A 230,686-nucleotide genomic window follows, 5' to 3' on the forward strand; every position below is an offset into this window, starting at 1 on the left:
CATGAAGGCGGTGAAATGATGTTGAATTCTCAGCTTGAGCTTTTTCTGTTTCTCTCTTTGATTGTGTTTGGTTTGGCGTTTTCTGCTTACGCCCTATATAACCATTTCGATAAATCCAAGCGAATGAAACACTTTACGACCATTGACGAACCTTTAGCAAAGAAACCGTTATTTGTAGAGCTACTGGACAAGGTCGAATCTCTTTTTTCTAAAAGCGATAACGATGTCGCCGACAAATTTTATGCGGCAGGTTTTTATCATTTCAAATACGCCAACCTTTATATTCCAACCAAATTTACCCTGTTAATTGGTGGCGCTGCTGGTTTTTATTTCCTTTCGAGGCATCTAGGTTGGGAACAAAATTCAGGCTTTATCGCCATAGGGGTATGGGTTGTATTTTGTTTGATCGCACCAGATGCGTATCTCAATTCCAGAATGAAAGCGCTAAGAGGGAAATTGTCGAGTCAACTCCCTTACTTGCTTGATTTGTTAGCCGTTTGTGTTCAAACCGGTATGACGATTGAAGCCGCCATGACGTACTTATCGAAAGAAATGTCTGGCTTCGATAAAGACTTAGCCCAGTTGCTGAAAAATACCAATGACCGTTCACGCATTGTTGGCTTAGATAAAGCGCTCGATGAGCTGTACGACCGAGTACCGACCAACGAAATGCGAAGCTTTACCATGACGTTAAAGCAAAGCCTGCATTACGGTACTTCTATCTACGGTGTTCTTACGACATTAGCGGCCGATATCCGCGATGTCACCATGCTTTCGATGGAAGAAAAAATCGGCAAGCTCGCCGCCAAAATGTCGGTTCCCCTAATCCTATTTATTATGATGCCAGTGGTAATTCTGATTGCCGCACCTGGTGTGATGAGGATGATGTCCAATGTTTAGAAAATCCTTTGCTCGTGTTTGCCACCATAGCCGTGTAACGGCGTGTCTATTGGCTATTTCCGTGTTATCTGGATGTGCTACCCAGCCCGAGCCAACGTCATTGATTGAAGAAGAAACGCTGCTAATACAGTCGGGAAACCATGAAAAATTGGTGGAGTACTATAAAGCGCAACTTTCCAAGAGTGAAAACCGTCAAACGCGCATGAAATTAGCGCTGGCTTACTTAAATTCTGGTGATCCTGAATCGGCACTTTTCTTTGTTTCGCCATTAAACATGGGTCAAGAAGCCCATGCAGAACCTCTTCTTATCGAAGCGAAAAGCCTCTATTCCCTTGGTCAATTTCGTAAAGCAAAAACTCAGGCATTAAAAGCTTATGAGTTGAAACCTAACAACGCTGAAATAGAGAATTTGTTGGGCATGATTTGCGCGGCAAATTCCGACTTGGAAGAAGCAAGGCAGTACTTCACGTCTGCTAGAACCAACTTGTACGACGACATCAAAATTAAGAACAATCTGGCTGTTTTAAACATCGTTGAAGGTCATTACCAAAAAGCGGTGCAACTGTTATTGCCTATCTATCTAAAAGGCAAAGCGGACAAACAGATAGAAGCCAATTTAACGTTAGCCATGGCAAAAATTGGCAATGTTTCTTACATCAAGGATATGTCGAAAGGCGAGCTATCGGATCAAGAAATATTCGAGCGCTACCGTGCGCTGAAAGACAGCAAGGCCATCGGAGAATTCAAGGCGGATGACGTCAAGGTGAACGATGCCAAGGTGATTGATTCCAAGGTTAGCCATACCAAGACGAGTGAAATAAGCCATGAAGGGTAGCAAGAAGCGAATACGAGGCGTGGCGTCTATCGAGTTTGCGCTTGGTTTCATGGCGTTTTGGATGATGTGCATGTTCTGGGCGGAGGTGAGTTACATGTCCTTTGTTTCGGCTGTCACTGATATCACGATTTCGGAAGCCGCGAGAGAGTCCAAAAAGAGCGAGCAGAGCTATGACAAAGTTTTCCAGAATGTCATCAATAACAGTGGCAGTGTGTGGGGAAAAGTGATCGACCAATCCAAGCTACGAATGTCCGTTCAGTATTTGGCATCCGTTAGTGATTTAGAGCGTCATAAAACCCCTTGTAAGATCCCCAAAAACACCCCTCTGGCTACGTGCGGGAAAGAGAACAACAGTGCCATTGCCGTGTATCGATTGGATTATGAATTTTCGCCAATCTTCACTTTGTTTATGGACAATAGCTCGCTGTTTCGTCGGGAAGTCATTGTTATTCAGGAATACGAACGTGACAAATTTAAAATTTAAACAGAAAGGCAACTTTTCTGTGGAGTTTGCCATTGTTGGTGCTTTTGTTTCTTTGTTATTGGTGTTTAGCGCTGATGTGATTTTAAAGATATCGGCAAAAGGAAAGCTCGATAGGCTTTCTTACTCCTTGGTCAACGTCTTGAAAGAGCGTACGCAGCTATACGGAAACAACTACAAAATCACCCGTTCTGAAGCGAATGCCATTGTCACAATTGGTCGAAATTCTTTGAGTCGCACCATGGGAAGTTTCAATGAAAACCAATTCGGGGCGTTAGTAGAAGAGCTGACTTTTAAAGGCATTAAGAAACCGAACCCGTTAAAAAGATATGCCATCGGCGGGCAGGTTTGTAACGTCACTCAACCACTTAGTGAGCTCTCTCATTTGTCTGTCGTCACCTCTTGGGAACGTCAGGCGACGTTGTACCGCATTACCCTATGTTACGAAACGGACAATTGGTTTGGTTCGATTATTGGCGACAGTTTTACTACGGTGAGTTCGTCTTCCGTCATGCTGGGTCGTTAAATCTCAATATTGGAAACAGTGAATGAAAACTCATTTTCTCTGTGCTGGCTTGCTCACTCTGTTGGCCACAACAAACGCATACTCTTCCGAAACCTACATCTTTATAGACGGAAGCAATGATACTCAAAAAAACTGGGTGGAAAATCTTAACTCTTTATTTCTTCAGGAAGATTTGGAGACAAAAGAGATTGTTATTGTTGACATTTCGGACAGTCAGCAAACATTTACGGGTGAATTTGATTACATCCATGATCGCGATGGTGTCTATATGGCGACGTATCTTCCACGTCGGATTCCAGAAGTGATCGAAACTCAGCACACTTTTAATTCTCATTCTAAGCTCGAAGATTTTGCGGCCAAGTTGCTGAAAAAGATCGATAGCAATACCAAGGAAAAATAATCATGACACAACTTCTTACGCCTATCTTTGCCGCGACCATTTTGTCCATTTCGTCCCTAGCTGCGAATGCAACTGAACGTGAAACTCACGCGTTAAATTTCTACTGTGGTGGAGAGAACATTGAGTACGAGAAAAAGATTGAAGTTGGGCAGGGAACACGGGTAGCGATCAATCAGGGGCCTTTCTATCAAATTGAACAGCTAGACCAAGAGCCTGCGACTCAAGCATTTATTACCCAACAAATTGTGTCTAGCGGCATTGATAAAGAGTGCAGTGAATATTTGCTGACCAATAGCACATTGCAATTTGTGAATGAATCTCAGGTTATTGCTCGGGTTTTCTTTGGTTTTGATCAGTCTAAATTGACGCAAAAGTCGCGCTATATTCTCAATACCATCGCCAAACAGATCTCAACAAGCCAAGGTAACTTGGTCGTAGAAGGGCACACCGACAACATAGGCGGTGAAAGCTACAACATGACATTAGGTTTGAAACGTTCTGAAACCGTTGCAGAGTATCTCGAAAACCAAGGTGTTGATAAGTCTTTGTTAACCTTGACGTCTAAAGGCGAAACTAAGCCTGTTCAAAGCAACCAATCTGATAATGGCAGAGCGTTGAATCGACGTGTCGAAATCAAGCAATAGTCGCTTTCATCTGTAAATCGCCCCATACATCACTCCAATCACTACGAGTCAGTTATGCGTTCATCATTACAACAACAGCGCGGTCACGCAGCTATTTTATTTGCGATTGCCCTTCCTGCTCTTTTTGGGCTCTTTGTGCTTGCGACAGATGGCGCTTATGCATTGCAAGCCAAAGCGCGAATTGATAATGCGACGGAAGTGGCTGCTTTGGCATTGAGTGCAAAAGACGCAAGTAATAAAGACAGTGCAGGAGCCGGAAGTGGGAGTGCTGTTAATCGCAAGATCGCTACCGATTATATTGGCGCATACATGGGAGATAGAACCAAAGTTAAAAACCTCAGGATCACGCGTTTGGAATGCGAGCAAATTCCTGAGTGCAAAGCAGGAATAAAAAAAGGCGAACAGAGGTACATCCATTTTAATGTGAGAGCGGATTATGATCATGCCACTTTCTTCACAAGTGGCGATCCAGCAAGTGGGTTTGATGGCAAAGTCACCGTGAGCAGCGCTGCTACATCACAAAAATTTGAAGGGGACGCCGTAGACATTATTTATGCAGCGGATTTTTCTGGATCCATGAATAAGGGGTGGAGTGGCGGTAACAAATCGAAAGTCGAAGATTTGAAAGACATCATTGTAGAAGTGAATGAAAAGCTGAAAGACTACAACGATAAAAACAACCGGAAGTATGTGAACACGGTCGGCATTATCCCTTTTAGATCTGCCATTAAAGCCAAAATTCGTGGAACTAATCGATACTGCGAAATGAGCCAGCTGGTTAGAAAAAGCAAGCGCTACTCGTGGGAAAAGTTAAGACCTCATGAAATCAACTATTCAAAGACCGCCAAACAAATTTTTGTCGAGAAAGGCAGCTCAAATTGCGTGCACCAACCAAATTGGGCACGTGATAAGGAAGTTGAATTGACGACAAATTTTAGTGACTTCAATTCTAAGTTAAATGGCTTTGTCGCCCACTGGGGAACCGCTTCTTATCAAGCCATTATCCGCGGGGCGCAGTTGTTGAAGGATGGAAAAAACGCTAGGCGTTTAATCATCATCCTTTCTGATGGTGCCGATTCCAACATCGCAAATATCAATAATGCCACGGTTCATCAGAAGCTGGTTGATTTAGGGTACTGCGATACCATCCGAAAAGAACTCTCTAAAGGCAAAACAAAGGATGGTAGAAAGATTAAAGCAAAAATAGCCGCAATAGGTTTTGCGTACGATGCTGAGAAAAACCGAGCTCTTAAAGAGTGTGTTGGTGCCGACAATCTCTATAAAGCCGAGAATAAAGCGGAAATAAAGAGTAAAATCCTCGACTTGATTACAGAGGAAATCGGACATCTTAAATAAGGAACTTTATGAAAACCGTTTTGATCACAGGCTTTGAACCCTTTGGTGGAGCCACGATAAATCCAGCTTTGGAAGCAGTTAAGCAACTAGAGGGTAGGGAACTCAACAAGGGGCGAATTGTTACCTGTGCGGTTCCTGTTGTGAGATACGAATCGGTCGACATGGTGAAGCAGGCTATTCAAGCACATAATCCAGACATTGTTATCACGGTAGGACAAGCTGCGGGGCGGGATGCTATCACACCGGAAAGGGTAGCAATTAACGTTGATGACTTCCGCATTCCAGATAATGGAGGGCTGCAGCCGATAGACGAACCCGTGGTGGCAGAAGGTCCCGATGCGTACTTTTCTACTCTTCCTATTAAGGCAATATGCCAAGTTTTGAATGAAAATGGTGTGCCAGCGAAAGTATCGAATACGGCAGGAACGTACGTTTGTAATCATCTCTTCTATGGGGTTCAGCACTTCCTTTCTGAGTCGAATATCCGCCATGGCTTTGTTCATATCCCACTCTTGCCTGAGCAAGCAGAAGAATTAAAAATGCCCGGCATGCCTTTGGATACGATTGTTGAAGGTTTAGCGCTTATGGCGCAAGTGTGCATAGACCATAACCAGGACATTAAAGTGTCGGAAGGAACGATTTGCTAGTTGGTCTGTTAACCTTTCAATCTTTCAAGCAGAAGCTAACGCGTCCGTCATTTGATAGAAAATAGAAAAGCCAGCTGTTTTCAGCTGGCTTTTGTGTATCTAAGCATGTTGCTTAGATTAAGGTCAACAGACCCTAGTAGTTAGAACGCTTTTGCTATTGAGCATAAAGCGCCAACATCAAGCGAATCGTTGTCGCAAAGTGTTAGCAATGATGAGAGAAACTCATTTGCAATCAGATTCGCCACTTCTTCACTGATTTCAGTGGAGTCAAAGAAGAGGTTAAACGACATAGCATGCCCCGATGTCACCGACATGATGATTTGATGGCTTGTGCCACTTACGGTACCTAACCGTTCCAAGGTTAAGTTTTGCGTTCTGGGGTGTATTGGTTGTATCTCGTGCGCCAATTGGCTATTAAAAACAAACAACGTTCCGCCACGGGTGGTTGGCACCCATTCTTCATCGTATTCATTTAAATCAAGAAAACCGTATTCCAGTCGTTCCGCGCTGGATTCTGCAATCTGCGACAGCGCACTTGATACATCGCCATTTACATTAATGCGCAGTGGTGGAGTTGCCGAAAAGACACCCATCATGCGGTCAATATCAAGGATACTGGAGGGTCTCTTAGCGAGAGTCGTATTAAATACGATGTCTTTTTTCCCTGTCGCTTTACTTAGGGTGTGCGCCCAACCAAGCTGACATAATTGGTTGGTGGTGACACTATGTTCTCGTGCCCTTGCGATGATCTGACCGCTTTCCATATCAGTAAGCTGCATGCTGATATTTTGCATGCGAATGGGGTTATCACACAGCGAATCTGCTGATCGAGGTAGGCGCAGATTTTTTGGTGCACCTTTTAGGTAGTTTCGCCAAAACGCTCGTGCTTTGCTGTCGTTCTGATAGTCGTGAATGTAATGAACAAAAGGTTCAAAACTAAATGGTGTCACATCGGGTTCACGCCCTAACAGTAAGGACTCGTAGTCTCTCATTACTTCAGCGAGGAATGACTGCATAGACCACTGGTCGAAAAGCACTTGGTGATAGGTCAAGATCATGGCATGGTCGTCATTGCCGAAGTTACCGAGCCACAAGCGCATTAAAGGTGATGACACTTCACTGATTTCTCGCCTTCTTTCTATCACGAGATGTTGCGTCATTTCTGCATCTTTGTCTTTTTCTGAAACGCCAGTGCAGTCTTCATATTTTATCGGCATCTTGCTGTTTTCTGGCACGATGACCAAGGGCTTGCCTTTTTCAAAAGAGTCACAAAATACGGCCCGCAAAATATCGTGTCGTTTCAGCGCAATATCCCAAGCTTGCTGAAAAGCACTTGTGTGTAATGTGCCGGATAACTGGAAATATTCCTGACCAATTTGGAAATCGCGATTGATTCTATTGGAGTAAAGAAGTGCACGTTGAGCATGCGTTGCTGGATAAATAGCACTGAGAGACCCAAGCTTGCTTTCTATGGTTTCAATATGCTGCTGATTTAACGTCACGTTTTTCAAATCAGAAGGCGTTAATGTGTTCGGGGTTTCTGTGTCGGTACAGTGGGCAACAATTGTTCTGACTTCATCGGCAAAATTCGACATCAACGAAGTTAGGTTGATCTGCAAGCTGGTGACCTCAAACTGAATGTGGAGTTTGCCTTCCAAAATCCAGCACACCACTTCCATCTCTCTGAGTGGTTTGTTTCTCTCTCCAACCATATAGCCTAGATTACAGAGCTCCATATTCCACTTGTTTGGATTGTCGGATATAGAATTGTATTGCCCTAAGTATTTGAAACTTATGGAAGCATTTAACCGACTTTGTAGGCGGCGACGAACTCCATTGTCTGGGTGATGGTACGCAAGGTGGAGATAGTTTGAACCCTCTTCAGGAACGCTTCGGAAGCTTTCCTTCACGTTTTTAATTTGCTGGCTAAGATTGGTTTTTATTGAGGGCAGTTTTAATGGGAAAATACTGGTAAACCAACCAATGGTATCGTCCACTTTTACGTTGCTCGAGAGTTCTTGTCGACCACATCCCCTCATCAGAACTTCGGTATTCTCGCCTCTTTCAATCAGTATGTTAGAAAGCGCGGTTAGGAGTAATTCACGCGGGCTGGTTCGATAGGGCGTGTTTGCATCAGATAACAGCTGTGCCGTGACATGTTCATCTACCGTAATGGTTTCAACGCGAGATTGAATATTTGGGCGGCATTTGGGGCTAAAGCTGTCACTTTTAAGCCAGTACGCCGTTTCATTTTTGCAAATGCGTTCTAATTGAGCGTTTAAACTTTGTGTAAAAATTTGCGCACCGGAGTAGTTGGGCAGCTTGGTATCGCAGCCCCCATCGTACAGCGCTTGAAGATCTCGTGCGATGATATGCCAAGAAGCCGAGTCAACGATTAGATGATGGGCACACAAGTACAAATAGATAGTGCTTTCGTTTCTAATACGATAAAGCACGGCTTTGAACATAACGCCAGCACCGGATTCTAGGTCGAACGTTTCATTAAGCCCCGCCAAATAGATATCGAGCTCTTCGTAATTGGCGAACGATTCCTCTGCGAATGAAAACAAGTCTTCATGCGTATCGATGAGTTCTTGCTTACCCGTTTCGAATGTTTTGTTGAATCGAGTCCGGAATATGTCGTGGTGTTCTGTTAACCGTAAGAGTGCTTGCTCCATACGAGCGCAAGAAACGTCACCTGGCAGTGAAAGTGTAACCGCATCGTTGTAGTGGTTTGGCTGCATGAAGTTTTGTTCAAAAAACCATTGCTGCGCGGGTAATAGGTCAATTAAGCCTGTTGTTTCTCCGCGAACGATTTGTGTAGGTGCTTCATGCTTTATGTGTTCTGACATTTCTGAAAAAACGGTATGTTTCATTATATCTATGGTGTCGAGTTTCATGCCGATAGACTCCATTTCAACGGATAGTGTTATAGCAGAGACTGAATCTCCACCTCTGCTTACAAAGTCGTCCTTTATGGATAAAGAGTTCAGTTGTAAGACAGAGCATGCCTTCGACAAAAGCTGTCTCTGGATGCTAGTAAGGTGACGCAAATCATCATCAAATTCTGTGGTAGGGATAGGTAAAGCCTTACGATCGACTTGGCCATTGTGTGTCAGTGGCAAAGCATCGAGTTGTACCAAAAATGCTGGCTGCATATACGCAGGGAGTATGTTTTCAAGAAGCGTTTTAATTGAACTAGGTGGAATTGGAGAGTGAGCAACGTAATAGCCCGCCAGTACCTTTCTGTTTTCTTGTGGGAGTAAAGTGGCAACTGCTGACGCGATGCCTTCTATTCTTTCCATCGCGGCTTGGATATCATTCAGATTAAAGCGGTGTTCTTTGTGCTTTATTTCTTCATCTTTTCTACCGCTGAAGTAAAGGTAGCCATCTTGTCCCCAGTAGGCGTGATCACCCGTTTTATAGACTCGAACACCACGTACGTTCAGTTCCGCTATATCCGTGACCATGAAGCGAGAAGCAGTGAGTTGAGGTTCGCCTAAGTACCCGTTTGCAAGTCCACTGCCGCCAATGAGGATTTCTCCCGTGACGCCTTTTGGCACCAATCTGCCTTTTTTATCAACCAAATAAACGCTGGTATTGTCACAGACTTTCCCAATTGGAATTCGTTGTTGCTCTGCATGGTGAGGCTTGCATACCAAAGCGGTAGCGTAGACGGATGCTTCTGCTGGTCCGTACAGATTGATGATATTGGGAATATTGGTGTCCAGAGCTTTGGAAACGGCATCAGCCGAAACCACGTCTCCACTAAACACAAGTGTACTGATGCTCTGAAAGAGGTCGCCTGGGTAAGACTGGATATACCGTTCCATTAACCCTGTAGTGAGATAAAGGTGATCTATTTTATGAGCGTAGATAATGGATTTCAGTTTATCGGGGTAGTGGGTTGTGCGTCTTGCTGATACCACCAATGTTTTCCCGTGAGTCAGAGCTGTCCAGAGTTGTAATGTAGCGGCATCAAAGGCTTCATTCGTAGAGAGAAGAATTCGCTCCCCGATGGGTATGGTGGTTGAATTGATGATGCGGCTGAGCAGAGCTTCATGTGAAAGTGCGATACCGGTTGGCGAATCTATCGCGCCAGAAGTGAAAATAAATTGGCTTATATTGCTCGTGGGGAATGAATCGGGGACGGGCAGGCTAACCGCTTCTAAATCGCCCTCAATCGGAGAAGTCCACGATGGCGTTTTGTTGTGCTTATCAAGGTGTACGCTATGTTTACCTAAAATCGTCATTGGACATAGCTGCTCGACAATCGTTCGTTTACGCTCGTCCGATTCTTCCCGATCAAGGCATGTATAAGGCAGCCCCACATACTGAGTGGCGACGATGGCAATAACCGTTTCAGACAAACTATCTAGGTCTATCGCAACGGGTTTTCCCCAATGGCTAGACGGTCGAAATTGGTTAAAATAGCGAACGTATGCGGCAATGCTTTGATGAAGTTCTCCGTAGGTGTACTTGCGTTGGGAAACATCATCGATAAGCGCGATATTGTCTGGTGTTTCTATTATCCATCGGTGTACGTGCTTAGCCAATGAAACGTGAGAAACAGGTTGTTCAGTTTTGTTTTGTTGTTTGAAGAATTGATGCTCGTGTTCTAGCAAGATGGACGCACTGCCAACAGGTTTGTCCATTGAAGCCATGATCTGATGAAGTAGGTGTTCAAAGCGCTGCAAAAAGTTTTCAAACATCCCACTTTCAAACTGAGCTTTTACGTAGTCGAATCGAAAACTGAAATGTGAATTGGCGGAGTCACAAAAGAGCAATTGAATGCTAGTGTTAAGTTCCAATAATTCGTAGTTGAAGGAGAGAGTGACTCCGTCTGAAAGTTCAAAACTATCGTCGAGACCCATTGTTGAGCCGAAGGCTACGTTGGTGGGTTCTTTTATTTCTGTTTCAGAAGACTCATTCAGCTTGTTGATCAGATCTCGGTAGGGGAGCGCTTTATAGGATTGAACTGCTTGGTTGAACGATCTTATCTCATCAAAATACGCTTCAAAAGATTGGTTCTCTTCAAGATCATAAATGTCGAGTCGAGTGTTAACAAAGCAACCGAGCGTTTGCCTCGATTCTTTATCTCTCATATCCATAGGTGAAGTCACCCCAATGAGATGTTGATCCGCTAGTCGACCAACAAGCAAGGCGTATACGGCTTTGAAGAATAAGTGAGGTGTTAAGGCGTTTTCTCTACAAAATGCCTTGATTTCGTCGCTAAACCCTGAGGATAAGGAAAACATACTGGTTTGAGTTAGCCGACTGGTTGTTCTTGATAAAACAGGGAAATTGGCTGTTAGCGAACGAGAGAGGACTTTTTGCTCCCAAACTTTACAGGCATCATCCTTTTTATCTTCTGCTAAATGAAGACATTGGCATGGGCAGTTAACATCCAAGTCAATATCGCAATCCATGCAATTGGTTTTGGTTTGCCTTTGATATTCATTCTTAATGACGTCGAGAAACAGTGTAAAACCTGTACCATCTAACGCTATTTGGTGGCACATGGTAATAACTTTGAATGTGTTATCAGCTAACTTCAGTACGCAGGCTTTGTATAGCCTTCCTTCGCTAGGGTCGATTTTGTTGAAATAGTAGTGGTCCAATACGATTCGGTATTCTGCATTAGGATCCCGTTTATTGGTGAAGTCATAAAACTCAATGCTGACTGGTGAAGAGATGTGAGCTTTATAGAGCTTGTTATTTTTGAGCTGATAATGGCAATGAAAATTTTGAGCTTGGAAAGCCGTACGTATCGATTCAATCAAAGCTTGTTGGTTTACGTCGCCATGTAAATCGAATGTCACAAACGAGTTGGAAAGCATGTTGCTCGGTTCGTTCTGTGCCTCAATGAAGACATTCAGCTCGTATGGTGTTGCAATCGATTTCATGCGTAGCTCCCCTTAAGTGACAAATTGAAGAACTTAATGAGAAATTTCGCGACGCCATCGTTTGCGTTGCTCTGCGTAAATAAAGGATTAGGGAGGCGGTGAGGTAAGTCCGACATCGCATTTTGCATCACAATACCAAGCGCTGCGGTTTTTAATATGGATTCGTCACTCATACCGTCACCAAATGCTATCGCTTCTTTTTCTAGGTCGATGCCCTTCAACGATAAATGCCGATCGGCAGCAGTGGCTTTTGTTACGTATTTCGGACTGATTTCAATTGAGTGATCAGCCGATAGGGTGATTTCACATTCATTTTCGAAAAGGCTTCTAAGTTTTCTTTCTACTTCCTTAATGTCATGAGAGGTGGATACAAGAAGCTTATTTGCTCTTAGAGAAAGAAGGTGTTTTGGTCGGTGAAGAAAATAAGGGAATTGGAACTTTGAAGAATAGGTACTGACGTTGTGACTGACTTCGCTGACGTGCCAGCCATCTGTATCAAATACACTTACATGCGTATTTGGACCAGATAGAAACCTTAAGAGTTGTTGGTAAGTCGAATGAGGAAATGTAATGTTTTGGGCGTAAGCCAATTCATTCGTTTGTACTTCTAATGCTCCGTTGCAGCCTAATATCGTTGGAGAGAAATCCAAAGGCTTTAGCTGCTTGAAAACATTTCTTGGGTGCCTCCCCGTTGTTAATATAACTTCAATGCCACTGACATAAAGCCTAGTTAAAATACAGCTGGTGTAGTCTGTAATTTCCCCCGCCGGGTCTAGTAATGTGCCGTCTAGATCCGTAACTATCGCTTTAATTGTATTGCCGTTAACGATCATAATAATAAACCTGTAGATATAGTTATCCTTCGCCAGTTGCAATGTATGCATGGCGGTGGTGGTCATTGACCTTATAGTTTTGTAATCCCAATTAGGATTAATTTAATACGTGGCTTGTTATTTAACTCGTGAACCAAATCGGAAATTATTCGAGCTGCAAAAAAAATGTTTTGTAATTGTTTGATTTAATAAGGTTTTTTATGCACTTAATTTCGTAGTGCTTTTTATTTCAGGAGATAGTAATCATATTTTTTGCTGAAAAAAATCCCTAAATGATACTCTGTATAACTTGGCTCAATAATGGGATTAATGAACATGTAATTCCAATAATTGAGTATTTAAAACTATTTTCATTAAAGAGAATATATATACAGTCTTTCATTCAGTATTTGATGGTGCTCTTATAAAGCTATAATTATTTGACCTATATCTTGAAAGTTATTTCTTATTTAGCTCGATTTCATTCTCTTAACATTTTCCTACACTAGAAAGCTCATAAATTTTAAATTCGACACCCTACAAAGAATGTTATTACTTAATACGTTGATTTTTAATTTAATTACCTTGTTATTCTCTTGGTCTTGACTATCAATTAACGCACTAACTTATTGTGAATAAAGCGTGCATTGTTTTTTCTTTGAAGAATCAATAATAATTTATGATATTAGACTCATATTATCTCTTAAATAAAGAAATGTATGGTGGGTTTTAAGAAATTGGAACAGATGCACGTAATGCTTTTCTCACATTCAATTTGGCATTACGTTGATTGAAGGGAAGTCATAATGATACTTAGGGGGCGAACAATCTGAAAAGACACCTTTCGGTGTCTTTTGGTATTTTCTAGGTTACTTAACCTACACTCAAGCTAGCGGCTTGAGCATGTATCTTTAAAGCTAAACCTGAGAAGCTTCTGAAGACATATTTGCTTTAGCTGTTTGGTTGTACACCTTTTCATCTAACTCGCCTTCGCTTTTACCGACAAGCGTTGAGACCATAAGGTCACCACACACGTTTACGCTTGTACGTGCCATGTCTAGAATACGGTCGATGCCCGCAACAATAGCTAGACCTTCAAGCGGCAGCCCTACGGTCGTTAGCACGAGTGAAAGCATAATCAATCCCGCACCAGGAACCCCAGCCGTACCAATAGACGCCAGAGTTGAGGTTAAGATGATCAACAGGTAATCAGAGGATTCTAGTGTGACACCAAATGCCTGAGCGATAAATAAAGCACAAACACCTTGATAGAGTGCCGTTCCATCCATGTTGATTGTTGCGCCCAAAGGCAAAACAAAGCTGGATACGCTCTTTGAAACGCCAAGCTCTTCCTGTGCAGATTTAATTGTGGCTGGCAAAGTACCGGAGCTACTCGTGGTGGTGAATGCAACGGTTGCTGGATTAACAATGCCTTTCAAGTACTGAATAGGGCTTAACCTGCCTACAACGGTTATCAAGCCACTGTAAAATACGACCACATGAATAATACAGCCAATGTAAACAGCCAATATGACTTTGCCTAATGGCAATAACACATCTAATCCATATTTTCCGGCGACCCAAGCCATAAGACCAAAAATGCCAAAAGGAGCAAGCTTCATAACTAAAGATGTAAGCTTATACATGCCTTCCGCCAAGCTCTCGAATACTCGAATAGCAGGTTCACCTTTTTCACCTATCAAGGTAAGAGAGACACCAAGCCCAATAGCAAAGGTAATAATTTGCAGAATATTGCCAGAGGCCAGTGCATCGACTGGGTTTTTGGGGATAATGTTAAGCAGCGTTTGGACCAATGACGGTGAATCTTTTGCCGCACTTACTGCGTCGGTTGCGGTGATATTGATCCCCGCACCAGGAGTAAGAAGGGTAGCAAGCGCCAACCCGATGGAGATTGCAATCGCGGTTGTAGAGAGATAGAGGATAACGGCCTTTCCACCAATTCGACCCATCTTTTTTGTGTCTTTCATTGATGTAATACCTACAATCAATGAACAGAATACAAGAGGCACGATTAGCATTTTGATCAAATTAATGAATAGAGTGCCGATAGGTTTTAAAACTTCGGCACTTGGCCCAAAAATTGCGCCAACTGCCACCCCAGCAACCATTCCAATCACAATTTGTTTCCACAGGCTTAATCCTGATGAGCCGTTGTTTGTCGTTGTATTCGACATGTTTATTCCTTGTCCTAAAAAGTCGTTTTATATTGTTATATACCCAAGTATTTTGAGATTACTTGGGTATTTGGGTAGAAACCCATTACTCACAGTGGCGAGCTCAAAATGTGAGCCTAATAGCATATGAGTAAATCGTAATGCAAATGAGATGCAGTGATATCTGTACCATAATTTATAATTCACGTATTTATGTATTTAGTGGAAACATGCTGTGAATCTAATAATTTATAAAGATTCATTGCATTAGAAATAAGTGAAATAAAGTGGTTTTAAAATCACCTGGTGGAGGTTACTCAGGTATATTTGGATATATTTAACGCATGTTAGAAAAATTTGAACATATCCTTCAGAGTGAATGGGTATACATAATGGGTAAGGTCAATCAAACTAGTATCACTGACCTTTAGGTGTATCGCTTAATGATTTTGTTTGGATCACCAATTAGTTAGCTCAATAGGTAATTAAGTAGTTGGGTAGTTTGGTAGGTAATTAGGAGAACCATATGTTTCACGCTCACGTTTATTTTGGTTTGAACAACCTTGCGAAAGCGGATGCTTTACGTAAGAAAATAAGAAAGGAACGCCAAGATGTAGTTGCCGTGTTTGAGCTGGTAGAGAGGCTTGTTGGTCCTCATAAGATGCCAATGTTCGAAATTCATTTTAAAGATGATAGTGATGGAATTATCGATTGGCTTGATAAAGAACGTGGAGACATGCCAGTTCTGATTCATCCTGTTAGTAATGAGCACTTACTTGACCACACTGAACGGGCTATATGGTTGGGAAGAGAGCTCGGTGTTTTTGAAGAAACACTATCGCATTAGAAGCTCGGCGATTGCCGAGCCTAATTGGTTTCTTTAAACAGTTCTGTTTCTTTAACTTATATCTGGTTTCTTGACCTATCTTGAGTGGCTCTTTTTGAGGATATTCGCCAAGTTTAACGCTAACTCATCGACTTTATCAGGCATGCTAGGTGCAAGATTTTTGAGTTGCCCTATATCATCATGTAAATCGTAAAGTTGTGGTTTGGATGTATTCCCTTTTTCGTTACCAGTGTATTGGCAAACAAAGTCGTCATCATGCGGGGGAATATAGGCGTATTGTTTGTCTCGGTACACTTTCTTGTATTGCATACCTTCTAACACCATATCGTTTCGACCTTCTTGTGTTTTGCCCGTTAGCGCATCGAGTAAGTTATGGCTGTCTGGGGCTTCCATCTCTGAAAGCGGCTGACCTGTAAGGGCGGCGAAGGTTGCGTATAAGTCGACTTGGTTGATCAGTGCCTCTGAATTTCCCTTATCAATGCCCTTTGGCCAGCGAACAATAAAGGGGACTCTTGTACCCCCTTCAAATAAGCTGTATTTCCCGCCTCGCAGAGGTCCCGCCATTTTATGATGACCGTTCAATTTCACCGCATCATCTTTATAACCGTCATTCAAAACTGGTCCGTTATCGCTAGAGAAGATAACGATGGTGTCGTCTTTTAAATTCAATTCTTCTAATTTATCGAGAACCTGTCCGATGCACCAATCCATTTCTACAATTACATCGCCACGCACACCATGTGGGGTAGAGCCTCGAAATTTAGGGTTTGGAATACGTGGAACATGTGGCTGGTGTAGGGCATAGAATAAGAAAAAAGGCTCATTTTGGTTTTTTTCTATAAAGGAAATGGCTTTATTTGCGAACACTTCTCCCATTGTTTCATCATTCCAAATGGCAGATTGACCGCCTTTCATATGCCCAATACGGCTTACACCATTGATAATAGTGCCATCGTGCCCGTGATCGTACATTACATCCAAAAGTTCAGGGTTCTCTCTCCCCGTTGGAATACCTTCATACGATTTATCCCAATCGTAAGTGACTTCGATAGGGTCGTTAGGGTCTAAATTTTCGACTTCTCGATTATCGATATACACACATGGTACGCGGTCGTTGGTAGCGGCCATTATGTAGGATTCATCAAACCCCACATCGTTTGGCGTGCCGTCAATCGGCTGGTTAAAGTTCAAGTCTCCATTCCCCAAACCTAAATGCCATTTCCCGACGATACCGGTTTGATAGCCCGCCTTTTGAAACATTCTTGGCATGGTATCGTCTAGCTTACCAATGATTTGTGGGGCATCTCCGGGGAGAACGGCCGCGTCTGGGTTCCGCCATGGGTAAGATCCGGTAAGTAAACTGTAGCGAGAGGGCGTACATGTTGCAGCAGTGGCGTAACCTTGATGAAACTTTAAACCTTCTTCAGCCAGCTTATCGAGGTTAGGGGTTGGGATTTCATTTGCGCCGTAGCAACTAATGTCGCCAAATCCGAGGTCGTCGGCGTACATGATAATGACGTTAGGGTTGGCTTTATCAGTCATGGTTGTTCCTGCAAGTGTTAGAAGTAAGGGACGGGTAGTTCAGAAGTTCTGGCAAAATAACAAGCTCCGCCCATGGGTCTTGAATACGCTCTAGCTCAAATGCCAGCATTGTGAGCAGTTTCTTTTCTCTTGTTGCCCCTGGCATAAACGAAAGGGGGTTAAGTTGATAGGGATCGTTTCGGTTATCAAAAAATAGAGTGCTTTCTAATTGATAGTCACGGTTAATGGTTAGTGTGAGGCTGTAGTGGTCTGTTTTTATGCCGCGTGCGATGGGGAAGTAACTGGTGACATTGCCTTCTGCATTTGTATTTCCATCGACATTCTTGATGTAGAGAGCGTGACGATTGGGCTGTGATTCTGGTTGAGATTCCTGTTGGGTAAGATACGGAGCGAGGTTATGCCCGTGCAGTGATTTTGGAGTGTTGGCTTCAAGCCCTAAAAGCCCCAGTACTGTTGGCATAATATCGGGACTGCTCAAAAATACATCACTGACTTGTGTGTCTGATTGGAACGGGTGCTTTATCAAAAAGGGCACATTAAACGCTTCGTTGTAGAGTGTGTTTTTCGCATCGTTTAACCCATGTGAGCAGAGCGTTTCTCCATGATCAGACGTAAATACGATGAGCGTATTTTCCCACTCTCCGCTGTCTTTTAACGCTGTTAAAATTCGCCCAAATTCTCGATCTACACCCGTTACGTTCGCGAAGTAAAAAGGGGCTGCGTCGGATTTTGGCATCTTATTATCGGCATTGTCTCGAACCAGTAGCGTGTCGTTAGGGCTTGATGCGTATAGGTTTAAGTCTTCGCTTGTACAATCATTAAGTGAAGAATAGGGACTGTGCGGCGGATTCATTGATACAAATAATGCGAAAGGTTTTTGCATGTCGCGTTGATTTTCGCTGTTGTTCAAATAAGCGATTGCTTTGTCGGCTTCATGCTTGGCAGACCATTCTTTGGGTTCGTGGCGCTTGCCCTGATTATCGTAATAATGCGGGTTTTTGTGCTCATCGAACGTGCCATAGCCATACCAATAATCGATGCCATGTCGTCTATCCGGTTCAGTGTAAGAGTCCCAAGCTGGATTATTAGGGTCAACAAATTGCCCCGCATTTTCAGGGTCGTTCGCTGTCGGAAAATCCAAATGCCACTTGCCTATGTACCCTACGTTATAACCGGAGTGGGCAAGCACATCCGTAAAGCAAACTGCATCTTTAGGTAGATCTGAATTTAACCGACCAGAGTGGCAGTTAAGCGGTACACCACTTTTGTTGGGGTACATGCCCGTTAGCAGACTGCCCCGATGTGGGCTGCACAATGGACAGTTACTTACCGCGTTGGAGACTACGGTGGCTTGTTTGACGAAATTATCGATATTGGGTGTTTGCACTGGGTCAGCAACACCGGGTAACAATGAACGAAAAGGCTCTTGTTGCCAAAACCCCATAGCCATCTGGCGAAATTGATCAGGGAAAACATAAAGAAGATTAGGACGACGCACAATTACCTCGCGGTATACAAATAAATCGGTGCCCAAACATGTCAGTACAAACCAGCAAGCACAAAAATGTACTGAGATGATAATTTGAAATGCCGTTTTAAAAATTTACAAAGATCACATTTATCGATAAATCAAAAAGGCGTTTCAAAAAATTTGTTGTATTTTATTGAGTAATTAATCGTTGAATAACTGATTTTGGGCAATGCCTAATGAAGCCAGAGAAAACAATGAATACACTGAACACAGCCATAAAGAGCCCGCATCCGCTGCGAATAAAAACCTACAAACCTAAAGCAGCTAGACCCTTTCATGTGCTGAGCAAGCCTATAGGACCGCTGTGTAATCTAGATTGTGAGTACTGTTTCTATTTAGACAAAACGGAATACTATCCAGGTCAAAATCGCTTTGATATGACGGATGCGGCATTAGAAGCACACGTCAAAAACTACATCGACAGCCAGCCCTTAGGCTGCAAAGAAGTGGTGTTCGGCTGGCAAGGTGGGGAACCAACCATGCGAGGCATTGAGTTTTTTGAACGTGCGGTCGCGTTTCAAAAAAAGCATTCGCGCGAGGGGATGAGCATCAGTAATACGATACAAACGAATGGTGTGCTTATTGATGAACGCTGGGCGTCCTTTTTGAAAGACAATGATTTCTTGGTAGGCGTCAGTTTGGATGGGGATGAAGCGCTTCATGACCATTTCAGGAAAACACGCAGTGCTAAAGGATCATACAAACAAGTGGTTCGCGGGCTAAAAACCCTTCTTAAGTACGGCGTTGAAACCAATGTACTCATCGTTGTTCAAAGTGACAATGCGCAGTACCCACAGCGGGTATACGAACATATAACCAGCCTAGGTGTTCAATTCATTCAGTTTATTCCAGTGGTTGAGGCCGAAAAAGGCATTGGGGTTTCTCATCGCAGCGTAAGCGCCGAACAATTCGGGCGCTTCATGATTGAAGTGTTTGACGTTTGGCGAAAGCGGGATTTAGGGCGAGTGTTTGTAAGCCACTTCGATAACGCACTCGGAATGGCGTTAGGAATGCCGTCCACTAACTGCGTGCATTCCCCTCAATGTGGTGAAAACTTGGTTATGGAACACAATGGGGATGTTTACAGCTGCGACCACTTTGTCTATCCAGAATTCAAACTTGGGAATTTGAATCGACGTGATTATCCCGACTTGATTGAAACCCCAGTCCAACAATCATTTGCTAAAAGAAAGCCCGTAGGTACAGCGCTGCACTGCGTGAACTGTTCCCAAAGAGATTTATGCCATGGCGCATGCCCTGCTCAACGAATTGATGAAGTGGGTGAATTGTCCATTACCGCTAAACATCGATTGTGTGAAGGTTACTTTGCATTCTTTTCCCATATTCGTCCCTATTTGAAAGCCATGGGGGCATGCTTAAAACGCGGTTGGAGCCCCGTTCATTACGTCAGATTTTTGCCGTCAGATAAGCGAACCAGTTAATGATGTCTCTATCAAAAATGTGAACCTATCCAACTATCAGATATAAAAATGAAACGTAGTTTTGATCTAAATAACATAAAAATGAAAAAGCGTTTTAAAAATGTTTTTTAATGGGTTTTAATCTGACTTAAAGATGAGATACACCCGTTGCATAGTACTGTAAATAGCACAGTAAGAGGACGAGAATGAGCATTCAGTTAGCACAATGGCTACCGGAAGATTCAACATTTACTAGCAGAGATAACGCATTGAATGTGGTTAAGTTTCTGCTCGGTAAACAGCCTATTCTGAATGCGGAAAACAGAGAGCGTAACCCACAACTAAGTTGTGCAGCACATTATAATGATGAAGCGGCTTCAGTAGAACATATCGCCCGATTAATGTGGGGAGTGGTTCCTGCAAACAATGAACTCACACGCGAAAATGAGGCGTTAAGGCTCGCTCTATTAAGTGGTATTTCAGGCGAAAATGAAAACGCTTGGTCAAACCTAGTGAACTACGATCAGAAAATTGTCGAGATGAGTTCATTCGCTGTTGCGATTGTCGATGCGCCTGAAACATTTTGGAATCCTCTTTCTGATTCTGAAAAGCAAGCATTAATAGATTGGATGACGCCAATTCAAGAACTGGACATTCCGCCTAACAATTGGCGCTGGTTTCGAGTACTGATTGTGTTTGCGTTAGAGCGAGTGGGCGTCGACATTCAGCGCGACAAGCTGCAACAAGATTTGGACTTTATTGATAGTCACTATATGGGACAGGGCTGGTACCAAGATGGCGAAGCCGCCGTCATGGATTATTACAACCCGTTTGCATTTCATTTTTATGGTCTTGTTTACGCGCGTTGGATCCGTGATACCCGCTCAGATGAAAGCGAGAAATACGTAAATAGAGCGGTCGAGTTTGCGCAAAGCTACCAATATTGGTTTGGCGAAAATGGCGCTCAGCTGTGTTACGGGCGCTCACTAAATTATCGATTTGCCGGAGCAGGCTTTTGGTCTGAGTTAGCATGGTTTGAACCGAAAGGGATCGCCATGTCCTCTCTTAAATCGCACTGGGTTTCCTCTATGCGCTGGTGGGCTAGGCAACCGATATGGAGCCAAGATGGGCAACTTTTATCCGGTTTTGGCTACCCAAACTTATTAGCCAGTGAGTTTTACACCAGCCCAGTTTCTCCGCTATTGGCGCTCAAGGCCTTTTCAGCGCTCAGATTAAGTGAAGATCACGTATTTTGGCAGGCAGAGAGCCAACCTTTAGAAACGATCCTTAAGCCGACTTGGGTATGTGACCAACATTTTCTTTGGCGTGATGGAGGCTGCTATTTGCTTACGAATGCGCCGCCAAGTGGCGAGTTAAGACATTGCTACGATAAGTATTCAAAATTTGCATACAGTTCCGAACACGGCTTATGTGTTGAGAGTGAACAGTGGATAGCGCAAGGTTTTGCAGGCGACAATATGCTGGCTTTTCAGCACCCAGAAACCCAATCATGGCACGCTAGAACCAAGAATGAAGAAGCGTGGCGTGAAGGCGAAAAGCTGGTGTCTGTTTGGTCGCCTTTCAAAGGCATTCGAGTGGTCACGACTCAGTGGTTGAATGAAACGGGTAATGAAACACGTGAGCATAACATTCAATGCGAATCCGATTTTAACTACGTAATGACTGGTCATGCCGTTGATATTTGGACGCCGTGGTTCAGCCACTTAGAACGAAAGCCGGCAAGGGTCGAATCCGAACGCTTGTTCAGTGAAATGATTTTGGAACATGGGGAAGGTGACAGCGCTGTTTACCCGTGTGCTCCAAACACCAATTTGTTGTACGCCCATGCCAGTGTTCCCGCTGTAACCGGGAAAGTAAGAAAAGGCAGCTCCACCCTCAAAGCGCTTATTTTGGCTGGGCGTACAACATCCATCCCTGAAAATTGATTTTTTAGGGGCGTGGTCTTCGGGAAAAGACGACAAATTTAATAAATAGAAAACATCAGGGAGTGACTGATGAAACACAAAATGAACTTACCTCTATTCGGCAAAGTGGCGGTTGCAGTTGCAGCGGCGGTATCAATGTCGGCTTACGCAGAAACCTACAACGAAGCGCCAGCACTTGCAGAACTGGTTAAGCAAGGAAAACTACCAACGGTGGAAGAGCGTCTTCCAACTGAGCCGCTTGTCGTGACACCATTTGAATCGGTGGGCAAGTACGGCGGAACGTTGAACTTGGTAGGCAAAGTGGTAGATAACGGGCACCGTATTCGCACCATCGCCTACGATAACCTATTCAACTTTGATGTAACGTATTCGAAAGTTGTGCCTAACTTAGCGACTGGCTTTACGTCGAATAAAGAAAACACCGAATTTACCATTACGCTGCGTAAAGGGGTGAAATGGTCGGATGGTCATCCTTTCACAGCTGATGACGTTGCGTTTTACATCAACGACGTATTGGGTGATGAAAAACATGCAGGCAACCGCCCATTAATTTTCCCATCGTTTGATTCGGCTAGCGCAGAAGTCCTTAATCCTCATACTGTGAAAATTAAGCTAAAACAGCCAAATGGTATGTTTATACGCCACCTTGCAACAGTGGACAGTGAAAGCTTTACCGCGTATCCCAAGCATTACTGTTCCAAGTTTATGCCAGTGTTTAACGACAAAGCGGAAGCAAACGCCAAAACAGCGGGCTTTGATTCTTGGCGACAATTCTCAAACACAAAATGTAATGCTCACTACTTTATTGAGCACTACAACAACGTAGACCGCCCAGTACTGACAGCTTGGAAAGTAAAATCAGCGCCAGGTCCTAACGCAAGCTTCGCCGAATACGTGCGCAACCCGTATTACTGGCAAGTGGATACGGAAGGTAACCAACTGCCTTATCTAGACAGCGTACGTTGGCGTTACAGTGAAGACTTGGAAGAAATGGTTCTGCGTGCTGCGAATGGCGAAGCGGATTACCAATACCGCCACATTGGCACTCCTACGCACCGACCTCTTCTTATCGACAATGAAAAGAAAAGTGGCTACACCTATGAATTCCGCCCGAGTACGTTGAGTTCAGAAATGGTGATAGCGCTAAACCAAACGGTCAAAGACCCGACAAAGCGCGCTCTGTTTGCAAACAAAGACTTCCGTGTGGCACTTTCTCACGCCATTGATCGCGATGAAATCAGTGAAACGGTTTATTCAGGTGCAGTCGGTCCATACCAAGCGGCACCTTTGGAAATGTCGCCTTTCTATGATGAAGAAATGGCGTATCAATACACAGAACTCGATCAGAAAAAAGCCAATAGCATTTTAGACTCTCTTGGATTAACCCAGCGAGACAAAGAAGGCTATCGCTTGATGGAAAACGGGAAACGTCTGCGTATTGAAGCGGTATCGAAAGTCAGCGATAAAGGTGTACTTGCGGATTCACTTGAATTAGTGAAAAACCAGTGGAAAGACGTGGGTGTGTTCTTAGATATCCGTGTGATGGAGATTAACCACGTCATTAACCTGCGCCTAACAAACGACTACGATATGATCCCAATTATCGGTGACGGCGGTGTAGGTGTGTTGGATGAAGCGCGCCATTACCTTCCATTTAGCCCTGAGTCGACATGGGGTTTGGGCTACTACAATTGGGCGAAAGGTCGTGACAATGCGGTTGAACCACCAGCGCATGTGAAAAAGCAGGTCGCTCTGTGGAAGCAACTTGAGAAAACATCGTCACAAGACGAGCAAGTCGCCTTAATGCGCCAAATTATGGAAATCGCCAAAGAGAACTTCTATGTGATTGGTACTGTGGAATCTCTTCCTGTAGGTGTTGTGGTTAACAACAAGTTGAGAAATGTGCCAGAAAACATGCCTCAATCTTGGACATTCCCAACTCCAGGTCCAATGCGTATGAGCCAACTATGGAAAGCGCAATAACACGGCTTTAAGTTTGAAAGACGTTAAAGATAAAGCAGAGCCTTTGGCTCTGCTTTTGTTTTTTATGTTTGAAATTGTATCTAGAAAGGCATTTTAACCGTACGTCGAACTTTCATAAGTTAGATCCGCGTTCCACTGAGTATCATGAAAACAACAGAACTTTTACTGTATTAAATTTGAGCGAGTTTATATGCGTTTGAGTGAATTTGAAAAATGACTCATCATTCGTCAAATCCCAATATATTGTGTCTACTAAGCAATTTAAGCTTTCTATATAGTATTTTTGAGTAATCTGTTTGTAGCTCGATTTATTTCCTTTTTAGCTCATCCGAATGTCCGAAATATGTCATTATCAAACCTGGATCAATTTATTGACAGTTAGAAACTGTTTATGGTTGAGTGAGAATTATTAATCCTACAGAATGCCGCTGGGTACACAGTAATTCTTCAGGGATAATGATGGTACAGATGGATGCGGGCATCGAGTGGCTGAACCGATCACAGTCATTTCGAAGCAATATGTTAAAAGGGGTGTCCCTCATTACCCTCGTTGCCGGTCTTCTCTATGGATTTCTGAACCTATTCGTATTTGAGCAAAAGTGGCTAGGCGCTGTTGAACTGTTTTTTGCTATCTACTCTGCTTACCTTTTTTGCTATTCAACAACGCAAAAGTACCTTCTTCTTCAATCTTCCGTTTACGTATCTTCACTTTTTCTCATTGTTTTTATGGGGATTTTTGTCACTAATCCTCAAAGTTCATTATTTGTATGGCTATTTCTTTGCCCTATAGTGGGTTACTTGCTACTTGGGAAGTCGGCGGGGTTAAAAATCAATCTTGTCTTTGTTCCTGTAGGTGCTGCGCTGTATTACTGGAAGTCGGTTGTGCCTGAAGCAGGATTGCTCTCGCATTCGCTAATTAACGTATTGGCTTGCTTAGGGGCTATTTGGGGAATGGCGCATGTTTACGAGTACAATCGAGAAAAAACTGAAGAACAACTAACGTCACTCGCCTTACTTGATCCGCTCACAAAAATAGACAATCGACTGAGCTTGGCATTCAGTTTTGAAAAAATGGTCACTATGCACAGGCGCAAGTCAGATTTATTTAGCATGCTGGTGGTAGATTTAGATTTCTTTAAAGCCATCAATGACCAATATGGACATGATGTTGGCGACGAAGTACTTAGACAAGTCGCTAAACTTGTTAAAGATTCGGTTCGAAGGTCGGATACGGTTTATCGAGTAGGGGGGGAAGAGTTTTGCGTTCTCTTACCTTACACAGAAAGGAAAGTGGCTTGTGCCGTAGCGGAACATATACGCAAGGTACTTTGCCGCAATACATTCCGTGTTGAAGATAAGCGAGTGAACATCTCCGCCAGTATAGGTGTTTCTGTGTATGGCGAAGATGGTGCTCAGTTAGATGACATGTTCAAAGTAGCAGATGACCACCTTTACCATGCGAAAGGTTCTGGTAGAAACCAAGTCGTTTACGGCGTCTGATTTTCCAGTTTATTTTGAACCAAAATATTCTTAATACGCGCTTTTATTGATGGCGCTTCCTTTCTAAGAGCGATCTTAAAGAGCCTTTTCACATCCACCAAATATTCTGGGTACTGCTGACTTAACACAAACAGCGCGTTGTACGCCCAAGCTCGAAGAAATTTGTTTCTATCTCCAAGGCAATGACGAACAAACGATTCCACATTTGGCTTATTTTGTTCAGAAATAGGCATGTAAGGCATGACTTGAAGAAGGTGGAGGCGTGCTTCCCAGCCTTCTATACTGTTCAACTTGCCATAAATGGTGTCTATTTCTGCGTCGGTAAGCTGCTCTTCTTGCTCAAAGTGGTATTTAAGCAGCCAAGTCGATCCAGAAGCGAACTCTTCTTCATCCATTAAATCTATGATTTGAGAGATAAAGTAAGGTTCAAAATGGTGCTCCTGATAAATCAGGGAAATGGCGTCGGTGTCTTTGCCGTCCCATTGTTCGAGCTCTGTCTTCAATTCCACTATGGTGCCCTTAGTTTCCGCATTTCCTCAATTGAGCATAAGTCATTCGGCAAAGTTTTCCATTCGATTTGCTTAAGATTTAATCGAATTTGTTTGTTTTCGTTAAAGCTCAATGAAAAGGAACGCTATCCCATCGCTTTATCCTGTTGCTTTAGATTTTATTGAGTCTCTGTTTGTAAAGGAAAACTACTCAAGCCAAGTTGTGAGCAAGTGGCTTGAGTAGCCTTTTTTTAAATAGTTAAAGTGGATTCAATACCGCTTTCTCGTGCGAAGTATGAATCGTGTGTGACTAAAACAAACCCTGCGGAATAGTCACGTAGTGTGTTCGCAAATATTCTTTTGCTGTTAAGGTCTAGATGATTATCAGGCTCATCTAACAGTAATAAGCACGGTTCTGCTTGGTGACTGGCAATAAGCAGTGCCAACTTCATTTTTTCTCCTCCACTGAGTTGGTGGCTAACTCTGAATACAGAGTCGCGTTTGAAGCCAATGGCAGCCAGCAGATTTCGAATTTCACCGTGCGTTAAATGGGGTAGGTGTATGCTAACGAGATCCATTAAAGGATGGGCTTCGCCTAGCAATGAAAAGTGTTGATCAACATATAGGCTTTTCTTGGCGCTGCACTGACCAGAAGTGAACGTTAGCTCGCCAAAAATGCACTTAAGCAGCGTTGATTTTCCTTTGCCATTGTCGCCATCAATTCGCCATTTATCCCCTGAGAATACTTCCCAATTGATGGGTTTCTCAGTGCCATAAGGCAGCGTGCATTGCTGAAGATGTAACAGCCTTTGATTTTTCTGTCGGTGCGATTCAAAGGATAGGGTGAGTGCATGAGAACTCGACTGTTTTGATTGAAGCTGTTTCTTTAACTCACTCAATTCTGATTGGCGTTGTCGATGCATTTCCCGCTTTGCAGAATTCGATTTTTGCGCGCTATTTTTTGCCGCATCGAGAATCATTTTATCTTGGCTGCCAGATTTTCGTAGTTTGTTGCCTTGCGCAGCGCGTTTTTGTGCCTTCTCGTGATCCGATTGCGCTTTTTTAGCTGCCAACTTTTGTTGCTTTTCGGTTTCTTCCAGTTTTCGAGCAATTGAGGCTTGCTCTCTATCTCGAATTTGAACATAAGTATCGTAGTTGCCACTATAAAATTGAATCCCTAATGAAGACAGCTCGAAAATGCCGTCAACCGAATTCAGCAATTCTCGGTCGTGACTCACAACGAGCGCTTTGCCTTGGTATTGAGTTAACTGATTACAGAGCCAACATTTCCCGCTGGCATCAAGGTGGTTGCTTGGTTCATCCAAAATAAGAATATCCGGATTCTCAAGGAATAAGACCCACAATCTTAGCCGTGTGAGTTCTCCACCGCTCAGGGTTTGAACACTGCTATATGGATCGGGGGGTAACCTAAGTTCGGTTAACTCTTTTGAAAGCTCGTTTCTCAAGTCCCACCGGTCGTTAACGAGATCAAAATCGGCTTGCTCAACGCTTCCTTTTTCTATTCGTTCAAGCGCAATAAGCGCAGATTCTAAACCTAGGTATTGAGCAATAGACTGGTCGATTGTGTTCGAATCGTGTTGTTGATCTAACCAACCGACTTGCCCTTGGATTTCGATGTTTCCCAAAGTAGGGGAGTTTTGTTTTAACAACAATGAACACAGCAGGCTCTTGCCGCTTCCATTGTTGCCGACTAAGCCGTATACGCCTTGCGCGACAGAGAACTGAAGCGATTTAAACTGCCAGTCCCCATCTGGGTGGTGGTAAGAGAGGCGATTGGCTCTTAAATAAGTGCTGTTTTGATAGTTATTGTTTTTAAAAGAATTGTTTTGATGAGATGTGATCATAAAGACTCCGACATAGTCAGGGTCTGAGGCGTGACAAATTTGATTTCATTAGATCGCGAAAAACGGTACGCAAAAGGCAATATGCAAAAAGCGAGTAAAGCAAGTTTTGACGAAGACACGCCTACTAACCCTGTATTCCAAAATTAAGGTGTTCAATTGGACATAAGGGATTAGTTGTTCATTTAGGCGCATTCTCCTACAGAAGTGATGGCGAGATTCTATACGTATTTTTGTTCAAGATGCAATATCGTTGTTATTTTTTATGAGTGCGATTGAGTATGCTTAGTTGGCTGATTAGCGACCTAATTCTCTTTTAATGTTTATTGTCTTCTTTTCCAGCTTACCCGCTCACGTTTTTCCCACGTTGTCACATCACTCTGGTAAAAATAGTCGTATAGTTTTTAATAACTGATTGAAAAACATACAAGGTGAATGTTGTGGATGAAGATATCAAAAACGCGTGTATCGCTTTTTCTTGCGGAGATGTGAATGAGATTATCCCGTTCTTAAACGAGAAAACTCGCTGGACGAATGTAGGCAAGGAAGACATTGTTGGAACGGATAATATCCGCTCGATTTGTTTTCAGATGGAATCAGAACCGGTGTCTTTAAATGTGTCTCAAGCGCTTGAAGCCACGGACCATCTGGTTGTTCAGGGGCACGGTGACGCACAGCAAACTTTTTATTTCTGCGACATTTTCCAAATAGAGTCTGGCTCTATTAAACAGATAACTTCTTATCTTGTTGCTGGTCAGAAAGAGTAGCGACGTTTTTGGGTGGGATTGTTTGTGGATGAGAAAGTTTGAAGGTGAGAAAGTTTGTGGATATAGCCCAACACATCGAGATTAAGTGTGAGCTAGATTATAAAATGAACAGCTAGGGGTTTATTTTAAGCAAAGTATTAAAAATGAAGCAATTAAAGGTGAAGCTTTGTACTAAAGTTTGAACGGGAAAGGTTTTTCGTTCAACCTACTTTGGGCTCAAAAATGAAACTTTTAAGATTTGCTCTAATTCTGATGTTGGTTTTAGTAGGAGCGAGTGCAAAAGCGCTTGAGCTTGAATACGGTCGTTACAACGTTAATGCCTACGCGCACCCAGACTGTATCGATACGGTCTGCCAAGTTAATTTCGAAAAAACATATGATACCGTTCCTCTTGTATTCTTCATGAGTACGATTTCTTTTCTCAATGAGCAAGACTCCCCTTCTGCAGTAAAAGTTCTAGAAGTCACGAAAACATACGTTAAGTTCAAACAGAAAATTGCACCTGCATATCGTGCACCCGCAGGCATGGAAAATGTACCAATGAAGGTGATCGATTACGTCGTCATGGAGAAGGGTGTTCATGACTTTAATGGCGTGAAGATCATAGTTGACGAAGTTTCGACTCAAAAGTACATGTATCGATTGAGTACCCATAGCAGTGGAAACGGCAATAGGAACAAAAAGGAACGGATTTATTTCAATAGCTACAACGGACAAGGCTTTACTTCATTTAGTGGCACTCCCGGAATCATTCACCAAGTTCAAAGTATAAATAACGGTGAGGATTTCTGGTTAACATCATCCGTAACGGCTGTTAACACGTCTTACATGGATATCTCGTTAGAACGACATGAGATTGATGGATACAAATCAAAAAACTCTCGACAATTCCCTACGCAGCAAGAGCGAATCGGCTTTATCGCCGCTTATGGTAGCGGCGAACGAGACGACATTAAGTTTGCAGTTAAAAACCAAATAACGATTAACTCGTACGATACGGGGAACCCTGTTTCTACGGGGTGTGAAACCTACGCCGATTACGATGAGAATTACGACGTTGTGCCCATTATCGTGGCGTCAAAAAATACTCGCTATGGCAATAATGGTGGTTGGTTACGCCGGTGTCGTTTGGAAACGGGCAAATCCAGTTTTATGGTGGAAGAAGATCAAGACACCGATGCAGAACGTAAGCATATCGTAGAGCGATTGGGCTACATCATTTTTGAGGTACCGTTCGATGTGGAGCAATGTACTCAGTTTACGGGTCCTGCTCAAACTTGGGATACGTCCGGTAGTATTGAAATTAAAGGCAGCGCAAAAATATCTGGTGCGGTTAGCGGTACTCAACTTGGTTATTTTGATGTAGAAGCCCATACCAATAACAGCTGTACGGTTGGGAATTGTGTCGCTGACAACAGCCTTTTGGTCCCCATGTTCAATTTTGCAAGTTTCACGCCGGGTCCTAACGATATTAGCTTTAACACTGGTACTCACACGGTGTCGCCGGGGCAATACGACGAAATTAATATTTTTGGAGATGCAGTGGTCACGTTCACGGCGGGGGACTACTTTGCTGATGAAGTGAATATTTACGGTGATGCAGAAATTAAGGTCAGTGGGCAGGTTTACATCCACAGTAATGGGACTGAAATAAAAGGCTCAGGTAAGGTTAATTTAACGGGTGTTCCAAATGATGTTTACTTTGTCGTGCATGGAAGCAATGCTGAGTTCTCAATAAAAGGGGCCGCTCGAGCAATTGCGTTCGTGCTCTCAGAAGACAAAATCGAGTTAGATGAAAGCGGTATTTTAATGGGTGCTATCGCATCTTTGACCGCTGAAGTGAAGGGCGATGCAAGATTGAACGGGGACATTTCTAGCTGTAATCAACCTGTTTATCAACTGCAAATTACCCCTGCTTCTGCCACTGAATTGATCGATCACTCTATTCCTATCACGTTTAATATTATTAATAGTGCAGGTAATGTAGATACTGACTACATCGGCAACTTAAATATTACACCGTCTGGTAATGCAAACACTTGTTGGAAATCGACAGCAAACATTAACGCAGATTGTATCAATGACACGAGTACCATGCAGATTCAAGCGGGTACAGCGACGTATTATTTGTACAGTAGTGTTGTAGTGGAAGTTGCGACCGTAACGGCTTACGTTGTGGGCTCTCCGTCTATTAATGCTTCGGCAGGTCCTTACACATTCAATAATTCTGGTTTTATCTTTGAGCCATCTCCATTCAAAATCATTGCGGGTAAACAAACCGACGTCACTATAAAAGCAACGCGAGAAACCGCGAGTGGTACAGAAGTAATGGATGACTACGATGGAACCAAAACCCTGGCGATTACATTAACCTCTTATATCATCCCAAGTACAGGGACAATTCAGCCTTTATTGGTGAACAACAATGTCACGTTTGTGGATGGAGTTGGCACACTGAGTTTGCAATATAACGATGCGGGTCAAATCAACGTAACAGTCAGGGATAATACGAATGATATTGAAGGCGCGATGGTTGTGGAGGCTAGGCCGGACAAACTTGCACTGTGTGATTTTTCCGTTCAAAACACAGTAAAAGCCCACAATGGTACATCGTCTGGCGGTCCTGCATTTGCTCGAGCTGGAGAAACCTTCACTGTACGAATTAAACCCATTATTTATAACACCTCTGAAAGTAATCAATGTAATCGTGCGACCACGCCGAACTTTTATTCAACCACTGGTCATTTCGCTTTAGCCGAGCTCAACTATACGCTTCATTCTCCAAGTAGGGGGAGTTCTGGCACTTTGACGCAGGAAGGTAACAGTTATACACCTAACAATATCTACAATTTCACGACAACATCGCTAGCCGCGAGCGGCATTGTGGCATCGATGAATTGGAACGAAGTAGGCAGCATTAACTTAACGGTGTCTAACAGTAATTATGATTATGGTGAGAGTAGTGGAATTGATAGCGATACTGCCACGATAGGGCGCTTCTACCCATATCAATTTGAACTGACAAACAACTACACTCAGGAAGGGCAGGCAGTGAGTTTTACCTACATGGAGCAAAACTTTAAATCTAACTTCACTGCAACAGCGCAAAGTGTCGACAAGGAAAACACTATCACGACAACAACTAACTACGGAAGCTTTGCCGCATCACTGTTAATGCATTTGAATTTAGTCGCGGTCGATGATGAAAAGAACCCGGTAACAGAATCAAATGATTTAACGAGCCGTTTGATAACGGGCAATATTGCGAATACAGATTGGTACAGAGAATGGACGGGTGGAACGGCGTCACTGCCCTCTACCGTATTTAAGTTTTCTCGTGTTGTTCAGCAAACAACCCCAACCAGAATCACCACTCAAGATGGTCCTTATGAAGTTAGGCTTGGTCTAGAGGTAAATACCAACAGTGTCAATTGCTCCGTTAATGGGTGCACTGATTTTGTAAACGCCATTGCGCTACGAAATGATGGGTCCAGTACATACAATGGACGGAAGTTTACCGCAGCCCTTGATATGCGTTATGGTCGATTAACGTTAGATGATGTCGGCACAAACAGCGGCATGGACGTGACGGTTCCGGTAAGGGCAGAATATTGGAACGGCTCGCAGTTTGTGACCAATACCGATGACATTGAAACAGACTTTGATGGTGCAAACTATTGTCGTGAACTTATCTGGCCAAGATCAGGCTCTAGCAGTGCCGATTTAACGGGGTCGCATACCAATATCACTAGTGGTACAAGCAGCAATTTAACCGCAAGGCAAAATAGTTCAACTGAAGGTGCTCAGGAACAAGTTCGGCTGAAGCTTAGAATTGGTGTTCCTCCAGCCGGAGAATCAGGTTTAACCTGTTCAGGTAATACCAGTGGCGGGTTCGAACACCTTCACTACAACTGGTTTGGCAATGGGGACGATAACCCTTCAGCATTGGTTACGTTCGGTGTTTATCGAGGTAACGATCGCGTTATCTTCCGTGGAGAACCTAGAATTTACTAAAGGTTTTTCGCAGGCGTGATTTGTTCGTATAAATGTGCTCGTTTAAAAGCTCTCAATTTACATGAGGGCTTTTTTGCTTTTCTGAGATTTTTAATTGGGCATATCTTGCAAGCAACTAAAAACAATGATGTATTGGCCAAGAACCGATATTTTCTAAAGGAATGGAGAAAGCCAGAAATGAAATTGCGCATGCGAGTACTTGATGCATTTACAAATGAACAATTCAAAGGCAATTCCGCTGCGGTGATCATTACCGATGAATGGCTAAGCGACCGTTTGATGCAGAATATCGCGATTGAAAATAACCTCTCTGAAACAGCATTTCTTGTACCAATCAAAGATAATAAATATGCAATTCGTTGGTTTTCACCTATCACAGAAATCGATTTTTGTGGGCACGCGACGTTAGCGTCTGCCAGCGCGTTGTTTTCCGATTTTCCTTCACTGAATGAGCTTGAATTTTCAACCTTGGAAGTGGGCAATCTTGTCGTCAGAAAACGAAGTAATGGCATGATTGAAATGCAGTTTCCAATTCTTGCTCCCGTCCCCGTTGAAGCTCCTGAGGCACTCATCGAAGGCCTATCCATTACACCAAAACTCATTTTACGTAGCCAACAAGCATACTTTGCCATTTATGACTCTCAAGACGATGTATTTCAGGTGCAACAAAGCCAAGAACAGCTGAAAATGCTTGCGCCATACGATGTGGTCGTCACGGCAAAAGGGGAGCAATATGATTTTGTTTCGCGTTATTTTTGGCCTGCTAACGGTGGCGACGAAGATCCGGTAACTGGTTCAATTCACGCTGGTTTAGCGCCGTACTGGGCTAGTGAATTAGGGAAGAGTGAGTTGTTGGCACTTCAAGCATCTCAAAGAAGTGGTGAGCTTCATTGTAGAGTAACCGATACTCACGTTTTTGTTTCAGGTAGCGCGGTGAAATACCTCGATGGGGAGATATGGGTATAACCCCGTTTTTTCGTAGCACCACTTTCATATAAATATTGAAAATAGTTATATAAGTATCACTATTAATACAAATGTCATTTGCCATGGTCTGTTGCCATTGGTAAGGTGTCCCGATTAAAAGAAGATTCCTCTATATCGCCTTGTTAGCGTCATTATTTGCCTAACAAATAGCGGGAATTCTACGTGGCTAGAGAAATAGGAAAGGTTTCTTTGTGTGTTACGCACAGCCACCGCTATCGGAGAGCATCAGTCATGAAAGCAATGGTATATACACCCTTCGGGGATAACGACATATTGCATTTTTCAGAAGTTGACAAGCCAGTGCCAGCCGACGATGACGTATTAATTCGAGTGAAAGCCACAACCGTTACGAAAAGTCATTTACGTCACCAATTCCCCAAAATACTCCGACTCCCTTCGCGTCTAACGTTGGGAGCTCTCTTACCAAAAGAAGAAATTCTGGGTACCGAGTTTGCTGGTGTAGTAGAAGCTGTGGGAAAAAATGTTCGACTTTTTAAGCCTAATGACCGAGTTTTCGGGATTGTAGGCGTGGAAAGTGGCACCTACGCAGAATACATCACCGTACAAGACGATAGTGTGCTTAGCCTCATGCCAGAAAATACCAACTTTGAGGAAGCAGCGTCCATTCCTTATGGTGCATTGATCGCACTGCAAATGTTGCGTGACAAAGCGAAAGTTCAAGTAGGGCAGAAAGTCTTAATCAATGGCGCTTCAGGCCCTGTTGGTACAGCGGCGGTGCAAATTGCCAAATGGCTAGGTGCAAAGGTCACCGGTATTTGTAGTACCGATGAACTGAAGTATGTGCAGGCTCTAGGCGCTGACCGCGTCGTCGATTATTCCATTCACGACTTCACCGTTGCAGAAAGGCAATATGACGTGGTCTTTGATATTGCCAATACAGCGTGTTTCGATTCTTGCTGCGATGTATTAAAACCTCAAGGTATCTGTTTGAAACTCGAAGCAGGTCTTGCAGAATACTATCAAATGATGTCGTCTATCTTCCTGGGTAAGCGTCGCTTGGCGTGCAGATATCACGTGGATACAAGTCTGGATCTGGTGTTTATTAAAGATTTGATTGAAATGGGGTTTTTAAGGCCAAGAATCGATCGTCAATACACCTTCACCCAGCTAGAAGAAGCGCATCAATACGCCCAGGCAAAGCGCCGAAAGGGCAGCGTCGTTATTCAGGTCAGTTAACCTCAATCCTCCTTTTTAGTTACCCTGACTTGCTCTCAACGTCGGTTGGGAGCGACGAATATTATTTTGATGCTTGTGTAATATCGACAATAAATTGGTGTCGACGTAGTTATTTCCCACGCACCCAAGACCAATATACGTTGTGTAATACGATGGCTGATAAGACTCGGGTTCTGAGCGTTTGTCTTTTAAGTGATGACACATACCTAGCGAGAGCGGTCCCTTAAATATCTTGCTAAACACTTTTTCTCTGGCTAAGCGGGATTGCCAAAGTCGAAAACCACCGGGCGTATATTCCGTATTATTGGCTCGATAGCGAAACAAAGCCGTATTCTGGCAATCACGATTAAACTCCGAATGAGTTCGGACACGTTCGGGTTTTAATGGTTTAGTTGGGATGTACTGAGAGTGGATCGGGTAGCCAAAACGTCGACACGCTTCTTCTGTCCCGCGTAGATCATTTCCAATTTTCGGTTTTCTCGGAAGCGGCGGGGCGACCGCTAACCATTGGTGGTTCCCATCGATACTTCTTAAGGCACCGATCAAAATATCTCCTGCCGGACCATTTGCCCGGTATAGTGGGTTGCTGTCTGGATAGGGAGAGGAAGTCACGCCTTTTTCGCGTACCCAATCGTTCAGTTCATTGCTATTCACCAAAGCGAGCTTAGAAAGCTGCATGGCGTTACGAATTGGGGTAAAACGCATCATGTCATCAAGCTTCAACGTCTTATGGTGCTTCTCGTATTTCTCAATGTCTAAACCATCAGCTTGTAACATCGCAATGATTTCTTGCCCTTGAGCACGAAAGGTTAATAGATTTTGCTCTGAAGAATCAGAAGCATATAAGTCAACAAGATCCTTTTTTGTTACATGATGATCCCATAAGCGAGCAAGAAATTCTGCACTACCTGGTGCCGCGACCGATTGGTCTGTAAACGGAATGGCTTGTCGAATTAGCCGACCAATTTGGGGGAGCGCCGACACCTTGATTTCAGCGTTGGCTTCATCAAAATCAATAATGACATCTTTCAGGCGACGGTCTTGAATCAAGGTATTCAGCTTGAACTGGCGAACGGTTTCATTGAAATCAGTGTACGACTCAATCCCTACCTGACATGTGCGCGAGAGCATTTGGCTATTCGGCACAGGGGAGCTGAAAATAGGCGCCCAACATATCGCCCAATTCTTCAACGCCTGCACCGCGCTTTTCTGTTCTTCGAATCGGTTGCCGTGCGGTCGGAGCAATTCGCGCCCTGTCTCTTCGTAAGCGTGAATATAAGCATCGACAGACGCTTCAATGTTTCGTGTCCAACCGGAAAGGCTACGTTCAATGGCAGTCAGCCCAACATCGCGCATCGCCGATAAGGCTGACAGCACTGATTCTTCCAAATTCATCTTGGTAAGTGCTTTTGCAAGTGCGCTAAGTCTTCTCTCTCGAATCATGAGCTGGTTGTTATAGTGGTTTCTTGCAAACTCCAAATCCAAGCGCACACGAGACAACCTATTCTTAGCGTTTCGATATTGTTGATGAATCCAACTCGGAAGCAGACTAAGCACGCGCTCAATGACTCGGTCTGCGGTCGAAAAGGCATTCTTTAAGGCGATATTGGATTCAATATGCTCAATTACATTGTTGGTCGCGTCTTCCAAGTTTTGTGTGGCAGCAACCAAATTTTCCTCGTGTTCTTTCAGTGTTTCGTAGGCATCGCTAGCCCCTTGAACAGCGATATTCTTGGCGTCTTCTGCTGTTTGCCAAAGTTGCTCTGCATCGCTGACTTTTTGAATTTGTTCATTCAATACACGCCGAAGTTCGGTTTGGATGGGCTCAAATCTTTGATTGAGTTGTTTGGAAATTTTCCACGATGCCCACATTGCCCAAATGTGGACAGCCCCACTTTCTCTGCCGTATTGCCAAGCGGTGGTATCGTTTAAGATCAATGTTCTCCGAACAAACTCGGTCGGTGCTTTGAGCGATTGATAGCTGTCTTGTGCTTGTTCTTGAGTTTGGCTTCGCGTACTTACTCTTAGAATGGATAGGGGATCGTCGTCATACGAATCATGGAGCGAATTTATGTACCCTTCTAACGCGGTATGGCGAGCGGGTACGGTTTGGTTTTTCGATAAAGAGAAGAGATCCCCCGTGTAGACATTCACATAGCTGTGCGCCCACGTGTCCATTGCCGCATGGAGGAGATAGCCGTAAGCAAAAGCCACTTCGCTCGAGCCACGGTTTCCCGATGTTTGCAACGCAGCGTCTCTAACATGCCTCAACCAATCGTCAGTTTGCCAGCCCCAAGAATGACCACTCAGATATAAATTAGCCGCTTTCATTACCGGTAGTATGAGGGGAGAGACGCCATAGTTATCGGGCGAAGTTAAGTCGATATCTTTCGGGTGGCAATATCGGTTATAGGGCTGCAATTGACCTTTTGAGTCCACATTTATTTTCTCGCCGCAGCGGTTGAGTGGCTGAAAGGGAAGCCCTGGGTGCGTAGTCATTTGCCCCGCAACTAAATCGGGGTATATATCAGCCCCGAGGACACCAAAAAGAAACGCTTTGGGGAATCGCTTAATGGAACGGGCAACAATCGGGTCAACGGTGAGCGTGTCGGTTTGCCCTGATTCATCGAAATAAATCGATACTTTGTTGTCTTCAACGACGTCTTCTGCCACTTTCGCCGCGAGCCAAACATGGGTGCCAATTTTGAAGGCGTTAGCTGGAGTTGAAAGCACTAAACCAGTACAGATAGCCAAGTGCAAAAACTGACAATTAAAGTTCACTCGCGTCATCTCCGTTAAGGCAGAACACATTCTTGAACAGGGTATCCATTGGTATCCGCTAACAAGGTGTCTTTTATCCCAGCTCCGTGCCAATCGATTTGGGTAAGGTTCCGGTGAGGCTGCCCATCCAAACACAGCCACTGCTTTTGATAATCAGGCTGCAAATTATCGCTATTTCTGTCCAATTGGTTTTGCTGAATTTCATTGTATAAAAACGCGAGATAGAAATTCATGACATGAAAATGCCACTCTTTGAATTGCTGAGTCGCAGAAATAATGAGTGGGGTGGGATGCCCTTGGTCTTCAGAAATGTGGACAAAAATATCGCTGTCTCTGGTGGTGTTAGGAAAATCGGTCGGTTGATGGTTTTTATTGAAATAAAGGACATGATCCGCTGCATAGTATTGCGGAACAAAATTCAAAACATTGCTGATATTAGGAAAGCCCGGTACTGGGTCGCGGTAGTTAATCGTGGCATAGACATTAACGTTCGAGTCGAGATCTTGAGTAAATCGGAGGTCACCAATTTTAGGCGAAGCAAAACTGTACACCGACTGAACCTTATACCCTTCTGCACGTAATTTGTAGCCCAGAACCGTTGCGGTTGCACCCCCTAAGCTGTGACCCGCCAGAAAAATAGGCTTATGCGTGTCGCCCATTTCACGCAGTGCTTGCCCAATAAGCGGAAAGAGGGTTTTAACGACGGCAGCGTATCCGCTGTGGAGTTTTCCTTTTGCATTGGGAATGAGTAAGTTGGCATTTAGCGGAATACTCGGTCCATTGGCGAGAATATCCGTCATGAAGTTATACGCGATTTGTTCGTCGTGTATCGATTGTTCGTCCACCATTTGCGTTCCCCTAACCGCAATCAAAACGAAGTCTCGATTGGATGCAATGATGGCATTACCGCTGGTGATCGAGTTAGCAAACAAGACCTTTTTGAAGCCCCAATGACGATACTGTTCTTGTGCCGCACAGCGGTAATCATTTTCTGTTGTGACATAACCACGCCCATTGGCAAATTGTTGGTAATAGGTACGAATAGAAGCTTGCATCGCAAGGTAATTGTTCATCAAGCGGTAGTCGGGGGTATTGATAAAGTGCTGGAATTTATTTCTACTGCCAGCAAATGTATTGCCATAGCCTCGTGTGCGGCATTGGCTGGCAGTACCCAATTCCCCCGCTAAGTTTGGGACTCCTGATTGAAGGGAATCCCACAGACCATCCACCGTTTCGGTTAATACAGTAAACCCAATAGACAGAGGATCCCGCTTGGGTGACGACGTAGAAAGGCAGCGTAATTCCCACAAATCCACCAAACCGATATACGTTTCATCTGGGTTTACTCTATGCCAAGCGGCACTGCCTAACCCTTTTACTCGAACTAAAAAGTCAAAATCTCCAACGTTCTCTATCGTTCGGACGTCTTTAACCACCTCGAATTTCTTCTCTAGCACTGGCACCGCCATTGCGTGATAGATAGATTGTGTCGCTGAAATCTTCTTTTTGATTTTTGCTTGGCAAACATCGGCCGAGAATGCCGAAAGAGAAAAAAACAGACTGATAAAGGCGAAATTCAATATCCAGAGTTTCATAAATCCTCGAGCTCAAATGTTTTAATTTATAAGCAATTGTTAAATTATTGATCGAGCTAATGGAGGTAAAACGTGATTCATACAACAACCACTGGGTCGGGGGTTCTCAAAAATTAGATCGTGAGTATAAACTCTGATAAATCTAGACAAACGACGTCTCAAATTGTCAGGTTCATTTTGGAAGACCAAACACCTAATCAGCCTTTAGCTCGCCTCCGAAATCACTTGTCTCAGTTCATTTCCATATCCGATGACGAGTGGGAAATGATCTCAGCAAGTTTCACGGTTCAGAATTTTGATAAGGATGTAAGCCTACTCGGAAGCGGTCAAACTTGTCGGAGTATGTTTTACGTGAGCTCTGGCATAACTCGTTCTTATGTCATTGACGAAAATGGTCGAGACTTCACCACTTGTTTTCACTTCAATAAACCCTCTTCAAACGTGAAAAGCTTATTCCTTACCGATTTTTCGAGCGTTATTCGAAAGGAAGCTTCTCAACTTCATTTTCAGACGCTTACGGAAGTATTGGCAGTTGAATTGCCTATTTCAGCAATTTCTGGACTTTATGAGCGTGGGTCGAAATGGGAGAAACTAGGGCGAAGACTGGCTGAAGAAGCGTATTACCACACGCAAAAAAGGGCGATGTCACTGCTCATGAAAACAGCGAAACAGCGTTATATTGAGCTACGTGAACAGATGCCACATCTGGTTGATAGTATTCCAGAATATTACGTGGCGTCCTATCTGGGTATTACGCCTCAATCACTCAGCCGAATTAAAAGTTGAAGCCAAATTACCATATGGTAATGCTTTGTTTTTCTGTCGATATTATCTTGCTCCAAAACAGATTGGAGAGCAGTCATGTCTATACGTAAACTCGTTCAGCACCAGCAAAACACTTACGGTCATTTTCACCAACATCAGGGCAATTTCCTGATTCATTTAATCATGGTTCCGGTATTCATCATCGGGTTCTGGGGGGCAATGGTTTCATTGGTTCTTGGTAAATTTTTGATTGCTGGAGGTTTGGTGCTATTGCCCTTTATCTCTATCGCCATTCAGGGGGTTGGCCACAAAAAAGAAAACCTACCTCCGGAGCCATTTACTGGTCCAAGTAATGCGATTACCCGAATCTTACTCGAGCAACTTTATACCTTTCCAAAGTACGTGGTTTCGGGAAAGTGGAAGAAAATACGCCAGTAACGGCGCTTTCTGAACATTTACTTACTGTGATTGGTACAGGAAACCAACGCGCTTTGGATAATGTCGATCGCTTCCTCGACAATTTCGTCTTTGGTGGGGCAAAAGCATTAGTATGCTTTTAAAACAGACAATGAGTCCGCCGCGTTTTCAGCCTCTGAAACAATCAGAACGTAGCTGGTCATGGAGTGTCGTAATACTCCAAGCAATGCCCAAAACATCCGGTGTCTTATCCTTTTTTCTGATTTCTATTTCTACTTATGTGCTCTGTTTCTTATATTTTATGTTTTCTTGTTAAACATCAGTGAATTGAATGGTATTTTCGCGTTTGGTTACGACAGACTGTAGATGAATTATGTGGACAGTTTGTAGGTTAAAAATTGTTAGGGCTATTTTACAAGTTAAGTCGTACATGAAGGGGTTATAGTAAAATGATTGGTAATTTAAGTCTAAGCAAGAATGTTCAGTTTTATGAGCTGAATAAAGCACTTACGAAGAAGTCTATTGAAGATACATTCAAGGAGATATCTAAAGAGCGTGTAGGTAACTACCTTTTAAAGGAGTCTAAAAGAAGCCATACAACAGCTTCAGGTAATCAAGTATTATACTCTATTGTTGCATTCAAGATAGAAGCAGAGCCTTCATTTTTAGTAGGAACTTCTGTTAAAGAACAAAAGTATGCCTATTTGTTATTGATAGAATGTGATGATGCCTTAGCTATTTTGAAGAAATATGTTGATTCACCAGAAAAGTATTTTTCTTCTTTTATAGATGAATTTGATTACCAAAAATTCTGTCATTTTCATGGTGATAAAAGTCCAGAATATGAAAGGGTCACCATGAAAAATATGAGCATATCAAACGCTGTTATCAGATCCCGTTCATTAGAAGCCAAAAGCTTGAATGGTATTGTCTCATCTAATTCGTCAAGTCGATCAATCCCAAGCAATTTCAGAATGAAAGTCGGTGAAGACTCATATACTCTAACTCCAAGTACTTCGAGAGTTAGTCATAGAGATAAAAAGTCAGCATTTGATGGACTAATCGACTGGGTTATTGAAATTAAAGACGAAATCAAGGTAACTACAAACCAAAGTGAGTTTCTTAGCAATTTTGCATCCCCTATTTGTTTGAAGGATATAATAGATTTAGGGCATGAAGTTGTGGCGATTCTTATTGATTTGAGTGAAATAGAAACTAAATTTCTAGATGGTCAAGTAGTCTTAAGCAAGACGGATGGTAGTCAGTTAAATTCAGGAGAAATAAATAGGCTCTTTAATCAATTAAAATCTCCTGTTTTAGTTAAAAATGACATATTGAAAGTTAAAGGTACAGCTTTATCCGGTAAGGTTTCGTATTCAAAGAATTTAATTACAATTAGAAATCAGGTTCTTGATAACATTTTAGTAACTGAAAATGGCACGAATAGCTATACTATTGGTAAATATTTAAATAAAGAAAAGCCATTTTCTGCTGTGTTCGACTCTCCAAATTACTCATATTATTCGAAGTCATGTTTTGAAGATAAACATTTATTGAATAACATTCATTCTATTCTTAATATATTTGATGACAGTTATTGTTTTAGTGGCGTTGCCAGCGAAAAAGAAAAACCACATGCAAATAATTTAACTAGGTTCCCTGTTAACTCTCTATTTCGGAAAGTTGAAGATCAATATTGTGATCCTCATAATATTGTTATTTGTGATGACATGAATGACGAATGGGCAGATCATATTGCTATAGATAGCAATAGTAATATTCCGTCTATCTCTTTTATACATTCAAAATTTACTAGTAAAGATACGTATGGTGCTAGTGCTTTCCACGATGTAGTCGCTCAAGCGCTAAAAAACATTGGTCGAACTCAAGCTGAAAAACAATTATTTAAAAATAAATACGACAATGAGTGGCACAAAAATTATGAGAGTACCAATATTAGTCGGGTCATAGGGGCTCAGAATTGGCAAGATCTAGAAATAGCTCTCGAGGCTGTAAATCAAAATCCTAACTCTATAAAGAAAATTGTACTTGCAACACCTTTTTTAAGTAAGGCTAAGTTGACAGTGGAATTAAACAAATTGGCCTCAGGTCAAAAATGTAAGCCACACTATGTGCAGTTAATTTGGCTAATAAATACGTTTATAAGTTCATGTAAAGATTTTGGGGTGCAAGCTCACATATTGTGTAAACCATAGCCTTAAGGCATATTAGCCTTACGCCTCTCTCTAGTGCTATTTTGGCTGCGTTAGCAGCCAAACGATTTCGAACAACAAAGTTATCTACATCATTTTGTCATTTCGGTCATTGAGCATGGATTAGGAATGGGGCAGACAATTTTAAAAAGTAAAAGTTAGAAGCGAAACACCGATGAGGTCTGTTGTCTAATACCCTTATACTGAGACTCGTTTCTTTGAGTGTCGGTAAGCACGTCTTATCGACGTCTCTCCACCAATCACATAGCCCTTTTCCAACTCTTTACAAGTGTTAATCCAAAATAGAGTCACCTACTACTTCAAAATATCTGTCATTAATACTCCCCCCATAAGACTAGAATTCTCAAAGACCTACGTGATATTGTTTCAAAACTATCAATAATTTATTGGGCGAAACGGTGATACTGTGATGCCTGATGATTGTTATGTATCGAGAGAATTAAAATGAAGATCAATACTATGAGGATTCCTTGCAATAATTTTGAGGAATCTGAAAATTTTTATACTCAAAAACTTGGGTTAACTAAGATATATGGATCCGTATCGGATGGCTTTGTAGGTTACCAGCTAGATAATGCGCAGATGATTATAGAGCCGGAAGAAAAAGGCGAGTTTGAATCTGGAAGGTACCTAGGCTTTAGTCTCGAAGTTGAAGATATCAACGCATTCTACGCTAGGTTGAAGCGAGAAGGTGTCGAGTTTACAGGTGCTCCAGAAAAGCAATTTTGGGGTGGCATCATGACTCATATAGTGGATCCGAATAAGAATACATTTTCAATCGTACAGGTTGAGAATAAAACAGGATGACATGTTTCGTAATGGCTCGAAAATCTCGCAGCCATTTCGTTGTATAAAAAAAGCGCCAGTAACGGCGCTTTCTGAATACTTACTTACTGCGATTGGAGTTGCTACAAGATATAAGCGCGCTTTGGATAATGTCGATCGCTTCCTTTACTATTTCGCCCTCTACGGTGAGTGGAGGCAGCAAGCGAATCGCATTACCAAATTGACCACATGGCAACACGATCAAACCCTTATTTCGGCATTCGGCAATAAACGGTGCAACGTATTCTGGAGCAGGGGTTTCGCCGTTTACAAAATCAAAGGCAATCATAGCGCCAGCATGGCGAATATAAGCAACGGGAATGTTGATGTGCGATTCCTTAATATGGCTTATTGCCTTGTGAATTCTCTGACCTATCGCTTGTGCCTTTTGGTTAAGGTTTTGGCTTTGAATTTCATCCAAAACGGCGTGAGCGGCAGCGCATCCGACGGGGCTTCCACCGTATGTACCTCCTAGGCCACCCGGCGCTGGGCTGTCCATCAGTTCACGCTTTCCAATGATTCCTGAAAGGGGATAGCCTCCGGCTAGTGCTTTCGCCACGGTGATCAAATCGGGCTGTACATCAAAATGCTCGCTAGCCAACGTTTTTCCGGTTCGACCGAACCCCGTTTGCACTTCATCAAAGATCAAAACGATACCGTGTTCATCGCATAGGTTTCGCAATTTCGTCATCAATTCACAAGGTGCAGCGTAAAAACCCCCTTCACCTTGAATAGGTTCGATAACAATGGCTGCAACGGAATCGGGGGAGATGTCCGTTTTGAAAACCTTTTCTAGCGACTTCATGGTGTAGCTTGTATCCATACCTTGATAAGGCACAGGGAAGGGGACGTGGAAAATGTCGGCAGGGAAGGGACCAAAGCCCTCTTTGTATGGTGCGATTTTTCCCGTCATGCCCATGGTTAGCATGGTTCTACCGTGAAAGCCGCCATGAAAAGCGATCACACCACGGCGCTTGGTGTAGTGGCGAGCGATCTTCACGGCGTTTTCCAGCGCTTCGGCACCCGTTGTCATTAACAGGGTTTTTGCATCATCAATGGGGGCTAACTCATTTAAGCGCTCGGCAAGGGAAATATACGTCTCATAGCCTGCAACCTGAAAAGCGGTGTGACTAAAGCGATCAATTTGGTCGATAACGGCTTGTGTGACAGCTTGGTTGCAATGCCCTGTATTGACAACGGCAATGCCAGCCGCAAAATCGATAAAGCGTCGGTTTTCTACGTCCCAAATTTCAGCGTTTTGAGCGCGTTTCACAAACAAAGGGGTAGCCGAAGCCACGCCTCTGGGCACCGCCTTGTTTCGGCGATCCATCAGTGACTGATTATTCATTTGAGGTGTCCTGTCCTTTTTAAGAAAGCCCGCCAAAGCAGACGTATTTGGTTTCGAGATATTCTTCGATGCCGGATCGCGATCCTTCTCGCCCTAATCCAGAGTGTTTGATGCCGCCAAACGGGGCAACTTCGTTGGAGATGATTCCTTCATTCACGCCCACCATGCCGTACTCCAGCGCTTCGCTAACGCGTAAGCAGCGATGAATATTGGTGGAATAGAAATACGCCGCCAAGCCATATTCGGTGTCGTTGGCCATTTCTATCGCTTGCTCTTCCGTTTCGAAACGAAAAATGGGGGCGACGGGACCAAACGTTTCTTCCGATGCGATTCGCATTGCAGGTGTGACATCGGAAATGACGGTTGGCTGATAAAACAAACCACCCAGAGAGTGGCCAGAGCCGCCGGTGAGCAATTGCGCACCTTGGCTCAACGCATCTCGGATATGAGCATCGACCTTGTCCATTGCTGGCTCACTAATCAAAGGACCGATCTGATGCTTAGGATTCATACCCGAACCCACTTTGAGCTTACTGACGGCTCTGGCGAATTTTTCAGAAAATTGTGCGTAGACACCGGATTGCACCAATATTCGATTGGTACATACGCACGTTTGACCCGCATTACGAAACTTGGAGGCAAGCGCACCTTCTACCGCTTCATCGAGATCGGCATCGTCGAAGACAATGAAAGGCGCATTGCCACCCAGTTCCATGGAAACGCGTTTTACCGTATTAGCGCATTGTGCTAACAGCTTTTTGCCAACGTCTGTTGAACCAGTAAAAGACAGCTTTCGGATTGTTGGGCTGTTACACAACACGGCACCAAGTTCTGCCCCTTTGGCTGCGGTTACCACGTTGATGACCCCTTCTGGAATACCCGCTTGTTGTGACAACGAAGCCAGCGCGAGCGCTGAAAATGGCGTCGATTCCGCTGGCTTGACGATAGCGGTGCAACCTGCCGCTAAAGCGGGTGCCAGCTTGCGCGTGATCATCGCGACAGGAAAATTCCAAGGCGTTATGGCAGCACAGACACCAACGGGTTGCTTCAAGGTTTGTAGGCGACGGTCTGCTGATGTTGAGGGGATAACATCACCGTACGCGCGTTTCCCTTCTTCTGCGAACCATTGAATGAATGAAGCCCCGTAGGCCACTTCCCCAAGCGATTCCGATAACGGCTTCCCTGATTCTAAGGTGATCAGTTCCGCCAAATCGGCTTGATTTTCTAGAATCAATTGATGCCAATTCATCAAATATTCGGCTCGCTGCTTGGCAGTCAGTTTTCGCCAAGATTGCAGAGCGGTATTTGCGGCATCGATAGCTGAAACGACCTCTTTTCCCGACATATCAGGAACCGTACCGATTTCATTGCCGTTCGCTGGGTCATAAACCGAGAAGCACTGGTCTGTTGCGCTTTCCACCCATTGACCATTCACAAAGGCGCGGTGTTGAAGTAACGTCATTGGCTTACTCCGCTTTGCTCTATGTGCTGTTTGGCTGCGTCGAGCAGCGCTTGATGATCACGTCTTGCACTCAGGGCATCTTCCATGCTCACCTCCACAAACTGAGTGGTGGCATTCGGCTGCATTTGACCAATCAAATCCATGTCTGTCGAAATGACGGTGCCAATCATGAAATAGCCACCTCCTGACACCGCGTCACGGTGCAATACGATGGGCTCTTTCCCTGCCGGTACTTGAATGGAACCGTAGGGGTAACAACCGTCAACGATGTTGGAAGGATCCGATCCAGCGCCAAAAGGCTGGTCGCGTTCAATGAATTCAAGAGGTGTACCGTTTTTAAAGCGGTAGCCAATGCGATCCGCTTCGGGCGCGACTTGCCATTCTTCTGCAAAAAACTGTTTGCCAGATGCTTCGGTAATGCGATGCCAGTACAATCCTGTCACCACTCGAAGAGCGGTGCTTGAGCTGTTTGAGTTGACCGCGTTACGACGTAACGCCGCTGGTAGATGACGTCGGACAAAGGCGGAGTTTTCTTTGGTATTCGGTTGTTTAGAAACAGACAGATCATTAACAGGTAGGTTGTCACCTTCTTGAATGGGTCGACCTTCAAAGCCGCCAAGCGCACCGAGTGTGTAGGTCGAACGGCTACCCAATACTTCTGGCACATCAATACCACCACTAACTGCAATGTAAATTCTTGCGCCAGCGGTAAGGTGGCTAAACGTGAGGGTTTGACCCGCCTCGACGCGAAAGCTTGTCCAGTTTTCTTGTGCAACACCATCGACCATTGGTGTCATTTCTGCACCCGTCACGGCAACCGTGCAGCCTGTCGAAAATTCCAGTTTGGGTCCCATAAACACCGCTTCCAACACAGCTGCGTTTTCATCGTTTCCGACCAGCCAATTCGCGCATCGGCACGCAAATCTATCCATGGCACCTGAAACCGGAATACCCAAATGAAAATACCCCTTACGACCAAGATCTTGCACTGCTGTCGCTAAACCAGGGTGAATAACCTTAATGCTCATACAGTGCCTCCTTTAATTTGGTGTTGTAGCTGCCCATGTTTGCTTCAAATTCAGACAAAGAGAATTGAACTGGTTTAATTACAGGCTGATAGGTGCCCGCTTCTACCTGCTCCACTATTTGGTGATATTCCGCCTCATTGATGGCACGAAACTTAACAATGTCTCCCGGCTGGAAGAAGACGAGAAAGTCTTTAAGGTGAGCCACGCTCTGGCTTGGGTCGTAGATGGGCATGGGCGTCACTCCAAACATTTGGTATCCACCCGCGCCGCGCACCGAATAAATGCACGAGAAACATCCGCCGTATCCAACAGTGAGTTTTGGGGTATCGGTTCTTGGGCGAACGTATTTCGGGACTTGGATTTGCTTTTCTTGCTCCACCATTTGAAACATGAAAGGCAGCCCTGAAACGAACCCCACCATGGTTACCATCCAAGGGGAATTTGCGTGCGCTTCAATAAACGCATCAATCGAATCGTAGCCGTTGATTCTCGCGGCGTAAGAAAGATCGGTGCCTTCCGGATCTTGGTGCCTTTCCCTAAATCGCATCAGTGTTTCGTGTGTCCATGGATCTTGGTAATACACAGGCACTTCAACGATACGGGTGTCTATTTTCGCTTCGTTTTCTGCCATAGACGCTTCAAGGTCTTGTATGGTTTTCAGCATGTCTGAAGGGGCACAAATGTCAGGGTTGTATTTCACCTGAAAAGACGCATTTGCAGGGCAGATTTCTTCTACCCCCTGAATGTTGGCTTGTCGGATAGCTTGCGTCATCGACAAGCTTTTGAAAAAGGCAGCAAGTGACATCTCTTCGCTAACCTCTACAAATATGTGTTCGTCTCCGCCATAGGAGTAGCGTGTTTTCATCGTCGTTCCTTAAGATGCTTGAGAGTAGGAGCTGTCCTTGCTCGTATCAGACTCGGATTCATTCTCTAACCACCGTTCTAGCCATGCAGTGTTGAACTGTCCAGTGAGTAAATCGTTGTCTTTGCATAATTTTTGAAATAGAGGCTGGGTGGTTTTTACGCCAGTCACTTCCAATTCGTCGAGGGCTCTTGCCATGCGTTTAATGGCGTTTTCTCGGGTGCTATCCCATACAATAAGCTTTCCTAACAGCGAATCGTAGTAAGGGGGAATGGCAAATCCGGAGTAGATTAACCCGTCAAATCGAACCCCAGATCCCATCGGGGGAGTAAATTGGCTGATGATGCCGGGGAAGGGCAGGAACCCATTAAACGGGTCTTCTGCATTTAAGCGGATCTCAATCGCATGACCACGCATTTCAATATCAGATTGCTGGAGCGCCAGCGGCTTGCCGGAGGCAATCAGAATCATCTCGCGAATCAAATCGACGCCAGTAATGCATTCTGTAATGGGGTGCTCTACCTGTATGCGTGTATTCATTTCGATAAAGTAGAAGGCTTCCGTTTCGTCGTCATAGAGGTATTCAATAGTGCCTGCACCCTGATAGTTAACGCTCTCTGCTAACGCCACCGCGGACTGACACATGGCTTCTCTAACGGAGCTTGGGAGAACAAAACAAGGTGCCTCTTCCCATACTTTCTGGCGTCGGCGTTGCAGCGAACATTCACGCTCAAATAGATGAATCGCTTTGGTTCCATCTGCGAGGATTTGAACCTCAACATGCCGAGCTTGATGAATGAACTTTTCTAAGTACAAGGTGCCATCACCAAACGCCGATTGTGCTTCTGCAGAGGCTTGATGATATTGCTCTAGGAAGTCAGCGGCTTGTTCAATCACTCGAATTCCTCGACCACCGCCACCGGCTGATGCTTTGATCATGACAGGAAACCCAATTTCTTTGGCGCGCTGCAGTGCAGCGTCTGGATTGATGGAGGGAGCACTGCCGGGAACGACAGGCACACCCGCGGCCATAGCGGTTTCGCGAGCAACGGCTTTATCTGCCATTTTTCGCATGGTGTCGCCATCAGGGCCGATAAAGCGCAATCCGGCTGCGCGTACTTGATCTGAAAACTCAGCGTTTTCTGATAGGAATCCGTAGCCTGGGTGAATCGCGTCCGCGTTGGAATCTAAGGCGGCTTTGATGACTTTATCGCCATTCAGGTAGCTTTGATTTGCCATAGGCTGACCAATACAAATGGCTTCATCTGCCAATTTAACCGCCAGTGATTCGCTGTCGGCGTCGCTGTAAACTTGAATGGTGCGGAGCCCCATTTCTTTGGCTGCACGGATGATCCGCACCGCTATTTCACCGCGATTTGCGATAAGAATAGATTTGATACTCATAACAATTCCTTGTGTACATTCAGTGCGTTATTTAAGCCGGACGATAGGTTGACCAGCGTTAACGGGTGTTTCGTTATCCAGCAAAAAGTCATCAATAACACCTGACACTTCTGCTTTGATTTCGTGAAAGGATTTCATCACCTCAACTAAGCCGATGACATCACCAGGCGATAGGGTGTCTCCCGCTTGTTTGTAAAAAGGCTGTTCGGGGGCCGATGAACGGTAGAACACGCCCGGTAGTGGGCAGATGATTTCTTTGTCTGACATGGTTCACTCCTTGAAGATTGACGTTCCATCAGTGGATAATTCTTTTTGGCTTTTTAAGGTTCGTTCTCGTGAAGGCAGGTGTTGCTGTAGTGTTTTGTTGACTGCCTTGGCGATGTCCAGTGCGTTTGGGGTGTCTGAATGTACACAAACGGTTTGGGCAACCACGGGGATCTCATCTCCATTCGTAGCTATTACCGCACCTTGCTCTACAGCTTTTTTTACTCGTGTTGCCGCATAGTTCGGATCGGTTGCTTCGTGAGTTTGAGTGATCACCAAGTGCCCATGTTGATCATAGTCTAGGTCGGTGAAAAACTCGGCGACGAAGCCCACACCCTTGCTTTTGTATACTTTCTCGTGGCAAGTACCGGTTAAACCGAATACGGGTACTTGGTAATGCAACGCGATATTGGCGATGGTTTCTGCGATTTCTGGATCGGATGCGGCCATGCCATACAAAACCCCATGTGGCTTTAAGTGGTTAAGTGGCATACCCAACATATCCAGAAAGCCTTTCAGAGCGCCAATCTGATAAACGATCATGTTGTGCAGCTCGGCTTGGCTTAGGTGCATTTTTCTGCGGCCAAACCCCTGTAGATCGGGCAGTGAAAAGTGCGCGCCCACCTTTACGCCATAACGTTTGGCAAGCTCTACGGTGTGCTTCATGTGGTTTGGGTCTGACGCGTGGAAGCCACAAGCAACGTTGGCTTCGGTGATGTAGGGCATAAGCGCTTCATCATCACCTAGCTTGTAAATGCCAAACCCTTCTCCCATATCGCTGTTTATGTTGATCATATTGGTACCTGTTTATGATGTTGAAGAGGTTAGTGCGCGCCCAAGCTGGCTCGCATACGAATACGGATTTGGTCGACAATGACCGCGAAAATGAGTAACGCACCAATCACGACGGTTTGTAAGTAAGATTCGACGCGCGTTAAGTTCATGCCGTTTTGAACCAAGCTAATGAAGATGGCTCCTAGAACAACATGTTCGACACGCCCAACGCCGCCTCGAAGGCTGACGCCAGCAATCACACAGGCAGCGATAGACTCCAATGGCATGGCTGCCCCAATATTGGCTTCGCCTGTATCTAGCCTTGCGGTAATTAACATGCCTGCCAATGCCGCAAATAGGGCGCACAATAGGTAAGCCATCATCAAGGTTTTGTGGGTGTTGATACCAGAAAGCTGCGCTGCGTGAATGTTGCCACCGACGGCGTAGAAGTAGCGCCCCAGACGGGTTCGATTCACCACAATGACGGCAGCAATGGTCATGATGAATGCCGCTAAAATTGGCGTAGGGATACCTAAAATGCTACCAAACCCGAAGGTGTTACCAAATTCAACGGGCATACCGTAAACAGGAGATCCTCCCGTCATATAAAGGGCGACACCAAAGCCAACAGAGGAGATACCCAGTGTCATCACAAAAGGGGAAACTTGAAAGTGTGCCACGCCTACACCGTTGATAAACCCGACGACCAAACCAACCCCGACGCCCGCAAGAACACCAAGCAAGATGGCTAGATAAATGGCTTCAGGAAAAGAGGCATACACCGCCGCCATGGTGGTGGCACCCACCACAGAAGAAAGGGCGATAATGGTGCCCACCGATAAATCGAAACCCGCTGTCAGCAAGACGAACATTTGCCCAATTGCCACCATAATGAGGTAAGAGGATTGGCGTAAAAGGTTGAGTAAGTTCCGTGCGGTCAGGAAGTTGTCCGATGTCGTCGCAAATATGGTGACTGCAATCACCATTAATATGGGTAATACCCCAATCTTGACAAATAGGCGTTTCATCCAGTTCATTGCATTTCCTTTTGATGGCGAACCCGCTGCTTTGGAAACACTAGCTTTCGAACTTGTAAGGTCAGAAGCTGCGTGACTGGTCTTGATAGGTTCACTGTTCATTGTTGAGTGCCTCATTTTGGGATTCCATGGATTCCATGGATTCGAAGAAGTGAGCGAGTGCGTTGGGTTCGGTTATGTCATCACCCTGAAGATGCGCTTCGATTCGTCCGTGTCGCATGATGTATAAACGATGGGAAAGGTTGACGACTTCCGGTAGATCAGAAGAAATGATCACCACCGCTGCGCCTTGCTCACATAAGCTAGCGATGAAGCGATAGATCTCTGCTCGTGTGCCAACATCTACCCCGACAGTGGGCTCATCAAAGACATACAAAGACACATCGCGAGTGAGGCATTTGGCCAACAACACTTTTTGCTGATTCCCTCCACTAAACTGACCAACATCGCGCTCGGTTTGCATTGGGTAGAGCTTTAATTTGTCAGCCAGCTTTGAGGTTTGCCGGCGTTCATGGTTAAGGCTTAATGCACCCGTCGCACCGGAATAAGAGGGGGTGTTAATCGCCGCCAAGCTGATATTTTCTCGGCAACTTCGAATCATCACCAAACCTTCGGCTTTTCTGTCTCGGGAATTGTAAAAGAATCCCCGATCCAACATTTCACGAGTCGATAAGCTAGTGACATTCTCACCATGAAAAATCACCTTGCCAGATTGAATGGGTTCTAACCCAAAACACGCTCTTAGCGCTTCCGATTTCCCGCAACCAACCAGCCCAGCAAAGCCGATTATTTCTCCTTCTCTTGCATAGAAAGAAAGGTCTTGTATGGCATTATCTCGGCTTGATAAGTTCTGTACTTCCAATACGGTACTTTGGGGAGTGAAGGGGATTTCAGGGTAAACTTGATCCATCACGCGCCCCGTCATCATGGTGATCAGCTCTTTTTCATCAACCTGTTCACAAGCCTTAGTACCGATGTAACGCCCATCTCTTAAAACGGTGATGCGATCGGCGATGCGGCGTATTTCCGCCATGCGATGCGAAATGTAAATAATGCCGACACCTTGTTGCTTGATCTGCTCTACCAGCTTAAAAAGCTGCTCGGTTTCTTGATGAGTAAGAGACGCGGTGGGCTCATCGAGAATAAGCACCGCCAGTTCCCCTCGCAGCGCTTTGGCAATCTCGACCATTTGCTTTTCTGCTCGAGACAGCTCACCGACGCTCAAATCGGGGTTGAGCTGAAACCCCATGGTGTCGAGCAATTCTTGCGCTTTGTATTGCAAAGTTTGGTTATCGAGCATGCCCGACTTCATAGGTTCTTCACCGAGAAAAAGGTTCTGTGCCACCGTCAGGGTGTCAACCAATGAGAATTCTTGGAAAACAGCGCTTATCCCTTTTTGACGAGCATCGAACACATTTTTGAAATGCACGTCTTCGTTGTGGAATCGCATTTCGCCAGCCGTGCGTTGGTTTGCTCCTGAAATAATGGAAATCAGCGTGGATTTGCCTGCTCCGTTTTCGCCAAACAATACGTGCACTTCACCAGCTTCTAATGTGAAGTCCACATCGTCGAGTGCCTTAACACCGGGATACTGTTTGTGTATCCCGTGCATTGAGAGGATTGGGTTTGAACCGACCATCATTGAGGCTTCACCGAAAACGTTGGCTTAAAGCCGTTTGGTGCCAGTGAGCTGTCACGATCGAAGTGATCAATAATGGCGGCATCAATCACATAGAGTTGCGGACCAACATGCTTGGTGTACGGTTTGCCTTCGAGGATTCGAATGGCTTGGTCAATCGCAACACGACCTTGAATAACCGCGGAATCGGTTGGCGCAGCGAGTATGAGTTTACGCTTGATGCCTTGGTATACACCGGGTGTAAAGTAGTAAGAGAGTACCTTGATTTGATTGGTGAGCCCACGTGCTCTCAGTAAGCTGGTGGCCGCTTCAGCAGTGACAGCAGTGCCCACGATATAATCGAGATCTGGGTGGGCTTCTAGCGTGTCTTCAACTAGCTTGAGTTGAACTTCTTTACCTGTGTCGCCATATTTGGTTTCGACGACATCGATGTTGGAATCTTTAATGGCAGACTGAAAGCCCTTGTTTCCAGCTTCTACCCAGCCTGCGCCTGGAGGGCCAGGAAACCAGCCTACTTTGACTTTGTCTGATCCGTGTTTGTGAATCTCTCTTAAATACTGCCCGACTTTAGAACCCATTTCGCCAAACGACACTAAAGACTTAGCGGATAAATCCGGTGAAGACATACCGTTAACGATATCGATAACAGGAATGCCGGATTTAGTAATGTTCTTGACCAGATTGTTTAAACCTTCATAAGAGATGGCACCAATCACGACAGCATCTGCCCCTGAGGCAACGCAGTCTTCGATTTGCGATATCTGGGTATTTAAATTGGTGTAGCCGCCTGCTTCAACAAGCTGCATTCCAACGCCCGAGCGTTTGGCTTCTGCCACCACACCGTAGTTTACTGCCGTCCAATAGGCGTCTTTAAGGTGGGGGAAAGACACACAGATGTCCCATGGCTTTTCAGCTTTGTCGACGGGCTGGTAATCCATGACTTCTCGGTTACTTGCCATATCAAAGGGGGTTGTCCAAACATCCACGGTGTACGGATACCAATCTTTGGCGTTGATGTTTGGGCTGTAATACGCAGCAAGTACTGCGGTTAACGTAAGCCATGCTGCATTTGAGGTGTTTCGTTTCATCGTTCTTCTCCCTGTTATTCGAACGTTGTTTAACGAGTGGTGTTCGCCGTGATGAATCCGTTTCGGCTGTTGTCTCATTTGTTAATAACAGGTTAAAATTGCAGCGTTGATATGTAAAATATGGATTTCTAAGAGGTGTTATCTAAAATTTAGATACCCAAGCTGTGTGTGATTTAAAGGAATGAAATCCATTTAACAATATGAAATATCAGAGGTAAGTCGTTGTCGGTTAGTAGGTGAGTAAGGCAGTGAAATGTCTTGATATCTAATTTATTAATACATGAGTTAAGGAAAACAGAAATGCAGCCAACCATGAAGCAGATACGTTACTTCATCGCGACCGCCGATTCGGGGCAGGTATCCCAAGCGGCCAATGCCATGCACGTTTCTCAGTCTGCGATCACCACGGCAATAAAGTCATTGGAAGAAATGCTGAATGTGAATTTATTCATTAGGCAGCCTCATGGCATGCTGTTGACGTATGAAGGCAATCAGTTCTATCAGCACGCGACACACATAGTAAAAGAAATCGAAGAGGCTATGTTGCTTTCGCACCGAAGTTCCAATCAGGTGCAAGGGGTGATCAAGCTGGCGATGTCTTACACTGTGGCTGGGTATTTTGTTCCGCCTTATCTAACACGCTTCTCGCGCAGTTACCCAAAAGTAGAAGTGAAGCTGGTGGAAGCGACTCGGAGCGAAATAGAGGAAGGGGTAGTGTCGGGCGATTTCGACTTGGCGTTCATGCTGACATCCAACCTTATGAATCAAGAAGACATCAGTTTTCAAACGTTGCTCAGTTCGCCCCGACGGCTTTGGGTCAGTTCTAGCCATCCGTTACTGGAAAATAAGCTGGCGACGTTTCACGATGTTGCCCAGTATCCCTACATAATGCTGACGGTGGATGAAGCGAGCAACACCGCACAACGCTACTGGAACCAAACGCCTTATCAGCCCAATACCATTTTTCGTACATCCTCAGTGGAATCGGTGCGCAGCTTAGTCGCAAACGACTATGGGGTCACCATTCTTTCAGACATGGTCTATCGCCCGTGGTCTTTAGAAGGACGAAGGGTAGAAGTTCGACCACTAGCGGATCACGTACCCGATATGGAAGTGGGTTTAGTGTGGTCAAGAAAAAGAGAACGCAGCACCGCGGTGGCTGCGTTCTGTGAATTTATGGAAATGTCGGTGTCACCGAATCAGGATCTGATGAATCGGTACTAACGTTATTTTGGTCGCGTTAACACATCTGTCTTTGCAGCCCACTCATATCCAGTAGTCGGGTTGCAATTTCTTCAACCGATAACGATGTGGTGTTGAGGTACGGGATCGCTTCTCTGCGAAACAGGGATTCCACCGTATTGAGTTCCTTTTGGCATTGATCGTGGCTGGCGTATTCGCTGTTGGCCATTCTTCCTTCACGAATGGCGTGCAGCCTTTCAGGTTCGATGGTTAAGCCAAATGTTTTAAATCGAAAAGGTTCAATACTCGGTGGCAGTTTTAGCCTCCCCATATCCTCTTCTATGAAAGGATAATTCACGGCGCGAATTCCAAATTGCATGGCCAAATATAGGCTGGTAGGGGTCTTTCCGCAGCGTGAAACACCCAGCAAAATGATGTCGGCTTGGTCGAGATTGTTTAGCGAAATGCCGTCATCGTGGGCAAGTGTGTACTCAATTGCAGCGATCCTGTCCATGTAGCTACCCACATCTTTACTGATACTGTGTGAGCGCTGTAACTTGGGTTTTGGCTCTAGCCCAAGGTCTTTACTGAGCGGTTCAACCAGCGATTTAAGTACATCATAGAACTGAGCGTTGGCTTGCTCAATAACATGTTTGACCTCTGGTATAACGATAGAGAAGAACACCAAAGGCTTGTTCCCAGTCTCCTCAAAGGCTTTGTTTATCAGGCCTTTAACATATTCAGCACGTTCAATATTCTCTACAAAAGGAAGGGTTGTTTGACGCGTTTCAATGGAAAATTGCCCTAAAACCGCGTGCCCCATGGTCTCCGAGGTGATTGCAGTACCGTCTGAAATATAAAACACATCACGAAAACTAGTTTTGCACTGCATAAAAAGTTGAATCCTTAAAATAAATTTGTAGTGTGGGTTTCATAATAAAAATATATGTTTATTTACATTACAGGGGATCGATACCCGTAAATGTGACGCTGCCGGAAAAATTTTTTAAACCCTAAGCCAATCGTTTGCGTTGATTCAAGCCCCACTAAAACCCTACAGATCCAATAACAAGGAGATTATCCATGCAACAAAATGTTGTTTGGTATGACGCTTTATCAATGAACGACGTTGATAAAGTTGGTGGTAAAAACGCTTCACTCGGTGAAATGGTTGCAAACCTTGCTAACGCCGGCGTGAAAGTCCCTAACGGTTATGCCACTACCTCTTTTGCGTTTAATCAATTCCTCGAATCAGACGGATTGAATGAACGTATTTATGCCCTGCTGGAAAAACTCGATGTTGATGACGTCCAAGCGTTAAAATCAACAGGAGAAACCATTCGAAATTGGGTGCTAGAGCATCCTTTTACCCCTGAATTAGAAGCAGACATTCGTCAATGTTATGCGGAACTTGGAGAAGGCGACGACATGTTGTCGGTTGCTGTTCGTTCTTCTGCTACAGCGGAAGATTTGCCAGATGCTTCTTTTGCAGGTCAGCAAGAAACGTTTCTAAACGTACGTGGTATCGATGCTGTTATTGAAGCAACGAAACACGTTTTTGCCTCTTTATTTAATGACCGTGCTATCTCGTATCGTGTTCACCAAGGTTTCGACCACAAAGGTGTGGCGCTTTCTGCGGGTATTCAGCGCATGGTACGTTCCGACAAAGCGTCATCCGGCGTAATGTTTACCTTGGACACTGAATCGGGTTTCGATCAGGTTGTTTTCATCACCTCATCTTGGGGCTTGGGTGAAATGGTCGTTCAGGGCAGTGTTAACCCAGATGAGTTCTACGTGCACAAGCCAAGTTTGCAGGCGGGTAACCACTCGGTTGTTAGGCGCACACTGGGCTCGAAGTTGATCAAAATGGTCTACGCTGAGGGTTCCGAACTGGGCACTCAGGTCGATATCATGGATACGTCTTCGGAAGAGAGAAGCTCTTTCTCACTCACGGATGATGAAATTCAGGCGTTGGCGCAACAAGCTCTGATCATCGAAAAGCACTACGGTCGTCCGATGGATATCGAGTGGGCGAAAGACGGTGTAACAGGTGAACTCTTGATTGTTCAAGCGCGCCCTGAAACCGTGCGTTCACGTGACGACAAAAACGTCATGGAGCGCTTCCACTTAAACCAACAATCAGACGCGTTGATTGAAGGCCGTGCAATTGGTCAGCGAATTGGTTCTGGTGTGGTGCGTGTGGTGGATTCTCTTGATGAGATGGACCAAGTGCAAACCGGTGATGTACTCGTCGCAGACATGACAGATCCAGATTGGGAACCCGTCATGAAAAAAGCGGCTGCGATTGTCACGAACCGTGGTGGACGCACCTGTCATGCTGCAATCATTGCGCGTGAGCTTGGCATTCCTGCCGTTGTGGGTTGTGGTAACGCAACGGAGCGACTACAGAACGGCACTCAAGTGACCGTATCCTGTGCACAAGGCGAAACGGGCTATGTGTATGAAGGTGAGTTGGATTTCGAAATCCGCCGCTCATCGGTAGACGATTTACCGGAGCTGCCGCTTAAAGTCATGATGAACGTGGGTAACCCAGATCGTGCGTTTGACTTTGCGACTATTCCAAATGAAGGCGTTGGCTTGGCGCGCTTGGAATTCATCATTAACAAGATGATTGGTATTCACCCGAAAGCATTGTTGAACTACGATGATCAGCCGACCGAAGTGAAAGCTGAAATCGACCGACGCATTGCTGGCTACGCTGATCCGGTTGAGTTTTACATTGAAAAGCTCACGGAAGGCATTTCGACACTGGCGGCTGCTTTCTGGCCAAAACGCGTCATTGTACGTATGTCGGATTTCAAATCGAACGAGTATCGTAATCTTGTTGGTGGTGTTCGCTACGAACCTACCGAAGAAAACCCAATGCTCGGTTTCCGTGGTGCATCACGCTACATCTCAGAACAGTTCGAAGATTGTTTTGCATTGGAATGTGAAGCCATGAAGCGTGTCCGTGGCAAGATGGGCTTGAAGAACGTGGAAATTATGATCCCATTCGTTCGTACGGTAAGCGAGGCGGCATCGGTGATTGATTTGTTGGCGAAGCACGATTTACGCCGTGGCGACCAAGGTTTAAAAGTCATCATGATGTGTGAACTGCCATCCAACGCAGTGTTGGCGGACAGCTTCTTGAAGTATTTCGATGGATTCTCGATTGGTTCAAACGATATGACTCAGCTAACGCTTGGTTTGGATCGTGATTCCGGAGAGATTGCTCATCTGTTTGATGAACGTAACGAAGCGGTAAAAGCCATGTTGTCGATGGCGATTCAAGCGGCCAACAAAGCAGGTAAATACGTGGGTATTTGTGGTCAAGGACCATCGGATCATGATGACCTAGCAGAGTGGTTAATGGAGCAGGGGATTGATTCTGTTTCACTAAACCCAGATACCGTACTGGAAACTTGGTTACACCTAGGTAAGTAGCAGAACCTTAGTGAGTGGCCGATCCTACTTAGGATTTTTAGGTAACTTACTGATATAAATTAAAAACCTCTAGTTTATGCTAGAGGTTTTTGTTTTCTATATAAGCTTTCATTTTAAATATGAAACAAATAAGCATATAAATGCTTATTTGTTATTGCCCCTAAGTTCATATCAAAACTCCCATTCTTGTGAAGAAAATCAAAAAATGGCATCAACCTAATATAAGGTGGTTAAAAAACGATCAACTGTATGCAGTGTATACATTGTATCCAGAAGAGAGAATCTGATGCGACATCACCGATATGACTATTTAACTGCCTCTGAGCAAGCGTATCGGGTGATACGAGACATGATTCTTGAAATGGAGCTTCTACCGCATCAGCCATTATCAGAGCAAATGCTGGCGGATAAGCTGGAAATGAGCCGAACTCCGGTTCGTGAAGCGGTAGCAAGGCTAACAACGGAAAGGCTGATAGATAATGCGTCTAGGCGTCAGCTAATGGTGGCACCGATTCGGGTGGCACTGTTTGAGACAGCGTATTACGTAAGAAGAACATTGGAAGGCGACTTGGCGCAACTGGCAGCAAAAGCAAAGATAACCGAATTGGACCAGCTTAACCTGCAAACGTGCTTGAACGAGCAAGAAATAGCCGCGAGAAACAACAATTCAGAGATGTTTTACAACTCGGATGAACGCATGCATCAATTGATATGTGAATGTGCTGGCAAACCGTTGGTGTGGCCGATAATTCTGGATTCTAAGTTCCATATGGATCGCATTCGCAAGCTGATTTTAATGAGCCGAAGTTCCATCTTGACGGAGTTGATCGACGAACATCGGCAAATTGTACATGCTGTTTTGGTCGGTAATGCACCCGCCGCAAAGGATGCCATGCTGGGTCATATTGCGCATGTGTTTCCAGACTTGGATGTGATTCAAAAGCAGTTCCCAGAATACTTTTCTCAATAGCCATTACTGCATCACCAAGGAAAGGAGAGAGTAATGATAGATAACAACAAAGTTGTGCTAGTGACGGGTGGTTCCAAAGGAATAGGGCGCGCCATGGTCGATCGCTTTGTCGAGGCAGGTTACAACGTGGCTTTTTTCTGTAACGACGCGGAGTCTTGCGCGTCTACATTGTCGGATCACGGTAACCGTGAAAACGTATTGGGCATCACGTTAGACGTCAGTAAAGCAGAAGAGGTTAAGGTAGGCGTAGATAAAGTAGCGCATGCTTTTGGTCGATTAGATGTGGTGATCAATTCCGCTGGGATACAACGCTATGGCGATGTGGTGGAAACCAGTGTGGAATTGTGGAATGAAGTGCTCAGCGTTAACTTAAACGGTGTATTCCACACCTGCAAATACGCGATTCCCGAAATCCGCAAACAAGGCAAAGGGGCAATCATCAATATTGCTTCTGTTCAGTCTTATGCTTCTCAAACCGGTGTGGCGGCTTATGCCGCGTCTAAAGGGGCGATTTTGCAACTAACACGTTCTATGGCATTGGATTGCGCTGCCGACCAAATCACCGTGAATGCCTTATGCCCTGCATCGGTCAATACACCTATGTTGCACTGGGCTGCAGACTTATGGAAAGGCGAACAATCGAAAGAGCAAGTTCTTGAGTCTTGGGGCAAAGCTCACCCATTGGGCAGAGTGGCTGAACCCAGAGAATTGGCAGAGCTCGCGCTGTTTATTGCACAAGGGAAATGTTCGTTCATGACCGGAGCCGATATTAGAGTGGACGGCGGAATCATGAGCCAAGTCCCCATTGTCTTGCCGGAATAAGCGTATTACCGGAATAAGGAAGCCAGTTTATGGAAACTAACTACCGATCAAAGTCATTTCTGAAATCGCACATTCAAAGCATCATGGATTTTTACCACCCTGATTGCATGGACAATAAACGCGGCGGATACATCAACCAGTTTAAGGATGACGGCTCCATATTCGATATGGATACCAAGCACCTTGTTGGTACTTGTCGGTTTGCATTCAACTACTCCCTTGCATATCTCAATAATGGCGATGTGCAATATCAAAAAGCCGCAGAACATGGCGTTCGATTTTTATTGGAGCATCATAAACAGCGAGATGGCGGGTACGCTTGGGTGTTGAACGGCTTGGATGTCGAAGATGGAACCCGCCATTGTTATGGTCATGCTTTTGTATTACTGGCAGCCGCGGCTTCAATCAAAGCCAATGCTCCAAGCGGTCGTACATTATTGAATGACATATGGGATGTGCTCGAAGTGCGATTTTGGGATCAAGAGGCACAGTTATATGTCGATGAAATCTTAGAAGGTAGCTGGAACAACGTATCGCCTTACCGTGGTCAAAACGCCAACATGCACATGTGCGAAGCCATGATTTGTGCCTATGAAGCCACAAAAGAACAGCGATTTCTCGACCGAGCCGTTACCCTCGCAAAACGAATTTGTGTCGATTTAACCAGCCAGTCCGATGGGCTGATTTGGGAGCATTACGACCAAGATTGGAACCACGATTGGGATTACAATCTGGACGATCCAAAACACCTGTTCAGACCATGGGGGTATTTGCCTGGACACTTTACCGAATGGTCTAAACTGCTTTTGATATTGTCTCGCTACCACAAAGAAGATTGGATGGTGCCAACAGCAACGCATTTATTCGATGCTGCGATGCAAGTCAGTTGGGACGATGAATCAGAAGGCATGAATTACACCTTTTCTCCCGATAAAGAAATAGTCGATACCGATCGATACTATTGGGTTGTGGCAGAAACTATTGCCGCTTCCGCAGCGCTTGCGGTAGAAACGGGTGATAAAAAATATTGGCAATGGTACGAGACTTTATGGGGCGTTGCCGACCGACATTTTATCGATCACACCTACGGTGGCTGGTTTCGGTTGCTCGACCACAATAATCAAAAATACGACAACTTAAAAAGCCCACCAAGCAAAACGGACTATCACCCACTGTCTGCATGTTTTGAAGTTCTGCAGAGTTTAAAACGAATTTAACCGCGTTTCGAATAGACGCCTGATCGCGCACTTTCATTATAGAGGTCGTTGTCACCAGTTTAGGGTGCTCTCACCGAGAGCTGCCACGGGTTAGGCGTGTCTTTAAAACGTAATTCTGTTCAAAAGGACAAGGAATAGAACCATGTTTAAATACAAAATGTTTGACTGCGAAAAGCTGAACTGGAAACAGTTTAACTGCAAAAAAATCGTATTGCTGAGTGCCATTCTCAGTACCACATTACTTGGGTTTTCTTCACCCAGTATCGCAGCGGAAAAGGAAAAGCAGCTGCGTTTTACTTACCTGACACAAACGGGCATCGACAACACATTTTGGCAGACGATCAAACGCGGAATGGACGACGCTTGTGCCTTGCTAAAAGCGGATTGCCAACTGTTGTTTACACAGGAAAACGGCAATCTTCAAATGCATCTCCAGAACATTGAAACCGTGACCAACCAAGGTGTGGATGGAATTGTCACCGTGGTGGTGGATGACAACTTGTACGATGAAGCGCTGCAACGTGCCGTCGATAAAGGCATCCCCGTTATTGTGTCGAATGTCGATGATACACAGGGCGAACTTGGCAATGCTCGGTTAGCGTTTGTCGGGCAAGATTTGTTTCAAGCGGGCTACGAAGTGGCGAAAGGATTGGCAGCCAAGTTCGACCGAAATAAACCCGCACACGTCTTATTAGGACTCGCCAGACCCGGTGAAAGCTGGGCGGAAGACAGAATCGGTGGCGCCAAGAAATACCTAAACGAGTTGAACGCAGAAAACCCTGATTGGAAAGTCACATTTGATGTCATTGATTCGGGTAATGATTTATCCATTACCGGTTCGCGAATTTGCCAATACATCCAAGGACACCCGGAAACTAACGCAGTTATTGGAGCGGGCTTTTGGTTTGCAGGCGCTGGGGAATGCTTACGCGATTTGGGTAAAAAGCCAAACGAAGTATGGATGGGCGGTTTTGATTTAGTGCCAATTTTGATTGATGAAATGAAAAAAGGGTACGTGCATCTCACCGTTGATCAACAACCTTACTTACAGGGGTATCTGCCTATTCTGCAACTTCATTTGATCAATAAATTTGGCTTAAGCGCATGGGATGTGAATACAGGTAAAGCTCTGATCACCAAGAAAGATGTTCCCGCGCTTGAAAAGTATATTGATCAGGGAGTTCGCTAGGCATGGAACAAGAATTAAGGGGCAACTCTGCCCCTATTCAAAAGGAACCCAGAATGAATCTGCGAAGACAACTGAAAGATTTGCTTTCAAGACCAGAAGTCAGTGCCTTCATTATGTTGCTGATTATGCTTGCGTTGTTCTCTGCGTCGAATCCTTACTTTCTGACGCTCAATAATTTCATGATCATTTTGCAGCCCATTCCTGAGATTACTTTGATAGCGATTGGCGTCACCATTTTGATGGTTTCGGGTGAATTCGATTTGTCGGTGGGATCTGTTTTCGCGTTTTCACCCATGATCATGGTGTTGCTACTTGCAGCGGGTATCCCTGTTGGACTCGCTATTGTAGTCGCTCTCATAGGGGCGGCGGCTGTTGGGCTATGTAACTCTTTTATCACGTTAAAAATTGGCTTGCCTTCTTTCATTACGACACTGGGCATGCTGTTCATGATCCGCAGTTTGACGATTGTAATGTCGGGCGGGTTCCCACCACCATTCCCACGAGATATGGATACGTCTTGGCTGGTAGGGCGTGTGGATCTGCTGCGTGCGTCCATTTTCTACTTGGTGGCTTTCGCGATTGTGTTGTCGATGTGGTTACGCAGAACCGACTTCGGCAGTTGGATCTACGCAACAGGGGGAAATACGCAAGCTGCCCACGACATGGGTATCAATACCGCGTTGGTGAAAACCACCGCCTTTGTGTTGTGCTCTGTGCTCGCGGGCTTTGCAGGCATCATCCAATGTTTTCGGATTAAAGCCATTATTCCAACCATGGGAACGGGGTTTGAACTTCATGCGATTGCCGCTGCCGTTATCGGTGGTGCAGCCTTGACTGGCGGCGTAGGCACAGTCATGGGGGCTATCATTGGGGCACTTCTGATCGCATTCATTGAAAACATCATCATCATTAATCGTATTGATGCCAACTGGTTTAAGTTTGCCGTTGGCGCGATGATCGTTTTCTCCGTTGCGTTAAACACATATACCCGCCGAATGGCGGACAAAATGAAAGTATAGGAGGCGGAAGTTATGGAATCTCCCTTACTGGAATGTCGCAACATATCAAAGTCTTACTCCGGAGTTGAAGCACTGCAAAACGTCAATTTGTCGATTGGGCGTGGCGAAGTTATCGGGTTAATTGGTGATAACGGAGCAGGTAAATCGACGCTGATTAAAATTTTGTCTGGCGTTCATACCCAAAGTAGTGGTGACATCTTTATCGATGAAGAACCGGTCACGATTCGAAACCCAAGACACGCGATGGGTTTGGGCATCGAAACCATTTACCAATACACCGCAATGGTGCCGGAAATGTCCATCGTTCGGAATATGTTTATTGGACGAGAAATACGCCGAAAAGGTCCAAGAGGGTTTGGGTGGCTGAACGAATCCAAAATGGCGGCAGAAGCCATACAAGCGATTAAGGATGTCGGTTTGGATTTGGAACACCCTCATCGCCCGATAAAAGAGCTGTCTGGTGGTCAACGCCAAGGTGTAGCCATCGCCAGAGCCATCTATTTCCGGTCTCGGATTCTCATCTTAGATGAGCCGACTAACCACTTGTCTGTTAAAGAAACCGATAAGGTTCTGGAATACATAGAAATGCTAAAAAATCAGGGAGTAACCTGCATTTTTATTAGCCACAACTTGCACCATGTGTCTCAGGTATCTGACCGTATTGTCGCCATGGCTCGGGGAGAGAAAACTGCGGATCTGCCTATTGAAGATACGTCAGTAGAGCACATGACCAGGCTTATAAGCTAAGAGGGGCAGCATGAAATATCCAAAAATTACTGATATTAAAGCGACGACAATTACCGTTCCGCTAGAAGCGCCTTTACGCCATTCAAATGGTGCACATTGGGGGAGGTTTGTCCGAACTGTGGTTCAAGTCGAAACCGATGTTGGCATTGTTGGGCTGGGGGAAATGGGCGGTGGCGGCGAGTCTGCGGAAGCCATGATTGTTGCCTTGAAGCAATATTTAGTTGGGCATAACCCTTTTGAACTCGAAGCGTTACGCATGAAAATATGCAACCCAACGGCAAGCTTATACAACAACCGAACGCAATACCATGCCGCCATTGAATTTGCCTGTTTGGATATTTGTGGCAAGTTTTTAGGCGTGCCGGTGTGCGATTTGCTGGGCGGCAAAGTTAGAGACGAAGTGGAATTCGCAAGTTACTTATTCTTCCGATTCAATAACGATGATGGCTATGGGGAAGTACGTACTCAAGAGCAGCTTGTAGAACACGCTCGTCAGCTTAAAGAGCAGCACGGATTTCGAGTTCACAAGCTTAAGAGCGGCGTATTCCCACCGAAATATGAATTAGCCTTATTTCGGGCGCTGGCGCTTTCCTTACCAGAAGACCAAGTTCGATACGACCCTAATGCCGCGTTTTCGGTTGAAGAGGCTATTTGGTTTGGTCGCAATATCGAAGATCTCAATAACGATTACTACGAAGACCCCACATGGGGTTTGAACGGGATGAGGACGGTGAGAGATCGCGTGAAAATCCCGAATGCCACCAACACCGTCGTGATTAATTTTGAGCAACTCGCAACCAATGTTCGAGACCCAGCAGTGGATGTGATTCTGCTGGATACGACATTTTGGGGAGGGATCCGCAATTGCGTTAAAGCAGCCAATGTATGTGAAACGTTTCAAACCAGTGTGTCGGTGCACTCTTCCGGAGAGTTGGGTATTCAATTAGCCACTATGCTGCACTTAGGGGCGGTTTTGCCCACGCTGACCTATGCAGCGGACGCACACTATCACCACCTTACAGACGATGTGATCAAAGGTGGGAAGATGGTTTATCGAGATGGGAAAATACAAGTCCCGACGGCTCCTGGATTAGGCGTTGAGCTGGATGAAGATAAGCTGAAACACTACGCAGAGCTTTACAAAAAGCTGGGTGGTTACCTCTACGACAGAGATCCATCGCGTCCCGACTGGTTTGCCTATACACCCAATACCCAGTGGGCAGATCCGAATGGCTAAACAACGTTAGGTTACTGAGCATAAGGAGAATGAAATGGACACTTCAAACTCACACCATGACAGCGTCCTCGACAAGAGGGTTGGCCGCATAGAGGTTGTTTCGGATGCGCGGTTTTCTGTCGGGGAAAGCCCGCTTTGGAATCCACATGAAAGCAGTTTGATCTTCGTCGATATCATCGACAAGGTGTTGGTCACTATTGAACAAAATGGCAATTGTACTCGCATACAGACAGAGGACTTCCCGACAGCATGTGCGTTAGTTGAACAATCCAACTCGCACCTTATTGTGGCGTTTGCCCAAGGTGTCAGCTTGGTCGATAGGCGCAACGGAAAAGTTCTCCCCGTTTCTCAGCCCGATCAAATGCAAGGGAATCGTCTCAACGAAGGAAAATGCGACCCCTTGGGGCGTTTTTGGGTGTCGTCCATGCAAACGAATCTTCATCCAGATGGCAGCGGAAAAGAGATGGATAGGGAGTCCGGTGCGCTGTTTAGCGTGGTTGGTGACGGCTTCTCCAAACGCTGGACCGAATACAACATAGGGTTAACCAATACCATGGCTTGGTCGCCTGATAGAGAAACCTTCTACTTTGGTGATTCAATGAACAATGTGATTTGGGCGTACGATTATGAATTGGAGGCGGGTGCGGGGAGTAACCCTCGCGTTTTCTTTCAAAATTACCCAAATGGCGCGCCGGATGGATCTTGTATCGACAGCGAAGGTTATGTATGGAATTGCCGATTTGGCGGATCCGAAATCGTACGCATTGCCCCTGATGGTTCACTCGATTCGGTTGTACCTTTACCAGTAACCAATCCAACCAGTTGCACCTTCGGTGGTGAAAATGGCGATACTTTGTACATCACCTCCGCACAGTTCTCTTTGACGGCTGAGCAATTAAAGCAAAACCCAATAGAAGGGGCGGTGTTGAGTTTTAAACCTCATGTTGGTGGTTCACATGAATATGAGTTTTCTTGCTCCGAAGACCTACTGAACCAACTCCATTTATAAAGGAAAGACGATATGACAATCATCCCCAACGATGAAAAAGCATTATGGGTCGGAAGGATTTGGTCTGCCGATGCTGGTGGCCCTTTGGTTGTGTTGGTAAGGCAAGGGCTGGTATACGATCTTACCGAGTATTCGTCTACCGTGAGTGATTTACTCGATACCGAAAACCTTTTGTCTATTTTGAAAGCGTGGGATGGTGAGGCATTCGCATCGTGGCAAAACGTGGCGGAATCAAAAAACAGCCAATACCATTTGCTTGCCCCATTTGATTTACAAGCCATCAAAGCCGCTGGTGTGACCTTTGCAGTCAGTATGTTAGAAAGAGTGATCGAAGAAAATGCCGATGGTGACCCGCAAAAAGCATCGGTATTACGACAAGAGTTGATTGAAGCGATAGGCACCGATTTAGGAAAAGTGAACCCTGGCAGCGAACAAGCTATGCAATTAAAAAAGTTGCTGCAACAAAAAGGGCTATGGAGCCAGTATTTGGAAGTGGGTATTGGTCCCGATGCAGAAATCTTTACCAAGGCACAACCCATGTCGAGTGTGGGGTTTGGCGCGCCAATTGGTGTTTTGTCGACCTCGTATTGGAACAACCCAGAGCCTGAAATCGTGCTTGCTGTAAACTCGAAGGGAAGCATAGTAGGCGCGACTCTCGGTAACGACGTCAACCTGAGGGATTACGAAGGGCGTAGCGCGCTTTTGCTTGGCAAAGCCAAAGACAACAACGCATCTTGCTCGATAGGACCTCTTATTCGAGTGTTTGATACGAACTTCACGCTGGCAGACATTGAGCGTGAAGTTGTGCACCTCACCATTGAAGGTAAAGATGGGTTTTCTCTAGGTGAATCGTCCGATATGGGTAAAATCAGCCGTTCACCTGAGCAACTGGTGAGTCAATTGATCGGAGTTCATCACCAATACCCCGATGGCGTTGCCCTTTTTTTGGGGACGATGTTTGCCCCCATTCAAGATCGTGACGAACAGGGAAGCGGCTTTACCCATAAAGTGGGTGATGTGGTGAGCATACATTCTCAACATTTAGGGCGGCTTCAAAACACGGTTGATCACTGTGAGAAATTGCCACCGTGGACATTTGGGGTGCGTGCGTTGTACCAGTATTTAAATACTCGCCAGTCAAATTAACCCAGCGTTTGGATAAAAGGATGAATCATTATGGCTAATCTAGGGCAAATCGTGATTGGTGGTGCATGGGAAAGCGGAGAAGAAAACCCCATCTATGCCACGAATCCCAAAAGCAACCAACCTCTACCACAAGCGTTTCATTCTGCTAGCCTCTCGCAAACGGAAAGAGCGTGTACTGAGGCCGGTAACGCAAGCGCAGAGTTTTCAAAAACGGCACACACCAAGCGAGGTGATTTTTTGCGAGCCATTGGCGAAGGGCTGCAAAGTCGGGAACCCGATATCGTTCAATTTGGAACACTTGAAACGGGGTTACCAGAAGCCCGCCTAAAAGGGGAATTACAGCGCACTATTGGGCAACTCAACCTGTTCGCTGATCTTCTCGTCAGTGGGCGCGCATTCGAGACGTTGCACGATGAACCGCTTCCAGACAGAGCGCCATTACCAAGGCCCGATTTACGTTTAGTGAAACGTGCTATCGGACCAATTGCCGTATTTGGCGCCAGTAATTTCCCCTTAGCTTTTTCTGTCGCTGGTGGCGATACCGCATCAGCATTCGCTGCGGGATGCCCTGTTATTGTAAAAGCTCATTCATCGCACCCTTATCTTTCTTATTTTGCGGCTTCAGCAATAACGGAAGCGGTAAAGAAAACCGATATGCCTGCTGGCGTTTTCAGTATGGTTTACGGAAGCGGGAATACCGTTGGTAGCCAATTGGTGACTCATCCAGCCGTTAAAGGCGTTGGCTTTACGGGGTCTAAACAAGGTGGGTTGGCATTGAACAAATTGGCACAAAGCCGCAACGTACCTATTCCAGTTTTTGCGGAAATGAGCAGTGTTAACCCTGTTTTTCTTTCAGCCAAATCACTTGCTGAGCATTCGGAATTGTTGGCAAAAGGGTTGTCCGACTCCGTTTGTCTTGGTGCCGGGCAATTTTGTACTAACCCTGGGCTGGTTTTAGTGTGTGAGGGGAGTGAGACCGAGCCATTTGTTCAGAAGTTAACGGTGAATACGCATGCTCAGCCTGCACAAACCATGTTGAATAAGGGCATATGTCAGGCTTACTATGCCGGAGTAGAACGTTTGGAATCTTTGGGTGCAACGGTATTGAAATCGAGCATGAATACAAAATCTGGTGCTGACACATCAATTGATAGCAGTGAGAATCAATGTGAACCTGCGTTGTATCGTATATCAGGAAAGCAATTTTTGGCCGCACCGAACGATTGGCAACCGGAAGTTTTTGGAGCATCTACGCTTGTTGTCGTTGCTAAAAATGAAGCGGAAATATTGGCGATTCTTCAAACGTTAGAAGGGCAGCTAACCGTGACATTTTGGCTCGATGCTGAAGATGATCCTGATGTACATCAACCACTTATTTCGCAGGCGGAGCAAATTGCCGGGCGTATCATCTTTAATGGTTTTCCTACAGGCGTTGAAGTGTGCCAGTCGATGGTTCATGGTGGTCCGTATCCAGCAACAACAAACGGTCAATTTACGTCTGTAGGATCAACAGCGATAGAGCGGTGGTTACGCCCAGTTTGCTTTCAAAATGCGCCTGATTGGGTGTAATTTCTAATGCAGCACTTGTGGGGTGTGGCTTACATACCCTTACATTTAGTCTGTGTATAAAATGATAGCATCCGTTAAGAGAAATCTTACACGGGTGAGCGATGAAAATCCTTAATAGAACCGCTGTCGCATGGCTTGCGATGGTATTACCTTGCACTGCATTTTCCGCGGGTTTTGAAAACAGTGCATTCATAGTGAAGGGCGGCACATCAAGTTTTAACGATACCGACACCAAAGACGCATTCAGCGGTTCGGCGGTCGGAATTGAGCTGTTCAATTTACAACAAGCACCTATCTTTAGCGCCATTCTTGGAGGTGGGTATTTATCTCATACCCGCCAAGATGCCTCAAAAGGTGAAGACGCATTAAAAATTGCGGATACGTCCTTGGGTTTTGCGCTTGGTATTGGCTTTACAGAAAATGTATCGGTCTACGGCAAGCTTGGTCTGAGCTACCTCGAAACGGACATCAAAAACTACCGCTCTGCCGATTTAGGGCATAAAGTTTATGGCTTAGGTTTGAATTCTGGTGTTGGTGTCATGTATCACTTAGGGCAATTGAGTCTAGGTGCCGAATTTATTCGCAATGATATTACCCAAAACAATTCTTCATCTGTCGACTACTTGAACGGGACCTATTCCAACTGGTATATCACAGCTGGATACGCGTTTTAGAATGAAGCGTTCAATCATTTCGCTGACTGGCTTAGTGTGTTTGGTGGCGCTGACAGCGTGTAAAGGCTCGGTGTACGATGCGGTGTCTTCGATGCCTAAAAGTTCGGGGGAGGCTGTTAATGATGGCAGTGCGGCATACACTTCTCAGCTATTTGGGGATAAGGTAACGGATCTTCTTGATGCCGTCAGCGTGACTGAAGATAGCTTGATTTTGGAAAACGTAGCGAGAAAAGCGACGTATGCGACGGACGCCATTCTGGGGCAAGCGCTGAAATCTCTAAATTATTCATCAATTGCCAGCCTGAAGGCAGCACTCAAAGCTGGATCAGTCATTAATAATGGCATCTATCACGCTGAGCTGGACAGTTTCTTTGAGCTGGAATACGTAAAAATAAAATCCTCTTCCGCGATTACCTTAAAATCCGCACCCGCCAATATCATCGAAAGCAAAGACTCAATTGCGCCTTTTACATTGAATAATAAGAAAGGCGTTGTCGACATCGTGATTCTAGATGTAGGTGGTGGTGATTATTACATTTCAACAACAATTGGCGATCTAAAGTACTACTTAGATACGAATACATTCAAAGATGCATTAGGGTTGGATGGGTTTGGTGTTTGTAAGACAACCTCTAAGGGGGCGAATTTTACAGAATGGACGTGCCATCTTTCTTCTCCCATGATCCAAAGTGATGATGAGTTATTTTACTCTCTTGATCATCAAGTGGAAAAGTACACTTCTACCGATACAGGGATATCAAGTTCGGTATCGATGAAATCATTGTCTGACCACAGATATAATCGCAATACCCGCGAGTTGCAATTTATTCCACCGATTGAGTTTAGCGCTAAACAGTGACGTTTGACCGTTTAATAGAATTGAATTTTAGGGTGAAGATCTCTGTAAAAATAGCAAGTGCACCAGCGCTAATTTGGAAACGAAATACTGCCTAATGAGAAAGCGAAGAAAATTACCAGAGCCGATTGAAAACCCAACTTTGAGCGACTTAATCACACACAACGGCGGGGATCTTCTCGTGAGTTGTTTAAGAGAGAAAAACAAAAGCTTGTCCGATGCTGAATTTGAAATTTACATCAAAAAATTCAGAGGAAGTAAGAAAATTCGTAAGTGACTTAATTCTCTAAAATATGTTACACCCACAAAAAAGCCCGCAAGTTGCGGGCTTCCTGTTTTAACCAAGCGAAATCATATGTAGCAAGTGCTATTGTGCCTAAGAAGGTAATTAAAACAATGTTTTAATTACCTGTTTGTCCATATTTTGGATGCACCACAAATTCTTCGTGTAACTGATAAGTTAGATGCCTTTTCATTCTCGCTAAAATGGGTACCAGAATAGGGTGGGTTCTAGGTATCGCTTCACAAACGCTAAACAGACGATGATCATTACGGCAGACATTACCCTTTTATCTATCGTCGTAAGAGGTTTTGAACTGTACCAAGTTCGGGATTTGTTTCTGCCAAAACCTCGGAGCGTCATGGCGTTTGAAATGGTATCGGCACGGTCTAGGCTAGAAAAAATAAGCGGACCGAGAATGTGAGCTATATTTCGAATTCTTTGAAATAACGGAGCATTCTTTGATAGATCAAGCCCCCTAGCTTGTTGAGCATGCATGATGTTGACAAAGTCTTTCTTTACTTCAGGTAAGTAACGCAGTGTTAGGCTTACCGCATAAGCAATTTTATAAGGAACACCAATGCGATTTAAGCTGGCTGCAAATTCGGTTGGATGGGTGGTAAACACAAAGACCAAAGCAATTGGGAACATACTGAAGTATTTTAGTGTCACTGTTATAAGGTAATACAGTGTCTCTTGTGATAGGGAATAGTTGCCCCACAATGGCAGTAAGAGGTGTTCACTGCCAATGAGTTCTGTGCCTTGCCTCGGCGCGAGAAGGTACATAAAGACAGCATTGAGCGAGAGCACGCTTACCGTGGCGATAAACAGTGGGCGATAAACTCGAAAAGGAACTCGGCTTACTTTTAACAGCAGTATCCCTGATGCAATCATTGGGAGCAAAACGCGTAAATCAAATGTCGTCAGAACAACGGTCACCCAAGCAGCAAATATTACGAGTTTGGTAATCCCATTCAATTGGTGAAGAGGCGAGCCTGTATTAATGTAATTGATACCAAAATTCATTTTTGTGGCGTTGTTCATACCACCTCCATAGAGGTGCTTTGCGAGATAAAGCGGCGCATTAATTTATTCGAGTTATCTATGCCTGCTTTCGCCGCTAACTCGTACAAACTTGTGGGAGCAAGGTTGGCACTGTCTAGCAAATCTGGTTGGCTGAATACATCTGTGACGGGGGCATCGGCGATGAGTTTTGCATCTGAAATCACGACTGAACGAGTGGTGTATTCAAGAACTAAGTGCATATCGTGTGACACAATTAAAACGGTAATGCCTAACTTATGGTTGAGTGCCTTAATGAAATTCAACATCGATGTATAGTTGCGATAGTCTTGTCCAGCTGTCGGCTCATCTAGGATAAGCAGCTCCGGTTCTGATATTAATATGGATGCGATGGTCACGCGTTTGCGCTGCCCGTAACTTAGCGCCTCAATTGGCCAATGACGATATGGTTTTAGCCCACATAGTTCTAAAACGTGCAAAACCTTTTCCTCAATGTCAGGTTCGGGCAAACCTAGGTTTCTAAGCCCAAATGCCACTTCATCAAAGATCATATGGTGCGAAATCATATGATTTGGGTTTTGCATTACGACCCCAACTTTTTGGCTACGTTCAAATATCGAAAGATCCGCTATGTTGGCATCGTTCATCGAAATTGAGCCAGAATCCGGCTTGAGCACACCCATTACTAGCTTGGTAAGGGTCGATTTCCCAGAACCATTCTTACCAAGTACTGAAACAAACTCGCCTTTTTTAACTTCAAAAGAGACATCTTCAAGGGCATTTTTTTCGCCATCATAAGAAAAAGTGAGTTTGTCGACTTTTAGCAGTGTTTTCGAGCGAATTGGTGTTGTAATGGGGTTATCAAATGCCATCCATTTTGCGAGTTCAGGCTGATAGTCACTCACTGGAATCGCACTCAAATTAGCTATAGGCATAGAACAATCTAATCGACAGTTTGCTTGTTTTAATGCTGTAAGGTAAAGGGGCTCGCGGATGCCATGTTTTATCAAAAGGTTTGAATGTAGTAAGGCATCTGGCGTCATATCTGCGACGATTTCACCGCCTTCCATTAAGACTACTCTGTCGATACTCCGATGCAGGACATCCTCAAGTCTATGTTCAATGATGACGATGGTTTTTCCGGTATCACTATGAATTTGGTCGATGATTTCGATGGTTCGCTTGCCTGTTTTTGGATCTAGGCTCGCTAGTGGTTCATCAAACAACAGCAAATCGACGTCATCCACCATCACTCCTGCAAGTGAAACTCGTTGTTTCTGACCACCGGAAAGATCATGTGGAGAATGATGCAATAAAGATTCAAGGTCGATGAGTTGCGCAGTATCTCGCACTGTTTCGAGCATTTCGTCGTGCGGAACGAGCTGGTTCTCAAGAGCAAAAGCGATGTCTTCGGCTACGCTTAACCCAACGAACTGACTGTCGGTATCTTGCAGTACGGTGCCAATTTGTTCAGTAAAGTCGTGGAGCTCCATCGCATGAGAAGGCGTGCCATTAATGGTTAAGGTACCAGTGACAAGCCCGTTGATAGCAGAAGGAATAAGCCCATTTAGACAGTGACCCAGCGTCGACTTTCCGCTTCCGCTGGGTCCGATGATGACAATTTTCTCGCCTTTCTCTATCCGTAGGTTGATGTTGTTTAGAGTCGGTTTTTCCAGAGACTCATATTGAAAAGAGAAGTTAGAGAATTCGATAGAACCCAACACTTAAGCCTCCGATAAGTTTCGGCTCTGTTTTTTCCTTTTCGCTACGGATTTGAGAATAAAGTACCCAACTACGGCAATCAGAACGGTATTGGCTGAGGCAATAATGGTGAGCTGAGTAAAGACCTTAGTAAACGGTTCGGCGTAGAGAATGGTATCCAAAAATGCGGAGCAACCGTAGCCGACAATGTTACCAATGAGAGCCAAAAGGACAAACAGGACGTAGTCTTTGAAAGGGAGTTCACCTTGCTTTAGTCGTTCTCGAGTCAGAACAGGGAACAACCCCATAACCAAACCAACGATTCCAGAACCTAACACCCACGTAATCCACACGCCCCAACCAGCAAATAAGTCTGTTACCCAGTGGCCAATGAATCCAACCAAAAAGCCGACGATAGGTCCAAACATAACGGAAAACAGAGCCAATACGGCCATGGCTGGTTTAAGTGTTGTATTGGCAAAAACAGGGATACCAAACATGGGTAATCCACCAATGCCATACAGTGCTGCACCAATAGCAATGACAACAACCATTTTTGCTGAGAAGTTCATAACGAATCCTTGTAGTGAATAATTAACAGAGCAAGAAATAGGCAGCGCGTTTCTACTCTAGGCGAAACGCGGTGTAAAACAAAATATACGGTGCCCAAGTATCTAGAAGTTACTTGGGATACACAGGTTTTGGGTTGCTTAACGGAAGTACAGTATCACATGGATCTTATAAATTTGAGCTCATATGACATAAACGTTGGAGGGATGTTTTCGCTTTGCGATCTCGATCTTGAAACAATTGGGTAATGAATCTTTCATACTTTGACTTGTATTGGCTAGAAACTAGTCCTTTTGGGTGGTTTTTACATAAATATATGAAAAATTTTAAATTAAGCTTGCGCTTAAGTAAGGATGTTCTAAATTTTAATTAAGCTCAATAAGAAAGCTTATTTCCAATTGATGATTTAGATTTTATCCTCGGGGTGGAGGAGAGGCGCCTTTGGCAGAGCTTGACTGTCAAAGGCGTTTTTTTATTTTTGAGCTGAGCATAGGTTCTGCTTTCCTATCTATCTTCATCGGACAACGTATAGTCCGCCTTCCTGCAATACTTAGTCTTAGAGGCTTCTTAACGAATACCTGGGTCCTGAATGCGGGACTAAGCAAAGGTTCAATTGATTTCAGCAACTAAGCCATACAAATGCTACATTCTCAAAAGAAGCGTTAAACTAACCTCAGCATGCCTGATGTAACTCGCATGTGAGGTTAGTTAACTATCAGATAGTAAGAACGTTATTGAAGAGGGGCGGTTTTAGCTCGCTATTGGCGATAGAGTAATAATTTTGATTTCTTCTGAAATAAGGTCGTTCACATTTTCAATAAGGTGAGCGAAATGGGCGGTAGCCTGATGCTCCTCAAATGCGCTTTGATCAACAAAGCATTCGTTGAAAATAAAATGGCCTTCTTCGCCATTATCTTCAAACAATTCATATCGTAGGCATCCAGGTTCCGCCTTAGTAGGTTCAACCATTGCACTTAGCATTTGCTGAAGTTCTGTTTCTTTTCCTGATTTGGCTTTAAAGCAAGCAAGTAAATGAATCATAGTGTTTCCTAATGGTTATTGTACGAATAGTTATTGTATGGATAGTTATTGTGTTGAATGTTACGTTTTAAAAATTATCAAATGATAAATGGGATATAAAAAGAAAAAGGGGCAGTTTAATTTTCCTCGACACATATGAGGGTTGGAGTATGCCGAGGGGGTCTGAAAACTAAACAGCCAAAGACAAGGATGAGAGATGAACCCTAACTTTTTATGAAGTGAGGCTCTTTATTATTCGCACTTCTGTTTGACCAGAAATGACATTTCTTATTCGAATCGACCGTCCCGCTCTATGAACTCGATCTTGTACCCATCTGGGTCTTGCAAGAAAAAGAACTTAGCCAAACGCTCGTTATTGTGGAAAAACTCTTTAACTGGTGTCGGATCTAATCCAAACTCAGTGACTTTCTGATAGTGCTTATCGATGTTTTCCACTGATACAGCTAAATGACCGTAACCTGAACCATGAGTATAAGGTTCTTGCTGGTCATGATTGTAAGTCAGCTCGAGCTCGAAACTGGTTTCTTCATTTCTAAGATAGATAAGAGAAAAACCATCGAAATCAAAGCGATCTTCAACAGATAAGCCAAGGGCTTTGTTGTAGAAGTCGAGCGATTTATCTAAATCGAAAACCCGAATCATGGAGTGTATCGCTTTTGTCATGTATCGCTCCTGACCGTTGTTGGGGCTATTGCTTTTGCTATAGCGAGTAACGCTAGGCCGGTATTATTCATGGGTTTTGTGACAAAGTGGTGGTATTGGAATACTACATTTCAAATTTATTGCATGATTCTTGGGATGAAGAGCGTATAAAATCAGTTTCATTGAACTTTAAGCATTGCCATTAGATTAAGTCATAAGAATGAAAAAGGAACGCAGTATGAAATACAGTTGGGTATTGTTTGATGCGGATGAAACTCTGTTCAGCTTTGACGCATACCAAGGCTTACAAACAATGTTTTCCCGTCTAAGTGTTGAATTCAGCAAAGAAGATTTTGACGAATACCAGTTGGTGAATAAGCCACTGTGGGTCAAGTATCAGGATGGAGAAATATCCGCGAAACAACTTCAAGAAGATCGTTTTGTTGTTTGGGCAGAAAGACTTAACATCCATCCATCTGAATTGAATCGATTATTTCTCGATGCTATGGCTGACATTTGTAAACCGCTGCCTTTCGTTGTCGAGGCGTTGGAACAAATCAGCAAATATGCTCGCCTTGGGATCATCACGAATGGGTTTACTCAATTGCAAAGTATTCGCCTTGAACGAACGGGGTTAAGTCATTTTTTCGATCACGTCATCATTTCTGAAGAAATTGGAACGGCAAAGCCTGATGTCGCTATTTTTAATGTCGCGCTTGAAAAGATGGGGTACCCAGAAAAAGACCGAGTTTTGATGGTGGTGGATAACCCTCATTCCGATGTTTTGGGTGGCTTGAATGCTGGAATAGAGACGTGTTGGTTGAATGTTGACGGAACACCGACACCAGAAGGTATTACTCCACACTATGAAGTGAAATGCTGGAAAGAGTTACAAGCGCTTTTACTGGGTTAAATTTGGATTGCACTTCACGCTTTTCAAGCGCGATTAGCCAGTATTCGCTTTCTTTGTTTTGAATCAGTATTTTCAGAAAAGCGTCGAATTACCATAACCTTAGATTACTAAAGAGGGTTATGTTATGAAGCGCTTTTTTCCTTCGTCTGTCATGCTTACGCCGTTTGTTGTCCGATACTACAATGGCGATAATTCTTTGTTCGAGTCGGAACACATCAATTCAGATAACGATGAAATTAATGAAATAGAAGTGGAACGTAAAGAAACAAAAGAGCCAGATCTCTCGGTTTCTTAGCCTTTGCAGGTTTAGCTGAGGTTACCTAATAAAGAGTCTTTGTAGGGCAGATACCTGACTATCTTGACGTTCTTCAAAAGCAGAAATGCCGCAGATAAACGCTGCGGCATTATAGATTTGCAAGGTTAGGTGTATTAGTAAAAGCTAGGTGCATTAATTAATAAAAAGTTAGGCGAGATTGATTACGCAAATTCTTTCTGGAGATACGCAACGATATCACCAGATTCATACATCCACTTCGTTTCACCGTCTTTTTCTATACGAAGGCAAGGCACTTTCACTCGTCCTCCGCCATTTTCTAATTCTTCTCTGTGAGTTGCATTATTTTTCGCATCGCGCAACTCAATGTTCAATGATTGCCTTTTCATTTCACGGCGAACTTTCACACAAAATGGACAAGCTTCGAATTGGTAAAGAGACAGCTGCTGGGTTTTTTGGTTGATGATTTGCTGTTCATTCTGATCTCGTTTTACACCCTTTGGTGAGAAAACAAAATTCAATCCTAGAATGATCTTACCTAAAAACCAACGTATCAACTTCATTGCTTGCTCCTTACTGCAGGTGTTGCATTGATAATAATATCGAAATGACAACAGAACTTATCCTAAATCCAACTCAATGCCAACCAATTGAGGGATTAAGTGATACAGATAACCGAGCACCATTCTCTGGCTTAGGGACTAGATGCCTCTAACTCTTTAGAAAAGCGCAATTGCTTGTGCAAAAAAGTAAATATTGTATCGATGACTAGGATTTTAAATGAGGATGGTATATTTTAAGTCGTTTTTTGAATAAGAATGATTAGTATTGGGGTTACAACCTGCTGTGTTTAAGTTAGTTTTTGTTTTACTTATATTAAGTGCAGGATCACTTTTTGTCGGTGTCGCCGACTTGAGCTTGCAAAAGCTCCTGGAAGGCGATGAAGCTGCATGGGAAATATTGCTGATTAGCCGCATTCCACGCTTGCTGGCAATTTGGCTAGCAGGGGCAGGGTTGAGTATTGCTGGTCTTATCATGCAGCAAATAAGCCAAAACCGCTTTGCCGCACCCTCTACGTCGGGCACCATTGAATGCGCAATGTTGGGATACTTGCTCAGCATCCTTATTTTTGGTCATGGTGAGAATCTATTTCTAATCTTTGGTACATCAATTCTTGGTACGTTACTTTTCGTAAGGTTCATCAACACCATTCAGTTTAAGAATGCGATATACGTTCCTTTAGTGGGTATCATATTCGGTAATGTCGTGTCGGCTGCCGCTACCTTTATTGCTTACAAATTTAATCTTGTCCAAAGTTTATCGACGTGGGCGGTAGCGAACTTTTCTAGCGTTCTTCAAGGCAATTATGAACTGCTCTATATCGCCGTTCCTGTTGCCGCCTTTAGTTATTGGTATGCCGCGAGGTTATCTGCCGCTGGAATGGGCAAAGATTTCGCAACAAATATAGGGCTTAATTACCAGCAGGTTGTGGTTGTGGGCGTTATGTTGGTCTCCGTTACTTCTGCCAGCATAGTGATGATTGTTGGCGAGTTGCCATTTTTAGGTCTGATAATTCCTAACCTAGTTGCCGCCTACATGGGAGATAATATTCGCCGAAATATTCCTTATACGGCACTGTGCGGAGCGATTCTCGTTCTAGTCTGTGATGTTGCTGGCAGGCTTATCATTTTCCCTTATGAAGTCCCCATTTCAATGATCATTAGCATTCTCGGTGGTACGGCGTTCTTGTTCCTCATTTTGAGAGGAAAGCATAATGCGTGACAGAATCGTCTTAACTGGTTTCCTAATTGTCGCTTTGTTGTTTGTTTTTCTGTTTGTTGGGTTAGGACTTAACGCAGATAACTATGAATACTTTTTGTCTCGTCGAACCCCTAAAGTGATGGCGATTGTTATCGCCTCCATTGCGATCGCACAGTCTTCTTTGGTGTTTCAAACTATCACACACAATAGAATATTAACCCCAAGTATCATGGGGTTTGACTCGCTGTATGTACTCATCCAAGTGTGTATTTTAGTGGTATTGGGTGGTGTGGGTTCTGTGTTACTCAGTTCATTCGTTAAATTTTCGATATCCGTTGCCGTTACGGTGGGTTTTTCGTTAGCACTTTTTAGTTTTTACTTTCGCCGAGAAAACCCCAATATCATGACGCTTCTACTGACTGGCGTGATTTTTGGGCAGCTGTTTTCCAATATCGCGGGCTTCTTTATGATGGTAATGGACCCGACAGAATTTTCTTTCCTTCAAGGTGCCATGTTTGCGAGCTTCAATAATGTAAACAGTGACCTAGTCTATTTGTGCTTGATTCCTCTATCCATTGTTATTGGGTGTTTGTATTCCTTACATAACAAACTGGATGTTTTTTGGTTGGATAAAGATAACGCATTAAGCCTAGGTGTAGACGTAAGCAAAGTAACGAAACAAGTTTTGGTGTTGGTTTCTATTCTGATTGCCGTTTCAACAGCGCTGGTTGGCCCAATTCTTTTCTTTGGTTTGTTGGTGGCTAATTTGACTCGACAATGCTTTAAAACCTATCGCCATAAGATTTTGATGACGGGTGCCTCGTTAATGGGGGTTTGCATGTTGTTAAGTGGGCAGTGGGTGATAGAGCGCGTATTTGAATTTGAAACAACGTTAAGTGTCATCGTGAACTTTGTTGGTGGTTTGTATTTTCTTTCCTTATTGATTAGGCAGAAAGTGTAGTTGAACAGGCAGAAAGCGTAGTGGTTGCATCATGATTAAAATTGAAAAACTTACCAAAGCATTTGGTAACTATAAAGTCGTCGACCAAGCTAGTGCGTCCTTTGTTAAAGGAAAGGTCACGTCAATCATTGGTCCTAACGGTGCAGGTAAAAGCACACTGTTGTCCATGGCGAGTCGCTTGTTGCAAAGAGATGAAGGACAAGTCTTCATCGACACGAAAGAAATCGCGGATTGGGATACGAAAGAACTGGCAAAACGATTGGCAGTGCTTAGACAATCTAACAATTTGAACATGCGATTTACGATTCGTGAGCTTGTCTCATTTGGTCGATTTCCCCACAGCGCTGGAAAACTGGGGAAACATGATGTCGAAGTGATCGACAAGGCGATCAATTATTTAGATCTTAAGGATATAGAAGACAAATATCTTGATGAACTGAGTGGCGGGCAGAGGCAGTTAGCATTCATTGCAATGGTCGTTGCTCAGGATACGGATTACGTCTTTCTTGATGAGCCTCTTAATAACCTTGATATAAAGCACTCACTTCAGATCATGAAAAATATTCGAACGTTAGCGCATGACTTAAAGAAAGCCGTAGTCATCGTGATTCACGATATCAATTTTGCATCCTGTTATTCCGACAATATTGTGGCATTAAAAAAAGGAAAAGTGGCTGCTCGTGGAACTGTAAGTGAAGTTATTGACTCCAACGTGTTAGCGGAAATCTATGAAACTGACTTCCAAATACATGAAGTAAATGGTCAGCGTATTTGCATGTATTACCAATAAAGTCATATACCCCAAATAAAGGACAAATTAATGACTCAGATTTTATCTGTTAAATCAAAATCGTTCATTACCCCATCCATGCTTAGAATCACCTTTAGTGGTGACTGTGTTCAGACATTTACTGATGATTTTGCGGGCGCATACATCAAGCTAGAGTTTACTGAAAAAGGTCAAAGCCATGTTGAAAACGGCTTACTGGGCAACCCAACTCTAAGAACGTACTCCATTCGCCGACTTGATAAAGAAAACAACGAAATCGATGTAGATTTTGTGACGCATGGAAACAGCATTGAGGCTGGGCTTGCTTCTTACTGGGCACAGCAAGCTCAAGTCGGAGAGCGTCTTTCTGTTCGCGGTCCCGGTAGCGTTAAAACAATAGAACCTAATACCGATTGGTGTTTCATTGTGGCAGACATGACGGGTTTACCGGGTGCTTCAACCGTGCTTGAGAGCCTTGATCGCGACCTTAAGGGATACGCCGTTTTTGAAGTAAATACACCAGAAGACATCCAAGAGATTGATGCACCCAAAGGTGTAGAGTTCCAATGGGTTATTAAGGGTGATTCTGAATCACTGGCTTCAACTGTTGAAAAGCAACAATGGCTAGAAGGCAAACCAGGCATATGGTGTGCGAGCGAGTTCTCAACTATGAGACAGCTAAGGAAATACTTCAGAAACGAGCGTGAAGTAGAGAGAGATGAAATTTACATCAGCAGCTACTGGAAGCATGGGCGTACAGAAGATCAGCACAAAGTTGACAAGAGAAAAGACGCAGAACAGCAAGCAAAATAAAACATAATAATATTAAACAGATCACATTGATTTTGCTTTTTAATAAGATGATAATGATTCTCATTATAGTTAGATTGGATATGGAAATATGTTTGACGCGGTCAATAGTTTTGAGCTTTCTTCAGCATTTGAAAGCAGTACCAATGAAAAAGAAATTAACCTGTTATTGGTAGAGGATGACCCAGATCTTAACTCTCAACTTTCGGCATTGTTGTCGTCTCAACAATACAATGTAACGAGCTTTGAATCGGGTTCAGCGGCGTTAGAGTGCATGAAGACGAGCTCGTTTGATTTGATTGTGCTGGATGTCGATTTGCCTGATGTTGATGGCTTTGAGTTATTGAACTTTGTCCGCGAACATTCAAGTACGCCAGTCATTATGCTGACTGCTTATGGCGCAGAAGAGCACAGGATCCGTGGGTTACAATTTGGTGCCGATGATTACATCTCTAAGCCATGCAGCTTCACCGAGATATGTTTGCGAATAGAAGCGATTTTAAGACGAACGCAATCACGTATTAAGCCTATAAGCAGTTCATCTCAACTTACTCATGAAGAACTCGTTCTAAATAAGTACACGCAAATCGTAACGGTACAGGCAAAAGAAGAGCCTGCCGACGTTCAACTCACGCCTATTCAGTTCAAATTGTTGTGGACGTTAGCCCAAAACAAAGGGCATGTGCAATCTAAGCCTTATCTATATCAAGCTGTGCTGGATCGTGATTTTTGCCAATATGATCGCAGCCTAGATATGCACTTGAGTCGAATTCGTAAAAAGCTTGTTGCTGAAGGCATGCCTTCAACCCGTATTAAAACCGTTCACGGTAAAGGTTATCTGTTTGTATGAAGAAAGTGCTTTTCTGGCGACTCTTTATCATCCTTTCATTAGGCGTCGTCATCTTTTTCTCATTGCTTCACAGTGTTGCGATTCTATCTGAAGAAAAAATGAGCTACATCAAGCAGTCGCATCGAGATGAAATTCTCGCTTGGGGTAGCAAAGCACAAGATTTAGTAGACGAAAACCGATTAGACGAGTTGGACCTTTGGTTAAAAGAACTGGCGGTTCAAGAAGATACGTGGGCGACACTCGTACGTTCGCAGGTCGATGTAATCGGCGGAAATGCACTTAACCAACGATTTTTTGATGGGTATGGGATTGGTCGAAATGTTGACTGGAAAATACACCTCTATTTTCCGGACAATCCCATTATGGAAGTGGCTCTTAGGCAAGGGAATTATCACTTTTTAATCATATTGCCTGATCGCATGAGACCGGGAACGTATATGTCTCATGCGTTTTGGTTGTTCCGATTTGTTATCCCGTTTATAGCCTTGCTTGCATTAACGGTTTATATCTATCGCTATGTAATGAAACCATTGCAGCGCTTTCACTATGCAACACAAGAATTTAGCCGAGGAAACTATCATGAGCGAATCGGTAACTCTGAAATAAACAGTAACGATGAATTTGGTGAAATCGCCAGAACGTTTGATGAAATGGCCGAACGTACGTCGACGGTTATCGAACATCATCGTAACCTGATCAGCGATATGTCCCATGAGATTCGAACACCGATCAGCCGAATAGAACTGGCGCTGAACTGTATCGAGCGCGGCATCGATGTAAAAGGCATGTTCAGTCGAATCGAAACGGAAGTACGCAATGTACGTCGATTAGCAGAAGATACGCTGACGCTTGCATGGATTGAGAACGAACGGCCTGACCTTAGAAAAGAAACGTTCGATCTAACGGAGTTAGTTGATTCAATCATTGAAGACGCATCGTTCGAATACCCAAATGCCAATATATCAGTATCGCTACCCGATCATTTGGTCTTAAGCCATTCTAGCCAACGCGCCTTAGGGCAAGCTATTGAAAACGTAATCCGTAATGGTCTCCGGTATACACCAGAGCAGGGAAGTTTTCATGTATCTGCGGAAAGGCTGGGAAATGACGTTGTACTAAAAATTCGAGATTCTGGGCCAGGTGTTCCAGAGTCGATGCTTTCTCAAATCTTTAAGCCATTTTTTAAAGTAAAGCAAAAAAACAACGAAGGACGAAGCGGATTTGGTGTTGGGCTAGCGCTGGCTAAACGACATATAGAATCTGTTAAAGGAAGAATCATAGCGGTAAACAATGCAACTGATGGCTTAGAAATGATCATCACGTTGCCACATGATGCATAATGGTTTGATATGTAACACTTGTAAAAGTGATTTACTCAATAGGGATGGATAAGCAGAATTCACGGCGATAATAGTTCTCATTACCAATGGAGTTGTCCGTGAACTCAATTTCTCAATTTAAATTAACACCTATTGCAAGTGCATTGTTACTGGTATCAACCGTCAGCGTTGCACAAGACGATATTGAAGTTATCGAAGTAAAAGGAAGCCAACATCAATCGGTTGATATTTCAATCGATCAAAGTGCATTAGAAAACGCGCAAGCGAATGATTTAAACGATATCTTTCGTAAAGAATCCGAAGTAAACGTTGGTGGTTCTTCTTCTGTATCGCAAAAAATTTACGTTCGTGGCTTAGAAGACACGATGTTGAACGTTAGCGTAGATGGTGCCGAACAATCCGGTAATCTTTTCCATCACCAAGGGCGCTTATCCATTGAGCCTGAGCTTTTAAAGCGAGTAGAGGTTAACGCTGGTGCAGGACGTGCGACAGATGGACCAGGGGCATTAGGCGGTGCAATCAAATTTGAAACCAAAGATGCCCAAGACTTGCTTAACGGTGGGGAACAATTCGGCGGTAACGTAAAGGCTGGTTATTACAGTAATAACAGTGCGTATAAAACATCCGCCAGTTTATACGGAAACGTAACTGAAGACTGGGGTGTGTTGGCGAGCTTTAGCTACAAAGACTCTAACAACATCGTCGATGGCAATGGCGATGAGCAAGAATACAGCGGTTCGAAGCAGAAATTTGCGTTAGTTAAGCTTTCAGGAAACCTAACAGACACCCAAAAGCTTTCCTTCAGTTATGACTACAGCGACGATAACGGTGAAAAGCTTAACCGTCCGCATTGGGTACCAAGTAAGAAAAATGCGGCATTACAGCAAGAAACAGGTCGTCAAACGCTGACATTGAACCACCAAATTGCGGTGAGCGATTACGTCAATGTCGACACAACGATATACACCAACGAACAAACGCTAACGCACAAAGATCACCCGCGTTGGGGAACCAGTGCAGGAAGCATGAATACATACGGCGGTAAGCTGTTTAACACTAGCCACTTAGGCAACCACTCACTCGTAGTTGGTGTGGATGTTAAGCAAGACAACGCAAAACTAAACACGGGTGGCAGTGACAGCACTGAAAAAGGGACCGTGTATGGCGTGTTTGCCCAAAATGATTGGCAAGCAACTGAGCAGTTGTTACTTACTGCAGGTGCTCGATACGACACTTACAAGCTTACCGACAGCAAAGATGTTGAATTCGACTCGAATGGCTTTAGCCCAAATGTAGGTGCTACGTTCACCGTTATCGACGGTTTGGATGTATTTGCAAGTTACGCGAAAGCGTTTAGAGGTCAGCAAACCAAAGAGTTGTTTGTTTTGGATTACAGACAAAATGATCCAAACCGTAAGCCAGAGAAAGCCACGAATGCTGAAGTTGGCGCAAAGTACTACAACAATGGTTTTAGCGCTGGTATCACTCTTTTTGATAGTGAAATCGAAGATGTTGTGAGCAACAAAGGCAAAGAGATGACCAATGTTGGCAAATTGACCAACAAAGGTGCAAATGCGTTTGCAGGTTACGAAGTCGGTGACCTATCGACAAGACTCAGCTACAGCCAATCCAGCCCTAAGTTGGACGGAGAGCCATTGACCGATGACAACATGACTATCGGAACATCTGTTGGTGATACATGGATTTTAGATTTCATTTATCAGCCGCAAGAAACGATGGAATTTGGTTGGAATACGAAGATTGTAGAGCGTTTAACGGAAACGGGTAATTCCGTAACTGAAAACGAAAAAGCAGGCTACAGCGTGCATGATCTTTACGCTCGTTGGATGCCGCTAACGGATGAAGAATTGGCATTAACGTTGTCGGTGAAGAACGTGTTTAATGAATACTACTTTGATCACGCGTCTTACTACGTTTATGGCGACAGTACCGTCGCACGTGGCTTCGCGAATGCTGGTAGAGACATCAGATTCAACGTGAGTTGGTCATTCTAACCAACTTTTTTAAGGCAAAACTAGAATTAGTGAATTAAGGAAAGACAATGAAAACATCGCAAACCTTGCTGAAAAGTGCGCTTATTGGATTAAGTGTACTGTTTGCCAGTGTTGCAACAGCAAAGTCCATTACTGTTGAACATCAAATGGGGAAGACGACCCTAGAGTCTATACCTCAAAATGTTGTGGTTTTAGGTCAAGATAGCCTTGATGTACTTGATGCAATTGGTATTGAACCAGTAGGGGTTGTGAAGGCTCATTTGCCTGCTTATCTAAGTAAGTATAAAGACGATAAGTATAAGGCGGCAGGGTCATTGTTCGAGCCTAACTTTGAAGCTATTTACAGTATGAAGCCTGATCTGATTATTGTTAGTAACCGTAGCTCGGGCTCTATTGAAGAGCTTTCTAAAATTGCACCTACAATCCTTTTCTTAGCAGATTCAAAAGATTACTGGGGTTCAACAAAGAAAGCTTGGCGTATGTTAGGCGAGGTTTTTGAAAAACAAGACGTCGTAGAAGCGCTAATCCAAGACAAGCAAAAGCAAATCGAAGGACTTCAAGAGCTATCAAAGAACTCTGGTGCTAAAGCGTTAGCTATCATCACGAGTGGCGGTAAAATTGGTGCCTTTGGTAAAGAATCTCGTTATGGTTACATTCATACGTTGTTCGGCTTCCAGCAAGCGGTCGAAGATATCAAAGCTAAATCGCACGGCGACAATATTAGCTATGAGTTCATCGCCAAAGCGAATCCAGATGTACTGATTGTTTTAGATCGTGATGAAGCTATTGGCGCATCGAAAGGTGAAGCGAGAAAGCAACTTGATAACGCTCTTATCAAGAAAACCAACGCGTTCAAAAACGATAGTATCACTTACATCAGCGCACCTGTCTGGTACATTTCGGCAAGTGGTGTGACAGCGACTCAAATCATGATCGATGATATGAAGAAAGCACACAATTAATCGTTATGAACTAGTTTCTCGCGATTAGTAAGGTGCAGAAAAGTATAAAAAGACCGCAAAATGCGGTCTTTTTTTATGTCCTTTGATTTTGCCCTAATTTTGAATGTATTGATTTGGCTAGTATGAATTCAATCACCTCAAATTGAAGGTAAGTGAATGACCACTGAAAAAGAAAAAATGCTAGCGGGCGATCTGTATGAGCCTTGGGATGATGAAATTCACAGCGAGCGTATTGCTTGTCGACGTTGGCTACAAAAGCTAAATCAGAGCCTCCCAAACAGCAAAGAGTGGCAAGATGCCATTGCTGCGCTACTGCCTGAAGCAAAAGGCGAGGTTTATTTAGAACCTCCTTTTTACTGTGATTACGGGAGCAACATTGTGGTGGGGGAGAACTTTTACGCTAACTTTGGTTGCACCATTTTGGACGCTAATTCAGTTGAAATTGGTGACAACGTCATGTTTGCACCAAGTGTACAAGTGTATACCGCGACACACCCCTTAGACGTGAAAACGCGAATAACTGAAGGTTTAGAGTACGCGAAGCCAATTCGTATTGGCGACAATGTGTGGGTAGGGGGAGGCAGTATTATTTGCCCAGGCGTCACGATTGGGGATAACTCAGTTATTGGCGCTGGAAGCGTTGTAACGAAAGATATTCCTAGCAATGTTGTTGCTGCGGGTAACCCGTGTCGGGTTATGAGAAAGATTGAGCAATAGCTATTCATATCTTTAGCAGAATAGGACTGTGAAACTGTATAGTTTTTGTTTTTTCTATCTTGGATGCAGAAACAGAAAGGGAGCGTTTGCTCCCTTTTGATTTCTCATAGCTAAATTGAATGGGTATGGTATCGCAAATTCACGTTAGCTGAAGGTTTTCGATAGCCAAGCAGAAACTCTAGAAAATACCGAATGTTTCGTAACCACTGAATTGTGAGATTTGCCGATGTAGAAGGCTTTCATCAACTCGGTACGCGTTTTTTCGATATCGGAGTTCTCTACCTTTGCAAGTGCTTCACTGGTTTGAGTAGCGTGATCATTTGCTAGGCTGAAGTCCATCTGCAAATAGCCTTGAGCCATTAACCATAGTCGAGTACAGCAAAGTAAATCTTTCGGCAGTTCAGCACTGAATTTATCGGAATGCTCACCACCTAAGGTATTTTGAATAATGTCACCCATACTTTTTAATGTATCGGCTTGTGTTTCAATATTGACCATTAGCTCCATTTGAGCCTTTGTTAGCGTCCCAAGCGCCATATCAAAAGGGCTTTTCTCTGGGTTATTTTGACAAGCTTGGTTGAATATTGCATCGCATGTCTTGATGATATTACGGCTTCTGACTTGGTCTTCACTTGAGAGTGTCAATTCGTTCATACCAGCAGAGGCTAAAATGTCAGTGAGATTGGTCATTAGGATGCGTCTTTTAGCGTTTCCCAAACAATCTCGCAATCACCGTTATCTGCGGTAACGAACACAGAGTTTCCTGTTAACATCACAGACAGGTCCATAGTGCGAGTAACTAAAGAGGCAAGTTGTTCAATGCCATCCCAATCGAGTCGGGTGACAGAGGTGTCCAACATACCTATCTTGCCTTGGTTTTGATTCCACCAAACATTCGACTTGGTGTTAAAGCTGTAAACATGCACTTTTTTTGCCAAGCGAGTGGATTTTTTGATTCGTTCTACATCAGGTTCGCCGACATCAATCCAAAGTTGGATTTGGTCATCTAAGCTTTTCTGCCAGATATCTGGTTCCTCAATGCTTGAAAGACCTTTGGTAAATTCAAGCCCTTCTTGGGCATTCAAACAAAAAGCGATGACTCTAGCCATCATGCGTTGTTCATTTTCAGAAGGGTGTTGAGCAATCGTTAGATTCAGAGAATCGTAATAATCTCTATTCATATCCGTTAACGTGATACGAAATTTGTAAATAGTAGGTTTAAGAGCCACAGTTTTTGTCTTTGAGAGAGGGTATGGAAGTATTGTATACCCAAGTAACCTAAAGGTGCAGTTTAGATCTCAATTTAATTCAGAATACGGCAAGATGTTGATTTATTGATACTAGAATCCGATTTCTAGTCACTTACAAACCAGGTAAAAGAATAGTAAAGGTTGTGCCTTTATTTGGCTCGCTGGCCACCTCAATAGAGCCCTTATGGTGCTTTATAATCTCATAGGTTATGGAAAGCCCCAGTCCGGTGCCTTTTCCGACCTCTTTTGTTGTAAAAAAGGGTTCAAATATGTGGACTAAGTCCTCATGTTTAATGCCTTTGCCTGTGTCTCTTACTGTTATTTTTACCCAGTCTTTATCTCCCATATCAATAGGCTCTGTTACTACTGTGAGTTCCCCTTTATCAGGTGTTGCGTGTTTGGCATTGATAAATAAATTGATGAAGACTTGCTGTAATTGAGTTATGGAACCCATGACTTGAGGAACATAATCAAGGTTCTTTTTCAGTGTTAGTGAATGTTTAATTTCACCGTTAACGACTTTTAGGGCCGTTTCAACGCATTCGTTGATGTCAATCGGTGTGAGTTCGGTTGTCCCTTTGTGTGAAGCTTTTTTGAAATTGTGGGATATTTCTCGAATACGTTCCAACCCTTGGGTTGTTTCTGTCAAAAGTTCGCTGATGTCTAGCGCTAAGTGATCAATGTCGATTTTTTCTCGATACGCAACATAAGCGCTAAAGTCCCCATTGTCTTCTTTGCTTTGCATTGCGAGTTGGTCAAGGCTGATCAAATCGCTTACGTACTCGTTCAAAAGCTTTACGTTCGATAGAGCAAAGCTCACAGGGTTATTGATTTCATGAGTGACACCTGCCGCAAGCTGACCAATTGCCGCCATTTTTTCGGTGTGCACCATTTGGTGTTGAAGTTTACTTACGTTATCCAGTGTTTCTTCTAGCGATTTTAGGCTGTGATAGAGCTCTCTTGATTTCGTTTCAAGCAGCGCCTCAGCTTCTTTACGAATTTTCTTTTCACGCAGATAAGCACGTTCGAAAAACTCACGGTCAGTACTTTCAGTGGAATTTTCTTTATTCATAGGCACTTTCCGTGTCATATGAAGTACGCAAGTGTTGTATTATTGTGGCGCTCATAATCGATCAAACGTCTTAGCATTGCCTCATTTATCTCGCTACCTCTTGTCAGCATGGCTGAACCATTGGAAAGCATAACGTCTCGTTTCAACACATCACCAACGTTAAGTTCATTAACGCCAACGCAGTATTCGATTTCATGCACACCATCTTGTGGTCTTTCCTGAAGTACCTGTACAAACGTTTTCACTACTTCTCTATCGTATATCGTTCCTGAGTTTGACTGCAGGTAGTTTTGAGCAGCAAACGGGGACTTGTGAATCTTGTTATTTTCTCCCGCAACCATGTAGTCGTAGTCTTTTACAACTCGAAGAATACGTGAGGCGATGGGGATATCCTTTCCTTTGATATGACCGGGGTAGCCCGTGCCATCAAAGTTCTCATCTTGGTGTCTAACCAAAGAAGCAATGCTGTGAAAGCGTGGCAGCTGTGAAATAAGCTCTGCCCCAAGGTCTGGGTTACTTGAAGGTGCAATATGGCTTTGCTGATAGTTCCGACCCAAATGAACTTCTTGGTCGGTCCCTATGATTCCAAGTTTGTGCATAATTCCGCACATGTACGTCTGTTTAACATAGGCTTCATCCAGCCCATATAAAATTGCGACTTGTTTGGATTGATAAGCAACTCTCTCAATATCTTGTGCGTTGCATCCTGTTCTAAATGAAATAAGCCCAGTGATCAACGAAAGCACATCTCTAAAAAGCCCAGAGCGGCTTTTCAATGTGTTTTTTAATTTCGCGTTGGATTCACGCAACGCTTCAGTCCGCAAGGCGACTTTTTCTTCCAATGCAACATTGACTTGTGCCAGCTGATCATTTTTGGATTCTAATTCTTTACTTAAGCGATTTTTTTCCTCTTTGACTCGGAAAAACTCCAAAGATTGTTGCAATGTGAAGCGTAAATTGTCGTTATCCCAAGGTTTGCTAAGGTAGGTGCTTACGCCACCATCATTAATTGCTCGAACGGTATCTTCTACGTCACTGTAGCCCGTCAGCAATATGCGAACAGCTTCTGGTTGAATGTCTTTTGCGTATCCGAAAAAAGTAGCACCATCCATGTCTGGCATTTTCATGTCTGAAACAATGATGGCGACCTCTTGTGCTTCAAGATAAGAAAGTGCTTCGCTGGGTTCTGTAAATGGGTGGATTTCAAAGTCGCGTCTAAGTACGCGTGTTAGCGCTTTAAGTATATCTGCCTCGTCATCGAGCAGAACCAATTTGGGTTTGCTAATTGTGTTAAGTGCATTTAAGTCGTCCATGGCACCTCCAATTTCAGTTCCAGATACTCTTATACAATATGTATGCCAATTAACTGTGCTATTTAAATAACCAATTTATTTCAGCAAGTTAGATTTTAATTGATGATTCCAGTTTTGTTATTCGGCTGTAAACAATCTAATTTTTAAGATTAATCATGTATCTATGGGAAATTCTTCATATTGGTTCTCATTTTGCCTGTCTCTTTGAGATCACTGGCTAGCGCTTCAGATGGCAAACAAATCTTAATTTGGGAGCCTTGATGCAGCTGGCTGGTTACTTCTATCGTACCGCTATGCTGTTCTACTATGTTGTGAGTTAACGTTAGCCCGAGCCCCGTACCATCGCCAACTTTTCGGGTTGAATAAAACGGGTCGAAAACCTGTGAAATCTGATTTGACGCAATACCCACTCCGACATCGGATATCGTAATGCTCACAACATCGTCTTCGTTATGAGTCGTTACTTCGACACAGCCTTTTGACCGCCCTTGCATGGATTGAAGCGCATTTTTCAAAACCGCATTAAATGCTTGTTTGAGTTCGGCTGGATTACAAAAGACCAGTGCATTGCTGTCGAGTTTCGTTTCTATGGTTGTTTCACAGGGGTACTCGTATTTAACTTGTTCGACACACTGTTTAAGGATTTCATCAACGTTGTTTTCAGACTGCGGCGAATCCTTTTGGTAGACAGAGTAGCTTTTTAACCCTTGCACAATATCGCGAACTCGATGCGTATTGGCTAAGGCGTCTTGCAGCGTATCTCCAAAATCATGCTCTATAAAACTCATATCATTTTTTTCTACCCAGGCGCTTAGAGACGCAATGAGTTGATTTCTACGTTCGTCGTCTTTTTCATTAATAATGGTGAACTGGAGAGTCGCGAGGTTTTTATAGCAATCCAAATACTCTAAAGCGGTTTGAATATTGCTGTCGACCGTACCTATAGGGTTATTGATTTCGTGAGCAAAGCCTGAGGCCATAGTACCGATAGACGCCATCTTCTCACTTTGTACCAGCTTTCCTTGCATCTCTTTTAGCTGTCGATTTGTTTCAACCAAATGTTCGTTGTTCGCTTTCAATTCTGCGGTTCGGCTTTTTACGGTGGCTTCAAGTGAGCTGTTAAGCGCTTCTAGCTGCTGTTGATAGCTTTGGCTGGTCTGTTCCGATTTAACTAACTTACTCACCATGGTGTTGAACGCTTGAGCTAGGTGTGAAATCTCATCATTGCCTGTATCGTTAACCGTAATGTTTCGTTCGCCACGCGCTAATCTTTCAGCTGCTTTTTCTAAGTAAGTGAGTCGCTTAGTGAGAAAAGCCCCTAAAACGTATGAGAAAAGTGCAACAAGTGCCATTTCACCCATGACGATAAAGAAGCTCCATTTCTTTGCCTCTTCTATTTTTTTGTTGAGCGATGACATATCCAAACCAATTTGGACATCGCCATAAACAATTCCAGCCTCTTTTATCGGGTGAGCGACATCAAAAATACCGTCGGTAACCAACTCTGCACTCATTTCCGGCTTTGAATAATGGTTTAACAGATTTTCGTCACCCAGTACGGCAAGCGGCTTACCATCTTTGCCTAATACTCTTACATAGAGTAGGTCGGGGTTGGTCATCAATTCCTGTGTGAAGGATTCAAGCGAGGCTAAATCCCAACTTAAAACCGCATCTTTAACAGTACTTGCGAATAAACTTGCTGTTGTCTCTGCGCGCTTAGTCAAGCTGTCGTAGTTGGTTGTCTTAAGATAACCAAGCGTCAAGGTGACGAGCAGTGCAAGGAGCACTGCTTCAATTAACGCGACACCGAAAATAGTCTTAAGACGAAGAGACATAGCGGTTACTGCTCCAGTAAATGCGAAAGTAGTGTAATTTCGAGTGACCTGACGTCGTCCCAATCTTTGTCTTCAGCCTGTGTAATTCCCTTAAAATTAATAGATTTAAGTAAGGATTGACCTAGCGGATCGTTTGTCATGTCCATCATGGCTTTGGCAATACTTTTCAAAATATCCGCATCTAAATCTGGTGATGCTGCGAAAGCATGAGGGGTATATCCAGGGGTATCCCAAAGAACTTTCAGTGACTCCTTAACTTTTGGAGAGGTGTTATTGAATGTTCGATAGACGCCTCCTCCTGCGGGGAATATGCCTTTCGACACCGCAAGATAAACCGAATCATGAGATGAAACATAGTTGGGGGTGAACGCAATGCCATCCAGATTCATTTTCGCCCGTGGTAATGCGCTGGCGGCAAAAGCAGCAGGGGAAGGAAAAGCCAATTGCTGCTCATTTAATTCGGCGAGGTTTTTTATTTCGCTGTCTTTCCTAACAACGACAATACCTTTGATGGATTTATTGGCTTGTTTTGCAAACGCTTCATACCCGGGCTTTTGGCTGAAAACCGTATAGTGGTAAGGATTCATGTAGGCGATATCATACTCGCCACTCAAGAGTCTTTTCTCGAACGTTGGAATGTCTTTTGCCGTCGCAAATGAGATGTTGTGACCAGTTTTCTCACTCAAGTAGAGAAAAATAGGCCCCCACTTCGCTGCTAATTTTTTTGCTGATTGTTGCGGTACGATTCCAAATGAGACATCCGCTGCATAGCCATGTAATGGAAAAACCAAAAGTACCGAAAGTAATCGCCAAAGAGTTTTATTCATTATTTTTCCTATTGATATTCCTAACCCACTAATAACTAAAGAATAGGACATAACCCAGATATTGGAAATTTGAAACGTTAGTATGCTCGAAAAACGATCAGTTTCTGAGCTTCATTAATAAATAATCAGTCATAAGAAGTACCGTATAACGTCAGTAGTAGAATCTGTTGATATACAACTAAATTATCAAGATAAATACTCATATGTTTCTTTGATGGAAAGTCAGAATCCGTGATACTGAGTTCATTAGGGAAGAATGACTTCACTTAACAAGTGATGAAATCGGAACGGTATTTATCAAAAGGAAGTGTAATGGGAGAAAAAGGCAGTCAGGAAAGTTTATTTCAGTGGCAACGAATTCAAAGGTTTAACTTCACAATCTGGACAGTCCTTAGTGGCACGCTGTTGGCAAGAACCAGCTACTTTATGGCTTGGCCTTATTTAATCGTTTTTCTATATCAAGATTATAATGCGACAGCTCTAGAAGTAGGTGGGATGCTTGCTGCTTCCGGATTAGTTGGTGTGTTTACTGGGCTTTATTCGGGGTACCTTTCTGATAAGTTTGGGCGAAAGTGGGTCATGATTGCTGGCAGCGTTATCGCTGCTCTCGCATACAGCGGTATAGGTATCGCGAATGAAATTTGGCAGTTTTTTGTGCTACTCACTCTGTGTGGGTTGATGCGACCTATGATTGAAGCTCCAGCCAAAGCAGTAATCGGCGATAATTTAAGTGATGTTAAAGATCGCGAGCTTGCGCTCAATATTCGTTACTTTGTGCTCAATCTTGGTGGCGCTATCGGGCCACTTATCGGCATTACGTTAGCACTCGCTGCTTCACAGCAACTCTTTATTGTTACAGGGGTTACATACCTTTTATTCGGCGCATGGTTGTGGTTAAGCTTTTTGCGTTGCCCTGAAACAACACAAGGCGAGGGTGGGGAGATGCCTGATTTTAAAGCAACGGTGAAAGTCATCGCACGCGACAAAATCTTTCAAATCCTATTAATTGCCAACCTGATCATGATGTTTGTTTATGCTCAGTTAGAATCCTCTTTGCCTCAAGTATTAGTGAGAAGTTCTCTGCCAGATGCGGCGACACTGATCGCTACGCTAGTGTTAGTGAATACCCTTACGATTATTGTATTTCAGTTCCCCATGCTCAAATTGATGGAGCGTTTTCCTTTATTCATGAGAACACGAATTGGCATGCTTTTAATGGGGTTGGGTCAAGTCGCTTTTATCTTAACACCTGAGAACTGGGTACTCGGTTGGGCACTAGGTTGTTTCATTGTCAGCCTTGGCGAAGTTATCGCCTTCCCAACGTTGAGTGTGCAAATAGATCAGATCGCGCCTGAACATTTAAGGGGATCTTACTTTGGAGCGGCAGCAATCTACTCTTTAGGTTTCGCCATAGCACCTCTTGTTGGAGGAGCAATGCTGGATACACTCGATGCTGACTGGCTATGGGCACTTTGCATTGGTTTGTGTGGTGTGATGATTTGGTTGTACAAGCTGGTGGAAGCCAGATCGTCTAAGCAAGAAGCGCTAAAAGAGTCCTTAGCTAATTCTTAGTTCGCAAATAATTCAAAACTAAAAACGGGGCTTCAAGCCCCGTTTGCTGTTCTCGTTTTAATATTTCTGTTTCAGAAACTATCTATCCCAGTATGTCTCTTCTAAGCTGTCTTCGCGTTCTGGTAATGCGCGGTTTAAGCGAGGAGAATGTTGGGTAAGCACTTCATAACTCACTCGGTTGGCATACTTACAAATCTGTGAGAGGGAAGAGTAGCTTAAGAAGTTCTGTTCATGTTTACTCGAATTAGGCACATTGGATTTGTGATACTGATTAGCTGCCATATCGTGCAACAAAGAAGAAAGGGCGGCATCACCTGCTCCGTTGGTATTCTTTATTTCAAGAGGACCACCTAGGTAAGGCGCAATATGAGAGTACACTTTTACAGGGTGACGACATTCTTCTTTTTTAATCGAGCGGCTGAACTCGTACTTGTTGAATTCTGCAATATTGCCCGGCAACAACGGGAAGGTTGTTTCGCGCTTACGCTCATCTTCTGTATATCCCGCCATATATAAGCCCACAGGGCCCGCAGTACACAAAACAAGGTCGACCCACTCAAGCGCTTTATCTGCCGCCAGTAGAGGATCTTTTTCGCCAGTCAGTGCTTCACCTTCATCTTCATTCATTGCAACAACAGTGACGTTTTCTTTGAGGTATTCTTGCCACCACGTCTCGTTACCTTCGATGACGTACTTCGTCCCCAAGGTGAGAACAACAGGGACATTGTGCTTCTTCGCCAGTTCAACCGCTCGCTGAACCGCTTGTGGCATTGGGTCTGTTGGTTCTCCCCTCATCAAGTAAGAAGAAACCACCAACGCGGCTGATTTCTTGAATACTTTTTCAGGAATGCTTTCAGGCGATAGCTGATTCATTTGACCGACGTTCAACGCAAATGTGCGCTCACCGTCATCAGAGATCAATGTGTAGCAACGACCAATAGGACCATCTACCGTTTGAAGGTAATTCAAATCCATGCGAGAAGACGTATTACACAGGTAGCGATAAGCGTAAGAACCCACTTCGATGTTTTTGCTCATTACGCCCAAAAGAACAGATTTGCTGTCGGCCAATACAGAGTAATTGTGAAGTGTATTACCGATAGTGTCGCCCGGGTACTCATGAGTAATCAGGTTTTTCTCGGTCAATTCGCGGTATAAAGCATCTGCTTTTTGCTCTTCCAGTACCAGAGAGTGACCTTTGCTTAAGTCATAGCGTTCAAGAAAGTCATCATCAACTCTCGCTTCGATATCCACAATGGTTTGACCTACACCAATAATGGTAGGACGACTTAATTTTGGTGTTTGGCGAATCTGATTAACAAGTGGATCACGAGAATGGGTAGGGAAATAGTGTTTGGACTTACGCTGACCGGGAAATTTCATGCTGATACAAGCGACATTTGAAAAACGAAGCGCGGATTCTACACAAAATTAAAACTCAAGTCACCCCAAGTTGAGAAGGTTGAATCTCCGCTTGGGGTAACCTTTACCGGTGTTTCTTTTTATTGCTGAATATCGGCTTTTTCAACAAATGCCTTTGTTCCCCAAAGAGGAACGGTCGACAAACTGTGCTTGAAGCTACCTGTCGTTTCTTTTGTTGAATAGGAAAGGTACATCAAAGTCTGAGTGTTTGGATCAAAAATACGTCGAATCTTCATGCTCTTGAAAAAGATACTTTTTGATTTTTTAAATACCACTTCACCCGATTTTGACTTATCAATTTGTGCGATCATCTCAGGTGTAATATCGCCCGTTTGGCGGCATGAAATCGAGCTATCACTTGGGTCCGATAGGCTTAAATCTGCTTCTATACTCGCAACATGACAGGTAACCCCTGTAACCACAGGATCAACCCATGTATTCAACTTAATGTCTTTCATGGTGAACCAGCCCAGCCCTACATCACCGACTTCGTCGCTACTGTCACAGGCTGTTAAACCCAAAGCGAGTAGGGGAACAATCGCAAGTTTTTTCAACATATTAGATCCCAATTATTTAACCATTAGTTATCCATCAACCTACAACATTAAGCCAATTCCTGCGAGTAATAAATACCTATAAGGCTAACCAGTACCGCTTTTTGAACACGTAAAAGGAAGCTAGGGTGTATAAGTTATTGTGGTTGCTGATGGTGGTCTGTATGCTCTTTGCATGTAGTTCATCACTCAATGGCACTTGCAACTCGTGCATTTGCATAATTTGGGGAAAAGGCATAAGCATTTGAGTAATCAAAACGAAGAACACCAAGCACTAATAGAAAGAAAAAATCAGTGGTTGTACTCGCAGGTCGACGTAAAGTACCCAACAAAAGAAAGTTTGGCAGGGCGTAAACTCTATAAGCACTTTCAATCCAACAAAACTTACAGCACAGTATCGGTAGATGATTCATTTTCTAGTAACGTGGTCGACGAATTGTTTATTGTCGATTTCCACCGCCTGACGATCTGTTTTGCAACGTTATATTCTAACCATTGGGATGACAAAGAGTCGCAATCTCTCATCATTGAGTTTTTAACTCAAATAATATTAGAACCTGACTTTCCCATTATTATCGGCTTTAAGAATGGTGAGCCCATTGGATGTGCTTTAGGAACTATCTGTGATAGGGAAATATTGATCTCCGACATATATTTGTTGAATGATGAAAAAGGAAGTTATCTTAACTTTGTTCAGCAAATTGTTAATTTTACAGATAATAATTTTGATGTTGATAAATACATAATTGAACACCACGAATCTCACTTGATTACGTCGTAGACAGTGCTTTTCGTTATGTGATATGTTTCGCATAGTTTTGCAAATATATGCACGATTGGCTTATGAGATGTTCGTTCTTACTAACGTTATTGACCTATTTAAACTGCTTGGTTTCTGCTCAGCTCGTTGCAAGTGAGCGGATAACCTCAGAGCAGTTGAAGCTAGCCACTGAAGGGCTAGAGCACTCACAGCATATTCTTATATTGCATTCATACGACCCTTCTTATGAATGGACAGCCGATATTCAGCAAGGCATCAACACGGCGTTTAAACACAGCAACGCGCTGGTTGCTCCTTCAATCGAATACCTAGACTCAAAACGCATTCATGAAAAGTCATATTATGAATCGTTTAAACTCTTTCTTAACCTTAAATATGAAAATTATCACTTTGATGGAATTATTGTAAGTGATGATAGAGCCCTTGAATTTATTAAAGGCTTTGACAGTGAGCTTGTAAAAAATGTGCCGATAGTAGCTATTGGTATTAATGATAAAAGTGCATCTTTAACTTCTTTATCTGAAGCGGTACATATTGTATACGAAGAAGACAATATATTAGATAATATTAAATTAATTATAAAAATAAGACCAAATATTAAAAAGTTGTACCTTCTTTCTGATAACAGTATGACATCGTCAATTGTTAGAGGTGAAATAAAAACGCATATTCGTCAGTTTAAGAATATTGAACTCGTTGAACTGACTGCGGAAACGTTGGAACAAGCACAAGAAGTCCTAATTCGTGCGTCTGAGAATGATGCTGTTCTCTTAACACACTTTAATAGTGAATTAGAAAGTGGCGTGTTCCATAGCTACGATAAAATCGCGAGAAAAATCAGCCATTCTAGTTCCGCACCAGTATTCGTTCTCTGGCGGCACAACATAAAAGGCGACATTCTTGGTGGTCGCGTGCAAGATCCGTATTCTTTGGGTATATATGCCGTTAAGCTGCTAAGTAAAGAGCTACCACTTTTGCTTTCTCAGTCTCTTCCTGATTCAAAACCGTATCAAGATCTATTTAATTACGCAGCGCTTGAAAGGTTTAATATTTCAAAACTCATGTTGCCCAAGCGTGCAGAAATAGTGAATAAGCCCACTTCCTTTGTCGAAGCAAATCTACGAATACTATTCATCTCAGGGAGTATCATTGCTGTCTTAGTCGTCATCATAGCGATGCAGTCTGTTTCAATCCGGCAAAAAAGAGAGCTTGCGAATAAGAACAGGAAAATTTATGAACTTCAGGACAAGACACTTAATGTTCAAAAAGACATGATTTACATCTTAGGCGAGGCAATAGAGTCGCGTTCTGGAGAAACAGGTAACCACGTAAAGCGTGTTGCAAGCCTTTCTAGTAAGCTTGCTCAACTTTACGGTTTGGATAAATCGGAATGCGATCTACTAGAAGTCATTAGCCCAATGCACGATGTAGGTAAAATAGCCATTCCTGAAGCGATATTAGACAAACCAGGGAAACTGACTGAACAAGAATGGCAATTGATGAAGACTCATACAATAAGTGGGTTTAACTTGCTCAATTCATCAGACGGGGACGTTATGGCGCTTGCGGCTGTTGTTGCTCTGGAACATCACGAGCATTGGGACGGTAATGGCTACCCAAATGGTAAGAAGGGAGAGGACATCCATCTCTACGCTAGGATCACAGCAATCGCAGATGTATTCGATGCACTTTTGAGCCAACGGTGTTATAAAAGTGCGTGGCGTATATCTGAAGTGAAAGAGCTGTTTATGGAAAAATGTGGAAAGCAATTTGATCCGGAAATATGTGCCTTACTTATTGAAAATATAGAAGAATTTATAGAATTGCGTCGTCTTCATCCTGATAATGTCGTTCCTTTAGAGCACGCCATATAGTCTACAATCACACTTAAACAAGACAGCGAGATACATAATCATAAGCATCGTGATCAAGATGCCACTTTAGATAGAAACTCGCGTTGCCAATAGCAGTTTTTATCAATTGATCTTTTCAAAAAAGAATGTCTGTACAACACTGAAATTTCTCTCAGAGGAGTTGGGTGGAATATGGATAAAATACGTTGCGTTATTTTTGATTGTGAAGGCACGTTGGTTGATAGTGAAACATTATGCTGTCAAGCGATTGTCGATGTGTTCGCCCATTTCAACAAGCCTATATCACTTGAAGATTGCCTCAATCATTTCCAGGGTGGAAAGCCTGCGGATATCTTGTCTGAAACTTGCCATCGCTTAAACTGCAATTTATCTCTCGACTTGCTCGAGCCTTTATATAGAGATAGAAAACAGTCTTTGTATGAAGCGAAGCTTAAACCTGTAAAGGGAGCAAGCTACTTGCTTAAGCAGTTGCAGCAAATGGGCATAAATGTCTGCATAGCGTCTAACAGCGAAAGCGACAGAATTGCACACGCCCTCGAGCTCACAAACTTAGATGGTTTTTTCCACAACGCCATTTACAGTGCATTTGATGCAAACAGCTGGAAACCAGAACCTGATCTATTGCTTTATGCAGCGTTAAATATGGGAGTTTCTCCAAAAGAGTGCATTTATGTTGATGACACCCTTAAAGGGGTGGAAGCGGGTATAAAAGCGCGGATGCAAACGTACTACTACCGCCCGAGTCAGCCAGAGTATCAAGTCGATCATGAACTCGTACACACCATATCAAACATAGAAGAGTTGCTAAAATCGCTGGAAGAAAAAGATCCTCAGTTTAATTTAAATTTTTCAGCACTTTAAATGGTAAAGCGCATCAGCTCTAATTCTCTAAATTTCAATTTCACTTAATAGCAAAAAGGCACCTTTCGGTGCCTTGTTTAAATAGGTCCAACTGATTATTGCATCTTCACTAATGCACTGTTTCAGGGTTTTGCTCTTCGGGAGTCTCTTCCTTCGAAACCTTTCCGCACTGTTCGCAAATTAACGTTTTTCCATTTTCAGAAATCAAATAATCTTCACTGCCACAATGTGGGCAGGAACAAACAGGTTTTGTTTCATATTGGACTGGAGTGAAGCTTAAAAATTTCAACGGCATATCAACCTCACTATAAACTGGAAGTAACGTCACACAAAAAAGGTTTGGGTTGCATTAACCGCTTGCTGCAACAACGTTTTTGAATATAGCAGTCGAGTTTTTAGAAATCTATTTGCGTTTCCGATATGTTACCAGATTCACTTGGAAGTGCGCCAAGATTCAAATTTTTTGAATGTAGTTTGATAAAAACAGCGATCTAGCTTGCAAAATGAAATCAGTTTGCAAGCGTTTGTGATCGAAATCTATCCAGTGGATGCTAAAAATCCGAAAGAAATCAGAAGCTGTGTAGTAATAATGACGATACCGGCTGTCGTACATATAGTAAGGCTTAACGAGCCTCCTGCTACTTTATACTCAAACTCTTCTGAGTGAATTTTCCGCGCTTTATGAGCCATTTTGACAGGAAGGAAAATAGCGAGCACAACAAGTGCAATTGCCGCATACCCCAATGCCATAATGAAACCTTGGGGATAGTACAAAGCAAATGCCATCGGTGGGATAAATGTAATAGCCGCTGTCCGGGTTCTCGACGCTTTGACGACCGATTTAAGACTGTCCCCCAAAAACTCAAATAACCCCAAACTGACGCCCAAGAATGACGTTAGCAGCGCTAGATCAGCAAATACAGCAATGGCGTTTTTGATGGCGCCCGACTGAGAAGCATCCGTAAGCGAAACCATAAGCGCACTTAACCCACTTTGATTGGCAAGATCGCTCTGGCTTAAAACACCCAGCGTCGAGATTTGCCAGAGTATGTATAAGAGTAAAGGTAAAGATGCCCCAATGATCAGCGCTACCCTTAAGCCTTTTATGTCTTTATTTAAGTATTTTACGATTGCCGGAATACTGCCGTGAAAACCAAATGATGTAAAAATAACTGGAAGTGCAGAAATTAATAAGCCCTGCTGCAAAGGCATATTCACCAAGTAACCGGTATTTATCCCAGGTGCCAGAACGTATAAAGCCACGCCCATTGCGATGATTTTTACGGAAAACAATACTCGGTTAATCTTATCGACAGACGCTGTGCCCATGGTGACGATCGCCGCTACGAGAACTGTAAACAGAACCGTAGACGCCTCTTGGCTGACTGAAAAACTCATAGTGGATACTAAGCGTTGATGAAATTGCCCACCACCGCCAGCAATGTAGGCTGCGCAAAGTGCATAAAACAAAAATAGCATCGCACAACTGGCCACCCATTTCCCTTTTTGCCCAAGGAATTGCTCAGCAAGCGTATGAAGAGTGGCATCATGATCAGCAAATTGATGTACTTCCAACATGAGAAGTGCGGTGTAGACCATTAATAGCCATATGAAAAACATGATGACTAACGACGCCAAAAAGCCAATACCTGCTGATGCGAGGGGCAGGGCTAACATTCCTGCTCCAATTGTTGTCCCGGCAATAATTAAAGTGCTGCCAAAGATGCGAGATTTTTGTGTGTTCATTTATTTTTACAACTTAGTGTTTTTAGGGCAAGCAGAACAGTCAGAAATGATGAGATAACCGACTTTATTAGATTTTTAGGACTGTGCCAGAACGTGGTTAATGATACAAATATGCATGTAAACTAAAATAAACCAATATTGTAAATATATTTTTACAGGGGTGTTTGGTGGTGATTTCTAGAGGTAAGTCTAAATTTCATAGAAGCGGTAACGAATTTTAATATGAATTTCCGGTCTATTGATATATAGCTAATTGATAAACGCGTATGGAGTAAATTCCCTTTCAGAGGAAAATGTATGATTGAAGAACGTAATGATGAAGAAAACCTTGAACTAATAGATGCAATGGAGATTGGGCTAAACTTATCAAACTACTTACTGGAAGAATTAGCGGAAGACGAATGCTGATAGCTCAGTAACCACTTCCTATTCATGAATTACCTCGCCCATCTTCATATTGCCGATCATTGTAAAAGCAATTTGTTAGGAAACTTGTTAGGGGACTTTGTCAAAGGGTCTCCTGAAGGTCGCTACCACAAAGACATTGTCGATGGCATCAAGCTTCACCGATTTGTTGACTCGTATACCGATACACATAGCCTAGTTAAATCGCTGAAACCTCTTTTCCCCTCAGAATTGCGGCGCTATGCACCCATTGCACTTGATATGTTTTGGGATCATTGCCTAGCGAATCGATGGGAAGAGCATCATAGTCAATCACTCCAACAATTTTGCTCACACTCGGAGCATCTCATTAAACGAACCCAGCCTAGTACGCTGCCTTCGCGTTTTGTCACCATGTCTTCACATATGTGGGAAGGTCGATGGATGGAATCCTATGCGGATCTTGAAAACATCCAGTTTGCGTTATCGCGAATGGCGATGCGCCGACCAAAGCTAGAAAAGCTGAGCCTTTGCTCGCAAGTGCTGGCTCAACAATATGATCCACTTATTGAAGCATTTGACTCGCTTTACCCTGATGTTCTTGCCCAATCAAAGCAATTCTTCAAAGCTTTGTAGCCAGCTTGCCTTCATAGAATCAAACATTCTGAGATATTGAGAAACTTAAGAGCATACGAGCCTGAAAGCTTGTCGCTAGCATCTTTAGGCAGTTTGGGTATACAATCCGCGCTTCTTGTTACTGCTCCCGGATTTTGTAAACCATGTCTTTCGAACAACTCGGCTTACAGCCAGCCATTCTTGCTCGCCTTTCTAAACTCAACTTCAAAGAGGCAACACCTGTTCAAGAGCGCGCTATACCGCTTGTTCTACAAGGGAAAGATGTACTGGCAGGGGCGCAGACGGGAACAGGTAAAACTGCCGCTTATGGTTTACCCATCATTCAGCGACTCATCGAAAACCCCAAGCCACTAAAAGACGAACTTGTACGTGGGTTGGTATTGGTACCAACGCGAGAGCTCGCGCAGCAAGTTCTGGATAACCTAACCGATTACGCTGAAGAGCTGGATATAAAAGTGCTTGCCGTTTATGGCGGTACGAGCATGCGCGTTCAAACGGACAATCTAAAAGGTGGGGTAGACATATTGGTGGCGACTCCGGGAAGACTTCTGGATCATGTCTTTACGAAAAATATCCAGCTAACTGAGACGGAAGTGCTTGTTCTGGATGAAGCCGATCGCATGCTAGATATGGGTTTCATGCCCGATATTCAGCGAATACTCCGTAAGCTGAATGATGCTCGTCAAACGTTGTTTTTCTCTGCTACTTTTGCCGGTAACGTAAAAAAGGTCGCTTACAAGATACTCACCGATCCTGAAGAGGTTCAGGTTACGCCAAGCAATTCAACAGCTGAAACTGTAAAACAGATGGTCTACCCAGTAGATAAAAAGCGCAAAGCTGAACTACTGGCCTATTTGATTGGATCGCGAAACTGGCAACAAGTGTTGGTGTTTACTAAAACCCGAGAGGGATCAGATTCATTGGTGAAAGAGCTCAAATTGGATGGAATCAAAGCAGCGTCTATCAACGGAGATAAAAGCCAAGGCGCAAGACAAAAAGCATTGGATGACTTTAAATCTGGAAAGGTCAGAGCGCTGATAGCGACAGACGTAGCAGCCAGAGGTTTGGATATTCACCAGTTAGAGCAAGTCGTGAATTACGATATGCCTTACAAAGCAGAAGACTACATTCACAGAATCGGAAGAACGGGTCGAGCGGGTAGTGATGGCTTTGCTATTTCACTAATGAGTAGAGACGAAGAATACTTGCTCAAGACCATTGAGAACCTGCTGGATAAGCGTTTACCACAAGAGTGGTTAGCGGGTTTTGAACCTAGCTTGGTTGAAGAACTTTCAGAAGACAAACCAAGAAAACGCCAAAGTCGAAGTGCAGAAAAACGTAAAATGAAAGCAAAAATGAATATTCACAAAGGTCGCGGGAAATCCAAGAAATAGGTTTGATTGCTTCTTACGGTGTCATCAAATTAGATGACACCGTGAAAATAAGCAGACCTAAAGAAGAAAGTATCTTGAGGTCACATGGGTATAAGGCGAATCAAGCAAACACAGCTTTTCGTATTAAAACTTATAATTGGCTTGCATGCCGACAATGACCAGATGCCCTTTCATTTCATAATTATGATTACTGGCAAATAAGCTGCTCTCAGTGAACTTTTCAGTAGAGCGATCCATGTAAGCAAGCCCAAAATCAAAAGACCAATCTGCCGAGTGTTGGTACTCCATGCCTGCGGTGTACCAAATAGCATCTTGATCTGGGATGCTTAACGTTGTGTCTCCAGCTTTTTTATCAAGCGCAAGTCCAGCACGAAGACGTACGGATGGATCTAATCGATAGGTGGTTCCTAACGCCCAGCGCCAGCTATCGTTATAGTTTTCTTGTTTTCTGAAGCACGTTCCGGAATTAACGGTACAACCGCTTCCAGATGCTTTGAATTCAGTATATTCGCTCCAGTTTGTCCATAGCGCGCTGTAATGAATAGCGAAAGTATCGTTTAAATCGTGGTAGCCAGAAAACTCCAGAGTTGCTGGTAGCGGTACGGCAGCGCTGCTGGATACGGTTCCACCGCCAGGAATCGCGACAACGCCCGGTGTATGGTCAGTAAAGTCGCCTTTTAACTTCGGGGTAGAACTCGCACGATAAGACAGACCAAAGCGTGTACTTTCGTCTAACTCAACAAGAGCACCAATATTCCACCCAAACGCGCCGCCATCACCCTCCCAACTAAGAAGCTTGTCTGTGCTTTGCTTACCAAAAGAAGATGCACCGCCTCCTAAATGGCGAGTCGCTTTACCCATAGCGTAGATGTAACTTATCCCAGCACCGACACTGAGCATGTCGTTGATTCGATATGATAGAGCAGGGTTGATGTTGACGGTCTTTACTGATGTATCGCCAGCAATATCTCCCGATTGAAACGTGTCTTTTAAGTCGGTACCTAAACCATAATTGGAATACAAACCAATACCGAACGCCCACTTATCATTGAGTGGCTGAACGTAGTAACTAGCGGGAATCACTTGCGAAGGAACAATATCACTAGAAGATTGCGCACTACTCGATCCAACAACGTCGATAGCCGCATCGAAATAGATCAATGAGCCCGAAAACTGAGCTTGTTCGAATAGTGCCATTGTAGCTGGGTTTCTCCCCATGGCGGTCGCATTGTCCCCAATGGTAGCTTCACCTGCATAGGCTCTGCCTAGACCGCTGACCGAATCGAATGCAATTTGATAACCTGCAGCGTTGGCAATGCCTGAACTCAGCACAGATACAATAAAGAGTGAAGCCTTCAAAGTTGAGGAATTCAGGGAATTTGTTTTAAACATATGACCTCCTTGTCATTTTATATAACCAAGTAACCTCGCCCTTTGGATCTCAACTTCTGCTCCACCACTCGTTAAAGAAGTTGGAAACGACGGACCATTTCCACAACGTTCTTCTTCTAGAACCGAATCAGAATATGAGGCTCTGCACCCTAAGTTTGAGGTTACTTGGGTATATGTATTTACATCCATATAAGCATTCAATCACTAAGTGGGTGAACCCATTTGATTCAGTGTTGATAGGGTAATAGTACGTTTTACTTCCGCTGATATTTTGTCCTGACGCGCCAAATTACTGTCTGAGCAGGGCACAGCAACGATGGGAATGTAGAAAGTATTTATAGAAATGGAACCTAAGGAGTCTTGCGAGGTAGCTTCTATAGTGAGAGTTCTATACTGAGGATTTTATCACCTACATAAAAGTGCCATAAGTTATTCACTCGTTTGTCATTTCAGGTAATTACCGTGTCTTCTTCAAAACAAAAAATAGCTGACAGGAGTCACTAAATGAAGAGTTTACTTAAGGCGATTACAGCAGTGGTATTGCTTGGTTCGTCGGTTAATGCCATTGCACACGAAACAGTACAACTTGGACCTCGCCCTTTCTATTTAATAGAGGACATGGACAACGGATCACTTAAACGTAAGTTACAGAACTGCAGTTCCGGTTCTTTTTATCGCAGTGATTTCTCCATTGGTCACCGCGGAGCACCAATGCAGTTTCCAGAACACACCAAAGAATCTTATCTTGCCGCGATTCAAATGGGCGCAGGCATACTTGAATGCGATGTTACCTTCACCAAAGATAAAGAGCTGGTATGTCGTCATTCGCAAAGCGATTTGCACACCACTACCGATGTATTAGCGCACTCAGATCTCGCGGCAAAATGCACCGTACCATTCCAACCTGCTAACCCAACAACGGGTGAAAAAGCGAAAGCGGAATGCCGTACTTCAGACTTCACGTTATCGGAATTCAAGCGTCTAAAAGGCAAAATGGATGGCACGAACGCTATGGCGCCAACTGTAGAAGAGTACATGAATGGTACAGCCGGCTGGAGAACGGATTTGTATTCCAGTAAGGGCACATTGCTGACACATGCAGAAAGTATCGCGCTGTTTAAAAAGCATGGGGTAAAAATGACGCCTGAACTAAAAGCACCTGCGGTTGAAATGCCGTTCAATGGCTTTACTCAGGAAATGTACGCAGAGAAGTTGGTGAGTGAGTATCGCTCTGCGAACGTACCCGCAAGCGATGTGTTTGCTCAATCATTTAATCTTGAAGATGTGAAATACTGGATTCAGAACAACTCAGAGTTTGGTAAGCAGGCGGTGTATTTGGATGATCGTGTCTACAACGACGAAAATTTCAAACCAACACTGCAGGGAATGAAAGATCTGGTGGATTCGGGCGTGAAAATTATTGCCCCGCCAATGTACGCGTTAGTGACATTAGATGCGTCTGGCAAAATTGTTCCGTCTGAATATACCAAATTGGCTAAGAAAGCGGGTTTGGACATCATTACTTGGACACTTGAACGCTCAGGACCATTAGGAAATGGTGGCGGTTGGTACTACCAATCCATTAAAGACGCGACCAACAATGATGGCGACACCATGGTTTTACTGGATGTATTGGCGAAAGAGGTGGGTGTACTGGGCGTGTTCTCAGACTGGCCAGCAACCACGACTTACTATGCGAACTGCATGAACATGTGACTCGTTGCCATTAATAGGCTAACCGACCCTAGAAGATGAGGTTCATGCTGAAAGGTAGCTTGAATAAAGTAGCTTGAATATAAAAAGGGAAGAGTAACCTCTTCCCTTTTTTCGTTTTTCGCCAAAAAGAAATGGTAGCAAAAACGGCAATCGAAACGCCAAATTACTTAAACTTGCGGTGCTGCGACCAAATCAGAAATGTGTTTTGTCAGTATTTCAATATCTTGCGAAGACACATCTTTGTGAGTCACAAATCGAACAGGGTTACCGGGGCTTATTGTAATACCATGTGCTTTAAGTTTTTCCGCAATACCAACAATATCCACCTGCTCATCCAGCTTTGCAAACACGATATTGGTTTGTACCAATTCTGGCTTTACATGAAACCCTGGGATATCGGCTAAATTTAATGCCAACTGTTTCGCATGCTTATGATCCAACTTGAGCTGTTTTACTTGCTCTGTCATGGCAAGCTTCCCGGCAGCTGCAAGCATACCCACTTGTCGCATTGCACCGCCAAGCATTTTGCGGATACGACGTGCTCTGTTGATCAACTCTTTGTCGCCGAGAAGAAGAGAACCAATAGGGGCAGACAAACCTTTAGATAAACAAATGGTCATTGAATCGAAATGTTTGGCTATCTCTTTAATGTCCACATTCAATGCAACAGCAGCATTGTAAACTCGCGCGCCATCGAGATGGAGTTGTAAGCCATGTTGCCGTGTAAAAGCGCGAGCCTCTTCTAAATAGCTTAGTGGCAGTACTTTTCCGTTAATGGTGTTTTCTAAGCTCATCAGTTTCGTTTGAGCAAAGTGAAAATCATCCGGCTTGATTACTGCTGCTGCTTTTTTAAGGCAAATGGTGCCGTCAGGTTGATTTTCGATAGGCTGAGGTTGGATGGACCCTAATACGGCAGCGCCTCCGCCTTCGTATTTATAGTTATGCGCTTGCTGACCGCAAATGTATTCGTCTCCACGGCCGCAATGACTCATTAAAGCAAGTAGGTTGGCTTGTGTACCGGAACTCGTAAATATTGCAGCTTCAAAACCGTGTCTTTGCGCTGCCCATTGCTCCAATTCATTGACTGTTGGGTCATCCCCATAAACATCGTCGCCCAGTAAGGCTTCCGACATGGCTTTTTTCATATTTGGAGTAGGTAATGTTACGGTGTCAGAACGAAAATCCATTGTCTTTAATCCTTCAAATATCCACACAGTTTGGCTTTGTAAATGCAGGCGATGGTTTTGGCATCGGTGAGTTCACCTTGTCGAATAGCGGCTTCGATTTCACTCATGGAAAAAGGGAGAAGCTCAATAATTTCATCTTCATCGCAGGTCAGACGGTTGGTCTGTTCAAGTTGTTTCGCAACGAATAAGTGCTGGATTTCATCACAGAAACCAGCGAGAGGCGTCACTTGTCCTAAAGAATGCCATTCAGATGCGCTGTAACCCGTTTCTTCTTCAAGCTCTCTTCGGGCACAGGTTTTAGGGGATTCGTTGAGTTCCTTAGTACCAGCGGGAACCTCAAGCAACCATTTTTTTAAAGAAGGACGATATTGCCTAATCAGTAAGATTCGGTTGTCCGAAAAAATGGGCAGTATAACGGCAGCACCGGGGTGCACTATGGTGGTGTGAGTAATGTCGTTTCCATTTGGAAGTTGAACATCCTCTTCGCAAAGCTCTATATTTTTCCAACTGTGGATCGTGCGGGACATAGCTTTTCCATCGCTTTTTTATTGATACTGCCTGCCTGTTCCTTGTTTTGTAAAGCTCCAATAGTGAAAAAGTACAACATTTGACGTACCTATAACTATTCTTGATTAAAACCTCATTTACGTAATCAAAGATTTCCTTCCCATGGTTTTTCAGTAGATCTGCTATAAGAGTCTAATAAAACAAGATATTACTTGTAACAAAGTAATAACAAATGTATAAAAATGCTAATATGTTTATAACCATGTTGCCTAATACCGAGGTGCCTAAATGTTAGGTTCAAATCATCCCAGCCATGCTCAAAAGGCACTACTTTCAGAACGAATCAATAAACTGGTTCATGCACTTTCCGATGGGGTTTACGAAAGAGAACACACCATTAAGCTCTGTTTACTCGCTGCACTGTCTGGCGAAAGTGTTTTCCTACTCGGTCCTCCTGGAATCGCAAAAAGCCTTATCGCCAAACGCCTTATTCAAGCGTTTGATAACAGTTCCTACTTTGAATACCTGATGACACGTTTTTCCACACCTGAAGAGGTGTTCGGCCCCCTTAGCATTCAGGAATTGAAAGATAACGGAAAATACGTTCGCTTAACCAAAGGTTATTTGCCTACGGCGCAAGTCGTTTTCTTAGATGAAATTTGGAAGGCAGGACCGGCGATATTGAATACTTTGCTAACGGTAGTGAACGAAAAAACCTTCAAGAATGGTAACGAAATCGAAAAAGTGCCGATGAGGCTACTGGTTTCTGCTTCGAACGAATTGCCAGATGAAGACAGTGGATTAGAGGCGCTCTACGACCGGATGTTGGTTCGCGTGTTCGTTAACCGAATTCAAGACAAACAAAACTTCCGTTCCATGTTAACCGTAGGGACAGCGCAAGAAGCGCAGGTGCCAGAAGGTCTTGCCATTACTAACGATGAATATCATTTGTGGCTAGAAGAGCTTGATAAGCTCTCATTATCCGAATCGTGCTTTGAAAAACTCTACCAATTGAAGTCGATGCTTGAACAGCGTGTCGATGAAGCGGTCGATATTTCTGAAACCGACATGTATGTGTCGGACAGGCGTTGGAAAAAAGCGGTTAAATTATTGAAAGCCAGCGCGTACTTCAATGGGCGCGACACCATTAACCCACTGGATCTTTTATTACTTCAAGATTGTTTGTGGAACAGCCCAGATTCACGAGATATCGTTGAAGAGGTTGTTCGTGAGTTCGCCATTCATTCTGCGTTTGATCAAGGCGTTATTAGCCAGCAGATTGAAACGTGCAAAGAAGAGCTGGACGACATTCAAGAAGAGCTTGAAAGCCAGTATGCGATGCACCTTTCAATGGACAGCACCGGCAAGTTGTTGAAAAAAGAAATCCACCATTTTGATACGAGCAATGCCAAGCGTTACCAAGTCGGTCGCGACTCTGGGCTCGTCAAATTGGCTCTCCTGCAAAGTAACATGTCTGTTTGGGAGGGAGAAAAAGGGAACACGCGTTGGGTTTACCTTTCTATGACAGAGTTAGAGCGTGTCATCAAAGAAGGGGGCGGTGATGCCTATGGTTACGTAAACCAAAATACCAACCTCGGACGGCTTAAGTTTGGTTTAGATGCCGATGAGCAACTCGTAGTTAAAGACATTGCCAATCGTTCGGTACTGGTGACTTTAGTGACGAAAGACGGGCTAGATAACAGCGTATTCGAAGAGTGGAGCGCGAAAGCCAGCCACGCCTTGGAGCAACTTACACACGCCGAACATCACCTGCTTCAAGTTAAATCTGATTTCCACGGCGCGTTACCGCACAGTTTTATCGACCCTGAATTACCTACTCAAATGGAAGCCAGCATCCAATCTATTAGTCAGCGTTTAGAATCAACGAAAGCACAGTGTGAGAAAAGTGCATTTCGGATTAAACACCTGAATGAGTATTTCGAGTAGGTGAGGGGTGAATCATGTTAGGAGCAGATAGCTTAAACCTCGCATTGATGATCGCAGAATCCGGTTTAATCGATACTGCGGTCAACGATCTGATGGCTCGATCTCAGGTAATGATGGTGGTCGATAATAACCGAGGTGTAAAAACCTCCATGAAAAACCACCTATTGAAATGGCGAGGTAAAGTTAAAAAGAAAATGACGAAGGTGTGTGAAACAGAGCACTTTCGCAATGAACTTGCCCTCTATCAAGAAGTCATTCATTGGACGGAGGATGAGTTCTTCCTAAAGATTAACGATGTGTTAAAACGCCTAGAGTGGCACTCGGCGTTTTATTTGCCCGCTAGGCGCCTACTCGAAAAGAATAAAGGGGTGAATAACCCTATGTTCCCTCATTACTTTTGCGATCAGTGGTACAAAAGCTTAAGTGAAGCGCTGCAGCAGGCGCAAGTAACCGAGCTGGAAGCTGATAAAGAAAAGCTACTGACTGACCTATATCAGCGCATAGAAACCATGAAAAATATGGATAAAGTGTCTGAATCCGGTGATGAAGGGCAAATCGGCAAGCTATGGGATATGGCGTCTGCCAAACTGTCGAAGTCCGACATTTCAACCATGAAGCACCACGCTGAATTTTTGAAGAAAAACGGTACGCTACAAGAAATTGCAGAGCAACTTGGTCGAATGGCCAGTGAAGTGTCTGATCCCGATTTGAATAAAGCGCCAAATGAAGAGTTGAAAGTTGTAGAAGAGAAAAGCGACGAAGCAACGGACGATATCGTCGGGATCCACGAAAGTGACGATTTAAATAAGCTATTACCCAATGAAACGATGTTTCTGGCTTACCCTGAATTGGAAGTGATTTTCTATAAGCATTTGATCGACAAGCGGCTATTGAACTACAAAACACAGGGTAAATCTCGCAAACTCCGTAAAGTCAGAGCAAAAACACCAGACAACGCTCAGGTAGAGATAGAAAAAGGCCCGTTTATTATTTGTGTCGACGCTTCTGGGTCAATGAGCGGATTTCCTGAACAATGCGCAAAAGCGATGGCGTATGCCCTAATGCAAATAGCGCTAGCAGAGGGGAGAGAGTGCTATGTGATCATCTTCTCTACTGAGCAAATCACCTACGAGTTAACCAGACAAGATGGCTTGCGTGAAGCTAGTGATTTTCTTTCTTACACGTTCCATGGTGGTACGGATATTGATCCGGTCATCGAAAAATCCATCGATCTGATGTCTACCGATAAATACCGTAATGCGGATCTGGTGGTTATTTCCGATTTCATCGCTCCTAAGCAACCAGAGCACATTTTAGAAAAAGTAAATCAGTTAAAAGAAAAATCAAATCGCTTCCATGCCATTAGCTTATCTAAATATGGCAACCCACAGTTGATGTCGATGTTCGATCATTGCTGGTCTTATCACCCCAATTTAGTGGGGCGAATGTTTAAGAAGTGGTAATAGGTCGCGTCTTTGCGATTTTTGGGCAAATAGAGATCAAACCCTCATCGCTTTGCTTTATTAATCAGCAACCGAATGAAAAACATCAATTTTTGTTTGACTCCTGATGATGAATCCGTAAAGTGTGCATCGAACGCAACGGAGCCGACGGCTTCAGCGATTCAATTGGCGCCTTGGCAGAGTGGCTATGCAGCGGATTGCAAATCCGTGGACCTCGGTTCGACTCCGGGAGGCGCCTCCATTCAAATTGAAAGATATGGTAAACATTACGATGTCTTGATGGTGTCTTAACTCTTCAGTTAGCAGCATCGCAACAAGTTTGCGTGCCCTGGTGGTGGAATTGGTAGACACAAGGGATTTAAAATCCCTCGGCGTTCGCGCTGTGCCGGTTCAAGTCCGGCCCGGGGCACCATCATTTAATTTTGATAGCAAAATGGTATTGAGATTCAACATCTCACTCTCGCGCTGACCGACCGAAATGTCGGACCATCAAGTTCAGCCCGGGCACCATCATTCAAAAAACCTCATAAAAAAATAGAAAATGGCGCCTTGGCAGAGTGGCTATGCAGCGGATTGCAAATCCGTGGACCTCGGTTCGACTCCGGGAGGCGCCTCCATTATTTGTTCTTCTGTTCCTATCTACGTTACTACCCCGATCTAAAGCTTATACATTCTCGCACTGCGAGCAGGCAGCTCAAATGTGTGGTAACGGGAATCTACCGTCGTTTGAGCACCCGATAACGTATCGGTATAGGGCATGTACCAATTAAATTCATGCTGGTATGTATCGACAGTCACATTACGAGACTCGCCACATTTATTAATGCCAACCACACCCACTTTTCCACGTTTAAACAGTAACGAGCACGCATCGCTATGCAGCATGGTCATTGGTTGTCCTTGCATTACGTTATGAAAACGCAGCATGTTCTTCATGGTGTTATCGTTCCACACGTTCGCCCAACGACCATTGTCTCTGTCCTCATGGTCAGGTAATTCATCACTGTAGATAAGTGGTGTTCCACCGTCTCTTCCTAATACGTAGGCATACGCGAGTTCTTCATCCTTCGGATCCATTATTTGATGGCGAAATCCGTCGTTGTTCGGAATATCGTGAGTAACGGTAAAGGTGATGGCTCGTGTCCCTTCCAACGCTTGTCCATATGCGAGCGGATCGTGCAGCAAGTTCATGCTGCCGTTAAACGAAAACGCTCTGCGTATCGAAGCAAATAGGGGGAAATCATATGCCGAGTGATTGGTATCGTTCAGGTAGGGTGCTAAAAAGCCATCGTAACCCGCATTTCCTCTGCCGCCATCGGTTATGACTTCGCCGAAAATGTGCATATCTGCCGTAATTTCAGGGGTGAATATTTGGTTTATGTGGAGTGGGCTCATGTGCTTAACGGCATCAACCCTAAAGCCTTTGATCCCCATATTTTTCAAAGCTTGTAAGTACTGGCGCTGTTGATTCACAACCCAGTGATTAGGTGTCAAATCGGGTAAGCCTGTGTCACCATTCCCACCACACAATCGCCAGTACTGAACGTGACCTGGGTTATTCCAATCGGTGATACACCCAGCTGGGTGAAAGTCGGAGGAGGAGTACTGGTTATCGCTTATATCGCCAAACAAGGTTTGGTTTTGATAGTAGGCGGCTCGTGATGCATAGTCTTGCAAAACGTCACTACCGGGATAGTTCAGCCCATCGATCTTTAATGACTCGTTCGCCATGTGGTTCATAACAACATCGGCGTAAACCGCCACCTGATGACGGTTAAGAGCGTCAATCATTGCTTGAAGGTCTTGTTTGTTTCCAATAGGTGAGTCAATTACTCGAAAATCAAGAGGTTGGTAGCGAGCCCACCACTGATCTCCACGCGATTTCATAGCCGGAGAGATTAAAACCTTCTTATAACCCGCTTGTGCAATTTGTTCTGCCTTTGCGGTTACATCGGAGTATTTCCAGTTAAACGCATGGAGAATAGCTTCTGCGGAAGCGAATTGAGGTACGGCGAGGCTAGCCAAAGCCGCGATGGTCATTTTCGTTATTTTTTGCATAGGGTAGGTCTTTTATTGTTGGTGAATGCAAAAAGTTATATTTATAAATGTATAAGTAAAGATGGCTGAGATTTATACCTGAAAGATCATCAACATCTGTATGGGTAAAAAGTCCCAAATTGTGTGCTTGTTAGAATTTTGCTTAGGCATTAGGGAGAGATAAAATCAACACATTTGCGACGTTGTCACTTAATGTATTCGCAAAGGTTGTATAGGAACTTAAGTTACTCGACTCTTCAGTTTTTCGCGCTTTTAGCGTACATGAGTTGAACCATCACAATTGGAGGTTTTCCGAGACGCTCAAATTGGCTCGAATGGGTCTGCGCATTCGAAAAATGAACAACAAACCTTAGTAAATAGTCTTGCATAATTACACTAATAGTCAGTTTGTTAGTTGATATATACGTAAATTAGTTAATTAAATGAAATATTGTTACATATTGATGATTGGTTAAATGTTGGTCTTAACACATTGTTGTTAAAGGTTTGATAGTGATATTGCAATTAGATTGATGGATCTTTATCCGTTTGATCTACCACTTTAGGGTAGTTTGAAATCGTAATTGATTTACATCATGTCTTCATATTCGTTCACAATTAAGAATAAGCTCAGTTAAGAATAAAAACCGTCAGGAAGTCTTATGAGCAAGTTGAAGCTAGTCGTAATAGGGAATGGCATGGTCGGCCATCGCTATATCGAAGATTTAGTCGACAAAACGGACGTGTCTGAATTAGACATTACTGTGTTTTGTGAAGAACCCCGCGTCGCTTACGACCGAGTCCACTTATCGTCTTATTTCTCTCACCATACTGCGGACGAGCTTTCGCTGGTTAAAGAAGGCTTCTACGAAAAACACGGCATTAACATGCTGATCGGTGAGCGAGCTATCAACGTTAACCGTGAAAAACAAATGGTGTATTCAAGTACCGGTCGCGAAATCCAATACGACAAGTTGGTTCTTGCTACTGGTTCTTTTCCGTTTGTTCCACCGATTAAAGGTAACGAAAGTAAAGATTGCTTTGTTTACCGCACCATTGAAGATCTAAAAGAAATCGAAGCTTGTGCTAAGAAAAGCAAAAGTGGTGTGGTCATCGGTGGGGGTTTACTTGGCTTAGAAGCGGCAGGCGCACTAAAAGCTCTAGGCGTTGAAACCCATGTTGTGGAATTTGCCCCTGTTCTAATGGCGGAGCAACTTGATTTACAAGGCGGATTGCAACTGCGTAACAAAATCGAACGGATGGGCGTTCGAGTGCATACCAGTAAAAATACCCAAGAAATTGCACCAGAAGGCGTCGATGCTCGCAACGTAATGCGTTTTGCCGACGACACTGAATTAGAAACCGATTTTATTGTGTTCTCTGCAGGTATCCGACCGCAAGACAAACTTGCCCGTCAAATGGGATTAGGCGTAGCGCCTCGTGGTGGTATTGAAATTAATGACCACTGCCAAACAACCGACCAAAACATTTACGCAATAGGCGAATGTGCTTCTTGGAATCAGACTTTCTACGGTTTAGTGGCTCCGGGTTACAAAATGGCGACGGTCGCTGTCGATCACTTGTTGGGTAACGAAAGCCAGTTTGAAGGTGCCGATATGAGCGCCAAGCTTAAACTGCTGGGTGTGAAAGTGGGCTCTATTGGCGATGCCAACGGTCGCACTCCGGGTTCAAAAAGCTACGTTTACCAAAACGAAGAAGACGAAGTATACAAGCGCATTACCGTTTCAGAAGACGGCAAAAAGCTGCTAGGTGCTGTGCTCGTTGGCGACACGTCTGACTACGGCGATTTACTTCAGCTGAAACTGAATGAAATTGACTTACCTGAACACCCAGATACATTAATTCTTCCTGCTCATGCAGGGGCAGAAAAACCTTCTTTAGGCGCGGACTCATTGCCTGAAACGGCGGTTATCTGTTCTTGTTTCGATGTGACCAAAGGCAAAATTGCCACAGCAGTTGCAGAAGGGCATCACACTCTGGCAGACATCAAAGCCGTTACGGGCGCTGGAACAGGGTGTGGGGGGTGTATTCCGCTGGTTACTTCCGTTCTAAACGCGGAACTGGCGAAATCTGGCATTGAAGTGAAAAGTGATATTTGTGAACACTTTGCTTATTCACGGCAAGAACTCTTCCACTTGATTCGCATTGAAGAAATTAAAACGTACGACGAATTACTAGAAAAACACGGCAAAGGGTACGGCTGTGAAGTGTGTAAACCTGCTGTAGGTTCTATCTTGGCATCATGCTGGGGCGAACACATTCTTAAACCGCAATTGGTCAAACTGCACGATACCAACGATAACTTCCTTGGAAACATCCAAAAGGACGGTACTTACTCGGTTATTCCTAGAATGGCGGGCGGTGAAGTCACACCAAAAGCATTAGCGGCGCTGGCTCAGGTAGGCGAAGAATACAACTTATACACCAAAGTGACGGGTGCACAGCGTATCGGTTTATTTGGTGCACAAAAAGACGATCTTCCAGAGATCTGGCGCAAGCTGATTAACGCCGGTTTTGAAACAGGTCAGGCGTATGCGAAAGCACTCCGCATGGCAAAAACGTGTGTGGGCTCGACATGGTGTCGCTATGGTGTACAGGATTCTGTTGGTTTAGGTTCGCGCATCGAAAATCGCTATAAAGGCATTCGTACTCCACACAAAATGAAGTTTGGTGTGTCAGGGTGTACCCGCGAATGTGCAGAAGCACAAGGGAAAGACTTGGGTATCATCGCGACTGATGTCGGTTGGAACATGTATGTGTGTGGTAATGGCGGTATGAAGCCAAGACACGCAGACCTACTCGCCATGGACTTAGATGAAGAGACGCTGATCCGTTACATCGACCGATTCATGATGTTCTACATTCGAACGTCTGCGCCGCTTCAGCGCACCTCTGTGTGGTTAGACAATCTAGAAGGTGGTGTGGATTACCTAAGAGAAGTCATTGTCGATGACAAGCTAGGTCTTAACGACCAGTTAGAAGCAGACATTGCCAAGTTGGTTTCGGAATTCCGTTGCGAATGGACGGATACGATTAATGACGAAAACCAACTTAAGCGTTTCTCTCATTTCATTAACTCCGATAAGCGAGATGACAACGTATTGTTTGTCCCAGAGCGTGAGCAACATCGCCCTGCAACGTTCACTGAAAAACATCCAGATGCGAAAGGCGACATCTTGCATGTGGAACTGGAGGGGTAATCATGACGAAAGGTAAAGCTCAAATGTTTGAACAAATTTGCGATATCAACGACATTGTACCCGGCACAGGCGTTTGTGCGTTAGTGAGCGGGCAGCAAGTGGCGGTTTTTCGCCCTACAGAAGAAGAGGCAGTATTTGCCATCAGCAATACCGACCCTTTCGCTCAATCCAATGTGTTGTCACGTGGTTTGATAGGGGAGCATAAAGGGGAATTATGGGTAGCAAGCCCTCTCAAGAAGCAACACTTCAACCTTGCGACAGGTGTTTGTATGGAAGATGAGCGTTTTAACGTGAAATCTTATCAAGCGCGAGTTAATAGTGGCATTGTTGAAATTTCCGCTTAAACTGCGTCGCGTTTCTAGAATCCAAACGGGATTCAAGCCTACAGAAATTTAATAGCAAAAAGGTTTCCCGTTCTCTAGCTAGGTAAGAGAGCGAGGAAGTGCGGGGAGCCTTTGTCTATTCAATTTTAATTTTTAACTTTCTTAGGGAATAAGGTCGAGTATGTCTTACGTAAAACCTGCTGAATTCGTTCAAACTATGATTGATGCTGGCGAAAGCAAAGTGTTCATGTCTACGCGTGATACGCTTATTCGCGGGATCATGGCTGGCGCTGTATTAGCGATTGCCGTTGCCGTTGCAATTACCGCTGCTGTACAAACGGGGATTCCAATTGTTGGTGCGTTAGTGTTTCCCGTCGGTTTTTGTATCTTAAACTTAATGGGTTTTGATTTGTTGACGGGCGTATTTGCTTTGGCACCGTTAGCATTATTCGAGAAACGTCCAGGTGTAACTAAAGCTGGCATACTGCGTAACTGGTTGCTTGTCGGTTTAGGTAACCTAATTGGCGCTTTGTCTGTTGCTTTCCTTGTCGCGCTTACCTTCACAATGAACTTCAGCATGGACCCAGGAGCAGTGGGGCAAGCGTTTATCAAAGCATCGACCTCTCGTACTCTTGGCTTTGCAGAACATGGCATGGATGGCTGGATCACCGTTTTTGTTAAAGGCATTCTGTGTAACTGGATGGTATCGCTAGGCGTTGTTGGGGCGATGGTTTCTAAATCCGTGAGCGGTAAAGTTCTGGCAATGTGGTTCCCAATTTTCATTTTCTTTGGCCTAGTATTCGAACACGCTGTAGTAAATATGTACCTATTCCCACTTGGCATGATGCTTGGTGCAGAGTTCACTATTGCGGATTGGTTAGTATGGAACCAAATTCCAGTGACCTTAGGTAACTTAGTCGGTGGTCTTCTTATCACAGGTATGAGCCTTTACGTGACTCACGCAAAAACACTTCCAGCTCGCAACGCTAAATAAACCATCATTGAGCTCCTTACGAGGAGCTCTTTTTCTTTTCTCTTTTTTACTTTTTCTGATGTCACCAATGGAGCTGCCTATGTCTTCTTCTCCAATTGCTATTGCTGAAAAAACGGTTATCGCTGAAAAAACAGCTGAGTTGTCTGATAAAAAACGTGTTTCTGCAGAAAACGGATTTGTTTCGTTGGTTGGCGCAGGTCCCGGCGATCCAGATTTACTCACAATGAAGGGGTATCGCGTTATTCAGCAAGCGGAAGTGGTTGTATATGATCGTTTGGTATCAAAAGAGATATTAGCGTTAGCAAATGAAAATGCAGAAATGATTTACGTAGGCAAAAAGCTGGATTACCACTGCGTGCCTCAGGATCAAATCAACCAAATCCTAGTGGATAAAGCGAATGAAGGAAAACGCGTGGTTCGCTTAAAAGGTGGCGACTCGTTCATTTTTGGTCGCGGTGGAGAAGAGCTAGAAACACTGGCAGAAAATAATGTTTCTTTTGAAGTAGTTCCAGGCATTACTGCCGCTGCAGGCGCAACCAGTTACGCGGGCATACCACTCACTCATCGAGACTACGCTCAGAGCGTTCAGTTTATTACGGGGCATATTCAAAAAAACGGTCAGGAAGTTCAGTGGGATTCACTCACCCAATCCAACAATACGTTGGTATTTTATATGGGCTTAAAGCAAAGCGGCAATATCGCGAACAATCTGATCACTCATGGGCTTTCAGAAGATACGTCGTGCGCTATCATTCAAAAAGGCACTACGAGAGATCAAAAAGTGTGGGTATGTTCATTAAAAGAACTCCCTAGCGTAGCAAAGCAAGCGGAAAGCCCATCGTTGATTGTTGTTGGGGAAGTCACCCAACTTCACCAAAAGCTAAAGTGGCGCTAACACGTTTCACTGGGCTCAGCGTTATACGCTTTTTGTAGAAGTGAAATGAGTGCTTCTGATTGACTGAACCTTTTGGTTTCAATCATGGAAACCGCGATACCTGAAGTCCAAGAGTTCATCACTGCGGCACCATCGAGCTGCTGTAAGCGTTCAAGCGTTATCGTTTCGCTACGTTGTGGAATTTTAAGCAGTTCGAGTTGCCTTTGAATCATCTGCATCATCGTCCCTTTTAACATGTCGGCTTGTGGCCAAATAACGGTTTCACCATCCCAAAAAACGAGATTCCAAATGGTCCCTTCACTCAAATGCCCATACTTGTTTATAAAAATGGCATCATCAAAACCACGCCGTGTCGCTTGGTGCAAATAATACGTTTTTGCTATTTCTCCCACATGTTTAATTTCAGCGAGCGGTCTTTCATAGCTCACCGTTGCCAATCGGAGTGGACCATTGGGACCGTTTGAAGGTGAACCCGTACGAATGAACACCTTAGGTAGAGCATCCATACTGTCTGTTGTAAATTCTCCTTCCACTGAATACACCGTGATGGTGAGTGATTGATCCGCAGGTCCATTCTCTATCGCCGTTCGAACGTAAGATCGTATAAGCCTATCTGGTACTGTTTTACCAAAAAGTTCGATTGAAGCCTTATGCAATCGATTCAAATGCAAGTCCAGTGCTTTAACCATTCTGTTACGGACTTGAAGTGCCGTAAAATGTGCAAAGCCAGAAAATGCCAACCTTGTTATTTCAGAACTTGGTACTGATTGCTCGTTCATTAGAGTTTGTTCAGTGATAATGTGTTTTGTCATGATGTAAGATCCTAATTGAACTAATGTTTTAGAGCGATTAGCATAAACCCTCACAGTACTGTGAGGGTCAAGGAGGAAATGTGAAGATTGGTGAATTATCCAAGCAAACAGGAGTAAGTATTCGGATGCTGCGTTATTACGAAGAACATGGATTGCTTAAACCTCATCGCACTCATGCTGGGTATCGTGACTTTGACTCGAAAGAAATCCGCACAATTGAAAGGATCAAACTTCTAAGCAGTGCCGGTATGAATTTGAATACCATTCTGCAATTTTTACCTTGTATCCGAGGTGATGAACCCGTTTTTGAACCTTGTGACGAACTTAGGTTATTGTTGCGAGAACAAATTCGAATTTCGGATAAGAAAGCTGCGGAGTTGGCTGAAAGCCAGAAAATACTGAAGAGTTTCCTGCATCAAATTGAAAATAGCTCTTTTTAATTGGTCTTTTAGGTTTATCTCTGTGCGACTTGGATAGAATCTGACCGAACAAACAGGAATTTCAAATTTACCGTTGACTGAAAACAGAATTACGATAAAGTACACCTCGTCTTCAGCGCTTAAGGTGCTGAAAAATAGAAACAGTTAAATCGTTTCTATGATGGTGTCTTACTTCTTCAGTAAACAGCATCGCAAGAATATTGCGTTGCCCTGGTGGTGGAATTGGTAGACACAAGGGATTTAAAATCCCTCGGCGTTCGCGCTGTGCCGGTTCAAGTCCGGCCCGGGGCACCATCAATATGATATTTTTAGTGAACTGTTATTGAGATTCATAGTCTCAGCGCTCGAACTGACCGGCCGAAATGTCGGACCATCAATTCCGGCCCGGGGCACCATCAATATATAAAAAAGCAAAAAATGGCGCCTTGGCAGAGTGGCTATGCAGCGGATTGCAAATCCGTGGACCTCGGTTCGACTCCGGGAGGCGCCTCCATTTCCTTGTTTTTCCTTACTTTGTAGCAATCCGCTAAAGAACCTTTCTCCTTAAAAAAATCAGACTCTATTGAATAACCGTTATTTTTGTAGCGTTAGCTCACATCATTAAACACACACGTTATTTCCATTCTTTGAATCAGTTACTGGTATTGCTAGAGTTAACTAAATACATATTTATTTTATCAATAGGCCAGCCATGCAAATGCGTTTTTTGCTCCTGCTTACTGTTATGTTGTCAGGCTTTGTCATTGCAGAAACTCCCCAGAAGTACTCCGAATCCGATCTGTTAGATAGGCCATTAATGGAGCGCTACATTTTGGATGAATTGAAAGCGCTAAGATCGGAACAGCAATCGCTAGAAAAGCGGCTTACTGTACAGTTTACCGAAAGAGAGTTGCAAGTAGCCGACAAGTCATTGAATTACGCAAATGTCACCGTAACCTATTTCTTCTACATCATTGCGGGTGTCGCTTCGCTTATTGCGTTGGTGGGCTGGCAATCACTCAGAGAATTTAAAAATAACACCAAAGAAATGGCGGATAAACGCTTGGACGATATCGCGCTGGAGTACGAGAAAAAATTCCTTGAACTTGAAAGAGACTTAAAACGCAAAACGCGCATTATTAGTCAGAATAACAAAGATATAGAAGTGATAAACGAGATCCACAACTTGTGGCTAAGAGCGCAAAGTATGCCGACGCCAGAGCAACGAATGGAGATCTACGACGAAATATTGCGTATTCGCCCCGGTGATTTAGAAGCAATGACATACAAAGCCGACGCAGCAATGGAAATTCGTGAATATCACTGGGCATTAAGCTTGTGTAATCGCGTTTTGGATCTCGACGAATTGAATGGTCCAGCCCTGTATCAGAGAGCCTGTGCGTATTCTCGTTTAGGTGCAGAAGAGCAAGCGATAGAAGACTTGGAAAAAGCCATCCAATCTAGCCCATCTGTTCGGGACCATATCTATGAAGAAAAAGATTTCGAACCTTTACGCGGTAACCCTCGATTCGATAACCTTATCTCGTGATCAGATTCTTCAATAGCTGCATCAATGAGTGTTTATGATGGGAAAATACGTTCAAAAGTGATTTTTAGTGGGTGAGGTTAGGTCGTATTATTGATTTAACGTAACCAATGGTTGATTCAACCTTCGCGAGTTAAATATGAAAATATATACACCAATCGCCGCGAGCTTTGCCCTTGTCTCTTCTTTCTGTTTTGCGAGCCCTGATTTAATTTTGTCGCACGGTAATGTTATCTCAATGACGGGAGTAGCAGATCGTGCGCAGTCTATTGCTATAAAAGATGGGAACATAATAGCAGTCGGGAGCAATATCGAGATGCTTCAACTGAAAGGCGAGAATACTGTTGTGCGTAATCTCGAAGGAAAAACCGTCGTTCCCGGATTTATAGACTCGCATGGTCATTTCGCACAGTACATTCCCTTAATCGAAAGTCAGTTTCTCTACCCAGCGCCGATGGGCAATGTAAATTCATTGACCGACATCGGTACAGCGATGAAGCCTTATTTTGATTCTCAAGATCCTAACCAAAATATCTTGCATGTCGCCTTTGGTTACGATGATGCAGAGTTGGAAGAAAACCGGCACCCAACCAAAGAAGAACTCGATGCAATAAGCCAAGGATATGCGTTTTGCGCTACTCATATTTCGGGGCATTTAGCCACGTGTAACACAAAAGGTTTAGCATTTATCGGTTATGACAACACTACTCCCGATCCCGCAGGAGGGGTGATACGCCGTAGCGAAGATGGGGAAATGACGGGCGTTCTAGAGGAATCTGCCGTTTATGCAATTCTCAATAGCCTGCCAGAAACCACAAAACAAGACGCGATTAGAAAATTTACCAAGGTGCAAGACCTCTTTGCCAGTTATGGTATTACAACGGCACAAGAGGGGTTAGCGACGCTTCCTGCCATCTCTGCGATGAAATCGATGGCAGAACAAAATTTACTGAAAATTGATTTACTCGCGTACGCCAAGTGGGTGGATTTGGAAGAAGCATCGTCACTTATCCCCATGAAAACCAGCATAAATGGTTTTACGTTAGCCGGAATAAAACTCGTTGGGGATGGTTCACCTCAAGGCAAAACCGCGTATCTTTCTACCCCTTACTATGTGCCGCCACACAGCCACGCTTATGATTACCATGGCTATCCAGTTTTATCGCAGGAAGAGATGAACCAGTGGGTTGAAACGGCATACAAAATGGATGCGCAGATCCTAAGCCACAGCAATGGAGATGCCTCAGCAGACTTACTTCTCAATGCGGTTGAAAGGGCCGATTCAATCTACGGTTTGAAAGATCGCAGAACAGTGGTTATTCATGCCCAAACCACGCGACTTGATCAAATCAAGCGGATGAAAGAAAACAGAATGATTCCGTCGTTTTTTCCTGCCCATACATATTTTTGGGGAGACTGGCATCGTGACTCGGTTTTAGGTCCTTGGCGAGCCTCGAACATATCACCAATGGGGTGGGCAAACTCAAACGAACTCATGTTTACCATTCACATGGATGCTCCCGTGCTCTTTCCAGATATGATGACGAATATGTGGACAGCGGTTAACCGCGTGACACGCACAGGAAAAACACTTGGTGAGCATCATAAAATTAGCCCGTATCAAGCACTTGAAGCCATAACAATAAACAGCGCGTATCAAAATTTTGAAGAGAACGAGAAAGGCACCATAGAACTGGGTAAAAGGGCAGACTTAGTATTGTTAGACAAAGATCCGCTGGATATAGATCCCATGTCAATTAAAGATGTGCAGGTGTTAGAAACGCTAAAAGATGGTGTGAGCATCTACAAAAAGTAAGTTTGAATCTGGGTTTTAAATAGATAGCAATATTAAACCTCTAGAAGACAGAACAGCCCACATTTGGTGGGCTGTTGAATTCATAACGCGGTTAAGCAATGCTTTCTATTGGCTTAGCCGCTCTCGGAATCGCCATTGGCGTTTGTGTTTCTGGGTCAAGAATAATGCGCGCGTTTAGGTTGAATACCTCGCTAAGCATATTTTCAGTAAACACAGTGTTTGGTGAGCCTTGAGCGTACAAATCACCCGCTTTTAAGATGATGAGTTCATCGGCATACCGGCACGCTTGGCTAAGATCGTGAAGCACCACAACGACGGTTTTTCCTTGTTTCACAAGCCGTTCCATCAAGTCGAGCAGCTCGTATTGGTGTGACAAGTCCAGATACGTTGTCGGTTCATCAAGCAAAATAATATCCGTATTTTGTGCCAACACCATAGCAATCCAAACTCGCTGTCGTTGACCTCCTGAAAGTTCATCAACCCTTCTCGTCGCCAATTCGGCTACGCCTGTGGTTTCCATTGCCTCGTCTACGGCTTGCTTGTCTGAGACTGAAAGCCTTCCCATGGCATTGAGATAAGGTGCGCGCCCATATCCCACTAGCTCTTTTACTGCAATGCCTTCAGGAATAATTGGAGTTTGGGGTAGGAGAGAAACCTGAGCGGCGTATTCCTTATCCTTAAAACCTTGAACCGGTTTGTCGCCATAAAGAAAAACATCCCCTTTAGAAGGCTTAAGTAATCGGACAAGTGATTTCAAAAAGGTCGATTTACCACAGCCATTCGGGCCAATCAGCGCCGTCATTTTTCCCTTTTGAATAGTGGTGCTGAGTGACTCGATAATGATGTTCTGTTGGTATTTTAATTCCAGGTTGTTCACACGGAATGCAGTAGATTGATTCATAATTACCAATGTTTGTAACGGCTGAGTAAATAGATAAAGTAGGGTGCGCCAATGAAGGCAGTAAGCACACCAGCAGGAAGCTCGATAGGTGGCAGTAATATTCGAGCAAACAGGTCGGCGCTGAGTAGCAAAACCGCCCCAATGAGAATGGTTGCCGGAATGAGTACAAGGTGGCTCCCTCTTACCATCATTCGTGCCGCGTGTGGTGCAACCAAACCGATAAAACCAATGTTGCCACAAATAGACACTGCCACACACGCCAGCGCAATGGAGACTACCAAAGCAAATAACCGAGTGAATGGCACCGCCACCCCCAAACTGTGGGCCGTGTCGTCGCCTAGGCTGAGTAGATCCAGTTTATAAGCGAGGTAAATCGCAAAAGGCACTAAACAAAGTAACCAAAGAACCAATGTCGGCACGTGTGTCCAATTTCGCCCCCAGACCGATCCAGTTAGCCAAACCATTGAGGTATTGATTTCCAATGGAAAACTCACCAAAAGAAAATCGATACCAGCAGAAAAAACAGCAGCGAGCGCAATGCCGACCAAGGCAAAAGAGGCGGGTCTATCGAGCAAGCCTTTCGCGAGTAACAACAAAATAAGCGTAGACACGGCTCCGCCCGTGAGCGCGACAACAGGCAACCAATGGATGGGCATGTCGTTAAAAAATATATTGGCAACAACAACCGCGAAACTGGCACCAGACGTTACGCCAAGAATATCGGGCGAGGCTAATGGGTTTCTCACGACGCCTTGAACCAGCAATCCAGAGAGCGCTAACGCTCCTCCAACTAAGCTTGCCACCAACATTCTTGGCATTCTGTATCCGTACAGCACGAACTCATGTTCGGTGGACTGCCCAAATAATGTCGAGAATATTTGGTCCCATGGAATAACAACCGCGCCTGCGCTAACGTGCCATGTCGCAAATCCTACCCAAATAAAACCGAGCAACGCAGTCCAGTGATACCAACGAATCATCGGATCTCTCCCATTTTCAAACGAACGAAACCAAGGAAGAACAACGCACCAATCATCGTGGTAATAATGCCGACGGGCGTTTCTTGCCCTTGCGAAAGGTATCGACTGGCAATATCAGAATACATAACGAGATTTGCACCAAGAAGCGCCGTTACAGGCAGTTGAGATCGAATATCCGAGCCCACCAAAAAGCGAGCGAGATGCGGAGCAATCAAACCAACAAAGGCGATTGGCCCTGCGACACTGACGCTGGACGCAATAAGTAAAACGACAACAATACTGCTTATTGTTCGAACACGGAAAAGATTGCCGCCAACCGAGCGCATCAATTCTTCTCCCAGTTTGAGCAGGTTGAGCTGAAACGCCAGATAGACCGAAACCAAAAAGCCAATGGTTACGCTAGGTATCACTAACAATGCGTCATCCCAATCCGTATTCGCGACGGAACCCGTGAGCCAATGCAACACACCATAGGCATTTTCGTCTGCAAAGATAACGGCAGCACGCGTAAGAGAGATAAACAAAAAGTTCAGCGCGATACCGGCAAGAATAATACGAAGTGGGTGCGGTCTAGCAGTATGAAGCCCAGCAAGGAAGAACACCAACGTGCCGGCAAATGCAGCACCTGCAAACGTAACAACCAGAACAGGGACGGATTCAAGCCACGGCAGTAAACCTGTAGATGCGAAGGCAAACGCAAACGCGGCACCCGCACTTACCCCTAAGATAGAAGGGGAGGAGAGTGGGTTTCGCGTGATCGACTGCATTAACAAACCCGCGACACCAAGCCCAACGCCCACAAAGGTCGCGGCTAAAGTGCGAGGTAAACGGATGGAATAGATAATGTGTTGGTGGATAACATTGCCTTCTCTACGCATTAGGAAATCGGCAACATCAGCCCAGTTCATAGGAAAACTGGCCGCATTAATCAGCGACCAGCCCATACCCAAAATAAGAAAAAACATCAGCCCTAAGATCATCGCTGGAAAGCGGTAGGGCTGACGTTTTGTAATTGAAAGTGTTGTTTCCATTACTGTCTTAGCAAGTGTTCAATTTCTGAAGCCATGATTTCTGCAGCGATCATCCCACGGTTTAGAGACCACAATCTTGCATCTGTCTCTACGTATTGATCGTTCTTAACCGATGTCATTAATGGCCAAAGTGGGTTTTGCTTGTATTTATCTACGGTGGTTTCTGAGCCGTACTCACCCACAAGGAAATAGTCTGGGTTCAGCTTAACTAGGTTTTCTAATGTCGTGCCGATGTAAGCTTTGCCACCATCCTCTGTAATAGGAGAGCTAAGGCCTAAACGAGAAACGACACCGCCAGCGTAAGCTTTAGGGCCGTGCATCCAAACGCCCTTAGATGTAGAGACAGCAAACATAACCGTCGCTTTTTCGTTCACACGATTCGCCACCTCATCCATACGCTTACTGTGCGCAGCAACCAGCGACCTCATTTCTTCTTCGCGATCAAATGCAGCGGCGATTTTTACACCCGCAGCGAGGTTATCTTCGTAGGTTTCGCCACGGCTTTTAAGAATTAGCGTTGGCGCAATACGTTTAAGATCTTCATAGATCGCTTCATGGCGTTCGATATCGGCAATGATTAAATCGGGTTTTAGCGACGAGATAACTTCTAAGCTCGGTTGAGAACGAGAGCCTACCGACGTCCAATCTGAGATCTTATTGCGTATTGGCTCTATAACTCGGTTAACGTCGCCATCGTCGGCAACACCAATAGGAGAAACACTAAGGTTAGCTAACGCATCAACAAAGCTGAATTCAAGCGCCACAACTCGAACAGGCGCTTTTTCTAGTTTTAACGTGCTCAGTTCGTCTTTCACTTCAATGGATGCAAACGCCTGAAAGGTGAGGAGCAAAAGGGTGGGCATTAACCATTTTTTAAACATATTTAAATCCTTAATATGATTATTATTTAATTGCGTCCCTTATATCACAAATGATAATCATTATCACAATTAAGGTTGAGATAGAATCAGCTTTTGTTTAAAAGATTTGGTATTCTGCTGCGAAATAATTTTTTGGGTGATTTGGGTATATGTTGGAAAAAGAAAATTTAATCAAACTCGCTCGAATGCAAATGCCATTTGGAAAATACGCAGGCAGGGTACTAATCGATTTGCCAGAAGAGTACCTACTCTGGTTTGATAAGAAAGGGTGGCCACAAGGCGAACTGGGTGAGCTTTTGAAGCTTTGTCTAGCACTGAAAATTGAAGGGCTTGATAGCGTGGTTAAGCCTTTAAAGCGAATGTAACCCACCACTGCACGCCTCTTTAAAACGAAAAGACAAACTATGAATTTTGATATCAATGCACTGAGACATCACCAGCTGGTCGAAGATGGGCAACTAGAAGGGTGTTACATTCACCAGCCAGCCCAAGGTAGCCAGCAAGACGATAAAGCCGTTTTGGCAGAGCGCCAAGCACTAGAAAAAATGGGATACAAAGTAATACAAGTTAAAGCGAAAGGCGGAACAACAACCTTTGCCGAGGCGATGCAAAAGTTTGCGAAAAAGACGTGTCAGTAACCTGCTACCGTATCCTGAATCTCTCTCAACAGAAATCTGTTCCTATTCAAAAGAGTGAGACCGTTAGATTGGCTCTTTTTTGGCTCCAAAACGGGTTGGTCACTAGAAAAGAATCCATACCAGACTAATTCAGAGCCAAGTAGGAACTTTTTCGGTTTTATCTGCCCAGAGGTTATCTAAAAGAACGTCATTACTGTCAGGTTTGCTGTTGTCGCTCAACTCATCTACTTGAATCAACATAGGTAAGTCAAACGAAGTACCAGTGATAATACATGAGCCTCTTGATAGGTTTGGAATTAATGAGCGAGAGACAGAATCTAATGTACTGATGGTGTTATCCAGCAAGAACAAATCGCGGTCGTTAACTAAACGATGAATAAAGAAATTGTGCAACTGAGACATAATCGTTGCAGAGATATCAGCAGGTCGTTGACTCGATAACGTCAGGAAAATACCGAACTTACGACCTTCCTTAATCAATTCTTCAAACAACTCTAAACGATAATCTTTCCAGTTAGCCTGTTCACGTACTGATTGTTGAGAAAGGATGTTATGTGCCTCATCAATGATTAGGTGCAGTGTCTTTTCTGGAGGGCTTTTCTTAACCAGTTTTTTGTGAGAATTGTAATAGTGCTTCGTTACAAGAAGGGGAATGATTTTCTTCACGTCTTGGTTACAGTTACGCAGTGAGATGACCGTTAGAGCCTTATCTTCATCGTCACCCTTATCGTCACTAGATTTAACCTTAATTACTTTGGACAGTCCGTTGAGAGATGATTCCGCACGTTTTAGAAGCGGTTGAATGTGTTCAAATTGAACGGAGCCATACATAACATCCCAAATGAGTTTTAACTCGCAGCGTAGTGTGAACTCTGCGAACGGAGACAATTCATGAAGAGTGATGTTGGACACGTATGGTTCAAGTATCTCAGTGTATCGCTCTTGGGTATCGAAGAAAGCATTATGTATCGGTTCATATTTGAACTTATTTTGTCTCGAATGCCAGATAATGTTTTCTAGTCTTGTTAGCACATCTTGACCATTAATCACCCCTACCACTCGCTTTAATAAGTCGAGAGTTTCTGGCTTCTGTGATGTTGATACAAAGCAGAACTTAATCGTTTCTTTGATATAGCGTAATAAAGTATCTGGAGAATCCTTATACTTTTCACGTCCTCTCAATACACTGCTTATAAAAGGTTTTTGTGTGTTCGGAGTGGCTTGAAAAAGAATAGAAAGAGTCTCTGCGTTCCAAAATTCGTGATCTGCTAGTGGGAACTGATGTTTTGCTTTATCTGTGTTGAGGTCAATAACGTTTTTGTCAGAAGAAGAAACAATCTGATCTTTGATGTACTCCCCATTGAAATCAAGCAGTACAAATTTACTGACAGGTATGATTTGTTCATGCTTTTCATCGAACAAAGTAGTGAAGAGTTTCGTTAGAGTATTCGATTTACCGCTACCAGTATTACCGAAAATACCAATGTGTGTATTAAATAGTCTCTGCCAAGGTAGAGATATTTCAATTCCTTCTTTTAACAATGATCCAATGCAGAAATCTGATTCGCCACTAGATGAGTAAACCGTCTTTAGGGCTTGTTCTGGCAACAGGAATGCAGGATCACGGATTAACGGTAAGAACTTGATACCTTCAAAGAACTTTCCATTTTCAATGTAGCCAATAGGTCGAATATGTACCTTTCGGACGTACTCGATTTTATCCGTGCTCTCTTGGAAACGTCTTTCATCTAAGTACTCGCCTTCGACAATACACACAATGTCACGGAAACCACGTTGAATTGAAACGTACTCTCTGATGGAGATACCTTTGTATCGCTGACCTTCATGGAAAATGGTGTCTTTGTTCGACGTTTCATCAACGGTTAGCGTAATTTGAATGCCGTTTACCGCTGTTACCTCACCAATGAAGATGCTCATGCGTCATCCTCACCAAGAGTTAGGACGTGAGAATTGAAGTAAGAGAAATCTAATGCTTCACCTTCTTCATGGACAATGTACTTGATGTTATTGAAGTCAGAGAAATGCTTCTTTAATTCGGGGATTATCGTTTCTCTGTAGCAACAGATGTATACCTGTAGTGTAGGGTTCGTCAGAGAGCGTTTAATCAAGTTCCTGATATGCTCATCAGCAAATGAGAACCCGAAGGCTATCAATACGCTATTTGGCTTTTCTAACTCATAACTAAGGTGACGCAACATTTGGTAGTAGTGTTCTTCAAATACTGTTTCGTGAAACTTCCATTTTGTAGGGTTCACGATAGGTAACTGGTTATATTCCCTGTAGAAGTCATCTTTTGTGTTCTCGAATGCCGCTTTGTTATCATCATCGATAGTCATTGAACACAACTGCTCCACGGTGTGAGAGCCACTTTCTAGCATCTCTTTGAAGTCACCGTAGTACATGCTGTCTATTGATGACTCAGAAACGATTTGATCCGCAGAAGAATAGTCAACGAGAATAGAATCGTTGTGCTTACGCCAGAAAGCAGAGCCGTGAAGGTGGATAAGATTGATTTGTCGTTGGACTTCTTTGTTTCTGTCGAAGATACCTGATTCAGTAGTCATGCAATCGAAGTTACGAGCCTCTACGACTTTCTTATGGAAACCACGAGAGCCATCGTTGATGTTAAATCGAATAGACTTTTCTTCGTAGAGTTCATCTGCTGCATAGGCTAGGCAGGAATCGTAGTTCGTGGTGAAGAAATTAATCTTTCTGTCGTAACCTCGTTTTCGACGAATGATCTGCTCCAGCAAGACTGGACACTTCATTAAGCGACATTTTGCTGTTCAAAGTTAACTGGGCTTAGATACCCAAGAGCACTGTGCCTTCTCATCCGATTATAATCAACCTCAATGTACTCGAAGACCGTTTGGCGCATCTCATTTCTTGTCATGATCGGTTCGTATTGGATCGCCTCGACTTTCATAGAATGGAAGAAGCTCTCAACACACGCATTATCCCAACAGTTTCCTTTTCTACTCATACTTTGTTTTAGGTTATAAGCACTTATTATGTCCCTATAGTCTTTTGAGCAATACTGGCTACCTCGATCACTATGGACAGTAACATGCTCAGGGAACCCTCGACGGAACAGAGCCATTGATAATGCATCGCAGACCAGAGTTGCCGTCATCCTCGTATCCATTGACCAACCGATCACTTGTCGTGAGTAAAGGTCGATGATGACAGCCAGATACAACCAGCCTTCGCTCGTGGCAAGATACGTGATATCTCCCGCCCATTTTTGATTCGGAGCCGTTGCGTTAAAGTCTTGAGCTAGCAAGTTCGGCGCTACGGGCATCTTATGCTTGCTATCCGTCGTACATTTAAACTTGCGTGCCGCTTTCGGCGTTAAATCCTGACGCTTCATACTGGCGGCAATGGTTTTAACATTACGGCTATCCCCATTCTCAGCTAGCTCTTTCTGGATGCGCCTTGAGCCATCACGCCCCTTACTATTGTCAAAAGCTTTTTTGACTTTTTCATCAAGCTTTTGGCGTATTGCCTCACGCTGGATGGCCTTGTGGCGATGCTTAATCCAGTAATAGAACCCACTTCGTGAAACTTCGAACACCTTAGCCATGCGGACCACATTGAAACACAGAAGGTGTTCTAGCATAAATTCATAGCAATCTACTTTAGATTTTTCGCGAAGTAGGTGGCGGCCTTTTTTACGATATCTAGCTCTTCAGCTTGCTCAGCCAATTGCCTTTTGAGCTTGGCGACTTCGGCAGCGAGATCTCTTTCACGCTGACTGGTACTGGTGTCTTTTTTAATTGCCTTACGCCAACCGTAGATCTGGGATTCATGCAACCCGAGCTGCCTCGCTGCCGCAGCAACTCCCACTTTCTCTGATAGCTTCAAAGCTTCTGCCTTAAATTCAGGGGAATGTTTAATTCTAGTTTTTTTGTTAGTTGTCATTGTTCACCTCGTTAGTGATTGTACTCACTTAACTTGGTGTCCAAAACTGTTGGGGCGGATCAGAAGAATTTCAAGGTTCAATTTCATGAACTTCTTATAATTATCAATGACTGTTTGTTCATCGTCTTCTAAGGTAGTGAAATCAACAGAACTAACAGGCTTAATGCATTCCTCGTAGTAATACATGAATAGCAAGGCTTTGAGGTGTTTAGCGTCAATAGAATCGAACTCGGTAGCCAAAGTTTCAATCGTCTCCCATTTCCCCTCAGTTTGCATGTCTAGTGCAAGAGTAGGGAATAGACCTGCCGATGCTCCTGCACCAATCAAATAGTTTATGTTCTTGTCGTGTAGGTCGTTCAGATCGATTTTGGAAGTAGTCATAGGGTCGAATGCTCAGAATGATTATTAAATTTATCGATAAGCAACTGTGTTACAACTGAGATTATCGGGAAACGACATGGTGGTCAATTCCCGATGAGTAGTGAGGATTTAATAGGGGGAGTGATTAATCATCTACCTTAGAAATGAATATCTTCATCTCGTGTACTTTAATGATTTTTCGAGTCTTATCTTTGTTCCAGTAGCAGTTACCAAATAGCATCAGTCCAGCACCATCTAAATCACGATGCTCTTTGATTTTGAACGATTTAAGCAGTTTATCTTTGAAAGGTGAAATGATTACACCTGTATCCTTACAGATAGGATTTAACCAATCGAAATCTTTATCAGCGTGAGAAATCGTTCCCCAGAACATTTTGGGTTTGAATGCTTTACTGTCTTCTAAAGGAACAGCATCAGCAAAATTGACGAATAAGTTCTTAGCACGATACGACACTTTCTCATTGATTTTGATCTTCACATCAGAAGTTGCCAAGTTACTACCTGATAACAGGCTGTGTAACGCTTTCTCCATCCCTAGAACCGATTGGCGAACTTGCGTTGAGGTCTTGGTATGTTTTTTACCTGATGCGGCTGTGGAGCCTTTTGAGGACACTCTTGTTGTTTTCTGTTCTGATGAACTCTTAGGCTTTGGTTCACTGAATCCAAAATCAAATAGAACTTCCTCAGAGTCAGCAACTATTTGGTCTACTTCAATAGCATGCTTAACTATCTTTTTGTCTTTCGCTGATGGTGCCGCTGCATCGCATTCGCTTGTATGATAATTCGAACCGAAACAGGCTGCATTTCCATTAATACTTTTTCTTCGATAGAAGGCTTCTGCACCGCAATCAACACAAAATAAACGATGACGATACTTTTCGATTTCTATGGCTGTTAGACGTTGGAACTGGTAGATAGAATATACTGGTTCTGCATTAGGGTGGTCACATCTAGCATCATTCATCAAAACCTCACTAATTAATTCAATTCATACACTTAGCGAATACAGCATACTACTCTAGTTTCACATTTTGAAGTAGAATGCTTTTTAGTCAATTCATAGGTAAGTTCATGAAAGAATTAGTTTCTGCGTTATCTCAAGCAACAGCGAATCGATTGAAGTCGCCAATCCTCGGATCGTTCGTTTTATCTTGGTTAGTTATCAACCATGCTTCAATTCTTACATTCGTTTTCAGTACGTCAGCGAAGAAAATTGAATTACTGCATTCTGATTCAGTATTTTGGTCTTTGGAGCCGTCATTCTGGTCATGCGCACCTATGATGACGATTGTTTATCCAGCGATAGCATCTCTGTTCTATACGTTCGGCTTGCCTTGGGTTCAGTACAAAATCGACATCAAGAAATTTAGGTTAGTAGATGCTAAACGAATCAAAGAAAAGCATCGTGCTGATCGTTATGTGTATCTCAGCCAGAAGCGCACCAGTAAGGCTAAAGCAGAATCGAATCCTGAGTACTGGAAAGAAAAACTAAGTCGTGATTTAGTTACGTGGGACCTCGATAGAAGTAATTTACAGAGCGAGTTAGATTTAACTCGTGAAACACGAGATTCATTGCAGCAACAAGTTAATTCAAGTAACTCTATTCAAACGAATCTAAGTAAAGAAATCGAACGGGTACGTAAGCAGCACCACGATGATAAGCAATCCTTTATGCAGTCCGAATCTTCGTTTTCGGGACAAATGAACGAAGCATATGGAACAATTGATAATTTGCAGAAAGAAATCTCTGATTTAAAAGAGAAGTTGAGTCATACGGAGTTATTGAAAAACCAAATTAATTCTATGGAGGACTCAATAGACAAATATCGTTCATTGTTGGAAGAAACTAATGAGCGGTTTATAGAGTCACAAAACTCTGTTGGGAACATGCTGTTGGTGTTTGACACTCTAAATGATTCTTTCCGCTCGTCAGAGATTTATGAACAACTTCGATCTGTTAGTTCAAATACAAAAGTTGAACAGGCTGTAATAGCAAGCATAAGAACTTTCATTGAGCAATCAATAGAGCCTGTAAGAGAAATAGTTGAAGCCGAAAGAGAGCCTATCGATAAAGCTAAACGTAAGCATGAGTTAGCACTTGAGCAACAAAAGACTCAACAGCAGTTGGATACTGTTCAAAAATCACTGGCAGATTTAGACAAAGATTCGAATAAAGCAATTAATATGTGGGATTAGACAAAATGCAGCCAATAAGGTTGTAATACAGGTATTATTCCCTTGTTTTTTTGGTTGCTCCTTCTAGCTTGTAAATGTCCAATTCCAAGTTACAACAAACAGAAACACCCTTAGAAAGCTGCTCTTAATTAATTTGGCTAAAAGGGCTGGTCAAAAGGCGTATTGAGTGAGCTCTGGAACACCATAAAAAATGGGACTCTAAAGTCCCATTTTTCGTTACACACTCAGCTTTTTACTGGTGTTTAATGTTTGTGCTGGTACAGGTTGGCGTCTACTTCTTTGCCTTTCGCTGGGCGAGGGACAATTTCAAAGCTGGTATCGAAGTCTACAAGCGTGTCCTGTAGTTTAGTCAGAACCTCTGTTTTCCCTTTAATGCCTGCTTGTTTGAGCTTTAAAAGTGCCGTTAAGTCGGTGTTACCCAGTAGCATTTGAGTAATGTCGGCTTTGTTTAGGTAAAGCGTAGCATCGGCTTCTTTTTCGCTGTCTACCTTACCGTTGCTTAGGTTGCCATTCGACATCTCTACAAAATAAATTTCGCCAGTGTCGGGCACAACCACATTCATCGAGAATGGCGTAAATTGCGCTTTCTTAGAATCCACTCGCACAGCGATGTAGTCCAACAAGTTCTCTACCGTCATTTCAGATAATACGTCCGGTGATGCCGTTTTCGGTGTGCCAGGTAAGGTGCCGACTCGAAGTTCTTGTGCGCCCGTTAAGTAGGTATTTCTCCAGCCCATGGTTTCCGATTGGTAACCCAACTGTTCATAGGTGTCGGCCAAGAGTTTTCTCGCTTCATTGTTGTCTGGTTCGGCGCGAACCACTTTATCTAACACTGTGGCGACAAAGCGATATTCGCCTTTTTCAAAATCGCTATGGGCTTTCTTCACAATAACGTCTGAGCCTCCCATGTATTCAACATATTTGAGCGATTCTTTTTGCACCGGAAGTGGGTTTAAGTTAGCTGGGTTCATGTCAAAGTAACCCAAATACATGTTGTAGACGGCTTTGGCGTTGTGGCTGTACGAGCCGTGGTAGCCGTTGGTGTGCCAAGACTTGCGAATCGATTCTGGCAGCTCTTCTAAAATCGCGTCTCCGATGTCTTGTAAAACGACGCCATTATTCGCCAGCCTTAGGGTTTGGTTATGAACAAAGCCGTAGTTATCGCGCTGTAATTTCATAAAGTCGAGGACCTCATCTTGCCCCCAAACAGGGGAGGAGTGGGAACCGAACAGCACTTGAATGTCTTCACCCCATGCATTGATCATTTCGTTGATGTCTTTCGACCACTTCAACGCATCTCGAACCTTGGCTCCGCGTAATGTATAGATGTTGTGCATGCCGTGATACATCATTTCACCAGACCACAACGCCTTTTTAGAAGGGATGTAGGTTGCCATTCCAGAAGGTGCTTCTGTACCAGCCGTATCAATGAAAATCATTTCTACGCCATCGATGCTATAGGTTTCAAATTTCCCATCTTGGTTGAAGTTGTAGTCCGGTTTGACGTAGGTGATTTCTCCTTTGCCGTATTCCGGAGAGCTGGTGGACATGGATTTGCCTAGCCCAGCATCGACAATGCCGTGTTCGTGTGTGCCCAATGTTGCGCCATATTGGTAGGCAGCACGTCTCGACATCGCATTACCAGCCAGCACATTTTCATCAACTACTTCTTTGGTCATATTCACGGGGGCGTACACCTTTACGTTAGGGAACATCTCCTGAATAGCACGGGAACCGCCAAAGTGGTCGGCATGGCTGTGAGAATAAATCATCGCAGTAATGGGTAGGTCACCGCCCGTTGGGACATTCTCTAGGAAGAATTTTGTGGAAATTTCTGCTGCTTGTTTTGTTAGCAGCACATCATAAACAATCCAACCGGTCTTGCCGCGTATGAAGGTAATGTTTGAAAGGTCGGTGCCCCTGACTTGGTAGATCCCGTCTGTAACCTCATAAAGCCCTGCCGCGGTGTTGTTGACTTGCGCTTGTCTATATAGAGATGGGTTAACAGAGTCGGATATTTCATCTTGAGAAATAAAGTCAAAATTGTTCCTCATGATGTTTGCGCTGTGCTGATCCAAAGGGACGATAAGCCCTTTAGTATTGCGCTCGAAGGCATCTCTGTCGTCCCAGTTGAGTGTTTTCGAGAAATCGTTATTAGCTTGAATGGTATGAGCTGTTGCGTTTTTGCCTTGCACTTGCAGATCGCCGTGAACATGGTCGTGGTCATGGTTTGATGCCATAACGGGCATGGCGAACATGATGGCGAGGGTTAGTGTGGCTTTTTTGCTAATGATTTTATTTGTTGTTTGCGCTTTCATACTGACCTCTTAAAAGACTATTTCTTAGATTTCGAAATCAGTGTATCGACGTGAAACATAACTAAAAATAAAGTAAAGTTTATTTAAAACATCACAATTGGTTATGTAATGGCAAAGTATTTATCTGAACAGCTTGATTTAAACCTGTTAGGCGTATTTTTAGAGGTGTACCGACTTAACTCGATTACATTGGCAAGTGAGTCTTTAGACATGACTCAGCCGGGCGTGAGTGGTTCGCTAAAAAGGCTACAAGATCAGATCGGAACGAAGTTGTTTGTTCGGGAGGGTCGCGGTATTTCTCCTACTCATGCCGCTGTGCAGTTGGCTGACCAACTTGAACCTGCGTTGCAAAACGTTTCAAGAGCGATTGGGAGTATTAAGCAGTTTACGCCCGATCAACCAAGGCAATTCAACGTGTTGGTAAATGAGATGGCGCTGCTGGCACTTCAGCCCCTTGTCGAGTCAGATAAAGATCTCGCTAATGTCTCGATCATATTCAATATGGTATCCAGCAATGAAGAGGTGATGTTGCAAGCGCTGAGCCTGCAAAAAGCCGATTTGGCTATCGATGTTTTTAGGCCTCATGACTCTGGGTTTAAATCAACACCGATTAAGACGGATGAACTTGTTTTAGTGGCGCGTCATTCTCACCCAAGAGTACAGGGCTCTATAACGATGGAGCAATTTTACGCCGAGAAACACATAACCTTGAGGCTTAGAAGGGGAAATTTATATGCAGTGGACTATTTTACCAGCGAGTCTTTAGAGAAGCGCAACATCAGTGCAGAGTGTGATTCTCTGATCACAATGATGGCGTTGGTGTCGAATAGTGATTCTATTGGTAGTGCCTCTCGCACCGTAGCGACACAATACGCCGAGCTGTTTGGTTTGCAGATCATAGAGCAGCCATTCAAAGTAACTCCGATAGAGCAGCACATGATTTGGCACAACCGTACGCAAACAAACCCATCCCATGTGTGGTTAAGAGAAAAGATCACTCAATACTTGAAGGGTGCTTAAGCTCTGGTTCAAATATAAGGGCTTGGGTGCAAATAACAGATACAAAAAAGCTCAGACCATCACAAGATGTTCTGAGCTTTTTCTAATTTCCGTTTATAGATCAGCGGGATTAGTGCTTTTTGCTCGGGCCGTTTCGCACACGATCTTTGCCATTTTCGTAGACATCTTGGGATACCCAACGACCAAGCAACAATTGATGTTTCTCACCTAGTACTGCAACAAAAGGGCGACCATCAGAGTTACTCGTTGCCATCGCAATGCCCGTTACACCTTCTAGCCCTAAACCGCCACTTTCAACTGCGGTTAAAAACAGTTCTAGTTCATCTAAGGTTTCAATTATCGGGAGATCGTTATTCATTTTCTTTTCCTGTACTTCGTATTTCTATGGCGCGCTGTCGAGGCACCCTATGTATGGGCGTACTGTACCGACAAATCTGAGTGATTGGAATCTCGGTGGTAAACGCTGCTAACCAAAAAGATAGGCGAATTTTAGTTTTCTCTTTTTTTAATTTGTTGATTTATAATGATAATTTATCTTTCCGTGAAGTTTTTGGAAAGAGGTGATCAACATATTTAGTGAACAATTTTAAAATTAGAGTATATATTCTAATTCCTGAACTGAGTTCATAAATTTTATGCAACTGTGTTCATCTTATTGAGTACAAAGAATATAACAGCGCCCTCAAACATATAACTAATTAATGAGTGTAGCTATGTCCCATCCCAGTTTATTTCCACGTCATCGCTTGGCGCTAGCTTGTATGCTTGCCAGTGTTTCCAGTTTTTCCTTTGCTCAAGAGCAGTGTGATATTCCTGATCTCCAACAGGCACCTGATCTTGCTTTAGCCGTCTCTGACGCAAATCACAATTGCTATAGTGCTTGGTTCTCTGCACCTGCTGATTCCCTGAACGACATATACAGTGAAGCGAGCCTAAGCCGTATTCAAATCGCGTTAAACCAAGCCATTGCTACTTACAAAGGTGAGGCAGAGCAAGCACGCAAACTAGAAAACCTTGGTGAATTTGTACGTGCGGCTTATTACGTTCGCTATAACGCCCAGCATCCGGACTTTTCACAGGCATTAGGCCAACGTTTTGCTCAGTCGATTAATGCGTTTTTAGCCAACCCACACGCTTTCGATCAAGGTCGTGAACAAGTGGGGGCAATGAAAAGCCTGACTTTGATGGTCGATAACGTTAAACAGCTTCCTTTGACGATGAGCGCACAACTTACGGCACTGCGTCAGTTCAATCGTGAAACGGCGAAAGATACACAGTGGGTGGATGGGCTTAACAATCTCTTTCGTGCAATGGCCGGTCACGCTGCGCGAGATGACTTCTACAACTATATGGCGAGCAATACGCAACACATCGACACGCTGGCGGTGTTTGCTCGTGATAACGCGTGGGCACTGGATACGGACGCGAGCTTCTTGGTTTACAACGCAGTGCGCGAAACCGGACGTTTGTTAGCAAGCCCAAACCAAAAAACCAAAGAAAAGGCACTGCGTGTGATGCAGCAAGTGATGGAACAAAACCCACTTGGTAGCAAACACGAAAAGCTTTGGTTAGCGGCGGTTGAGATGATGAACTACTTCGCGCCAGAGCATTTGAACGGCTTGGATTTAGACCAAGCGAAACGGGATTTGGCGGCTCGCGTGCTGCCTAACCGTCATGAATGTGATGGTCCGGCAATCATTCGCTCTCAAGATTTAACGCAAACCCAAGCGGTTGAAGCGTGTGAGGTTTTAGCAGCAACAGAGGCCGACTTCCATCAAGTGGCGAACACGGGCAATCAGCCAGTGGCAGACGACAACAACGAGCGAGTCGAAGTCGCGGTGTTTGCGAATAATGGAAGCTACGAGGATTACTCGTCTTTCTTATTTGGTAACTCGACGGATAACGGCGGTCAGTATCTTGAAGGGGATCCGGCAAAGGCAGGCAACGTGGCGCGTTTTGTCGCTTACCGTTTCGCAAATGGTGACGAGCTATCAGTTCTCAATCTAGAGCATGAATACGTTCACTATCTAGATGCACGCTTCAACCAATATGGCTCATTCAGCGATAACTTAGCCCATGGTTACATTGTGTGGTGGCTAGAGGGTTTTGCAGAGTACATGCATTATAAACAAGGCTACGACGCGGCGATTGGTGGGATTTCTGATGGAAAGATGAGCCTATCGGATGTGGTTGCGACAACTTATTCCCATGATACGAATCGCGTGTATCGTTGGAGCTACTTAGCGGTTCGCTTTATGTTGGAAGAGCACCCGCAAGAGGCAGACCGTCTACTGGCGCTTTCTCGTTCTGGCCAGTTTGCTGAGTGGGCAAAACAGGTTCAATTATTCGGTGAGCAATACAATGGTGAGTTTGACCGTTGGTTAGATTCTGTCTCTGGTGAACCAGAACAGCCTGATCCAAACCCAAGCCCAAATCCGGGTGAGCCAACAGATCCTTCTGATCAAGTAACATCGTTAGCGGTAAACCAAAGCGTGGTGTTAAGCGGTGCGGCATACAGCGAGCAGTTGTTCTACGTTGATGTGCCAGAGAACGCCACTCACTTTGAAGTTGAGATCCAAGGTGGCAGCGAAGGCGATGCGGATCTGTACATGAGCTATGAGAAAGTCGCACATTACTACGACTTTGAGGTCAGCCAATATGGCACGGGCAGCAATGAGATCGTAACGTTTGAGCCAGAGCCATCGGGTTACATCAAACCGGGTCGCTACTACATGAGCATCGCGGGTCGAACTGCATTTGATGCGGTGACGCTCACGGCTTCTTTGGAAACCAAAGTGCCAACTCCACTAAAACCGGAGCAAGATGACTTAGCGCCAGTGGTATTAGAATCGGGTCAAGCGCAGGTCTTAACAGTAATCCAACAACGCTATGCTGCGGTTTATGTCCCGCAAGGAATTCAAGAAGTGCGCGTGTGGCTAACAGATAAGAACACCAATACTGGTGATGCTAACGATTCCACCAGTCCAAACAATGGCAACGTGGATCTGTACGCGAGCCAAGCGTACTGGCCAACAACAGAGCAGCACGAATACGCATCTAATTATTCGGGCAGCAATGAATATCTGCAAATCCCAGTAACGGAAGCGGGCTATTTGCACTTCTCGCTGAACGCACCGCAACAAGGGGATGAGGTTGAGATGTTGGTGCACTTTCACTAGGGTCTGTTGACCTTTCGAGCTGATTTTTGCAGCAATTTGTGGGTGATTTATACAAGGCAGCGCTTATTCGGTGTAGTCGCTCTACATCAATAAGCGGTAACGCAGTAGAAAGGAGCCACAAATGCTGCCCAAAGGGTTCGGTTCTATGTGCTTTACTCTTTGTTGCAAGGTATTTGCTTAGAATGACTAGGCTAAAGACCTTGCGCCGCGATTAAAACACATAGAACTCGAACAAAATTTAACCGCGAAAGGTCAACAGACCCTAACTAACGCATGGTAAACAAACTTAAAGCCGAACCTCTGTGTTCGGCTTATCTACTGAATACTCATTGATGCCAAAGCGAGTCGATAACAAAAGCTGAACGATACGAAAAGCGAATCGATTCTAAAAACTTACAGCTCATTGAGCATTTTTTGAAAGGAAGGGCAGCTCAGGTGATCGTTTGCCGGGCAGTTAGCGACATGTAATAGGCTCTCTTTAACGCATATCAGTTGTCGGATGGACTTTTCTATTTCAGACACTTTCTCAAGTAAAGCGTCACGATTGATATCCAAGTTACCGTCTTGATTAAACATTGCTTTTATCTCTTCGAGCGATAACCCTGCCTTTCTTCCCAAATGAATCAAAGCCAATTTTTGCAAAACATCTTCGGAATATTGCCGCCTTAAGCCATTTCGCCCAATGGAATGAATCAGACCAATGCTTTCGTAATAACGGAGCGCCGAAGAGTTCAAACCGCTTCGCTTTGCCACGACGCCGATATCGAGTGTTTTCATCTTGACCTCAAGTTAACTTCAAGTAGTAACATTTAAACATCGAAAACCCGCCAAATTCAAGGCGTTGAAAATAAGATAAGGAGAGGTCGTGGTGGAAACAGCAGTAAATGCAGTGCTCTTAGGCATCGGTGCCACATTGTTCATGGATATCTGCGCGTGGGTACAAAATCGGTTTTTCGGCGTGTCATCACTGGATTATGCTTTAGTTGGTCGATGGCTATTGGCACTAAGGAAAGGGAAATACTTTCATAAACCTATATTCAAATCACCCAAAGCGCACGGAGAGGTCGTCATAGGGTGGGGGGCGCATTACCTGATAGGCATTGTGTTTGCCACTGCTTTGCTCCTTGCCTTTCCAGATTGGTTAAGATCACCAAGCTTAGTTGTCGCACTATCTGTGGGTGTAATCAGTGTTCTCGCCCCATTTCTTATTCTGCAACCTGCCTTTGGGTTGGGTTTTGCAGCAGCGAAAACACCTAATCCAAGCGTGGTAAGGGCAAAGAGTATGCTCGCACATATCACTTACGGGGTAGGATTGTATTTGAGTGGAATCTCAATAACCTTATGGCTATAAGGTAAATAATAGGGATTATCATCATTTGATATAAGAGATAAGAACTTTGCCTTGTCATTTTTAAACTTTAGTTGCATATTAATTATTCAGTCTTCGGTGTTGCATAGGCTAGCAATACTAAGAAAAGAAGGTTTGACAAAGAACTAAAAGAAAAAAGGAGAGGTTATGAGTAACAACAGTTGGAATGATTTTGGGGTGCTTAAAAGCGTCTCAAAAGACGAAAAATTTGTTTGGGTATCTAATGAAGAAGGGTGCCAACTGAAAATGAGTATCGTCAGTTATAAAGAAAGTGCAGAGCGAGTGTATTCGAAGGCACAAGAACTGGTTGGAAAAAGCGTTCGGGTACGCTCTAGCCAAGATATTTCAGACTTACGCGATTTAGTATGGTTTAACAGCATTGATAACGGTTCTTACCTATCGTCGACTCATTGAGTTATCTTCGCTCCCTTTTTATTAGGGTCACAACCCCTAAATAACCGATCTTTTGATCGGTTTTTTTATGTCTTCTATTTGCAGGCAATGCTTGATGAACCTAGCATCTTTAAGCTATTTGGGTATACTATGCCGCTAATTGAAATTCATGTACCAGTTTGGCTGGCAAGCGAAGTATAGGCTTGCGTTTCAGCCATTAAAGGTTGTCTGATAAAGGACCTTGCTTCAATGTCATTTTCTTCTCAAGGTTTCGCTCCTGAAGTAGCGAAAGCACTGACCGAAATCGGTTACGAAAAACTTACGCCGATCCAGCAAAAAGCCATCCCTATGGCGCGTAAAGGGCACGATATTTATGCCACTGCGCAAACGGGTACAGGTAAAACGGCGGCGTTCTCGTTACCAGTGATCCAACACTTATTGGATTCGGGCAAGCAGCCTTCGCGCCGTACCGCACGTGCTTTGATTTTGGCTCCGACTCGTGAATTGGTTGCGCAAATTTCAGACAACATCAAAGCCTACACCAAATACACCTCTCTTAGTGTGGCAGCCGTATACGGTGGCAATAAGATGTCGTCTCAGGTTCGCCAATTGGAAAGTGGTGTTGATATTCTTGTTGCAACACCTGGTCGCTTGAGCGAACACATGCAAGAAGGCAACGTTTCAATAGCTAACCTTGAATTTCTCGTATTTGATGAAGCCGACCGAATCCTCGATATGGGCTTCATCAACGCGGTACGCGAAATCATGATGGAAGTTGAAACAGCACCTCAAATCATGATGTTTTCTGCGACAACATCTAGCCAGCTTAACCAGCTTTCTGCGGACATTTTGCGCAAACCTAAACGCATCAGCGTTGACCATGAAAACTCGACAGCAGCGACCGTTGCCCATGTTGTTTATCCGGTAGACCAAGAGCGTAAAACCGAACTGCTTTCTGAGCTAATTGGTCGTAAGAACTGGCAACAAGTTCTCGTGTTTGTGAACTACAAAGAAACGGCTAACGAGATTGTTAAAGAGCTTAAATTAGATGGCATAAAAGCGGTACTTTGCCATGGTGATAAAGCACAAAGTGCTCGCCGACGCGCATTGGATGATTTTAAAGAAGGCAAAGCGCGAGTGATGGTTGCAACAGACGTTGCTGCTCGTGGTTTAGACATTGAAAGTCTGCCTCACGTAATCAACTACGACATGCCTTTCCTTGCGGAAGACTACGTTCACCGTATTGGCCGCACGGGTCGTGCAGGTAAACAAGGTCATGCGGTTTCTTTTGTTAGCCGTGAAGAAGAGTTGACGTTGGTTCAGGTAGAAAACCTCATCAAGCAGCGTATTCGCCGCGTAGAGCAACCTGGGTATGAGCCAAAACGGCGTGAAGCTTATGTTGAAAAGCTCAACAGCAAAGATGCGTTTAAGAAACGTCGTGGTCGCACCAATAACCCAGACGCACCGAAAGATCAGGCTTCTGCTGAACGCAGACTCTCTATGATGAACCGAATCAAAGCGCGTCGCGGTAAATAGTCGCTATTTAAACTAAACATAAAAAGAGCATCCATTTGGATGCTCTTTTTGGTTGTACTCTTGAAAGCGTTTGGAATAACGTTTTTATTGCTTTGTAGCGCTACTGAGTAAGACGGAATTTGAAAAACTCGCTGGTTCCATCATCGTTATCGCTGGCTAGAACGCCTTTGATTGCCTGCGAACCGTCTTGGGTAACGGATACCGATTCAACCTTAGTGATAACTTGCTTACCTTTAATAGAGACGGGTTTGGCTACGTTAGTGAGATCGAGTTCTTTACCAGACTCAAGTTGAGAAACGGGGAATGACCCGACAAAGCTGCCAAGGATTTCGCCATCGTTATAAGCGTCGCCTGTTGCCTCAACTGAAGCCGTAAACACCAATCGTTTCGCTTGTTTCCAATAGGTTGCGCCAGAAAGACCCGCTTCAAATCCACCCACTTCTGGCAACGTGATTTTGTTGCTGCCTAAGTTAGCGATCGTGTCTGTTTTACCCGTGAGGTAATCTTCAAACTGCTGTACAGGGGCAGTGAATATTACGTTTGAGCCACCATTTCCGCGATTTAGGATGAAAACAGTTCCTTCAGAAGCGGCTAAGCCTTCAATATTTAATTCTTCTACACCGTATTCACGGCTTTCTCGGTAAAGTTGCTCGTATAAAGGAATGAGTGAACGCTCGATGCGGATCTGCTTATCTTGGCTAACAACAAATGCCCATTCACGAATGCCGGATTTGCTTCCAGAGCCAAGCATAACAAACGAAGGTTTACCGTTGACCTTTAACAATTCCATCGCTTCGAAGTCAGGTTTTACTTTTTTAAGGATGCGCCCATTTTCTTCGACTGGATAGTGTTTGATGAGATCTTTGTCTGCGATTCGAAAGTTCAAACCAATCTTGTATAGCCATGGAGAATCGTCACCTACGGCATAAACCATGTCTTCGGTGTAAACAATTCCAGAGGCGGACGGAAAGGCAGTGTTTTGTTTTGGTGTCGTAACGGTTAAATCTGCTGAGGAAGCGGAAAATGGTAATCCGATAGCGAGAGCCGTAAATAAAATTCCTTTTTTCACTGATAGTCCTTAATGTGTTGCGATGCATATCTCGAAAATTAGCATTTACTCATACCGTAAACCAGATATTCATTCCAATAAATGAGACGGTTAAACGGAAATATGAGTGAAATCACAATCATGGTGACTTTTTATGACTTCATACATTCGGCATGTGTAGTGTCTATTTAATCTATATCTAAAAATGTATGAGCTATATATTATATGATTTGAGCTTGTATTGAGATAGGAAACTCAATAGCAGAAGCTGAGGGTAAAAAGGCGGGATAATTAAGCTGCCATACTTCTACAACCTGTATCTATTTCGATAGCAAAAACTGGCTGAGGTTTTAAATATGGCAGCGAATAGGCTAAGTTCTACTTGTGTAAGCTAAACGAGAAAAACTCACTCGTGCCGTCATCGTTATCACTGGCTAATGCGCCTTCAATGGATTCTGGGGTGCTGACTTTTATCGAAACGGATTCAACCTTGGTAATAACCGGTTTGCCATTCTTGTCTATGGATTGAGCGTATGGGCTAAGATCCAATGTCTTAGTCTCACTGAGCTGTCCAACTTCAAAATGACCGACAAAGCTGCCTAAGATCTCTCCATCGTTATAGGCATCTCCTGTTGCTTCTACCGAAGCGGTAAAGACTAAGCTATCTGTTTCTTCCCAATACGTGCCGCCAGAAAGACCCGCTTCAAATCCTTGAACGTTAGGAAGCGAAACATGATACGTGCGCAAAGAGTCGATTTTGTCTTTTTTACCTAAAAGGTAGTCCTCAAACTCTGCGGCTGTAAGGGAAAAGATAATGTTTGAGCCGCCATTTCCACGGTTGAAGATGTAAGCCGTGTCTTCTGAAATAGCCAACCCTTCGATGTTTAGCTCTTGCTTACCACTGAATTTGCTAGCGCGGTATAACTGCTCATAAAGCGCGACCAGTGAACGCTCAATCTTGACGCCCTTATCTTTGCTGATGACGTATGCCCACTCGCGAATCTCTTGTTTGCTTCCCGAGCCAAGAAGAACCAAAGCTGGGCGACCGTTTACGGTGAACGACTCCATGGCTTCAAAATCTGGTTTTACTTTTTTAAGAATTCGACCATTGTCGCCGACAGGATAATGCTTAATCAGGTCTTGGCTAAGGATATTGAAATCCAAGTCCATGTTGTAAAGCCAAGGCGAATCATCCCCAACTGCATACAATGTCGTCCCGTCTATCACCACACCGGAAGCAGAAGGGAAGGTGGTATTTAAAAGAGGCTCAGATACAGAAAGGCTGGTTGCCTGAGCAGAAAACGCCAACGCACTGCTAATGGTCAGTGCTAAAGCTGTTGCTTTTTTAAACATGGAAAATTCCTTAAAAACTATTTAGTTAGGATTGATTGGAATCTATCACTCGCGTTTTATATCCACTAGTTGAATATGAGCTTGTCACTAAAAAAGTTTATTGTTTTTGGGCTGACCTCACGTCTATAAATCTCACTATTCAGTGAATTCTCATTTGGTTCCGAAAATGGCTAGTTTGAGTTTCAAAATTGAGTAGACTGGGTAACATCAGCTTCACATATGTAATCAGAGTTTTCAGCTAAGGATGCGACGCCAATGAGTAATCAGCCACTTTCAATTGAGGAATGTCAGCGAGCGAGAATGGCACGAGATCAGCGGTTTGATGGTCGTTTCTATGTAGCCGTAAAAACAACCGGTATTTTCTGCCGTCCTATCTGCCCTGCAAATTTACCGCAGGAAAAGAACGTGACTTACTATTTCGACCAAGCACAAGCTTTGCAGGCTGGGTTTCGTCCGTGTTTGCGTTGTCGGCCAGACAGTGCACCCAGCTCTTGGGCTTGGAAAGGGGCAGAAACATCGTTCCAGCGTGCGATCAAGCTGATAGAGCAAGGTGCTCTGCAATCCGGTGGTATTTCCGATTTGTCTGATCGTTTAGGTATCTCTGATCGCTACCTAAGAAAACTCTTTGATAAGTACCTCGGCATGTCTCCCAAGCAATACGCGCAGTATCACAAGCTGATGTTCGCAAAACAGCTTTTGCATGAAAGCTCAATAACCATTAGTGACATTGCATTTGCCAGTGGCTTTAACAGTGTGAGGCGGTTCAATGATGCATTTAAAAGCTTGTTAAAGCTTACGCCCACCCAAGTGAGAAAATCTGAGGGTGATGCATCGAAAACCAATCATGTACGTTTAGGCTTCAAATCGCCTTTGCATTGGCAGCACATGCTGAATTTCTATCGGATGCGTTCCATTGAAGGAGTCGAAACGATTGGAGACGATTTTTACGAGCGTCACTTTAGTTTAAATGGATCAAAAGGCTGGTTTCGGGCTTCTGTGATTTCTAACCAACACATGCAGGTTGAATTCGAACTTGATGATATTACCCAATTGAAAGCATTAGTGGTCAAGCTACGTCGTATGTTTGATCTTGATGTCAGCATTTCCGAAGTTGAGCACCACCTAACAGCGATAGCACCAGATCTAATCCGAGAAAGTGGGATCAGAATCCCCGGCGTTTGGAGCCCTTGGGAAGCAGGGGTAAGAGCCATCTTAGGGCAGCAAGTATCCGTTAAAGCGGCGATAGGTCAGCTTAATTTGTTGACTGAGAAACTGAATTCGACAGATAAATCAAAAGACAGTTCGGGTATCCAATATTTCCCTACGCCAGAGCAAGTGGCGAGTGCAGATTTAACCTTCCTTAGAATGCCTAACAGTCGAAAAGAAACGCTGGCTCGATTTGCAGATTATTGTTTGAACAATCCCGATGCCGATCCATCTGAATGGATAGAAATAAAAGGGGTTGGACCGTGGACCATTAATTACGCTCAGCTTCGAGGTCAGTCCATAGCCAATTGCTTTTTAAGTGGCGATCTTATCGTTAAGAAGGCGATGGTCCACTATCCAGAAATGTCACCTGAAAATGTCGCCCCTTGGGGCAGTTACGCCACCTTACATTGTTGGAATTTACCACTATGAAAAACTCATCTGAAAACGTTTATACCATTTTGTCCAGCAAACTGGGGGATGTCACGATCCAAGCAAATGATGACGGTTTGTTAGGTATTTGGTTTGAAACGTATACGACAAAACCACAAAAACTAGGACGTGAAGATCGCAAGCACAATGTATTAGCTGAAACTTGCAAGCAGCTTACGGAATACTTCGAAGGGAGCCGAAAAACCTTTGATGTGCCCCTTGCAGCAAAAGGCACCGATTTCCAAAAACAGGTGTGGCAAGCGTTAACGCAAATTCCTTTTGGAGAAACTTGGAGTTATCAAGATCTCGCAAACATTATTGGCAACCCGAAAGCGGTGCGAGCAGTCGGGCTTGCCAACGGCAAAAACCCTATATCTGTGATTGTGCCGTGCCACCGCGTGATAGGCAAAAGCGGTAAGTTAACCGGATACGCTGGTGGGTTAGAACGCAAAGAAGCGTTATTGAAGTTGGAAGGGATTCTTTGAGTATCCTTCAATTGACCTCTGGATGCACGGTACGGTGAATGGCGCTGTACATCTAGAGGCATTATGGACCGAATGACGACGAATAGGATTAGGCAGTGTTATTCCAGCTAGCGTGTAAACCCAAGGTGGGTTGTTGGGATCAGCAATTCGTTAGACATAACCAAGTGGTAATTGCCTTTGTGAACAATATCTTCGGAACTTGCATCAAGCAAAATTGTTAAGTGATGGGCCAAATCTGGCAGAAGCCTTTTCTTTGTGTTGAGCGTAACATCATCTAAGAAACCCTGACCCAATGCGGCAAGTTCATCACCAATAACGATGAAGTCTGGGTTGAGCTGATTCACAATATTGATTAGACCATGCGATAAACAGACTGCGAGGTGATGAACAGCGTTTTTCGCATCGACATCGCCTTCATGAAATTTCGATATCACAGATTCTAGTGTGACCGATTGGCGTTGGGTTAAATCTTCGTAGTGTTGAATCAGTGCCTTGCTTGAACAATACAGTTCTAAGCAGCCAATGTTTCCGCATTTACATTCCTCTCCCTGAAAGTTAATCGAAGTGTGACCAATTTCCCCAGCGGAACCAAGACTACCGTGATACACCTGACCATCAATAACAAGACCAGAACCCACCCCCTGACCCAGAGAAACATAGAGCAAGGCTGTTGGTGAATATTGTGCACGCAGTTCTTTCCATACCGACAATGATGCAGCTTTCGCATCGTGGCTGGCGTAAATAGGGCAGTCTTCAAAAGTCTCTTCCAAATAGGCAATAAAGTCGAAGTCTTGCCAATTTTGTGTGTCTGTCATGAGCATCATTCGATGATCCGACTCTAAAAAAGGACCAGGCATGGCGACGCCAATCCCCAATAATTCTATTTGGTCCGCTACTTTGATCTCTTTGACAAGTGAAATGATGTCGTTGGCAACCACGCTAAAGTTTAAATCGTGGTCGATAGAGTGAGTTTGCGTATGGATAAGTTTTCCAGATAAATCAAAAATAGAAATCGAGAAGTTTAGGCGTTGCAACCTAATCGATAAGATTTTTAAATACTGTTCATTGAAGCCTAAATCGATTGAACGCCGACCTCGCGCCGCTTTTTGCGTTCCAATTTCAACAATTATGCCTTCCTCAATAAGAGGTTTGATTGCGCGGGTTACGGTTGCCTGATCTAATCCAACTGATTGACTTATTTCCTTTCGCGAGCAGCTTCCGTTTTGGTGCAAGGCGGTAAGGATAACGCGTTTGTTGTGGCTTTGAACGTCGTCCATGGACACACCAACACCACCGCGTAGAGATCTTTTCATCGTGTAAAACCTTAATCTGCTTCTATTGTTATGGATATCATCGGATTAACAAGTACATGATCAATTAAATTTCAAATCCATTTAAATCAATAAGCTAATCGTATTCTTGTATGTGCCTAACAGAGAGAGTGTGAGCGCAATCTCAAGTTAACCATACTATATTTGTTCTCTACAATTAAATAGCCTAATTTAATTGCATCTAACAATTAAATAAAATATGAATCGTACAGGGACGTATATGACATTCGACAAAAAGAAGCATCAAGACAAAATAAATCAAGTAGAACAGTATATTAGGAAACATAGTGCCGACGTAAAGCAGCATCATTGGCGTGAACATTATCATTACCAGGCCCCCGTGGGGTGGATTAACGATCCTCATGGTTTAGTTCAAATAGATGGGGTATATCACCTGTTTTATCAGCATCACCCGTTTAGTGGGAAGTGGGGAACCATGCATTGGGGGCACGCAACCAGTAATGACCTAATTCATTGGAAAACACTGCCAGAAGCTTTGGCACCAAGTGAAGATTATGATGGTTGGGATGGCGGTGGCATCTTTACCGGAAGTGCAGTGAACAATGATGGAGAGCTCACTCTTTTTTATACGGGCTGCGCTCAGGACAGACAAGTACAATGTATGGCGACTTCGAAAGACGGTGTCAACTTTGACAAATACGATGGAAATCCAATTATTACCGACCCACCAGAAGGCATTAACCTCCATGATTTCCGTGATCCCAAAGTATGGAAACACGAAGGTAAGTGGTACATGGTTACCGGTGTTACTGATGGGGTTAGCGACTTAATTAACGCCTCTAATTACGAGACCAACGGGTTTGGTAAAGTGTGCATGCACCGATCCGACGATCTGAAAAAATGGGAATTTGTAGGGTACTGTGTCGAGAGTCTTGGTGAGTTAGGTACCATGCTTGAATGTCCGAACATGTTCAAATTAGGTGGAAAACACGTCTTAATGTATTCACCTATGGGACTTCAACAGCGACAAGCCATATATTTGGTTGGGGACTTGGATTACAAAACGGGCAAATTCCATTGGTCGGTGATGGGATCGGTTGATTGGGGCTTTGATTATTACGCACCTCAAGTATTTGATGATGAACAAGGACGAACTTTGATTCAAGCGTGGATCGGATCTTGGCCGTTTATGCCTTGGTGTGATGGGACCTATGACACCAGTGCTCTCGGCTGGTATGGAAGTATTTCCCTGCCAAGGGAAGTGTCACTTTGCCAAGATGGAAAACTTTCATTTAGACCAGTTTCTGAAGTGGAAATGTTGCGCCATTCACCTAAACGGTATAGCCGAGTTGAATTGAGTGATGGCGAAAAGTTTGCTTTTACTGCAGGAGACAACATTCATTGTGAAATTCTTGCCGACATTGATGTATCCGCGAGTGAGTGTGAAAGCATTGTCTTTGAAATTCGTAGTAAAGGGGAGCAAAAAACGTTGATTGAACTTGACTTCAAGCGAGGAGAGTTGGTGTTTGATCGTTCTCAGTCTGGCAATATTTCCGCATTGCGCAGAACCTGCGCCTTAGAATCAACGAGAGACGATAAGTTAAACATACGAATTTTCATGGACAGTATTTCGGTAGAAATCTTTACTGATCATGGCAGAACGACAATGACCAACAACATTTTTTCAGATGAAACGAGCGATGGGCTTTATGTCTACGCTAAAAAAGGCAGCGCAACGATCCGTTCACTCAAAACATTTGGAATGAAAAACGTTTCAGAATAGAAAATCGAATAACGTATTAAATGCCTTATAGAAAGCCTTTTCCATTGATTGGAAAGGGCTTTTTCTTTGAGAGCTGCTTTTTCCTTTACGATCTGCTCTGATTAAAAAATGATCCATTTCACAATTTGATAACACATTAATTGTTTGATGCAATTATATACCTTACATTTAATTGCAGGTAACAATTAAATGTAAGGTATATACGGAAATTATGGCTATAGTGACGTTAAGACAACTCTTGGACCACGCAGCAGAACACGATTATGGCGTGCCCGCATTTAATATCAGCAACATGGAGCAAGGGCTGGCGATAGTGAGAGCGGCAGCGAAATGCGACTCTGGTGTGATTTTACAAGCCAGTATCAATGCTCGGAAAAGCTATGCAGGTGACATCATGCTTTACAAAATGGTGACCGCTTTGTCAGAAATGTTTCCCAAAACACCCATCGTGCTTCATCAGGATCACGGCAACAGTGAGGAAACATGCTTGTCTGCCATTCGACATGGGTTTACATCCGTCATGATGGATGGGTCACTTGAGCGCGATGCTTCGACTCCTAGTGAATATCAGTACAACGTTGATATCACCCAACGTGTTTCCCAAATGGCACACTGGGTTGGGGCTTCTGTTGAAGGTGAACTGGGTTGTATTGGCTCGCTAGAAACTGGCGAAGCAGAGGCAGAAGACGGGGCCGGGGCAGTAGGTAAACTTGAGTTAAGCCAACTTCTGACGGATCCCAACCAAGCAGTGGATTTCGTTGGAAAAACGCGTGTCGATGCGCTTGCCATTGCGTGTGGTACCAGCCACGGTGCTTACAAATTCAGCCGTAAACCCGATGGTGAAATACTCGCGATGAATGTGATTGAAGCCATTCATAAAAAGCTCCCCAACACGCATTTAGTGATGCACGGCGCGTCGTCTGTACCACAATATCTACAGGATCTCATTAACGAATTTGGCGGAGAAATGCCTCAAACCTATGGGGTGCCGGTAGAGGAGATTGAGCGCGGGATCAAACTGGGTGTGCGTAAGATAAATATCGATACCGACTGCCGTATGGCAATGTCAGGTCGGTTTAGAAAACTCGCTATGCAAGAACCACTAGAGTTTGACCCCAGAAAATTCTTGCTGGCAGCCATGGAAGAATTAACGACCCTTTGCCTCAACCGTTTTGAACGTTTTGGGTGCGCGGGGCATGGTTCAAAGATTACGCCAATTTCACTGGATGACATGGCGAGCCGATATGCGCATGGCGACCTTTCTCGCTAGTTATCTATCGATTAGTTAACAGCAGAAAACATTCATAAAACAGCATAGAACATCAGAGAACTCGCATTTGTGTTTAACCGTTGTACTCATGAATGCTTGAAAATGGGTGGTAATCATCCACCAAGTTTATTGGATGCCTAAGCATCGATACGTAGAAGGAACGAGGACATGAAAAAAGGAACGTTACTGAACATGGCAGTTGTCGCTGCTATTTCATCAACATTGTCATTACCTAGCTCTGCGGTAGAACCCAAAAAGGGATTACAAATTGCAGATTTAGGACAACCTGAAACCAATCCTTGGGTGATCAATCGCCATCGATTCGAGCGATGCGTCGCGGATGCGCTGGGAGTGAAATTAAACGAATTCGATGACCAAAACTCGGAAGAAAAGCACATTAGCCAAGCTGAGTCGATTATCGCTTCGCAACCAGATGGCGTTGTATTCAACCCATTAACATCCCCCGCGGGTCTGCAAGTTGCACGTTTACTCGAGCGAAATAAAACCCCTGGTGTCGCTGTAGGTCGTTTGGTTGTCAGTGACTACGATAGAGATTACCCAAATGGGAAGTACTTTATTGGACAAGTGACTCAAAATAACACCACATGGGGTGAAGCTATTGCACAAGCAGCGGTGATCGCGGGTCATAAAAAAGTTGCCATGATTTGGAACCAAAAAGGCGTAACGTCGGCTGAGGAAATTTGGAAAGGCGCTGAAAGTGTATTTGAAAATCATTCGGATGTAGAAGTGATTGCGGAATCATGGGATCGACTTACCCGTGAAAACGGCATTAAGTACGCCGAGCAGTATTTAGCGCGTTTTCAAGAAGGTGAGTTAGACGCCATCATTGTTCTTGGCGCGGTTGCCGGTCTCGGCAGTCAATTCGCTATCGAACAAGCGAAACGGACGGACGTCTCGGTGATTACAACCGATATAGATGAACAAGTGGCTCAACACATCAAAAATGATCGTCTTGAGTTCAGTATCGGTGGTCACTGGATGGTTGGCGGGTTTGGATTAATCCAACTGTACGATTACCTTCACGGATTCCCTGTTGAAGATACACAACCCCTTTTCAGTTTGATTCCGGTAACAAAAGCCAACGTAGATACTTACTCAAACGGGTTACTCAATGGCTGTATTTTAAGCCCTGAAGACATTCGCAGTTTATCTAGGGTTTATAACCCTGACGCAAATCTCCCAGGGTTTATCGACAGCTTCTCAAAAAGTTGGGAGCAATTTGTCAAGTAACTAGAGTTCAAGTCGTAGTTTTAGTCAGTCGTTTCATGGGATGAAGGCATAACGCCTTCTCCTATGAAGACTAAAACCACACTCGGAGGAATCGAATTGAGTAACGTTTTATTTATTGGCCGTTCCACCCTCGACGTGATCAGCTTGGTATCGTCTTTCCCTAAGCCAGATTCAAAAGCAAAAGCAATCAGTAATTTCATGGGAGCTGGCGGATCTGCGTTGAATGCGGCGGTAACGTGTTCTTGGTTAGGGGCGAATGTGACACTGTTGACTTCGCTAGGTCGAGATTGCGCAGCGAAAGAGATTGTGGAAGCTGACCTCAAAGAACACAAGGTTAAGTACATCGATATTTGTGAAGAAGAGGCCTATCAAATTCCGGTTTCTTCCATTATTTCATCTGCCGATGATGCGGCAAGGCTTGTAGTGAATGCCGCGCAAGAAGAATGTAGGGATGTCAGCCATAATCTATCTGTATTTGAACAGCAATTTGATTTGGTCTTGATCGATCAATATGAACGCCACTTTGTTGAAAAGTATCAAGAAGAAATAAAAGGGTTAGGTTGCCCTATTGTTTTAGATGGCGGCAGTGAGAAGCCGTGGAGCGAGTTTTTTCTCAACTTAGCGGATATCCCTATTGTTTCTGAAAAGTTTAAGCCTTTGGGTGTGGAGTCGTACTTGAACGCTTTTAACGCTCCAGATAGTCGTAGGAATGGGTTTGAAAATTGGGCGGTAACGTTAGGGCAAAAAGGCGTGAGGTATTCTAGCTATGGCAAGATCCATGAGTTGCCTGCTTGCGATGTTGATGCGGTAGACACGCTGGGCGCAGGCGACATTTTTCACGGGGCATTTTGCTATTTCTACGCAGAAAATCACGACTTTCAAAACGCGCTAGAGCAAGCAAAAGTGATTGCTGCGAGAGCATGTACTCAGATGGGGACAAGGAGTTGGATGAAATGAACCATGCGATTATCCGAACCATCTGTGAAAAAGCGAAAAGAAATAGGGATGTCATCCTAGTTGGCATTAGTGGTGCACCTGGAGCCGGAAAGTCTACGTTAGCGTTGGCATTGGTGGACGCGCTAAATCATGAGCATGCGATAAGTGCACAATACTGCCCTATGGACGGCTATCACTTCACGAATAAGCAATTGCATGAGAAACAGCTAACGAAACATAAAGGACGAATCGATACCTTTGATGCTCAAAGCATGAAAAAAGATATTGACCGGCTGCGAAGTGAAGATAAGCCGTTTTACTGGCCGGCGTATAGCCGAGAGCTGCACAACCCGATAAAAGAGGGCGTTGAAATCCGTAGGGAGACCCGTGTCTTTATCGTGGAAGGTAACTATATTTTTTTCAATACAGGTGAGTGGCGATGCATTCGTGATGCACTTGATTTAAAGATATTTATTGACGTTCCAAGAGATGTTTTGAAAAGAAGACTGATCGAGCGTCACTTAACTGGTGGGAAGAGTGAGCAAGAAGCGCAAAACAAAGTGAATAAAACGGACCTACCTAACGCTTCACTTATCTCATCCAGCTCATCCGCCGCTGACATAGTGATAGACCCTTTAGGGAAAGTGCTCGACCAACAAGGAGACAAATGAATGGATTCAGCGAGTAAACCGATATTAGAAGTATCCCACGTAGCGAAATCTTTTGGTGGTGTTCATGCCTTTCGGGATGGATCTTTTTCCTTAAACAGTGGCGAAGTTCTGGCTGTTGTTGGCGCAAATGGAGCAGGAAAATCAACTCTGATTAAAATGATTTCGGGCGTTCACACTCCGGATGCGGGAACCATATCTATAAAAGGGGTTCCCGTACCAAGGGCGGAGCATTCTGTGAAAACAATGCGCGAGTTAGGCATTGAAGTGGTGTATCAAGATTTGGCATTAGTGCCGAATATGAGCGCTCCCTACAACATGTTCTTAGGAAGAATCCCAACCAAGTTTGGCTTGTTTGTCGATGAAGAAGCAATGAAAAAGAAAACACGTGAAGCATTGAAAATGCTCAACGTGACAACGGTTCAAAGCCTGACTCAACCGATATCAGAGATGTCAGGCGGGCAACAACAAAGCATTGCAATAGGGCGCGCTATCGCATGGGGAAAAGACATCATCATTCTTGATGAGCCGACAGCGGCGTTGGGGCCCAATGAGACGGAAGAGGTCGAGCGGCTCATTGAGCAAGTTAGAGACAATGGAACAGCAGTGATCTTGATTAGCCACAATTTGGATCAAGTGCTTCGTTTAGCAGACAGAATCATAGTGACCCACCATGGGGTGACATCGAAAGAGTTTGATAAATCGGAGATAACACTAGAACGGTTGATTAAAGCAATAACCGTTGGGGAATAAAAGGAATTAGGAATGCTTAAGTTATTAGGAGATCAACAGGCATGAGCGTAGATGTATCCAAAAGGAACGCAGCGAGAATGGAGCTGCTGCGTTCAAATGTCCCTTTTATCTCCATTGTTTTGGTCATTGTACTGTTTGGAATCATCAGTGGTGACCGATTTCTTTCTGAACGTAACTGGACGTTTATTGCGCAGCAGTTACCCGTGTTAATGCTATTGGCGTTTGCTCAATTGATTATTGTAACGACGGGTTCAATCGACATTTCTGTCGGTTCGAGCCTTGGTTTCAGTGCCTTTATTGGTGCAATGGGCATGATGTACTTCGGTGACGTTGGTTTAGTCCTTGGTGTTGTGGCTGGTATGTTTATAGGTGCAATCAATGGGTTGATCATTTCTGTGCTCAAAATTCCGTCTTTTGTGACGACGTTAGCCATGTTGATTATATTGCGAGCGCTTCTGATCATTATTTCAGATGGAAGTTCAATCTACATTACTGAAAATGAGGTTCAAGGCAGCAGTGGTATTCGTTCGGTTTTTGCTCCGTGGCTATTAGAGCTAGGACAATATCCTACGATTTTCATTGTGTCGGCGGTTATCGCGGTATTGATGTGGATTTTTTATCGTAAAACAGCGTTTGGTCAGCAACTCAAGGCATTGGGGGGGAATGAGGAAGTGTTATCTTTGGCTGGTGTCTCCGTTAATGTTGTGAAAGTCAAAGTTTTTGCGGCAGCCGGTTTCATGGTAGGTCTTGCAGCGGTTATTAACCTAGCGCGTTCTGGTGCCGCAACGCCCCAAGCAGGAATGATGATGGAGCTCGATGCCATTGCTGCGGTTGCTTTGGGCGGAACCTTGTTAACAGGGGGGCATGGCAGCGTTGTAAAAACAATCATTGGCGCTCTCATACTTACGGTCGTTTCAAATGGGCTGACCATTGCGGGCGTGCCTCCTTCATGGAGCGAGGTGGCTCGTGGTGCGCTGCTGATTGTCGCAATTGCTATTTCATTGGATCGTAAGAAGATTGGTATTGTTAAGTAAACTAAGCGTTAAGTAAACCAAGCCAAGATGAATCTGAGGCGGCGTTAACAGCCGCCTCAGATTTTTATGATTAACGTTCTTTTTGAGATTAAAGCTCAGTTTTTAAAATCGCGTACAGGTATTCATCCCACCACTCGCCGTCTTCTCGGTGAACACACTCTTTAAAGTGGCCTTCGCGTCGCATACCCAGTTTCTCCATTAATCGATAAGAGGAGGTATTCTGTGGCTGACACGTTGCGATCACTCTGTGTACGTTCCCTTTAGAAAACCCATAGTCGATCAGCGCTTGAGCAGCTTCAAAGGCGTATCCGTTTCGTTGGTGGTCGCAATGGATAACCCAGCCAATCTCAAAGGTGTATTCGTTAAAACATGGGTGAAAGATCATGTGCCCGACCACCTTACCACTTCCTTTTAATTCAACCGCATAGGTTGTGGGTGTGCCATTGGCTTCTTGTTCTAGCAATTCATCCATTTTTTGTTCGTCTAATGCGCCTTCAGGAAGGTAGCGTGCAATGTCTGGGTTGGTGACGTAGTGCGCTACATCTTGTTTATCAGCAAGCTTGATTCGACGAATGGTTAACCTTTCGGTGTTGAGCTTTATGTCCGGCTGATTGAACTCAAGATCTTTGGATTTATCGCGAGTTAAGCAATGCTCAGAAAGGTCGGTGAAAGACACAATGACATTATCAAGAAACTCATCTGCGGAATGACTGGTAGGTAAAGCTTCTCCAATTATGCAATCGCAGTTAAATGGAACAGGGATTTTACTGCCTTTCGGCATGGCTTTTCCGAGCCCGTGCATCAAAACCGGTATCACCTTTATATGGGCATGTTGCTCTACCAAATAGTAAATACCTTTCTTCAATTCACTAAATTCTTCGGGGCTACCGCGGCTGCCTTCAGGAAAAAGAATTAAGGTGTCGCCATTGTCGAGTGCTTTATGGCATTCATCAAAAAGGGCATTTTTATCGGTATTTCCTTTTCTGTCTAACGCTAAAATTCCGATACATACACTGGCAAACCAAGCTTTGAATCCGCCTTGCTCCAAGAAATAATCGGCGGCTGCGACAGGGCGAATTTTATGTATTCGATTGAGAGGGAATAGGCTCATCAATACGAGCGTATCGAGATGGCTGTTGTGATTGGCGATAACCACACAGCCTTCGGTTTTAGGGAAATTATCACGCCCACGTACGTTTAGCCCGATCACAATGAGAACAAAGGGCTTCACGACCAAGGCAAAAAAGAGCACTTTAACGAATCGATTCATGTGTGTGCCCTCTTAATAGTGCAAGTAATACAGTAAATGGAAAAAGAGCGGCGAGGTAAAAGTAAGGCTATCTAGCCTATCAAGAATACCGCCGTGTCCTGGAATAAGGGTGCCACTGTCTTTGATCTGTAGGTCGCGTTTTACCGAGGAGATAACCAGATCGCCAACAAAACCCGAAAACGCAATCAATGCACCAGCTAATAAGCCTTGTGCATGGGAGAACGGGGTAAGGAAAGGGGCGATAGCGGCACTCATTAATGATATGGTTGCAACCCCACCAACGAACCCTTCCCATGTTTTATTTGGGCTGACTTTTGGCACAATTTTCCGTTTGCCAAACGACTTCCCCCAAACGTATTGCGATACGTCATTTAACTGCGTCATAAACAGCAAAAACAGAATCGGACCAATATGACCAGCGTCGACATTCTTAACCGGCAGCACCAACAAGTAAGCGATGTGGCTGATACACAGAACCGTTAACATCATTGCCCAGTGGAGCACGCCAGCAGAATGGATAAACCCTTTGGTTTCGCCCAGTAACACCATGCGCATCGGTAAGAACAAAAAGACGTAGACGGGAATAAAGATGAGGAACATCCCATACCATTCGTACCCGACCCATAAGTATTGCAGTGGAATCGCAATGTACGCCCACAAAATGACGCGTCTGTCGGTTAGACGGGTAGGGATGATGGAAAGGAACTCTTTCAAGGCGAGAAAGCTCACAAACCCAAAAAAGGCGATGGCGGCGTTTTTACTGAGTATTAAAACGAAAAAGACCAAGCCTATGATCCACCACCAAGAAGTGATTCTTTGGCTCAGTTCGGTGTAATCTTTTTCTGGGTGTTTGAGCTTTTTGAACCAGCATACGGCACTGCCCAAGCACAATAATGCCAAAACCAGAACCATGACATAAAACGAATATTGCGGAACTCCGAACATATTAGCTCTCTGTACTTGATTCTAAGAAAACATAAGCCGCGCGTGCTCGTCTAACAATGGTAATCACGCAGCCTAAAACAATCACAATGAGTGTGGCGAGTAGAATGCTCCCTTGTGGGAACCAAAGGTGCTCCCAGATCGTCGCGATTGAGGCCAGAGTTACTAACGCCATGCGGTGCTGTTTTGCCATTGGACCGCGAAAATCACTTTTGCTGCCAATACTGGTGGCGAGTGTTCGAACGTAAGCAGTAAAGACAGCCAGTAACGCCGCTGCCCAGCCTAAATGCATAGCATTAGGAAAAAAGGCACTTAGGTGGAATCCAAGCGCGATAAAGATAAAGGAATCCGCGACGCGATCTGGAATGTCATTGAACAGTTCACCAGAAGGCGTACTTTTTCCACCTTCTACCGCAACCATGCCATCAAACAAATTACAAAGCAGTCGGCACTGAATAAACAGAGCGGTTAGAACAAGCAAAGTGTTTGGGATGAATACACTACCCGCTGCTGCATATTCGTAAGCGAATGGGTAGGCACTTAAGCAGATGGCGGATAATGCGGAAAACACGACACTGGCTATGGAGATTTGGTTCGGAGTAATGGATCTCCCAGCTAACCAAGCAGCAATTCTTTTACTGAATCCGGCTTGGCGTACCTTCAATGGGCGACGACCTTCAACTTCTTGGTTTGACGACACTTGACCTTCCCTGCAATAGAATTGGGCCTACAGACCCTAGAGTGAAGGGGATTATAATCACTTCATTGCACAATTAAGTAGCGCCATGATCTCAAATACCTAATTTTTTACAAAGTTGAGAATGCCATTCCGTATTACCAGTGTACCCAAGTAATTTAAAGATGCCGGATACAGAATCAAAAGTCGGCGTCGATTTGAAATGTCATCGGCTCTTTCGTGTACGGGTGATCAAACGATAGCCACTCTGCATGCAGGTGTAATCGGTTGGCTTTTGTGCCATACAAATCGTCGCCAACAATCGGCATAGCCAAGCCAAGGTGGTGGGCACAATGCACTCTCAGTTGATGGGTTCTGCCTGTTTTAGGATAAAGCCGCACTTTGGTTGTGCCTGATGTTACCGAAACTACTTCCCATTTCGTTTCTGCTGGTTTTCCGTGTTCGTAGCACAAAAGTTGTCTTGGTCTGTCATCCGGATCACCTCTAAGCGGCAGGTGAACATCGCCAGTCGGAGAAGTAAGCTCGCCTTCAATCATGGCCACATAACGCTTTTGCACGTGGCGCGTAATAAACTGCTTTTGAAGGCTCTTATTGGCTCGTCTGGTAAGGGCAAACACCAAGATTCCCGAGGTCGACATATCAAGCCTATGAATAACAAAAGGACCTTCAACATCGGGGAATTGCTGTTGCAACCTATGGTAAACCGAGTCCTGAATAAAGCGTCCAGGCACCGAAAGAAATTCAGCAGGTTTGTGCACTACGACAATGGCTTCGTCTTGATAGAGAATATCGATCTCTTTACCTTCTGCTGGGTTTTCAAGTAATGGATTATCGTCTAATTCCATGCCTTCCAGCATATGCCCCAGAATGGGATGGCATTTGTTTTGGCACGCAGGGTAATATTTTTTGTGCTGACGCACTTCAGATTTAGGCGATACGCCCCACCAAAATTCCGCCATAGCGAGCGGCTTTAAGCCATGGGAAAACGCGTAATGTAAGAGTTTAGGGGCGGCACATTCACCGGAACCAGCTGGTGGGATTGGGTTACTGGTTGCGGAAAAGATATCCAGCAGCGATTTCATGTCTCCGGACTGGTTCAAAAATCGGTACTGGTCGAACAGTTTGTTTTGCAACTTGGCAGACAACACTTTGCGCTTTTCCATCAGAGATTCAAGCTGAAGGGTGAAGCCATCGAGTTTCGCTTGAACTTGGTCGATGCGTTGTTGCCATTCCAGCTTTAAGTATTTTTGTTTGTTCTTCTCTGCAACGCTTTGTTTGCCTAATTCTTCAATCAATAAGGAAAATGCACTTTGATCTAACGAGTTTTCTGAAGCGGCTAACTCTGCTTCTTTTCGCTGTATTTTTCTACTCGCTCTACCTGCAATCATGAGTTGGCGATGCGCCTCTATCTCCTCATCTCGCTGGCGTTGTAATACGCTAATGGTCGCGTTAAGTGAAGTAATCTCAGGGTTCGACTTTAGTTCTGTTACTTGGCTATTGATCTGCGTGACTTCTTCCAATTCATCTTGGTAGAAGCTGTCTTCAGAGAGCATATCGAATACCGGAGGTACAAACCCCGGTAATAGATTTTGATCCGCAATTTTGCCAGAAAAGGCAGATAGAAAGCCAATCTCCGATTGCTCTGTTTCCACCAGAAGCACACCAAACATTTTCCCTTTTCCGGGGGCTTCATCTCCTTCTAAACCAAAGTTATGTTGCCATTCGCTTTGAGTTTGCAAGTGTCGTTGTAGCTGTTCCGAGGCCAGCACACAAAGAGGGTGGGGCTGGTAGTAAAACGGAAACGTAAAACGCTCTGGAAGCGAGTAAGCCTCGGTAGATGATTCAAAAGAAGTGAAACAAAGCGGCGCCTTCGACATATTGGCTTATATACTCAAGTAGTAAGGGAGCGGTGAATTTTACGGATTTAGGTTAAAAAGTCATGTCCGAAATTGTTATCAATTTAACCTTATGAAAAGTTGGACCTTTTTAAAAAGATAAAAATAGTTTGAAAAAAGTGTCCCTGTTTAGAGATGCGATTCGTCTAGGTAGTAACTAGGGGCTGTTGACCTTTCGAGATGATTTTTGCAGCAATTTGTGGGTGATTTATACAAGGCAGAGCTTATTCGGTGTAGTCGCTCTACATCAATGAGCGATAACGCAGTAGAAATAAGCCACAAATGCTGCCCGAAGGGTTCGCTTCTATGCACTTTACTCTTTGTTGCAAGGTATTTGCTTAGAATGACTAGGCTACACACCTTGCGCCGCGATTAAAATGCATAGAACTCGAACAAAATTTAACCGCGAAAGATCAACAGACCCTAGCAATTATGAGTTAGTTCAAACAACAAGTTTTTAACAAGGAGAAAAAGAATGAGCAATTACATGTTGATTTACGTAGGTGGCGATCCAGAGTGGGCACAAAATACGACACCAGCAGAAATGGAAACCGCTATGCAGGCATGGACTGATTGGATGGAAAACCTCGGTGCAAAAGGTCAGTTAGTCGAAGGGGGAGACCCGCTTAACTATGGCGGAAAACGCGTTGATTCTGCAGGCGTTGTCACCGACATCGCAGCGAGTGAGTTTAAAGAACTGGTTTCTGGATACTCTATTGTGAAAGCGGAAAGCTTTGATGAAGCGGTTGAAATCACTAAGACGTGTCCGATTTTCAATCACCCTGGTTGCTCGGTCGAAGTACGAGAAATCATGGAAATGGGTGGATAAAGAGCTGTCTCATAGAGCTCTTAGTATATCGAATAGCAGCCTAGGTTAACTGCCAACCTAGGCTGTTTTTGTGAATTAAGTTAACCGCGTAAAAGGTGAGTGAGTTGTTGGTGCATCAATTTTTGCTCATGAGGTGTTCCGCCTTTTTCACCCGATGCTTTTGCGTACGCGAAGGCTTTTTCTTCATCACCTGTCATTGCATGTAAGTGCGCCATGGTGGCGTCTAACATATGTGTTTTGGATAGCAGGGGTGAGCTCCCAAGTTTTGTCACTACAGCAATGGCTTGCTCTGAAAAACCTGCGTATCCAAGGGCAACCGCTAAATTTAGCCTCGCCACATCTGAATCGGTTTGTTCGACCAAGGATTTATAAAGGCCAACAATATCCTTCCAGCACGTATCCTCAAATGTCTGACTGGTGCAATGTTTCTCGGCTATCGCTGCTTCCAGAAAAAAGCGCCCCTCTGAAGAGGTTTGGGTTGCTTTTGCAATAGATAGCATTTTGCAGCCAGCGTCTATGTACTGAGCGTTCCATAGCTGACGATTTTGTAGGTTTAAAGGGATCAGGGCATCGTGCTCATCTAGCCGCGTATCTATCCGCGCAATGTGAAAATGCATCAGCGCAAACAGTGAAAGGGTTTCTTTATTGGGAAGCGTGGGGTGCTCTATCACCAACTTCATCAGTGCAATAGCATCCTGACACAATTCTTTGCGAATCGCTGATTTATGGTCGGAGCAATGAAAACCTTCGTTAAACAACAAATAAAGAACAGTATGAACGCGCTCGATAACCCGTTGGTAGTCTTCTTCATTGGGCAGTTGATCCGGTAAAGCTTTTAGCTGCTGTTTGGTTCGAAGTAAGCGTTTTTTAACGGTTTCTTCTGGCAACAACAAAGCGCTGGCTATAGAACGGTTATTAAAGCCACAGAGCGCTTTTAATATAAATGGAATTTGATTTTGTGGCTTAATGTCAGTGGTGCAGCAGAGAAAGATCATTCGTAGTTGTTCATCACGAATGTATGGTTCGTTAAATGACTCATCTACCGAGTGGCTCATGGTCCATTCACTTTCAAGTAAATCAGAAAGCTGCTCCGAAAGCTTGAGCTTATTCTTTTGAGATCGAATCACGTCAATGGCGCGATTCCGAGCGGTTTGAATGAGCCAGGCTTTCGGGTTGTCTGGCAGCCCTTTTTCGTGCCATTTAAGAAGTGCCGTGTTAAACGCTTCGTGCATCATATCTTCTGCAAGATCGATATTGTGATTGCCGAAGATACGGATCAAGGAAGCCAGTATCTTGGGCGACTCAGCGCGATAAAGTGAGGATAGGGTGCTCTCTACGTTCATTCTCTAGGCTCAAGCATATTGGATTAACTATTAGTCTAGTTTATCAGAGCCTTAGTGCCATGAATGAGACCCGTTCTACGCTGCTTTTGGTATTTTGGAAACACTGGCTTGTTGCTTCGTCCAGTAGATCAGCTCCATGCTGGCATCGTGATGTTCTACAAATACCGTGCAGTTCTCAATCCAATCGCCGTCGTTAATGTATGTCATGTCGCCACGGTAGGCGATTTCAGGGTAGTGGATATGGCCACATATAATGCCGTTGTACCCATTCTTTTCTGCGTAGTTCAAACCCGCTTGCTGATAACGTGCAATGGCTTGGTTGGCTTTAGGTATCTTCTTTTTGATGTAATTAGAAAGCGAGAAATACTCCATGCCACCCATGGTTCGAAATGTGTTGTACCAGCGATTGATAAACAGCAACAGATCATAAAGCACGTCGCCTAAAGTCGCTTGCCATTTACCAAGGCACACCTCTGAATCAAATTGATCGCCATGACAAACCAAGTAACGTTTTCCAGTTAATGTCACGTATTCAGCGTAAGGCAATATTTCGACACCTGCGAAAAACTGCTTTAAGTAGCGCCTCATCGCGGCATCATGATTGCCTGGAATATAGACAACACGAGTCCCACTTTGTTGAAGCTTAATGAGCCTATGGATCACTCTATGGTGGCTGGAAGGCCAAAACATGCGTTTTCGAAGGGATTGTAGGTCAATGATATCACGTACAAGGTAGAGGGTATCGGCTTGGCAATTTCGAAGGAGGTCGAGGAGGTAATCCGCTTTGCAATCTTTAAACCCTAAATGTAAGTCTGAGATAAACATACTTCTTACATCAAGTTTTTGCTTCATATTAACCTGCTTGAAGTCGTTACAACGTTTCTAGGTAATAACTTAGGAGGTGCAAATGACAGTCTAGTTAATGATTGATGATGCTTTGTTTAAATGTCGATTTGTTACTGAGTGATACATTAAGTGCAAAGAGTTTAAAAATTTGCATGTAATAGATATGTAAATCAATAAGAGCTTGTTTCATAAAGTTTATATTAAATTTAATACGTTATTGACTCTTGTGTGTGCATTGCTATATTTGTGCAAAAAATGGAACTAGGCGCATATAAAGGGAACTGAAATGGATCATTCTGTATCACCACAAGAACGAGCTTTTATTCAATCTGGAAATCTTGAATTATTTTGGAAGAGTAGACTTGCAAAGAAAGATCCTGTGGCTCGCATTGGTTACGCGTTGTGGGTGAGTGACGTAAGTAAGTTGAAACATGAAATCCAAAGGGGGGAGTCAAGTTTTTGGAACAACAAAGGCTTTGCATATTGGGAGACAATGGCAAGGTCAACGGTCGTTAATTTAGCCGTTGGGCTTGAAAAAGGCGGGTTTCGCGGTACGTTTGGGGAAATGAGAGCGAAGATCAAAGAAGTTGGGTTAGAAGTAGCACGTCAGCACGTTAGATTTGTGTCTTCTGATTTCAAGAACAAGTTTGGTGATATACCTGGAAAACTAAGCTTAAAACAAATGGCAGACTACCATCATATAGCATTTAAAAAATTCAACATACCTTCAGACTTTTATGGTGGGACTTGGTTGAGTGTTGTCCCTGATTCTATTGAATTTAAAACATATGGTGACTTATATTGTCACGATTGTGATTCCGCCACTGGTTATCAAGGAGCAACGGCAAGATGATCAGAAACTTATTATGTGTCACGCTGTTTATATGCAGCAGTTCTAAGGCTAGCGTGCTTGAGTGGGGGGGAATGTGTCTACCTGAAAGCCACCTCTCACCTGGCACTGTTATGAATCTAAATACCAGCGACAAAAATTTCGACTCTAGTGATGGCTATGGACCTTCGCTATATTTCGATGGTCATGAAATAGCGAAACATGTGCCAAAATTTCAGCATCAAGTTATTCGTCCAAATGGTAGCACTGTATTCGAAAATCTCATGATCAACCTTACACAGCGTAGCTTAGAAGTGCCTAATCTTGGTAACAAGGCACTAACGGAATCTGAAGAGATAAAGTCTCTGTATTTCTATGAAGGCACTAGCCCCTATGATTGGCTTGCTTTTAAAAAGAAAGGTGGACACTACGAATTTTGGGGGACATGTGACTCCGATGCTGGCAACGATTATACCTGTTTGCGTAGCTTGAAAATCAATGACATCTACGCCAATTATTATGTCAGTAACTACAATATTCGTCAGTACGAGCAAATAGAAGTCTTTCTCAAGGATTGGCTAGAATCAAACGAATGCAGTAAGTAGTGCTGCATTCGTTCTTATCTTACGGCTCTACAAACTCTCACCCATATCCACCGAGTATTTCAGGTCAATAACCTCACCAGTAATGGGTTCACCATTAAGTCGCTTTAGCAGTTCTGTTGCGGCGGTCACGCCAATTTCTTCACGTGGGGTAATGACGGTGGCTAATCTTGGCGTCATTACTTGGCTTATATCGTGCCCGTGGAATCCAGCAATGCCCATTTGTTCCGGCACTTGTATGCCCAATCTTAGGCATTCATAAAATGCACCAATGGCTAAGTCATCGTTAGTGCAAAATATGCCATCAATATCTGGGTTATCTGCAATGGCCTTCTGGAGCAATTCGGCACCTAACGTAAAAGAAGACGCGCTTTCTGTTTGCAGTTCGAGAGGGGTAAGCCCTGCGTTGGTCATGGCTGCGCGATAGCCAGCCATTTTTAATCGAGTACGCAAATCCATACGTGCCGCAAAGTAAGCAATGTTTTTTCTGCCAGATTGGATCATGGCTTCGGTCATTGATTTTGCAGCGGCGTGATTATCGAATCCGACGGCTTGGTGAAGTGGTTCAGATGTGCTGTCCATGATTTCGATGACAGGAATAGCAGCCACTTCAAGCATCTTCTTTGCCCTTGGAGTGTGGACGCTTTCCGACAAGATCATGGCATCCACGTTGTACGACAGAAGGGACGCAATGTTCTTCTCTTCGATATCGGAACTGTAGCCATAGTGAGCAATCATGGTCTGGTAGCCAGCTGGTGCGGTGACTTGCTCGATGCCTCTAATCACTTCTGCAAAGACTTGGTTGGTTAATGAAGGAACTAGGACACCAATGGCTTTGCTCTTTGCGTTAGACAGGATGTCAGGAGCCCGGTTAGGAATGTACCCCAAATCTTCAACGGCTTTCTGAATTTTTACACTCAATTTTTCGGATACCTGTGAAGGGTCACGAAGGCAACGGCTCACCGTCATCTTAGTCACACCAACGAGGTCCGCAACATCTTGTAGTGTAGGGCGCTTTTTCTTCACTGTAGGGCTTTCCATAGAATTGTTACTGGTAACATTCTATGGAAAGCATGCTAAAAAAGCAGCGAGAAATCGCAAATTATGTGAGAAATATCGGTGATAGAAAGAAATGTTTTAGGAGGTTCGGACTTCTTCTTTGGAGTGGCTGTGCCACGTGGTGTGATATTTCTTATCCTCGGATTCATCGGTACGTGAATAACCATGAGAACCAAAGTAGTCACGCTGAGCTTGCAGCAAATTTGCTGGCAACGCATCGCATTGAAGCGAATCGAAATAGTTTAAACAAGATGCGATCACTGGAATAGGAACCCCTGATGAAACAGCACTCACCACGGATTTTCGCCAACCTTCTTGATTGTCTTGTAAAACCTTGTGTATCGAGCGATCTAAGAACAGGTGTTTCAGCTTGGATTGACCATGACCTCCCTCAGCAAATGCAGTAGCGATAGGGTTTAACAAGTCCGCTCGAATAATACAGCCAGCGCGCCAAATTTGAGCAATCTCGGTAAAATTGAGATCCCAGTTTTGTTCTAAAGCCGTCACACGCATCAAGTCAAAACCCTGTGCGTAGATACTGATTTTTGCGCAGTACATGGCGTCGTGAAGGTTATTGATAAAAGTTTCACGGTTTGCAGAACAGCTTTCATGAGCGGAAGGTTGACTAAGAATTTTAGAGGCGGACTGCGAGATGGACTGACGAAGCGCTTTTTGGGCACTAAGTGTGCGAGCATAAACGGCTTCGGTTAAAGAAGGTGCAGGGCAGCCAACTTGAAGGCTGTTTAACGCAGTCCAAAGCCCTGTTCCCTTTTGCTCCGCTTTATCGAGAACGATATCAACAAAAGGTTTGCCGCTTTTGTCATCTTGGTGTTGCAAAACCTCTGCACTTACTTCTAAAAGATAGCTGCTTAAAACACCTTGATTCCAACGTTCAAACACTTTAGCAATTTCGCTCGCGTTTAAATCCAAAGCATCACGCAGCAAATGGTATGCTTCACAGATAAGCTGCATATCGGCGTATTCAATGCCGTTATGTACCATTTTGACGTAATGCCCAGAACCAGCAGGACCAATGTATGCGCAGCAAGGGCTAGACGTTGCATCATCTTTAGTTACACTGTCACTGTATTTAGCTGAAATGGCTTCAAGTATCGGTCGCACCATTTTCCAGTCTTCAACATTCCCACTTGGCATTAGTGAGGGACCAAATCGAGCGCCCATTTCACCACCAGAAACAGCCGTTGTGAAAAATCGAACTCGCCCATTGTATTTGTCTTCTCGGCTAATCGAATCCGTCCATAAACTGTTTCCAGTGTCGATAACAATATCGTATTCGGATAGCCCTGCTTCTAACAAGTCTTCGATAGCGTGATCAACCACATCACCAGCGGGAACAGATAAGATAACGATTCTCGGGCTCTGTGAACCTGAAATGATCGCCGATATTGCCGACGCTGGAAAAAACTTTGCAGAGGTCGCTAGGTTCTCGGCTTCACTATGGGCGCGCTGAACTAAGTTGGTATTAAGATCGAATCCAATGACCGAGTAATCATTCTCTAACAGGTTTAGCGCAAGGCTTTTTCCCATAACACCTAAACCGACAACAGACACTGTTTTGATTTCGCCCATCACGCTTGATTCTCCATAGCTCGGATATTGCACAGAGCAGAGGCAAGAACGTCTTCAACGTTGGCGGTAACATCGACCGTAATGGCTTCGGATGGCAAAGGTTCAACCAGTATGTTGAACTGGCTTTCTAGCATTTGTTTACCGTTAAAGTAGTGATTAGGGCGAGAACGGTGCCGAGACCATATAGTGTCGAAATCGCCTTTTAGGTAGACAATGGTGATGTCTTGAGCATTTTCTCTCAATATGTCGCGGTACTCCGGCTTGAGTGCAGAACATGCGATCACGATTCGGTCGTTATCTATAAACAGCGAATTCAGCCTATGCAGCCACCCCAACCTGTCTTGATCAGACAGCGGAACCCCTTGTTGCATTTTTTCGATATTTTGGGCGGAATGGTAATCGTCGCCATCGAAAAACGGATACTTGAGCGCTAGGGCGAGCTTGCTTCCAATAAGGCTCTTACCACAACCAGAAACACCCATTACCAAAATTTTCTTATTATTCATGGAGCACTATTTCCTTTGTGCTGACCGATGTCGCCAGCACGTAAAAATCTTTACTAGATCAACCCAAAGGGCAACCTTACCTAAAATCAATTTGCTACTGCCACCACAACGCCAATTGAGGAAATACAATCACTAGAATCAGCGCGAGTATTTGCAGAGCAATAAAGGGCAATAGGGAGGTGAATATTTCTCCCAAGCTAATGTCTTTTGGTGCCACCGACTTAAGATAAAACGCAGCAGGACCAAAGGGTGGAGAAAGAAACGACACTTGCATATTCAGACAGAAGACCACGCCAAACCAAATTGGGTCGTAACCAAGGCTTATAATAATGGGAACGAAGATTGGCATGGTAAGCAGCGCGACGCCAACCCAGTCGAGAAACATGCCAAGAACCAACAAAATGACCATCATGATGATGAGTGTTGCCGTTGGGCTACCGCCACTGAGTGATAAAATGGTTTCTTCTACGAAATCAATACCACCCATCAAGTTATAAACCCCAACGAGAGCAGATGCGCCGATGCCGATCCACATGATCATGCCACAGGTTCGCATTGTTGCTATGGCACTTTCTTTAAGCATTGTCACGTTCATTTCTTTTCGAATGACAGCGCTCAGCATGATACCGACGACACCAAGAGCAGAGGCCTCTGTAACTGAAGCGACACCCGTGTAAATACTGCCCAGTACAGTAGCAACAGACAACAATGGAAAGAAGAGCGCCTTAAAATAGTTGGGCGACTCTGCTTGGTCTTGTGCAAGCTCTTCCTCGCTAGGCAATGGAGCTAGGCTGGGGTTGAGTTTGCATCTAATTAACACATACAGAATGTAAAACGTTGCGAGCATGAATGCGGGCAGAAAAGACGCTTTAAATAAGTCTCCAATTGATACGCTAGCAGTTAAACCGTAAATGATAAGGACGATACTAGGGGGCAGCATCGTGCCCAGTGCACCACCCGCACAGGTTGTGCCGATAGCGAGTTTCCGATCGTAGCCTAGGCGCAGCATTTGAGGTAACGCGAGGATACCAAGAAGGACAGTTTCACCGCCAATAACGCCTGACATAGATGCCAATAGAACGGCTACAAATAATGTTTGAACTGCAACACCGCCGCGAACTTTTCGCCCAACGGATTTCATGGCATCAAAGAGATCTCTAGCAATGCCCGAGCGATCAAGTAATGCCGCCATTAACACAAACATCGGGACGGCAAGGAAGATGTAGCCATCGACGAAGCCGTACATTCTGCTCGTAACTAAAGGCAGTGCATCTACCCCAAACCAGCCAAGGGTGAAAAACAACGCAACAAAGCCGGTAACAAACGCAAGCTGCATGCCAGTGAGCAGCAAGCCGATCATTAACGCAAGCATGAGTAGGCTGCCCCAGCCAATGCCTATTGAAGACAAATCAAACATCCGTTTTCTTCCTTAGGTTACGAATTTCGGCAATCAAGTGAAGTAAAAATTGCAAAGTCAGTACGCTCAGCGCAACAAAAATTGTTCCTTTCAGCAAGGCAGGGTAAGGGGGATTCAAAGACGAACCTGAAGTTTCCAAACGAAATTCACCCCATGGCGTAAACCAAGCTTCTGCTGCCATTATGTAGGCTGCGTAAGCCATCATCGCTGCAAACGTTAATCCAACAATATGGTGGACTAGGTTTAAATACTTTCGGGTTTTAGGCGAAACATGATCATAAATAAGAACAACCCGAACATGTTTATCCAGTGCGAACGCGTACAAACCACCTATCACAAATAGTGAACCACCAATAAAAGAAGCCGTCTCGTGTACCCATGTTGTCGGGGCGTTAAATACATAACGCATCAACACTTCATAAAATGAAATCGCGACGGTAAAGATGAACAAAAGGCTAAGTAAATTACCGAGTTTCACAATAAATCGATCAAGCGCATTTTTAGGGGCGTCGTCACTTTGAGTGTCGGTAGAAGAATGTTTCATACAACTATTTATCCTTGAGATTCTGGCAGCTGCACTGGTAATAATGCAGTGCAGCAACCAGAAATCGATGCCTTAAAGTAGGCCGTTGTTTTCTAAGAAGCTGGTAACAGAGTCATAGACTTTTTGAGCGTTAGGCGAGCGTTCAGCGAATACTTTCCATTGGCTTTTCGCAATCTCACGGAATTTCTTACGTTCATCAGCAGACCAGTCGTGAATTGTGATTTTAGGATTGGCTGATGCTTCTTTCAGTGCAGCTTGATCAGCAATTTTAAGCTGTGTCGTTATGTCGTATGAAAGATCGCGTACCGATGTTTTAAGGATAGTTTGCAAGTCTTCTGGCATTTTTTTCCACGCTTTTTGGCTTACCGAAACGTCGATAAGTGGCAGTGAGTGGAAGCCAGGCTGAACGGGGTGGTTAGCGACATCGTTCATGCCTGCTTTTTGATTCGTTGAAAATACCGTGTAATCGGCAGCATCAATAACGCCTTTGCTCAAGCCAGTAAATACTTCTGAGCCAGGGAGGTTAACGGGTGTTGCGCCTGCCGCAGCAAACACTTGTTGAACGAGCCCTTCAGGCGCGCGCAGCTTTAGTCCTTTCAAATCATCGACACCATCGAGGGGAACCTTAGATACAAACGCTTCAACGCCAGTCGTAGAGGCGCCGACAAACTGAACGCCATAAGGGGCATACAGCTCGGTCATCAATTCATTGCCGCCGCCGTAGTTCATGTATTGGAGAAGTTGAGTGGTATCAGACCACGCACCAACCATGTTACCAATCAAACCAAACGCAGGATCTTTACCCGAGAAATACCCAGTCGCGGTGATATGACCATCTAGGATGCCTATTTTGATCGCATTCAGGGTTTCGGTGTGTTTCACCACCGCACCAACCGGAAGAAGATCGATGTCGATCCGCCCATTAGACATTTTTTCTACACGTTCAGCCCATTCTTGTTGAACCTGAAAATTTTTATCTCCTGAAGGATCGGAAGATTGAATCTTTAATTTGAAGTCCGCGGCAAATGCGGAAGACGACAAAACAGCAGCAATTAGCGAAGGTACAAGTGTTTTCGATACAGTTTTCATTGAGGTTATCCCTGTTAAGTTTCACATCAACTCCGGTTTATTGTTGTAATGTTACCGGTAACGTTGTGATGGAAATGTTACCGGTAACTTAGAGTGATTGTCTTTGAAGTCGATCACATTGGTTAAAATTTAGCTCAAACCTATTGTTAGCCTATACTCAAATGAATGAATAGCGTTGAGCTGCTAAGGGAATATGCTGGAATACAGAATAGATCGTGACGTAAACGGGTTATTAAATAGAGTTAAGCGAGTGACTTGAGACCAACTATGAGTATGTTACGCAATCGTAAAGACAGAATGTTAGCAGCATCAATATTCGTGCTTGCAATGCTTGTTGTGTTGGGTATTTGGGCGGCGAGTTCGCTGTTACAAATCAATAATAAAATAGAACGAACCATAGACTTATCAGAGAAACGGTCCAACGCAATTCTTACTGCTACATCGGCGGTGAATTCACTGGAAACGGAGCTGGTTCGTTTGGTGATTGAGGATGATCCGAGTTTGATCGATCTCGGAGTGTCTTCTTCAATAGAAACAAATGAGCTTCTTGAAGAATCGATTAATAATTTAAGAGACCAGCTACCAAACAACGACGATGTGAAGTGGTTAGCCATATTGACGAAGGAAATGGTACCGGAAAGAAACGAAATTATTGCACTGGCCAAACGTAATTCAGATGTTATCGCATTTGACCTCATCAAGTATTTGTCACCCAAAATAACGGAAGTAAGTGAAATACTCGCAGTGCTTATTCAGCAAGATCAGAAACACATCAATGGATTGCTACGAGACTACCGAAATCGTGAATACACGACGTTGGCTATTACTGCATTGGCCGTTATTGCGGGTATCGCGATTCTTGTTTCACTCATTACTCGCTTACGAAAAGCATCTAAGAAGTTAGATCGTTTGAATTTGCAATTGGAGGAGCAAGTTGATCAGCGAACCAAGCAATTGGAAGAATCGTTTGATGATCTAACAGAAAATGTGTTCGCATTGGAACAAGCGCAAGCAAAGCTTGTGGAATCAGAGAAAATGGCGTCGTTAGGTGTACTTGTAAAAGGCGTTGCACACGAATTGAATACACCGATTGGAATAGGTATTACTTCTGCATCCCATATGAAAGAGAAAGTCATGAGCTTTGAAAAGCTGCTTTCCAGTGGAAAATTGTCGAAGAAAAGCTGCGAACAATTTATTGCCGATTCCCAATCTTGTTTGGAGATGGTGCAAGACAACCTAGAAAAATCGTCAGAGTTGATTCAATGCTTTAAGAAAATTGCGATTGAACATGAAAGTGTCCATGAAGACGCAGTTATGGTGTCGGAGCTTATCGAAGACATCGTCACGAATCACGATCTTACGTCTGAAGACAACGTAGAAATTGAACTAGAAGGGCAGGCGGGTATATCGGCGTTTGTTTTTAAAGAAGCGCTCCTTGATGTCATGAATAACCTAATTGAAAACGCGGTCCATCACTCTGACGAGACAACCAAAAAAGTCATTGAAATCGAAACTCAAGTCGTTGGTACCGACATATGTATTGTGATTAAAGATAAAGGAAAAGGAATCGATGAAGAAAACTTAGCCAAAATTTTTGATCCGTTCTTTACCACTCAAAGAGGGCAAGGAAGAAATGGTTTAGGTCTTGCCGTTGTTTATAACCTTGTGACTCATCTACTCGACGGGAAAATAAACTGCAAAAGTCGACCTGGAGAAGGCACAACTTTTGAGGTTACATTCCCGTACAAGCCTGCAATCTAAGTGCAACAGACCCTAGACCCTAGCGAGAGAGCGCTTCTTTACTAACAAATAGTTTGTCGCCCAACTTAGTTTCTACCAGTACATAGCCTTTACTTGGGAAGTTTTTCAAAACCTCCACTTTCCTTTTCCGCTCAAGAACACGACAGCCATCGGGCAATTGCGCGTTCTTCTTTACCGCTTTTCTTTTCACAAATTTTTGCATTGATGCGTTGGTTTCGCACACAACTCTGTTTTTCTGAATTGTTACATCTGCATACGCAGCGGTGGATAAAGTAAGTGAGATGAGCAGTACAGCTTTATTTTTCATGACGTTATCTATCGAATTAAAATTGCATATATGGTATATCGTACTATATGTATGTACAAGATCGAATTTACACCGATTTTGAGAATGACGAGAAAATGTTTCAATTTCGGGATTCCATCACGGCTTACACGGCAAAAAACGCAAAGTTGGTCCAAAATAAAACGGTAATAGTACGGTAACTGTTTGTTAATTAAGAAAACGCAATAGAAAAATAGATTCAAAAACTGATATTTTGAAGTGTAACAAAGTGTTATTATGTGTTTCTTAAAGTTTCAATTTGAACTTTGTTTTGACGTGGTAGAGAAGGCTCAAAGTTGGATCGCCGCGTATTTTATTAGATGTCGTTGCTATTCAGAAGGATTATATGGCTGGATTAAGTCTTTTAACGTTGTTGGATGATATTGCTACGGTTTTAGATGACGTCGCTGTGATGTCAAAAGTCGCAGCAAAGAAAACCGCTGGAGTTTTAGGGGACGATCTCGCCCTGAATGCTCAGCAAGTTTCGGGCGTTCGTGCCGACCGAGAAATCCCTGTAGTGTGGTCTGTTGCTAAAGGTTCGTTCAAAAATAAGCTCATATTAGTGCCGTCAGCGTTGTTAATTAGTTCTATTGCTCCCTGGTTGATTACGCCTCTTTTGTTAGTGGGTGGGCTTTTTCTTTGCTTTGAAGGTACAGAAAAAGTGTTAGAGAAAATGTTTCACGTACAAGAGGAAGAAGAGGAGCCTGTTTCAGTCTCTGAGCATGTTGAAAACATAGAAGAGTACGAGAAAAAGAAAATTTCTGGCGCCATTCGTACCGATTTTATTTTGTCGGCAGAAATCATTGTGATTGCGTTAGGAACTGTACAAAACCAAGTATTTACCACTCAGGTATTGGTTGTGAGTGTAATTGCCTTACTGATGACAATCGGTGTTTATGGTTTGGTTGCTGGTATCGTAAAACTTGATGATCTTGGCTTCTATCTGCAAGAAAAAGGGCAGGGTGATGGGTTTATAACTGCACTTGGTGATGGTCTTGTCGCGTTTGCACCAAAACTTATGCACACGCTTACAATCGTTGGCACACTGGCAATGTTTTTGGTGGGCGGAGGTATAGTGGTTCATGGTGTTCCTGTGATCCATCACTTAATAGAAACCATCATTTCCTCCATCCCGTCTATCCCGTTTATAAACGGTTTTCTGCCGACTTTACTTAACGGTCTTGCTGGGTTCGTAGCTGGACTTATTGTGGTGTCTGTAATGGGAGCAGTAAGTTTCCTCAAATCGAGGTAACAGATTGCTTTCTGTTGGGTGAGCTCGCCTCACCCCACTTCTTATTCAAAGTACTCTAAGTATTCTCCAAACCTTTGCGCAGCTTAACTTGGCTGCGCTTTTTTTATTCAATACTCCCTCGTTGTATCGCCTCCATAATACAAATCTTATCTACTCATCAAATCCCTTGTTCTTTTTGCTTCAATATTGAGAATGGTGTTTCAAGGTTAAGAAATGACCATCTCGTGTATAAAATTCGCTCGATCAAAAAACAAACAAATGCATTAATAACACCAACGCAAACATCAGATGTTTAAGGTCATCATATGAATGAGCTTTCTTACTACAATTTGAAACAAATAGCAGGCTTAACCCCAAGTCTAGCCAGTCAAGTGGCGCGAGAGATAGGGCGTCGCGTGGTTTCAGGGCTATATAAACCAGGCGATCTATTAGAAGAAGAAGGCGCATTGGCTGAGAGATATCAGGTCAGCCGTTCTAGCGTGCGAGACGCGATTAAAATTTTAGTCGGCAAAGGGCTATTAGAGGTAAGAAGAGGGATCGGCACAAAAGTACGATCACGAAACGATTGGGGGCTGTTAGATGATGATGTATTGGCATGGTACCAGGCCACACCACCGACCGATGAATTTCTCGCACAGTTAATGGAAGTGCGAGTGATATTCGAACCTCAAGCTGCGTTTTGGGCCGCCCAACGTGCGACAGAAGAAGATTTGCAAAACATTAAACACGCCATAGAAGCGATGGAAAAAGAAACCAGCTCTACGGAGGATTTCGTATTCGCTGACGCACAATTTCATCGCTCAATATTAAGAGCCACACACAATGAATTTTTAGGTGCTTTAGAAGGCATCATTTTTTCTGCACTCCTTAGCAGTATTCGAATGACCAATACCGACCCAAGAGAAAACGAATCATCCATTCCCTTTCACCGTGAGGTCTACGAACTGATCGCGAAAGGCGAAGGGGAAGAAGCGAAAAACCGAATGCTGAACTTGCTGGTGGATGCCAGTGATCGGCTTAAAGAAAGGTTAGACGGGAAATCTCAATGATCGACTAGGAAATAGAAACGGTTCGCTCTTCAAATCTAGAGCGATTGGGCTGTAACAAAGGGAAATGAACAGCAGGAGTAAAACATGATTAGGAACGTGAAAACAAAAGCGATGTTAACAATGGCGACCTTTGCGTCTGCCGTTGCGATGACCAGCACACCAGTACTGGCAGAAGATTTTGTCGCAATGCTACTACCAGAAAACGTGAATCCCCGTTGGGAAAGCCAAGACGCCCACTTTTTTGTGGAAGCGATGAAAAACATATCGCCAGATACAAAAGTAGAAGTGTTTAACGCTAATAACGATACAGCCACCCAGCAACGCCAAGCGGAGCAAGCTTTAACGCGTGGTGCAAAAGTATTGGTCGTTATCCCTATTGACGGTGAATCGGCAGCGATCATTGCCGACTCTGCAGCGGAATCGTCCGTCCCTACTATCGCGTACGACCGAATGATTCATTCTGAAAACACCAGCTTTTGGATTCAAGCCTCTATGGAAAAAACGGGTGAATCGCAAGCGCAACATATCGTTGATAACACGAATAAAGGTGACACCTTAGTAATGTTGAAAGGGTCACCGACTGATCCGAATGCGGCAGTGATCTTTAAAGGGCAAATGAATGTGCTTCAACCTTTGTTTGATTCTGGTGAAAGAAAGTTGGGGTATGAAAACTGGACACAAGGTTGGGACCCCGCGATTGCTCGTCGCTCAATGGACCAAGCACTGACCAAGTTGGATAACAACGTTCAGGGTGTTGTTTCTTCGAATGATGGTAATGCGGCTGCGGCTATCGCTTCACTGGAAGAGCAAGGCATGTCGGGAAATGTTCCTGTCAGTGGTTTGGATGCGACAGTGCAAGCACTTCAGCTAATTTTGCTTGGGCAGCAAACGCAATCGGTATGGCGACCGTTCGACAAAATGGCGGGTGTGACGGCACAGGTTGTCGACAAACTTCTGAATGGTCAAAGCGTGGATTCACTGACATCAGGCACGGTTAAAAATGGCGTTGACGCGGACGTATCCTTCGTTCCTGTTGAACACTATTCCGTAGTGGGTGAAAACGGCGTGGCGTACGTTATCGATAACGATCCTTCAATTGAAAAATCGGATGTGTGTCAGGGTGAAGCCGCTAAAACACGTTTCTGTCAGTAGATTTGTGATGCATAGGTAGACTTGTGGCATGTGAATAAGTTTATGACGCGTAAATACTGTGCCGACGTCATCTAGCTGTCGGCACAGCGAATGAAAACATGGACGAAAGAAAGGCAAGGAGTGCCAATGGAACAAGACTCAGTTGTCCCTCATTTGAAAGTTTCCGGAATTCGGAAATCATTTGGCAGTGTGGAAGCACTTAAAGATGTGCATTTTGAAGTTCAGCGAGGGGAAGTCATGGCACTGGTTGGCGACAACGGTGCGGGTAAATCGACATTAATGAAAACCCTTGCTGGTGCTTACACTGCAGATCGAGGCGAGTTCTATGTCGATGGCAAAAATGTCGCTGTCGATTCACCTCAAAGTGCGAATCAACTCGGGATACAGATTGTCTATCAAGATTTGGCTTTGTGCGAAAATTTGGATGTGGCCGCCAACTTGTCACTCGGTAGCGAACCCGTTATCGATAGCGGTTGGTTAAATTGGCTACCAAGAGCGCTAAAACCATTGGATCACCTCCAAATGGAGAAAAAAGCACTTAAAGCGGTAGGTCAGCTTCAAGTAAAAACACTGAAATCGGTTCGGTCAAAAGTGGAAGTATTGTCTGGTGGGCAAAGGCAGGCAATCGCAATTGCACGTGCAGTCGGAGCGGATTCGAGCGTGGTGCTATTGGATGAACCTACCGCTGCATTGGGTGTCGCGCAAACCAGACAAGTGCTCGATGTAGTGAAAAGACTGCGTGAAACCAATCATGCTGTTGTGTATATCTCACATAATTTGTCCGATATTTTTGAAGTGTGCGATCGAATCACAGTCATGCGCCACGGAGAGAATATTGGCGTCTATAACACTCATGAAACCAACCCTGACGAAATCGTTGTCGCGATGACTCGCGGTCATGAAGAGGAGGTGAAGCATGTCGGCTAAATCTTCTCAAAATATGAGCCTATTTACCAAACTCAGAAGCTCCAAATTTGGCAATTTTGTACCCGTATTATTTGCCTTATTTGCCATTTGGACGTACTTCGGCATCACGGAGCCGGCTTTCTTAAGTGCCCGAAACTTTTATTTTCTCTTTATGCAAAGTTCCGTTGTCGGCATTTTGGCTGTGGGCATCACGATACTTTTGCTGTTGGGCGATATTGATTTATCGGTTGCGGCTACCGCCGGTGTTTGTGCGGCAATTTTAGCAGTATTGACGACCAATTTAGGTATACCTGCACCGCTGGCATGCTTGGCTGCTATTGGAGCGGGTGTTGCCTTAAGTATGTTTCAAGGCAGCTTGGTTGCCTATATTGGAATTCCTTCCTTTGTGGTGACACTAGCCGGTTTATTGGGCTTTCAGGGTTTGATGCTTAAGATTTTAGGTATTCATGGGGCAATAAACGTACGCGACCCATTTATCCGCGGTATTACCACAACGAGCCTTCCAGATTGGCTCGGATGGGCGATTGTTGCATCAGGCATTCTCCTCATGATCTTGTTCGCCACTCGTGAATATCACCAGCGAGAGAAAATGGGGCTGGAGCAAGATGCTGTGTCGGGTATCGCCGGAAAAATCCTATTCTTTGCGGTGCTAGCCGGGGCTGCGGTTATGACGCTCAATAGCTACAAAGGTGTCCCGTTGGTGGTGCTCATCCTATTTGGCATCAGCTTACTATTCGCGTGGATCACAACATCCACTCCATTTGGAAGAGCGTTGTTCGCAGTTGGTGGTAATCCGGAATCGGCAAGACGAGTCGGCATATCGCTAAACCAAATCAAAATCGCCGCATTTGCTATTACCGGTTTAATGGCGGCACTGGCTGGAATTGTTGGGGCTTCTCGGTATGCCTCTGTATCGTTCAATGCCTTCGCAGGCGGACCGCTCTTGTTGGATGCAATAGGCGCAGCGGTTATTGGTGGTACTTCACTTTTCGGCGGGCGAGGCAGTGTGTGGAATGCCATTTTAGGTGCACTCGTGATTGGGTCTTTAGGGAATGGGCTCGACCTATCAGGTGCCAGCGCAGCGGATAAGTTGATGTTCTCCGGCGCAATCTTATTAATCGCTGTCTCGATTGACGCTCTTTCAAGGAAGACAGGAAAAACCTAATTTTCTCATTCGTTTAAAGGTCTTAAGACGTGTTTGCTGCTCTTAAAGATCTCAACTGTTCATAAGGAATAATGACGATGAAAACGTACTCATTACCATCCATCAATAAGCCTGTTTCGGCTATTGGGCTAGGGACAATGATTTTCCACCCTGATTCGAAAGATCGCGATTTCAGTTTGTTGGATGCATTTGTTGAAAATGGCGGCACATACGTGGACACCGCGGAAGTATACGGTGCAGTTGAAGAACACGGCTATTCAGAAATGGTGATTGGGGGTTGGTTAGAAGCCAACCCAGATATGCGTGAAAAAATTGTGCTTGCGACCAAGGGGTTAATAACTGGCTACTGTGCACCTCTTCATCCGGGAGGGGCAAAAGTGAACCCAGAATCGGTTCACCGTGCCATTGATGGATCTCTAGCAAGATTAAAAACCGATTATGTTGATATTTGGATGTTCCATCGAGATGACCTTACTCAACCCGTTGGACCGCTCGTGGATGCACTCGATGCTGAAGTAAAAAAAGGGCGTATCCGTGCTTATGGCGCATCGAATTGGAGTACAGAACGTATCCAAGAAGCCATTGATTATGCACGGGCTAATGGCAAGGCAGAAATGATGAGTTCAAGCCCTCATTTTTCCCTAGCGAAAGCCAACGAGCCATTTTGGCCAGATACGGTTGTGACTTCAGAAAACGACAAACAGTGGTTTACTCGACATGACTTCCCACTCGTTGCTTGGTCTGCATTGGGTAGAGGGTTCTTTGCTAAAGGTGACGTCAACGATACCAATGATGAAGATTTAGTACGTGTTTTCTATTCCGATGCCAATTTTGAAAGGAAAAAACGCGCGACAGAGCTGGCTTCAATTAAAGGTCTCAACATGTTTGAAATGGCATTGGCTTATGTGCTCAATCAGCCTTTTCCGGTGATTGCACTTAATGGTGCAGAAACACCCGAACAAGTGAAAACCTCTTTGCACGCTGGGTCTCTGACACTGTCACAGGCTGAAGTTGACTGGCTAGATCTGTCTTCAGACACCAAACCGTTTTAGGAGAAAAGCATGAACATTTTACCTATGTACATTGGTGGCGACCTGGTCACAACCGAATCAGTATACGACGTTGTGAACCCAGCGACTCTAGAAGTGACAGGCTCAATCACAAAGGCGAATGCATCCGATGCGAATCACGCACTTGAAGCGGCGGAAAAAGCTTTTGCTACATGGTCGACCACCACTATTTCAGAACGCGTTCAGTGGATGAACAAATTGCGAGATGCGGTGATTGAAAATGAAATGGCACTTCGAGAAGCCATTCAATTGGAAATGGGGAAAAGCTGGGCGGGGACGCAAGAAGATTTTGAGTCTTTGGTAAACAGTCTCGCTTTCTATGCAGAGGAAATATCAAGATTTCGCCCCGATTCTCTTCTCGATAAAGAGGGAACACATAGCCACGAATTGGTTCATGAACCTGTCGGTGTTGTAGCCGCGTTTCTCGCATGGAACTTCCCGCTACTGAATCTCGCGTTCAAGATTGGCCCCGCTATGGCGTCGGGTTGCCCTATTGTCATCAAGCCTTCGTTAAAGTCACCCATGTCAGCGTATTTAGTTGGAAAGCTGTGCCACGATATTGGTCTTCCTGCTGGGGTTGTAAACGTTGTGTGTGGCGATGACGCAGAAGTCGGCGATGCGCTTTCAGCTTCGACCATTCCGTCCATGCTAACGCTGATTGGTTCGATAGCAACGGGCAGACACATTATGAAAACGGGTTCGACTTCTATAAAGCGGTATTCAATGGAATTAGGAGGGAATGCGCCTGTACTGGTTTTTGCCGATTCCGACTTGGATCTCGCCGCCGATATTGTGTGTGCGGTTAAGTTTGGCAATTGCGGGCAAATCTGTGTTACCCCAAACCGTGTATTTGTTCAAAAAAGTGTCGCGAGTGAATTTGCATCTAAAGTCGTCGAAAGAGCAAAGGCGGTGAAGGTCGGTTACGGGCTTCAAAGTGACAATGAAATGGGACCGCTTATCGATGCGCAAGCGTTAAAAAGGGTGGATGAGTTGGTACAAGATGCCGTCATTAAAGGCGCGGCGCTTTTGTATGGCGGAAATAAGCCGGATTCGATACACACGGGTCATTTCTACATGCCAACTGTGTTAACCAATTTAAATAGCGAGATGCGAATGTACCAAGAAGAAATTTTTGGCCCTGTTGTCTCAATCTATGAGTTTGAAAATGAAGCGGAAGTACTGGATCATGCTAATGACACAGATGCAGGGCTCACCGCTTATGTGTTTACTCAAGATCAAGCGAAAGCCCAGCGTTGTGCAACGCAGCTTAGATTTGGCGAAATCCAAATCAATGGCGTGAAATATGGTATCGACTTGCCCCACGGAGGGATTAAGCAGTCGGGTATCGGATGCGATTGCTCGCACTTAGCTCTGCACGACTATTTAGCAGTGAAAAGAATTACGCGAGCGCTGGATTAAGGACAGATCGGAATGAAAACGCACACAGCCAGTGTTATAGCGATGGATTGGGGTTCAACCATGCTGCGAGCTTACCTGCTCAGTGATAAGGGCGACCTTATGGCAGAGAAAAGCTTTCCATGGGGGGTACTTCAATTACCTGAAAGTGACGGAAAAACGCTGACATACGAACAAGTGTTTTATGCCGCAGTCGACGACTGGTTGATGGCTTTTCCTGCCTTACATGTCTATCTGACAGGTATGGTAACCAGCAAAATAGGTTGGGTAGAAGTGCCGTATGTTGAAGCGCCTTGTGCCATTGAAGACCTGCACGCCGGAGGTCATTCGCTCCTCACCAAAGATTGCCAACTGGTGAATTTGATTCCTGGTGTGAGTTATCAAGGGCGTCAAATCGACCTAATGCGTGGTGAAGAAACGCAGTTACTGCCTTTCCTGAATAGCTGGGAACGAACTTACGATGGATGGATCGTTCTCCCCGGCACGCATTGCAAGTGGGTGTTGATTCAAAACCTTCAGATTGCAGAATTTCAAACCTACATGACAGGAGAGTTGTACTCACTCCTAAGAAAGCACTCGATACTTGCGGCTGGATACAGTGAAGAGAAACAATCGCTGGACATCGACTCGTTTTTAAAAGGTGTGAATGCAAGTTTGAATGCAGCAGGGATCATGTCCGAGCTGTTTTCATGCCGAAGTGCCGTTTTATTCGGAGAAGTCGAAAGTGCCCATCGGTTCTCTTATCTCTCTGGTTTGTTGATAGGTGCAGAAATTAAGGAAGCAAAATCAGCATTAGGCGGGTTGCCAGCAGAAATTTCTTTAATAGGTGATGAGCACTTGTGCGACCTATACCGAATGGCGCTGAGATTTTTCAAATCGGAAATGAACATCAAGCAATACAACAATACGGCTGCACAAGGGATTTGGGAGATGCATTCATGGATTCAAAACAACAAGCAACAGAGCTAACTCGGCACCTAAGTCAATGTGGCTTGGTGGCGATTTTAAGAGGCATCACCCCAACCGATGTTTTGCAATACGCAAAGATATTAGTTGATGAAGGCATCTCTATTATCGAAGTGCCTTTAAATTCACCAGACGCGATTAAAAGCATCTCGATATTGGCGAACGATTTAGGAAATGATTGTCTTATTGGCGCTGGTACGGTGTTAACCACAATCGATATTGACGAAGTGGAGAGTGTAGGGGGCAGATTGATCGTAATGCCGCACATGGACACCGAGCTCATCGAGTATGCAGCGAGCAAAAACCTTGTGGTGGTTCCCGGAGTCGCGACGCCAAGTGAAGCCTTCAGTGCACTTAAGGTTGGTGCTACTGCGCTCAAATTGTTTCCCGCTGAACAAGTTTTAGCGGCAGGTTTAAGGGCGTGGAAAGCCATACTACCTAAGCATGTAAAGGTGTTGCCAGTCGGTGGAATTACCCCTTCAAACATGTCGGAATATCGACAATCTGGTGCGAGTGGCTTTGGGTTAGGCAGTGCTCTTTATCGAGCAGGTATACCGCATAGTGAATTTGCAAAGAATGCTAAAGAATTTGTCGCTGAGTGGCATCGCTTGGTTCGGATGACTGATCTTTCGAGATGATGTTTGTCGCAATTTGAGTCAGTACAACAGGGAAGTAAAGAGGTCACCATGAAAATAACAAAGGTGAAGAGTTATGTACTGCAATATGACCTAGAAGAAGAGTTGGGTTATTCGCAGCAATACTACGCCAAAAGAACGGCTCATATTATCGAGATCACAACGGATAACGGGTTAGTGGGCTACGGCGAAGCATTTGGTGGCGGTGGAGTAGCGCTCGCGAATCAAACCATTGTGGAACAAGTGATTGCGCCATTGATAATAGGGATGAACCCATTAGACAACGAAGTGATTTGGCATAAAGTGTACAACTTGCTACGCGACCATGGGCAAAAAGGCATGCCTTTACAATCTCTATCGGGTGTTGATATCGCACTTTGGGACATTAAAGGCAAATTCTATGAGCAGCCGCTGTATCAATTACTCGGCGGTGCATTTCGAGATGAAATTCCGGTATACGGTTACGGGATGATGTTGCAACGCGTTCCGGACTTAAAAGAAAGGTTTGAAAAAGAAAGCGCGAAGATTGCTTCAATGGGATTCAAAGCCATGAAGATGAAAATCGGTATGGGCGTGACAAAAGATGTTGAATTAGTTGAAGCGGTGAGAAGTTCTGTCGGAAAGGACATCGAAATCATGGTGGATGCCAACCACGCCTATACCACACGTGAAGCATTGCCTTTAGGTCGAGAACTCGAGCGGCTTGGTGTGAGTTGGTTTGAAGAACCCGTCGCGCCAGAAGACAAACAAGGTTATCGAGATTTATGTACCCATTTGGACATGTGTATTGCTGGTGGTGAAGCGGAGTTTTCGAGGTGGGGTTTCCGTGATTTGATTGAGCACAAATGCGTGGATTTGTTGCAACCTGAAACCTGTGCGCTCGGCGGTATAACGGAGTATCAAAAAGTCTTGTCCATGGCCCATAGCCATTTTGTTCCTGTTGTTAACCATGTTTGGGGCTCAGCCATTGCTGTAGCAACCAATATTCACCTTCTTGCTTCCATGCCCGATTTACCCGGTGGCGCACATCCCGTTCAACCGATGTTGGAATACGACACAACTCCAAACCGATTCAGAGAAGACCTACTTGTTCATTCGCTGGATGTTTTGTCTCAGGTTAAAAATAAAGACGGCATGATCGGTTTGCCCAAAGGGCATGGCTTGTGCGTCGAGCCCGATATGTCGTTCATACAGCAATATTTGATTAGTTAACGACAAAAACATTGAAACATCGACTCAATTAGAATGATAATGGTTATCAATAAGATTTAGTTTAATTGAGTCGATCATGAAAGAGTCTACCTTTTTATATCAAACGTTCTATCAAGCTGAAGATCGCTTTCTGTTTCATACCGAAGAAAACGGGTTTGAGCATGAAGTGGTTTTTAGCTACATCCAAGCTACTCTTAATTTGGCTTCTTGGTATGGAAAGGGGACAGACTTTGCTAATCCACTATTGGAAGAACTGTTTCTTCGCAGAGTGTATTACAACCTTCTAGAAACCATCAATGACGCCACCAATTGTCGGACATTACGGCAAATCTGTTTAGATCAAATTCACGGTCCTCTTATTGCGCTAAAGCGGCATTACTGCCATTCATCAGCGGGCTACGAGCGTTTTCTTTCGCTACAAAAAGACCTGCAAAACATCCAATACACTACCGATCTATAAAGGAAATAGAATGACCACTTACCGTATCGAAAAAGACAGCATGGGCGAAGTGCAAGTGCCAGAAGCAGCATTGTATCAAGCACAAACTCAACGCGCGGTAGACAACTTTCCAATTAGTGGCATCACCATGCCAGCCAAATTCATTCAGGCTTTAGCGTTTGTGAAACAAGCAGCGGCAAAAAGCAATGCCGAGCTTAATCTGCTAGATCAAGACGTAGCTGATGCGATTTCATCCGCTTGTCAGGAAATTATTGATGGTCAGCACTTAGAACAGTTTCCTGTAGACGTGTTCCAAACGGGTTCTGGCACCAGTTCAAACATGAATGCCAACGAAGTTATCTCGACGCTTGCTTCTCAAAAAGTCGGCAAAGAAGTAAACCCAAATGATCACGTGAACATGGGGCAAAGCAGCAACGACGTTATCCCTACCGCTATTGCTGTTAGCGCTGCACTAGCTGCAGAAAAGCAACTTCTACCTGCGCTTAAGTATTTGAGTGATAAAACGGAAGAGAAAGCCGTCGCCGTTGAACATGTCGTTAAAACAGGTCGTACCCACCTAATGGATGCAATGCCAGTGACTTTGTCGCAAGAACTGCGCGGCTGGAAATTCCAAATTGACTCAGCACAGCGTGGTATTGAAGAAACACTACCTCGTGTTAAAGCATTAGCTCAGGGTGGTACAGCCGTTGGTACTGGCATCAATGCGGTTCCAGAATTTGCTGGTTTGTTTGCAAAGAATATTTCGGCAGCGACAGGCGTAGAGTTCGTTTCGAGTGAAAACTTCTTCTACAACATGTCTAGCCAAGATGCGATTGTTGGATTGTCTGGTCAGCTAAAAACAGGCGCTGTTGCCATCATGAAAATCGCGAACGATCTTCGTTGGATGAACTCTGGTCCATTAGCTGGTCTGGGTGAAATCGAACTGCAAGCCCTTCAGCCTGGGTCTTCCATCATGCCGGGTAAAGTGAACCCAGTTATTCCTGAGGCAGCCGCAATGGTAGCAGCGCAAGTGATTGGTAACGATGCAACCATCACTGTGGGTGGTCAGTCTGGTAACTTCCAGTTGAACGTTATGTTGCCTGTTATCGCGTTGAATATTATCCAAAGTATTGAGCTATTAGCGAATGCATCTACTCAATTAGCGGATAAAGCAATCTCGACCTTCAACGTACGTGAGGATAACTTGCAAGTGGCGCTTGCTAAGAACCCGATTCTAGTAACAGCGCTAAACCCAGTTATTGGTTACTTGAAAGCTGCAGAAGTTGCTAAGAAAGCCTACAAAGAGCAACGCGCTATTATCGACGTAGCGGAAGAAGAAACGGATCTAACACGTGAAGAACTTCAAAAGCTGCTCGACCCAGCGAAGTTAACGAAAGGTGGTATTGCGCAGTAATTTCGTAAGATATTGGCAAAAAATGGACGCTGAGGCGTCCATTTTTTTACGCCAAAGATAAGTCTAAACTCTACATTTCATACTCAGTGCCTTGAGACCATTTCGGTATATACCCAAGTATCTTAAGATAGTTAGAGCTTATTGTTTTTGAGCTGTATTTATAAGTTAAATAAAGATCCTCATAACAATAAAGGAAAGGTTTTTGTGGCAGACATCACCTAGTATTTAATCAAATAAACAATACATAGAATAAAGAACGCATCAAAAAATAACCTTCCGCTAAAAATTTATTCCTATCAAATTTAAATTAATCCGTATTACTGTCTGAATAATTTTGTGTCTACATATTCTCATTTTTTATAAATTACAATTAACACCTAAAAAACACATTAATTAAATAATCTAGTAACCAAACTTCCTCTTTCTAATTCATTGTTCTTATTTTATGAACATACTGTTCCTGATATTTAAATTTATTAATTCCGATGAATTTAAACGATAAACCATACGGATAATTTAAATTTTTCAATAGTATCAATGAGATATGTGCGTTGTTGGTTTTGTGTTTACTGGATTCCTTAGAAATGTAGCTACCTCTAATGCCTTGATATTAAAGATTAATATTCATCTTCTTTTTTGAATAAATTAAATTTATAAAATAATGAATAAAATATAAAATGTGATCTTTTCCCTAATAATATAATTGTGATTATGGTGTTAAATATTATTTATGTTACTTATTTTGCAGCTCTACATTTTCGGCTGATTCGTCGTTAGTAGAGTTATTTTTAATCCAATAAGTACTATTTAGGAAACTTTATGATAGTTAATCAACAAAACAATCCAGCTAGGCTTGGGGTATTGGCGAGTGCCATTTTGGCTTCGTTTGTATCATTCGGCGTTAATGCAAATGTAAGTACGGTCTCGGTAAGCCCTATCGTTGTCAATCCCTTTAATCAAACAGTACGGGAGATTTGTGAGTCGTACAATTCACGAATCAAAGTAGCAAATGCTCAGTTAAAACAATTAAAGGTGAGTGGTGTCGAGTCTCAAAATACGTGTACGTATATTCCTTTGACCAAAGGGACTATCGGAGGAGGGCAAAACGAAGTTTCATTAGCACAGTTTAAGTACACTATTTATCCAGCGAGTGGAAATTTCTACGCTCAGATGAACGAGCAAGTTGACATAACCAATGAGTTAGAGCTGATCATGCTATCTGGAGGGAACCAAACGCAATATATAATTTACGCTGATATCGGTGCCCAATTAAGGAACCAAAGTTTTTCTTGTTTAGGTGGACCATTGCCAAGAGCATGTGATAGAGCGCCTAGATATAACAACAGCGATTTGCCTGGTACACCAGATCTTGTAGCAAGCTGGAATGCTTGGGGGGCAAATCAACTCACTAATGTGTTTAATAACGTCAAAACACAGATACAAACGGTTGACGCAAGAAATAATCCTTCGGTGCCCGGTGGGGATGCCAATTCACCCTATTGGAGTTTAGATGACTTCAGCCCTGCAACTAGCACAAGAAATAAAACACTGGATATTTATAAATCGACAACTATTTCCTTTGGTTTCGACAGTGGTACCGGGGATGGAACGTCTTTGAACCTAGGTGTTACTAATGAACGTTCGTATTCAACCAATGAAACTGTCATGACCGTGCATGGTACAGAATTAACGTCAGATACGGGTTCAAGTTCAGAGTATAAACTGAACGTAGAAGCAATATGGCCGATAGCATCTTTTAATACGGGCGCTCATGAAGGGGCGAGTAACGTCGCTGATAATCGAATCGGTGTATCGGCTTGGAGGGATATTAATATTCCTGCATTTACCATGTGGCGCGAAAGAGTTAATTCAGAAAACTGTGATCCTAATGGAGGCATACGAAACCAAATATTCCGACATACATTAAGTATGGACCGTGGTCAGTATGATGCAGATTACAATAGCAATGTTTTTACGACTGTTGAAGACAGCTTCGCAACTTACTCCGCAGCACAGAACTTTTCTGTGAGGACCAAGTGTGAACAGGGTACATCAGGAAAACTGTACCGAGTACATGAAACTGGAACGCTAAATAGATAAATTATTACAGGAAAAAAATTATGAAAATGAAATCAATATTAGCTTTAACTGTTTCAACGTTTCTTTCTGTCTCGGCATTGGCGAAGCCCGTTCATGTTTTAGTCGAGAATGTCACGAACTCACCGTTGGATTTGATAACGGAAATGGTCAACATGGAAGGACCAGTTGAGGCAGAATCGGGTGAACGAGCACTCTATGCTTCAGAAAACCATCAGGTGGCAGTACTTGATTCAAGTATTGTTCTGCAGCAGGGTTCTTCTTTAGAAAAAGAACGTTTCAACGGAGCGAAAGCCATCGTGATTGTTGGCTCGCCAAAGGACAATATGCAGGTATCGCAAACTCTGCTTGGTTATGGTATCGAGGATGATTACATTGTTATTACGAATGTTGATGAGCCTAAAAATATGACACTGACCTATTTTACCAAGGTAGATACAGCGAGTGATGCAGAAACAGCAAAAGCGTTAATCAAAGCCGCAATTAAGTAATATCGATATTATTGTTATTCAATGGTAAAGCAGAAGGGGGAGAGCCTTTCTGCTTTTTTTGTAGAACTGCTTTTTACAAGAGAGCTGACTTTAAAAGAATATAGATTCCACCAACGAAAGTCATGATAGGCACACCTTCATGGAATACAAAAAAATTTTGATACGGTTCCAATTGTCATATCACGACAAAATCAAATAGCCATTCGGCTTAAACGATTCCTATATCGCACACAAGTTTTACGATTGTGAATTTTGAATCATCAACTAGAACAACCTCGCTTTATAACATACGTACTGAAGTACTCAGAACCCTACAACTAGATAGCTATTGAGTGTAAGCACAACAACTTTATGTTGCCTGAGTGTAAATTTTTTAAGAAAAAATAGTCTGTTAAAAAGTCTAATTTCCCGACAAAACCAGATAGAAATCATAATTAAATAGAGTGGTTAAATATTCTGGATGAATGTCACGATAATTTGCAATAACCCTATATTTTAAAATATTATAAAACAAAATCAGTTGTTTTTTAGAATCAACCTCACGAATAAAATAACATTTATTTATGGGTTCTTTCCCCATTTTCTTAATTCTCATACTTGAATCACGACTTGTTAATACTATTATAAACAATAAGATAGCATGTAAATGAATGATGCATGTTTGAGACTCTCACATATGACACAAATCACGTAAACAAAATTATTTTCACGATCTTAGTTGTAAGAGAAATTACATGATTTAGTATGAGAAACTCTTCCGTCATGGATTTCAGTGAAACTTGTATCATCAACGCTTTGTGAAATTGAATTGTAATTTTTTCTTATTTGTTTGGTAAAAATATTCATTTATATTTGCTTTGTTTAAATATTTTTAAATGCTAATGAATGGATAAAGGCAGCTTTATAAGGCTCATGAATTTAAAATTTATGTGTTTGTCTTATATACCATTAATTTTGATGTCTTTTTAAAGTTACATAGAATGAAAACTTGGTCAAACTTATGGAAACTCATAAAATACAATGGCTTAATCCAGTTTTAATTGGCGGGGTGATAGTGGGCTGTTGATGTTTACGCTGTTCTTTCTGTATTTTTACTGATTATTGAAAATAAATAATAAAAATTCTAGTGAATGATATGAAATATTTGCTCACCGTCTAACGATGGTAGGGTTACTTTTTGTATTTGTTTGAAAATGACCATTAATTATTGGCGTCTCATCTATTGTGGCGCTTCTTGTTATTCATGGCTTTCTGCTTAGCTTAATAAGTGGCTCGCTCTGTTTCTTCGTATTCAGAGAGTAGCTGCGTGCATTTTATATTATCGTCGGGGGACTAAATATGTTGGAATTTGAAATATCGGACATCAAAGAAGAGCATTACAAACTGCTTGCGGATTTTTATGGTCGAGATCTTGGAGGAGAGGCGTTTTTTAAGTGGAAGCACTTCTTAGACCCCAATTACCAAAAGGAACGTAACCGAAAAGGGATCTATTATAAATCTTTATCGAGTTGCTTGGGCATATTTATGTCTAAGGTTTACGAATATCAATTTAATGAACGCCATTTCGTAATTAACCTAATGGGTGACTTAGGCATATCTAAATCCGTGAAATCCTCACGTGTGCTAATCGATTTTTTCCAACATGCTCATTTAGACGGTGTGGATTTAGAAATCTGCTATTCCGATGATCGAAAAATCAAAACCTATAAAAAGATCTTCGAAAAATATTTCACAGATTCAACGCAAGTAATTCCATTCGTCGAATTGGTGTTAACTAGTAGTCATATTGAGAGCTATCAGTTCTTCGACCCCTATGACATTTCTACATATTCTCTTAGCAACAACTTAGGTAGAGAGAAAAACCGACAAGCCATTGAATATACGAAACTTCACCCTCTTTACGATGACATTCATTACGTGGAAAAAGACGGCATGTACGCCATTATTGGCGTAAACGATGAGTGCGCTGAAATTTTGGACATGTCTGGCACGAGCGACCGACATTTTGAATGGTCGATTAACGTTGCGATGAACTTTCACAGCCGTTGCAAAATACTCACACCCAAGCCGCGAATTTCTAAGGTTATTGAGATTACGAAAAGTGACGTGAAATCAAAAAAACCTATCAATATGCTGATTGGTTTTCACAACACCACCATTCCAACTTTCGACCCTGAAAATACATGGGTTTGCAGAATCGACAGACGATAAGAGACAAAAAAATGAAAAAAATTACCGCATCTCCATACTCTTATTTGTTCTGGAACGAATACAAACTTAATCCGGATAGCTATGACTACAACATGGTATATGGTCAGCGAATTTCAGGTGATCTCAACATTAACCAGTTAGAGACTGCTTGTACCAAATTGTTTGAAGACCATGTGTTATTCGGAAGACACATCAGTGAAGAAGATGGTGCTTTGTACTGGGTTAAGAATACAACGATACCAAGCTTTCAACATTTCGAAGGGCGGAATGGTTATTCGCAATTTATCCAAGAGCCAATCCGATTAGACAAGGGACCGTTGTATCGCGTTGGGCTTTTCAAAATCGATGAAAATACGCACGACTTTGTTATCGTCATAAGCCACCTTCTTTTAGGTGGAGCCTCATTAGAAGAGTTTGGAAACGTCATCAGCCAATACTATATAGGCGATTATAGCCATGTATGGTTATCTGAGTCGGAGATTCACCATGCGAATGTTGCCATGCAGGACAGTGTGGATGAACTCATTGCTGAAGGGGGAGAAGATTACTGGAAAGAGAGGGTACGCAACCTTGACTTGAGCAGTGCGATTCCATTTGAGTGCGCACAAGAGGTTGAGGTCGATGTACAGGCTGTTAACTTTACACTTGCGAAAACAGAGTGGGACTCCTTAAAACAGCGGTCTTCACTTCGCCGTGTTTCTCCTTTCTTCGTTTTTTCGCAGGTTTGGGGTTCGTTGATCGCTATATGCAGTGGCGTTGAGAGCTTTGGTTTAGGGTATCCCGTTGCCATAAAAGAAGGGCGATCGATATCACTTGGATCCAATGTGAACTCCGCGGTTTTGCCGATAGACATTAGCCAAGAACGCTCGTTTAAAGAACTTTACAATGAAAACGTCGCTTCCTTCGGGAAAACCTACCAAAAAGGCAAACGTCGATACAATGAATTGCCGACGCTTGCCCTTGCCAAAGCGAGTGGTATCCGAAATGTAGACATCGCAATCTCACAAGCCGTAAGACGAGATATAGGGCTATCCATTGAACATTGCGAAGTGCAGGAAATGGAGGATGTGCACGCGGATATTGGTTCTGCCAAAATGATTGTGGAGTATATGGAGAGTGAAACGCACTTTGACTTCGCGATTCGATTCCGCAGTTCTCTTATTGACCCTGCACGTGCGCAATCCATCCCCGCTTACTTTACGGCATTACTCGAACAAGCCATGTTGAATCCTGAAGCGCCATTAAACTCACTAGTGCTGTCTCCAAAAAAAGAAATTCAACGGCTGAACCAGTTCGGTTCAACTCACGACGAGACCTCAGCCGAGTTATCTTCAATCAGCCAACGTTTTGAACAGATGGTGGAAAGCCATCCAAATAATGTCGCACTCAAAAATCATGATATTTCTTTAACGTATAAAGAAGTGAATGAACGCGCGAATCAGTTAGCTTCAGAGATCAGGTCGCTGTATTTTTCTAGCCATGGCAAGGCTGTTGAACCGGATAGTAAGATTGCTATTTTTAAAGAAAAATCGGTTCAATTCCTCATTGATGCCATTGCAATTCTTAAGGCGGGAGCTGCCTACGTTCCTATGGCGGTTGGCTATCCGTCGGAGCGAATTCAGTACATTCTTCAAGATACGCATGCAAGTATGGTCTTGACCGACAGCGAGTCACTGGTTGCACTCAGCGAAGCGTGTCAGAACCTAGAAGTTTCGCCTTATTTACTTGCTACAGATAACACAGAACTGGGCAATTCACGCAGCAAAGCGAATTTGAAACCTGTCGCAGGAGCACGCGATCTGGGCGCCATCATCTATACGTCTGGTACCACCGGAAACCCTAAAGGGGTGATGGTAGAGCAACATTCGATAACTTCGTTGGTGGCGCAGCCGAGTATTGTAGAAATTGAAGCAACGGATGTGTTCATTTTTTTATCTAGCCCAGTATTTGACGTTTCAAGCTTTGAAATATGGGGAGCGTTGTTGAACGGGGCGACATTGGTTGTTCCGGGCAATACAAGAGAAATGGCCAGTGACGTTGCAGGTTTTAAAGCCATGTTGCAGCAATACAACGTCAACATGATAGCCACAACGACAGCTTTGTTTGATCACCTTTATGTCTCCGATAATGACGTATTTAACTCTCTAAAATTCCTTATGATTGGGGGAGAGGCCCTAACGCCATCTCTCATGAATCAAATAGCCAATCAAGCGTCTCGACCAGACATTATTGTGAATGGTTACGGTCCGACAGAAGCAACGACGGTGTCTACCGCCTATCGCATTCAGCGTAATGAAACACACAATACACTGCCAATTGGCCGAGCGATACTCAATCGAAAATTGTATGTATTGAACAAGCAACGCACGTTAGTGCCTGAAGGTGTGGTTGGGGAGCTATACATTGGCGGTGCGGGTCTGGCTCGTGGTTACTTAAATCGAGATGACTTAACGCAGTCTAGTTTTGTAGAAAACCCATATGCTACCGCAGAAGACATAGAGCTTGGTTTTGACAAGATGTACAAAACGGGTGACTTAGTGCGTTGGCTACCATGCGGAAATCTTGAATACTTCGGTCGTAACGACAGCCAAGTGAAAATTCGAGGATTTAGAATCGAATTGGGTGAAATTGAAGCTGCCATTGCTGACATTGAAGGTATTGCTCAAGCGGCGGTAGTAGACAGGGAAAATGAAGGCATAAAAGTACTCGCTGCGTACTATACATTTAAAGAAGCTACGTTTGAAGAAGCCAAGTTTGAAGAAGCTGAGTTTGAAGGAACAGCCGTAGACACTGAAACCATTCGGGAAACATTAGAAGCCAAGTTGCCTGAGTATATGGTGCCGTCGAGCTTTACCTCGCTCGATAGCTTACCCATCACGATGAATGGAAAGCTGGATAAATCGGCATTACCTGAACCCGCTATTGATTCGTCGGATTTGTATGTTGCTCCTAGTAATCAAATCGAGCGCGACCTTTGCGATATATGGAAGAAAACACTCGCGGTCGAGTCTGTGGGTGTAACCGACAATTTCTTCCGCATTGGCGGCGAATCGATACTGGCTATCTTGGTCACAACGGAGCTAAGAAAAATAGGTTATACGTTGGATGTAAAAGATATCATCAGCCAGCCAACCATTGCGCAGCTTGCCAAGAGAATCAAAAACAATAACGAATTGATGCAAGATAGAGGAGCATCACTGCAACCGTTCAGTGAGCAAGGCAGCCTAAAAGGGCGCTTATCACTCAATGCCATCCAGAAGTGGTTTTTCAACCAATCTTTCACCAACCAAAACCACTGGAACCAAGCGTTTACCTTCTCGATACCAAACGACTTAGGTGTTGAAAAACTCAATGATGTTTTGACAAAGGTGGCAAAGCATCACGACATATTGCGTGCGCGCTTTAGTTTGGAAGATGGGGAAGTCATTCAAACCTATGAATCACACATGGCTGCCCCTAATATTCAAGTGTTAGAAATAGGGGAAGATTACGTCAAAGATCAAATTGCGTTAACCCAGTTTCAATCAAATTTTGATGTGTTTGAAGGACCACTTTGGAACGTCGCGTTATTGAAAAACGCACCGGCGAGGACGAGCCATGTATTCTTCGCATTTCACCACCTAATCATGGATGCGGTTTCATGGCGTATTCTAGTGAATGACATAAAGCATCTCACTGAAGGCGGTGAGTTTACTCAGAAAGGCACCAGTTACCGCCAATGGTCTCAACTGCTTCTCGACTACGCACAAGCGCACCCGAACGAAAAAGAGTATTGGCGTTCGACTTTAGAAAATGTTGAGCGTTTGCCTGTAGCGAAAATAGAATCGACTCAATCAACGCTTTCTTTGGATAGCACGTTAACTTCCAAGCTCTTGCGCAGCTCGAACCACGGCTACCATACGGAAATTAATGACCTGTTACTCAGTGCGTTGGCAATCGCCTTAAAAATGGTGACCGGTTCGTCAACACAACATGTACTGCTGGAAGGGCATGGTCGAGAAGCGATTAATGAACGAGCCGATGTCACACAAACAGTAGGTTGGTTTACCAGTATCAGCCCGATAGCATTGAGTACCGGAACTGGCATTGAAGACACCGTTATTTCAGTCAAAGAAACCGTGCGAAGCATTCCGAATAAAGGTGCGGTATTTGGTACTTTCTATCATTCCCCCGATTTTGGCGACTACGCACTGCCAAATGTCAGTTTCAACTACCTTGGGCAGCTGAGTACAAAAGGGGAAGATGAGTATTGGGCAATTCGCCCAGAGAACGTCGGACAAACTATTGGTGAAGGAAACCACGATAAAACTGCGCTGGCACTCAATTGTGTTGTAACGAACGACGAACTTGTTATCTATATCGACTCGCGTCTTAACTCTGAATCCACATTTGCTTTTGAAAAAGCGCTAAAAGATTCGCTGATAAACGTTATTGATCATACAGATATGCTGGGGAATAAAGGCGGAATTAAAACGCCAAGTGACTACGCAGTACCGTCGCTTTCGATTAGTCGACTAAGGCGATTACAAAACCGCTTTGCCGATATTGAGGCTATTCACCCAGCAACGCATTTGCAGCGCGGCTTGGTATTCCACAGCCTTAATCACCCAAACGACGATGCCTACCGAGTTCAATTACTACTGGATTATGCGTGTGCGCTTGACATAAAAACGTATGTTAAAGCTTGGACGTTAGCAGCAGAGACGTTTCCTATTCTTCGAACCAGCTTCGATTGGGAAGACGGTGAAATCATCCAAATTGTTCACCGCAATGCGAAGTTAACCGAAGAGGATTTCGAGTGCGTTGACTTAACCTCACTTTCGCCAGATCAGCAAGAAATTGAAATTGGTAACATTCAGCGTTTGGATCGAAACAAAGCGTTTGATTTGTCCCAGCCAAAACTGATTCGATTTGTCGTTATTAAACTCGCAGAACAGCGTTATACCTTGTTGAAAACAGAGCACCACTCCATTTGTGATGGCTGGAGTATCCCACTCCTGTTAGGCGCAGTGCATGAGTATTATGATGCGAGTGAGAACGGGGGCGAGATACGAGTAAACCCAGAGAACACTTACCTCGACGCGCAAGCATTCTTGTCTAGCCAGCAAAAAGAAACAGATGCGTTTTGGCAAGACAAGAAGGCGTTATTTGAACAAGCGAACGACGTAAGTGTCATGTTTGATAAAAAAGTGCCATTGACTGATATTGATGAAATACCCAACCCATCAGAATCGTCACTACGCATTGATGGAGACGCATACCACGAGTTGAAAAGACAATGTGTGTCTTCGGGTGTTACTGCAAACGTGGCGCTTCAGTTTGCGTGGCATAAATTGATTCAAGTTTTCACTCAAGATGAACAAACCAACGTCGGCACCATCGTTTCAGGACGAGCCATTCCGGTCGAAGGAATAGAAAAGAGTGTTGGCTTATACATCAATACCTTGCCACTTACCGTCAATTGGTGTGAGGAACAATCGGTTCAGCAAGTGCTAAATGGTATCCAAGAATCTATCTCGGAGCTGAACAGTCACAGTAATATCGCATTGTCGGATCTGCAATCCGATGGCGAGCGTTTGTTCCACAGCATTATGGTATTTGAAAACTACCCAATGCCGGAGAAGGTAACGGAGGGCATTGGCGCTCATATCGAATTCCGTTCTTCTGTCGAAAAACTGGATTACCCGCTTGTACTGATGGCGTATGAACACGATGAATCGATGAGCCTTGTTCTTAAGTACGGTCAGGAATGGTTAGGTGAAGTGTCTTCCCAGCGGCTGCTTAACTTACTGGTTAGCATACTCAATTCATCGCTGGGCGATACCACGTTGCTACAGAAAAATATCGTAGCTGAGCCCACATACCAAGTGAGCCGCTGCAGCCAAAGCCAACGATCCACTCATACTCTACAGCATTGGTTTGAGCATCATGCCAATCAGACACCAAACGCTATTGCGCTAGAGTCCGAACAGCAGCAGCTCACGTATGAGCAAGTAAATAGTAAAGCCAATGCGCTGGCGCACTACATTCAAAATTGGCACCGAGAAGCGTACCAAACCGACTTGGAACCGGATACTTGCATCGCCCTGTATCAAGATAAATCCATCGATCTAGTGATCAGTATGCTGGCGATACTCAAGGCGGGTGGCGCTTATGTACCAGTATCCACCACCTACCCAGTAGAGAGGGCTTCATTTATCCTCGCGGATACAGGTGTTAGCTTGGTGCTGGCAGACAGGCAATCTTTAGTTGATAGTGAAGCGCTTCAAGCAAGGCACACAAATGCAAGCTGGGTTGCTGTCGATGACTTGGATCTAAGCGCGCACCTGAATTCGAGCAGTAATGTGATATGTCAATCCAGTAGTGACAGCTTAGGCGCGATCATCTATACCTCCGGAACCACGGGTAACCCCAAAGGCGTCATGATTGAGCAACATTCCATGGTCGATCTTGTTGTTCACGCGAACTACATCGACATTGATAGCCGCGACACCTTCCTGTTCCTGTCCAGCCCAGTGTTTGATGCGGCGACGCTAGAAATTTGGGGCGCGTTACTAAACGGTGGCAAACTCATCATTCCTGCCGACACCAAAGAGCTGGCAAGTAACATTGAACGTTTTAGGAGTGTAATAGAAGACGTATCCATTCTGTGGGTGACACGCAGCCTGTTTGATTACCTCTATATTGCTGACAAAACCCTTTTTGCTAACTTGAAGTACTTACTCGTTGGTGGCGAAGCGTTAACACCAGAAATTATGAAGGAGTTAGCGGAATCTCCACACAAGCCCGATCATATTCTTAATGGTTACGGTCCGACGGAATGCACAACATTTACGACGACCTATGAAATAGAATCCGGTCTTACAGACAAAACCATACCCATTGGTGCGGCTGTGCCTCATCGTGAGTTGCATGTGTTGGATTCGCAACTACAGCCACTCCCTCAAGGTGCCATTGGTGAACTGTATATTGGAGGCAGTGGGTTAGCTCGTGGCTATTTAAATCGACCGGACTTAACGGAGAAGGCATTCCTATCGAGCCCATTTACACAAAATAGCGAGATGGATAATCAAGAGAGTAGGCTATACAAAACAGGCGATCTCGTACGTTGGCTACCATGTGGAAATTTAGAGTACCTCGGTCGTAATGATTGCCAAGTTAAAATACGGGGTTTCCGAATTGAACTGGGTGAAATCGAAAGTAGGTTAAACCAGGTTTCAGGGGTTAAACAGGCTGTCGTGATTGATATCGAAGAAGATGGTAATAAGTCTCTGGCCGCCTATATCGTACCGACAAACGAGACTTGCCAAATTGAAGAAGTACGCCAGACGTTAGAAAACCAACTTCCGGATTACATGGTGCCATCCAGCTTTACGGTGCTAGAGAGCATTCCTCTAACGGTGAACGGGAAACTCGATAAACGAGCGCTACCAGAACCCACCATGATAGACGATGACAATTACGTAGCGCCGAGAACACAGATAGAAAGAGATCTTTGTGCTGTTTGGATGCAGGTATTGGAGCTCAAAAAGATAGGTGTTAGGGATAATTTCTTCCGAATTGGTGGCGATTCCATCCAGAGTATTCTTGTGACAACGGAACTCAGAAAGCTTGGATATGTGTGTACCACTCGCGCCATTTTTGAGAACAAGACCATCGAATTGCTGGCTAAGTACATTGCCGAAAATGACACACAAAATGACATTGTGTCGGAGCAGGGTAACCTTGCTGGCGAGTTCGATTTATTGCCCATTCAGCAATGGTTTGATGAACTGAAATTGGCAAATTCTAATCACTTTAATCAGTCTTTTCTGATTCAAGTCCCCAACTTAGACGAAAGCCGCTTGAATGTCGCAATTCAAAAGTTGGTGGATCAGCACGATGCGCTGAGATTACGTTTTACACGCCAAAATAGCCGTGTTGTCGCGCAAGAATATATTGATAACGTTCATGTGCCAGCGGTGTTGTGTTGCGATTTAAGGGATACTCAAAACCAAATCCATAACTTAATGACACAATGGCAGAGCGACTTCGATATCGAAAACGGACCGCTTTGGAAGTTTGTGTACTTGGACGGTGGTGATAGCAAGAGTCGTGAAAGCAAGGGGGATGAGAGCACAGGGTCGATGATTTACTGTGCGTTCCATCACTTGGTCATGGATTCTGTGTCTTGGCGTATCATCGTCGATGACTTAGAAAGGTTCTATGAAGGTGAGCAACCACAAGAAAAAGGCACAAGTTATCGCCAATGGGTGTTAGCGGTTAAGGACTACGCGAAACATCATTCAAGTGAGCAAGAATATTGGCTCGATCAAACGAAAGATCAGCCCGATTATCAGGAGCACCCAGACGTAACGCCGGAAACGACGGTGGCAAAGGTAACGCTGGATCCTGTCAGAACATCGAAATTACTGGCCGAGGCGAACCACGTTTACAAAACGGAAATCAATGATTTGCTCTTAACGGCTTTAGGCATGAGCCTTAAGGGATGGCATGGTAATGACGATTCATACATAACGCTGGAAGGACACGGTCGAGAAAACATTGGAGAACAATACGACATTAACCAAACTGTCGGTTGGTTCACGACGGCGTTCCCAGTCAAAATCCTCAGCGAAAACAGCCTTGCTGCGAGTATTCGAACAAACAAAGAAACCTTGCGCCAAATTCCGCAAAAAGGGTTGGGTTATGGCGCGTTGAGAAGTTTCTTACCCTCGAAAACAAATCGCCTAAAACAGCAGGTGTTGCCAAAGGTGAGCTTTAATTACCTCGGTCAATTTAGCGCGAGCCAAGAAGCGAATTCGTGGACATTGGCAAACCAATATTCTGGCGAGGAAATAGCCGCTACGAATAAGAGTGACAATGTTCTTACTGTGGCAGGTCGGGTTCAAGATAACCAATTGCACATGGACGTGTTAGGCAGCTTCAAACAAGAAAAAGTGGCTAAAATTGCCCACGATTTTATTGAAAGCCTAGAAGCCATCATTGATCACTGCACACAAGAAAACTTGCGTGAAACCTTTACGCCGAGCGACTTTCCTAATTCAAAAATCAGTATGGAAGAGCTTGATCGGATTCAAAACCAGTTTGAGATTGAATCCGTGTATCAAGCAACAGGCGTTCAACGTGAGCTAATGTACTTTAACCGGATAAACCCAGATTTTCAGATAGACCAAAATGTCACAGAAATTAAGGGGGATTTTGATCCAGAAATACTTGAACAAGCGTGGAATTTAGCGGCTCAACGATACGATGTGTTAAGAGCCGGGTTTACCGACAAAGCGTTTGCAGGCTACCCTAATCTGTTTATTAAAAAGAAGGTGACAATCCCCTTTGAAATGATGGATTGGACAGAAGTTGATAACGAACGGCTAGAACAAAAAATACGTGACAAAACGTTGTTAGAGCGGAATACGCCGTTCAATATCGAACATGCGCCACTGATAAAACTCGTGTGTATTCGCGCATCACAAGGCAGGCACTATCTAATTCAAACCTTCAATCATATTTTGTTTGATGGATGGTCGGTTGGAATTTTAAATGCCGAGTTGATGAAGGACTATCGAGCACTAATGTCAGGTAAACCTGTTTCGGTCACACCGTTAAGCTTTGAGCCTTTCCCAGAGTACTTACTGAACACGTTTGATCGTGAAGGAGCGGAAGCATTTTGGGGAGACTACCTAAAAGGGGCATCTTTGAATCAACGCTTACCGTTGTCTAACGAGAAACCCATAGATACGTTTGTAGAAAAGCGGATGAAGGGTATTGGTGGTCAGCTCACACAAGCCCAAACAAGCAAGCTTTATCAGTTTGCGGAAACCAGTGGTTACACACCGAATCAGATAACACAATTGGCTTGGTGTGCAACCTTGGCAGAGGTTTTGGATACCGAAGACATCTGTATTGGTACCACCATGAGTGACAGACCAGCGGAAATCGACAATGTTGAGTCTCTATTTGGTTTATTTGTTGCCAGCCCAGTGTTACGAGTAAAAGGGATAAAGAACAAATCCGTAGGGAAACATTTGGAGGACATTGCGCTAAGCCAGCTTGATAGGCAGCAATACGCTTTCCATGAGATTAATCACTACGATGAGCAATGGGTACCGACCTCACCATTTGGCAGCTTATTTGTGTTTGAAAACATGCCGGATGGTGAAACAGAGGAAAAACCACCTTTTGAATATGAAGTGGTTGACGTCGTGAGTGGAAGTAACCACCAAACGGTTTTGTGCTTGGTTCCAACGCCAGACAACTTGATGTTAAAGCTGTTTTTCGATTCTAACGAGCTTTCTAAGCAACACGTTCAAGAGGTGTTCGATCGATTCATTATGAATGTGGATCTACTTACGGCATCACAAGACGTGTTATCAAAAAGCCTAAAACATGCCGTTGAAGGAACAAAAGCTATCGCTTTGTAATGCTCTAATTTATTGGTTGACTTAAGCCGCTCTGTAGCGGCTTTCTCTAAAGGAATATTATATGTTTCAAGCAATTGTATCGGATCTCGATGGAACTCTATTGAATAGCCAAGGGGAGTTATCACGTGAAACGATTCAGGTACTGGAAGACTTTCATCAGGATGGCGTTACGGTAATGGTGGCAACTGGGCGCTTTGACACAGACGCTAGACGTGCACTCACTGGGCTTTCGTTTAATCCGGTTATTGTTTCTTGCAACGGGGCGATGATTAAAGGCGCCGAATCTTACGCACAGTTTACACAGTGCTTACCAATAACATTGAGTGAGTCCCTATTGAACCGGGTGATAGATCTTCCATTCCATATTACGGTGTTTTCGGAAAAAGGTTGGCACATGGTTGAAGAGAACCCTTTCTTTGAAGAGTACATAGCCCAGTCGGGGTTAACCTGTGATTACATCACGGAAGAAGAGATAAAGAGTATAGAAGCACTTAAAATTTTGCTTCAAGGAAGTGAAGAACAAGTGAACCATTACTGCATGATCTTAAAAGAGGAATTTGGCGAACATACCAATATTTGCAAGTCCTCCCCAAACACCATCGACATTGTGATGAAAGGGCTTTCTAAAGCAGAAGCGATAAAGCATTTTTTATCGAAGAAAGGCATAACCATGAACGATGTTGTTGCCTTTGGTGATGCAATGAATGACTTAGAAATGCTGCAACAAGCGGGCGAAGGCGTCGTTATGGGTAATGCGATGCACGAGTTAGTTGAAGCGATTCCTCAGTGCACAAGGACGCGGTCAAACGATGAAAATGGCGTGGCATATTTTCTTACCGCTTTAAAAGAAACTGAGGTGTAATTCAACAAAGAAAGAACAGCGCAACTGAAACCAAAAAAAAGAAGCTCCGACTTTTAGGTCGGAGCTTCTTTATTAGTGAGCTAGCCTATGAATTTTTCTAAAGGTTGAGGTATCAGGCGCAATGAATTCAGCGATTACTTAGCCATATAGCTATAACGAACGGATTCATCTTGTTTGTGTATCCATTTCAACCTGAGCGACAGCAGTAAAGCGGCTGCTGATAGCCCGACAATAAACCCTACCCAAAAGCCTGCAGCGCCCATGGGTTCGCCAAAGATATCCGTCATCCCGAACGCGTACCCGGCGGGTAAACCAAGTAGCCAATAAGACACAAAGGTGCAATAGAATATGGCTCTCATGTCCTTATAGCCACGAAGTGCGCCAGCGGCGATAACTTGGATGGTGTCTGCCATTTGGTAAGCGGCAGAAAACAGAAGTAAATGCATGGCAAAGGTAATGACAGAAGCATTGTCTGTGTAGAGCTCTGTAATGGCCTCGCGAAACACCACGGTTAAAATACCGGTTAACACCGCAAGAGAGCACCCAACGATAAACCCAACATTGGCAGAAACTTTGGCACCGCTTGCGTTACTTTCTCCAAGTTGGTGCCCAACTCGAATACTCACTGCTGCCCCTAAACTGAGAGGAAGCATAAAGATAAGCGAGGAATAATTAAGCGCTATCTGGTGCGCGGCAACCACAACCGATCCTAGAGGCGCAATAATGATGGCAACAACGGAAAAGAGCGTGACCTCGAAGAAAATAGACGCTGCAATTGGGAATCCCAATTTAAATAGCCTGTGCTGAGCGCTGAATTTAGGCCAATACAATTTAGAAAAAGTGCCAATAGGTTTGAGCTTTCGCGCGGTCACAACATAAAATACCATGGCAGAAAGCATTAACCATTGAACAATGGTTGTCGCCACACCACAGCCAACGCCACCGAGTGCAGGTGCACCAAACTCCCCATAAACAAACATCCAGTTCAGAGGAATGTTCGCAAAAAGACCGATAAAACTGATGACCATGGCGGGTTTGGTTAATGACATACCATCGGTAAAACTTCGAAATGCCTGAAAAAGCATAACGGCAGGCACCGCAGGCATCACCATGTTCATATAGCCTGTTGAAATATCTTCAAGTTTAGGCTCGACATTCATTAACCCAAGAATCCACTGCACTTGAAAGAAAACAGAGATGATAGGCACACTGACAAACAAGCCCATTGCGATAGCCTGTTGCACTTCATTCGCAATTTCGTTTTTACGATTCGCTCCATTGAGCTGCGCTACGATTGGCACTAGCGCCATCAATATGCCGATTCCGAACAAAATGGTTGGTAACCAAATGCTGGTGGCAATCGCAACACCTGCGAGATCGGTTGCGCTTACTCCACCAGCCATTACGGTATCTACGAATCCAATACCCGTTTGTGCAACAGATGCGAGAAGAATGGGGGTAGCCAGTTTAACGAGACGTGATATTTCATCTTTATAGGTTTGCACTTGTGCTCCATTGCTTGAGTATGAGATTACTCAATTTCGATGAAAACATAATAAAGAATTGCCTACGCAGAGCATAGAAGTAATCCGAGAAATTCAGTAACAAAGTTGGGAATGCAGAGAATAATTAATAACAAAGATATTAATAATTTAGCATTAATATCAAGGATAGATGCGTGTCTCTTTTTACCACGAGAAAAGTAAGGGGATATGCAATGTGTTACATCAGTGCAATATGTGAGAAATGAAATCATTAATTGCATAAAAATAGTTAAGGGCATTCCGCAATATAGTGTTTCCGTGGTTTTCATACCTCACCTTTAATTGGTTAATGCGTGAGAATTGTTAAGTGAAAGAGGGAACTATATGAAAAATGTAAAATTGACACTGGTCGCAGGCGTTTTGGCTTCATCATTTGCTCTACCTTCGATGGCAGCAGATTGGTCATATGAAGGAAAGCATGGTGTTGACGAGTGGGCAAAACTGTTCGCAACGTGTGGGGAAGGGAAAAATCAGTCGCCAGTGAATATATCTGACGCACTAAAAGCGAAAAAGCAGCCAGTAACACTGACGTATCATGGTTCTGCGACCGAAGTTGTCAATAATGGGCACGCTATTCAAGTGAACGTTGAAGGGCACAATACGCTTACTTTAGAAGGTGGAGAATACGAACTGAAGCAATTCCATTTCCACACGCCTTCCGAGAACACCATTCTAGGCAAACAATTCCCACTAGAAGTTCACTTTGTACACGCCAATACAAAAGGGGAGTTGGCCGTTGTTGGTATTATGTATGAACTGGAATCTAAGCCAAATCAGTCTCTGAAAGCATTGCTGAGCGACACATTGAAATCTAAAGAGAAAAAACCGTTAGATGCGGGTTTCGATCTCGCACAGTTGTTGCCAGAGGAGCAAGATTACTACCGCTTTAACGGTTCACTCACCACACCACCATGCAGCGAAGGTGTGCGTTGGGTGTTAATGAAAGAGCCGTTGAGTGCGAGCAAAGATCAAATCGATACGTTTGCTCAATCGACGGGTATGAATGCGCGTCCGGTTCAGCCTATTAATGGACGCATCGTCGTAAAATAGCCCATTCAGGTTTGAGTCGAAAGACATTAGAAAGAAAAAGCGCCTATGTTTTTCAATGAAAACAGGCGCTTTGTACCCAAATAATCTCAAGATGCAGGATTAAGAGCCACATAATTTGTTCTTAATTTTTCCAAGTAACTTAAAGTTTTCCTTCGCTTTTACACATCAAGATTTTTTCTTTAACCAACTTTGCCATGGCTGCTTTTGGCGCTTCGTTGTAAATTCTTGGATCGTTGACCGTCGGATCCTCATTAAACGCATGTTTTAAGGAATCAGCAAAGGCGATTTTTAATTCAGTAGCAACGTTGACTTTAGCAACGCCGTGAGAAATGCAGCGCTGGACATCCGTAACACTGACGCCCGATGCACCATGCAATACCAAAGGAATATCAATGAGTTTTGCTATTCGCTCTAAGCGGTCGAAGTCTAGTCTCGGTTCGTCTTTGTACAGCCCATGAGCCGTCCCTATTGCTACTGCAAGTGAATCTATATTGGTTTGTTCTACCAGCTTTACCGCGTCTTCAGGGTTGGTATAAGGGTCCGCGACCGATTCGACAATCAAGTCATCTTCTTGACCTACAAGCTGACCAATTTCCGCTTCCACACAGCAGCCATAAGAGTGGCAAAGGTTAACAGCAGCCTTTGTGAGTTTTATATTGTCTTCCAATGGCAGAGCACTACCATCGACCATTGCAGAGCGAACACCAAGCTTCACTTTTTGTTCTATATCAGAGATTTCATGGTGATGATCAAGGTGGATAACAACTTGGATATTCCTTTCATACGCAGCCGCATTCACCATATGGATAAGCTCTCTCGAACCACCGTATTGATAGGTGCCTGGTGTGCCAGCCAAAATAACGGGGGATTCCATTGCTTTGGCAGTATCTAAGATGACTTGCACTGTTTCTAGGTTGTGAAAATTAAACGCGGGAACGGCGTAACCTTCATGCCTTGCTTTGTTTAACCAGTAATTGCTATTTATGATGTTGTTCATAAATTTTCCCTTTTAATGAATGCCCGCGTTATCTAAAGAGACTAACGGCGAGAGCAAGCGGTAAAGTTAAATGTGATGACTCGTGCTTACGTGTTTGAGTGGCACGCTTGGCTATAGGTATTGGTGACTTCCATGATCTTGTCTAAAACGATGTCTTTCGGGTGGCTTGATATATCCCCATTGCTTATTTTTTTTGACTGATTTGGTAAGTACTGGCTTAACAACGTTATTGGAGGAGGAGAGTGAACCAAATTTTCGAATAACTGCTCTACGGCCAGTTTTACCTTCTTATTTGGCCAGTAATATCGAATGCGGTCGCTCAAACTGTAGTGCCTGTCGATATACTGCTGCTTACCAGATGTGTCGTAGTAGCGCTGCCAATAAATCGGTTCGTTTGTCATGACCTCTTCGATTACATTCTTAAGATCTGAGCTCTCTTTCTTGTCTATCCATTCTTGTTCCACATCGGCTAACGCAAAAAGTGCCTCGCGCAGAGCAAACGTTAAGGCTGGTCCCACCTTAAGAATCGCGAAATGATCTTCGACGAGTTGTCTGTATGCGCTTTGGCTTTGGTAATCGGTGGAATGTGCTTCAAACAGCAGATTTTGGTGACCTTCTATCATGCTACTTAAAGGTTTTGCTTTTTCAGTTTTATAATGCGCGACGTTGTGGTGATCAAACTCGACACCGGGTTGAACAACGAGACCGATAACCCGTTGCCAAACCTCTTCTAAACCCTTGCTTTCAAAGGTTTTTTTATGAACTCTGATCGTTTGTTCTGCCGCTTTGTCGTCGGTGACTTCAAGGGTATGATCAAGTGGCTCTAACGCGCCACCTGGTGTAGGTACCTCAGTGCCAATGATATAAACAGGTGCCGGTCCGCCGAAGACTTTCCAAGTTTCTTCTGCTACCAAGCAAAGAACAGCTGCGCGATGCGCGATTGTTTCATCACTAAGCGGTGTGGGGTCGTCTGAACAAGGCATTGAACAATCTAAGTGAATTTTTCGAAATCCCGCCTCTATATAGCTTCGTATTAAGTCTTCAGATTTACTCATTGCAGACGCTGCTGGTTCTGATTGCCAGCAATTAGGACCAAGATGATCACCGCCCAGCAGAATTTTATCCAAAGGCATTGATATTGATTCAGCGATAGAAAAGACCAATTCCCTAAATTCAATTGGGGTCATCCCTGTATACCCACCAAATTGGTTTACTTGGTTGGAAGTGGATTCGATGAGAACGGGCTGTCCATCTTGTAAACACTGCTTTAGCGCCGCTTCTAACACTAAGGGGTGTGCAGAGCAGACGGAATAGATACCGACTCTTTTCCCTGATTTATGCTGCGTAACCAAATTAAGCAATTCTTTCACTTTATAATCCTTTCGAAAGCTTTCTTTTTGTTGTTGTTGGAATTTAAAAGAAAGAGATCAAAAAAAACAACAGATTGATCACATAGATTGAAAAATGCTCTCAAAATACCAATTAGTGTGATTATTATCACAATAAGTTTATTTTATTATTCATTTAAACCTACTTTACGGCGTTTTAATGATTTATGTATCAATAAATTTGATCAACATCTAACTTGTGTTAACTTTCTTTTGCTTTTTATATCTTGTTGTGTCATTTTTGTACTTGCTGAATTCGGTGGTCATAAAACGTACACCTAACTGGGTAATCTAAAATAAATGAGTGACCAGTTACATATACGGGCAGGCTGCTAATAGATAAATGGACGAATAACGTCCTAATCAAACGTGGAATACAAGGAAAGTAAGATGAAAAATTTTAAGTACCTATTTACTTCTTTATCAATTTTGACAGCGTTCTCTATGAACGTTCACGCTGCCAATGAACACACCATTTGTGCCTCTTTACTTACTCAATCGCACCCTTTTTACATTGCCTTAGGTGAAGGTTTAAAAGCAGGAGCGAAGGAAAACAAAGCGGATTTAAAAGTATCCATTGCGAACCAAGATTTGGCTAAGCAAATCAGTGATATCGAAGATTGCATAATTAAAAATGTAGACGCAATTATTATTTCACCTGTCGATTCTAAAGGCATCCGAGGACCTTTGAAAAAAGCAGAGCGCGCCAACATTCCCGTGCTCACAGTGGATATAGGGGCGGAGAACAGTAAGGTGGTTTCACATATTGCGACCGACAATTATGGTGGTGGTGTGGAAGCTGGGAAACTCGCTAAGAAGCATTTACAAGGTAAGGGAACGGTAGTGATGCTGTCTTACCCTGGCATTTCTTCAGTAGAAAACCGTTTGCGTGGTTTCCGTGATGCAGTAGCTGATACAGACATTGAAATCGTTGCTGTGCAACCTGGAAAAACACGTGAGGAGTCTATGACCTCAACGATTAACATGCTTCAAGCCAATCCAGAGACAGATCTGATTTTTGCGTTTGGTGACGACATGATGATTGGTGCGGGCTTGGCGGTAACCAAGCAATCTTCAAAAGCCGTTGTTATTGGCTTTGATGGTATGCCAGAAGGGATCAAAGCCGTGGATGACAATGCGCATCTTATTGGGGTGGTTAAACAGGATGCCGACACTATGGGTAAAACTGCGGTAAAAGCGGCCGTTGATCACTTAAATGGTAAGAAAGTCGATTCTGAATACCCAATTGTGCCTGTTCTTTACACTGGAATGTAGTTATCGGAATGAAATAGAGCTGAGAAGCTCTATTTCATTCAGGACGTCTTTATGCAAAAAATTCTGTTAGAAACAAAAGATCTAAGTAAGCATTTTGGTGCGGTAAAAGCCGTGGATGGCCTTACTATTCAGTTGTCATCGGGTCGAGTACACACGATTTTGGGAGAAAATGGTTGTGGAAAGTCCACGACACTTAAAATGCTGGCCGGTGTCCATTTTCCCACTCGAGGTCAGATCCTACGCAATGGTCGCGAGGTAAATTTCAAGTCACCAATGAATTCAAGAGAGAGCGGGATTGCGATTATCTTTCAGGAGCTTTCTCTATGTAATAACTTGACCGTTGCCGAAAATATTTATGCCAACAATGAACCTCAAACGAGAGGAATCATTGACGACTCGAAAATGATAGAAAACGCCAAGGCGCTTCTTGAAAAGTACAAGATACCCATTTCCCCAACGATAAAAGTCAGCGCACTGTCCATGGCGCAGCGACAGCTGGTCGAAATAGCCAAAGGGTTAAGCTACTTTTCTGAAGTCGTTATTTTTGACGAGCCTTCTTCTTCACTTTCTGATTCAGAAGTGGAAATTTTATTTCGCATCATTGCTGAACTTAAGTCCGACGGTAAAGCGGTTGTTTATGTCAGTCATAAAATGGCTGAAATCATGAGAATTTCAGACGACATTACCGTTATGCGTGATGGACAGTACATCGACACGGTAGAAAAAGAGCAAACGGACATAGATTCATTGATCACCATGATGGTTGGTCGAGAAATGGACGACATTTATCCCGACAAAATTGATGAACTACAACCGCTGGGCGAACCTGTTCTTAAGGTCCGAACGTTAACGAATCCGGCCTATTTCCAAGAAGTCAGCTTTGATCTTCATGCTGGTGAGGTTGTCGGTTTTTTTGGGCTTGTTGGTTCAGGTCGCTCCGATGTTATGAATGCGCTTTTCGGCATGTTGCCGTATCAAGGAAGTATTGAAGTGAAGGGCAAGTCGCTGAACATATCTAGCCCAAGCGTCGCGATAAGCCATGGGATTGCGTTTGTAACGGAAAACAGAAAAGAAGAAGGTTTGGTGCTAGAGCACAGTGTGCATATCAATTGCAATCTTGCTTCTTTTGAAGATGTGGCAACCGCAGGCATCAGAAACCCCAGCGAAGAGCTCCGAATTACAAAAGGCAGCATCAAAAAAATGAACATTAAGGTTCACGATGAACACCAATCTGTTGGGTCATTGAGTGGAGGAAATCAACAGAAGGTCGTGCTAGCTAAATGGCTAGAAAAAAAGCCAGACATTCTGATTTTGGACGAACCCACACGAGGGGTGGATGTAGGCGCAAAATTTGAAATCTACAGCATCATTCGAGATTTGACGGCAACAGGGACAGCAGTGATTTTGGTTTCTTCGGAATTGCCAGAAGCGCTGAATATGAGTGACCGATTGTTTGTTATGCGCAATAAGCGAATCGTTAAAGAATTGAGTACCAAAGGATTATCTCAGGACAAAGTTATGGTATACGCGACAGGAGTGGATTCAAATGATTAGGATGTTCGTAAAGGAGTATGGTGGGATTTTAGGTGGGCTCATTCTACTTATCGCCGTGTCTTCATTTCTATCTGAATACTTTTTATCGATGAATAATTTTACCAACATATTGCTTCAAACATCGATTGTTGCGATTGTTGCATTCGGGATGACTTACGCCATTTTATTGGCTGGAATAGACTTATCTGTTGGTTCTATTGTCGCTTTGACTGGACTGGTTTTGGTTGTGGGGCTAACGAATGGATTGCCTTTTTCACTCATGTTGCCCATCGCTCTAGGTGTTTCCGTATTTTGTGGGTTTGCAAATGGGTTTATAACCACATGGTTAGGCGTGCACCCTTTTATCGTCACGATGAGTTTTATGGGGATTTGGCGCGGTGCCGCAATGCTGACCAGTGATGGTAAAGCCATTTCTCTCTATGACAATGCGCCCTTTGAGTTTGTATTTAATGGCTATTTCCTTGGAATACCATTTCCTATCATCATTTTAATCGCGATGATTGCGCTCAACCATTTTCTATTATCCAAATCAACATTCGGAAGAAAAATATACATCGTGGGTGGGAACCCTGAAGCAGCCGCTTATTCAGGAATAAATGTGTCGAAAACGACGGTCTACTCCTACATGCTTACAGGGCTAATGGCCGGGATAGGCGGCGTCATGTTAGCGTCCCGAATGTTCTCGGCTCAACCTACATCAGCAAATGGAATGGAGCTTGATGCCATTGCAGCCTGTGTTCTCGGAGGGACATCTCTAACTGGCGGCAGAGGGACCATCATTGGAACCCTAATAGGTGCGCTCATTATTGCTGTTTTAAGTAATGTTATGAGCCTGATGAATGTCGATTTCTTTGTTTCTCTCATCGTGAAAGGAATCGTGATTCTCATCGCGGTAGGAATAGACGTATACAAAAACAAGAAAGGTAAATGATGAAAATTGTAACCATAGGCGAAATCGTCGTTGAGATAATGGCGACAGAGCGTAACCAGCAATTATCACAAACCGGACTTTTTTCTGGCCCGTTTCCAAGTGGCGCTCCTGCGATATTTATTGACCAAGTTGCTAAGTTAGGAGTGGAATGCGCCATTGTGTCTGCCGTTGGAAATGACGGGTTTGGGGAACTGAACATCAATCGACTTCGCAATGATGGCGTCGATGTGAGTGGGATAACCGTTTTAGAGAAGGAAACCACCGGAAGTGCCTTTGTAACTTATCACTCGGATGGGAGCCGTGATTTTATCTTCAACATTAAAAACGCCGCTTGTGGAAAGCTGAGTCTAGACAACGCGAACCTAGAGGTATTTAAAGATTGCACGCACCTTCATGTCATGGGTTCTTCTTTGATCAGCGAAGACATCGTACAGCTTACTCTTGAGGCTATAAGACGAGTAAAAGAAAAGGGTGGAACGGTGTCTTTTGACCCTAATATTCGTAAAGAATTGTTAGATGACAAAATGGCTCGTTCACTTCTCCAGATCCTTGAAAATACCGACACCTATTTGCCAAGTGAAGCGGAAATCACGACGTTATCTAAGTTTGAAGATCAGAGTGCTGCAATTAACGATTACTTCGAACACTTTAACGTGAAGGAAGTGGTTTTAAAGTGCGGTTCAAAAGGTGCGACTGTATTCACTCAAAGCAAAAAGTACGTACAACCGCCTTTCGCAGTGGACGAAGTTGACCCTACAGGCGCCGGAGATTGTTTTGGCGGCGCGTATATTGCGTGTCGAGTAAGAGGACAAAACATAGAGGAAGCCCTACGTATTGCGGCAAAGTGTGGTTCGCGCTCTGTAACGGTGACCGGACCGATGGAAGGCACATCGCGGTTGGAAGAATTAAACGGGCTCTAGAGTACTCGATTTTTTCGATTTTGTAGGTTAGAGGACAGTATAACTCTGCGTTACTTCTCGGCTTAACGGTGGGTAATTGTTATCAAAATTATCCTCATGTACAATCCTCGCTTTGGTTGTTAGCGCGAAATTTTACTGCGAAGAGGGTAGCTTCTCAAGATGAGTCAAACGAGTAAAAGAAGGGAAAGTATACTAAACAGGCTGAATTTAAACGGCAGTGTTTCAGTAAACGAGCTATCCGAATTACACGATGTAAGCCTAGTAACAATACGGAATGACCTCGACTACCTTGACGAGAAAGGTTTGCTAATACGTTCTCATGGCGGGGCTATTCGTAATCAGTCTTCTTTGGCTGAATCATCGAACAAAATTAAATTGACCCACCACACGCCAGAAAAGCTCGCCATAGCAAAAGAAGCGGTGAAACACATTCAGCCCAAAGATGCGATCATTCTTGGGGCAGGGACAACGACAGAATACATAGCCAAACTCATTGCGGATAAATCTGATTTAGTCGTGATGACAAATGGCTTGAATATTGTTTCGACTTTGTCCAATTCGTCTGGTTTGGATGTCATGATAACAGGTGGAACGTTACGTTGTGACAGCCAATCATTTTATGGCCCCCAAGCCGAGTCAAGCTTGAAAGATTACCACTTCGATAAGATTTTTATGGGTGTGGATGGTATTCACTTGGATTACGGTATTACGACACACAGTGAGCACGAGGCTCGTTTGTATCGTGTTATGTGTGAATCTATCAAGAAAACAGTGGTAGTGACCGATTCCAGCAAATTTGGAAAAGTCAGTGTGTACAAAGTGATACCGTGCAGTACCGTTGATGTTCTTATTACTGACAGTGGGATATCTGAAGAACACAAACAAGCGCTTATTGAACAAAACATAAAAGTCATTATTGTTTAGAGCAGCAAGATCATGATACTCAAATACTTCCTTTATTTTTGAGTATCATCTGTTGCCCTTATGTTGCTCTAGAAAAGGTTTACAGGCGCTTACTTCTTCATAGATTCTCTAATCCTGATATCAGTTACCCTTCAAATTATTAACAACCCTATTCATTCTATGGCTCATTTTTGATACTTGCTGCAAGTAGGTACTCGTAAGGGTCGAATTCGTCCAATAAAAATTGGACACTGGATGCATTAACCCGAACAAAGTGTGCGCTAATGGCGCAACTTTTTCAGTGCAAACCCTTTCTTCTGCGCAAACCCCTTGTCAGTGTGAACCCATTTTGTGCGTATGAAGGTTGGGTTGGATGGTTCTGTTGCAAATATGGATGTTTGCATACGGAGTAAGTAGTTCCGATTGAGCGAGGGTTGGTACGCTATGAAGTACCTGTCAAAATACCATCGAAATAATTTCATCATACTCAGTGTGATCATCGCTTTGATCGATGTAATTTTTGTTTTCATTAGCATTAACTCGTCAAAACAATCCCTTTCAGTTTCTATCGAAGAACAAGCTCAGCAAATTACTCAGAGCTATCAAACCCTCTTGGATCAATCAAAAGCCGACATGAGTTTACTGACAACCGTTATCGCCAATGATCCCAATGTAAAAAGCTTAATCCGCGAAAGAGTGAACAATCCGCAGAAAAAAGAGAATGGCAACGAGATTTTCAATGACTTGCTTCGGCAAAAGCTTACCAACCAGCTCAAACCTGCTTGGCAAATGATTCAAGAGCAGTACTACATTAAAACGTTACAAGTATTTTTAGCTCCAGATGCAAAAGCGTTTTTAAGATTGGACCAACCCAGTGTCTATGGTGACTCGGTTGACGGGGTTCGTGAGACGGTAACCAATGCAATAGCCAATGCAGATGTGCAAGCTGGATACGAAGTGGGTAGAACGTTAGCTGCGCTTAGAGCCGTTGCGCCAGTTTTTGGAGATTACAATGAAGCGCAAGATCAAAGGGGCATAAAAGAAAACAATTCTGTTATTGCTGCTATTGATGTCGGAGTACCTTTGAGCAATATGCTGAAACGCATAGGAGATCATATCGATGTTGAGGCGGGAGTGACGTTACGAACCTCATCTATCGCGAAGTCCATGTGGTTAGACTATCAGGAAGACTACCATCGATTACAATACATTGAAGGTTGCCTTTGTATCATCAAACACCAGTCCACGCCCATTTTCTCAGACTTAATTCGGCAGTTGACGGATTCATCTTTAATCAAACAAGGTTACAAGCAAAACGTTATTGAGTTTGATGGTAAGCCGCTTAACGTGATTCAGCTTCCTATCATTAGCTATGCCGATACATTGAAAGGTAGCAATGAAGAAGTAGGAAAAGTATTTTTCTGGAAAGACGCCTCGCCGCTATACGAACAGTTCTCCAAAACGGTTAACCAAGCCATGATGTGGGGGGTACTTGGTTACGTCTTGGCGGAAATCATAATTCTCTGGGCGTTCGTGGCGAGTATAAAGAACCTTGAAACGGTTATTCGTGGGCACACGGAAGATCTGGAAGATAGCCAAAGCAACCTAATTCAGGCGCAACGTATTGCGAATATAGGAAGCTGGACACTTAACTTGGAAACCGAATCACTCTATTGGTCGGAGCAAATCTATCATATTTTTGAGCTTGAAGAGGATGAACACGAGCCCTCCTATCAGCTTTTTCTTGATGTTATTCATCCGGAAGACAGAGTAAAAGTAGATCGCGCTTTTCGAGAGTCTTTAGAAAACAAAACGCCTTTTTATGTTAGCCACCGTTTGTTTATGCCCGATGGGCGAATTAAGCATGTGATTCAAGAAGGTAAAACGCTGTTCTCTGCCAATGGTCGCCCAGATGTCACTGTCGGTGCTGTTAGAGATATTACCGATACCTATGTCGCTCAAGAAAAAGAAAAGTTGGCAGCAAGCGTATTTAAGCATGCTAACGAAGGTATTTTCATCAGTAATGCAAAGTTGGACATTATTGAAGTTAATGATGCTTGCCTTTTGTTTGCAGGCACAAATATTGACGAGTCAAAAAACGCCAACTTATTGGAATTCCAAAATAGGTTCATGCAAGCTAAGCAATTTACTGAAATGACCCAAGCTTTGCGAAAGGAAGGGCATTGGAATGATGAAATTTGGGTTAAACGCTCCAGTGGAGAAGAGGTCGCACTGGACTTGAACATCAGTTCCATTCGAAATGAACATGGCCAAGTTACCCACTACGTCGGCATTTTTTCCGATATCACGATTAAAAAACGACACGAAGAGCGCTTAAATTATATCGCGCACTTTGACTCGTTGACTGGGTTGCCAAATCGAATTCTGCTCACCGACCGGCTAAGCCAAGCCATGCTTCAAACGGAGCGTTCGAAGAAACACATTGCCATTCTCTTTTTGGATTTAGATGGATTCAAAAAAATCAATGATGGCTATGGTCATCTTGTTGGCGACATGATGTTAGAACACGTTGCCGAACAGTTCCAAAACAGCATTCGAGCAGGTGATACCGTTGCAAGGTTTGGTGGGGATGAGTTTGTTTTTGTTATTCGAAATGTATCTAAGCCGTGTGCCTATGACATTCCTATCAGTCGGATACTGGAAGCCGTCGCCGTCCCTATGGTTCACGAAGGGCACACGTTGCATGTGTCTGCCAGTATTGGAATCACATTTTACCCGCAATCAGAAAGCAAACTCGGGGCAGAAGCGCTTATAAAGCAAGCGGATATTGCTATGTACAAAGCGAAAGCAGCGGGCAAAAATGGGTTTAGGATTTTCGATGAAGGGTGTGTACAGGAAACATAACACTCGTCATAACCCTATGTCCGAAATGATCTGATATTCGTCGTTGTGGACAAACGTGATTCAATTCATACTTCTAAGTGTTAGAGAGAAATCGAGCACATGAGGTACGAATGAAAAAAATAGGGATTTTTGCTTACCCAGGCTGCCAAAGCCTTGATGTAATCGGTCCTGCAGAAGTATTTTCCTCAGCCAACAAATTCAATGAACATCCTGCTTATGAAGTCATCATTTTTTCATTCGAAGAAGGAAAATTGAAGTCGGATGGTGGTTTAACGCTTTACGCTGAAACAAGCTGGGATAATGTGGATGAGCTAGATACGCTTATCATTCCTGGTGGAAATCAATCGCGAACGTATTTGGGGCGTGAAGATATTCGTGAATGGCTTCTTGCTAAAGCGGAAAATTGCCGACGTGTTACTTCAGTTTGTACTGGTGCATTTTGGTTAGCTGAAGCAGGAATTCTTAATAATAAAAGCGCGACAACCCACTGGCGACACTGCGATGCTCTTCAAGAGCGTTATCCACTGATTCATGTAGATTCGGATGCAATTTATCTCCACCAAGGTAAGGTATCAACCTCGGCTGGTATTACAGCGGGCATTGATCTTTGCCTTTCTCTCGTCGAACAAGATCTGGGCTATGCGACTTCCGTTTCTGTTGCGCAGGAGCTTGTGGTTTTCTATCGGAGACCAGGAGGTCAGTCTCAATTTGTTTCTCTACAATTGGCTCAAAGTTCAGGCGATACAAGAATTGCCAGTGCGATTCGCTTTATTCATCAGCATTTGAAAGTGGATATTCGAGTTGAAGATATTGCTCATCATGTCGGATTGAGCAGCCGTCAACTCAACCGTGTTTTCAAGTCAGATATTAATATAAGCCCAAACCAATATGTGGTTAAAGAGCGCTTAAATTTGGCCTGTGATCTGTTAAAGAATAGCGATTTAACATTAGAACGAATTGCTACATCTTCTGGGTTAGCGAGTGGCGATAACTTAAGAAATGTTTTTCAACGTCAATATGGTATAAGCCCAATGGCATACCGTCAGCGATTTAAAAGGAATATAAATGAATAAGAATGTTTGGCTTTTGTCTTTGTGTCAGGCATTGCTCATGACGGGCAACATAGTATTGATTTCTGTTGTTGGTCTTATCGGGAAAGAGATTGCACCGAGTTCAAGTTTGATCACTTTACCTGTCGGTCTGCAGTTTCTAGGGCTCATGGCTGCGACGATCCCCGCTTCTTTGATCATGGGGAAATTGGGGCGCAGAAAAGGTTTCAGTTTAGGGAATATTATTGGGGTTTCTGGCGCGTTATTGGCTACGTTCGCATTAAACCAAACCAATTTTTGGCTATTTTGCGCCGCGACCACTCTACTAGGTATCGGCATCGGATTCGGGACACTTTATCGGTTTGCGGCTATTGAAGTCAGTGATGAAAATGCCCGCCACAGAGCAATATCTATTTCGATGGCTGGTGGTGTTTTGGCGGCTGTGCTGGGGCCGAATTTGGCGGTAATGTCTCACACCATGTTTCCCGAGGGGCTATACATAGGGGCATTTGGCGCCGTCTTGTTACTCAATATCATTGCCTTGATAGTATTACAGACGATAGGTTTTCCTACTGCTCAAGAACACAAGAGCAATGAAGTGAGCGATCCCATTCGCACCATCATTAAACAGCCAAACTTTATGACCGCTGTATTTGCTGCAATGGTGTCTTACGCTGTAATGAATCTATTAATGACGGCCACGCCACTTGCCATGCTTGGGTGTGGATTTGATTTCACCCGAGCGGCTGGAGTCATCGAATGGCATGTATTAGGTATGTTTGTTCCTGCATTTTTCACAGGGCGCTTGATCGAGAAATTCGGTTCTCGCGCGATGATTGTGACGGGTGGATTTATCTTTATTGCGTGTATTGCTATTAATGTCCACGGTCAATCCATTTGGCACTTTACCACCGCGTTAATTTTGCTGGGTGTTGGGTGGAATTTCATGTTTATTTCGGCAACGGGGCTGTTTAGCCAGTCTTACGCCAATAAAAATCGCTCAAAAGCACAGGCATTTAATGAATTCTTTGTATTTGGGTGTGTTGCGATAACGGCAATGTTGTCTGGCTGGCTAGAAGCAACGATAGGTTGGCAGAAACTCAATCTCTATGTGGCGCCATTCGTCGTGGCAGTGTTGATAGTGTTTATCTTTAATGCAAGGAAAGTTCACAAATCCAGTAAGGAGCTAAGTGGATAGGGGACAAAGATTTGAGTATTTGGGCTGGCTGGGTATACTGCTCAGCCAACTCAACCTTATCAAATTTAGCTAGCTACAAAAGGAATCTTATCCATGGATTTACAGGATCTTCTTACTACCTTATCCGAGTCTCCAAACTCTGTTCAATTTGCAGATGTTATTTCAGTGATTGAATCAAACTACGAATTCACACCAACGGAATTTCAAAATGGCGAGACATTGAATGAAGCGGGGCAAAACAACGGTTCGTGCAAGATCTTTGCGTTTGCGAAGATTCAAGCTTTAGACCCGAAGAGCACACTTTCTTGTTTTGGCGATTTTTACCGTAAAGATGTACTAGAGAATCCAGAAGGCGATGATCATCAGAATATTCGAAACTTTATTAAATTCGGATGGGAAGGTATCCGCTTTCAAGGTCAAGCCTTGTCAGAAAAATAAAGTCTACTTTTTTGACTTTTTATAATAGAAAAAAACCGGATAGACAAACAAAAGGGTTCTATCCGGTAACTCTCCATAAAAAGCTACATCGTCAATAATAAAGAGTGATTTTCTCTCTACTAAAGTGTCCTACTGAAATTGTTACGTTCGACGCTCATTCCTGTCAGAGCATAACCAATGCATTGAACACCGTTGAGGTAGGATTGAAACTAAATCCAATAGAAAACAGGTTGGTGGGTCAATAATTGGTCGTTGAATATATTCACAACTGAGCTAATTTTAAAAGTATGTGCAAATAATTAAATATTGAGTATTTAATATGGACAAGATACTAGAGAACAAACGTTTAGCTGAATTAGAACGGTTTGAGATACTGGATACGCCATCTGATGGCGCATTTGATAATATATCAGCACTTGCAGCCTATATTCTAAAAACACCTATAGCTATTGTCAGCCTAGTTGACAAAAATCGAATTTGGTTCAAGTCTCACCATGGTTTGGAGATTAATCAAATTGACAGAGAGCCAGGTCTCTGTTCCTCAGCTATCATGGATGATAGTGCTTATATTGTCCGTGATGCCAAGGTTGACCCACGCACACTGTCGAACTCTCTAGTGGCTGGTGAGTTTGGCTTACAATTCTACGCTGGCGTGCCACTTAAAACGTCTACAAACTGCAATTTGGGAACGCTATGTGTTATTGATTTTGAACCAAGAGAAATCACACAAGAAGAGATTGACTTATTGGAAAAAATGGCCAAATTAGTGATGGATCAAATGGAGCTCAGGTTGGCTAGTCGAAAAATTGCTGACCTACATCAAGAATTAATGCATGAGACGCATGAAAAAGAAAAAGAGCATAAAGAAAAAATATCTTCGCAGAATAAATTAAACGAATCTCAAATAGCGTTGGTACGAGAAGAAAAAAAATCTGCATTAAACTCAATGATCACAGGCATTTGCCATCACATCAACACTCCTTTAAGTAACCTTTCCTTATCTTTAGAGTTAACGCGAGAAAATACTAACAAATTAATGAATAATGCAAGCGTTAGAGAGGGTAAGGTCGCATTTCGTAAAAGCGATCATGATGCGTTAAATGGATCAATGGAAATATCAAGTCGAGCAGAAGAACAAATTAGGGCAATTATAGATCGTACTAAGTTTCTCAACCCTCAGGAACTTTCGATCGTTGCTGATAACATAAAGTTTGAAGAAGTTGTAAAGTTTTCCTTGGCTTACCTACGACAACATCGCGTTTCACCTATAAATTTAATTAAAAATTATAAAAGAGATATACGTCTACTTACCTCTCCATACATTTTAGCAACTGCCTTGAGCATTTTATTTGAAAATGTGATAGATCATGCCTATTCGGATCAGCGCGAAGTCAGTATTTCTATTTCTATACAAAGCCGTGCAAATGGAGAATTTGCCGTTCAAATAGAAGATTTCGGGGTAGGTATACCTGAAACACAAAGTAATCAAATATTTGACCCATTTTTTTCTGGAGAATTGTGCCGAGAGCATCATGGTTTGGGTCTGGCTATTTGTAAAACTATGTTGGAGGAATTATTAGGTGCGTCCATCACACTATTAAATAAAGAGTCGTCGGGCTGTTTATTCGAAATAATCTTGCCTCCTACTCGCGATATGTATTAGTAAAGTAACTTACCTGACGCTAACTGTATCTCATCATTCCATATCAGATATTTCTTTTAATTCAGGGAACCACCAAAAAAGGGATGTTTATAAGCAGAAAAAAACCGGATAGACAAAGGCTCTATCCGGTCAGAAGGCAGTGGATTAATTGCTCTTCAAAATGAAATTTAGAAATTTAAAACCATGGAAAGGTTTTCGTTAACTTTGGTTATGCGCATCGCATAGATTCAATGTATTGCTACAGAGAACCTACTACGCATTAAAAGTTAACAACGATGCCTGCAGTCGCGCCTGACTCGAAATCACTTTTCGCTTCAGTATCTAGCTGAGAGTACTCAACAAATACCGTTGTTTTCGAACCCAGTGCGTAACCGACACCCGCGTAAAAACCAGAGTCTGTTGGTGCGTTATCTTCATCAACTTGACCGTAACCACCATAGAGGCGTGCTGCATCGATGTTGTACTCACCGCCTAAGCGCCAAGCCATTACGTCTGTGCCTGCTTGATCTTCCATAGAGAAATCTGCACCCACTTTAAACGCTTTGAATTTGTAGCTTGCGCCTAAGTTGAAGCCAGAGAAGTTGTCGTTATCAGCGTTCACTTTTTCATCTTGATAATCGTAAAAACCAGCGGAAAGACCAAGACCCATAGGAAGGTCATAAGCACCTGCGATGGTAAAACCACTACGCTCGTTGTTGTCTGCTTGTGCGAATTGGTAAGTCACACCTGCTGTTAAGTTTTCAACCAAGTTAGACGCTGTGAATTTTACGATACCGTTATCACGACCACGATCTTCAAGGCTTTGAGAGTAGCCATACCACTCATCAAATCCACCACGGAAAGACACGTCATCAAAAATGGTAGTTTGACGACCAAATGTCAGCGTACCAATGTTGGTGAATTCAAGACCTGCGTAGAAATCACGCGAAGTGAATGCTGTGTCAGCATCACCGTATTGAACTTCGAAACGACCGATGGCTGCAACACCTTCAGTTGCTTGATGCTTAGCAGTGAAGCCAAGACGAGAACCACCATCGTTGATAGAAGATTCAGAGCCAGTGCCGTTATCTTCAACTTGCATAACGGCAAATGCACGACCGTTAACTTCAAGAGTAGAACCATCATTGTTGTAAACTTCTGCTGCGTTTACAGAACCTGCCGCTGCCATTACAGCCACTGCCAAAAGAGTTTTTTTCATAATTAATCCATTTATGTTCAAAAGAATTCGGAGAGAAAAGGTCTATTACCCATGCTAATCGCCTGATAAAGAATGACTTCCCCTCAATTAGAACGACATACTGAAACCAAAATATTATAAGGTCAAGCGTTCTGTATGATGAAATATTGAGCGCATAAATGATGGAGAGGATAGATTGAACCTTAAACTAACGGGCTAGTATTCTGTTTAAAATATCTATTAATACAAAGAAATAGAGCGCTTCTTTTTAAATGGGCTGCTGTTCAGTTTAATGGTTTGTTTTAAGGTCTTCCATTCCGTAAAGTGTTTTGAAGTATGTGACGTAAATCACTTTAGGGTTTGATGTTCTGTATATTCTGTATGTTCGTATGCGGTTAAAAAAAGTATGCATAGAGGAAGCATGTATGAGAAATGGATTGATAAAGAAACAAGAAATCGACGAATTTGAGGGAACAAATAAGACCCATTTTTTAAATAAAAATGCTCAAAGAACCAATAAGTCTCTTGGGGATCTAGCCGGTATAAAAGGCTTTGGATTTCACATTGTTGAAATTGAGTCTGGTTTTGAGTCCACGGAACATCATGTTCATTATTTTGAGGATGAATGTGTTTATGTTCTTGAAGGTAAGGGAACAGCACGAATAGGGGAAGAAGAGTTCTCAATTGAAGAAGGCGATTTTATTGGGTACCCCGCCGGTGGAGAAGCGCATTCTATCATCAACGAAAGCGACGTAACGTTACGTTGTATCGTTGTCGGACAGCGGCTCGATCACGACGTTGCAGACTATACATGGATGAAAAAGCGGATATATCGTAACAAAGGGTTGCCTTGGAACTTGGTTGATCTAGACAATATTGACGAACCTATGAGGTCGGTAGGTCAAAAGTAAAAATGCCCCACTCACAAGAGCAGGGCATTGAATCGATAACAGAATCTGGCGTAAGCCTGACGAATTAAGCCAACAGTTCGTTAGCGGTCTCGACTACGTTTTCAACTGTGAAGCCGAACATCTTGAACAGTTCGCCCGCTGGTGCAGATTCACCAAACGTTGTCATACCAATGATACGACCGTCGAAGCCTACGTACTTGTACCAGAAATCAGCAATGCCGGCTTCCACTGCAATACGAGCGGTTACGTCTGAAGGCAGTACTGATTCGCGGTAAGCAGCGTCTTGCTTGTCGAATGCATCCGTTGAAGGCATAGAGACTACGCGTACTTTCTTGCCTGCTGCTGTCAGTTGCGCTGCGGCTTCAATGGTTAACTCTACTTCAGAGCCCGTTGCAATCAAGATAAGCTCTGGCTTGCCATCGCTGTCTTTCAGGATGTAGCCACCTTTTGCGATATCAGCCACTTGTGCGGCGTCACGCTCTTGCTGCGCTAGGTTTTGACGAGAGAAGATAAGCGATGTTGGACCGTCTCTGCGCTCAATCGCCAGTTTCCAAGCCACTGCCGATTCCACTTGGTCACATGGACGCCATGTGCTCATGTTTGGCGTTAGGCGTAGAGAGGCGATTTGCTCAACCGGTTGGTGAGTCGGACCGTCTTCACCCAAGCCGATAGAATCGTGCGTGTACACCTGAATGTTCTGCACTTTCATCAGTGCTGCCATGCGCATCGCGTTACGTGCGTATTCCATGAACATGAGGAACGTTGCGCCGTATGGTACGAAACCACCGTGCAGAGCAATACCGTTCATGATGGCTGTCATACCGAACTCACGCACACCGTAGTGGATGTAGTTACCGGACGCGTCTTCCGCCGTCAGTGATTGAGAGCCAGACCACATGGTCAGGTTTGAAGGCGCAAGGTCAGCCGAGCCACCCATAAATTCAGGCAAGATAGCACCGAACGCTTCCAACGCGTTTTGCGACGCTTTACGTGACGCAATGTTAGCTGGGTTAGCTTGAAGATCTGCAATGATTTGGCTTGCTTTCGCTTCCCATTCTGCAGGCAGTTCGTTGTTTACTCGACGTTTGAACTCGGCGGCAAGCTCTGGATATGCTGCTTCATAAGCTGCAAATTTCTCGTTCCACGCTGCTTCCTTAGCTGCGCCTGCTTCTTTCGCAGACCACTCTGCGTAAACTTCCTGCGGAATTTCAAAAGGACCGTGCTCCCAACCTAAAAACTCACGTGCTGCTGCAATTTCTTCATGACCCAATGGCGCGCCGTGACAGTCGTGTGAACCCGACTTGTTTGGCGAACCGAAACCGATGATGGTTTTGGTACAGATAAGGGTTGGACGTGGGTCCGCTTTCGCCGCTTCAATCGCTGCGTTAATCGCATCCGCATCGTGACCGTCTACTGCAGGAATGACATGCCAGCCGTACGCTTCAAAACGCTTAGGTGTGTCGTCTGAGAACCAGCCTTCCACTTCACCGTCGATAGAGATGCCGTTGTCATCCCAGAACGCAATCAGCTTGCCAAGACCCAGCGTACCCGCAAGAGAACATGCCTCGTGCGAGATACCTTCCATCAGACAGCCATCACCCATGAAGGCGTAAGTGAAGTGGTCAACGATGTCGTGACCGTCTTTGTTGAACTGCGCCGCTAGAGATTTCTCAGCCAGAGCCATGCCCACTGCGTTAGTGATGCCTTGACCAAGCGGACCTGTCGTGGTCTCGATGCCCGGTGCGTAACCGTACTCAGGGTGACCTGGTGTTTTTGAATGCAGTTGACGGAAGTTCTTCAACTCTTCGATTGGCAAATCGTAACCCGCAAGGTGCAACAAAGAGTAAATCAGCATAGAGCCGTGACCGTTAGATAAAACGAAACGGTCGCGGTCTGCCCACTCAGGGTTGGTTGGGTTGTGGTTTAGGTGAGAGCGCCACAGTACTTCGGCGATATCAGCCATACCCATTGGTGCACCTGGGTGACCAGAGTTAGCAGCTTGAACGCCGTCCATGCTAAGGGCACGAATAGCATTAGCTAGGTGCTTTCTAGATTGTAGAGAGTGATCCATAATTACTTCCAAATAATATTGAATAACTAAAAATAAAGAAGAGATAAATAGGGGAACGAAAACGTTCCCCTAGGTTTGAATTAGTATTGGATTAAAGCTTGGCTTCAATCATCGCTTCTAGCTTACCTTGGTCGATAGCGAAGTTACGGATGCCTTCTGCTAGTTTTTCTACAGCCATTGCGTCTTGGTTGTGATCCCATAGGAAATCAGCATGGTTAAGTGCAGCAGGGCGTTCTTTCGCACCGTTTGAATCAACCAGCTTCTCAACAACATCACCTTCTGCTGCTTCTAGCTCTGCAAGCAGTGCTGGAGCAATAGTCAAACGGTCACAGCCTGCTAGTTCAAGAATTTCACCGATGTTACGGAAGCTTGCGCCCATCACAACAGTTTTGTAGCCGTATTCTTTGTAGTAGTTGTAGATGTTTGTTACAGAAACAACGCCTGGATCTTCAGAAGCTTCGAAGTCACGACCTTCTTTTGCCTTGTACCAATCCATGATGCGACCCACGAATGGAGAAATAAGGAAAACACCTGCTTCAGCACACGCACGAGCCTGAGCGAAAGAAAACAGAAGTGTAAGGTTACAGTTGATGCCTTCTTTCTCAAGAATTTCTGCAGCGCGGATACCTTCCCAAGTAGATGCAAGTTTGATCAGGATGCGATCATTTGTGATGCCTGCATCGTTGTACATTTTGATAAGCTGACGAGCTTTTGCAACGCTGCCTTCGGTGTCATATGAAAGGCGAGCATCTACTTCTGTAGAGATTCGACCAGGAATAGTCGTTAGGATTTCTTTACCGATATTTACAGCAAGCATGTCACAAGCGTCTTGAACTTGTTGCGCTTTGTCTGAGCCTTGAGTTTTAGCGTAATCGATCGCTTGGTCAATCAGAGGTGCGTACTCTGCAATTTGAGCTGCTTTAAGAATTAGAGAAGGGTTGGTTGTTGCGTCTTCTGGCTGGTACTTCTTAATAGCTTCAATTTCGCCCGTATCAGCGACTACAGTGGTGAGTTTACGAAGTTGCTCTAACTTATTGCTCATTACGATCATCCTATTTCTTGGGCGCGATAGACTATTTACGCGCACTAAATTGCAAGCAAGTCAGGCGAAAGGTGAATCCAAATTCCGCCCACTTTAAACGTTTTTTGCTCGGCGAACATTTGTTATGAACATATGCTCGATGAGTGAGTAAATGATGTAGCCATATTTAATCGATCAGCGATCAAAGTCAATCATTGATTGATGTCACAATACAGAAAAATCAGCGAAACGTAATTTATCTCACAACCGCTAAATAATTAAACGTTTGCCTGATTCAACAGCTCTAAAAACAAACCCGAAAGCACTCGAAAATATCGGTGAGAAAATGTAACGCCTGTGAGCAAAAGTTTGCTCTTTAGGGCAGGAATTATTATTCTACATACCACTTTTGTACCGGACCAATTGAATTATGACCGCAAAAAATGACATCAACTCAGAAAATAGCGATTTACTGACAGAGATTTCGGTAGCCTATTACCAGGATGGCGCGACTCAAGAAGAAATTTCTAAGAAGTTTTCCATTTCCCGTGCCAAAGTCGGACGTATGCTTAAACAAGCACGAGACGAAGGCATTGTTGAAATAACAGTGAAGTATCACCCTGTTTTTAGCGCGAAAATAGAACAGAGGCTAGTTGAAAGGTTTGGCGTTAAGAGGGCATTGATTGCGCTTGACCAGCCGACAGAAGAACTTCAACGCCTTCAAGTTGCTGGTTTGGTATCAAATTACCTAAACAACACACTCAAGAACGGAACCGTTATAACGGTAGGGCAAGGGCGAAATGTATCGGCCGTTGCGCATCATATCGGTGTGATATCACCAAGAGATTGTAAGTTTGTTTGCGGAATAGGGGGCATTCACCCTAGAGGCGGTAAATTTAATGCAGACCATATTTGTCGACAATTAGCCAAAAAATACGGTGGTTCATCGGAAACACTTTACGCGCCGGCCTACGCAGAAACCAAAGCGCAAAAAATAGCGTTCATGGAAAACAGCACGGTGAAGCAAACGTTAGATTTGGCACGTAAGGCAGATGTTGCACTCGTTGGTATTGGCGACATGAGTGAAAATAGCTATATGGTGGATTTGGGGTGGTTTACGGCAGAAGAAGTTGTGCAAGCTCGTTTACACCAAGGTGTCGTGGGCGATTTTGCCGGTTATGACTTCTTTGATGTGCAGGGAAACTCGGCTAATACGGTTATGAGTGATCGGGTTATTGGGCTTAACCTAGAAGAGTTCCGCCCCATAAGCGATGTTATAGCCATTGCTGCGGAGAATAGTAAGCCTCTTGCTTTACTAGGTGCACTTAGAACTGGTG

Annotated in this window: 188 protein-coding genes, 5 tRNA genes and 1 pseudogene (2 of these 194 only partly in view); 119 read left to right on the forward strand and 75 right to left on the reverse strand. The window is 43.8% G+C overall.

Annotated features, from left to right (window positions below; all coding sequences use genetic code 11):
* The 9 genes in view from LDO37_RS21940 to pcp are tightly spaced (at most 54 nt apart) and all read left to right on the forward strand, a layout consistent with a single transcriptional unit that may run on beyond the window.
* Window positions 1-19: the 3' end of a type II secretion system F family protein gene (locus tag LDO37_RS21940; RefSeq protein WP_126609311.1), read on the forward strand. It extends 902 nt beyond the left edge of the window; the window shows 19 of its 921 coding nt (coding positions 903-921); its start codon lies off the left edge, out of view; it ends in the stop codon at window positions 17-19.
* On the forward strand, window positions 16-900 hold the full coding sequence (locus LDO37_RS21945; protein WP_126609310.1) for a type II secretion system F family protein: 885 nt from the start codon (window positions 16-18) through the stop codon (window positions 898-900). The genes LDO37_RS21940 and LDO37_RS21945 overlap by 4 nt, the downstream gene beginning before the upstream one ends.
* Window positions 893-1,735, forward strand: coding sequence for a tetratricopeptide repeat protein (locus LDO37_RS21950; protein WP_126609309.1), 843 nt, complete (start codon window positions 893-895; stop codon window positions 1,733-1,735). The genes LDO37_RS21945 and LDO37_RS21950 overlap by 8 nt, the downstream gene beginning before the upstream one ends.
* A complete protein-coding gene (locus tag LDO37_RS21955) occupies window positions 1,725-2,219 on the forward strand; it encodes a TadE family protein (protein WP_126609308.1) in 495 nt (164 codons plus the stop codon). The genes LDO37_RS21950 and LDO37_RS21955 overlap by 11 nt, the downstream gene beginning before the upstream one ends.
* A complete protein-coding gene (tadF, locus tag LDO37_RS21960; RefSeq protein WP_126609307.1) occupies window positions 2,200-2,742 on the forward strand; it encodes a tight adherence pilus pseudopilin TadF in 543 nt (180 codons plus the stop codon). The genes LDO37_RS21955 and tadF overlap by 20 nt, the downstream gene beginning before the upstream one ends.
* A gap of 22 nt (window positions 2,743-2,764) precedes the next feature.
* Window positions 2,765-3,142 carry a hypothetical protein gene (locus tag LDO37_RS21965; protein ID WP_101109883.1) on the forward strand — a complete coding sequence of 126 codons (378 nt, stop codon included), beginning with the start codon at window positions 2,765-2,767 and terminating at the stop codon, window positions 3,140-3,142.
* A gap of 2 nt (window positions 3,143-3,144) precedes the next feature.
* Window positions 3,145-3,786: an OmpA family protein gene (locus LDO37_RS21970; RefSeq protein WP_004409274.1), complete on the forward strand. Its 642-nt coding sequence runs from the start codon at window positions 3,145-3,147 to the stop codon at window positions 3,784-3,786.
* Between the two features lie 54 nt (window positions 3,787-3,840).
* Window positions 3,841-5,142 carry a TadE/TadG family type IV pilus assembly protein gene (locus LDO37_RS21975; RefSeq protein WP_126609306.1) on the forward strand — a complete coding sequence of 434 codons (1,302 nt, stop codon included), beginning with the start codon at window positions 3,841-3,843 and terminating at the stop codon, window positions 5,140-5,142.
* 8 nt (window positions 5,143-5,150) lie between these two features.
* Window positions 5,151-5,789, forward strand: a complete 639-nt coding sequence (pcp, locus tag LDO37_RS21980) for a pyroglutamyl-peptidase I (RefSeq protein WP_126609305.1) — start codon at window positions 5,151-5,153, stop codon at window positions 5,787-5,789.
* Between the two features lie 140 nt (window positions 5,790-5,929).
* Here pcp and LDO37_RS21985 read toward each other — a convergent pair whose 3' ends face one another.
* From LDO37_RS21985 to LDO37_RS21995, 3 genes are all read right to left on the reverse strand, one after another.
* Complete coding sequence (locus LDO37_RS21985; protein ID WP_126609304.1) at window positions 5,930-11,695, reverse strand: condensation domain-containing protein; 5,766 nt, start codon at window positions 11,693-11,695, stop codon at window positions 5,930-5,932.
* Window positions 11,692-12,528: an HAD-IIB family hydrolase gene (locus tag LDO37_RS21990; protein WP_126609303.1), complete on the reverse strand. Its 837-nt coding sequence runs from the start codon at window positions 12,526-12,528 to the stop codon at window positions 11,692-11,694. The genes LDO37_RS21985 and LDO37_RS21990 overlap by 4 nt, the downstream gene beginning before the upstream one ends.
* An 896-nt stretch (window positions 12,529-13,424) precedes the next feature.
* Window positions 13,425-14,702, reverse strand: a complete 1,278-nt coding sequence (locus tag LDO37_RS21995) for a dicarboxylate/amino acid:cation symporter (RefSeq protein WP_126608312.1) — start codon at window positions 14,700-14,702, stop codon at window positions 13,425-13,427.
* A 505-nt stretch (window positions 14,703-15,207) separates the two neighbouring features.
* Between LDO37_RS21995 and LDO37_RS22000 the strand changes: the two genes are divergently transcribed.
* Window positions 15,208-15,528, forward strand: coding sequence for a DOPA 4,5-dioxygenase family protein (locus LDO37_RS22000; RefSeq protein ID WP_126610399.1), 321 nt, complete (start codon window positions 15,208-15,210; stop codon window positions 15,526-15,528).
* A 75-nt stretch (window positions 15,529-15,603) separates the two neighbouring features.
* Here LDO37_RS22000 and LDO37_RS22005 read toward each other — a convergent pair whose 3' ends face one another.
* Window positions 15,604-17,070 (reverse strand): sulfatase family protein, encoded by a 1,467-nt coding sequence (locus LDO37_RS22005; protein ID WP_126610400.1) that lies wholly within the window; start codon window positions 17,068-17,070, stop codon window positions 15,604-15,606.
* Window positions 17,063-18,568, reverse strand: coding sequence for a sulfatase family protein (locus LDO37_RS22010; RefSeq protein WP_126610402.1), 1,506 nt, complete (start codon window positions 18,566-18,568; stop codon window positions 17,063-17,065). Before LDO37_RS22010 ends, LDO37_RS22005 begins: the two co-directional genes overlap by 8 nt.
* A 227-nt stretch (window positions 18,569-18,795) precedes the next feature.
* Between LDO37_RS22010 and LDO37_RS22015 the strand changes: the two genes are divergently transcribed.
* The 4 genes from LDO37_RS22015 (at window position 18,796) to LDO37_RS22030 (ending at window position 25,451) form a co-directional block, all read left to right on the forward strand.
* Window positions 18,796-20,043, forward strand: a complete 1,248-nt coding sequence (locus LDO37_RS22015) for an anaerobic sulfatase maturase (RefSeq protein WP_126610403.1) — start codon at window positions 18,796-18,798, stop codon at window positions 20,041-20,043.
* A gap of 185 nt (window positions 20,044-20,228) precedes the next feature.
* On the forward strand, window positions 20,229-21,968 hold the full coding sequence (locus tag LDO37_RS22020; protein WP_126610405.1) for a DUF2264 domain-containing protein: 1,740 nt from the start codon (window positions 20,229-20,231) through the stop codon (window positions 21,966-21,968).
* Between the two features lie 69 nt (window positions 21,969-22,037).
* Window positions 22,038-23,951 carry an ABC transporter substrate-binding protein gene (locus LDO37_RS22025; protein ID WP_126610406.1) on the forward strand — a complete coding sequence of 638 codons (1,914 nt, stop codon included), beginning with the start codon at window positions 22,038-22,040 and terminating at the stop codon, window positions 23,949-23,951.
* Between the two features lie 456 nt (window positions 23,952-24,407).
* Window positions 24,408-25,451, forward strand: a complete 1,044-nt coding sequence (locus LDO37_RS22030; RefSeq protein WP_126610408.1) for a GGDEF domain-containing protein — start codon at window positions 24,408-24,410, stop codon at window positions 25,449-25,451.
* Here LDO37_RS22030 and LDO37_RS22035 read toward each other — a convergent pair.
* Both LDO37_RS22035 and LDO37_RS22040 read right to left on the reverse strand, forming a co-directional pair.
* A complete protein-coding gene (locus LDO37_RS22035) occupies window positions 25,439-25,960 on the reverse strand; it encodes a hypothetical protein (protein ID WP_126610410.1) in 522 nt (173 codons plus the stop codon). The two genes, LDO37_RS22030 and LDO37_RS22035, sit on opposite strands and share 13 nt — an antisense overlap.
* 230 nt (window positions 25,961-26,190) lie before the next feature.
* Entirely contained in the window at window positions 26,191-27,804 is a 1,614-nt protein-coding gene (locus LDO37_RS22040) for an ATP-binding cassette domain-containing protein (RefSeq protein ID WP_126610411.1), read from the reverse strand.
* A 437-nt stretch (window positions 27,805-28,241) separates the two neighbouring features.
* Here LDO37_RS22040 and LDO37_RS22045 point away from each other — a divergent pair, with 437 nt between their 5' ends.
* From LDO37_RS22045 to LDO37_RS22060, 4 genes are all read left to right on the forward strand, one after another.
* On the forward strand, window positions 28,242-28,568 hold the full coding sequence (locus LDO37_RS22045) for a hypothetical protein (RefSeq protein ID WP_101109869.1): 327 nt from the start codon (window positions 28,242-28,244) through the stop codon (window positions 28,566-28,568).
* Window positions 28,569-28,790: 222 nt separating this feature from the next.
* Window positions 28,791-32,582 (forward strand): DUF6701 domain-containing protein, encoded by a 3,792-nt coding sequence (locus LDO37_RS22050; protein ID WP_126610413.1) that lies wholly within the window; start codon window positions 28,791-28,793, stop codon window positions 32,580-32,582.
* Window positions 32,583-32,759: 177 nt separating this feature from the next.
* Window positions 32,760-33,548, forward strand: coding sequence for a PhzF family phenazine biosynthesis protein (locus LDO37_RS22055; protein WP_126610415.1), 789 nt, complete (start codon window positions 32,760-32,762; stop codon window positions 33,546-33,548).
* A 183-nt stretch (window positions 33,549-33,731) separates the two neighbouring features.
* Window positions 33,732-34,766: an NAD(P)-dependent alcohol dehydrogenase gene (locus LDO37_RS22060; RefSeq protein ID WP_126610416.1), complete on the forward strand. Its 1,035-nt coding sequence runs from the start codon at window positions 33,732-33,734 to the stop codon at window positions 34,764-34,766.
* 15 nt (window positions 34,767-34,781) lie between these two features.
* Here the strand turns inward: LDO37_RS22060 and LDO37_RS22065 are convergent, their stop codons facing one another.
* Window positions 34,782-37,547, reverse strand: coding sequence for a hypothetical protein (locus LDO37_RS22065; RefSeq protein WP_126610418.1), 2,766 nt, complete (start codon window positions 37,545-37,547; stop codon window positions 34,782-34,784).
* 14 nt (window positions 37,548-37,561) lie between these two features.
* Window positions 37,562-39,142, reverse strand: coding sequence for a lipase family protein (locus LDO37_RS22070; protein ID WP_126610420.1), 1,581 nt, complete (start codon window positions 39,140-39,142; stop codon window positions 37,562-37,564).
* Between the two features lie 264 nt (window positions 39,143-39,406).
* Here LDO37_RS22070 and LDO37_RS22075 point away from each other — a divergent pair, with 264 nt between their 5' ends.
* From LDO37_RS22075 to LDO37_RS22090, 4 genes are all read left to right on the forward strand, one after another.
* Entirely contained in the window at window positions 39,407-39,928 is a 522-nt protein-coding gene (locus LDO37_RS22075) for a Crp/Fnr family transcriptional regulator (RefSeq protein ID WP_224055881.1), read from the forward strand.
* Window positions 39,929-40,003: 75 nt separating this feature from the next.
* On the forward strand, window positions 40,004-40,345 hold the full coding sequence (locus LDO37_RS22080) for a terminase (RefSeq protein ID WP_126610422.1): 342 nt from the start codon (window positions 40,004-40,006) through the stop codon (window positions 40,343-40,345).
* A 428-nt stretch (window positions 40,346-40,773) separates the two neighbouring features.
* The gene (locus LDO37_RS22085; protein ID WP_224055882.1) at window positions 40,774-42,540 is read left to right on the forward strand and encodes a hypothetical protein; all 1,767 of its coding nucleotides are present in this window, start codon (window positions 40,774-40,776) and stop codon (window positions 42,538-42,540) included.
* Between the two features lie 462 nt (window positions 42,541-43,002).
* Window positions 43,003-43,365 (forward strand): VOC family protein, encoded by a 363-nt coding sequence (locus LDO37_RS22090; protein WP_126607530.1) that lies wholly within the window; start codon window positions 43,003-43,005, stop codon window positions 43,363-43,365.
* A gap of 79 nt (window positions 43,366-43,444) precedes the next feature.
* Here LDO37_RS22090 and gabT read toward each other — a convergent pair whose 3' ends face one another.
* From gabT to torT, 10 genes are all read right to left on the reverse strand, one after another.
* Window positions 43,445-44,731 carry a 4-aminobutyrate--2-oxoglutarate transaminase gene (gabT, locus tag LDO37_RS22095; RefSeq protein ID WP_126607531.1) on the reverse strand — a complete coding sequence of 429 codons (1,287 nt, stop codon included), beginning with the start codon at window positions 44,729-44,731 and terminating at the stop codon, window positions 43,445-43,447.
* Window positions 44,732-44,750: 19 nt separating this feature from the next.
* Window positions 44,751-46,193: an NAD-dependent succinate-semialdehyde dehydrogenase gene (locus LDO37_RS22100; protein ID WP_126607532.1), complete on the reverse strand. Its 1,443-nt coding sequence runs from the start codon at window positions 46,191-46,193 to the stop codon at window positions 44,751-44,753.
* Window positions 46,190-47,221 (reverse strand): 5-oxoprolinase subunit C family protein, encoded by a 1,032-nt coding sequence (locus LDO37_RS22105; protein ID WP_126607533.1) that lies wholly within the window; start codon window positions 47,219-47,221, stop codon window positions 46,190-46,192. The genes LDO37_RS22100 and LDO37_RS22105 overlap by 4 nt, the downstream gene beginning before the upstream one ends.
* Window positions 47,211-48,086, reverse strand: coding sequence for a 5-oxoprolinase subunit B family protein (locus LDO37_RS22110; protein WP_126607534.1), 876 nt, complete (start codon window positions 48,084-48,086; stop codon window positions 47,211-47,213). Before LDO37_RS22110 ends, LDO37_RS22105 begins: the two co-directional genes overlap by 11 nt.
* Before the next feature lie 9 nt (window positions 48,087-48,095).
* Window positions 48,096-49,487, reverse strand: coding sequence for an acetyl-CoA carboxylase biotin carboxylase subunit (locus LDO37_RS22115; protein WP_126607535.1), 1,392 nt, complete (start codon window positions 49,485-49,487; stop codon window positions 48,096-48,098).
* A 27-nt stretch (window positions 49,488-49,514) separates the two neighbouring features.
* Window positions 49,515-49,754 carry an acetyl-CoA carboxylase gene (locus tag LDO37_RS22120; RefSeq protein ID WP_101109852.1) on the reverse strand — a complete coding sequence of 80 codons (240 nt, stop codon included), beginning with the start codon at window positions 49,752-49,754 and terminating at the stop codon, window positions 49,515-49,517.
* 3 nt (window positions 49,755-49,757) lie between these two features.
* Complete coding sequence (pxpA, locus tag LDO37_RS22125) at window positions 49,758-50,546, reverse strand: 5-oxoprolinase subunit PxpA (protein WP_224055884.1); 789 nt, start codon at window positions 50,544-50,546, stop codon at window positions 49,758-49,760.
* A gap of 29 nt (window positions 50,547-50,575) precedes the next feature.
* Entirely contained in the window at window positions 50,576-51,562 is a 987-nt protein-coding gene (locus LDO37_RS22130; RefSeq protein ID WP_224055885.1) for an ABC transporter permease, read from the reverse strand.
* Window positions 51,563-51,653: 91 nt separating this feature from the next.
* Window positions 51,654-53,204 carry a sugar ABC transporter ATP-binding protein gene (locus LDO37_RS22135; RefSeq protein ID WP_224055886.1) on the reverse strand — a complete coding sequence of 517 codons (1,551 nt, stop codon included), beginning with the start codon at window positions 53,202-53,204 and terminating at the stop codon, window positions 51,654-51,656.
* On the reverse strand, window positions 53,201-54,289 hold the full coding sequence (gene torT, locus LDO37_RS22140; RefSeq protein WP_126607537.1) for a TMAO reductase system periplasmic protein TorT: 1,089 nt from the start codon (window positions 54,287-54,289) through the stop codon (window positions 53,201-53,203). Before torT ends, LDO37_RS22135 begins: the two co-directional genes overlap by 4 nt.
* A gap of 300 nt (window positions 54,290-54,589) precedes the next feature.
* Here torT and LDO37_RS22145 point away from each other — a divergent pair, with 300 nt between their 5' ends.
* Window positions 54,590-55,513, forward strand: coding sequence for a LysR family transcriptional regulator (locus tag LDO37_RS22145; RefSeq protein ID WP_104399608.1), 924 nt, complete (start codon window positions 54,590-54,592; stop codon window positions 55,511-55,513).
* A 16-nt stretch (window positions 55,514-55,529) separates the two neighbouring features.
* On the opposite strand, the gene ppsR is transcribed toward LDO37_RS22145, so the two are convergent.
* A complete protein-coding gene (gene ppsR / locus LDO37_RS22150) occupies window positions 55,530-56,363 on the reverse strand; it encodes a posphoenolpyruvate synthetase regulatory kinase/phosphorylase PpsR (RefSeq protein WP_126607538.1) in 834 nt (277 codons plus the stop codon).
* 191 nt (window positions 56,364-56,554) lie between these two features.
* Between ppsR and ppsA the strand changes: the two genes are divergently transcribed.
* From ppsA to LDO37_RS22215, 13 genes are all read left to right on the forward strand, one after another.
* Entirely contained in the window at window positions 56,555-58,915 is a 2,361-nt protein-coding gene (ppsA, locus tag LDO37_RS22155; protein ID WP_126607539.1) for a phosphoenolpyruvate synthase, read from the forward strand.
* 286 nt (window positions 58,916-59,201) lie between these two features.
* Window positions 59,202-59,885 carry a GntR family transcriptional regulator gene (locus LDO37_RS22160; RefSeq protein WP_126609952.1) on the forward strand — a complete coding sequence of 228 codons (684 nt, stop codon included), beginning with the start codon at window positions 59,202-59,204 and terminating at the stop codon, window positions 59,883-59,885.
* Between the two features lie 33 nt (window positions 59,886-59,918).
* Window positions 59,919-60,707 carry an SDR family NAD(P)-dependent oxidoreductase gene (locus tag LDO37_RS22165; protein WP_126609951.1) on the forward strand — a complete coding sequence of 263 codons (789 nt, stop codon included), beginning with the start codon at window positions 59,919-59,921 and terminating at the stop codon, window positions 60,705-60,707.
* Between the two features lie 29 nt (window positions 60,708-60,736).
* On the forward strand, window positions 60,737-61,924 hold the full coding sequence (locus LDO37_RS22170; protein ID WP_126609950.1) for an AGE family epimerase/isomerase: 1,188 nt from the start codon (window positions 60,737-60,739) through the stop codon (window positions 61,922-61,924).
* A 142-nt stretch (window positions 61,925-62,066) separates the two neighbouring features.
* On the forward strand, window positions 62,067-63,113 hold the full coding sequence (locus LDO37_RS22175; RefSeq protein WP_126609949.1) for a sugar ABC transporter substrate-binding protein: 1,047 nt from the start codon (window positions 62,067-62,069) through the stop codon (window positions 63,111-63,113).
* A gap of 53 nt (window positions 63,114-63,166) precedes the next feature.
* Window positions 63,167-64,132 (forward strand): ABC transporter permease, encoded by a 966-nt coding sequence (locus LDO37_RS22180; RefSeq protein WP_126609948.1) that lies wholly within the window; start codon window positions 63,167-63,169, stop codon window positions 64,130-64,132.
* A gap of 12 nt (window positions 64,133-64,144) precedes the next feature.
* Window positions 64,145-64,879 carry an ATP-binding cassette domain-containing protein gene (locus LDO37_RS22185; protein WP_126609947.1) on the forward strand — a complete coding sequence of 245 codons (735 nt, stop codon included), beginning with the start codon at window positions 64,145-64,147 and terminating at the stop codon, window positions 64,877-64,879.
* A 10-nt stretch (window positions 64,880-64,889) separates the two neighbouring features.
* Complete coding sequence (locus tag LDO37_RS22190) at window positions 64,890-66,116, forward strand: enolase C-terminal domain-like protein (RefSeq protein WP_126609946.1); 1,227 nt, start codon at window positions 64,890-64,892, stop codon at window positions 66,114-66,116.
* A gap of 34 nt (window positions 66,117-66,150) precedes the next feature.
* The gene (locus LDO37_RS22195) at window positions 66,151-67,125 is read left to right on the forward strand and encodes an SMP-30/gluconolactonase/LRE family protein (protein WP_224056082.1); all 975 of its coding nucleotides are present in this window, start codon (window positions 66,151-66,153) and stop codon (window positions 67,123-67,125) included.
* Window positions 67,126-67,137: 12 nt separating this feature from the next.
* On the forward strand, window positions 67,138-68,271 hold the full coding sequence (locus LDO37_RS22200; RefSeq protein WP_126609944.1) for a fumarylacetoacetate hydrolase family protein: 1,134 nt from the start codon (window positions 67,138-67,140) through the stop codon (window positions 68,269-68,271).
* Between the two features lie 30 nt (window positions 68,272-68,301).
* Window positions 68,302-69,840 (forward strand): aldehyde dehydrogenase (NADP(+)), encoded by a 1,539-nt coding sequence (locus LDO37_RS22205; RefSeq protein ID WP_126609943.1) that lies wholly within the window; start codon window positions 68,302-68,304, stop codon window positions 69,838-69,840.
* 101 nt (window positions 69,841-69,941) lie between these two features.
* Window positions 69,942-70,514 carry a porin family protein gene (locus tag LDO37_RS22210; RefSeq protein WP_126609942.1) on the forward strand — a complete coding sequence of 191 codons (573 nt, stop codon included), beginning with the start codon at window positions 69,942-69,944 and terminating at the stop codon, window positions 70,512-70,514.
* A 1-nt stretch (window position 70,515) separates the two neighbouring features.
* The gene (locus LDO37_RS22215) at window positions 70,516-71,373 is read left to right on the forward strand and encodes a hypothetical protein (RefSeq protein WP_224055887.1); all 858 of its coding nucleotides are present in this window, start codon (window positions 70,516-70,518) and stop codon (window positions 71,371-71,373) included.
* Between the two features lie 478 nt (window positions 71,374-71,851).
* On the opposite strand, the gene LDO37_RS22220 is transcribed toward LDO37_RS22215, so the two are convergent.
* The 5 genes from LDO37_RS22220 to LDO37_RS22240 all read right to left on the reverse strand — a co-directional run bounded on the left by LDO37_RS22220 (window position 71,852) and on the right by LDO37_RS22240 (window position 76,648).
* Window positions 71,852-72,694, reverse strand: coding sequence for an energy-coupling factor transporter transmembrane component T family protein (locus tag LDO37_RS22220; RefSeq protein ID WP_126607770.1), 843 nt, complete (start codon window positions 72,692-72,694; stop codon window positions 71,852-71,854).
* Window positions 72,691-74,397 carry an ABC transporter ATP-binding protein gene (locus tag LDO37_RS22225; RefSeq protein WP_224055888.1) on the reverse strand — a complete coding sequence of 569 codons (1,707 nt, stop codon included), beginning with the start codon at window positions 74,395-74,397 and terminating at the stop codon, window positions 72,691-72,693. The genes LDO37_RS22220 and LDO37_RS22225 overlap by 4 nt, the downstream gene beginning before the upstream one ends.
* Complete coding sequence (locus LDO37_RS22230; protein WP_126607769.1) at window positions 74,398-74,946, reverse strand: ECF-type riboflavin transporter substrate-binding protein; 549 nt, start codon at window positions 74,944-74,946, stop codon at window positions 74,398-74,400.
* A gap of 748 nt (window positions 74,947-75,694) precedes the next feature.
* A complete protein-coding gene (locus LDO37_RS22235) occupies window positions 75,695-75,985 on the reverse strand; it encodes a putative quinol monooxygenase (protein WP_101114274.1) in 291 nt (96 codons plus the stop codon).
* 267 nt (window positions 75,986-76,252) lie between these two features.
* Complete coding sequence (locus LDO37_RS22240; protein WP_126609037.1) at window positions 76,253-76,648, reverse strand: glyoxalase superfamily protein; 396 nt, start codon at window positions 76,646-76,648, stop codon at window positions 76,253-76,255.
* 217 nt (window positions 76,649-76,865) lie between these two features.
* Between LDO37_RS22240 and yjjG the strand changes: the two genes are divergently transcribed.
* Together yjjG and LDO37_RS22250 are read left to right on the forward strand one after the other, a co-directional pair.
* Window positions 76,866-77,540 carry a pyrimidine 5'-nucleotidase gene (yjjG, locus tag LDO37_RS22245; protein ID WP_126609036.1) on the forward strand — a complete coding sequence of 225 codons (675 nt, stop codon included), beginning with the start codon at window positions 76,866-76,868 and terminating at the stop codon, window positions 77,538-77,540.
* Between the two features lie 124 nt (window positions 77,541-77,664).
* Window positions 77,665-77,835 (forward strand): hypothetical protein, encoded by a 171-nt coding sequence (locus LDO37_RS22250; protein WP_185829894.1) that lies wholly within the window; start codon window positions 77,665-77,667, stop codon window positions 77,833-77,835.
* Between the two features lie 182 nt (window positions 77,836-78,017).
* On the opposite strand, the gene LDO37_RS22255 is transcribed toward LDO37_RS22250, so the two are convergent.
* Complete coding sequence (locus LDO37_RS22255; protein ID WP_126609035.1) at window positions 78,018-78,377, reverse strand: glutaredoxin family protein; 360 nt, start codon at window positions 78,375-78,377, stop codon at window positions 78,018-78,020.
* 283 nt (window positions 78,378-78,660) lie between these two features.
* On the opposite strand from LDO37_RS22255, the gene LDO37_RS22260 reads away from it, so the two are divergent.
* The 9 genes from LDO37_RS22260 to LDO37_RS22300 all read left to right on the forward strand — a co-directional run bounded on the left by LDO37_RS22260 (window position 78,661) and on the right by LDO37_RS22300 (window position 87,999).
* Window positions 78,661-79,596 carry an ABC transporter permease gene (locus tag LDO37_RS22260; protein ID WP_126609034.1) on the forward strand — a complete coding sequence of 312 codons (936 nt, stop codon included), beginning with the start codon at window positions 78,661-78,663 and terminating at the stop codon, window positions 79,594-79,596.
* On the forward strand, window positions 79,589-80,536 hold the full coding sequence (locus tag LDO37_RS22265) for an iron chelate uptake ABC transporter family permease subunit (RefSeq protein ID WP_126609033.1): 948 nt from the start codon (window positions 79,589-79,591) through the stop codon (window positions 80,534-80,536). The genes LDO37_RS22260 and LDO37_RS22265 overlap by 8 nt, the downstream gene beginning before the upstream one ends.
* A gap of 31 nt (window positions 80,537-80,567) precedes the next feature.
* A complete protein-coding gene (locus LDO37_RS22270) occupies window positions 80,568-81,326 on the forward strand; it encodes an iron ABC transporter ATP-binding protein (RefSeq protein WP_126609032.1) in 759 nt (252 codons plus the stop codon).
* Window positions 81,327-81,356: 30 nt separating this feature from the next.
* On the forward strand, window positions 81,357-82,118 hold the full coding sequence (locus tag LDO37_RS22275; protein ID WP_126609031.1) for a siderophore-interacting protein: 762 nt from the start codon (window positions 81,357-81,359) through the stop codon (window positions 82,116-82,118).
* A gap of 88 nt (window positions 82,119-82,206) precedes the next feature.
* Window positions 82,207-82,965 (forward strand): response regulator transcription factor, encoded by a 759-nt coding sequence (locus LDO37_RS22280; protein ID WP_126609030.1) that lies wholly within the window; start codon window positions 82,207-82,209, stop codon window positions 82,963-82,965.
* On the forward strand, window positions 82,962-84,305 hold the full coding sequence (locus LDO37_RS22285; RefSeq protein ID WP_126609029.1) for a sensor histidine kinase: 1,344 nt from the start codon (window positions 82,962-82,964) through the stop codon (window positions 84,303-84,305). The genes LDO37_RS22280 and LDO37_RS22285 overlap by 4 nt, the downstream gene beginning before the upstream one ends.
* 98 nt (window positions 84,306-84,403) lie before the next feature.
* A complete protein-coding gene (locus tag LDO37_RS22290) occupies window positions 84,404-86,320 on the forward strand; it encodes a TonB-dependent receptor domain-containing protein (RefSeq protein WP_126609028.1) in 1,917 nt (638 codons plus the stop codon).
* A 47-nt stretch (window positions 86,321-86,367) separates the two neighbouring features.
* On the forward strand, window positions 86,368-87,282 hold the full coding sequence (locus tag LDO37_RS22295) for a siderophore ABC transporter substrate-binding protein (RefSeq protein ID WP_126609027.1): 915 nt from the start codon (window positions 86,368-86,370) through the stop codon (window positions 87,280-87,282).
* Between the two features lie 156 nt (window positions 87,283-87,438).
* Window positions 87,439-87,999 (forward strand): sugar O-acetyltransferase, encoded by a 561-nt coding sequence (locus LDO37_RS22300; RefSeq protein WP_126609026.1) that lies wholly within the window; start codon window positions 87,439-87,441, stop codon window positions 87,997-87,999.
* Between the two features lie 144 nt (window positions 88,000-88,143).
* Here the strand turns inward: LDO37_RS22300 and LDO37_RS22305 are convergent, their stop codons facing one another.
* The 6 genes from LDO37_RS22305 to LDO37_RS22330 form a co-directional block, all read right to left on the reverse strand.
* Complete coding sequence (locus LDO37_RS22305) at window positions 88,144-88,689, reverse strand: hypothetical protein (RefSeq protein ID WP_126609025.1); 546 nt, start codon at window positions 88,687-88,689, stop codon at window positions 88,144-88,146.
* Entirely contained in the window at window positions 88,689-89,228 is a 540-nt protein-coding gene (locus tag LDO37_RS22310) for a YaeQ family protein (protein ID WP_126609024.1), read from the reverse strand. Before LDO37_RS22310 ends, LDO37_RS22305 begins: the two co-directional genes overlap by 1 nt.
* Window positions 89,229-89,361: 133 nt before the next feature.
* Window positions 89,362-90,321, reverse strand: a complete 960-nt coding sequence (locus LDO37_RS22315; protein ID WP_185829893.1) for a sensor histidine kinase — start codon at window positions 90,319-90,321, stop codon at window positions 89,362-89,364.
* A 14-nt stretch (window positions 90,322-90,335) separates the two neighbouring features.
* On the reverse strand, window positions 90,336-91,634 hold the full coding sequence (locus LDO37_RS22320; RefSeq protein ID WP_126609022.1) for an HD domain-containing phosphohydrolase: 1,299 nt from the start codon (window positions 91,632-91,634) through the stop codon (window positions 90,336-90,338).
* A gap of 161 nt (window positions 91,635-91,795) precedes the next feature.
* Window positions 91,796-93,469, reverse strand: a complete 1,674-nt coding sequence (locus tag LDO37_RS22325) for a HAMP domain-containing sensor histidine kinase (RefSeq protein ID WP_126609021.1) — start codon at window positions 93,467-93,469, stop codon at window positions 91,796-91,798.
* Between the two features lie 5 nt (window positions 93,470-93,474).
* Complete coding sequence (locus tag LDO37_RS22330) at window positions 93,475-94,296, reverse strand: phosphate/phosphite/phosphonate ABC transporter substrate-binding protein (RefSeq protein ID WP_126609020.1); 822 nt, start codon at window positions 94,294-94,296, stop codon at window positions 93,475-93,477.
* 312 nt (window positions 94,297-94,608) lie between these two features.
* On the opposite strand from LDO37_RS22330, the gene LDO37_RS22335 reads away from it, so the two are divergent.
* Complete coding sequence (locus LDO37_RS22335; protein ID WP_126609461.1) at window positions 94,609-95,868, forward strand: MDR family MFS transporter; 1,260 nt, start codon at window positions 94,609-94,611, stop codon at window positions 95,866-95,868.
* A gap of 78 nt (window positions 95,869-95,946) precedes the next feature.
* On the opposite strand, the gene LDO37_RS22340 is transcribed toward LDO37_RS22335, so the two are convergent.
* Window positions 95,947-97,251, reverse strand: coding sequence for an inosine/guanosine kinase (locus tag LDO37_RS22340; RefSeq protein WP_126609462.1), 1,305 nt, complete (start codon window positions 97,249-97,251; stop codon window positions 95,947-95,949).
* 119 nt (window positions 97,252-97,370) lie between these two features.
* Window positions 97,371-97,847: a CreA family protein gene (locus tag LDO37_RS22345; RefSeq protein WP_101114294.1), complete on the reverse strand. Its 477-nt coding sequence runs from the start codon at window positions 97,845-97,847 to the stop codon at window positions 97,371-97,373.
* A gap of 241 nt (window positions 97,848-98,088) precedes the next feature.
* Here LDO37_RS22345 and LDO37_RS22350 point away from each other — a divergent pair, with 241 nt between their 5' ends.
* The 3 genes from LDO37_RS22350 to LDO37_RS22360 all read left to right on the forward strand — a co-directional run bounded on the left by LDO37_RS22350 (window position 98,089) and on the right by LDO37_RS22360 (window position 101,360).
* Window positions 98,089-98,625 (forward strand): flavodoxin, encoded by a 537-nt coding sequence (locus tag LDO37_RS22350; RefSeq protein WP_126609463.1) that lies wholly within the window; start codon window positions 98,089-98,091, stop codon window positions 98,623-98,625.
* Between the two features lie 62 nt (window positions 98,626-98,687).
* On the forward strand, window positions 98,688-100,499 hold the full coding sequence (locus tag LDO37_RS22355; RefSeq protein ID WP_224055889.1) for an HD domain-containing phosphohydrolase: 1,812 nt from the start codon (window positions 98,688-98,690) through the stop codon (window positions 100,497-100,499).
* 171 nt (window positions 100,500-100,670) lie between these two features.
* Window positions 100,671-101,360 (forward strand): HAD-IA family hydrolase, encoded by a 690-nt coding sequence (locus tag LDO37_RS22360; protein ID WP_101114296.1) that lies wholly within the window; start codon window positions 100,671-100,673, stop codon window positions 101,358-101,360.
* A 537-nt stretch (window positions 101,361-101,897) separates the two neighbouring features.
* Here LDO37_RS22360 and LDO37_RS22365 read toward each other — a convergent pair.
* Complete coding sequence (locus LDO37_RS22365) at window positions 101,898-103,106, reverse strand: aromatic amino acid transport family protein (RefSeq protein WP_126607205.1); 1,209 nt, start codon at window positions 103,104-103,106, stop codon at window positions 101,898-101,900.
* Between the two features lie 432 nt (window positions 103,107-103,538).
* On the opposite strand from LDO37_RS22365, the gene LDO37_RS22370 reads away from it, so the two are divergent.
* Both LDO37_RS22370 and LDO37_RS22375 read left to right on the forward strand, forming a co-directional pair.
* On the forward strand, window positions 103,539-104,126 hold the full coding sequence (locus LDO37_RS22370) for an acyl carrier protein phosphodiesterase (RefSeq protein ID WP_126607301.1): 588 nt from the start codon (window positions 103,539-103,541) through the stop codon (window positions 104,124-104,126).
* Between the two features lie 143 nt (window positions 104,127-104,269).
* The gene (locus tag LDO37_RS22375; protein WP_126607302.1) at window positions 104,270-105,520 is read left to right on the forward strand and encodes a DEAD/DEAH box helicase; all 1,251 of its coding nucleotides are present in this window, start codon (window positions 104,270-104,272) and stop codon (window positions 105,518-105,520) included.
* A gap of 123 nt (window positions 105,521-105,643) precedes the next feature.
* Here LDO37_RS22375 and LDO37_RS22380 read toward each other — a convergent pair whose 3' ends face one another.
* On the reverse strand, window positions 105,644-106,912 hold the full coding sequence (locus LDO37_RS22380) for an outer membrane protein transport protein (RefSeq protein WP_126607303.1): 1,269 nt from the start codon (window positions 106,910-106,912) through the stop codon (window positions 105,644-105,646).
* A gap of 504 nt (window positions 106,913-107,416) precedes the next feature.
* On the opposite strand from LDO37_RS22380, the gene LDO37_RS22385 reads away from it, so the two are divergent.
* Window positions 107,417-108,628 carry a glycerophosphodiester phosphodiesterase family protein gene (locus LDO37_RS22385; protein ID WP_126607304.1) on the forward strand — a complete coding sequence of 404 codons (1,212 nt, stop codon included), beginning with the start codon at window positions 107,417-107,419 and terminating at the stop codon, window positions 108,626-108,628.
* Window positions 108,629-108,795: 167 nt separating this feature from the next.
* Here LDO37_RS22385 and ltaE read toward each other — a convergent pair whose 3' ends face one another.
* Both ltaE and LDO37_RS22395 read right to left on the reverse strand, forming a co-directional pair.
* Window positions 108,796-109,815, reverse strand: coding sequence for a low-specificity L-threonine aldolase (ltaE, locus tag LDO37_RS22390; RefSeq protein ID WP_126607305.1), 1,020 nt, complete (start codon window positions 109,813-109,815; stop codon window positions 108,796-108,798).
* A gap of 5 nt (window positions 109,816-109,820) precedes the next feature.
* A complete protein-coding gene (locus LDO37_RS22395; RefSeq protein ID WP_126607306.1) occupies window positions 109,821-110,342 on the reverse strand; it encodes an NUDIX hydrolase in 522 nt (173 codons plus the stop codon).
* Between the two features lie 268 nt (window positions 110,343-110,610).
* Here LDO37_RS22395 and LDO37_RS22400 point away from each other — a divergent pair, with 268 nt between their 5' ends.
* The 5 genes from LDO37_RS22400 to LDO37_RS22420 all read left to right on the forward strand — a co-directional run bounded on the left by LDO37_RS22400 (window position 110,611) and on the right by LDO37_RS22420 (window position 114,349).
* A complete protein-coding gene (locus LDO37_RS22400) occupies window positions 110,611-112,269 on the forward strand; it encodes an ATPase RavA domain-containing protein (RefSeq protein WP_126607307.1) in 1,659 nt (552 codons plus the stop codon).
* 14 nt (window positions 112,270-112,283) lie between these two features.
* Complete coding sequence (gene viaA, locus LDO37_RS22405) at window positions 112,284-113,732, forward strand: ATPase RavA stimulator ViaA (RefSeq protein WP_126607308.1); 1,449 nt, start codon at window positions 112,284-112,286, stop codon at window positions 113,730-113,732.
* A 167-nt stretch (window positions 113,733-113,899) separates the two neighbouring features.
* Window positions 113,900-113,973: transfer RNA gene (locus LDO37_RS22410), tRNA-Cys, on the forward strand.
* 84 nt (window positions 113,974-114,057) lie between these two features.
* Window positions 114,058-114,144 (forward strand) — tRNA-Leu (locus LDO37_RS22415).
* 131 nt (window positions 114,145-114,275) lie between these two features.
* Window positions 114,276-114,349: transfer RNA gene (locus tag LDO37_RS22420), tRNA-Cys, on the forward strand.
* Between the two features lie 40 nt (window positions 114,350-114,389).
* Here LDO37_RS22420 and LDO37_RS22425 read toward each other — a convergent pair.
* Window positions 114,390-115,790 (reverse strand): alpha-amylase family protein, encoded by a 1,401-nt coding sequence (locus LDO37_RS22425; RefSeq protein WP_224056083.1) that lies wholly within the window; start codon window positions 115,788-115,790, stop codon window positions 114,390-114,392.
* A 641-nt stretch (window positions 115,791-116,431) separates the two neighbouring features.
* On the opposite strand from LDO37_RS22425, the gene nirB reads away from it, so the two are divergent.
* From nirB to cobA, 4 genes are all read left to right on the forward strand, one after another.
* A complete protein-coding gene (nirB, locus tag LDO37_RS22430) occupies window positions 116,432-118,990 on the forward strand; it encodes a nitrite reductase large subunit NirB (protein ID WP_126609589.1) in 2,559 nt (852 codons plus the stop codon).
* A 2-nt stretch (window positions 118,991-118,992) separates the two neighbouring features.
* The gene (gene nirD / locus LDO37_RS22435; protein WP_224055891.1) at window positions 118,993-119,334 is read left to right on the forward strand and encodes a nitrite reductase small subunit NirD; all 342 of its coding nucleotides are present in this window, start codon (window positions 118,993-118,995) and stop codon (window positions 119,332-119,334) included.
* A 160-nt stretch (window positions 119,335-119,494) separates the two neighbouring features.
* Complete coding sequence (locus tag LDO37_RS22440) at window positions 119,495-120,307, forward strand: formate/nitrite transporter family protein (RefSeq protein ID WP_126609590.1); 813 nt, start codon at window positions 119,495-119,497, stop codon at window positions 120,305-120,307.
* A 79-nt stretch (window positions 120,308-120,386) separates the two neighbouring features.
* Complete coding sequence (cobA, locus tag LDO37_RS22445) at window positions 120,387-121,202, forward strand: uroporphyrinogen-III C-methyltransferase (protein ID WP_126609591.1); 816 nt, start codon at window positions 120,387-120,389, stop codon at window positions 121,200-121,202.
* Here cobA and LDO37_RS22450 read toward each other — a convergent pair.
* On the reverse strand, window positions 121,199-122,014 hold the full coding sequence (locus tag LDO37_RS22450; RefSeq protein WP_126609592.1) for an aminotransferase class IV family protein: 816 nt from the start codon (window positions 122,012-122,014) through the stop codon (window positions 121,199-121,201). The genes cobA and LDO37_RS22450 overlap by 4 nt on opposite strands.
* A gap of 80 nt (window positions 122,015-122,094) precedes the next feature.
* Between LDO37_RS22450 and LDO37_RS22455 the strand changes: the two genes are divergently transcribed.
* From LDO37_RS22455 to LDO37_RS22475, 5 genes are all read left to right on the forward strand, one after another.
* Window positions 122,095-122,454, forward strand: a complete 360-nt coding sequence (locus LDO37_RS22455) for a MerR family transcriptional regulator (RefSeq protein ID WP_126609593.1) — start codon at window positions 122,095-122,097, stop codon at window positions 122,452-122,454.
* Window positions 122,455-122,661: 207 nt separating this feature from the next.
* A tRNA-Leu gene (locus tag LDO37_RS22460) sits at window positions 122,662-122,748 on the forward strand.
* A 125-nt stretch (window positions 122,749-122,873) separates the two neighbouring features.
* Window positions 122,874-122,947 (forward strand) — tRNA-Cys (locus tag LDO37_RS22465).
* Window positions 122,948-123,178: 231 nt separating this feature from the next.
* On the forward strand, window positions 123,179-123,982 hold the full coding sequence (locus LDO37_RS22470; RefSeq protein ID WP_399482021.1) for a TPR end-of-group domain-containing protein: 804 nt from the start codon (window positions 123,179-123,181) through the stop codon (window positions 123,980-123,982).
* A 136-nt stretch (window positions 123,983-124,118) separates the two neighbouring features.
* Window positions 124,119-125,795 carry an amidohydrolase gene (locus LDO37_RS22475; protein ID WP_126607262.1) on the forward strand — a complete coding sequence of 559 codons (1,677 nt, stop codon included), beginning with the start codon at window positions 124,119-124,121 and terminating at the stop codon, window positions 125,793-125,795.
* Between the two features lie 91 nt (window positions 125,796-125,886).
* On the opposite strand, the gene LDO37_RS22480 is transcribed toward LDO37_RS22475, so the two are convergent.
* Genes LDO37_RS22480 through LDO37_RS22495 form a run of 4 tightly spaced genes read right to left on the reverse strand, consistent with a single transcriptional unit; the run spans window position 125,887 to window position 129,588 of the window.
* Window positions 125,887-126,696 carry an ATP-binding cassette domain-containing protein gene (locus LDO37_RS22480; protein ID WP_126607261.1) on the reverse strand — a complete coding sequence of 270 codons (810 nt, stop codon included), beginning with the start codon at window positions 126,694-126,696 and terminating at the stop codon, window positions 125,887-125,889.
* Window positions 126,697-126,698: 2 nt separating this feature from the next.
* Entirely contained in the window at window positions 126,699-127,676 is a 978-nt protein-coding gene (locus LDO37_RS22485) for an iron chelate uptake ABC transporter family permease subunit (RefSeq protein WP_126607260.1), read from the reverse strand.
* Window positions 127,673-128,707, reverse strand: coding sequence for a FecCD family ABC transporter permease (locus LDO37_RS22490; protein ID WP_126607259.1), 1,035 nt, complete (start codon window positions 128,705-128,707; stop codon window positions 127,673-127,675). The genes LDO37_RS22485 and LDO37_RS22490 overlap by 4 nt, the downstream gene beginning before the upstream one ends.
* The gene (locus LDO37_RS22495; protein ID WP_126607264.1) at window positions 128,707-129,588 is read right to left on the reverse strand and encodes a Fe(3+) dicitrate ABC transporter substrate-binding protein; all 882 of its coding nucleotides are present in this window, start codon (window positions 129,586-129,588) and stop codon (window positions 128,707-128,709) included. The genes LDO37_RS22490 and LDO37_RS22495 overlap by 1 nt, the downstream gene beginning before the upstream one ends.
* A gap of 149 nt (window positions 129,589-129,737) precedes the next feature.
* Here LDO37_RS22495 and LDO37_RS22500 point away from each other — a divergent pair, with 149 nt between their 5' ends.
* The gene (locus LDO37_RS22500; RefSeq protein WP_101114321.1) at window positions 129,738-129,953 is read left to right on the forward strand and encodes a DUF3820 family protein; all 216 of its coding nucleotides are present in this window, start codon (window positions 129,738-129,740) and stop codon (window positions 129,951-129,953) included.
* A gap of 39 nt (window positions 129,954-129,992) precedes the next feature.
* Entirely contained in the window at window positions 129,993-130,226 is a 234-nt protein-coding gene (locus tag LDO37_RS22505; RefSeq protein ID WP_126607338.1) for a hypothetical protein, read from the forward strand.
* Window positions 130,227-130,355: 129 nt separating this feature from the next.
* On the opposite strand, the gene LDO37_RS22510 is transcribed toward LDO37_RS22505, so the two are convergent.
* From LDO37_RS22510 to LDO37_RS22530, 5 genes are all read right to left on the reverse strand, one after another.
* The gene (locus LDO37_RS22510) at window positions 130,356-132,164 is read right to left on the reverse strand and encodes an ATP-binding protein (RefSeq protein WP_126607339.1); all 1,809 of its coding nucleotides are present in this window, start codon (window positions 132,162-132,164) and stop codon (window positions 130,356-130,358) included.
* Complete coding sequence (locus LDO37_RS22515) at window positions 132,161-133,015, reverse strand: SIR2 family protein (protein WP_224055892.1); 855 nt, start codon at window positions 133,013-133,015, stop codon at window positions 132,161-132,163. Before LDO37_RS22515 ends, LDO37_RS22510 begins: the two co-directional genes overlap by 4 nt.
* Window positions 133,015-134,168, reverse strand: a protein-coding gene (locus LDO37_RS22520) for an IS3 family transposase (protein WP_224055256.1) whose coding sequence is annotated in 2 segments (ribosomal slippage) — window positions 133,015-133,922 and window positions 133,922-134,168 — 1,155 coding nt in all. Because the reading frame shifts where the segments join, the coding sequence is not laid out codon by codon here. Before LDO37_RS22520 ends, LDO37_RS22515 begins: the two co-directional genes overlap by 1 nt.
* Window positions 134,169-134,192: 24 nt before the next feature.
* Window positions 134,193-134,549, reverse strand: a complete 357-nt coding sequence (locus tag LDO37_RS22525) for a hypothetical protein (RefSeq protein ID WP_224055893.1) — start codon at window positions 134,547-134,549, stop codon at window positions 134,193-134,195.
* 124 nt (window positions 134,550-134,673) lie between these two features.
* Window positions 134,674-135,513, reverse strand: coding sequence for a hypothetical protein (locus tag LDO37_RS22530; protein WP_126607078.1), 840 nt, complete (start codon window positions 135,511-135,513; stop codon window positions 134,674-134,676).
* 107 nt (window positions 135,514-135,620) lie between these two features.
* On the opposite strand from LDO37_RS22530, the gene LDO37_RS22535 reads away from it, so the two are divergent.
* Window positions 135,621-136,745, forward strand: coding sequence for a coiled-coil domain-containing protein (locus LDO37_RS22535; RefSeq protein ID WP_126607079.1), 1,125 nt, complete (start codon window positions 135,621-135,623; stop codon window positions 136,743-136,745).
* A 242-nt stretch (window positions 136,746-136,987) separates the two neighbouring features.
* Here LDO37_RS22535 and LDO37_RS22540 read toward each other — a convergent pair whose 3' ends face one another.
* Window positions 136,988-139,063, reverse strand: a complete 2,076-nt coding sequence (locus LDO37_RS22540) for an alkyl/aryl-sulfatase (RefSeq protein ID WP_221768519.1) — start codon at window positions 139,061-139,063, stop codon at window positions 136,988-136,990.
* 108 nt (window positions 139,064-139,171) lie between these two features.
* Between LDO37_RS22540 and LDO37_RS22545 the strand changes: the two genes are divergently transcribed.
* The gene (locus tag LDO37_RS22545) at window positions 139,172-140,083 is read left to right on the forward strand and encodes a LysR family transcriptional regulator (protein ID WP_126607080.1); all 912 of its coding nucleotides are present in this window, start codon (window positions 139,172-139,174) and stop codon (window positions 140,081-140,083) included.
* A gap of 109 nt (window positions 140,084-140,192) precedes the next feature.
* Here the strand turns inward: LDO37_RS22545 and LDO37_RS22550 are convergent, their stop codons facing one another.
* Window positions 140,193-140,441, reverse strand: a complete 249-nt coding sequence (locus tag LDO37_RS22550) for a hypothetical protein (protein WP_101114331.1) — start codon at window positions 140,439-140,441, stop codon at window positions 140,193-140,195.
* A gap of 355 nt (window positions 140,442-140,796) precedes the next feature.
* Between LDO37_RS22550 and LDO37_RS22555 the strand changes: the two genes are divergently transcribed.
* Window positions 140,797-143,262: a M9 family metallopeptidase gene (locus tag LDO37_RS22555; protein WP_126609859.1), complete on the forward strand. Its 2,466-nt coding sequence runs from the start codon at window positions 140,797-140,799 to the stop codon at window positions 143,260-143,262.
* 393 nt (window positions 143,263-143,655) lie between these two features.
* Here the strand turns inward: LDO37_RS22555 and LDO37_RS22560 are convergent, their stop codons facing one another.
* Window positions 143,656-144,039 (reverse strand): helix-turn-helix domain-containing protein, encoded by a 384-nt coding sequence (locus LDO37_RS22560; protein WP_126609858.1) that lies wholly within the window; start codon window positions 144,037-144,039, stop codon window positions 143,656-143,658.
* 91 nt (window positions 144,040-144,130) lie between these two features.
* Here LDO37_RS22560 and LDO37_RS22565 point away from each other — a divergent pair, with 91 nt between their 5' ends.
* The 3 genes from LDO37_RS22565 (at window position 144,131) to LDO37_RS22575 (ending at window position 146,560) form a co-directional block, all read left to right on the forward strand.
* Complete coding sequence (locus LDO37_RS22565; protein ID WP_185829938.1) at window positions 144,131-144,613, forward strand: DUF2938 domain-containing protein; 483 nt, start codon at window positions 144,131-144,133, stop codon at window positions 144,611-144,613.
* Between the two features lie 165 nt (window positions 144,614-144,778).
* Window positions 144,779-145,045: a hypothetical protein gene (locus tag LDO37_RS22570; RefSeq protein ID WP_101114334.1), complete on the forward strand. Its 267-nt coding sequence runs from the start codon at window positions 144,779-144,781 to the stop codon at window positions 145,043-145,045.
* Between the two features lie 228 nt (window positions 145,046-145,273).
* Complete coding sequence (locus LDO37_RS22575; RefSeq protein ID WP_126609856.1) at window positions 145,274-146,560, forward strand: DEAD/DEAH box helicase; 1,287 nt, start codon at window positions 145,274-145,276, stop codon at window positions 146,558-146,560.
* Window positions 146,561-146,660: 100 nt separating this feature from the next.
* Here the strand turns inward: LDO37_RS22575 and LDO37_RS22580 are convergent, their stop codons facing one another.
* Both LDO37_RS22580 and LDO37_RS22585 read right to left on the reverse strand, forming a co-directional pair.
* A complete protein-coding gene (locus LDO37_RS22580) occupies window positions 146,661-147,629 on the reverse strand; it encodes a DUF6929 family protein (protein ID WP_101114336.1) in 969 nt (322 codons plus the stop codon).
* 357 nt (window positions 147,630-147,986) lie between these two features.
* Window positions 147,987-148,961 carry a DUF6929 family protein gene (locus LDO37_RS22585; protein WP_126609855.1) on the reverse strand — a complete coding sequence of 325 codons (975 nt, stop codon included), beginning with the start codon at window positions 148,959-148,961 and terminating at the stop codon, window positions 147,987-147,989.
* A gap of 255 nt (window positions 148,962-149,216) precedes the next feature.
* Between LDO37_RS22585 and LDO37_RS22590 the strand changes: the two genes are divergently transcribed.
* Complete coding sequence (locus LDO37_RS22590) at window positions 149,217-150,599, forward strand: DNA-3-methyladenine glycosylase 2 family protein (RefSeq protein WP_126609248.1); 1,383 nt, start codon at window positions 149,217-149,219, stop codon at window positions 150,597-150,599.
* On the forward strand, window positions 150,596-151,084 hold the full coding sequence (locus LDO37_RS22595) for a methylated-DNA--[protein]-cysteine S-methyltransferase (RefSeq protein WP_126609249.1): 489 nt from the start codon (window positions 150,596-150,598) through the stop codon (window positions 151,082-151,084). The genes LDO37_RS22590 and LDO37_RS22595 overlap by 4 nt, the downstream gene beginning before the upstream one ends.
* A 107-nt stretch (window positions 151,085-151,191) precedes the next feature.
* Here the strand turns inward: LDO37_RS22595 and LDO37_RS22600 are convergent, their stop codons facing one another.
* The gene (locus LDO37_RS22600) at window positions 151,192-152,397 is read right to left on the reverse strand and encodes an ROK family transcriptional regulator (protein WP_126609250.1); all 1,206 of its coding nucleotides are present in this window, start codon (window positions 152,395-152,397) and stop codon (window positions 151,192-151,194) included.
* 238 nt (window positions 152,398-152,635) lie between these two features.
* Here LDO37_RS22600 and LDO37_RS22605 point away from each other — a divergent pair, with 238 nt between their 5' ends.
* The 7 genes from LDO37_RS22605 to LDO37_RS22635 all read left to right on the forward strand — a co-directional run bounded on the left by LDO37_RS22605 (window position 152,636) and on the right by LDO37_RS22635 (window position 160,071).
* Window positions 152,636-154,159: a glycoside hydrolase family 32 protein gene (locus tag LDO37_RS22605; protein WP_126609251.1), complete on the forward strand. Its 1,524-nt coding sequence runs from the start codon at window positions 152,636-152,638 to the stop codon at window positions 154,157-154,159.
* A 211-nt stretch (window positions 154,160-154,370) separates the two neighbouring features.
* Window positions 154,371-155,429 (forward strand): class II fructose-bisphosphate aldolase, encoded by a 1,059-nt coding sequence (gene fba / locus LDO37_RS22610; protein WP_126609252.1) that lies wholly within the window; start codon window positions 154,371-154,373, stop codon window positions 155,427-155,429.
* Window positions 155,430-155,597: 168 nt separating this feature from the next.
* Entirely contained in the window at window positions 155,598-156,680 is a 1,083-nt protein-coding gene (locus LDO37_RS22615) for a sugar ABC transporter substrate-binding protein (RefSeq protein WP_126609253.1), read from the forward strand.
* A gap of 96 nt (window positions 156,681-156,776) precedes the next feature.
* Window positions 156,777-157,637, forward strand: coding sequence for a PfkB family carbohydrate kinase (locus LDO37_RS22620; RefSeq protein WP_185829908.1), 861 nt, complete (start codon window positions 156,777-156,779; stop codon window positions 157,635-157,637).
* Entirely contained in the window at window positions 157,634-158,287 is a 654-nt protein-coding gene (locus LDO37_RS22625) for a nucleoside/nucleotide kinase family protein (RefSeq protein ID WP_185829909.1), read from the forward strand. The genes LDO37_RS22620 and LDO37_RS22625 overlap by 4 nt, the downstream gene beginning before the upstream one ends.
* Window positions 158,288-159,037, forward strand: coding sequence for an ATP-binding cassette domain-containing protein (locus LDO37_RS22630; RefSeq protein ID WP_126609256.1), 750 nt, complete (start codon window positions 158,288-158,290; stop codon window positions 159,035-159,037). It begins immediately after the preceding gene.
* Between the two features lie 41 nt (window positions 159,038-159,078).
* Window positions 159,079-160,071, forward strand: a complete 993-nt coding sequence (locus LDO37_RS22635; RefSeq protein WP_221768573.1) for an ABC transporter permease — start codon at window positions 159,079-159,081, stop codon at window positions 160,069-160,071.
* Window positions 160,072-160,159: 88 nt separating this feature from the next.
* On the opposite strand, the gene LDO37_RS22640 is transcribed toward LDO37_RS22635, so the two are convergent.
* The 5 genes and pseudogenes from LDO37_RS22640 to LDO37_RS22660 all read right to left on the reverse strand — a co-directional run bounded on the left by LDO37_RS22640 (window position 160,160) and on the right by LDO37_RS22660 (window position 164,857).
* Window positions 160,160-160,672, reverse strand: a complete 513-nt coding sequence (locus LDO37_RS22640; protein WP_126609280.1) for a GNAT family N-acetyltransferase — start codon at window positions 160,670-160,672, stop codon at window positions 160,160-160,162.
* 27 nt (window positions 160,673-160,699) lie between these two features.
* Window positions 160,700-161,341, reverse strand: a pseudogene (locus LDO37_RS22645) (lysophospholipid acyltransferase family protein); the annotation flags it as partial.
* A 12-nt stretch (window positions 161,342-161,353) separates the two neighbouring features.
* A complete protein-coding gene (locus tag LDO37_RS22650) occupies window positions 161,354-162,286 on the reverse strand; it encodes a phosphatidate cytidylyltransferase (protein ID WP_126609257.1) in 933 nt (310 codons plus the stop codon).
* 1 nt (window position 162,287) lies between these two features.
* Entirely contained in the window at window positions 162,288-162,983 is a 696-nt protein-coding gene (locus LDO37_RS22655) for a CDP-alcohol phosphatidyltransferase family protein (protein WP_126609258.1), read from the reverse strand.
* A 176-nt stretch (window positions 162,984-163,159) separates the two neighbouring features.
* Entirely contained in the window at window positions 163,160-164,857 is a 1,698-nt protein-coding gene (locus LDO37_RS22660) for an RluA family pseudouridine synthase (protein WP_126609259.1), read from the reverse strand.
* 493 nt (window positions 164,858-165,350) lie between these two features.
* Here LDO37_RS22660 and LDO37_RS22665 point away from each other — a divergent pair, with 493 nt between their 5' ends.
* Window positions 165,351-165,704 carry a YciI family protein gene (locus LDO37_RS22665; RefSeq protein WP_101114375.1) on the forward strand — a complete coding sequence of 118 codons (354 nt, stop codon included), beginning with the start codon at window positions 165,351-165,353 and terminating at the stop codon, window positions 165,702-165,704.
* Window positions 165,705-165,784: 80 nt separating this feature from the next.
* On the opposite strand, the gene LDO37_RS22670 is transcribed toward LDO37_RS22665, so the two are convergent.
* Together LDO37_RS22670 and LDO37_RS22675 are read right to left on the reverse strand one after the other, a co-directional pair.
* Entirely contained in the window at window positions 165,785-167,047 is a 1,263-nt protein-coding gene (locus LDO37_RS22670) for an RNA polymerase sigma factor (RefSeq protein ID WP_126609261.1), read from the reverse strand.
* Between the two features lie 75 nt (window positions 167,048-167,122).
* Window positions 167,123-167,899 (reverse strand): UDP-2,3-diacylglucosamine diphosphatase, encoded by a 777-nt coding sequence (locus tag LDO37_RS22675; protein WP_126609262.1) that lies wholly within the window; start codon window positions 167,897-167,899, stop codon window positions 167,123-167,125.
* Between the two features lie 280 nt (window positions 167,900-168,179).
* Between LDO37_RS22675 and LDO37_RS22680 the strand changes: the two genes are divergently transcribed.
* Entirely contained in the window at window positions 168,180-168,746 is a 567-nt protein-coding gene (locus LDO37_RS22680) for a hypothetical protein (RefSeq protein ID WP_221768575.1), read from the forward strand.
* Entirely contained in the window at window positions 168,743-169,327 is a 585-nt protein-coding gene (locus tag LDO37_RS22685; RefSeq protein WP_126609263.1) for a hypothetical protein, read from the forward strand. The genes LDO37_RS22680 and LDO37_RS22685 overlap by 4 nt, the downstream gene beginning before the upstream one ends.
* A 27-nt stretch (window positions 169,328-169,354) precedes the next feature.
* Here LDO37_RS22685 and gntR read toward each other — a convergent pair whose 3' ends face one another.
* The 6 genes from gntR to LDO37_RS22715 form a co-directional block, all read right to left on the reverse strand.
* Window positions 169,355-170,365 (reverse strand): gluconate operon transcriptional repressor GntR, encoded by a 1,011-nt coding sequence (gntR, locus tag LDO37_RS22690; RefSeq protein WP_126609264.1) that lies wholly within the window; start codon window positions 170,363-170,365, stop codon window positions 169,355-169,357.
* Between the two features lie 96 nt (window positions 170,366-170,461).
* Window positions 170,462-171,973, reverse strand: a complete 1,512-nt coding sequence (gene gndA / locus LDO37_RS22695; RefSeq protein WP_126609282.1) for an NADP-dependent phosphogluconate dehydrogenase — start codon at window positions 171,971-171,973, stop codon at window positions 170,462-170,464.
* Window positions 171,973-172,479 (reverse strand): gluconokinase, encoded by a 507-nt coding sequence (locus tag LDO37_RS22700; protein ID WP_224055895.1) that lies wholly within the window; start codon window positions 172,477-172,479, stop codon window positions 171,973-171,975. Before LDO37_RS22700 ends, gndA begins: the two co-directional genes overlap by 1 nt.
* 94 nt (window positions 172,480-172,573) lie before the next feature.
* Entirely contained in the window at window positions 172,574-173,896 is a 1,323-nt protein-coding gene (locus LDO37_RS22705; protein ID WP_126609265.1) for a TRAP transporter large permease, read from the reverse strand.
* Complete coding sequence (locus LDO37_RS22710) at window positions 173,889-174,440, reverse strand: TRAP transporter small permease subunit (RefSeq protein WP_126609266.1); 552 nt, start codon at window positions 174,438-174,440, stop codon at window positions 173,889-173,891. Before LDO37_RS22710 ends, LDO37_RS22705 begins: the two co-directional genes overlap by 8 nt.
* Before the next feature lie 72 nt (window positions 174,441-174,512).
* The gene (locus tag LDO37_RS22715; protein ID WP_126609267.1) at window positions 174,513-175,529 is read right to left on the reverse strand and encodes a TRAP transporter substrate-binding protein; all 1,017 of its coding nucleotides are present in this window, start codon (window positions 175,527-175,529) and stop codon (window positions 174,513-174,515) included.
* Window positions 175,530-175,796: 267 nt separating this feature from the next.
* On the opposite strand from LDO37_RS22715, the gene LDO37_RS22720 reads away from it, so the two are divergent.
* Window positions 175,797-177,290 carry a sensor histidine kinase gene (locus LDO37_RS22720; protein WP_126609268.1) on the forward strand — a complete coding sequence of 498 codons (1,494 nt, stop codon included), beginning with the start codon at window positions 175,797-175,799 and terminating at the stop codon, window positions 177,288-177,290.
* Window positions 177,291-177,309: 19 nt separating this feature from the next.
* Here the strand turns inward: LDO37_RS22720 and LDO37_RS22725 are convergent, their stop codons facing one another.
* Window positions 177,310-177,597, reverse strand: coding sequence for a hypothetical protein (locus LDO37_RS22725; protein ID WP_126609269.1), 288 nt, complete (start codon window positions 177,595-177,597; stop codon window positions 177,310-177,312).
* A gap of 364 nt (window positions 177,598-177,961) precedes the next feature.
* Between LDO37_RS22725 and LDO37_RS22730 the strand changes: the two genes are divergently transcribed.
* The 17 genes from LDO37_RS22730 (at window position 177,962) to LDO37_RS22810 (ending at window position 206,394) form a co-directional block, all read left to right on the forward strand.
* Window positions 177,962-178,867 (forward strand): DUF808 domain-containing protein, encoded by a 906-nt coding sequence (locus tag LDO37_RS22730; protein WP_126609270.1) that lies wholly within the window; start codon window positions 177,962-177,964, stop codon window positions 178,865-178,867.
* Window positions 178,868-179,172: 305 nt separating this feature from the next.
* Window positions 179,173-179,916, forward strand: coding sequence for a FadR/GntR family transcriptional regulator (locus LDO37_RS22735; RefSeq protein ID WP_101114387.1), 744 nt, complete (start codon window positions 179,173-179,175; stop codon window positions 179,914-179,916).
* An 84-nt stretch (window positions 179,917-180,000) separates the two neighbouring features.
* Window positions 180,001-181,068 carry an ABC transporter substrate-binding protein gene (locus LDO37_RS22740; protein ID WP_126609271.1) on the forward strand — a complete coding sequence of 356 codons (1,068 nt, stop codon included), beginning with the start codon at window positions 180,001-180,003 and terminating at the stop codon, window positions 181,066-181,068.
* Window positions 181,069-181,194: 126 nt separating this feature from the next.
* On the forward strand, window positions 181,195-181,995 hold the full coding sequence (locus LDO37_RS22745) for an ATP-binding cassette domain-containing protein (protein WP_126609272.1): 801 nt from the start codon (window positions 181,195-181,197) through the stop codon (window positions 181,993-181,995).
* The gene (locus tag LDO37_RS22750) at window positions 181,985-183,160 is read left to right on the forward strand and encodes a sugar ABC transporter permease (RefSeq protein ID WP_126609273.1); all 1,176 of its coding nucleotides are present in this window, start codon (window positions 181,985-181,987) and stop codon (window positions 183,158-183,160) included. The genes LDO37_RS22745 and LDO37_RS22750 overlap by 11 nt, the downstream gene beginning before the upstream one ends.
* A 77-nt stretch (window positions 183,161-183,237) precedes the next feature.
* Window positions 183,238-184,212: an aldo/keto reductase gene (locus LDO37_RS22755; protein WP_126609274.1), complete on the forward strand. Its 975-nt coding sequence runs from the start codon at window positions 183,238-183,240 to the stop codon at window positions 184,210-184,212.
* A gap of 9 nt (window positions 184,213-184,221) precedes the next feature.
* Window positions 184,222-185,649 carry an NAD-dependent succinate-semialdehyde dehydrogenase gene (locus LDO37_RS22760; protein WP_126609275.1) on the forward strand — a complete coding sequence of 476 codons (1,428 nt, stop codon included), beginning with the start codon at window positions 184,222-184,224 and terminating at the stop codon, window positions 185,647-185,649.
* A 12-nt stretch (window positions 185,650-185,661) separates the two neighbouring features.
* A complete protein-coding gene (locus LDO37_RS22765; RefSeq protein WP_101114393.1) occupies window positions 185,662-186,615 on the forward strand; it encodes a 2-dehydro-3-deoxygalactonokinase in 954 nt (317 codons plus the stop codon).
* On the forward strand, window positions 186,585-187,250 hold the full coding sequence (locus LDO37_RS22770; RefSeq protein WP_126609276.1) for a 2-dehydro-3-deoxy-6-phosphogalactonate aldolase: 666 nt from the start codon (window positions 186,585-186,587) through the stop codon (window positions 187,248-187,250). Before LDO37_RS22765 ends, LDO37_RS22770 begins: the two co-directional genes overlap by 31 nt.
* A 48-nt stretch (window positions 187,251-187,298) precedes the next feature.
* A complete protein-coding gene (locus LDO37_RS22775; RefSeq protein ID WP_126609277.1) occupies window positions 187,299-188,459 on the forward strand; it encodes a mandelate racemase/muconate lactonizing enzyme family protein in 1,161 nt (386 codons plus the stop codon).
* Between the two features lie 76 nt (window positions 188,460-188,535).
* Window positions 188,536-188,919, forward strand: a complete 384-nt coding sequence (locus tag LDO37_RS22780; protein WP_101114396.1) for a hypothetical protein — start codon at window positions 188,536-188,538, stop codon at window positions 188,917-188,919.
* Between the two features lie 10 nt (window positions 188,920-188,929).
* The gene (locus LDO37_RS22785) at window positions 188,930-190,312 is read left to right on the forward strand and encodes a class II fumarate hydratase (protein WP_126609278.1); all 1,383 of its coding nucleotides are present in this window, start codon (window positions 188,930-188,932) and stop codon (window positions 190,310-190,312) included.
* 819 nt (window positions 190,313-191,131) lie between these two features.
* On the forward strand, window positions 191,132-192,412 hold the full coding sequence (locus LDO37_RS22790; protein WP_126606878.1) for a hypothetical protein: 1,281 nt from the start codon (window positions 191,132-191,134) through the stop codon (window positions 192,410-192,412).
* A gap of 20 nt (window positions 192,413-192,432) precedes the next feature.
* Window positions 192,433-192,900: a hypothetical protein gene (locus LDO37_RS22795; RefSeq protein WP_126606877.1), complete on the forward strand. Its 468-nt coding sequence runs from the start codon at window positions 192,433-192,435 to the stop codon at window positions 192,898-192,900.
* A 1,338-nt stretch (window positions 192,901-194,238) separates the two neighbouring features.
* Window positions 194,239-195,111, forward strand: coding sequence for a hypothetical protein (locus LDO37_RS22800; RefSeq protein ID WP_126608784.1), 873 nt, complete (start codon window positions 194,239-194,241; stop codon window positions 195,109-195,111).
* 11 nt (window positions 195,112-195,122) lie between these two features.
* Window positions 195,123-205,532 (forward strand): non-ribosomal peptide synthetase, encoded by a 10,410-nt coding sequence (locus LDO37_RS22805; protein ID WP_185829874.1) that lies wholly within the window; start codon window positions 195,123-195,125, stop codon window positions 205,530-205,532.
* Window positions 205,533-205,593: 61 nt separating this feature from the next.
* Entirely contained in the window at window positions 205,594-206,394 is an 801-nt protein-coding gene (locus LDO37_RS22810; protein ID WP_126608786.1) for an HAD family hydrolase, read from the forward strand.
* Between the two features lie 134 nt (window positions 206,395-206,528).
* On the opposite strand, the gene LDO37_RS22815 is transcribed toward LDO37_RS22810, so the two are convergent.
* The gene (locus tag LDO37_RS22815) at window positions 206,529-207,899 is read right to left on the reverse strand and encodes an MATE family efflux transporter (RefSeq protein ID WP_126608787.1); all 1,371 of its coding nucleotides are present in this window, start codon (window positions 207,897-207,899) and stop codon (window positions 206,529-206,531) included.
* A 363-nt stretch (window positions 207,900-208,262) separates the two neighbouring features.
* On the opposite strand from LDO37_RS22815, the gene LDO37_RS22820 reads away from it, so the two are divergent.
* Window positions 208,263-208,988 (forward strand): carbonic anhydrase, encoded by a 726-nt coding sequence (locus LDO37_RS22820; RefSeq protein WP_126608788.1) that lies wholly within the window; start codon window positions 208,263-208,265, stop codon window positions 208,986-208,988.
* A 139-nt stretch (window positions 208,989-209,127) separates the two neighbouring features.
* Here LDO37_RS22820 and gatY read toward each other — a convergent pair whose 3' ends face one another.
* Window positions 209,128-209,985, reverse strand: a complete 858-nt coding sequence (gene gatY, locus LDO37_RS22825) for a tagatose-bisphosphate aldolase subunit GatY (protein ID WP_126608789.1) — start codon at window positions 209,983-209,985, stop codon at window positions 209,128-209,130.
* A gap of 86 nt (window positions 209,986-210,071) precedes the next feature.
* Window positions 210,072-211,355: a D-tagatose-bisphosphate aldolase, class II, non-catalytic subunit gene (locus LDO37_RS22830; protein ID WP_126608790.1), complete on the reverse strand. Its 1,284-nt coding sequence runs from the start codon at window positions 211,353-211,355 to the stop codon at window positions 210,072-210,074.
* Window positions 211,356-211,763: 408 nt separating this feature from the next.
* On the opposite strand from LDO37_RS22830, the gene LDO37_RS22835 reads away from it, so the two are divergent.
* The 10 genes from LDO37_RS22835 (at window position 211,764) to LDO37_RS22880 (ending at window position 224,169) form a co-directional block, all read left to right on the forward strand.
* Window positions 211,764-212,648, forward strand: coding sequence for a substrate-binding domain-containing protein (locus tag LDO37_RS22835; RefSeq protein ID WP_126608243.1), 885 nt, complete (start codon window positions 211,764-211,766; stop codon window positions 212,646-212,648).
* A 51-nt stretch (window positions 212,649-212,699) separates the two neighbouring features.
* Complete coding sequence (locus LDO37_RS22840) at window positions 212,700-214,202, forward strand: sugar ABC transporter ATP-binding protein (protein WP_126608244.1); 1,503 nt, start codon at window positions 212,700-212,702, stop codon at window positions 214,200-214,202.
* Entirely contained in the window at window positions 214,195-215,133 is a 939-nt protein-coding gene (locus LDO37_RS22845; protein WP_126608245.1) for an ABC transporter permease, read from the forward strand. Before LDO37_RS22840 ends, LDO37_RS22845 begins: the two co-directional genes overlap by 8 nt.
* Window positions 215,130-216,053, forward strand: a complete 924-nt coding sequence (locus tag LDO37_RS22850; RefSeq protein ID WP_126608246.1) for a sugar kinase — start codon at window positions 215,130-215,132, stop codon at window positions 216,051-216,053. Before LDO37_RS22845 ends, LDO37_RS22850 begins: the two co-directional genes overlap by 4 nt.
* A gap of 159 nt (window positions 216,054-216,212) precedes the next feature.
* A complete protein-coding gene (gene agaR / locus LDO37_RS22855) occupies window positions 216,213-216,977 on the forward strand; it encodes a transcriptional repressor AgaR (RefSeq protein WP_126608247.1) in 765 nt (254 codons plus the stop codon).
* Between the two features lie 423 nt (window positions 216,978-217,400).
* Window positions 217,401-219,821: a diguanylate cyclase domain-containing protein gene (locus tag LDO37_RS22860; protein WP_126608248.1), complete on the forward strand. Its 2,421-nt coding sequence runs from the start codon at window positions 217,401-217,403 to the stop codon at window positions 219,819-219,821.
* Between the two features lie 110 nt (window positions 219,822-219,931).
* Entirely contained in the window at window positions 219,932-220,894 is a 963-nt protein-coding gene (locus LDO37_RS22865; protein WP_126608249.1) for a GlxA family transcriptional regulator, read from the forward strand.
* Window positions 220,887-222,068 carry an MFS transporter gene (locus tag LDO37_RS22870; RefSeq protein ID WP_126608250.1) on the forward strand — a complete coding sequence of 394 codons (1,182 nt, stop codon included), beginning with the start codon at window positions 220,887-220,889 and terminating at the stop codon, window positions 222,066-222,068. Before LDO37_RS22865 ends, LDO37_RS22870 begins: the two co-directional genes overlap by 8 nt.
* Before the next feature lie 93 nt (window positions 222,069-222,161).
* Window positions 222,162-222,506 carry a HopJ type III effector protein gene (locus LDO37_RS22875; RefSeq protein WP_126608251.1) on the forward strand — a complete coding sequence of 115 codons (345 nt, stop codon included), beginning with the start codon at window positions 222,162-222,164 and terminating at the stop codon, window positions 222,504-222,506.
* 319 nt (window positions 222,507-222,825) lie between these two features.
* The gene (locus tag LDO37_RS22880; protein WP_185829829.1) at window positions 222,826-224,169 is read left to right on the forward strand and encodes a GAF domain-containing sensor histidine kinase; all 1,344 of its coding nucleotides are present in this window, start codon (window positions 222,826-222,828) and stop codon (window positions 224,167-224,169) included.
* Window positions 224,170-224,428: 259 nt separating this feature from the next.
* Here LDO37_RS22880 and LDO37_RS22885 read toward each other — a convergent pair whose 3' ends face one another.
* On the reverse strand, window positions 224,429-225,367 hold the full coding sequence (locus LDO37_RS22885) for a porin (protein ID WP_126608252.1): 939 nt from the start codon (window positions 225,365-225,367) through the stop codon (window positions 224,429-224,431).
* A gap of 404 nt (window positions 225,368-225,771) precedes the next feature.
* On the opposite strand from LDO37_RS22885, the gene LDO37_RS22890 reads away from it, so the two are divergent.
* On the forward strand, window positions 225,772-226,257 hold the full coding sequence (locus LDO37_RS22890) for a cupin domain-containing protein (protein ID WP_224055898.1): 486 nt from the start codon (window positions 225,772-225,774) through the stop codon (window positions 226,255-226,257).
* A gap of 64 nt (window positions 226,258-226,321) precedes the next feature.
* Here LDO37_RS22890 and tkt read toward each other — a convergent pair whose 3' ends face one another.
* Window positions 226,322-228,328, reverse strand: coding sequence for a transketolase (tkt, locus tag LDO37_RS22895; RefSeq protein ID WP_224055899.1), 2,007 nt, complete (start codon window positions 228,326-228,328; stop codon window positions 226,322-226,324).
* A gap of 91 nt (window positions 228,329-228,419) precedes the next feature.
* Entirely contained in the window at window positions 228,420-229,370 is a 951-nt protein-coding gene (tal, locus tag LDO37_RS22900; protein ID WP_126608095.1) for a transaldolase, read from the reverse strand.
* A gap of 409 nt (window positions 229,371-229,779) precedes the next feature.
* Here tal and LDO37_RS22905 point away from each other — a divergent pair, with 409 nt between their 5' ends.
* On the forward strand, window positions 229,780-230,686 hold the 5' portion of the coding sequence (locus LDO37_RS22905) for a sugar-binding transcriptional regulator (protein ID WP_101114420.1). Its footprint extends 83 nt past the window's final position; the window shows 907 of its 990 coding nt (coding positions 1-907); its start codon is at window positions 229,780-229,782; its stop codon lies beyond the right edge, outside the window.

Origin of the sequence: Vibrio penaeicida, from assembly GCF_019977755.1 — a bacterium.
Classification (GTDB): Bacteria; Pseudomonadota; Gammaproteobacteria; order Enterobacterales; family Vibrionaceae; genus Vibrio; species Vibrio penaeicida.

Excerpts from the sequence above, each read along its gene's own strand:
- LDO37_RS22670 (WP_126609261.1), bottom strand. The coding sequence starts at position 167,047 with ATGAACGTAGAGAGCACCCTATCCTCACTTTATCGCGCTGAGTCGCCC.
- LDO37_RS22450 (WP_126609592.1), bottom strand. The coding sequence starts at position 122,014 with ATGACAAAACACATTATCACTGAACAAACTCTAATGAACGAGCAATCA.
- LDO37_RS22315 (WP_185829893.1), bottom strand. The coding sequence starts at position 90,321 with ATGAATAAAGAAAATTCCACTGAAAGTACTGACCGTGAGTTTTTCGAA.
- LDO37_RS22575 (WP_126609856.1), top strand. The coding sequence starts at position 145,274 with ATGTCATTTTCTTCTCAAGGTTTCGCTCCTGAAGTAGCGAAAGCACTG.
- LDO37_RS22705 (WP_126609265.1), bottom strand. The coding sequence starts at position 173,896 with ATGTTTGATTTGTCTTCAATAGGCATTGGCTGGGGCAGCCTACTCATG.
- LDO37_RS22360 (WP_101114296.1), top strand. The coding sequence starts at position 100,671 with ATGGATAAAATACGTTGCGTTATTTTTGATTGTGAAGGCACGTTGGTT.
- LDO37_RS22535 (WP_126607079.1), top strand. The coding sequence starts at position 135,621 with ATGAAAGAATTAGTTTCTGCGTTATCTCAAGCAACAGCGAATCGATTG.
- LDO37_RS21990 (WP_126609303.1), bottom strand. The coding sequence starts at position 12,528 with ATGATCGTTAACGGCAATACAATTAAAGCGATAGTTACGGATCTAGAC.
- LDO37_RS22075 (WP_224055881.1), top strand. The coding sequence starts at position 39,407 with ATGATCTCAGCAAGTTTCACGGTTCAGAATTTTGATAAGGATGTAAGC.
- LDO37_RS22300 (WP_126609026.1), top strand. The coding sequence starts at position 87,439 with ATGACCACTGAAAAAGAAAAAATGCTAGCGGGCGATCTGTATGAGCCT.
- LDO37_RS22755 (WP_126609274.1), top strand. The coding sequence starts at position 183,238 with ATGAAAACGTACTCATTACCATCCATCAATAAGCCTGTTTCGGCTATT.
- LDO37_RS22220 (WP_126607770.1), bottom strand. The coding sequence starts at position 72,694 with ATGAACAACGCCACAAAAATGAATTTTGGTATCAATTACATTAATACA.
- LDO37_RS22770 (WP_126609276.1), top strand. The coding sequence starts at position 186,585 with ATGGATTCAAAACAACAAGCAACAGAGCTAACTCGGCACCTAAGTCAA.
- LDO37_RS22765 (WP_101114393.1), top strand. The coding sequence starts at position 185,662 with ATGAAAACGCACACAGCCAGTGTTATAGCGATGGATTGGGGTTCAACC.
- LDO37_RS22785 (WP_126609278.1), top strand. The coding sequence starts at position 188,930 with ATGACCACTTACCGTATCGAAAAAGACAGCATGGGCGAAGTGCAAGTG.
- LDO37_RS22370 (WP_126607301.1), top strand. The coding sequence starts at position 103,539 with ATGAATTACCTCGCCCATCTTCATATTGCCGATCATTGTAAAAGCAAT.
- LDO37_RS22820 (WP_126608788.1), top strand. The coding sequence starts at position 208,263 with ATGAAAAATGTAAAATTGACACTGGTCGCAGGCGTTTTGGCTTCATCA.
- LDO37_RS22080 (WP_126610422.1), top strand. The coding sequence starts at position 40,004 with ATGTCTATACGTAAACTCGTTCAGCACCAGCAAAACACTTACGGTCAT.
- LDO37_RS22810 (WP_126608786.1), top strand. The coding sequence starts at position 205,594 with ATGTTTCAAGCAATTGTATCGGATCTCGATGGAACTCTATTGAATAGC.
- tkt (WP_224055899.1), bottom strand. The coding sequence starts at position 228,328 with ATGGATCACTCTCTACAATCTAGAAAGCACCTAGCTAATGCTATTCGT.
- gatY (WP_126608789.1), bottom strand. The coding sequence starts at position 209,985 with ATGAACAACATCATAAATAGCAATTACTGGTTAAACAAAGCAAGGCAT.
- LDO37_RS22105 (WP_126607533.1), bottom strand. The coding sequence starts at position 47,221 with ATGAGCATTAAGGTTATTCACCCTGGTTTAGCGACAGCAGTGCAAGAT.
- LDO37_RS21950 (WP_126609309.1), top strand. The coding sequence starts at position 893 with ATGTTTAGAAAATCCTTTGCTCGTGTTTGCCACCATAGCCGTGTAACG.
- LDO37_RS22020 (WP_126610405.1), top strand. The coding sequence starts at position 20,229 with ATGAGCATTCAGTTAGCACAATGGCTACCGGAAGATTCAACATTTACT.
- LDO37_RS22685 (WP_126609263.1), top strand. The coding sequence starts at position 168,743 with ATGATCAGAAACTTATTATGTGTCACGCTGTTTATATGCAGCAGTTCT.
- LDO37_RS21985 (WP_126609304.1), bottom strand. The coding sequence starts at position 11,695 with ATGAAATCGATTGCAACACCATACGAGCTGAATGTCTTCATTGAGGCA.
- LDO37_RS22395 (WP_126607306.1), bottom strand. The coding sequence starts at position 110,342 with ATGTCCCGCACGATCCACAGTTGGAAAAATATAGAGCTTTGCGAAGAG.
- LDO37_RS22865 (WP_126608249.1), top strand. The coding sequence starts at position 219,932 with ATGAAAAAAATAGGGATTTTTGCTTACCCAGGCTGCCAAAGCCTTGAT.
- LDO37_RS22715 (WP_126609267.1), bottom strand. The coding sequence starts at position 175,529 with ATGAAAACTGTATCGAAAACACTTGTACCTTCGCTAATTGCTGCTGTT.
- LDO37_RS22375 (WP_126607302.1), top strand. The coding sequence starts at position 104,270 with ATGTCTTTCGAACAACTCGGCTTACAGCCAGCCATTCTTGCTCGCCTT.
- LDO37_RS22040 (WP_126610411.1), bottom strand. The coding sequence starts at position 27,804 with ATGATCACATCTCATCAAAACAATTCTTTTAAAAACAATAACTATCAA.
- LDO37_RS22740 (WP_126609271.1), top strand. The coding sequence starts at position 180,001 with ATGATTAGGAACGTGAAAACAAAAGCGATGTTAACAATGGCGACCTTT.
- LDO37_RS21975 (WP_126609306.1), top strand. The coding sequence starts at position 3,841 with ATGCGTTCATCATTACAACAACAGCGCGGTCACGCAGCTATTTTATTT.
- LDO37_RS22540 (WP_221768519.1), bottom strand. The coding sequence starts at position 139,063 with ATGAAAGCGCAAACAACAAATAAAATCATTAGCAAAAAAGCCACACTA.
- LDO37_RS22325 (WP_126609021.1), bottom strand. The coding sequence starts at position 93,469 with ATGTCTCTTCGTCTTAAGACTATTTTCGGTGTCGCGTTAATTGAAGCA.
- LDO37_RS22215 (WP_224055887.1), top strand. The coding sequence starts at position 70,516 with ATGAAGCGTTCAATCATTTCGCTGACTGGCTTAGTGTGTTTGGTGGCG.
- LDO37_RS22280 (WP_126609030.1), top strand. The coding sequence starts at position 82,207 with ATGTTTGACGCGGTCAATAGTTTTGAGCTTTCTTCAGCATTTGAAAGC.
- LDO37_RS22735 (WP_101114387.1), top strand. The coding sequence starts at position 179,173 with ATGAATGAGCTTTCTTACTACAATTTGAAACAAATAGCAGGCTTAACC.
- LDO37_RS22800 (WP_126608784.1), top strand. The coding sequence starts at position 194,239 with ATGTTGGAATTTGAAATATCGGACATCAAAGAAGAGCATTACAAACTG.
- LDO37_RS22205 (WP_126609943.1), top strand. The coding sequence starts at position 68,302 with ATGGCTAATCTAGGGCAAATCGTGATTGGTGGTGCATGGGAAAGCGGA.
- fba (WP_126609252.1), top strand. The coding sequence starts at position 154,371 with ATGGCTATAGTGACGTTAAGACAACTCTTGGACCACGCAGCAGAACAC.
- LDO37_RS22320 (WP_126609022.1), bottom strand. The coding sequence starts at position 91,634 with ATGGACGACTTAAATGCACTTAACACAATTAGCAAACCCAAATTGGTT.
- LDO37_RS22380 (WP_126607303.1), bottom strand. The coding sequence starts at position 106,912 with ATGTTTAAAACAAATTCCCTGAATTCCTCAACTTTGAAGGCTTCACTC.
- LDO37_RS22585 (WP_126609855.1), bottom strand. The coding sequence starts at position 148,961 with ATGTTTAAAAAAGCAACAGCTTTAGCACTGACCATTAGCAGTGCGTTG.
- LDO37_RS22235 (WP_101114274.1), bottom strand. The coding sequence starts at position 75,985 with ATGATTCATTTACTTGCTTGCTTTAAAGCCAAATCAGGAAAAGAAACA.
- LDO37_RS22265 (WP_126609033.1), top strand. The coding sequence starts at position 79,589 with ATGCGTGACAGAATCGTCTTAACTGGTTTCCTAATTGTCGCTTTGTTG.
- LDO37_RS22295 (WP_126609027.1), top strand. The coding sequence starts at position 86,368 with ATGAAAACATCGCAAACCTTGCTGAAAAGTGCGCTTATTGGATTAAGT.
- LDO37_RS22750 (WP_126609273.1), top strand. The coding sequence starts at position 181,985 with ATGTCGGCTAAATCTTCTCAAAATATGAGCCTATTTACCAAACTCAGA.
- ppsR (WP_126607538.1), bottom strand. The coding sequence starts at position 56,363 with ATGCAGTGCAAAACTAGTTTTCGTGATGTGTTTTATATTTCAGACGGT.
- torT (WP_126607537.1), bottom strand. The coding sequence starts at position 54,289 with ATGAAACGAAACACCTCAAATGCAGCATGGCTTACGTTAACCGCAGTA.
- LDO37_RS21995 (WP_126608312.1), bottom strand. The coding sequence starts at position 14,702 with ATGTCGAATACAACGACAAACAACGGCTCATCAGGATTAAGCCTGTGG.
- LDO37_RS22015 (WP_126610403.1), top strand. The coding sequence starts at position 18,796 with ATGAATACACTGAACACAGCCATAAAGAGCCCGCATCCGCTGCGAATA.
- LDO37_RS22425 (WP_224056083.1), bottom strand. The coding sequence starts at position 115,790 with ATGCAAAAAATAACGAAAATGACCATCGCGGCTTTGGCTAGCCTCGCC.
- LDO37_RS22885 (WP_126608252.1), bottom strand. The coding sequence starts at position 225,367 with ATGAAAAAAACTCTTTTGGCAGTGGCTGTAATGGCAGCGGCAGGTTCT.
- yjjG (WP_126609036.1), top strand. The coding sequence starts at position 76,866 with ATGAAATACAGTTGGGTATTGTTTGATGCGGATGAAACTCTGTTCAGC.
- LDO37_RS22590 (WP_126609248.1), top strand. The coding sequence starts at position 149,217 with ATGAGTAATCAGCCACTTTCAATTGAGGAATGTCAGCGAGCGAGAATG.
- LDO37_RS22165 (WP_126609951.1), top strand. The coding sequence starts at position 59,919 with ATGATAGATAACAACAAAGTTGTGCTAGTGACGGGTGGTTCCAAAGGA.
- LDO37_RS22345 (WP_101114294.1), bottom strand. The coding sequence starts at position 97,847 with ATGTTGAAAAAACTTGCGATTGTTCCCCTACTCGCTTTGGGTTTAACA.
- LDO37_RS22385 (WP_126607304.1), top strand. The coding sequence starts at position 107,417 with ATGAAGAGTTTACTTAAGGCGATTACAGCAGTGGTATTGCTTGGTTCG.
- LDO37_RS22515 (WP_224055892.1), bottom strand. The coding sequence starts at position 133,015 with ATGAAGTGTCCAGTCTTGCTGGAGCAGATCATTCGTCGAAAACGAGGT.
- LDO37_RS22285 (WP_126609029.1), top strand. The coding sequence starts at position 82,962 with ATGAAGAAAGTGCTTTTCTGGCGACTCTTTATCATCCTTTCATTAGGC.
- LDO37_RS22550 (WP_101114331.1), bottom strand. The coding sequence starts at position 140,441 with ATGAATAACGATCTCCCGATAATTGAAACCTTAGATGAACTAGAACTG.
- LDO37_RS22355 (WP_224055889.1), top strand. The coding sequence starts at position 98,688 with ATGAGATGTTCGTTCTTACTAACGTTATTGACCTATTTAAACTGCTTG.
- cobA (WP_126609591.1), top strand. The coding sequence starts at position 120,387 with ATGTCTTCTTCTCCAATTGCTATTGCTGAAAAAACGGTTATCGCTGAA.
- gntR (WP_126609264.1), bottom strand. The coding sequence starts at position 170,365 with ATGGAAAGCCCTACAGTGAAGAAAAAGCGCCCTACACTACAAGATGTT.
- LDO37_RS22500 (WP_101114321.1), top strand. The coding sequence starts at position 129,738 with ATGTTGGAAAAAGAAAATTTAATCAAACTCGCTCGAATGCAAATGCCA.
- LDO37_RS22115 (WP_126607535.1), bottom strand. The coding sequence starts at position 49,487 with ATGAGTATCAAATCTATTCTTATCGCAAATCGCGGTGAAATAGCGGTG.
- LDO37_RS21970 (WP_004409274.1), top strand. The coding sequence starts at position 3,145 with ATGACACAACTTCTTACGCCTATCTTTGCCGCGACCATTTTGTCCATT.
- LDO37_RS22510 (WP_126607339.1), bottom strand. The coding sequence starts at position 132,164 with ATGAGCATCTTCATTGGTGAGGTAACAGCGGTAAACGGCATTCAAATT.
- LDO37_RS22030 (WP_126610408.1), top strand. The coding sequence starts at position 24,408 with ATGATGGTACAGATGGATGCGGGCATCGAGTGGCTGAACCGATCACAG.
- LDO37_RS22050 (WP_126610413.1), top strand. The coding sequence starts at position 28,791 with ATGAAACTTTTAAGATTTGCTCTAATTCTGATGTTGGTTTTAGTAGGA.
- LDO37_RS22850 (WP_126608246.1), top strand. The coding sequence starts at position 215,130 with ATGATGAAAATTGTAACCATAGGCGAAATCGTCGTTGAGATAATGGCG.
- LDO37_RS22210 (WP_126609942.1), top strand. The coding sequence starts at position 69,942 with ATGAAAATCCTTAATAGAACCGCTGTCGCATGGCTTGCGATGGTATTA.
- LDO37_RS22680 (WP_221768575.1), top strand. The coding sequence starts at position 168,180 with ATGGATCATTCTGTATCACCACAAGAACGAGCTTTTATTCAATCTGGA.
- LDO37_RS22870 (WP_126608250.1), top strand. The coding sequence starts at position 220,887 with ATGAATAAGAATGTTTGGCTTTTGTCTTTGTGTCAGGCATTGCTCATG.
- pxpA (WP_224055884.1), bottom strand. The coding sequence starts at position 50,546 with ATGATCAACATAAACAGCGATATGGGAGAAGGGTTTGGCATTTACAAG.
- LDO37_RS22480 (WP_126607261.1), bottom strand. The coding sequence starts at position 126,696 with ATGAATCAATCTACTGCATTCCGTGTGAACAACCTGGAATTAAAATAC.
- LDO37_RS22180 (WP_126609948.1), top strand. The coding sequence starts at position 63,167 with ATGAATCTGCGAAGACAACTGAAAGATTTGCTTTCAAGACCAGAAGTC.
- LDO37_RS22485 (WP_126607260.1), bottom strand. The coding sequence starts at position 127,676 with ATGATTCGTTGGTATCACTGGACTGCGTTGCTCGGTTTTATTTGGGTA.
- LDO37_RS22000 (WP_126610399.1), top strand. The coding sequence starts at position 15,208 with ATGTTTCACGCTCACGTTTATTTTGGTTTGAACAACCTTGCGAAAGCG.
- LDO37_RS22025 (WP_126610406.1), top strand. The coding sequence starts at position 22,038 with ATGAAACACAAAATGAACTTACCTCTATTCGGCAAAGTGGCGGTTGCA.
- LDO37_RS22630 (WP_126609256.1), top strand. The coding sequence starts at position 158,288 with ATGGATTCAGCGAGTAAACCGATATTAGAAGTATCCCACGTAGCGAAA.
- viaA (WP_126607308.1), top strand. The coding sequence starts at position 112,284 with ATGTTAGGAGCAGATAGCTTAAACCTCGCATTGATGATCGCAGAATCC.
- LDO37_RS22890 (WP_224055898.1), top strand. The coding sequence starts at position 225,772 with ATGAGAAATGGATTGATAAAGAAACAAGAAATCGACGAATTTGAGGGA.
- LDO37_RS22790 (WP_126606878.1), top strand. The coding sequence starts at position 191,132 with ATGATAGTTAATCAACAAAACAATCCAGCTAGGCTTGGGGTATTGGCG.
- LDO37_RS22145 (WP_104399608.1), top strand. The coding sequence starts at position 54,590 with ATGCAGCCAACCATGAAGCAGATACGTTACTTCATCGCGACCGCCGAT.
- LDO37_RS22055 (WP_126610415.1), top strand. The coding sequence starts at position 32,760 with ATGAAATTGCGCATGCGAGTACTTGATGCATTTACAAATGAACAATTC.
- LDO37_RS22440 (WP_126609590.1), top strand. The coding sequence starts at position 119,495 with ATGTCTTACGTAAAACCTGCTGAATTCGTTCAAACTATGATTGATGCT.
- LDO37_RS22365 (WP_126607205.1), bottom strand. The coding sequence starts at position 103,106 with ATGAACACACAAAAATCTCGCATCTTTGGCAGCACTTTAATTATTGCC.
- LDO37_RS22230 (WP_126607769.1), bottom strand. The coding sequence starts at position 74,946 with ATGAACTTCTCAGCAAAAATGGTTGTTGTCATTGCTATTGGTGCAGCA.
- LDO37_RS22305 (WP_126609025.1), bottom strand. The coding sequence starts at position 88,689 with ATGACCAATCTCACTGACATTTTAGCCTCTGCTGGTATGAACGAATTG.
- LDO37_RS22845 (WP_126608245.1), top strand. The coding sequence starts at position 214,195 with ATGATTAGGATGTTCGTAAAGGAGTATGGTGGGATTTTAGGTGGGCTC.
- LDO37_RS22555 (WP_126609859.1), top strand. The coding sequence starts at position 140,797 with ATGTCCCATCCCAGTTTATTTCCACGTCATCGCTTGGCGCTAGCTTGT.
- ltaE (WP_126607305.1), bottom strand. The coding sequence starts at position 109,815 with ATGGATTTTCGTTCTGACACCGTAACATTACCTACTCCAAATATGAAA.
- LDO37_RS22725 (WP_126609269.1), bottom strand. The coding sequence starts at position 177,597 with ATGAAAAATAAAGCTGTACTGCTCATCTCACTTACTTTATCCACCGCT.
- LDO37_RS22635 (WP_221768573.1), top strand. The coding sequence starts at position 159,079 with ATGAGCGTAGATGTATCCAAAAGGAACGCAGCGAGAATGGAGCTGCTG.
- LDO37_RS22175 (WP_126609949.1), top strand. The coding sequence starts at position 62,067 with ATGTTTAAATACAAAATGTTTGACTGCGAAAAGCTGAACTGGAAACAG.
- LDO37_RS22625 (WP_185829909.1), top strand. The coding sequence starts at position 157,634 with ATGAACCATGCGATTATCCGAACCATCTGTGAAAAAGCGAAAAGAAAT.
- LDO37_RS22805 (WP_185829874.1), top strand. The coding sequence starts at position 195,123 with ATGAAAAAAATTACCGCATCTCCATACTCTTATTTGTTCTGGAACGAA.
- LDO37_RS22275 (WP_126609031.1), top strand. The coding sequence starts at position 81,357 with ATGACTCAGATTTTATCTGTTAAATCAAAATCGTTCATTACCCCATCC.
- LDO37_RS22875 (WP_126608251.1), top strand. The coding sequence starts at position 222,162 with ATGGATTTACAGGATCTTCTTACTACCTTATCCGAGTCTCCAAACTCT.
- LDO37_RS22665 (WP_101114375.1), top strand. The coding sequence starts at position 165,351 with ATGAGCAATTACATGTTGATTTACGTAGGTGGCGATCCAGAGTGGGCA.
- gndA (WP_126609282.1), bottom strand. The coding sequence starts at position 171,973 with ATGGGCGAAATCAAAACAGTGTCTGTTGTCGGTTTAGGTGTTATGGGA.
- LDO37_RS22570 (WP_101114334.1), top strand. The coding sequence starts at position 144,779 with ATGAGTAACAACAGTTGGAATGATTTTGGGGTGCTTAAAAGCGTCTCA.
- LDO37_RS22255 (WP_126609035.1), bottom strand. The coding sequence starts at position 78,377 with ATGAAGTTGATACGTTGGTTTTTAGGTAAGATCATTCTAGGATTGAAT.
- LDO37_RS22860 (WP_126608248.1), top strand. The coding sequence starts at position 217,401 with ATGAAGTACCTGTCAAAATACCATCGAAATAATTTCATCATACTCAGT.
- LDO37_RS22775 (WP_126609277.1), top strand. The coding sequence starts at position 187,299 with ATGAAAATAACAAAGGTGAAGAGTTATGTACTGCAATATGACCTAGAA.
- LDO37_RS22545 (WP_126607080.1), top strand. The coding sequence starts at position 139,172 with ATGGCAAAGTATTTATCTGAACAGCTTGATTTAAACCTGTTAGGCGTA.
- LDO37_RS22200 (WP_126609944.1), top strand. The coding sequence starts at position 67,138 with ATGACAATCATCCCCAACGATGAAAAAGCATTATGGGTCGGAAGGATT.
- nirD (WP_224055891.1), top strand. The coding sequence starts at position 118,993 with ATGACGAAAGGTAAAGCTCAAATGTTTGAACAAATTTGCGATATCAAC.
- pcp (WP_126609305.1), top strand. The coding sequence starts at position 5,151 with ATGAAAACCGTTTTGATCACAGGCTTTGAACCCTTTGGTGGAGCCACG.
- LDO37_RS22170 (WP_126609950.1), top strand. The coding sequence starts at position 60,737 with ATGGAAACTAACTACCGATCAAAGTCATTTCTGAAATCGCACATTCAA.
- LDO37_RS22605 (WP_126609251.1), top strand. The coding sequence starts at position 152,636 with ATGACATTCGACAAAAAGAAGCATCAAGACAAAATAAATCAAGTAGAA.
- LDO37_RS22185 (WP_126609947.1), top strand. The coding sequence starts at position 64,145 with ATGGAATCTCCCTTACTGGAATGTCGCAACATATCAAAGTCTTACTCC.
- LDO37_RS22330 (WP_126609020.1), bottom strand. The coding sequence starts at position 94,296 with ATGAATAAAACTCTTTGGCGATTACTTTCGGTACTTTTGGTTTTTCCA.
- LDO37_RS22400 (WP_126607307.1), top strand. The coding sequence starts at position 110,611 with ATGTTAGGTTCAAATCATCCCAGCCATGCTCAAAAGGCACTACTTTCA.
- LDO37_RS22100 (WP_126607532.1), bottom strand. The coding sequence starts at position 46,193 with ATGACGTTACTTCAACACCGCGCCTTTGTGAATGGTCAATGGGTGGAA.
- LDO37_RS22530 (WP_126607078.1), bottom strand. The coding sequence starts at position 135,513 with ATGAATGATGCTAGATGTGACCACCCTAATGCAGAACCAGTATATTCT.
- LDO37_RS22270 (WP_126609032.1), top strand. The coding sequence starts at position 80,568 with ATGATTAAAATTGAAAAACTTACCAAAGCATTTGGTAACTATAAAGTC.
- LDO37_RS22525 (WP_224055893.1), bottom strand. The coding sequence starts at position 134,549 with ATGACTACTTCCAAAATCGATCTGAACGACCTACACGACAAGAACATA.
- LDO37_RS22470 (WP_399482021.1), top strand. The coding sequence starts at position 123,179 with ATGTTGTCAGGCTTTGTCATTGCAGAAACTCCCCAGAAGTACTCCGAA.
- LDO37_RS21965 (WP_101109883.1), top strand. The coding sequence starts at position 2,765 with ATGAAAACTCATTTTCTCTGTGCTGGCTTGCTCACTCTGTTGGCCACA.
- LDO37_RS22070 (WP_126610420.1), bottom strand. The coding sequence starts at position 39,142 with ATGAAACTCTGGATATTGAATTTCGCCTTTATCAGTCTGTTTTTTTCT.
- LDO37_RS22710 (WP_126609266.1), bottom strand. The coding sequence starts at position 174,440 with ATGAAACATTCTTCTACCGACACTCAAAGTGACGACGCCCCTAAAAAT.
- LDO37_RS22730 (WP_126609270.1), top strand. The coding sequence starts at position 177,962 with ATGGCTGGATTAAGTCTTTTAACGTTGTTGGATGATATTGCTACGGTT.
- LDO37_RS22880 (WP_185829829.1), top strand. The coding sequence starts at position 222,826 with ATGGACAAGATACTAGAGAACAAACGTTTAGCTGAATTAGAACGGTTT.
- LDO37_RS21945 (WP_126609310.1), top strand. The coding sequence starts at position 16 with ATGATGTTGAATTCTCAGCTTGAGCTTTTTCTGTTTCTCTCTTTGATT.
- LDO37_RS22795 (WP_126606877.1), top strand. The coding sequence starts at position 192,433 with ATGAAAATGAAATCAATATTAGCTTTAACTGTTTCAACGTTTCTTTCT.
- LDO37_RS22720 (WP_126609268.1), top strand. The coding sequence starts at position 175,797 with ATGAGTATGTTACGCAATCGTAAAGACAGAATGTTAGCAGCATCAATA.
- tal (WP_126608095.1), bottom strand. The coding sequence starts at position 229,370 with ATGAGCAATAAGTTAGAGCAACTTCGTAAACTCACCACTGTAGTCGCT.
- LDO37_RS22560 (WP_126609858.1), bottom strand. The coding sequence starts at position 144,039 with ATGAAAACACTCGATATCGGCGTCGTGGCAAAGCGAAGCGGTTTGAAC.
- LDO37_RS22250 (WP_185829894.1), top strand. The coding sequence starts at position 77,665 with ATGAAGCGCTTTTTTCCTTCGTCTGTCATGCTTACGCCGTTTGTTGTC.
- agaR (WP_126608247.1), top strand. The coding sequence starts at position 216,213 with ATGAGTCAAACGAGTAAAAGAAGGGAAAGTATACTAAACAGGCTGAAT.
- LDO37_RS22615 (WP_126609253.1), top strand. The coding sequence starts at position 155,598 with ATGAAAAAAGGAACGTTACTGAACATGGCAGTTGTCGCTGCTATTTCA.
- LDO37_RS22650 (WP_126609257.1), bottom strand. The coding sequence starts at position 162,286 with ATGTTCGGAGTTCCGCAATATTCGTTTTATGTCATGGTTCTGGTTTTG.
- LDO37_RS22160 (WP_126609952.1), top strand. The coding sequence starts at position 59,202 with ATGCGACATCACCGATATGACTATTTAACTGCCTCTGAGCAAGCGTAT.
- LDO37_RS22840 (WP_126608244.1), top strand. The coding sequence starts at position 212,700 with ATGCAAAAAATTCTGTTAGAAACAAAAGATCTAAGTAAGCATTTTGGT.
- LDO37_RS22505 (WP_126607338.1), top strand. The coding sequence starts at position 129,993 with ATGAATTTTGATATCAATGCACTGAGACATCACCAGCTGGTCGAAGAT.
- LDO37_RS22005 (WP_126610400.1), bottom strand. The coding sequence starts at position 17,070 with ATGACTGATAAAGCCAACCCTAACGTCATTATCATGTACGCCGACGAC.
- LDO37_RS22780 (WP_101114396.1), top strand. The coding sequence starts at position 188,536 with ATGAAAGAGTCTACCTTTTTATATCAAACGTTCTATCAAGCTGAAGAT.
- LDO37_RS22130 (WP_224055885.1), bottom strand. The coding sequence starts at position 51,562 with ATGAACTGGATGAAACGCCTATTTGTCAAGATTGGGGTATTACCCATA.
- LDO37_RS22475 (WP_126607262.1), top strand. The coding sequence starts at position 124,119 with ATGAAAATATATACACCAATCGCCGCGAGCTTTGCCCTTGTCTCTTCT.
- gabT (WP_126607531.1), bottom strand. The coding sequence starts at position 44,731 with ATGAATAATCAGTCACTGATGGATCGCCGAAACAAGGCGGTGCCCAGA.
- LDO37_RS22240 (WP_126609037.1), bottom strand. The coding sequence starts at position 76,648 with ATGACAAAAGCGATACACTCCATGATTCGGGTTTTCGATTTAGATAAA.
- LDO37_RS22190 (WP_126609946.1), top strand. The coding sequence starts at position 64,890 with ATGAAATATCCAAAAATTACTGATATTAAAGCGACGACAATTACCGTT.
- LDO37_RS22195 (WP_224056082.1), top strand. The coding sequence starts at position 66,151 with ATGGACACTTCAAACTCACACCATGACAGCGTCCTCGACAAGAGGGTT.
- LDO37_RS22335 (WP_126609461.1), top strand. The coding sequence starts at position 94,609 with ATGGGAGAAAAAGGCAGTCAGGAAAGTTTATTTCAGTGGCAACGAATT.
- LDO37_RS22835 (WP_126608243.1), top strand. The coding sequence starts at position 211,764 with ATGAAAAATTTTAAGTACCTATTTACTTCTTTATCAATTTTGACAGCG.
- LDO37_RS22495 (WP_126607264.1), bottom strand. The coding sequence starts at position 129,588 with ATGTTTAAAAAATGGTTAATGCCCACCCTTTTGCTCCTCACCTTTCAG.
- LDO37_RS22595 (WP_126609249.1), top strand. The coding sequence starts at position 150,596 with ATGAAAAACTCATCTGAAAACGTTTATACCATTTTGTCCAGCAAACTG.
- nirB (WP_126609589.1), top strand. The coding sequence starts at position 116,432 with ATGAGCAAGTTGAAGCTAGTCGTAATAGGGAATGGCATGGTCGGCCAT.
- LDO37_RS22675 (WP_126609262.1), bottom strand. The coding sequence starts at position 167,899 with ATGAAGCAAAAACTTGATGTAAGAAGTATGTTTATCTCAGACTTACAT.
- LDO37_RS22085 (WP_224055882.1), top strand. The coding sequence starts at position 40,774 with ATGATTGGTAATTTAAGTCTAAGCAAGAATGTTCAGTTTTATGAGCTG.
- ppsA (WP_126607539.1), top strand. The coding sequence starts at position 56,555 with ATGCAACAAAATGTTGTTTGGTATGACGCTTTATCAATGAACGACGTT.
- LDO37_RS22090 (WP_126607530.1), top strand. The coding sequence starts at position 43,003 with ATGAAGATCAATACTATGAGGATTCCTTGCAATAATTTTGAGGAATCT.
- LDO37_RS22340 (WP_126609462.1), bottom strand. The coding sequence starts at position 97,251 with ATGAAATTTCCCGGTCAGCGTAAGTCCAAACACTATTTCCCTACCCAT.
- LDO37_RS22135 (WP_224055886.1), bottom strand. The coding sequence starts at position 53,204 with ATGATGGTCGGTTCAAACCCAATCCTCTCAATGCACGGGATACACAAA.
- LDO37_RS22700 (WP_224055895.1), bottom strand. The coding sequence starts at position 172,479 with ATGAATAATAAGAAAATTTTGGTAATGGGTGTTTCTGGTTGTGGTAAG.
- LDO37_RS21955 (WP_126609308.1), top strand. The coding sequence starts at position 1,725 with ATGAAGGGTAGCAAGAAGCGAATACGAGGCGTGGCGTCTATCGAGTTT.
- LDO37_RS22490 (WP_126607259.1), bottom strand. The coding sequence starts at position 128,707 with ATGGAAACAACACTTTCAATTACAAAACGTCAGCCCTACCGCTTTCCA.
- LDO37_RS22600 (WP_126609250.1), bottom strand. The coding sequence starts at position 152,397 with ATGAAAAGATCTCTACGCGGTGGTGTTGGTGTGTCCATGGACGACGTT.
- LDO37_RS22660 (WP_126609259.1), bottom strand. The coding sequence starts at position 164,857 with ATGTCGAAGGCGCCGCTTTGTTTCACTTCTTTTGAATCATCTACCGAG.
- LDO37_RS22760 (WP_126609275.1), top strand. The coding sequence starts at position 184,222 with ATGAACATTTTACCTATGTACATTGGTGGCGACCTGGTCACAACCGAA.
- LDO37_RS22120 (WP_101109852.1), bottom strand. The coding sequence starts at position 49,754 with ATGTCAGACAAAGAAATCATCTGCCCACTACCGGGCGTGTTCTACCGT.
- LDO37_RS22745 (WP_126609272.1), top strand. The coding sequence starts at position 181,195 with ATGGAACAAGACTCAGTTGTCCCTCATTTGAAAGTTTCCGGAATTCGG.
- LDO37_RS22110 (WP_126607534.1), bottom strand. The coding sequence starts at position 48,086 with ATGAAAACACGCTACTCCTATGGCGGAGACGAACACATATTTGTAGAG.